The sequence below is a fragment of the Nocardioides sp. NPDC058538 genome, from assembly GCF_042719275.1.
Lineage (GTDB): Bacteria > Actinomycetota > Actinomycetes > Propionibacteriales > Nocardioidaceae > Nocardioides.
Window position 1 is genome coordinate 1 of the sequence record NZ_JBHXNY010000002.1, and the last position, 224897, is coordinate 224897.

218 protein-coding genes, 1 other RNA gene and 2 pseudogenes are annotated in these 224897 nt (G+C 68.9%); 108 read left to right on the plus strand and 113 right to left on the minus strand.

The window, feature by feature from the left end; all coding sequences use genetic code 11:
* Nucleotides 1-52: 52 nt before the first annotated feature.
* The 4 genes from ACFWQC_RS01960 to ACFWQC_RS01975 form a co-directional block, all read right to left on the minus strand.
* Nucleotides 53-634 carry an adenylate kinase gene (locus tag ACFWQC_RS01960; RefSeq protein WP_378672314.1) on the minus strand — a complete coding sequence of 194 codons (582 nt, stop codon included), beginning with the start codon at nt 632-634 and terminating at the stop codon, nt 53-55.
* Between the two features lie 299 nt (nt 635-933).
* Nucleotides 934-2694, minus strand: a complete 1761-nt coding sequence (locus tag ACFWQC_RS01965) for an acetyl/propionyl/methylcrotonyl-CoA carboxylase subunit alpha (RefSeq protein ID WP_378672317.1) — start codon at nt 2692-2694, stop codon at nt 934-936.
* A gap of 22 nt (nt 2695-2716) precedes the next feature.
* Nucleotides 2717-3040, minus strand: a complete 324-nt coding sequence (locus ACFWQC_RS01970) for an acyl-CoA carboxylase epsilon subunit (RefSeq protein ID WP_378672320.1) — start codon at nt 3038-3040, stop codon at nt 2717-2719.
* A complete protein-coding gene (locus ACFWQC_RS01975; protein ID WP_378672323.1) occupies nt 3037-4668 on the minus strand; it encodes an acyl-CoA carboxylase subunit beta in 1632 nt (543 codons plus the stop codon). The genes ACFWQC_RS01970 and ACFWQC_RS01975 overlap by 4 nt, the downstream gene beginning before the upstream one ends.
* An 87-nt stretch (nt 4669-4755) precedes the next feature.
* Here ACFWQC_RS01975 and ACFWQC_RS01980 point away from each other — a divergent pair, with 87 nt between their 5' ends.
* Nucleotides 4756-5427, plus strand: coding sequence for a TetR/AcrR family transcriptional regulator (locus ACFWQC_RS01980; RefSeq protein WP_378672326.1), 672 nt, complete (start codon nt 4756-4758; stop codon nt 5425-5427).
* A gap of 18 nt (nt 5428-5445) precedes the next feature.
* Here the strand turns inward: ACFWQC_RS01980 and ACFWQC_RS01985 are convergent, their stop codons facing one another.
* The 9 genes from ACFWQC_RS01985 to ACFWQC_RS02025 all read right to left on the minus strand — a co-directional run bounded on the left by ACFWQC_RS01985 (nt 5446) and on the right by ACFWQC_RS02025 (nt 18332).
* Nucleotides 5446-7008, minus strand: coding sequence for a glycoside hydrolase family 32 protein (locus ACFWQC_RS01985; protein WP_378672329.1), 1563 nt, complete (start codon nt 7006-7008; stop codon nt 5446-5448).
* Between the two features lie 47 nt (nt 7009-7055).
* Entirely contained in the window at nt 7056-8534 is a 1479-nt protein-coding gene (locus tag ACFWQC_RS01990; RefSeq protein ID WP_378672332.1) for a glycoside hydrolase family 32 protein, read from the minus strand.
* A gap of 8 nt (nt 8535-8542) precedes the next feature.
* Entirely contained in the window at nt 8543-9565 is a 1023-nt protein-coding gene (locus tag ACFWQC_RS01995; protein WP_378672335.1) for a LacI family DNA-binding transcriptional regulator, read from the minus strand.
* Nucleotides 9562-10470: a carbohydrate ABC transporter permease gene (locus tag ACFWQC_RS02000; RefSeq protein WP_378672338.1), complete on the minus strand. Its 909-nt coding sequence runs from the start codon at nt 10468-10470 to the stop codon at nt 9562-9564. Before ACFWQC_RS02000 ends, ACFWQC_RS01995 begins: the two co-directional genes overlap by 4 nt.
* Nucleotides 10467-11426 (minus strand): carbohydrate ABC transporter permease, encoded by a 960-nt coding sequence (locus ACFWQC_RS02005; protein WP_378672341.1) that lies wholly within the window; start codon nt 11424-11426, stop codon nt 10467-10469. Before ACFWQC_RS02005 ends, ACFWQC_RS02000 begins: the two co-directional genes overlap by 4 nt.
* A complete protein-coding gene (locus ACFWQC_RS02010; protein WP_378672344.1) occupies nt 11419-12756 on the minus strand; it encodes an ABC transporter substrate-binding protein in 1338 nt (445 codons plus the stop codon). The genes ACFWQC_RS02005 and ACFWQC_RS02010 overlap by 8 nt, the downstream gene beginning before the upstream one ends.
* 64 nt (nt 12757-12820) lie before the next feature.
* Complete coding sequence (locus tag ACFWQC_RS02015; protein WP_378672346.1) at nt 12821-14302, minus strand: GH32 C-terminal domain-containing protein; 1482 nt, start codon at nt 14300-14302, stop codon at nt 12821-12823.
* 195 nt (nt 14303-14497) lie between these two features.
* The gene (locus ACFWQC_RS02020; RefSeq protein ID WP_378672349.1) at nt 14498-17611 is read right to left on the minus strand and encodes an MMPL family transporter; all 3114 of its coding nucleotides are present in this window, start codon (nt 17609-17611) and stop codon (nt 14498-14500) included.
* Between the two features lie 454 nt (nt 17612-18065).
* Nucleotides 18066-18332 (minus strand): hypothetical protein, encoded by a 267-nt coding sequence (locus tag ACFWQC_RS02025; protein ID WP_378672352.1) that lies wholly within the window; start codon nt 18330-18332, stop codon nt 18066-18068.
* Between the two features lie 141 nt (nt 18333-18473).
* Here ACFWQC_RS02025 and ACFWQC_RS02030 point away from each other — a divergent pair, with 141 nt between their 5' ends.
* The 3 genes from ACFWQC_RS02030 (at nt 18474) to ACFWQC_RS02040 (ending at nt 21138) form a co-directional block, all read left to right on the plus strand.
* Entirely contained in the window at nt 18474-19232 is a 759-nt protein-coding gene (locus ACFWQC_RS02030) for a hypothetical protein (RefSeq protein ID WP_378672355.1), read from the plus strand.
* A 169-nt stretch (nt 19233-19401) separates the two neighbouring features.
* On the plus strand, nt 19402-20001 hold the full coding sequence (locus tag ACFWQC_RS02035; protein ID WP_378672358.1) for a DUF4291 domain-containing protein: 600 nt from the start codon (nt 19402-19404) through the stop codon (nt 19999-20001).
* 159 nt (nt 20002-20160) lie between these two features.
* Nucleotides 20161-21138 carry a hypothetical protein gene (locus tag ACFWQC_RS02040; RefSeq protein WP_378672361.1) on the plus strand — a complete coding sequence of 326 codons (978 nt, stop codon included), beginning with the start codon at nt 20161-20163 and terminating at the stop codon, nt 21136-21138.
* Between the two features lie 20 nt (nt 21139-21158).
* On the opposite strand, the gene ACFWQC_RS02045 is transcribed toward ACFWQC_RS02040, so the two are convergent.
* Both ACFWQC_RS02045 and ACFWQC_RS02050 read right to left on the minus strand, forming a co-directional pair.
* Nucleotides 21159-22598: a hypothetical protein gene (locus ACFWQC_RS02045; protein WP_378672364.1), complete on the minus strand. Its 1440-nt coding sequence runs from the start codon at nt 22596-22598 to the stop codon at nt 21159-21161.
* A 2-nt stretch (nt 22599-22600) separates the two neighbouring features.
* Nucleotides 22601-23203 (minus strand): hypothetical protein, encoded by a 603-nt coding sequence (locus ACFWQC_RS02050; protein WP_378672367.1) that lies wholly within the window; start codon nt 23201-23203, stop codon nt 22601-22603.
* Between the two features lie 869 nt (nt 23204-24072).
* Here ACFWQC_RS02050 and mobF point away from each other — a divergent pair.
* The gene (gene mobF / locus ACFWQC_RS02055; RefSeq protein WP_378672370.1) at nt 24073-26775 is read left to right on the plus strand and encodes a MobF family relaxase; all 2703 of its coding nucleotides are present in this window, start codon (nt 24073-24075) and stop codon (nt 26773-26775) included.
* Nucleotides 26776-26802: 27 nt separating this feature from the next.
* On the opposite strand, the gene ACFWQC_RS02060 is transcribed toward mobF, so the two are convergent.
* The 8 genes from ACFWQC_RS02060 to ACFWQC_RS02095 form a co-directional block, all read right to left on the minus strand.
* Nucleotides 26803-27726: a nucleotidyl transferase AbiEii/AbiGii toxin family protein gene (locus tag ACFWQC_RS02060; protein WP_378672373.1), complete on the minus strand. Its 924-nt coding sequence runs from the start codon at nt 27724-27726 to the stop codon at nt 26803-26805.
* Nucleotides 27719-28453 (minus strand): type IV toxin-antitoxin system AbiEi family antitoxin domain-containing protein, encoded by a 735-nt coding sequence (locus ACFWQC_RS02065; RefSeq protein ID WP_378672376.1) that lies wholly within the window; start codon nt 28451-28453, stop codon nt 27719-27721. Before ACFWQC_RS02065 ends, ACFWQC_RS02060 begins: the two co-directional genes overlap by 8 nt.
* A gap of 85 nt (nt 28454-28538) precedes the next feature.
* On the minus strand, nt 28539-29426 hold the full coding sequence (locus ACFWQC_RS02070) for a hypothetical protein (protein WP_378672379.1): 888 nt from the start codon (nt 29424-29426) through the stop codon (nt 28539-28541).
* A gap of 30 nt (nt 29427-29456) precedes the next feature.
* Complete coding sequence (locus ACFWQC_RS02075) at nt 29457-29789, minus strand: hypothetical protein (protein ID WP_378672382.1); 333 nt, start codon at nt 29787-29789, stop codon at nt 29457-29459.
* The gene (locus tag ACFWQC_RS02080; RefSeq protein ID WP_378672384.1) at nt 29786-30802 is read right to left on the minus strand and encodes a hypothetical protein; all 1017 of its coding nucleotides are present in this window, start codon (nt 30800-30802) and stop codon (nt 29786-29788) included. The genes ACFWQC_RS02075 and ACFWQC_RS02080 overlap by 4 nt, the downstream gene beginning before the upstream one ends.
* 122 nt (nt 30803-30924) lie before the next feature.
* Nucleotides 30925-31671, minus strand: coding sequence for a hypothetical protein (locus tag ACFWQC_RS02085; RefSeq protein ID WP_378672386.1), 747 nt, complete (start codon nt 31669-31671; stop codon nt 30925-30927).
* 60 nt (nt 31672-31731) lie between these two features.
* Nucleotides 31732-32223: a hypothetical protein gene (locus ACFWQC_RS02090; protein WP_378672388.1), complete on the minus strand. Its 492-nt coding sequence runs from the start codon at nt 32221-32223 to the stop codon at nt 31732-31734.
* The gene (locus tag ACFWQC_RS02095; RefSeq protein WP_378672390.1) at nt 32201-33034 is read right to left on the minus strand and encodes a helix-turn-helix domain-containing protein; all 834 of its coding nucleotides are present in this window, start codon (nt 33032-33034) and stop codon (nt 32201-32203) included. The genes ACFWQC_RS02090 and ACFWQC_RS02095 overlap by 23 nt, the downstream gene beginning before the upstream one ends.
* A gap of 188 nt (nt 33035-33222) precedes the next feature.
* Between ACFWQC_RS02095 and ACFWQC_RS02100 the strand changes: the two genes are divergently transcribed.
* The gene (locus tag ACFWQC_RS02100) at nt 33223-33444 is read left to right on the plus strand and encodes a helix-turn-helix transcriptional regulator (protein WP_378672393.1); all 222 of its coding nucleotides are present in this window, start codon (nt 33223-33225) and stop codon (nt 33442-33444) included.
* Nucleotides 33445-33548: 104 nt separating this feature from the next.
* Nucleotides 33549-34700 carry a tyrosine-type recombinase/integrase gene (locus ACFWQC_RS02105; RefSeq protein ID WP_378672396.1) on the plus strand — a complete coding sequence of 384 codons (1152 nt, stop codon included), beginning with the start codon at nt 33549-33551 and terminating at the stop codon, nt 34698-34700.
* Nucleotides 34701-34730: 30 nt separating this feature from the next.
* Here ACFWQC_RS02105 and rnpB read toward each other — a convergent pair.
* Together rnpB and ACFWQC_RS02115 are read right to left on the minus strand one after the other, a co-directional pair.
* Nucleotides 34731-35095, minus strand: an RNA gene (rnpB, locus tag ACFWQC_RS02110) — RNase P RNA component class A.
* 13 nt (nt 35096-35108) lie between these two features.
* Nucleotides 35109-35300, minus strand: a complete 192-nt coding sequence (locus ACFWQC_RS02115; RefSeq protein WP_350659252.1) for a DUF1918 domain-containing protein — start codon at nt 35298-35300, stop codon at nt 35109-35111.
* Between the two features lie 88 nt (nt 35301-35388).
* Between ACFWQC_RS02115 and ACFWQC_RS02120 the strand changes: the two genes are divergently transcribed.
* Both ACFWQC_RS02120 and ACFWQC_RS02125 read left to right on the plus strand, forming a co-directional pair.
* A complete protein-coding gene (locus ACFWQC_RS02120; RefSeq protein ID WP_378672399.1) occupies nt 35389-35829 on the plus strand; it encodes a tetratricopeptide repeat protein in 441 nt (146 codons plus the stop codon).
* 53 nt (nt 35830-35882) lie between these two features.
* Nucleotides 35883-36194 carry a 4a-hydroxytetrahydrobiopterin dehydratase gene (locus ACFWQC_RS02125; RefSeq protein ID WP_378672402.1) on the plus strand — a complete coding sequence of 104 codons (312 nt, stop codon included), beginning with the start codon at nt 35883-35885 and terminating at the stop codon, nt 36192-36194.
* Nucleotides 36195-36200: 6 nt separating this feature from the next.
* On the opposite strand, the gene ACFWQC_RS02130 is transcribed toward ACFWQC_RS02125, so the two are convergent.
* The 3 genes from ACFWQC_RS02130 to ACFWQC_RS02140 are packed head-to-tail and all read right to left on the minus strand — an operon-like array spanning nt 36201 to nt 39378.
* Nucleotides 36201-36950, minus strand: a complete 750-nt coding sequence (locus tag ACFWQC_RS02130) for a transglutaminase N-terminal domain-containing protein (protein ID WP_378672405.1) — start codon at nt 36948-36950, stop codon at nt 36201-36203.
* Between the two features lie 14 nt (nt 36951-36964).
* Nucleotides 36965-37894 (minus strand): alpha-E domain-containing protein, encoded by a 930-nt coding sequence (locus ACFWQC_RS02135; protein WP_355021173.1) that lies wholly within the window; start codon nt 37892-37894, stop codon nt 36965-36967.
* Nucleotides 37894-39378, minus strand: a complete 1485-nt coding sequence (locus tag ACFWQC_RS02140; protein WP_378672408.1) for a circularly permuted type 2 ATP-grasp protein — start codon at nt 39376-39378, stop codon at nt 37894-37896. The genes ACFWQC_RS02135 and ACFWQC_RS02140 overlap by 1 nt, the downstream gene beginning before the upstream one ends.
* Nucleotides 39379-39533: 155 nt before the next feature.
* Between ACFWQC_RS02140 and ACFWQC_RS02145 the strand changes: the two genes are divergently transcribed.
* Nucleotides 39534-39743, plus strand: a complete 210-nt coding sequence (locus ACFWQC_RS02145; RefSeq protein ID WP_378672411.1) for a hypothetical protein — start codon at nt 39534-39536, stop codon at nt 39741-39743.
* A 20-nt stretch (nt 39744-39763) separates the two neighbouring features.
* Here ACFWQC_RS02145 and ACFWQC_RS02150 read toward each other — a convergent pair whose 3' ends face one another.
* Nucleotides 39764-40801 carry a PQQ-dependent sugar dehydrogenase gene (locus ACFWQC_RS02150; protein ID WP_378672413.1) on the minus strand — a complete coding sequence of 346 codons (1038 nt, stop codon included), beginning with the start codon at nt 40799-40801 and terminating at the stop codon, nt 39764-39766.
* Between ACFWQC_RS02150 and ACFWQC_RS02155 the strand changes: the two genes are divergently transcribed.
* Entirely contained in the window at nt 40773-41669 is an 897-nt protein-coding gene (locus tag ACFWQC_RS02155) for a potassium channel family protein (RefSeq protein ID WP_378672416.1), read from the plus strand. The genes ACFWQC_RS02150 and ACFWQC_RS02155 overlap by 29 nt on opposite strands.
* 119 nt (nt 41670-41788) lie before the next feature.
* Here the strand turns inward: ACFWQC_RS02155 and panB are convergent, their stop codons facing one another.
* Nucleotides 41789-42658, minus strand: coding sequence for a 3-methyl-2-oxobutanoate hydroxymethyltransferase (panB, locus tag ACFWQC_RS02160; RefSeq protein ID WP_378672419.1), 870 nt, complete (start codon nt 42656-42658; stop codon nt 41789-41791).
* A 135-nt stretch (nt 42659-42793) separates the two neighbouring features.
* On the minus strand, nt 42794-43330 hold the full coding sequence (locus ACFWQC_RS02165; protein ID WP_378672422.1) for a GNAT family N-acetyltransferase: 537 nt from the start codon (nt 43328-43330) through the stop codon (nt 42794-42796).
* Nucleotides 43331-43384: 54 nt separating this feature from the next.
* On the opposite strand from ACFWQC_RS02165, the gene ACFWQC_RS02170 reads away from it, so the two are divergent.
* From ACFWQC_RS02170 to ACFWQC_RS02215, 10 genes are all read left to right on the plus strand, one after another.
* Nucleotides 43385-43855, plus strand: a complete 471-nt coding sequence (locus ACFWQC_RS02170; protein WP_378672425.1) for a GNAT family N-acetyltransferase — start codon at nt 43385-43387, stop codon at nt 43853-43855.
* Nucleotides 43856-43979: 124 nt separating this feature from the next.
* Complete coding sequence (locus ACFWQC_RS02175) at nt 43980-45041, plus strand: DUF1080 domain-containing protein (protein ID WP_378672428.1); 1062 nt, start codon at nt 43980-43982, stop codon at nt 45039-45041.
* A 65-nt stretch (nt 45042-45106) separates the two neighbouring features.
* Entirely contained in the window at nt 45107-47143 is a 2037-nt protein-coding gene (locus ACFWQC_RS02180; RefSeq protein WP_378672431.1) for an NAD(+) synthase, read from the plus strand.
* Nucleotides 47144-47189: 46 nt separating this feature from the next.
* The gene (locus ACFWQC_RS02185; RefSeq protein WP_378672434.1) at nt 47190-47825 is read left to right on the plus strand and encodes a maleylpyruvate isomerase family mycothiol-dependent enzyme; all 636 of its coding nucleotides are present in this window, start codon (nt 47190-47192) and stop codon (nt 47823-47825) included.
* Between the two features lie 71 nt (nt 47826-47896).
* On the plus strand, nt 47897-48532 hold the full coding sequence (locus ACFWQC_RS02190) for a SatD family protein (protein WP_378672437.1): 636 nt from the start codon (nt 47897-47899) through the stop codon (nt 48530-48532).
* Nucleotides 48533-48605: 73 nt separating this feature from the next.
* Entirely contained in the window at nt 48606-49355 is a 750-nt protein-coding gene (locus tag ACFWQC_RS02195; RefSeq protein WP_378672440.1) for a hypothetical protein, read from the plus strand.
* A gap of 22 nt (nt 49356-49377) precedes the next feature.
* Nucleotides 49378-49569 carry a hypothetical protein gene (locus ACFWQC_RS02200; protein WP_183545993.1) on the plus strand — a complete coding sequence of 64 codons (192 nt, stop codon included), beginning with the start codon at nt 49378-49380 and terminating at the stop codon, nt 49567-49569.
* Nucleotides 49570-49618: 49 nt separating this feature from the next.
* On the plus strand, nt 49619-50956 hold the full coding sequence (gene glnA / locus ACFWQC_RS02205) for a type I glutamate--ammonia ligase (RefSeq protein ID WP_355021185.1): 1338 nt from the start codon (nt 49619-49621) through the stop codon (nt 50954-50956).
* 110 nt (nt 50957-51066) lie between these two features.
* Nucleotides 51067-51843 carry a type 1 glutamine amidotransferase gene (locus tag ACFWQC_RS02210; RefSeq protein ID WP_378672443.1) on the plus strand — a complete coding sequence of 259 codons (777 nt, stop codon included), beginning with the start codon at nt 51067-51069 and terminating at the stop codon, nt 51841-51843.
* Nucleotides 51844-51870: 27 nt separating this feature from the next.
* Nucleotides 51871-54843, plus strand: coding sequence for a bifunctional [glutamine synthetase] adenylyltransferase/[glutamine synthetase]-adenylyl-L-tyrosine phosphorylase (locus ACFWQC_RS02215; RefSeq protein WP_378672446.1), 2973 nt, complete (start codon nt 51871-51873; stop codon nt 54841-54843).
* Nucleotides 54844-54861: 18 nt separating this feature from the next.
* Here the strand turns inward: ACFWQC_RS02215 and ACFWQC_RS02220 are convergent, their stop codons facing one another.
* On the minus strand, nt 54862-56079 hold the full coding sequence (locus tag ACFWQC_RS02220; RefSeq protein WP_378672449.1) for an MHYT domain-containing protein: 1218 nt from the start codon (nt 56077-56079) through the stop codon (nt 54862-54864).
* A gap of 191 nt (nt 56080-56270) precedes the next feature.
* Here ACFWQC_RS02220 and ACFWQC_RS02225 point away from each other — a divergent pair, with 191 nt between their 5' ends.
* Both ACFWQC_RS02225 and ACFWQC_RS02230 read left to right on the plus strand, forming a co-directional pair.
* Complete coding sequence (locus ACFWQC_RS02225; protein WP_378672452.1) at nt 56271-56969, plus strand: spermidine synthase; 699 nt, start codon at nt 56271-56273, stop codon at nt 56967-56969.
* A gap of 10 nt (nt 56970-56979) precedes the next feature.
* On the plus strand, nt 56980-57456 hold the full coding sequence (locus tag ACFWQC_RS02230; RefSeq protein WP_378672455.1) for a YbaK/EbsC family protein: 477 nt from the start codon (nt 56980-56982) through the stop codon (nt 57454-57456).
* An 84-nt stretch (nt 57457-57540) separates the two neighbouring features.
* On the opposite strand, the gene ACFWQC_RS02235 is transcribed toward ACFWQC_RS02230, so the two are convergent.
* The gene (locus ACFWQC_RS02235) at nt 57541-57744 is read right to left on the minus strand and encodes a cold-shock protein (RefSeq protein WP_091053181.1); all 204 of its coding nucleotides are present in this window, start codon (nt 57742-57744) and stop codon (nt 57541-57543) included.
* 324 nt (nt 57745-58068) lie between these two features.
* Between ACFWQC_RS02235 and ACFWQC_RS02240 the strand changes: the two genes are divergently transcribed.
* Nucleotides 58069-59784, plus strand: coding sequence for a glycoside hydrolase family 13 protein (locus ACFWQC_RS02240; RefSeq protein ID WP_378672459.1), 1716 nt, complete (start codon nt 58069-58071; stop codon nt 59782-59784).
* 77 nt (nt 59785-59861) lie between these two features.
* Nucleotides 59862-60515: a GntR family transcriptional regulator gene (locus ACFWQC_RS02245; protein ID WP_378672462.1), complete on the plus strand. Its 654-nt coding sequence runs from the start codon at nt 59862-59864 to the stop codon at nt 60513-60515.
* Between the two features lie 18 nt (nt 60516-60533).
* Here the strand turns inward: ACFWQC_RS02245 and ACFWQC_RS02250 are convergent, their stop codons facing one another.
* The 7 genes from ACFWQC_RS02250 to ACFWQC_RS02280 form a co-directional block, all read right to left on the minus strand.
* Complete coding sequence (locus ACFWQC_RS02250) at nt 60534-61322, minus strand: ABC transporter ATP-binding protein (protein ID WP_378672465.1); 789 nt, start codon at nt 61320-61322, stop codon at nt 60534-60536.
* A gap of 21 nt (nt 61323-61343) precedes the next feature.
* A complete protein-coding gene (locus ACFWQC_RS02255) occupies nt 61344-62120 on the minus strand; it encodes an ABC transporter permease (protein ID WP_378672468.1) in 777 nt (258 codons plus the stop codon).
* The gene (locus ACFWQC_RS02260; RefSeq protein ID WP_378672471.1) at nt 62117-62938 is read right to left on the minus strand and encodes an ABC transporter permease; all 822 of its coding nucleotides are present in this window, start codon (nt 62936-62938) and stop codon (nt 62117-62119) included. Before ACFWQC_RS02260 ends, ACFWQC_RS02255 begins: the two co-directional genes overlap by 4 nt.
* Nucleotides 62935-63915 (minus strand): ABC transporter substrate-binding protein, encoded by a 981-nt coding sequence (locus tag ACFWQC_RS02265; protein ID WP_378672474.1) that lies wholly within the window; start codon nt 63913-63915, stop codon nt 62935-62937. The genes ACFWQC_RS02260 and ACFWQC_RS02265 overlap by 4 nt, the downstream gene beginning before the upstream one ends.
* Before the next feature lie 81 nt (nt 63916-63996).
* Nucleotides 63997-64395, minus strand: a complete 399-nt coding sequence (locus ACFWQC_RS02270) for a DUF1707 domain-containing protein (RefSeq protein ID WP_378672477.1) — start codon at nt 64393-64395, stop codon at nt 63997-63999.
* Nucleotides 64396-64606: 211 nt separating this feature from the next.
* Nucleotides 64607-65527, minus strand: coding sequence for an AEC family transporter (locus tag ACFWQC_RS02275; RefSeq protein ID WP_378672480.1), 921 nt, complete (start codon nt 65525-65527; stop codon nt 64607-64609).
* A gap of 3 nt (nt 65528-65530) precedes the next feature.
* The gene (locus ACFWQC_RS02280) at nt 65531-66244 is read right to left on the minus strand and encodes a GntR family transcriptional regulator (protein ID WP_378672483.1); all 714 of its coding nucleotides are present in this window, start codon (nt 66242-66244) and stop codon (nt 65531-65533) included.
* Nucleotides 66245-66376: 132 nt separating this feature from the next.
* On the opposite strand from ACFWQC_RS02280, the gene ACFWQC_RS02285 reads away from it, so the two are divergent.
* The 4 genes from ACFWQC_RS02285 to ACFWQC_RS02300 are packed head-to-tail and all read left to right on the plus strand — an operon-like array spanning nt 66377 to nt 70332.
* A complete protein-coding gene (locus tag ACFWQC_RS02285; RefSeq protein WP_378672486.1) occupies nt 66377-67660 on the plus strand; it encodes an MFS transporter in 1284 nt (427 codons plus the stop codon).
* Nucleotides 67657-68619, plus strand: coding sequence for a phosphoglycerate dehydrogenase (locus tag ACFWQC_RS02290; protein WP_378672488.1), 963 nt, complete (start codon nt 67657-67659; stop codon nt 68617-68619). Before ACFWQC_RS02285 ends, ACFWQC_RS02290 begins: the two co-directional genes overlap by 4 nt.
* Nucleotides 68616-70022, plus strand: a complete 1407-nt coding sequence (locus ACFWQC_RS02295) for an acyclic terpene utilization AtuA family protein (RefSeq protein WP_378672490.1) — start codon at nt 68616-68618, stop codon at nt 70020-70022. The genes ACFWQC_RS02290 and ACFWQC_RS02295 overlap by 4 nt, the downstream gene beginning before the upstream one ends.
* Nucleotides 70015-70332 (plus strand): DUF4387 domain-containing protein, encoded by a 318-nt coding sequence (locus ACFWQC_RS02300; RefSeq protein WP_355225074.1) that lies wholly within the window; start codon nt 70015-70017, stop codon nt 70330-70332. The genes ACFWQC_RS02295 and ACFWQC_RS02300 overlap by 8 nt, the downstream gene beginning before the upstream one ends.
* Before the next feature lie 23 nt (nt 70333-70355).
* On the opposite strand, the gene ACFWQC_RS02305 is transcribed toward ACFWQC_RS02300, so the two are convergent.
* Nucleotides 70356-71060: an SGNH/GDSL hydrolase family protein gene (locus ACFWQC_RS02305; protein WP_378672494.1), complete on the minus strand. Its 705-nt coding sequence runs from the start codon at nt 71058-71060 to the stop codon at nt 70356-70358.
* Nucleotides 71061-71327: 267 nt separating this feature from the next.
* On the opposite strand from ACFWQC_RS02305, the gene ACFWQC_RS02310 reads away from it, so the two are divergent.
* Nucleotides 71328-73238 carry a hypothetical protein gene (locus ACFWQC_RS02310; RefSeq protein ID WP_378672496.1) on the plus strand — a complete coding sequence of 637 codons (1911 nt, stop codon included), beginning with the start codon at nt 71328-71330 and terminating at the stop codon, nt 73236-73238.
* Between the two features lie 615 nt (nt 73239-73853).
* Nucleotides 73854-75149, plus strand: a complete 1296-nt coding sequence (locus ACFWQC_RS02315) for an HNH endonuclease (protein WP_378672499.1) — start codon at nt 73854-73856, stop codon at nt 75147-75149.
* 13 nt (nt 75150-75162) lie between these two features.
* On the opposite strand, the gene ACFWQC_RS02320 is transcribed toward ACFWQC_RS02315, so the two are convergent.
* Together ACFWQC_RS02320 and ACFWQC_RS02325 are read right to left on the minus strand one after the other, a co-directional pair.
* Nucleotides 75163-75585 (minus strand): carboxymuconolactone decarboxylase family protein, encoded by a 423-nt coding sequence (locus tag ACFWQC_RS02320; RefSeq protein WP_378672502.1) that lies wholly within the window; start codon nt 75583-75585, stop codon nt 75163-75165.
* Nucleotides 75586-75639: 54 nt separating this feature from the next.
* The gene (locus tag ACFWQC_RS02325) at nt 75640-76758 is read right to left on the minus strand and encodes a substrate-binding domain-containing protein (protein WP_378672505.1); all 1119 of its coding nucleotides are present in this window, start codon (nt 76756-76758) and stop codon (nt 75640-75642) included.
* Between the two features lie 95 nt (nt 76759-76853).
* Here ACFWQC_RS02325 and ACFWQC_RS02330 point away from each other — a divergent pair, with 95 nt between their 5' ends.
* From ACFWQC_RS02330 to ACFWQC_RS02390, 13 genes are all read left to right on the plus strand, one after another.
* Nucleotides 76854-77252, plus strand: coding sequence for a MarR family winged helix-turn-helix transcriptional regulator (locus ACFWQC_RS02330; protein WP_378672508.1), 399 nt, complete (start codon nt 76854-76856; stop codon nt 77250-77252).
* A gap of 127 nt (nt 77253-77379) precedes the next feature.
* Nucleotides 77380-78621 carry an urea ABC transporter substrate-binding protein gene (gene urtA / locus ACFWQC_RS02335; protein ID WP_378672511.1) on the plus strand — a complete coding sequence of 414 codons (1242 nt, stop codon included), beginning with the start codon at nt 77380-77382 and terminating at the stop codon, nt 78619-78621.
* Between the two features lie 4 nt (nt 78622-78625).
* Nucleotides 78626-79510: an urea ABC transporter permease subunit UrtB gene (urtB, locus tag ACFWQC_RS02340; protein ID WP_378672513.1), complete on the plus strand. Its 885-nt coding sequence runs from the start codon at nt 78626-78628 to the stop codon at nt 79508-79510.
* Complete coding sequence (urtC, locus tag ACFWQC_RS02345) at nt 79507-80595, plus strand: urea ABC transporter permease subunit UrtC (protein ID WP_378672516.1); 1089 nt, start codon at nt 79507-79509, stop codon at nt 80593-80595. Before urtB ends, urtC begins: the two co-directional genes overlap by 4 nt.
* Nucleotides 80592-81368 (plus strand): urea ABC transporter ATP-binding protein UrtD, encoded by a 777-nt coding sequence (urtD, locus tag ACFWQC_RS02350; RefSeq protein WP_378672519.1) that lies wholly within the window; start codon nt 80592-80594, stop codon nt 81366-81368. Before urtC ends, urtD begins: the two co-directional genes overlap by 4 nt.
* Nucleotides 81368-82045: an ATP-binding cassette domain-containing protein gene (locus ACFWQC_RS02355; protein WP_378672522.1), complete on the plus strand. Its 678-nt coding sequence runs from the start codon at nt 81368-81370 to the stop codon at nt 82043-82045. Before urtD ends, ACFWQC_RS02355 begins: the two co-directional genes overlap by 1 nt.
* A gap of 25 nt (nt 82046-82070) precedes the next feature.
* Nucleotides 82071-82373 (plus strand): urease subunit gamma, encoded by a 303-nt coding sequence (locus tag ACFWQC_RS02360; protein WP_378672524.1) that lies wholly within the window; start codon nt 82071-82073, stop codon nt 82371-82373.
* Nucleotides 82374-82402: 29 nt separating this feature from the next.
* The gene (gene ureB / locus ACFWQC_RS02365) at nt 82403-82717 is read left to right on the plus strand and encodes an urease subunit beta (RefSeq protein WP_357356580.1); all 315 of its coding nucleotides are present in this window, start codon (nt 82403-82405) and stop codon (nt 82715-82717) included.
* Nucleotides 82717-84411 (plus strand): urease subunit alpha, encoded by a 1695-nt coding sequence (locus ACFWQC_RS02370; protein ID WP_378672527.1) that lies wholly within the window; start codon nt 82717-82719, stop codon nt 84409-84411. The genes ureB and ACFWQC_RS02370 overlap by 1 nt, the downstream gene beginning before the upstream one ends.
* A gap of 5 nt (nt 84412-84416) precedes the next feature.
* Nucleotides 84417-85079, plus strand: coding sequence for an urease accessory UreF family protein (locus ACFWQC_RS02375; RefSeq protein ID WP_378672530.1), 663 nt, complete (start codon nt 84417-84419; stop codon nt 85077-85079).
* Nucleotides 85072-85791: an urease accessory protein UreG gene (gene ureG, locus ACFWQC_RS02380; protein WP_378672533.1), complete on the plus strand. Its 720-nt coding sequence runs from the start codon at nt 85072-85074 to the stop codon at nt 85789-85791. The genes ACFWQC_RS02375 and ureG overlap by 8 nt, the downstream gene beginning before the upstream one ends.
* The gene (locus tag ACFWQC_RS02385) at nt 85766-86518 is read left to right on the plus strand and encodes an urease accessory protein UreD (RefSeq protein ID WP_378672536.1); all 753 of its coding nucleotides are present in this window, start codon (nt 85766-85768) and stop codon (nt 86516-86518) included. The genes ureG and ACFWQC_RS02385 overlap by 26 nt, the downstream gene beginning before the upstream one ends.
* A 13-nt stretch (nt 86519-86531) precedes the next feature.
* A complete protein-coding gene (locus ACFWQC_RS02390) occupies nt 86532-87557 on the plus strand; it encodes an Atu2307/SP_0267 family LLM class monooxygenase (RefSeq protein ID WP_378672538.1) in 1026 nt (341 codons plus the stop codon).
* Here ACFWQC_RS02390 and ACFWQC_RS02395 read toward each other — a convergent pair.
* From ACFWQC_RS02395 to ACFWQC_RS02435, 9 genes are all read right to left on the minus strand, one after another.
* Nucleotides 87538-87939, minus strand: a complete 402-nt coding sequence (locus ACFWQC_RS02395; RefSeq protein WP_378672540.1) for an amidohydrolase family protein — start codon at nt 87937-87939, stop codon at nt 87538-87540. The two genes, ACFWQC_RS02390 and ACFWQC_RS02395, sit on opposite strands and share 20 nt — an antisense overlap.
* Nucleotides 87845-88756: an amidohydrolase family protein gene (locus tag ACFWQC_RS02400; RefSeq protein ID WP_378672543.1), complete on the minus strand. Its 912-nt coding sequence runs from the start codon at nt 88754-88756 to the stop codon at nt 87845-87847. Before ACFWQC_RS02400 ends, ACFWQC_RS02395 begins: the two co-directional genes overlap by 95 nt.
* Nucleotides 88753-89976: an amidohydrolase family protein gene (locus ACFWQC_RS02405; protein WP_378672546.1), complete on the minus strand. Its 1224-nt coding sequence runs from the start codon at nt 89974-89976 to the stop codon at nt 88753-88755. The genes ACFWQC_RS02400 and ACFWQC_RS02405 overlap by 4 nt, the downstream gene beginning before the upstream one ends.
* Nucleotides 89977-89996: 20 nt before the next feature.
* Complete coding sequence (locus ACFWQC_RS02410; protein ID WP_378672549.1) at nt 89997-91130, minus strand: hypothetical protein; 1134 nt, start codon at nt 91128-91130, stop codon at nt 89997-89999.
* Between the two features lie 22 nt (nt 91131-91152).
* The gene (locus ACFWQC_RS02415) at nt 91153-92007 is read right to left on the minus strand and encodes an ABC transporter permease (RefSeq protein ID WP_378672552.1); all 855 of its coding nucleotides are present in this window, start codon (nt 92005-92007) and stop codon (nt 91153-91155) included.
* Nucleotides 92004-92777, minus strand: a complete 774-nt coding sequence (locus ACFWQC_RS02420; RefSeq protein WP_378672555.1) for an ABC transporter ATP-binding protein — start codon at nt 92775-92777, stop codon at nt 92004-92006. The genes ACFWQC_RS02415 and ACFWQC_RS02420 overlap by 4 nt, the downstream gene beginning before the upstream one ends.
* A 78-nt stretch (nt 92778-92855) precedes the next feature.
* On the minus strand, nt 92856-93536 hold the full coding sequence (locus ACFWQC_RS02425; RefSeq protein ID WP_378672558.1) for a GntR family transcriptional regulator: 681 nt from the start codon (nt 93534-93536) through the stop codon (nt 92856-92858).
* Nucleotides 93536-94996, minus strand: a complete 1461-nt coding sequence (locus ACFWQC_RS02430; protein ID WP_378672561.1) for an NCS2 family permease — start codon at nt 94994-94996, stop codon at nt 93536-93538. Before ACFWQC_RS02430 ends, ACFWQC_RS02425 begins: the two co-directional genes overlap by 1 nt.
* Nucleotides 94997-95022: 26 nt before the next feature.
* Nucleotides 95023-95640 (minus strand): TetR/AcrR family transcriptional regulator, encoded by a 618-nt coding sequence (locus ACFWQC_RS02435; protein ID WP_378672563.1) that lies wholly within the window; start codon nt 95638-95640, stop codon nt 95023-95025.
* A gap of 104 nt (nt 95641-95744) precedes the next feature.
* On the opposite strand from ACFWQC_RS02435, the gene ACFWQC_RS02440 reads away from it, so the two are divergent.
* Genes ACFWQC_RS02440 through ACFWQC_RS02450 form a run of 3 tightly spaced genes read left to right on the plus strand, consistent with a single transcriptional unit; the run spans nt 95745 to nt 96783 of the window.
* Nucleotides 95745-96116 carry a DoxX family protein gene (locus tag ACFWQC_RS02440; protein WP_378672566.1) on the plus strand — a complete coding sequence of 124 codons (372 nt, stop codon included), beginning with the start codon at nt 95745-95747 and terminating at the stop codon, nt 96114-96116.
* A 23-nt stretch (nt 96117-96139) separates the two neighbouring features.
* A complete protein-coding gene (locus ACFWQC_RS02445) occupies nt 96140-96430 on the plus strand; it encodes an NAD(P)-dependent oxidoreductase (protein WP_378672569.1) in 291 nt (96 codons plus the stop codon).
* Nucleotides 96427-96783 carry an NAD(P)H-binding protein gene (locus ACFWQC_RS02450; RefSeq protein ID WP_378672572.1) on the plus strand — a complete coding sequence of 119 codons (357 nt, stop codon included), beginning with the start codon at nt 96427-96429 and terminating at the stop codon, nt 96781-96783. The genes ACFWQC_RS02445 and ACFWQC_RS02450 overlap by 4 nt, the downstream gene beginning before the upstream one ends.
* 24 nt (nt 96784-96807) lie before the next feature.
* On the opposite strand, the gene ACFWQC_RS02455 is transcribed toward ACFWQC_RS02450, so the two are convergent.
* The 4 genes from ACFWQC_RS02455 to ACFWQC_RS02470 form a co-directional block, all read right to left on the minus strand.
* Nucleotides 96808-97209 (minus strand): type II toxin-antitoxin system VapC family toxin, encoded by a 402-nt coding sequence (locus tag ACFWQC_RS02455; RefSeq protein WP_378672575.1) that lies wholly within the window; start codon nt 97207-97209, stop codon nt 96808-96810.
* Nucleotides 97206-97454, minus strand: a complete 249-nt coding sequence (locus ACFWQC_RS02460; protein ID WP_378672578.1) for a hypothetical protein — start codon at nt 97452-97454, stop codon at nt 97206-97208. Before ACFWQC_RS02460 ends, ACFWQC_RS02455 begins: the two co-directional genes overlap by 4 nt.
* Nucleotides 97455-97647: 193 nt before the next feature.
* The gene (nemA, locus tag ACFWQC_RS02465; protein WP_378672580.1) at nt 97648-98739 is read right to left on the minus strand and encodes an N-ethylmaleimide reductase; all 1092 of its coding nucleotides are present in this window, start codon (nt 98737-98739) and stop codon (nt 97648-97650) included.
* A gap of 23 nt (nt 98740-98762) precedes the next feature.
* A complete protein-coding gene (locus ACFWQC_RS02470) occupies nt 98763-99935 on the minus strand; it encodes an ROK family transcriptional regulator (protein ID WP_378672583.1) in 1173 nt (390 codons plus the stop codon).
* Between the two features lie 169 nt (nt 99936-100104).
* Here ACFWQC_RS02470 and ACFWQC_RS02475 point away from each other — a divergent pair, with 169 nt between their 5' ends.
* From ACFWQC_RS02475 to ACFWQC_RS02490, 4 genes are all read left to right on the plus strand, one after another.
* Nucleotides 100105-101376 carry an ABC transporter substrate-binding protein gene (locus tag ACFWQC_RS02475; RefSeq protein WP_378672585.1) on the plus strand — a complete coding sequence of 424 codons (1272 nt, stop codon included), beginning with the start codon at nt 100105-100107 and terminating at the stop codon, nt 101374-101376.
* Nucleotides 101377-101475: 99 nt separating this feature from the next.
* On the plus strand, nt 101476-102414 hold the full coding sequence (locus tag ACFWQC_RS02480; RefSeq protein WP_378672588.1) for a carbohydrate ABC transporter permease: 939 nt from the start codon (nt 101476-101478) through the stop codon (nt 102412-102414).
* Entirely contained in the window at nt 102411-103280 is an 870-nt protein-coding gene (locus tag ACFWQC_RS02485) for a carbohydrate ABC transporter permease (RefSeq protein ID WP_355019788.1), read from the plus strand. Before ACFWQC_RS02480 ends, ACFWQC_RS02485 begins: the two co-directional genes overlap by 4 nt.
* Nucleotides 103277-104467, plus strand: coding sequence for an AGE family epimerase/isomerase (locus ACFWQC_RS02490; RefSeq protein WP_378672592.1), 1191 nt, complete (start codon nt 103277-103279; stop codon nt 104465-104467). Before ACFWQC_RS02485 ends, ACFWQC_RS02490 begins: the two co-directional genes overlap by 4 nt.
* A gap of 2 nt (nt 104468-104469) precedes the next feature.
* Here ACFWQC_RS02490 and ACFWQC_RS02495 read toward each other — a convergent pair whose 3' ends face one another.
* The gene (locus ACFWQC_RS02495) at nt 104470-105381 is read right to left on the minus strand and encodes a dioxygenase (protein ID WP_378672595.1); all 912 of its coding nucleotides are present in this window, start codon (nt 105379-105381) and stop codon (nt 104470-104472) included.
* A 97-nt stretch (nt 105382-105478) separates the two neighbouring features.
* Between ACFWQC_RS02495 and ACFWQC_RS02500 the strand changes: the two genes are divergently transcribed.
* The 8 genes from ACFWQC_RS02500 to ACFWQC_RS02535 all read left to right on the plus strand — a co-directional run bounded on the left by ACFWQC_RS02500 (nt 105479) and on the right by ACFWQC_RS02535 (nt 113710).
* A complete protein-coding gene (locus ACFWQC_RS02500) occupies nt 105479-105970 on the plus strand; it encodes a MarR family winged helix-turn-helix transcriptional regulator (protein WP_378672598.1) in 492 nt (163 codons plus the stop codon).
* A gap of 58 nt (nt 105971-106028) precedes the next feature.
* Nucleotides 106029-107012, plus strand: coding sequence for an ABC transporter substrate-binding protein (locus tag ACFWQC_RS02505; protein ID WP_378672600.1), 984 nt, complete (start codon nt 106029-106031; stop codon nt 107010-107012).
* A gap of 10 nt (nt 107013-107022) precedes the next feature.
* A complete protein-coding gene (locus ACFWQC_RS02510; RefSeq protein ID WP_378672603.1) occupies nt 107023-108480 on the plus strand; it encodes a FecCD family ABC transporter permease in 1458 nt (485 codons plus the stop codon).
* Nucleotides 108477-109532 (plus strand): FecCD family ABC transporter permease, encoded by a 1056-nt coding sequence (locus ACFWQC_RS02515; protein ID WP_378672606.1) that lies wholly within the window; start codon nt 108477-108479, stop codon nt 109530-109532. The genes ACFWQC_RS02510 and ACFWQC_RS02515 overlap by 4 nt, the downstream gene beginning before the upstream one ends.
* On the plus strand, nt 109529-110341 hold the full coding sequence (locus ACFWQC_RS02520; protein ID WP_378672609.1) for an ABC transporter ATP-binding protein: 813 nt from the start codon (nt 109529-109531) through the stop codon (nt 110339-110341). The genes ACFWQC_RS02515 and ACFWQC_RS02520 overlap by 4 nt, the downstream gene beginning before the upstream one ends.
* A gap of 45 nt (nt 110342-110386) precedes the next feature.
* The gene (locus ACFWQC_RS02525) at nt 110387-111301 is read left to right on the plus strand and encodes an ABC transporter substrate-binding protein (RefSeq protein WP_378672611.1); all 915 of its coding nucleotides are present in this window, start codon (nt 110387-110389) and stop codon (nt 111299-111301) included.
* A gap of 4 nt (nt 111302-111305) precedes the next feature.
* Complete coding sequence (locus tag ACFWQC_RS02530) at nt 111306-112046, plus strand: AAA family ATPase (RefSeq protein WP_378672614.1); 741 nt, start codon at nt 111306-111308, stop codon at nt 112044-112046.
* A 422-nt stretch (nt 112047-112468) separates the two neighbouring features.
* A complete protein-coding gene (locus ACFWQC_RS02535) occupies nt 112469-113710 on the plus strand; it encodes a DUF222 domain-containing protein (RefSeq protein WP_378672617.1) in 1242 nt (413 codons plus the stop codon).
* 333 nt (nt 113711-114043) lie between these two features.
* Here ACFWQC_RS02535 and ACFWQC_RS02540 read toward each other — a convergent pair.
* Both ACFWQC_RS02540 and ACFWQC_RS02545 read right to left on the minus strand, forming a co-directional pair.
* A pseudogene (locus ACFWQC_RS02540) lies at nt 114044-115309 on the minus strand (alpha-L-fucosidase).
* Between the two features lie 5 nt (nt 115310-115314).
* Nucleotides 115315-115911, minus strand: a complete 597-nt coding sequence (locus tag ACFWQC_RS02545) for a TetR/AcrR family transcriptional regulator (protein WP_378672619.1) — start codon at nt 115909-115911, stop codon at nt 115315-115317.
* Between the two features lie 145 nt (nt 115912-116056).
* Between ACFWQC_RS02545 and ACFWQC_RS02550 the strand changes: the two genes are divergently transcribed.
* The 4 genes from ACFWQC_RS02550 to ACFWQC_RS02565 all read left to right on the plus strand — a co-directional run bounded on the left by ACFWQC_RS02550 (nt 116057) and on the right by ACFWQC_RS02565 (nt 120601).
* On the plus strand, nt 116057-117445 hold the full coding sequence (locus ACFWQC_RS02550; protein ID WP_378672622.1) for an APC family permease: 1389 nt from the start codon (nt 116057-116059) through the stop codon (nt 117443-117445).
* Nucleotides 117446-117487: 42 nt separating this feature from the next.
* The gene (speB, locus tag ACFWQC_RS02555) at nt 117488-118558 is read left to right on the plus strand and encodes an agmatinase (protein ID WP_378672625.1); all 1071 of its coding nucleotides are present in this window, start codon (nt 117488-117490) and stop codon (nt 118556-118558) included.
* 1 nt (nt 118559) lies between these two features.
* A complete protein-coding gene (locus ACFWQC_RS02560) occupies nt 118560-119918 on the plus strand; it encodes a flavin monoamine oxidase family protein (RefSeq protein ID WP_378672627.1) in 1359 nt (452 codons plus the stop codon).
* Nucleotides 119919-120004: 86 nt separating this feature from the next.
* Nucleotides 120005-120601: an adenylate kinase gene (locus ACFWQC_RS02565; protein WP_378672630.1), complete on the plus strand. Its 597-nt coding sequence runs from the start codon at nt 120005-120007 to the stop codon at nt 120599-120601.
* On the opposite strand, the gene ACFWQC_RS02570 is transcribed toward ACFWQC_RS02565, so the two are convergent.
* On the minus strand, nt 120574-121464 hold the full coding sequence (locus tag ACFWQC_RS02570; protein ID WP_378673076.1) for a LysR family transcriptional regulator: 891 nt from the start codon (nt 121462-121464) through the stop codon (nt 120574-120576). The two genes, ACFWQC_RS02565 and ACFWQC_RS02570, sit on opposite strands and share 28 nt — an antisense overlap.
* 71 nt (nt 121465-121535) lie before the next feature.
* Between ACFWQC_RS02570 and gabT the strand changes: the two genes are divergently transcribed.
* From gabT to ACFWQC_RS02585, 3 genes are all read left to right on the plus strand, one after another.
* The gene (gene gabT, locus ACFWQC_RS02575; protein WP_378672633.1) at nt 121536-122873 is read left to right on the plus strand and encodes a 4-aminobutyrate--2-oxoglutarate transaminase; all 1338 of its coding nucleotides are present in this window, start codon (nt 121536-121538) and stop codon (nt 122871-122873) included.
* A complete protein-coding gene (locus ACFWQC_RS02580; protein WP_378672636.1) occupies nt 122870-124345 on the plus strand; it encodes an NAD-dependent succinate-semialdehyde dehydrogenase in 1476 nt (491 codons plus the stop codon). The genes gabT and ACFWQC_RS02580 overlap by 4 nt, the downstream gene beginning before the upstream one ends.
* A 166-nt stretch (nt 124346-124511) precedes the next feature.
* Nucleotides 124512-127964 (plus strand): indolepyruvate ferredoxin oxidoreductase family protein, encoded by a 3453-nt coding sequence (locus ACFWQC_RS02585; RefSeq protein ID WP_378672639.1) that lies wholly within the window; start codon nt 124512-124514, stop codon nt 127962-127964.
* Here the strand turns inward: ACFWQC_RS02585 and ACFWQC_RS02590 are convergent.
* The 3 genes from ACFWQC_RS02590 to ACFWQC_RS02600 form a co-directional block, all read right to left on the minus strand.
* Nucleotides 127961-128482, minus strand: coding sequence for a hypothetical protein (locus tag ACFWQC_RS02590; protein ID WP_378672642.1), 522 nt, complete (start codon nt 128480-128482; stop codon nt 127961-127963). The two genes, ACFWQC_RS02585 and ACFWQC_RS02590, sit on opposite strands and share 4 nt — an antisense overlap.
* A gap of 114 nt (nt 128483-128596) precedes the next feature.
* A complete protein-coding gene (locus tag ACFWQC_RS02595) occupies nt 128597-130720 on the minus strand; it encodes an acetate--CoA ligase family protein (protein ID WP_378672645.1) in 2124 nt (707 codons plus the stop codon).
* A 79-nt stretch (nt 130721-130799) separates the two neighbouring features.
* A complete protein-coding gene (locus tag ACFWQC_RS02600) occupies nt 130800-131972 on the minus strand; it encodes an acyl-CoA dehydrogenase family protein (protein WP_378672647.1) in 1173 nt (390 codons plus the stop codon).
* A 141-nt stretch (nt 131973-132113) separates the two neighbouring features.
* On the opposite strand from ACFWQC_RS02600, the gene ACFWQC_RS02605 reads away from it, so the two are divergent.
* A complete protein-coding gene (locus tag ACFWQC_RS02605) occupies nt 132114-132758 on the plus strand; it encodes a TetR/AcrR family transcriptional regulator (protein WP_378672650.1) in 645 nt (214 codons plus the stop codon).
* A 21-nt stretch (nt 132759-132779) separates the two neighbouring features.
* On the opposite strand, the gene ACFWQC_RS02610 is transcribed toward ACFWQC_RS02605, so the two are convergent.
* Genes ACFWQC_RS02610 through ACFWQC_RS02655 form a run of 10 tightly spaced genes read right to left on the minus strand, consistent with a single transcriptional unit; the run spans nt 132780 to nt 142558 of the window.
* Nucleotides 132780-133664 (minus strand): MaoC/PaaZ C-terminal domain-containing protein, encoded by an 885-nt coding sequence (locus tag ACFWQC_RS02610; RefSeq protein WP_378672653.1) that lies wholly within the window; start codon nt 133662-133664, stop codon nt 132780-132782.
* Nucleotides 133661-134575 (minus strand): SDR family oxidoreductase, encoded by a 915-nt coding sequence (locus tag ACFWQC_RS02615; RefSeq protein WP_378672656.1) that lies wholly within the window; start codon nt 134573-134575, stop codon nt 133661-133663. The genes ACFWQC_RS02610 and ACFWQC_RS02615 overlap by 4 nt, the downstream gene beginning before the upstream one ends.
* Before the next feature lie 36 nt (nt 134576-134611).
* Nucleotides 134612-135754: a thiolase gene (locus ACFWQC_RS02620; RefSeq protein ID WP_378672658.1), complete on the minus strand. Its 1143-nt coding sequence runs from the start codon at nt 135752-135754 to the stop codon at nt 134612-134614.
* Nucleotides 135751-136197, minus strand: a complete 447-nt coding sequence (locus ACFWQC_RS02625; RefSeq protein WP_378672661.1) for a Zn-ribbon domain-containing OB-fold protein — start codon at nt 136195-136197, stop codon at nt 135751-135753. Before ACFWQC_RS02625 ends, ACFWQC_RS02620 begins: the two co-directional genes overlap by 4 nt.
* A complete protein-coding gene (locus ACFWQC_RS02630) occupies nt 136194-137075 on the minus strand; it encodes an MBL fold metallo-hydrolase (RefSeq protein WP_378672664.1) in 882 nt (293 codons plus the stop codon). The genes ACFWQC_RS02625 and ACFWQC_RS02630 overlap by 4 nt, the downstream gene beginning before the upstream one ends.
* The gene (locus ACFWQC_RS02635) at nt 137072-138718 is read right to left on the minus strand and encodes an ABC transporter substrate-binding protein (RefSeq protein WP_378672667.1); all 1647 of its coding nucleotides are present in this window, start codon (nt 138716-138718) and stop codon (nt 137072-137074) included. Before ACFWQC_RS02635 ends, ACFWQC_RS02630 begins: the two co-directional genes overlap by 4 nt.
* Nucleotides 138719-138743: 25 nt before the next feature.
* Complete coding sequence (locus ACFWQC_RS02640; RefSeq protein WP_355019811.1) at nt 138744-139631, minus strand: ABC transporter permease; 888 nt, start codon at nt 139629-139631, stop codon at nt 138744-138746.
* A complete protein-coding gene (locus tag ACFWQC_RS02645; protein WP_355225181.1) occupies nt 139628-140590 on the minus strand; it encodes an ABC transporter permease in 963 nt (320 codons plus the stop codon). Before ACFWQC_RS02645 ends, ACFWQC_RS02640 begins: the two co-directional genes overlap by 4 nt.
* A 4-nt stretch (nt 140591-140594) precedes the next feature.
* Nucleotides 140595-141596 carry an ABC transporter ATP-binding protein gene (locus ACFWQC_RS02650; RefSeq protein WP_378672672.1) on the minus strand — a complete coding sequence of 334 codons (1002 nt, stop codon included), beginning with the start codon at nt 141594-141596 and terminating at the stop codon, nt 140595-140597.
* A complete protein-coding gene (locus tag ACFWQC_RS02655) occupies nt 141593-142558 on the minus strand; it encodes an ABC transporter ATP-binding protein (RefSeq protein WP_378672674.1) in 966 nt (321 codons plus the stop codon). The genes ACFWQC_RS02650 and ACFWQC_RS02655 overlap by 4 nt, the downstream gene beginning before the upstream one ends.
* A gap of 282 nt (nt 142559-142840) precedes the next feature.
* On the opposite strand from ACFWQC_RS02655, the pseudogene ACFWQC_RS02660 reads away from it, so the two are divergent.
* Nucleotides 142841-144055: pseudogene (locus ACFWQC_RS02660) on the plus strand (MFS transporter); the annotation flags it as partial.
* Between the two features lie 219 nt (nt 144056-144274).
* Here ACFWQC_RS02660 and ACFWQC_RS02665 read toward each other — a convergent pair.
* Nucleotides 144275-145162, minus strand: coding sequence for a bile acid:sodium symporter family protein (locus ACFWQC_RS02665; protein ID WP_378672677.1), 888 nt, complete (start codon nt 145160-145162; stop codon nt 144275-144277).
* 286 nt (nt 145163-145448) lie between these two features.
* On the opposite strand from ACFWQC_RS02665, the gene ACFWQC_RS02670 reads away from it, so the two are divergent.
* The gene (locus ACFWQC_RS02670; protein ID WP_378672680.1) at nt 145449-146711 is read left to right on the plus strand and encodes a prolyl oligopeptidase family serine peptidase; all 1263 of its coding nucleotides are present in this window, start codon (nt 145449-145451) and stop codon (nt 146709-146711) included.
* A gap of 147 nt (nt 146712-146858) precedes the next feature.
* Nucleotides 146859-147761, plus strand: a complete 903-nt coding sequence (locus tag ACFWQC_RS02675) for a sulfite exporter TauE/SafE family protein (protein WP_378672682.1) — start codon at nt 146859-146861, stop codon at nt 147759-147761.
* A gap of 183 nt (nt 147762-147944) precedes the next feature.
* On the opposite strand, the gene ACFWQC_RS02680 is transcribed toward ACFWQC_RS02675, so the two are convergent.
* From ACFWQC_RS02680 to ACFWQC_RS02695, 4 genes are all read right to left on the minus strand, one after another.
* Entirely contained in the window at nt 147945-149231 is a 1287-nt protein-coding gene (locus ACFWQC_RS02680) for a TRAP transporter large permease (RefSeq protein WP_378672685.1), read from the minus strand.
* Entirely contained in the window at nt 149228-149836 is a 609-nt protein-coding gene (locus ACFWQC_RS02685; protein ID WP_378672688.1) for a TRAP transporter small permease, read from the minus strand. Before ACFWQC_RS02685 ends, ACFWQC_RS02680 begins: the two co-directional genes overlap by 4 nt.
* A 31-nt stretch (nt 149837-149867) precedes the next feature.
* Nucleotides 149868-150860 carry a DctP family TRAP transporter solute-binding subunit gene (locus ACFWQC_RS02690; RefSeq protein WP_378672691.1) on the minus strand — a complete coding sequence of 331 codons (993 nt, stop codon included), beginning with the start codon at nt 150858-150860 and terminating at the stop codon, nt 149868-149870.
* Nucleotides 150861-150973: 113 nt separating this feature from the next.
* A complete protein-coding gene (locus ACFWQC_RS02695; RefSeq protein ID WP_378672694.1) occupies nt 150974-151732 on the minus strand; it encodes a GntR family transcriptional regulator in 759 nt (252 codons plus the stop codon).
* Between the two features lie 275 nt (nt 151733-152007).
* Between ACFWQC_RS02695 and ACFWQC_RS02700 the strand changes: the two genes are divergently transcribed.
* Genes ACFWQC_RS02700 through ACFWQC_RS02725 form a run of 6 tightly spaced genes read left to right on the plus strand, consistent with a single transcriptional unit; the run spans nt 152008 to nt 157543 of the window.
* The gene (locus ACFWQC_RS02700; protein WP_378672697.1) at nt 152008-153201 is read left to right on the plus strand and encodes a CaiB/BaiF CoA transferase family protein; all 1194 of its coding nucleotides are present in this window, start codon (nt 152008-152010) and stop codon (nt 153199-153201) included.
* Nucleotides 153198-154430 (plus strand): MmgE/PrpD family protein, encoded by a 1233-nt coding sequence (locus ACFWQC_RS02705; RefSeq protein ID WP_378672700.1) that lies wholly within the window; start codon nt 153198-153200, stop codon nt 154428-154430. Before ACFWQC_RS02700 ends, ACFWQC_RS02705 begins: the two co-directional genes overlap by 4 nt.
* A complete protein-coding gene (locus tag ACFWQC_RS02710) occupies nt 154427-155635 on the plus strand; it encodes an acyl-CoA dehydrogenase family protein (protein ID WP_378672703.1) in 1209 nt (402 codons plus the stop codon). Before ACFWQC_RS02705 ends, ACFWQC_RS02710 begins: the two co-directional genes overlap by 4 nt.
* Before the next feature lie 5 nt (nt 155636-155640).
* Entirely contained in the window at nt 155641-156450 is an 810-nt protein-coding gene (locus tag ACFWQC_RS02715; protein ID WP_378673079.1) for an HpcH/HpaI aldolase/citrate lyase family protein, read from the plus strand.
* Nucleotides 156447-157256, plus strand: coding sequence for a MaoC family dehydratase N-terminal domain-containing protein (locus ACFWQC_RS02720; protein WP_378672706.1), 810 nt, complete (start codon nt 156447-156449; stop codon nt 157254-157256). The genes ACFWQC_RS02715 and ACFWQC_RS02720 overlap by 4 nt, the downstream gene beginning before the upstream one ends.
* A gap of 26 nt (nt 157257-157282) precedes the next feature.
* Nucleotides 157283-157543 (plus strand): hypothetical protein, encoded by a 261-nt coding sequence (locus ACFWQC_RS02725; RefSeq protein WP_378672709.1) that lies wholly within the window; start codon nt 157283-157285, stop codon nt 157541-157543.
* A gap of 25 nt (nt 157544-157568) precedes the next feature.
* On the opposite strand, the gene ACFWQC_RS02730 is transcribed toward ACFWQC_RS02725, so the two are convergent.
* Complete coding sequence (locus tag ACFWQC_RS02730) at nt 157569-158507, minus strand: Lrp/AsnC family transcriptional regulator (RefSeq protein WP_378672711.1); 939 nt, start codon at nt 158505-158507, stop codon at nt 157569-157571.
* A gap of 203 nt (nt 158508-158710) precedes the next feature.
* Here ACFWQC_RS02730 and ACFWQC_RS02735 point away from each other — a divergent pair, with 203 nt between their 5' ends.
* The 9 genes from ACFWQC_RS02735 (at nt 158711) to ACFWQC_RS02775 (ending at nt 167092) form a co-directional block, all read left to right on the plus strand.
* Entirely contained in the window at nt 158711-160285 is a 1575-nt protein-coding gene (locus ACFWQC_RS02735) for a purine-cytosine permease family protein (RefSeq protein ID WP_378672713.1), read from the plus strand.
* A 52-nt stretch (nt 160286-160337) separates the two neighbouring features.
* On the plus strand, nt 160338-161285 hold the full coding sequence (speB, locus tag ACFWQC_RS02740) for an agmatinase (RefSeq protein ID WP_378672716.1): 948 nt from the start codon (nt 160338-160340) through the stop codon (nt 161283-161285).
* Entirely contained in the window at nt 161285-162907 is a 1623-nt protein-coding gene (locus tag ACFWQC_RS02745; RefSeq protein WP_378672718.1) for a thiamine pyrophosphate-binding protein, read from the plus strand. Before speB (ACFWQC_RS02740) ends, ACFWQC_RS02745 begins: the two co-directional genes overlap by 1 nt.
* Before the next feature lie 11 nt (nt 162908-162918).
* Nucleotides 162919-164409, plus strand: coding sequence for a sodium:solute symporter (locus ACFWQC_RS02750; protein ID WP_378672721.1), 1491 nt, complete (start codon nt 162919-162921; stop codon nt 164407-164409).
* 82 nt (nt 164410-164491) lie between these two features.
* Nucleotides 164492-165346: an esterase/lipase family protein gene (locus tag ACFWQC_RS02755; protein WP_378672724.1), complete on the plus strand. Its 855-nt coding sequence runs from the start codon at nt 164492-164494 to the stop codon at nt 165344-165346.
* Complete coding sequence (locus ACFWQC_RS02760; RefSeq protein ID WP_378672726.1) at nt 165346-165981, plus strand: TetR/AcrR family transcriptional regulator; 636 nt, start codon at nt 165346-165348, stop codon at nt 165979-165981. Before ACFWQC_RS02755 ends, ACFWQC_RS02760 begins: the two co-directional genes overlap by 1 nt.
* Nucleotides 165982-166044: 63 nt before the next feature.
* A complete protein-coding gene (locus tag ACFWQC_RS02765; protein WP_378672729.1) occupies nt 166045-166368 on the plus strand; it encodes a hypothetical protein in 324 nt (107 codons plus the stop codon).
* The gene (locus ACFWQC_RS02770) at nt 166365-166799 is read left to right on the plus strand and encodes a phage holin family protein (protein WP_378672732.1); all 435 of its coding nucleotides are present in this window, start codon (nt 166365-166367) and stop codon (nt 166797-166799) included. The genes ACFWQC_RS02765 and ACFWQC_RS02770 overlap by 4 nt, the downstream gene beginning before the upstream one ends.
* Nucleotides 166796-167092 carry a DUF3618 domain-containing protein gene (locus ACFWQC_RS02775; protein ID WP_378672735.1) on the plus strand — a complete coding sequence of 99 codons (297 nt, stop codon included), beginning with the start codon at nt 166796-166798 and terminating at the stop codon, nt 167090-167092. Before ACFWQC_RS02770 ends, ACFWQC_RS02775 begins: the two co-directional genes overlap by 4 nt.
* On the opposite strand, the gene ACFWQC_RS02780 is transcribed toward ACFWQC_RS02775, so the two are convergent.
* The 3 genes from ACFWQC_RS02780 to ACFWQC_RS02790 are packed head-to-tail and all read right to left on the minus strand — an operon-like array spanning nt 167076 to nt 170129.
* Entirely contained in the window at nt 167076-168533 is a 1458-nt protein-coding gene (locus tag ACFWQC_RS02780; protein ID WP_378672737.1) for a pyridoxal phosphate-dependent decarboxylase family protein, read from the minus strand. The two genes, ACFWQC_RS02775 and ACFWQC_RS02780, sit on opposite strands and share 17 nt — an antisense overlap.
* Nucleotides 168530-169861: an MFS transporter gene (locus tag ACFWQC_RS02785; RefSeq protein ID WP_378672740.1), complete on the minus strand. Its 1332-nt coding sequence runs from the start codon at nt 169859-169861 to the stop codon at nt 168530-168532. Before ACFWQC_RS02785 ends, ACFWQC_RS02780 begins: the two co-directional genes overlap by 4 nt.
* 52 nt (nt 169862-169913) lie before the next feature.
* Nucleotides 169914-170129 carry a hypothetical protein gene (locus ACFWQC_RS02790; RefSeq protein ID WP_378672743.1) on the minus strand — a complete coding sequence of 72 codons (216 nt, stop codon included), beginning with the start codon at nt 170127-170129 and terminating at the stop codon, nt 169914-169916.
* 165 nt (nt 170130-170294) lie between these two features.
* Here ACFWQC_RS02790 and ACFWQC_RS02795 point away from each other — a divergent pair, with 165 nt between their 5' ends.
* The 3 genes from ACFWQC_RS02795 (at nt 170295) to ACFWQC_RS02805 (ending at nt 172472) form a co-directional block, all read left to right on the plus strand.
* A complete protein-coding gene (locus ACFWQC_RS02795; protein WP_378672746.1) occupies nt 170295-171053 on the plus strand; it encodes a hypothetical protein in 759 nt (252 codons plus the stop codon).
* A 112-nt stretch (nt 171054-171165) separates the two neighbouring features.
* Nucleotides 171166-171633 (plus strand): peroxiredoxin, encoded by a 468-nt coding sequence (locus ACFWQC_RS02800; protein WP_378672749.1) that lies wholly within the window; start codon nt 171166-171168, stop codon nt 171631-171633.
* Nucleotides 171630-172472: an SDR family oxidoreductase gene (locus ACFWQC_RS02805; RefSeq protein WP_378672752.1), complete on the plus strand. Its 843-nt coding sequence runs from the start codon at nt 171630-171632 to the stop codon at nt 172470-172472. The genes ACFWQC_RS02800 and ACFWQC_RS02805 overlap by 4 nt, the downstream gene beginning before the upstream one ends.
* A 120-nt stretch (nt 172473-172592) precedes the next feature.
* On the opposite strand, the gene ACFWQC_RS02810 is transcribed toward ACFWQC_RS02805, so the two are convergent.
* Together ACFWQC_RS02810 and ACFWQC_RS02815 are read right to left on the minus strand one after the other, a co-directional pair.
* Nucleotides 172593-173228 (minus strand): GGDEF domain-containing protein, encoded by a 636-nt coding sequence (locus ACFWQC_RS02810; RefSeq protein ID WP_378672755.1) that lies wholly within the window; start codon nt 173226-173228, stop codon nt 172593-172595.
* 306 nt (nt 173229-173534) lie between these two features.
* Nucleotides 173535-174713: an alcohol dehydrogenase catalytic domain-containing protein gene (locus ACFWQC_RS02815; RefSeq protein WP_378672758.1), complete on the minus strand. Its 1179-nt coding sequence runs from the start codon at nt 174711-174713 to the stop codon at nt 173535-173537.
* Nucleotides 174714-174855: 142 nt separating this feature from the next.
* Between ACFWQC_RS02815 and ACFWQC_RS02820 the strand changes: the two genes are divergently transcribed.
* The 14 genes from ACFWQC_RS02820 (at nt 174856) to ACFWQC_RS02885 (ending at nt 187618) form a co-directional block, all read left to right on the plus strand.
* On the plus strand, nt 174856-175857 hold the full coding sequence (locus ACFWQC_RS02820) for an NAD-dependent epimerase/dehydratase family protein (protein ID WP_378673081.1): 1002 nt from the start codon (nt 174856-174858) through the stop codon (nt 175855-175857).
* Between the two features lie 21 nt (nt 175858-175878).
* The gene (locus ACFWQC_RS02825; protein ID WP_378672760.1) at nt 175879-176361 is read left to right on the plus strand and encodes a hypothetical protein; all 483 of its coding nucleotides are present in this window, start codon (nt 175879-175881) and stop codon (nt 176359-176361) included.
* 28 nt (nt 176362-176389) lie between these two features.
* Nucleotides 176390-176698: a hypothetical protein gene (locus ACFWQC_RS02830; RefSeq protein WP_378672763.1), complete on the plus strand. Its 309-nt coding sequence runs from the start codon at nt 176390-176392 to the stop codon at nt 176696-176698.
* A 77-nt stretch (nt 176699-176775) separates the two neighbouring features.
* Complete coding sequence (locus ACFWQC_RS02835; RefSeq protein WP_378672766.1) at nt 176776-177075, plus strand: putative quinol monooxygenase; 300 nt, start codon at nt 176776-176778, stop codon at nt 177073-177075.
* Nucleotides 177076-177320: 245 nt separating this feature from the next.
* Nucleotides 177321-178196, plus strand: a complete 876-nt coding sequence (locus tag ACFWQC_RS02840) for an MEDS domain-containing protein (protein WP_378672769.1) — start codon at nt 177321-177323, stop codon at nt 178194-178196.
* Between the two features lie 107 nt (nt 178197-178303).
* Nucleotides 178304-180193: a molecular chaperone DnaK gene (gene dnaK / locus ACFWQC_RS02845; protein WP_378672772.1), complete on the plus strand. Its 1890-nt coding sequence runs from the start codon at nt 178304-178306 to the stop codon at nt 180191-180193.
* Between the two features lie 5 nt (nt 180194-180198).
* On the plus strand, nt 180199-180711 hold the full coding sequence (locus tag ACFWQC_RS02850) for a nucleotide exchange factor GrpE (protein ID WP_378672775.1): 513 nt from the start codon (nt 180199-180201) through the stop codon (nt 180709-180711).
* Complete coding sequence (locus ACFWQC_RS02855; protein ID WP_378672778.1) at nt 180711-181688, plus strand: DnaJ C-terminal domain-containing protein; 978 nt, start codon at nt 180711-180713, stop codon at nt 181686-181688. The genes ACFWQC_RS02850 and ACFWQC_RS02855 overlap by 1 nt, the downstream gene beginning before the upstream one ends.
* Nucleotides 181685-182005, plus strand: a complete 321-nt coding sequence (locus tag ACFWQC_RS02860) for a chaperone modulator CbpM (protein ID WP_378672781.1) — start codon at nt 181685-181687, stop codon at nt 182003-182005. The genes ACFWQC_RS02855 and ACFWQC_RS02860 overlap by 4 nt, the downstream gene beginning before the upstream one ends.
* Complete coding sequence (gene clpB / locus ACFWQC_RS02865; protein WP_378672784.1) at nt 181996-184632, plus strand: ATP-dependent chaperone ClpB; 2637 nt, start codon at nt 181996-181998, stop codon at nt 184630-184632. Before ACFWQC_RS02860 ends, clpB begins: the two co-directional genes overlap by 10 nt.
* Nucleotides 184629-185078, plus strand: coding sequence for a thioredoxin (trxA, locus tag ACFWQC_RS02870; RefSeq protein ID WP_378672787.1), 450 nt, complete (start codon nt 184629-184631; stop codon nt 185076-185078). Before clpB ends, trxA begins: the two co-directional genes overlap by 4 nt.
* Nucleotides 185078-185356 (plus strand): UBP-type zinc finger domain-containing protein, encoded by a 279-nt coding sequence (locus ACFWQC_RS02875; protein ID WP_378672790.1) that lies wholly within the window; start codon nt 185078-185080, stop codon nt 185354-185356. The genes trxA and ACFWQC_RS02875 overlap by 1 nt, the downstream gene beginning before the upstream one ends.
* Nucleotides 185334-187001 (plus strand): FAD-dependent oxidoreductase, encoded by a 1668-nt coding sequence (locus ACFWQC_RS02880; RefSeq protein ID WP_378672793.1) that lies wholly within the window; start codon nt 185334-185336, stop codon nt 186999-187001. The genes ACFWQC_RS02875 and ACFWQC_RS02880 overlap by 23 nt, the downstream gene beginning before the upstream one ends.
* 41 nt (nt 187002-187042) lie before the next feature.
* Complete coding sequence (locus tag ACFWQC_RS02885; protein ID WP_378672796.1) at nt 187043-187618, plus strand: NADPH-dependent FMN reductase; 576 nt, start codon at nt 187043-187045, stop codon at nt 187616-187618.
* Between the two features lie 10 nt (nt 187619-187628).
* Here the strand turns inward: ACFWQC_RS02885 and ACFWQC_RS02890 are convergent, their stop codons facing one another.
* The 8 genes from ACFWQC_RS02890 to ACFWQC_RS02925 all read right to left on the minus strand — a co-directional run bounded on the left by ACFWQC_RS02890 (nt 187629) and on the right by ACFWQC_RS02925 (nt 197426).
* A complete protein-coding gene (locus tag ACFWQC_RS02890) occupies nt 187629-188702 on the minus strand; it encodes a hypothetical protein (RefSeq protein ID WP_378672799.1) in 1074 nt (357 codons plus the stop codon).
* Nucleotides 188703-188798: 96 nt separating this feature from the next.
* Nucleotides 188799-189584, minus strand: a complete 786-nt coding sequence (locus ACFWQC_RS02895; protein WP_378672801.1) for an SDR family oxidoreductase — start codon at nt 189582-189584, stop codon at nt 188799-188801.
* A 1-nt stretch (nt 189585) separates the two neighbouring features.
* Nucleotides 189586-190545, minus strand: a complete 960-nt coding sequence (locus tag ACFWQC_RS02900; RefSeq protein ID WP_378672804.1) for a dihydrodipicolinate synthase family protein — start codon at nt 190543-190545, stop codon at nt 189586-189588.
* Entirely contained in the window at nt 190542-191756 is a 1215-nt protein-coding gene (gene lhgO, locus ACFWQC_RS02905) for an L-2-hydroxyglutarate oxidase (RefSeq protein ID WP_378672806.1), read from the minus strand. Before lhgO ends, ACFWQC_RS02900 begins: the two co-directional genes overlap by 4 nt.
* Entirely contained in the window at nt 191753-192925 is a 1173-nt protein-coding gene (locus ACFWQC_RS02910) for a CaiB/BaiF CoA transferase family protein (RefSeq protein WP_378672809.1), read from the minus strand. Before ACFWQC_RS02910 ends, lhgO begins: the two co-directional genes overlap by 4 nt.
* Complete coding sequence (locus ACFWQC_RS02915; RefSeq protein WP_378672812.1) at nt 192922-194100, minus strand: acyl-CoA dehydrogenase family protein; 1179 nt, start codon at nt 194098-194100, stop codon at nt 192922-192924. The genes ACFWQC_RS02910 and ACFWQC_RS02915 overlap by 4 nt, the downstream gene beginning before the upstream one ends.
* A gap of 102 nt (nt 194101-194202) precedes the next feature.
* Nucleotides 194203-195198, minus strand: a complete 996-nt coding sequence (locus ACFWQC_RS02920; protein WP_378672815.1) for a TAXI family TRAP transporter solute-binding subunit — start codon at nt 195196-195198, stop codon at nt 194203-194205.
* A 26-nt stretch (nt 195199-195224) separates the two neighbouring features.
* Nucleotides 195225-197426, minus strand: coding sequence for a TRAP transporter permease (locus ACFWQC_RS02925; protein WP_378672817.1), 2202 nt, complete (start codon nt 197424-197426; stop codon nt 195225-195227).
* Nucleotides 197427-197544: 118 nt separating this feature from the next.
* Here ACFWQC_RS02925 and ACFWQC_RS02930 point away from each other — a divergent pair, with 118 nt between their 5' ends.
* Both ACFWQC_RS02930 and ACFWQC_RS02935 read left to right on the plus strand, forming a co-directional pair.
* On the plus strand, nt 197545-198204 hold the full coding sequence (locus ACFWQC_RS02930) for a response regulator transcription factor (protein WP_378672820.1): 660 nt from the start codon (nt 197545-197547) through the stop codon (nt 198202-198204).
* 3 nt (nt 198205-198207) lie between these two features.
* Nucleotides 198208-199617, plus strand: coding sequence for a sensor histidine kinase (locus ACFWQC_RS02935; protein ID WP_378672823.1), 1410 nt, complete (start codon nt 198208-198210; stop codon nt 199615-199617).
* On the opposite strand, the gene ACFWQC_RS02940 is transcribed toward ACFWQC_RS02935, so the two are convergent.
* The gene (locus tag ACFWQC_RS02940; RefSeq protein ID WP_378672827.1) at nt 199556-200533 is read right to left on the minus strand and encodes a TAXI family TRAP transporter solute-binding subunit; all 978 of its coding nucleotides are present in this window, start codon (nt 200531-200533) and stop codon (nt 199556-199558) included. The two genes, ACFWQC_RS02935 and ACFWQC_RS02940, sit on opposite strands and share 62 nt — an antisense overlap.
* A gap of 73 nt (nt 200534-200606) precedes the next feature.
* On the minus strand, nt 200607-201020 hold the full coding sequence (locus ACFWQC_RS02945) for a heme-binding protein (protein ID WP_378672830.1): 414 nt from the start codon (nt 201018-201020) through the stop codon (nt 200607-200609).
* 364 nt (nt 201021-201384) lie between these two features.
* Between ACFWQC_RS02945 and ACFWQC_RS02950 the strand changes: the two genes are divergently transcribed.
* On the plus strand, nt 201385-201609 hold the full coding sequence (locus ACFWQC_RS02950) for a DUF2630 family protein (protein ID WP_378672833.1): 225 nt from the start codon (nt 201385-201387) through the stop codon (nt 201607-201609).
* 203 nt (nt 201610-201812) lie between these two features.
* On the opposite strand, the gene ACFWQC_RS02955 is transcribed toward ACFWQC_RS02950, so the two are convergent.
* The 11 genes from ACFWQC_RS02955 to ACFWQC_RS03005 form a co-directional block, all read right to left on the minus strand.
* The gene (locus ACFWQC_RS02955) at nt 201813-204122 is read right to left on the minus strand and encodes an AAA family ATPase (protein WP_378672836.1); all 2310 of its coding nucleotides are present in this window, start codon (nt 204120-204122) and stop codon (nt 201813-201815) included.
* Between the two features lie 169 nt (nt 204123-204291).
* Nucleotides 204292-205506: a tyrosine-type recombinase/integrase gene (locus ACFWQC_RS02960; protein ID WP_378672839.1), complete on the minus strand. Its 1215-nt coding sequence runs from the start codon at nt 205504-205506 to the stop codon at nt 204292-204294.
* Nucleotides 205493-205681 (minus strand): helix-turn-helix transcriptional regulator, encoded by a 189-nt coding sequence (locus ACFWQC_RS02965; RefSeq protein WP_378672842.1) that lies wholly within the window; start codon nt 205679-205681, stop codon nt 205493-205495. Before ACFWQC_RS02965 ends, ACFWQC_RS02960 begins: the two co-directional genes overlap by 14 nt.
* 336 nt (nt 205682-206017) lie before the next feature.
* Complete coding sequence (locus tag ACFWQC_RS02970; protein WP_378672845.1) at nt 206018-207046, minus strand: hypothetical protein; 1029 nt, start codon at nt 207044-207046, stop codon at nt 206018-206020.
* A 317-nt stretch (nt 207047-207363) separates the two neighbouring features.
* Complete coding sequence (locus tag ACFWQC_RS02975) at nt 207364-207690, minus strand: hypothetical protein (protein WP_378672848.1); 327 nt, start codon at nt 207688-207690, stop codon at nt 207364-207366.
* 70 nt (nt 207691-207760) lie between these two features.
* Nucleotides 207761-208348: a hypothetical protein gene (locus ACFWQC_RS02980; RefSeq protein WP_378672851.1), complete on the minus strand. Its 588-nt coding sequence runs from the start codon at nt 208346-208348 to the stop codon at nt 207761-207763.
* Nucleotides 208349-208360: 12 nt separating this feature from the next.
* Nucleotides 208361-208780 (minus strand): single-stranded DNA-binding protein, encoded by a 420-nt coding sequence (locus ACFWQC_RS02985; RefSeq protein WP_378672854.1) that lies wholly within the window; start codon nt 208778-208780, stop codon nt 208361-208363.
* Nucleotides 208781-208912: 132 nt separating this feature from the next.
* A complete protein-coding gene (locus ACFWQC_RS02990; protein ID WP_378672856.1) occupies nt 208913-209335 on the minus strand; it encodes a hypothetical protein in 423 nt (140 codons plus the stop codon).
* Between the two features lie 444 nt (nt 209336-209779).
* Entirely contained in the window at nt 209780-211543 is a 1764-nt protein-coding gene (locus tag ACFWQC_RS02995) for a TraM recognition domain-containing protein (protein ID WP_378672859.1), read from the minus strand.
* The gene (locus ACFWQC_RS03000; RefSeq protein ID WP_378672861.1) at nt 211543-212040 is read right to left on the minus strand and encodes a hypothetical protein; all 498 of its coding nucleotides are present in this window, start codon (nt 212038-212040) and stop codon (nt 211543-211545) included. Before ACFWQC_RS03000 ends, ACFWQC_RS02995 begins: the two co-directional genes overlap by 1 nt.
* Complete coding sequence (locus tag ACFWQC_RS03005) at nt 212037-213110, minus strand: ArdC family protein (RefSeq protein WP_378672864.1); 1074 nt, start codon at nt 213108-213110, stop codon at nt 212037-212039. Before ACFWQC_RS03005 ends, ACFWQC_RS03000 begins: the two co-directional genes overlap by 4 nt.
* Before the next feature lie 275 nt (nt 213111-213385).
* Here ACFWQC_RS03005 and ACFWQC_RS03010 point away from each other — a divergent pair, with 275 nt between their 5' ends.
* Entirely contained in the window at nt 213386-214555 is a 1170-nt protein-coding gene (locus tag ACFWQC_RS03010; RefSeq protein WP_378672866.1) for a hypothetical protein, read from the plus strand.
* Between the two features lie 404 nt (nt 214556-214959).
* On the opposite strand, the gene ACFWQC_RS03015 is transcribed toward ACFWQC_RS03010, so the two are convergent.
* The 8 genes from ACFWQC_RS03015 to ACFWQC_RS03050 form a co-directional block, all read right to left on the minus strand.
* Entirely contained in the window at nt 214960-216237 is a 1278-nt protein-coding gene (locus ACFWQC_RS03015; RefSeq protein ID WP_378672869.1) for a VirB4 family type IV secretion system protein, read from the minus strand.
* Between the two features lie 215 nt (nt 216238-216452).
* Nucleotides 216453-216860, minus strand: a complete 408-nt coding sequence (locus ACFWQC_RS03020; protein WP_378672872.1) for a hypothetical protein — start codon at nt 216858-216860, stop codon at nt 216453-216455.
* Nucleotides 216861-217176: 316 nt separating this feature from the next.
* Nucleotides 217177-218181, minus strand: coding sequence for a hypothetical protein (locus ACFWQC_RS03025; RefSeq protein WP_378672875.1), 1005 nt, complete (start codon nt 218179-218181; stop codon nt 217177-217179).
* Nucleotides 218182-218509: 328 nt separating this feature from the next.
* Complete coding sequence (locus ACFWQC_RS03030; RefSeq protein ID WP_378672878.1) at nt 218510-219967, minus strand: SCO6880 family protein; 1458 nt, start codon at nt 219965-219967, stop codon at nt 218510-218512.
* Nucleotides 219964-221298 carry a conjugal transfer protein TrbL gene (locus tag ACFWQC_RS03035; protein WP_378672881.1) on the minus strand — a complete coding sequence of 445 codons (1335 nt, stop codon included), beginning with the start codon at nt 221296-221298 and terminating at the stop codon, nt 219964-219966. Before ACFWQC_RS03035 ends, ACFWQC_RS03030 begins: the two co-directional genes overlap by 4 nt.
* 1 nt (nt 221299) lies before the next feature.
* Nucleotides 221300-221611 (minus strand): DUF6112 family protein, encoded by a 312-nt coding sequence (locus ACFWQC_RS03040; protein WP_378672883.1) that lies wholly within the window; start codon nt 221609-221611, stop codon nt 221300-221302.
* 65 nt (nt 221612-221676) lie between these two features.
* Entirely contained in the window at nt 221677-222165 is a 489-nt protein-coding gene (locus tag ACFWQC_RS03045; RefSeq protein WP_378672886.1) for a hypothetical protein, read from the minus strand.
* 34 nt (nt 222166-222199) lie between these two features.
* Nucleotides 222200-223063 carry a TetR/AcrR family transcriptional regulator gene (locus ACFWQC_RS03050; RefSeq protein WP_378672888.1) on the minus strand — a complete coding sequence of 288 codons (864 nt, stop codon included), beginning with the start codon at nt 223061-223063 and terminating at the stop codon, nt 222200-222202.
* A gap of 300 nt (nt 223064-223363) precedes the next feature.
* On the opposite strand from ACFWQC_RS03050, the gene ACFWQC_RS03055 reads away from it, so the two are divergent.
* Nucleotides 223364-224146 carry a GntR family transcriptional regulator gene (locus ACFWQC_RS03055; protein ID WP_378672890.1) on the plus strand — a complete coding sequence of 261 codons (783 nt, stop codon included), beginning with the start codon at nt 223364-223366 and terminating at the stop codon, nt 224144-224146.
* Nucleotides 224143-224667, plus strand: coding sequence for a GNAT family N-acetyltransferase (locus ACFWQC_RS03060; RefSeq protein WP_378672892.1), 525 nt, complete (start codon nt 224143-224145; stop codon nt 224665-224667). The genes ACFWQC_RS03055 and ACFWQC_RS03060 overlap by 4 nt, the downstream gene beginning before the upstream one ends.
* Nucleotides 224668-224897 lie beyond the last annotated feature (230 nt).

Below are 224897 nucleotides of genomic sequence, written 5' to 3' on the forward strand. Positions count from 1 at the left end.
CACCGGGCCCGGTATGGGCCCGGTGTGCGGCAACCGCTGTTACGTCCGCGGGTCAGCAGATGGCGTCTGCGGATGAGTCGCAGGCGCTGAGGATCCGCTTGGTGACCTCATCGACCTCGCCGAGGCCGTCGACCTCGACGATGAGACCCCGCTCGCGATAGGCGCCGATGAGTGGCGAGGTCTGCTCGAGGTAGATCTCTTGACGGCGGCGGATGATGTCCTCGGTGTCATCGGCGCGGCCCTCGATCCGGGCACGCTGCAGCAGCCGCGTGACGACCTCGTCCTCGTCGACGACGAGACTGATGACCGCGTCGAGCTCGTGGCCGGTGGGCTCGATCATCCCGTCGAGCTCCTCGACCTGGGCGAGCGTGCGCGGGTAGCCGTCGAGAAGGAATCCGCCGGCCGCATCGGGTTCGCCGATCCGGTCGCGAACCATGTTGTTGGTGATCTCGTCCGGGACGTACTCGCCGGCGTCCAGATAGCGCTTGGCCTCCAGGCCGAGCGGCGTGGCCAGCGATACGTTGGCGCGGAAGATGTCGCCGGTGGAGATGGCCGGGATGCCGTGGTGCTGGGCGAGGTGCTTGGCCTGGGTGCCCTTACCCGCGCCTGGCGGGCCCATGATGATGATCCGCATCAGACGTCTCCCATGATCCTGTGATCGCCGGCGGCACGTTGCGCGCAGGCGCGGCACGTCTCGGGAGACGTCATGTCGACGGGGAGCTCCCAGAAGGTGTACCAGAGCGCTGTCGGTTCTCCGCAGGCCGTTCGTTGGGAGCCGTTCCTTCGGATGTGGACCGTTCCCCATGGCAGTCGGTGGCGAGAGTGCCGCGGCTGTGTCTGAGGTGCCGTCGCGAGCCACTGCATGCCCACGGTGCCACGTGACTGAGGCCTGGGGAGGGTTGCCGACGCTGGTGTCATCACGGATCCCTTCAGCTATTTGATCTCGGCGATGACGGCGCCGTTGGCGACGGTCTCGCCGACGGTGGCGGTCAGGGCGGTGATGGTGCCGGTCTTGTGGGCTTTGAGGGGTTGTTCCATCTTCATGGCCTCGATGACCACGACGACGTCGCCTTCGGTGACCTCTTGGCCTTCGTCGACGGCGATCTTGACGATGGTGCCCTGCATCGGCGAGGTGACGGAGTCGCCGGAGGCGGCTGCGCCGGCCTTCTTCGCGGAGCGCTTGGGCTTCTTCGCCGTGGTGCCGCCGCCGGCGGTGAGGCCGCCGAGCCCGGCGGGCAGGGAGACGTTGAGACGCTTGCCGCCGACCTCGACCACCACGGTCTGCCGCTCGCCAGCCTCTTCGGCCGGTTCACCGGTGGTGCCGGCGTAGGGGGTGATCTGGTTGTCGAAGTCGGTCTCGATCCAGGTGGTGTAGACCTCGAAGGCGCCGTTGGCGGCGGTGTAGGCGGGGTCGTTGACGACGGCCTGGTGGAAGGGGATGGCGGTGGGCATCCCGTCGACCTGGAACTCATCGAGCGCCCGCCGCGAGCGCTCGAGTGCCTGCTCGCGTGAGGAGCCGGTGATGATGAGCTTGGCGATGAGGGAGTCGAAGGCGCCGGGGATGGTCTCGCCCTTCTCATAACCGCCATCGAGGCGTACCCCGGGCCCGGCCGGGGGTGCCCATTCGGTGAGGGTGCCGGGGGCGGGCATGAAGTTGTTCCCGCCGTCTTCGGCGTTGATGCGGTATTCGATGGAGTGGCCGCGGACCTCGGGGTCCTCATAGCCGAGCTCTTCGCCGGCGGCGATGCGGAACATCTCGCGGACCAGGTCGATGCCGGTGACTTCCTCGGAGACGCAGTGTTCGACCTGGAGGCGGGTGTTGACCTCGAGGAAGGAGATGGTGCCATCGGCGGCGACGAGGAACTCACAGGTCCCCGCGCCGACGTAGCCGGCCTCACGCAAGATGGCCTTGGAGGACTCATAGAGGCGCTTGTTCTGTTCCTCGCTCAGGAACGGTGCGGGGGCTTCCTCGACCAGTTTCTGGTGGCGGCGCTGCAGGGAGCAGTCACGGGTGGAGATCACGACCACGTTGCCGTGGGTATCGGCCAGGCACTGGGTCTCGACGTGGCGGGGCTTGTCGAGGAACTTCTCCACCAGACACTCACCGCGACCGAAGGCACCCACGGCTTCGCGGACGGCGGATTCGTAGAGGTCGGGGATCTCCTCCAGGGTGCGGGCGACCTTGAGGCCGCGTCCGCCGCCACCGAAGACCGCCTTGATGGCGACCGGGAGGCCGTGCTCCTGGGCGAACGCGGTGATCTCGGTGGCGTCCTTGACCGGGTCCTTGAGGCCCGGAGCCAGCGGCGCCCCGGCCTTGAGTGCGATCTGCTTGGCCTTGGCCTTGTCACCCAGGGCGTCGATGGCTTCGGGGGAGGGACCGATCCAGGTCAGACCGGCCTCGATCACAGCTTTGGCGAAGTCGGCGTTCTCGGCCAAGAACCCGTAGCCGGGGTGGACCGAGTCCGCGCCGGACTGGCGGGCGACCTGGAGGATCTTCTCGATCGAGAGGTAGGACTCCGCCGGGGTCGCACCATCCAACGAGTAGGACTCATCGGCCAGCCGCACGAACAGTGCGTCACGGTCGGGGTCGGCATAGACCGCGACCGAGCCGATCCCGGCGTCCTTGCACGCACGGATCACGCGAACAGCGATCTCACCACGGTTGGCGATCAGGACCTTTGTCAGTTCAGGCACGGTGTTCTGCTTTCTACGACGTTCAGTTCGGAAGAGCGCTGGCGCGCCAGGCGTTGGGGCCGGGGTGGACGGGGGTACGCAGCTGGGGGGTGGCCCACAGGGAGCGTGGCTTCTTCTTGGCTGCCTCGCCGGCTGAGCCGAGGGCCGCGAAGACGGCCACGATCGCGGCGACTTCTTCGGGGGTGGCGTTGTGGTCGATGACCTTGAGCAGGGGCTTCTGCTCGGCCCCCTGCTCGGCCCCCTGCTCGGCCCCCTGCTCGGCCCCCTGCTCGGCCCTCTGCTCGGCCCTCTGCTCGGCCCTCTGCTCGGCCCTCTGCTCGGTCGTCGGCTCCTCGGGCGCGGTCACAGCGGGATGTTCCCGTGCTTCTTCGCGGGGAGCGTTTCCCTCTTGGTGCGCAGCAGGCGGAGGGCGCGGGTGACTTCGGCGCGGGTTTCGTGGGGTGGGATGACGGCGTCGATGTAGCCGCGTTCGGCGGCGATGTAGGGGTTGGCCAGGGTGGTTTCGTACTCGTCGATGAGCTGGGCGCGTTTGGCCTCGATCTCGTCGGTGCTGGCGCCGGAGGTTTCCAGGTCGGCCAGGGTGCGGCGGTGGATGATGTTGGCCGCGCCTTGGGCGCCCATGACCGCGATCTGGGCGGTGGGCCAGGCCAGGTTGATGTCGGCGCCGAGGTGTTTGGAGCCCATCACGTCATAGGCGCCGCCGTAGGCCTTGCGGGTGATGATCGTGACCAGGGGGACGGTGGCCTCGGCGTAGGCGTAGATCAGTTTCGCGCCGCGGCGGATGATGCCGTTGTGTTCTTGGTCGGTGCCGGGTAGGAACCCGGGGACGTCGACGAAGGTGATGACCGGGACGTTGAAGGCGTCGCAGGTGCGGACGAAGCGGGCGGCCTTCTCGGAGGCGTCGATGTCGAGACAGCCGGCGAACTGCATCGGCTGGTTGGCCACGATCCCGACCGGGCGGCCCTCGATCCGGGCGTAGCCGATCAAGATGTTGGGGGCCCACAACGGCTGGACCTCGAGGAACTCCTCATCGTCCACGACGTGGGAGATGACCTCGTGCATGTCGTAGGGCTGGTTCCCGCCATCAGGGATGAACGTGTCCAGCTCGCGGTCCAGGTCGGAGATCTCCAGATCCGCGGCCTCGTCGAACGCGGGGGGCTCCTCCATGTTGTTCGAGGGCAGGTAGGAGAGCAGGGCTTTGACGTAGTCGATCGCGTCGGCCTCATCAGCGCCCATGTAGTGGGCCACCCCGGACTTGGAGTTGTGGGCCAGGGCGCCGCCGAGCTCTTCCATGGTGATGTCCTCACCGGTGACGGTCTTGATGACGTCGGGGCCGGTGATGAACATGCCCGAGGTCTTGTCGACCATGATGGTGAAGTCGGTGACCGCGGGGGAGTAGACATGCCCGCCGGCGCAGTTGCCCATGATCAGGCTGATCTGCGGGATCACCCCCGAAGCGTGGACGTTGCGTTTGAAGATCTCCCCATACAGACCGAGGGAGACCACACCCTCTTGGATCCGGGCGCCGGCGCCCTCGTTGATCCCGATCAGCGGGGACCCGGTCTTGATCGCCAGGTCCATGATCTTGGTGATCTTCTCGCCATAGACCTCACCCAGGGAGCCACCGAAGACGGTGAAGTCCTGGGAGAAGACACAGACCTGACGGCCCTCGATGGTGCCGTACCCGGTGACCACACCATCCCCGAAGGGCCGGTTCCTCTCCAGCCCGAACGCGACCGACCGGTGCCGGGCCAGCTCATCGACCTCCTGGAAGGAGCCCTCATCCAGGAGCATCTCGATCCGCTCCCGCGCGGTCTGACGACCCTTCGCATGCTGCTTCTCCACCGCCTTGGCAGAACCAGCATGGACAGCCTCGTCAAGACGACGCTCCAGCTCGGCCAGCTTCCCGGCAGTCGTGTGCAGATCGATCTCGGCGCCCGAGGAATCGGGTGCGGTGGTGGGCTCGGCGCTCAACGGGACTCCTTGTGAACTTCAGTGTCAATGAGTGAGACTAAGTGTCATGCGGCATGATGTCCAGGGAACGATCCAAAAGGGAGAGTGATGGCAGCAGCGCGTGACGAGATCTCGGATGCGGCGTTCCGCCTGTTCGGGATCCAGGGCTACGCGGCCACCTCTGTCGACGACATCGCGTCCGAGGCCGGCGTCAGCCGCAGCACCTTCTTCCGCTCCTTCGGGTCCAAGGAAGCGGTGATCTTCCCCGACCACGATGAGATTCTCGGCCGGGTCGAAGAGCGATTGCGTTCCTCGCCCGCAGACGCCGGCCTTGCCGCCGTTACGGACGCGGTCAAGATCGTGCTGTTCCACTACGTCGCGGAGGGCGAGCGCGCGCGGGAGCGCTATGGGCTGACCTCCACCGTGCCGGCGCTCCGCGAACGTGAGCTGGTGAGCGGCGCCCGCTACCAACGCCTCTTCCGCCGCTACCTGAGCCACTGGGCCGACGCCTCTCCAGAAGCGGAGCTCCGCGCCGAGATGACGGCAGCGGCGGTCGTCGCCGCACACAACCGCGTGCTTCGCCGATGGCTCCGGCGGGAGTGCACGGACCCTCAACGGGAGATCGAGCAGGCACTGGCTGCGGTCCACCGCACGTTCGCCGACGAGAGCGACGCATCGATCGGGATGCTCGTCGTTCCGGCCGGCGTACCCGCCTCAGCCGTGGAGAAGGCAGTCAAAAGGGCGCTGGAAGGCATTGCCGTCCGAAACCTCGATAGATGAGGTAGGACGGCAATCGCGTCAGCCGATGCTCTCGAGCTGGCGGATGATGATGCCGGTGAAGTCTCCTGGCCCGCCGTCGGTGTAGAGCGAGATGCCGGTGTCGCCCTCGGCAAAGTGCACCTGCTGGGAGAGCACGGTGTGGCCGGCGTTGACGAACACCTCGACGCTCTGGGTGTCGACGAAGATCCGCAGGTGCACTGTTCGTGCGGTGGCGTCGATGGGTGCGGCGGCTCGCGTGTAGGGCGCCAATGAGTATCCGGCGAGGTCGGAGGGGGCGCGGTCGACATAGATCTCGGCCCCGTACTTGCCGATGTTGGTGTGTCGTGATCCGTCCGCGGAGCGTCCGACCGAGACCCCGACGTTGGTGGCGGTGTCCCAGGAGATGTCGAGCTCGAGCTCGTAGGCTCGTCCGCTCCAGGGGAGTACGAGGCTGCCGTCGACCGTGCGGTCTCCCAGAGTCGTGGTCGCTGCCACGTAGTCCGAGAGTGTGCTCACGGGGCTGCTGAGCAGGGAGTACCACCCGCCCGATTGCCGCTCGAGGCGCAGCTCGCGCACGATCGAGTTCTGTCCGTTGTAGCCGTCGGAGACGTCGGTCGGCACGTCTCGTGCGGCGTACTTCCAGTTGTTCATCCAGGCGATGGCGAGGCGCTTGGTCTCGGGAGCATCGACGGCGGGCCAGGTGACGGCGGCGTACCAGTCCCAGCCCCAGTCGAGCCACTGCGGGGTCAGGTCGTAGGCGATGAACTCCTCGCCGTTCCAGGTGCCCATCCAGTAGGCGTACGTCATCGGCAGACCGATGCTGTAGGCGTCCATGCTGGCGCCGAGCACCCAGTGTCGGGTGCCGTCGTTCGCGGTCATCTCGAACAGGTCGGGGCACTCGATGCCGCCGAGGGCGTGGTTCGGGTAGTCGAAGTTGCGCTTCAGCTGCCAGTCGATCAGGTTCGAGGAGGTGTAGAAGGCCGCGTACCGTGCCCGTCCGATCACGCACACCCACTCGCCGCGGGCTGCGTCCCAATGGATCTTCGGGTCCCGGAACCACTCGGCGTTCTCGATCTCGGCGGGCGTCGTCGCGGTGCGCCCGTCTGTGTTGACGATCACCGGATCGGGCCGAGGGGCGAAGGTGAAGCCGCCGTCGGTCGACCAGTAGAGGTACTGCTCCTGGTACCTGCGGATGCCGTCGGTGGGTTGCGTCGCGAGCGCGATGACAGCTCCCGCGCCGTATCCGGCCGTGTTCGCCGTGTCGACGACGGCCGACCCGGACCACACCGGGAAGTCGGGCTGAAGGGGCATCACGGTGCCGTGGTGGGTGAAGGCGACACCGTCGGTCGTCGTCGCGTGGTCCCAGCCGCCGGGGCCGTTGTTCTGCGTCGAGTGCAGGTAGTAGAGCTGGTAAGCGCCGCCGGTGGTGACCGGGCGCTGCGGGTCGCACAGCCATCCCGAGGGAGGCGTCATGTGGTAGACCGCCCGCAGTGACGTCTGCGCGGCGTGTGTGGCGGTCGGGCCGGCGTGCACCGCGAAGAACGCGAGCGAACCGGCGCCGGCGCCTCGCAGCAGACTGCGTCGTGAGATGGGGTGGGGCATGACGACTCCTTCGGTTCGGCCCGATGCGTCGGGCAGATCGGCTGTTGTCACAGTGCGGTTGCGGGGTGATCCTGCGGAGCGTGGAGCGGTGTCGTGGCCGGGTCGGGCATCGACTCGTCGCTCGCGACGTCGACAGCGGTGTACGTGACCGCGCCCGGGCGCTCGGTACCGACGGTTACGGCGATGGGTCCGAGGCCGAGGGGGACAAGGTTCGAGACGGTCGCCGCGCCGTGGTCCGCGAAGATCTCGAGCAGCGGTCCGTCGAGGCTGAGAAGCAGTTGGACCGGACCCCCGGTCCCCACCTCGGCGACGCTCGTCGAGGGAAAGTCGGCGTGCACCGCCTCGGCCGCGGGACCACGTCGGGTGACCCGGAGTGCTCTCCCCGAGTGCTCCAGGTCGACGCACGCGTCGGCATCACCGCGCAGTCGTACGCTGACAGCCCCCGTGGTGTCCGGATCCCACCGCAGGTCGAGCACGCTGTGACCGCTGAGAGAGAGGTCGACCGGCTGCTCGGCGGCGACCGCCGTGGCCCGTGCCGCCCGGGTGAGTTGCTCGAGAAGGAACGAGGGAGGCCTCTGGACGAGCCGAGGTCGACCCCGGACGGTGTGCAGAGCGAGCTGTCGCGGCAGAGACATCGCGCCCTTCCACGGTGTGGAGGGAAATGCTTCGGCGTAACGCCAGTTGCTCATCCAGCCGACCATGATGGCGGCCCCATGTGGAGCACTGTCGAAGGTGACGCCAGCGTAGAAGTCGCGACCGCTGTCGAGGCCGACGAGCTCCGCGGAGTCGGCCGTGAACCTGGTCCCGTCGAAGCGGCCAACGACGTAGCTCATCGAGGAACCCCCACGATCCGCGTCGTCGCCGACCGGGTTGGTGCTGAGGATCAGCGCCCAGCGCACGTCGTCGGGATCGTCATCGAGCGGGAGCGGAACGAGATCCGGGCATTCCCAGACGACGCCGGTCGGTCCCAACGGCCCGAAGGCACTCGCGTGTTCCCATGAGCGGAGGTCGTCCGAGGTGTAGAAGTGCACCTGTCGCTCCTCTGCCTCGACAGCGAGCAGAATCCAGCGAAGCCGGCCCGTTCCGTCGGTGTAGCGGATGACCTTTGGATCCCGGAAGGCACTCGTGCCCCGGTCGAGCACCGGGTTGTCGGCGTCGAGCTCCCAGGTGAAGCCGCCGTCCTTGCTGGTCGCTCGCGATTGGGCCTGACGGCCGTCTGCGTAGGCGCTGGTGTAGTACGCGGTCAGCTCGGTGCCATCCGCAGCCGGGGTCGAGACGATCGACCCCGAGAAGATCTGCTCGCCGTCGCGGAACCGCAGCGCGACCGGGTGCTCGGTCCAGTGCTGCAGGTCCGTGCTGGTCGCATGGCCCCAGCTCATGTTTCCCCACTCGGATCCCTCGGGGTTGAACTGGTAGAAGAGGTGCCAGCGGCCGCGGTCGTGGACGAGTCCGTTGGGGTCGTTCATCCAATTGCGCAGCGGGGTGAAGTGGAAGGTCGGCCTGGGCACGACGGGCGAGTCGGACATCGCTCTCCTCAGATCGACTCTCGTGGCACGGATGGGCAGGTGACCCGCATCAGCTGCTCGGTGGACGACGACTCGATACCGAGCAGCACTCGGACGCCGGCAGCGCCGAGCTCGTAGTGCGGAAGCGCGACTGTCGACAGCGGGGGGCGCAGGTGCGCGGCGATGACGTCCTGGTTGTCGAAGCCGATGACAGCGATGTCGCCGGGGATGTTCAACCCGTGTTCGCGCAGTCCGTCGTAGAGGCCCATCGCCACGCGGTCGTTGTGACAGAACACGGCTGTCGCCTTCGACTCGACGATGCGGGATGCGGTGGCGTACCCGCCCTCCTGCGCAGGTTCGGCCGGGAACACGAGTGAGTCATCGAAGTCGATGCCGGCTGTCTCGAGAGCGCTGCGGTATCCGGCGAGGCGGCCGCTCTGGGCCGGCGACGGTGTCGTCGTGTTGATGAACGCGATCCTGCGGTGCCCCGCGGCCAGCAGCTCCTCGGTCGCCGTCCGGCCGCCCTGCTCCTCGTCAGGCACGACGGCAGGTAGTCCACTGTTCTCGGCGAAGCAGTCGACGAGCACGGTGTCGGCCTGGTGCAGAAGCTCGGGCACGACGATCTCGCGGTGATACCAGGTCGAGTAGAGGATGCCGTGCACCTGATGTTCGAGCATCATCGCGATGGCCTCGTTCTCGGCTGCTTCGTTGCCGTCGGTGTTGGCGACGAGCAGCACGTAGCCGTGCGCCCAGGCCTCATCCTGCGCGCCGTGGATGATCTGGCCGGCGAACGGAGTGGTCGCGATCGCGTCCGCGACCAGGCCGATGAATCGCGAGCCGCCACGTGACAAGGTCTTGGCCAGGGCGTTCGGCCGGTAGCCGAGTGCTGTGACGGCCTCCTGCACGCGCCGCCGGGCCCCGTCGCCGATACGCGCGCCTGGCTTGTTGTTGACGACGTGGGACACGGTCGCGACCGATACGCCCGCGGCCTTGGCGACGTCCCGCATCGTCACGCTCGAGCCAATCGCCTTGTTGGGTTCGGGGGTGCTCATCCCTTGGTCGCCCCGCTCTCGAGGCCCTGGATCATCGCCTTGTTGAGGACGAGGAAGACCAGCAGAAGCGGCGTCACGGTCACGCAGACGGCCGCGAACGTGGCAGTCCAGTCGGTGTTGCCCATGGCCCCGATGTAGTTCTGCAGACCGAGCGGGATGGTCTTGAGCCCGTCGGAGAGCACGAAGGTGTTCGCGAAGATGAAGTCGTTCCAGATGAAGATGCTGTTCACGAGTACGACCGTAATGATCGTGTTCGCCGAGAGCGGGAAGGTGATCTGCGCGAAGATCCGGTAGGGCCCCGCCCCGTCGAGCGATGCGGCCTCATACAGCTCGCGGGGGATGTACTCGTAGAACGACGAGAACAGATAGACGGCCATCGGGAGCGAGAACGCGGCCAGCGGGATGATCATCGACAGATGGGTGTCGAGGAGCCCGATCTGTGAGTAGTCGATGAACAGCGGCACCAGCGCGATCTGCACCGGCACGACGATCCCGAGCAGGAACAAGGAGCGTACGACGCCGCTGAACCGGAAGCCGAGCACCTGCAGGGCGTACGCGGCCATCATCCCCGCGACGACGATCAGCAGGCTCGCCCCGGCCGTGACGATGAAGCTGTTGAGGATGTTCAGCCACAGGTTGCCGGTCGCGAAGGCTCGCTCGTAGTTGTCGAGGGTGTAGTCCGAGGGCAGCGCGAACGGGCTGCCACCGGTGAAGTCCGCGGCGGTGCGGAAGCTTGTCAGGAAGAGCCACAGCAGCGGGTAGACCTGCACCGCGACGATGAGCACGATCGTGATCGTGAGCAGCGCGCGTTGCAGACGGAGTCTTGGCGGTGGCGCGGCCCCGCGGGGCTTGGGCGGGTTCGGCACGGTGGCCTCCGGCGGTCGGGTGAGCACGGTCGTGGTCACGAGTCGTCCCTTCGACGAAGCAGCAGGAAGATGAGGCCGACCGCGACCAGACACTCGACGACGATGAAGACCGAGATGGCGCTGGCATAGCCGTAGTCGGTGTGCACGAAGGCGGTCTTGTACATGTACGTCGTGAGCAGCTCGGAGGACTGGCCCGGGCCGCCGTTCGTCAGCAGGTAGGGGATGTCGAAGCCGCGCAGCGCGAAGGTCGTGGCCATGACCGTGGTCGTGATCCACACCGGCCTGATGTAGGGGAATCGGATACGCCAGAACGTCTGCCACCAGGACGCACCGTCGAGTCGCGCTGCCTCTTCGAGCTCGCGAGGCACGGCGATGAGTGCTGCGTACACGATGAGCATGTAGAGGCCGGTGAAGCGCCAGCCCTCCGGGACCGAGACGGCCGCGAGGACCGTGTTCACGTTCGAGAGCCAGGCGGTCTGGGCGGCCTCGAGGCCGATCCAGGCGAGCAGCTGGTTGAGCGGGCCCACGGGGTCGAAGGAGTAGATCCGCTGGAACAGGAACGCGATCGCGACCGTCGAGATGACCGCAGGCAGCAGGTAGAGCGTCTTCACCAGCTCCCGGGCCCTTGGCAGTGCCGTCAGGAGCGCAGCGACGGCGAGGGCGCCGCCGAGCTGGAGCACCAGGCAGATCACCAGGTAGCCGAGCGCGTTACCGAACGCCGTCCAGAAGACGTCGTCGCGGGCGAACATCTTGACGTAGTTGTCGAGGCCGACGAACCTCATCTCCGTGATGCCGTCCCAGCTGAACAGGCTGAGGAACAGCGACTGCACGATCGGAAGCAGCACCGCGACGCCGTACAGCAGCAGTGGCGGGATCAGGAAGACCGCCACCGAGAGCCGAGACCGGCGCGGAAGCATCGACGTCGCCGCTGGGCTCCTGCGTCGGCGCTGACCAGAACGGCCTGCGCGGAGCCCGGTCTGTGCGAGGTCAGCCATCGCTGTTCTCCGCGAGCGTGTTGTCCATCGTCTCGATGAACTCGTCCGGCTCGATGTCTCCCTGAACCAGCAGTGTCAGCTCCTGCTGCAGGCGTGTGTTCGTGGCGGGGTCGAGCTGGGTGTCCCAGGGCATCGCGCTGTCGGCACCGACCTCGTCGGCCTGCTTCACGGCCTTGGGGTAGAGGTCGGTCGCGTTCTCGGGGATCGAGGTCTCGACGTTCGTGGTGGGAGAGAGCGCACCAGTCGAGGCGTACATCTCCGGATAGCGTTCGAGGGCGTAGGCGAGGAAGTCGCGCACCAGCGGGTCATAGGTCTGCGAGTTGACCGCCATGCCGATGCCTGAGGGAGTGACGTACGCGTTGTCGTCGGTGACGGCGCCGTCGACCGTCGGCAGGGTGAAGTAGTCGACCGATCCGCGCACCGCCGGGTCGAGCGCGTCCGTCGCGAGATTGGCGAGCTCCCAGGTCCCGATGTTGTAGATCGCGGCCTTCCCCGAGGTGAACAGGCCCTGCGCGTCTGCGTACCCGGTCGAGGAGAAGTCTTCCTGGAAGCATCCGGCCTGACCCAGGTCGTAGAGCCACTCGGCTGCCGCGCGGCCGGCGGGGTCGGCGAACTTCGCCTCCCCGTTCTTGAGGTCTTGGACGTACGCCGGCCCGGCCATCCGGAACGGGTAGTAGGCCAGATAGCGTTCCAGCGGCCACTGGTCCTGCCCGTCGAGAGCGATCGGAGTGACACCTGCGGCTCGCAGGTCCCTGCACAGCTGGGGGAAGTCGTCGAGCGTCTTGGGAACCTCGACGTTCGCGCGCTCGAGAAGCGCGGAGTTGTACCAGAAGAACTCGAGCTGGAACTCGAACGGCACCATGTGGAGCGAGCCGTCGTCGAAGCGCTGGTAGTTCAGCGCTGCCTCGCGATAGTCGTCGGCGAGACCGAGATCCTTCAGCAGCAGGTCGATGTCGAGCATGCGGCCCTGGTCGGCGAGCTTCTGGGCGAACGGCGTCGCGTCGGTGTCGAACAGCTCTGGCAGCTTGTTCGCTGCGGCGAGGGTCTCGTACTTCTGGATGTAGGAGGGACGGTCGGGGGTCGTGATCAGGTTGAGGGAGAACCCCGGGTGGTCCTTGGCGTACTCCTCGGCGATCTGCTCCATCGCCGTGATCACCCCGCCATCGGCTGGGCGCGAGAGCAGCCAGGAGATCTCGCGAGCCTCGACCTCGCCCTCGGGATCGATGTCGGTGGGATCGGCGCTGACAGCTGTGCCCGAGCAGCTGGTGAGCGCGAGCGCGGCGGCGGTCAGGGCGGCACACAGGGCCGTCTTGGGGATGGTGATGGGCATTGTCGGTCTCCGTTGACTTGGTCGGAAGGGGGCTGAGTCGGTAGGGACGAACGGGGGAGAGGGATCAGGTTGCGGCAGCGACCAGATCGTGGTTAGAGACGGTGGGCTCAGGGCCCCGCTCGGCGCGGACGAACACGGTGAAGGTGTCGACGGTGACCGTGCCCTCGCCGGCGAAGACGCCCACGTGGCCCGTCGGTCGGCCGTAGATCCGAGTGCTCAGCACCGTGGCGTTGTCGAGGGTGGCCACGCAGAGATCGCCGTCGACGATGACCTCGAGCTCGTGCGCCCCGGGCCCGATCCGGCAAGGACGCTCCAGCTCGATCGCGAACGGTACGTCGCCGGAGATCTGCCACTGCTCGGTGCCTGTGCTCCGGCGCGGCCAGCGGTCGAGGACGAGACGGCCGCGCTTCGGTTCGAGACGGAGCACGTACGCCTCGTCCCCATCGGCACTCGCGCGCAGCAGCAGGCCGCACTCCGTCGTGCCGTCGGCGATGTCGAACCTGACGACGGACCGGAATGCGCTGGGGGCCTCGGCCGGGGTCACCTCGACCGTGTAGCCCTCAGGGGAGCTCAGGACAGTGCCCGCATCGATCCCGACGTCATCGATCTCGGCGTCGAACGTCTCGCGCAGCGCGGTGGTCGGGTGGAAGGCGAGGGTCCCGTCCTCGCGCTGGTCGGCCTCGAGGACCGACATCGTGCCGGCCCACTGCCATGCACCGTCGTCGCTGTCGCCCTCTCGTGAGGCTATCCAGCCGAAGAAGAAGCGACGACCGTCGCGGCCTGCCGACTTGGCGGCGTAGAACGCACGTCCGTCGAGCGTGTCGTGCTCCGGGACGATCCACGGGCCGTGCTGGCTGCGCGACATGCGGTAGCGAGTGGTGAAGGCGTCGCTGAACTCGGAGTAGACGAGATACCACCACTCACCCCACTGGAAGACCTCGGGGCACTCCATCGCGACGTACCGCTGCGGGTCCCAGAAGGGCTCGGCCGGCTCCCAATGCGCCAGATCGCGCGAGAGGCACTGCGCGATCACGCCGCGTCGTCGCGCCGGCCCCTTCGCGTGGCGGGCGGTGATGAGCATCCGCCACAGCTGCGCTGCCTCGTCCCAGAAGACGAAGGGGTCACGCCAGTCGCCGGTCTCGTAGCCGTCGGTGGCGCCGAACGTCTCGCCTGGACGCCGCTGCCAGGTGCGCATGCCGTCGCGGCTCGTGGCGTGCATGACCAGTTGCAGCGGCCGACCATCAGAGCCCGTGTTGGCGGGGTTCTGACCGGTGTAGAACGCGTGATGGGTGCCATCCGGGCCGAGCACGATGCTGCCGGTGTAGATGTTGAAGTCATCGGCAGAGGGGCCGTTCGATGCGATGCCTTCGCCGAGCTCGCGAAAGCGGACGAGATCCTCCGTCACCACCCGGTGCCATGGCATGCCCGCGGCCGGACTCAGGCGAGTCTCGCGCAGATAGAAGAGATGGAAGGCTCCGTCCTCTTGCCACGGAATGACATCGCCTACCCATGCCTCCTGCGGTCGGTAGAACCCCTGCTGACTCATGACACCTCATCTATTGGTTAACCGGTTACGCATGGAATCGTAGATGTGACGCGCCTCACTGGTCAAGCGGTTAACCAAGTTAACCAGATTGTCTCGCCGCCGCGGTCCACGGCCCTGGTCGCCGACGGTGCGTAACCTGTCCAGCTCCCAGGCGGTGCGGGGCAAGCCCCAGGACGAACCGACGCCGGACGCCGGTCACCGCTCGGACGACACCCCAGTGCCTTCGTCGTCCCGGTGACGGGGCGACGTCTCCGGGACGTCCGAAGTCCCGGTCGGCGGCGCCGGCTCGCCCTCGATCGAGATGTGGGGGAGGACCCTGTCGAGCCATCGGGGCAGCCACCAGGCAGCGCCTCCGAAGATCACCAGCGCTGCCGGCGCAAGGGTGACCACGAGGATGCCCGCGAGGAGCACAGCGACGGAGAGGCCGACGCCGAACTGCTTGATCGTCGGGTCGGGGTCGAGGATGAAGCTGGCGAACACCGACGCCATGATGAGGGCCGCGGCCGTGGTGATCCGGGCGCTGGAGACCAGCCCCGAGTGGACCGCATGCCGGGGTTCGGCCCCCTCGTGGACGTGCTGCTGGACGTGGCTGACGAGGAAGACCTCGTAGTCCATCGAGAGCCCGAACAGGCCGGCGAACATCATCAGAGGTACGTAGCTGGCGATCGGCACCGTCGACGACGCCGTGTCGATGCCGAGCAGGTCGATGCCCCAGCCCCACTGGAACATGGCGGTGAGGACGCCGAACGCGGCGGCCGCCGAGAGCAGGTTGGTCACCGCTGCCTGGAGCGGGATGAGCAGCGAACGGAAGGCCACCATCAGCAGCAGGAAACCGAGCAGGATCACGGTTCCGATGACGAGCAGCAGCCGGGCCGAGATGAGGGAGGCCAGGTCGACGTAGGACGCGGTGTAGCCACCGACGTACGACGTGATGCCCGTGCCCAGGCTCGTCTTCGGCAGCACGGAGTCGCGGACGTGCCCGACGAGATCGGCGGTGTCGTCCGAGGCGGGGGCCGTCGTCGGTACGGCGGAGAGGAGGACGACGTCGCCCTTCTTGTTGATCTGCGGCGGAGTGAGGGTCGCAACGCCCTTGGTGTCCGAGAGACTCTTCTGCAGGTTCACCACGCGGAGATCGGTGCCGCGTGCATCGCCGCCCGCCGCCGTCATCATCTGGGTCAGCTCGTCCTGCAGCTGCTCGGCCTCCTTCTGCTCCTGCTGGGCCTGTTTCTGCTCGGCCTTGAGGTCGTCGGCCTTTTTCTGGAGCTCGTTCGCCTGCTGCTCCAACGCGTCGCCCTGCCTGCGCAGCGAGGCGGCCTGGGCTTGGAGCTCGTTGCCCTGGGCTTGCAGCGAGGCCGCCTGACGCTCCAGCTCGGCCTTCTGCCGGTTGAGCGAGTCGGCCTGTCGTTGCAGCGCGTCGGCCTGTTGCTGGAGGCGCTGTGCCTGAGCCTGCAGCCGGCGGGCCTGCCGGGCGAGGCTGCGTGCCTCCGCCTCCAGCGGTGCGAGCTTCTTCTGGACGGCGGCCTGCTCCGCCTCCACCGCGTCGAGGCGGGTCTGCAACCGTTCCACCAGGGCCTCGTCGCCGTCCTGCTCGGCACGTGCGATGCGGCGTTCCAGGACGCGCTCGCGGGCCCGGAGCCGTACGAGCTCCCGGACGAGCGGCCGGGCCTGAGCTGCCAGTCGTCTCGCTTCACGCCGCAGCTGGTCCCGGCGGGCCTCGAGGCGTGCCTGCTCGGCCTCGAGGGTCCGCTGCTCGGCGCGGAGCCGGTCGGCCTGCCGTTCGAGGTCCGCCTGCTGTGCGCGCAGCGCGCCTGCCTGCCGTTCGAGGTCGGCCTGCTCCGCCTGCAGTGCCGCGCTCTGCCGTTCCAGGGACGCCTGCTCGGCTTCGAGCTGTGCCTGCTCGTCCTCGAGCTGCTGTTGCTGTTTGGGCAGCTCCTTCTGCTTCTTCTCCAGGTCGGACTTGAGCGACATCGCCTTGTCGTACTTCTGGGTGTACTCGTCGCTCGGGGCCGCAGGCGGGTCGAACGACGAGGCGACCTGCAGCGGACCGTTGTAGCCGACGCCCAGGCCCGCGCTGATCAGGTCGTACGCCTGCCGCTCGGTCGTCTCCTTCGAGGTGGCGCCGACATCCTCCTGGCCGAGCTCGAGGCTCAGCACCGGGACGATGAGTGGCGCCAGAGCCGCGAGCGAGAGGCCCGCGACCACCCACGGGTGACGGTGGACGACTCCGGCCCACTTCGCCCACATGCCCTGGTCGCGTCGACGGCCCGGACGCATGAACGCCGGCAGTGAGGCCCAGGCGATCCGGTGGCCCAGCAGTCCGAGGAACGCAGGCAGCAGGGTGATCGCCACCAGGACGGCGGCCACCACGGCCATGGCCGAGGCGTACCCGAGCGCGGAGACCAGCGGGATGCCGGCCACGCCCAGCGCGAGGAGGGCCACCACGACGGTGCAGCCGGCGAAGACGATGGCGCTGCCGGACGTCGCCACCGCGTGCGCGATCGACTCGCGGATCGGCATCCCGTCGCGCATCTGGTCCTGGTGGCGGGTGATCAGGAAGAGGGCGTAGTCGATGCCTACGCCGAGGCCGATCATGGTGGCCAGGGTCGGCCCGGCGGACGGGATCGCGAGGAGGTGACCGACCAGACCGACGGTGGCCAGGGCGACGCCGAGGCCGACGACGGCGGTGATGATCGGCAGCCCCATCGCCACCAGGCTCCCGAGCACGAGGCTGAGGATGATCATCGCCGCGATGATCCCGACGACCTCGCTGGTCCTGGACTCGTCGGTCGACAGCGTCGAGCCGATGGAGCCGCCGGCCGCGGTGGTGATGCCCGCGTCCTGTGCGGGGTGGGTGGCGTCCAGGACGTCACCGGCGATCTTCTCCGTCAGGTCGCCGGACCCGACGTCCATCAGCACCGGCGCGAAGGCTGTCCGACCGTCTTTCGACAGCAGGCCGGCGGTCTGTCCGTCGCTGCTCAGCGGGTTGGTGACGGTGTGGACGTGTGGCTGCTTGCCGATCTCCTTGACCGCGTCGTCGACGGCCTGCTTGTTGGCGGTGTCGGTCAGCTTCCCCTTGCTCACGTGGAAGACGATCGGGTTGACGCCGTTCTGCTGGGGCGGGAACCGGTCGGAGAGCAGGTCCTTCGCCTCCTGGCTGCCGGTGCCGGGCAGCGCGAGGTCGTTGCTGGTCTTGACGCCGAGGCCCGAGACGGCCACGACCACGGTGACGAGCACCAGGGCCCAGGCGCCGATGACGAGGAGGCTGTGCCGGGCGCAGAAGCCACCGAGTCGCCGGAGGAGAGCTGCCACGACGCTGCTCCCTTCTGCGGCCTCGTCGCATGAGCCGCGTGGGCGCGTGTGCTCCTCAAGGACCGTAGCGAGACCTCGTGACAGGGGAGGGGGGCGATATCCAGGTTCCCCGGAATCGGGGACCACTCCGAAGGGGTTGCCGTGGGCACGGCAACGTCCCCTGAACCGCGTTTCGGCAGGTCAGAGGGTGAAGCGGACGGGCTGGCCTGTAAGCCGGGGAGTCCTCACGCTTAAACGGCTATCAACGAGCGTATGCGGGAAATCGCGCCTGACCTGCGGAAACTTTGATTGTTGTCGACGGCCAATGACGACAAGAGTCGAAAATCCTGTCCACAGTATGTCCGCAGTAGAAGGGGAGGCATTAGCGGCGACGAGGTGGCTACGCAGCACGGGAAGGCCGCTCCAGCGTGGCGGAGATGGAGCCGCCGAGCACTTGCCAACAGTTTGCGGCGGCTCATGTCGACGTCAGCCGGCGGACGAATCGCAGCGTCTGACCGCGATGTCTCTCGATTCGGCGATGGAGGGCATCCGCGACGCCATCGGCGCTCTTGGCGGTGACGTGATGCGACTGGGTTCGCTCCCGAGGCTGACTTGCTTCGCTTGGTTGCATCTCGTAGAGCAGCCACTGGAGCTTCAGCCACAACTCTGTACTGAGATTAAGAGCTCCTGCAGTGGCGACGAGATCGAACTCGAACGTGGACAGCGGCCCTGAAGTTGCCACGGTGCCGAGTGTAGGTGTGGTGCTGGTCGGGGCTCTAGACAAGACCTTGAACCGGTACCGTCAGCTCGTGATGGATCTCGTCGACCTCCGAGGCGCCCTCGGCCTGTTGGAGGAGCGCCTCCTGTCGGATAGGCCGGCACGATGACCGAGCCGATGCCACCGCCGCACGTGGCGGTGGAGCAGGAAGACGTAGAGCGGCTGCGCGATCTCCTCGATGCAGGTGGTGATGTGCACGAGGAGTGGAACGGCATGTCGCTCCTCGCGCACGCCGTCGACACCGAGGCTGATGGTGCTGCCCAGGCCGGCGACCCACTTCATGTGGATACGACTGCGTACCTGCTTTCGCGCGGAGCGGACCCAACTCGACGTGGTCAGGGTGGGGGTGGATCGACGGCCGTCGAGGACGCTCAGGCGTCCGGTCACTGGCTCGCGTCTGCGCTCTTCGCGGAGTGGACCAGACTGCGAGGCAACAACGCGGCCACCTCCGCGCGGCCAGTTGTACCGCTGATGTCTCTCGACTATCGGCTGCTTCGCAGCGCGTGGGGGATCGCGATTAGTGTCAAGGGCAAGGCGGTTGCCCGCGCTGGCGCGAGGCGCGTACGCAAGGTTGACGGTCGTCCTCTATGGCTCGAGTTCGCTGGAGCGGCAGCGGAGCTTCCGGCATCGTCACGAGATCTCCTCCTAGTGGGTCTGTCGCGGGTCGCGCCGGAGATCGCCCTGCCAACTGAGAGTGTGACGGTGGTCGTTGATGATGTTGCGTACGCCGACACCGACTTCCAAGCGGAGTTCCTCGAGATAGCGATGTGCCGCTGGGCAGAGCGAGCGTTCGGCGTACAGCCTCGGGGAGCGGAGGAGTGGTTCGACGCTGACGCACAGCGGTACCGCTTCTCGTGGACCTGACCAACGCATCAGGAAGGACCGTCGGTCATGCGCTGCTCGACTTGCCGGAGGTCGAGCCGCTCATCGATCTCGGGTGCACGGCGGTCAGGTACCGATAACCAGGTGCGCGCTAGCCCGGGTGAGCGCCAGAGTGGTTCCCGACATGAACACGAGAGAGACGACACCGACGATGAGTGTCCCCGATATCGCGAAGCATCAGATCCGAGCCGTGTACGACGAGGAGACGATCATGGTCTATCAGGCGTACGCACCGCAGATCGCCGAGCCAGCGGTCCGTGCGGGCCGGTTCGTGCCGCCGTTCAGCCGCACCCGGATGACGTGGGTGAAGCCCTCGTTCCTGTGGATGATGTACCGCTGCGGCTGGGCGACGAAGCCGGGTCAGGAGCGCGTGCTCGCGCTGCGCCTGACCCGGACCGGGTTCGAGGACGCATTGAGCCGATCGTGTACGTCGTCGTTCGAGCCGGCGCTCCACGCCGACCGTGTGTCGTGGCGACGTGCGCTGAAGACGAGTCCGGTACGCGTCCAATGGGATCCTGAGCGTACGCCTGCCGGCCAACCGCTGCCGCACCGCTCGTTGCAGGTGGGGCTCGGCCCGGAGGTGGTGCCGAGCTTCGTCGACGAGTGGATTGTCGCGCTCGACGACATCACCGACACGCTGCCGGACCTGTGGGCAGGGCGGTTGCCACTGCCAATTGAGCGCCACTACCCGCTGCCCCGCGAGATCGCAGTGCACATCGGCGCTCATGCCGATCGAGGTGTTGGCGTGTGATGTTGCGCCGCACATCACGACGATCGCTACGGTAACCCGATGCTGACTCTCGTCCACCGCCCCGAAGCTCCGTGGCTCCCGGCCGGCGGCGCGGCCGAGGTGGTGCTTGCGGAGACGGGCGACGAGGCGCTGGGGCCGGCGGGTCTCGTACGCCTACTGGTGATCGACGAGAACCGGAGCATCTTCTGCGTGCCGCGGACTGGTGGCCGACCCGGCTGGGACCTGCCAACAGCGACAGTCGGCGGTGCACGCGAAGCTGAAGCGATCGACGCCCTGGTGACGAACGTGACCGGTTCGACGCAAGCCGTCGAACTCGTCGGCGCCGTACGGAACGTCGTTCCGGCGAGCACGGAGTACGAGTGGCCGAGCCCGGTGGCGTACTTCAACGTTTACAGCCCAAAGGCGCAGGACCTACCGCCAACGATCGATGGCGTGTGGCTGACGCCGGAGCAGGCCACTGAGGAACTGGCTGATCGGCACTGGTGGCCGCTCGCGGCACTGGATGCCGAGGCTGCCCGCGCGGCGCGTGACGACCTACTGATCACATGGGGTTATTGGATTGACGATGCCGAGCGAAACCGTCAGCGGCTCATCGACACCGCGGTGAACGCACTGGTCGTCGGCCTGGACTCGCCCCATCTGCGTGAGCTCGCGGGCGCGGACAGGGACGCTTCCTGGGGTGAGCTCGACAACCTGATCCTCCGCATCGTCGACGAGCTGGGCATGCCGCAGCCGACCGAGGAGCGGGCGCTGCGCTTGGATCTGAGGCGCCGTGCCGCGCAGGTACTCGCGGGTGAGATCGAGCCGATCGACCTGGCCGGGTGGGGTCACGACAAGGTCGGGTACGACGGGCCGGCCGACCTGCGAGCCTTGACCCGCCTGGATGCTGAGTACAGCTTCCTCGAGGACATGTTCCCGTACTCGGTCGTCGAGAACCGACCAGAGCAGATGGCACGGCTTGATGCCGTCGTACGCGACCTCGCCGCGGCGGTCCTCGCAGGCGAGTCGGACCTCAACCGATTCGTCCCCGAGCGTTGGGCGCCACAAGAGTCGAGCCGGGCTAAGGTCAAGCCGGGCTACGACAGGCGGTGGCTCGCACGTCTGGGTCGGCGAATGCCGGCGCGGTGGCGGTCATGACCAAGGACGTGGAAAGTCACTCATTCGTCTTCGTCATCCCAATCGAAGAGCGTCGCTGGTTCGTTCCTTCGTCTATTTCCTTGCGTCCGCGACCAGTCAGCGGCGTCCTGATCCAGAAATAGGGGGATGGCAGCCCGAATCAATGCGCCGAGTTCGATGGTGGAACTTGTCGGTGCGACCGCTGTGCTCGTCGAGAAGTCTGCGTGAACCTGACCGCCTTGACGTAGCGACAGCACCGCCCGCGCGACCGAGAGTCCAGGCACATCGGCGGCGACTCTTTCGAGATCAACGTCGGCGAGCACATCGGCCCGTTCCTTCGACTCGTACGAAACGACGCGGTCTCCCTTGCCGAACTCGATCCGGGTCACAACGCTCTCCGAGGTAATTGCCCTCCTTCTGAGTTCGTCGAGGTCCGTCTGCGGACTATCGTCAGCGGCTGGCAACTCGTCGGCTTTGCGCGCGGCGATATGGGCGATCCAGTTGCTGCCGCGGATTGCCAGGCACTTGCGGTCGATGACCCAGCGGGGGACTCGATCGGGCTCGAGGAGCTGTTCCTCGCGGTCGGTGACACGGAGTCCCTTTGCGGTAAGACGACCGAGGTGCACAGCAACAAGATTTTGGAGGCTCTGCGACGGGTCCGTCAGAGCGATACGCCCAAGCTGTTCCGTTGTCACCGTCCTGCCGACGCGGCGCCAGAACTCACCGGGGGCGTCGTCAAGCGAGGTCATTAGGTAGCGTAGGTCGTCGTCAGACAGGGGACCCGTCGTTGCCGTGGTTGGGAAATCAGCGCCGGAGCCCCCGTGGCCCTCCCAGACCGCTCGAAGAACACGGGTGATTCTGCTGGCTTGGTCAGGTTGCAGCGCCGACTCCATGGAGCGGATGCCTGCTGCGACGGGTTGGCGTTGAAGTGTCTCGGCCTCTTGGAAGGCGGACTCGGTAGCCAATGTCAGGTCGCGCATCTCGTTTCCGCTCGAGACGCCACGGCCGCCGCGAACGAGTGCTTGGCCGAGGAGGCCGATCACCGCTGAGTCGCGCCGGGACTCGCCGATGCTGGCAATTGCAGATGCATCCGCAACCCATGTGTTTGCCAACGAAGCGTGCGCTGCAAGGCGCGCGATAGAGGCGGTCCGTTGTTCATGGGGGCCATCGTGTGGGCCGCCGATGTCCTCAAGCGTGAAGATCATTGGTTCATGTGGAGCGAGTGCGCTCAACTCGTCGTTGAGCCAGTCCGGGTCGGCGAGCGGGCGGAGGAAAACCAGTCGCTCCCGCGACTCGGCTGGCCAGCGCAACACCAAGTCAGGCACGGCGACGTTATTGAAGTAGTCGGTGAATCTGACGGTGACTGCGGGGTCAGCGAGCCTCACCTCGTCTGTCACGGCGCGTTTGATTCGGCGGATCCGTTCGCTGGCTAATGGTTGCTCGGCCGCGAGCGCCAGTGCAGATGCAAATTCTCGCCTCATGGTCACACAGCCTCTGCCTGAATGAGTTTGAGAACTTCCAAATAGTGGTCCTTCGTCAGGACGAGGTCGCGCTGCTTGTGCGTCAGGGTGAGTAGCCAGATGCGCTCGGACACGCGGAGTACGGCCTGGTGATCGATGGCTTGCTCGGCCCCAGTTTCGTCCTCTGTCCCGAGGGAGCGTTGCCGATTCTCCTTGTGTAATAGTGCCTTCTGAATGGACTCTGGGGTGGAATGCTTGTCCCACGACTGGGCTTGGAACGGGGACCACGATAGCCACAGAAAATGGCCGCAGCGGTCCGGGTACGCGCGATAGGCGACGTAGCACTTAGCAAGGAAATCTCTGAAGTGTTTCGGAAGGTCGCTCTCGTTCTTGTATGCCTTGACCTCGGCGAGAAAAGACTGGTTGTCGATCGGATCGCCTCGGAACACCCCGCCGATGTCGAAGGTAAACTGTGTGGTGCCATGGGGCCAGTTGAACGCCAAGAGTTCAGAGAGCGGCGTGTCACGGTGGGTCCAACTCTGCTTGACGCGTGTCGTTAGATCGAGCCACCGTTTGGCTTCGTGCAGTCCGTCTCGGCCGGTGTCCTGGTTGTCTTCACCTGCCAAGGTCCGCACCTTCGCGCTCTTCCATGCTCAGTGACGCTAACGGAGGCGGCAGGGCCACGTTGGCCAAACTCGAAAAGTCACGCCAGACGGTGTACGGCCACTCACTGAGCGTCTTGAGGCGGCAGTCGGAGCGAGTAGCGGCGATCCTATCGTTCGTGACCGTGCATCGGCGAGGAACTTGATTGCGGTGATGCGGACGACGTAGTTGCGGGGTCTTGTCGAGACCGCGGATAGTCGGCAGACATGCGTTCAGCCTTGGTCCGCCACTGGCTGAGCGGTCCCGTGCGGCGTGATCGATCTGGCCGGGCGGATCGACTTCGGATCGACCGAGCGGAGAAGAAGGGCTATGTCTCGGGTCGAACCGCCGGCCGGGGGTGAATTCGACCGCCGCGCGCGAGGTGGGGTGACGATGTCCTCATCCCAGACCTCGACCATGTCTCCCGACTTGATGACACCTGAAGCGATCTTGCCGATCACTGCTGTGCCGCGCCCCGGTGAGGTAGAAGAAGTCGATGACGGTGAGGGCGAACGGCTCCTCACCGGGCGGCCCGGCAGCCTCGGCCCTCGGATTCACTGCTCAAAGGTCGGACGCCTTCCCGAGTCTGCGAAGCAAGCCTTCACGCCGCTCCGCCTGCCACGGACAGTCCTTCTCCGACGGTTGCCGACGGACACTGACGGACCGAGAAAATTGCCTCTGACCTGCCGATACACCACTTCCGAATGTATCGGCACGTATGCTATGAAGGTACGTAGCAATGGGCCGCCTTCGGGCGGCCCGAAGTGCGTTTTCAGGGTACTTGACGGTTGTCGACGGACCTCGATGGAACTGCCGTTGTGCCCGAATCAGGGGGAGCATCGTGCACGGAGGGATGAAGGTCTACCGAGGCCCGGCGAAGGCGGCCAGAAGCTACCTGGAGAAGGATCACTCGCGCGCGGACGACTACTACCTGGCAGACGGCAGCGGCCTGGCCGAGCGATTCGGAGCCGCTCCTGGCTACGTTGCGAGCCGAGGCATGATGGATGGCGACACGTACGAGCGGTGGGTCGCCGGTTACGAGGTGGAGACCGGTCTGGCGAAAGGGCGGTTACTGAAGGACGGTGGCGTACGCAGGCCGGTGCGGTTCGTCGAGTTCACCGTGAACGGGCCGAAGACCTGGTCGTTGGCCGCGGCCATGGATCCCGAGATCGGTGCGGCCTACGACGCCGCTCAGGATCGAGCCGCGCGCGAGATCATCGGCTGGGTCGCGCAGCACGCGACCACCCGGGTGGGGCCGCTGGGACGACAGGTGCAGGTGCCGACCGAGTCGATCGAGGCGGCTGTGATCCGGCACTTCACCTCCCGTGCCGGTGATCCGCATCGCCACCTGCACCTGCAGATCAACGCCCGGGTCTTCGCTGCGGGGAAGTGGCGTGGTCTGCATACGGTCGGGATCCGGGACAGCACCGGCGCGGTCAACGGGATCGGACACGCGGCGGTGATGAGCGATCCGCAGTTCCGGCGGGTGCTGGCCAGGCACGGCTACACCCTCGACCTGGCCACCGGTGAGATCAACGAGCTGCGTCGGTTCGTCAGTGAGTTTTCAGCGCGCGCGGCGCAGATCCGCGCGAATGTCGACCGTTACGAGGCCCGGTGGCGTGGTGAGCATCCCGAGGAGGAGCCGGGTCCTCGACTGCGTCGGGCTTGGGACGCGCGGGCGTGGGCGGATGCTCGTCCTGACAAGGTCGTCCCAATCGACGGTCGAGCGCTCGCGCGGTGTTGGATCGAGGATCTGTACGCCGCCGGGCATCGGCCACCCGGCCGGCCGGTGCCGGTGGATCGCACGGCGATCGGCCGACTCGACCGCGACCTCGCTGCTGGGCTGGTGCTGGACCGGCTCGGGGCAAAGGCGTCGGCGTGGAACGCCGCTGACATTCGCGGGGGAGCCGAGCAGGTGATCGCCGAGGTCGGCATCGTGGTCGAACCCGAGGTGCGACGTGAGCTGGCCGAGGACCTCGCCGCGCGTGCAGTCGCGCGATGTGAGCCGCTGCTGCCGCGCACCGATGTCCCCGAGCACATCCGTGCACTCACCTCACGACGTGTCCTCGACGTCGAGGGTGACCTCAACAGCAGCTTGTCCGATCGGGTTGCGGCAGAGGCGAAACCGAGGGTGCTAACCGTGGTGCCCGGGCGCGGTATGGCGCCACCGGACCTGATGTTGACCAAGACCCAGCACCGGGTCGCCGCTGCCCTGGCCGGCACGAGTCGGCTGGTCGTCGTCGAAGGCGCAGCAGGTGCAGGCAAGACCAAAACCATCGGGTATGCCGCCCAACAGATCGAGCACGACGGAGCACGCCTGATTGTCGTCAGCCCGACCAAGAAGGCTGCCTCCGTTGCCGAAGAACAGGTCGGCGCCACGGCATCGTCGGCCTCCTGGATCATCCATCAGTACGGCTTCCGGTGGGACGAGGACGGGCACTGGGGCCGCATCCCGACCGGAGCGCTCGACGGCGGACCGGGTGACCAGCGCGCGAGGCTCCGGTCCGGCGACCTGCTCCTGGTTGACGAGGCCGGCATGCTCGACCAGGACACCGCCCGCGCCCTCCTCACGATCGCCGACGAGACCGGCGCACGGGTGGCGCTCGTCGGCGACCGTAACCAACTCCCTGCTGTGGGACGCGGGGGAGTGCTGGACCTCGCTGCCCGCTGGACCGGAGAGGGCTCGTGCTTCACCCTCGACGTCGTCCATCGCTTCACCGATCCCGACTACGCCGACCTCAGTCTCAAGATGCGTACTGGGTCCGATCAGGGTGACGTCTTCGACCGCCTCCTCGCTCGCGGCGAGATCGTCATCCACCCCACCGAGGTCGAACGCACCGACGTGCTTGCTCGTCTGGGTGCCTCGCACGACGCTCCGCTCCTCGTCGCGGACACCCGCGAGCAGGTCAGGGCGCTGAATGCAGCGATCCGTGATCGTCGGCTCGAGCGTACGGAGGAGTCCCCACCGGTCGTGATGCTCACGGCGAACGGTGAACGGATCGGTGCTGGAGACCGGATTGCCACCAGGCTCAACGACCGCGACCTCGACGTCTCCAACCGCGACACCTGGACTGTCCGAGCGGTCGCCGCCGAAGGGCAGATCGTGGTCTATGGCCGTCGGGGCGAGCGGATCCTGCCTGCGGGTTACGTCTCCGATCACGTCGAGCTCGCCTACGCGACCACTGCCCACGGTGCCCAGGGAGAGACCGTCCGCAATGCTCACGTCGCTATCGGCGAGACCACCCGAGCTGCCGCTGCGTACGTCGGTATGACCCGCGGCCGCGAGCGGAACGTCGCCCATCTCGTCGCGGAGACGGTTGACGAGGCGAAGCGCCACTGGATGGACGTCTTCAGCCGTGACCGGGCTGACCTCGGGCCAGCCCGCGCTGCGCAGCGAGCGGCCGAGGACATCGAGCGCTACGGTTCTGTCGGTCCAAGACGAGAGGTTGGCCGTCGTCCTTCCCGACAGACACTCCTTCGACCGACGCCGTACGCACCAGGACTGGATCGGCCCACGCCGTCGCAACCGTCGCCTGGACCCAGTATCGGCTTCTAGCATGGTGAGCAGTTGGTTGCCGAGGACTCAGTGGCCGTTCCGTGTCCAGGTGCGTGATGCAGGGGTCCATGTGGACTCGGACGCGGAACCGCTCAGTACCGGGTCGATGAACGCTGCAACGAGCTCATGGGCTTGGTTAACAGTTCGATAGTCCGCGCAGTAGGGCACCGACTTGGCCATCTTGGCATAGGCACGTCCCCAGTTGCTCGGCACCACGAACCTGTTGATCGGCCCCATCTGCCGCAATCGTGTCTCGTGGGCGATGGCGGTCTGCAAAGCGTGGCCGGAGATGTCTTGGGTGGTCGCGAGGACGACGAGATCGACGAGGTCCTTCTCGCGACTGGACGGTCGGCCGTGGTAGTCGGCCATGGTGGCGCAGACCTTGTCGGCGATCTGGTCGACGACGGGATAGAGCCGATAGGGATGGCTGGTCAGGCGCGGCAGCGCGAGCCCGCTGGCGGGAGTCGCGGAGGTCACGGGTGCGGTGACACCCACCCCGATGGCGAGGTCGATGTTGATCTGGGTCTTCTTCTGGGCGCCGACGTAGACGTCGAAGGAGACGCGGTAGCCGTCGGTGTAGGGCTGCTCCTCGCCGCCGATCGAGGCCCGGTGACCGGTGTAGACGAAGCGGAAGTGGTCGCCCAGGTCGACGCCGGCGAGTCGGCGAAGGTCGTCGAGGGCCTGGCCGAGGGTGAAGCCCTCACGATAGAGATCGATGTCCAGCGTCGAGCGGGTGGACGGCACGCGAGCGAGCATCCCGGTTCCACCCTTGAGGATCCACTCGGACTCCTCTCCTTCGGAAAAGACCCGGCTGAGGAAGCGGCGGAAGTGTTCGATCCGAATCCGCTCGTTGATGGTCAACGAAGGATCGGCAGCCGAGGCTGCACGTGCGGCATCCTTGATCGCCGCTTCGACGCCGGCGGGTGCGGCGTACGGCTTGGGGTCAGCCAACGTTCTCGACCTTCCTTGCGACCTCGGCCAGGGTCGCGTACGTCGGGGACGTTGCGAGCCGGCGAGCGAGTGAGTCGGGATCCAGTCCGGCGCTCGTCAGAAGGTGTTCGAGGAGGCCGTTGCCGTCACCGCTGCGGATGCCGTTGCGGGTTGCCAGCGGCGTGAGCATATCGGCCAGCACCGTGGTGTCGAGCGCCGCCTTGTTGACGACGTCCCGAAGGACATCGGCGACCAGGCTGAGGTCGGTCCGCGCCTCGACTAGGTCCGCGACCGTCCGCTCGACAGTGGTCACCGGCAGCCCTTGGGCGATGGTGACCTCTCCTTCCGTCAGGGATCGTTGACGGTAGTGGATCTCGACCCGTTGGGTCTGCCGACGCTGGCTGGTGGTGAACTCGTGCCGATCAGCAGGAATGTCGCCCAGCACGTGGAGGCGAGCAGCCGACGCGCCGGAGACGATCACGCCAGCAGCGCCGTCCCTGAGGCGATCGCTTGCGAATCGCGCGGGCTCGGTGCTCAGCCACGCGGCGCGCAGGTCCTCGAACTCGTCGCTCGGCGCGCCGGCATTCCGGTAGACACCATGGGCCAGCCGTACGAGATGACCGGCGGCCGCGAGGCGAGACATCTCGAGCCGTGTGATGCCAAGCGTCCGGGCTTGCCCAGAGGTGACCATGCCCCATTGGGATGCGGTCTCCTCAGCAAGCTCCAGTCCAGCCTGCGCCATCTTCATGCTTGGATTGTATCGCCCATAGCAGATACTTTCCAAGCAGTAATGAGCCCAGCTCATGAGACGCGGAGTCCGTTGGATTGATTCGTCAGTTTGCACCGCTCCGGTTCAGGTGCGTGATGAGCGTGCGCAGCCAGACCTCGGATAAGGCTGGCTCGCTGGACATTGCGCGCGCCAGGGCTTGCCGCCCTTCGCGACTTCGCCCGTACCGGACGACGCCGACGGCTTCTGCGAGCGCGTCTCGGGTCTTCTCGTCGCGGCGAGGCTCGTCGACGTCGACCGTCCAGTCCTTCGGACGGTAGGTGCGATGGAGCTTGGTCTGGTGATTGCCGAAGTATGACCAGGCGTACGGATCGAGCGACACGTTCAAGACAGCGGAGGAAGGAAGCTCGGCTGTCCACGGTGCGTGTTGGTGCCAACGCCAGGTGTTCGGACTTGTCTTCTCTCGCGAGGTCACGCCGACAAACCTGAGCTTCTTCCGGATGACTGACCACGGCGCTCGTTCATCCTCGATCCAGTCACGGACGAGCGTGTACACGTCCCCGAACGTCGAGCCAGCGTGGACGACGTCGACAAACGCCAGCGGCCGATCGAGACGGGCAAGGTCCCTCGGGCGGGCGCCGATGGAAGCGAGGAGCGCGCGTGCCTGCTGGCGCTCCTGTTCCGTCAGAGGAGGGTGGGTCCAGCTGCCGTTCTTGTATCGACCATCGCGGGCGAAGGACACGGGAAATCTTGAAACGCGAGGATGCCCGACGTCGGCGAACGCGCCGCTGAGGAGATCGAACATGGAGTCCAACGAGCGGCCGACGAAGACCAGTTGGCCTCCACCACTGCGCGCGACGACCTTCCCTGCGCACTCGACGAATTCGTCGAGCCAGGGAAGCCGGGGCGACTCGACCCCGTCGAGCAATGAACCGAGTTGGTCCGGTGTCACGAGGTCCCACCGGAACGGGATCTGCGCTTCGTTGCTGCTCACGACTGCGTAGGCTGCCACATCGGTAGAACCTCAGCGATACTTGAGCAGCTCGCGGAACTCTTCCGCCGAGGAGATCACGGAAGTCGTAGGAGACGGCGGATCTTCGCGCTTCCTGCTCCACGTGAGATGGACGAGGGCGACTACTTGGCCGTCGTGAACTATGACTTCGTCCTGGTCGCACGCGCGAGCAACCGCCGTCCAATCGTGCCCATGAAACGGATGTTCCGGTGCGAGCTCTCGTTTCAGTTCATCCTCCAGAGCCGCGGCAGCGGTTGCGTCGGTCAGCCGCTCGAACGGCTCTCCGAAGACGAACCAATCGGTCCACAGTGCCGCGGCCCCGGACGACAGTTTGTCGTTGGTCATCGTCCTGCGCCTGTCTGGTCATGCGGCCAGGACTGAGCCAGCGTCCATGCGCCGCCAACCATCGACGGTATGCCGTCGAGCTCGCGCTGCGTACGCATGTAGGTGGCTTGCCACGTCCGCGGCGGGGTGGCCAACGTCCGTAGGACGTTCGCGGAAACGAGGTCGGGCGCAACCTCGGCGAATGGGAACCTCACGAACACCTGGAATGCGCCGTCGTCTGCCATGAACGAGACCTGGAACAGGTGGCGATTGTGGAAGTCCCTTGCCGCCCACGAGAACCTGAGATTGTGCGCGGCAAGCCAGTCGTGGTCGATATGGGGGACAACCAGTCTCGTCGTGGTGTCCTCTGGGCGCTCCCAGGAGTGGTCGGCGACGAGCCGCTCGACCTCGGCGTCGTACTGCTCGGCGACGAACGTCGCGCCGCTGGTGGCGGGCTTTTCTATCAACCAGTCCCAGTGGACGACGTCGCCCTCACGGCGGATGAGTACGTCCGTGGAGCCGCAGCCGTAGGTGCCGCACTCGCACCGCGCGATCGGCACCTGCCTCGGCGTCTCCTCGGCCTGGAGACGGTTGACCGGCAGGAGCACGTCGAACGGTTCCATACCCATGCCAGCGCCCTGGGACGTCATCTCATCCTCGTTGACGAACACTTGGAGCTCGAACCCGCCGAGGGAGTCGTTCCCGGTGGGAACGATGGCGAAGCGGATCGTGTCGGTCGGCAGGCGGTTGTACGTCTCCGAACTGTGGTGGCGCTGTGCCGCCTGGGCGTCGTCCGGATGCGGCATGCCGAGCTCGTCGAGGGCTTCGAGGAGAACGGCTTCGATCTCGGCGTGGGGAAGGTCGGGTGCGAGGCCCGCGAGCAGGCGGAGTGCCGGCGAGTCGAGGTCGTCGACCAGCGCCTGGGTCGCCGCATCGATGACGATGCCGTGCTCGCTTGGCCCATCGTGCCATCGCAGTACGGCATCGTAGAAGCGGTGCCTGGGGCCGGGGCCGAGCTCGATCACATGATCCATCTTCGACGTTCATCGGGCGGTGATGCCACTTGGGTATCTCGGCTCGGCGGCAGCCCTCTCTGGTGGGGTGGTCGCTCGAGGTCACTACACGCTCGAGGTCGGACCCTGAAGTGTTGGCTGGGCTACCGGTCCAGCATCACGCGAACACGGTGCGCTCGGTGCCGTAGTTGCTGGGGCCAGTAGACGCGCTCCTCTACTGAGCTGAGCTCGTCGCGCAGCGTCCCTACCGGGATCTCGGTGGACTCGAGCCAGGACACCGCAAGGTCGGCCCAATACGCCGTCGTGCCGAGTGCGTAACGGACCAGTTCCATGGGGTCGTAGGGGCGCTCTGCGCTTGCGTCGAATCGGGATTCCAAGTCGACGAGATAGGGCAGCAGTGGATCAGGAGGAGAGGCCAGATCCCCGGATTCCGTTGGCGACGAGTTCCAATGCCGAGCGAACCATCGCTCCAGGCGCTCAGGGTCGGCCAGGCGCCCGAAACCTGGCCAGTGTGGCCACTCCACACGGTTCGGCGTGTCGATGCGTACAACGCCGAGCAGACGGTCCTTCTCGTCGAAGAACTCGGCTGCGAAGTCGCCGGAGCACATGCAGAGCATGTCGGTAACGTCCGTGACAGCCAACGCATCGATGAGCTCCGCGATGGCGGCTCGGTCGGTGACACGTGGCCCGTCACCATGACGGCGCACCGCGACGTACTTCTCAGTCGTCTCCTCCAGCACGTCAGCCTCGGGGTCGACGGCATGGATCAAGAAGCCACCTTGGGAGAACTGGACGGCCGTGGCGGTGACGACCGCTTGTCGAATCGCGGCTGGGTCGAGCGTGTCAGGGCCCGAGAACCGGTAGACCAGTTCCTTGCGTGGTCGTGCCATGGGCGCATTGTCCCGGCCTCTGCGGCGAGCCGGCAACCGGCGTCATGTGCGTTAGCCGCCTCATTGATCTGCCGAGAAGCGCTCGGCAAGGACTTCAACTCGGTCTCGCTCCGGGATGTATCCGAGAACTGGGTGAGCGTCGTCGCCGCCCTCGTTCGTCATCAGCACTGGCTTCCGGAGTTCGCGACCCATCGTGCGCAGGAACGCACAGAGTATGTCGGCGCCGTGCTGTCCTTGGAGTTCGCGGAGGTCCACGTCGAAGTCGATCTGCGATGGGTCCAGGAACCAGAAATTCACCTGCACGCTCTCGGTCGGCCAGACCTTGAGCACGACGGACGTCTCGTCAGATCTGGCGAGCGCCGTTGCTGCGTCGGGTAGGGGTAACTCGGCGTCATCCTCCTCGTATCGCCATGCCCAATCGCTCATGGCGACCAGGTCCAGCACGGCCCGCCAATCGTCAACGGTCGTCTCGGGCGCGAAGAGATCGGGCAATGCGCCCATCAGGTCGGGGTCGAAGAATTCCTTGACGTCAATCCAGGCGAGGTCGGCCATGCGCACGATCCTGCAGTGTGCGCTGGAACTTGTGCACGTCCTTGAGGTTGATCAGGTGGTGTCCTGGGGCTTCCTCCGCAGGAAAGGTTCCGTCAGTGATCAACCTGCTGAGCATCGAGACGTGGATGCCGAGCAGGTCGGCAGCTTCGGTGACGGTGATGTACTTCTCCGGCTTCTTCGGGGTGCGCGGCAGCAAGCGGTAGCTGCCCGGGCGGGCTGCAGGGTCTCCTTGGAGAGCCGCGGCATACGCCGCAGGAGTGACGGTGAGGATGTCGATGCGCTTGGTCTCGGTCGCGTCAGCGTAGGCCGGCGCCCAGGCGTTGCGGATGACATCGGGCAGGGCTAGCTCGTCCCAGAGGTCGACGAGGAGGGCACCGTCGACGCGGGCCAGTAGGACTTGGGGGAGGGCGCGCTGGATCAGGATCTCGTACGCACTCCGGCGCTGCTCGCGGTCTCGAAGGTTCCATACGGCCGGTTCCGAGTCCCTGGTGAGGTGCGGGATCTCGATCATCTCGAAACTGGCCGCGCCATGTATTCGCCAGAGCCGGTTGGGAACCCAGAACGGCTCCACGCCAGGAGCTTCCAACCCCTCGAAGTCGACGTGCGGCCCGAACGCCAAGTCCATGTCGGCGGCAGCGAGGATGCGGGCGGTGACTTTCAGGGAGGGTGACTGCAGGCCGCGCTCGTAGGTCGAGAGGGTGCCCTGGGACGTGCCGGAGCGGCGCGCCAGTTCGGCCTGGGTGAGGCCAGCGGCTCGACGCGCGGTCCTGAGGAAGGTTCTCGGGTCGATGCGGCCGAGTTTATCGTTCATATATCGGATCCCGAATAAATCCCCGATTTGCTGGGGAGCCCTGCGCACCTACCTGCTGAGAACGCCGAACGGACACGGTCCGCGGTGAGGTTGGGCGAAGATGCCCGAACATGCCAACAGCACGGTGCCTTCCCACCTGACGGTGCTTCTCGCCCCAACCACGAGAAGCAGAAAGGAGGTGGTCCCTGATGACGGTGACCACCGCGTCCCTGCCCGACGGCAAGGACGACGACATCCTCACCTTGTCGGAGGTCAGTGAGATCCTGAAGGTGCCGGTCAACACGCTGCGCTGGTGGCGCCAGCTCGGCACCGGGCCGAAGTACACCAAGTTCGGCCGACGACTGGTCACCACCCTCGGGGAGGTGAAGCGCTGGCTCGCAGAGCAGAAGCGCAACGGCGGGATCGCCTGATCCCGTCCCTCGGCCACGGAACCGGCCGAATTCCATGATCGCGGGCGGACCTTCCGCCTCCTAAGCGAAAGGTCCGCCCGCACACCACCAGAAAGGAGGAAGACATGTCCTGGATCGACAAGCGCACCATCACGTGGGAGACGAAGAGCGGCAAGCAGCGCAAGGCGACCCGGTACGAAGCGGGCTACCGCGACCGTGCCGGCGTACGCCATCGCCAGCTTTTCGAGCTCAAGCGTGAGGCGCAGAAGTGGCTCGACGAGCAGACCACGGGCATCGTCACCGGCCAGTGGGTCGACCCCATGGCTGGCAGAGAGTTGTTCAAGGCGTACGCCGAGAGGTGGCGCGAGCGGCAGGTCTGGTCGGAGAACACCGAGGACCAGTTCGGCTCGGTGCTCACCCACCACATATACCCGAAGCTGGGTGGGATGCGGATGGACGCCGTCACCGGCGCCGATATCCAGAGCCTGGTCAAGCAGTGGTCGCGCACCGCTGCCGCGACGACCACGGTGCAGCGCTACAACATGCTGGCGATGCTGCTGCGGGGAGCGGTCAAGGACCGGGTCATTCCGATCTCGCCGGCAGTCGACATCAAGCTGCCGAGAGTCCAGGCGAAGGCTGCGCTGGTGCCGATCACTACCGACGTCGTCCTGCGGCTGCGCGAGCAGATGCCAGAGCGGCTGCGTGCGTTCGTCACCATCGCGGCCGGCACCGGGGTGCGTCGCGGTGAGTTGCTCGGGCTCACCATCGACCGGGTCGCCGAGGACTTCGGCGCCATCCGCGTCGACCGACAGCTGTCACGGAAATCGACCGGCAAGAGGCCGATCTTCGCGCCGCCGAAGACGACCGCGTCGGTACGCACGATCCCGGTCGCCCAGATCGTGCTAGACACGATCGAGCAGCACGTGGACACCTACGGCGTCCACGACGAGACCGGATTGCTGTTCACCACTGAGATCGGCACACCGCTGAGCACCTCGACGCTGCAGGCCGCGTGGTCGAAGGCAGCAAAGGCTATCCACACGGATTCGACACCGCACGATCTGCGTCACTACTACGCGAGCATCCAGATCTCCGGCGGCTGCTCGATCAAGCAGCTCCAGGCCAACCTCGGGCACAAAAGCGCGAGCGAAACCTGGGACACCTACGGGCACCTGATGGGCGACGAGGACGACCGCTCACGGGCTGTGATCGAGGCTGCGCTCGGAGGAAAAATCAGAAATTCTGTCCACAGTATGTCCACAGTAACGGGCATCTGAAATTGTTTCCGCAGGTCAGGCCTGTGAAAGCGGACGGGCTGGCCTGTAAGCCGGGTTCTGTAGTCGGCGACCATCCATCTCGGGCCATCGTTGCCGATGGCCTCTAGCAACCTACCCGCGCACTCGGGCGGACCGCCCTCCCGGTGAACGAACACCGTCGTACGCTGTCTGGTCTTGCTCCGGGTGGGGTTTACCTAGCTCCTCGTGTCACCACGAGGACTGGTGGGCTCTTACCCCACCGTTTCACCCTTACCGCTACCTGGAGGGTAGCGGCGGTCTGTTCTCTGTGGCACTGTCCCGCGGGTCACCCCGGGTGGCCGTTAGCCACCACCCTGTCCTGTGGAGCCCGGACTTTCCTCGACGTATCTCTACGACGCGATCGCCCGGCCAGCCCGTCCGCATAAAAGTCTAGTGTGCGGCGGGCTCGATGTGGGCATCCGGACCGGGGAAGACGAGCGACTCGTGGTCGCTGTCGCTCCAGCGTACGAGGTAGGGCGGGCTGCCGTCGGGGTGGCTGACCTCGATGATCTCGGCCTCTCGCGTGTGGTCGCCGACGTGTGGTCCCATGACGACGAGGTGGTCACCTACTGATGCGTGCATGCGCGTTCACCTCCTAACCGTCACAATGGTGCTCCCATGGCGGGTGCGGATGGAATACCGCGTGGGGGTATCGCGTTCGGAGGGTGTGATGACGGAGAACGAAGAGTTCGAGTACGTAGCCCCGGCTGTTCGGCCCAATATCCAGCTCAGCCCGGGCCAGAGCACCCACGAGGTGGCCTACCGGACGGCGCACGACCTGCTCTCGCGGCGCTTCCCGGTGGAGGCGCTGGAGATCCTGGAGCCGGCGCTGGCCGACGACCCCAACAACTTCGGGCTGCGCAGCATGCGGGCCTGGGCCTACATGCTGCGGGCTCAGCTCGCCAAGGCCGAGACCGAGTTGCGCTGGCTCGTCGCGCGCGACCCGAGCGACGCCTGGAGCCAGCACTCGCTGGGTCGCGTCCTGGAGCGCCAGGACCGGCTCGAGGACGCGCTCGGCCCGCTGCGCCTGGCGGCGGTGATGAGCGACGACTACGACCATCACGCCGCCGTCTACCGCGTAGGCAACCGGCTCGCACAGCGCCAGGAGTGACCTCAGCGGTGACCCGGATGACGCGGCGACCGAGACGGTGGCAGGGTGGGGGTATGGAACCTGACACCACGACCCTCGATGCCGAGCAGGTCGCCCAGGAGCAGCTCGCGGGCTGGAAGTTCGACACCAGTGGCGAGGCCGACAGCATCGTCGCCCGCGTGGAGACCGGTGACTTCATCACCGGTCTCGCGTTGGTCAACGCGATCGCGGCGAAGGCCGAGGAGGCCAACCACCACCCGGACATCGATCTGCGCTACCCGTACGTCGAGATCCGGCTCACCAGCCACGACGCCGGTGGCGTCACCAGCCGTGACATCGCGCTGGCGAAGGTGATCAACGGGCTCGCGGCCGAGTCCTCGCTCTGAGCGAGGCTAGGCGAGGCGGGTCATCTCGACGGTGACCTCGACGGCCGGCTCCTCGGGACCCGAGTAGATCCCGCCCAGCGGCTTGACGTCGGTGTGGTCACGACCCGTGGCCACACCGACGTACGCGTCGCCGGGCTCGGTGCCGGTCGCGGGGTCGATGCCGTGCCAGCCGTTGTCCCACCACTCCACCCAGGAGTGGGCGCCGCCGGGGTAGACGTAGCCGGAGACGTAGCGCGCCGGGATCCCGACCGTACGCAGCGCCCCGAGCAGCTGGTGGGCGGCATCCGGTGCCGGCGCCGACCGGTCGGCGACCGCCCGGGCGATCTCGACCGCGGCCTCGCCCGGAAGCCCCGCGGAGGCGGCGATGGTCTTGGCCCCGGTCGCGAGCTCCACGTCGGGCACGACCAGCGACGGCAGGCCCAGGAACTCGATGAACCGGTCCGCGACCCCGGGCAGGGCTGCCTCCTCCCAGGTGAGCACCGGCGCGACCCTGGGCTTCCGGTCGACCCGCACGGTGCTGGTCGCGGAGACCTTCAGGGCCCGATGCGCCTCGAGCACCTCGATCGCGGTGACCTCATTGCCGAAGTAGTCCTTGTACTCATACGTCCACGGCTTGGGTGAGACGTCGATCCGGTGGTGGACCACGATCTGGTCGAGCGTGGTCAGGGGAGTCAGCCGCGCCTGGTTGTAGGAGGCGACCGCCGGTCCGTCGTAGGCGAAGATCGTGGTGTGCACGATGCGGAACTGCATGCTCATCTCGATCAGACTCCTCAGACCGGCTGCCAGGCCAGCGCCTCGGCGCCGGCGAAGTAGCGCTTGGTGACCGCCTCGGTGGCATCGGCACAGGTGGCCTGGAGCCGCTCCATCTCGGCGGGCAGGTCGGCCAGCAGATCGTGGAGCGAGCGATACTCCAGCGACGCCCGCATCCGGCCGATCAGCCGGTGGGCCTCGTCGGTGAACCCGGCTCGGCGGGTCGTCCCCTCCAGGGTGTCCAGCGCCCCCTCGGCCCGCTGCAGCGCGTGCACCACCGAGCGCGGGAAGATCCGGTCCAGCAGCAGGAACTCGGCAGCCGCCTGCTCGGTCTCGACCCCCTTGTTGACCCGCAGGAACGCGTCGTACGCCCCACAGGCGCGCAGCGTCGAGTTCCACTGCGACGCACCGCCTGCGCTCGTCAACGAGGTGGTCGCGACCAGCCGAGAGGTCATATCGGCGCGCTCGACGTAGCGCCCGAGCATCAGGAACTGCCAGGACTCGTCTCGCATCATCGTGGCGTCGGCGGTGCCGTTGATCTGGGCCACCCGGTCGCGGACCCAGCCGAAGATGAACGGAGCCCGCATGTGCTTGAACTGGCCGGCCGGGATCGCCCGGTAGGTGGTGTTGAGCGCCTCCCACAACGGCACCGAGAGCGTCTCCCGGGCCCCGCGGGCCGACTCCCTGGCCGCGCCGAGCGCATAGGCCATCGAGGTCGGTGCGGTGGTGTCGTACGCGAGCATGTCCAGCATCTGCGGCAGCCCGACCTTCTCCTCCTCGGAGAGCTCGATGCCCATCACCGCGAGCAGCGAGCGGCAAGCGGTCTCCTCGTCGGTGGCGGCGTCCTCGAGGATGTGCTGGGTCTGTACGTCGAGGATGCGCGCGGTGTCCTCGGCGCGCTCCACGTAGCGCCCGATCCAGAACATCGACTCGGCGATCCGACTCAGCATCACGCAACCCCCTGCGCTTGGCCTTGACCCCGACCGGTCGGCCGAGAGGACGTCGGTCCGGCGAGCACCCAGGTGTCCTTCGAGCCGCCGCCACGGGAGCTGTTCACGATCAGCTCGCCCTCTGCGAGCGCCACCCGAGTCAGGCCACCGGGAAGAACCCAGACCTTGTCGCCATCATTGACCGCGAACGGCCTCAGGTCCACATGCCGCGCCCCGAGATCGCCATCGGTGAAGGTCGGGACGGTCGAGAGCTGCACCACCGGCTGCGCGATCCAGGAGCGGGGGTCCTCCAGGATCTTGCCGCGCAGCACGTCCAGCTCGCGCGCGGAGGCCGCCGGCCCGATCACGATCCCCTTGCCGCCCGAGCCGTCGACGGGCTTGAGCACGAGCTCGTCGAGCCGGTCGAGGACCTCCTCGCGCGAGGACGCATCGCCCATCCGCCAGGTGTCGACGTTGCGGATCACCGGGTCCTCGCCGAGGTAGTAGCGGATGATGTCGGGCATGTAGGTGTAGACGAGCTTGTCGTCGGCGACCCCGTTGCCGACCGCGTTCGCCAGGGTCACGTTGCCCATCCGGGCGGCGTCGATCAGTCCCACGCAGCCGAGCATCGAGTCGGGCAGGAAGTGCACGGGATCGAGGAACTCGTCGTCGATGCGCCGGTAGATGACGTGCACCGGGGCCAGCCCCTTGGTCGTACGCATCAGCACCTGCCCGTTGCGGCAGACCAGGTCGCGCCCCTCGACGAGCTCGACCCCCATCGTCCGGGCCAGCAGCGCGTGCTCGAAGTAGGCGCCGTTGTAGACGCCCGGGGTCAGCACGACCACGGTCGGGTCCGCCACGCCGGCGGGAGCGGCCGCGCGCAGCGCCGCGAGGAGCTTCTGCGGGTAGTTGGCCACCGGCCGGATCCGATGCTCGGCGATCGTCTCCGGGAGCGCGGCCGAGATCGCGCGGCGGTTGGTCATGACGTACGAGACACCCGACGGGACCCGCACGTTGTCCTCCAGCACGCGGAACTCGCCGGTGTTGTCACGGACCAGATCGATGCCCGAGACCTGGACGCGTACGCCGTTGGGAGGGTGCACCCCGGCGGCAGCGCGGTGGTAGTGGCTGGAGGTGGTGATCACCTCTCGCGGGATCACGCCGTCGTCGAAGACCTTGCCCTCGTCGTAGATGTCGGCGAGGAAGAGCTCCAGCGCCTCGACCCGCTGCTGGACGCCCTTGTCGATCGTCGCCCAGGTGTCCCGCTCGATGACCCGCGGCACGATGTCGAGCGGGAAGGCCCGCTCCTCTCCGCCGATGTCGAAGGTGACGCCCTGGTCGAGATAGCTGGCCTGCATCGCCTCGACCCGGCTGATCAGCTCCGCCGAGCTGAGCCGCCGCAGCGAGTCGCCGAGCCGTTGATAGGGAGGACGGAGCTCGCTGCCGACGAACATCTCGTCATAGGCCGGATCCCGCGTCTCGTAGGCGTCGAACATCTGGCTCATGGAGGCAACCTACTGAAATCCGTGTAACAGCGCTGTTGCCCACGCGAACATCTAGCGCAACGGTAGGTTGGAAACATGAGTGAGCGTCAGCGAACGACAATGAGTCTCAGGCCGCCGTTTCCGTATTCTCGCGCTTGCGCTACGGAGGCGACGGCATGAGCGACGAGCACGCGGGCGAGTACTACTACTGCCTCAAGCACAAGACCGTCGAGCCGTACGAGGGCTGCAAGGCCAAGGACCGTCTCGGCCCCTACGCCTCCCACGCCGAGGCCTCCCGAGCGCTCGAGCACGTGCAGGAGAACAACGAGCGCTGGGAGAAGGAAGACAAGGCCTGGGAGGGCGACGCGGGCACCGAGGACCGGTGATCCTCAGCTCCGGGTGATCCTCAGCGCGGGGTCACCCGGAGCAGTACGTCCTCGCCGCCGTTGTCGGTGGTGACGAGCAGGTCGCCGTCGGCGGCCAGCGAGACCGTACGCAGCCGCCCGTAGTCCTGCATGACCTCGGGTGAGCTGTCGTCGGTCAGCTTGCCGGACTCGTCGAACGAGAGGATCCGCAGCTCCTGGTCCTTGAGCACGGCGACCGCGAGCGCCCCGCCGTAGGCGCCCCAACGGTCCTGGACCGGGATGAAGGTGCCGCCACCGGTGGCGACGGTCGGGTTGCCGGATTCCCAGGCCGCCTCGATCTGCTTCCCGGGCAGGTCCTGGTCGGTCATCGGCACCGACTCGTTGTAGCCCGCACCTGGGTTCCAGCCGTAGTCGCCGCCGAGGGTGATCTCGTTGACCTCGTCGTCGCGGTCGGGGCCGTGCTCCATCGACCAGATCGTGCCGTCTGCTCGCTCGGCCAGACCCTGCACGTTGCGGTGGCCGAACGAGGTGATGTAGCGCCGCGGCCCCTGGTCGCCGGCCCACGGGTTGCCGGGCCACGGCTTGCCTGTCTGCGGGTCGAGCCGGAGCGTCTTCCCGCCCAGGGAGTCGAGGCTGCGCGGGTTCTCCTCGTTGGCGGCGTCGCCGGTGCCGACCCACAGCGCACCGTCGGCGCTGATCAGCAGACGGCAGCCACCGTGGCGCCCGGAGCTGGTGGGGAAGCCGTCGATCAGCGTCCGCTCCTGGGTGGCCCTGGTCAGCCCGGCGTCGAGGGTCCAGGAGATGACGCGTACGTCCTCGCCACCGTTCCAGCCCTGGCAGGTGTAGACGCGCCGGTTCTCGGCGAAGCCGGGGTCGATCTCGAGGCCCATCAGCCCGGTCTCGCCGGAGACCCAGATGTCGTTTTCCTCGAGGGGGATCTCGCGCCGCTCGCCTCCTTGGACCAGCGACAGGATCGCCCGGTCGCGCTCGGTGATCAGGAACCGGTCCTCGCCGATGTCGGCGACGTCCCAAGGGTGGTCGAGCTCGTCGTTGACCACCTCGACATCGATCTCCGGCACCCGGTCGGACCTCGGCAGCACGGCTGCAGGAGCCGATGAGGAGGCGCTCGCGGAGGCGCTCGGTGAGCCCGACGGGTTCAGCGGTGGGGGAGTGGACACGGGAGAGGAGTCTCCGGCGCATGCGGCGGACGAGAGCCCGATAGCGATCACGGAGGAGATGGCGATGGCAGCGCGCATGGTGCCGACGGTACTGCTCGGGCGGGCTCTAGGGTGTGCGGTTGTGACGAACGTGATCAGGGCGATGCGCGAGCACCCCTCTGCCGTACTCCTGCTCGGACAGGTGGTGGCGATCCTGGCCTACCCCTTCCTCGACGGCTCGACCGCCGGCCGCGCCGCTCTGGGCGTGCTGCAGCTGCTGCTCCTGCTGGCGGCGGTCGCGGCGGTACGCATGACCCCGGCCTTCTCCTGGGCGGCGATCATCTTCGGCGGACCGGCGACGATCTTCGCGGTGTGGGAGTCCGTCGCGCCGAATGAAGGCTGGGTGGTGCTGACCTCGGCCTTCTTCCACGTCCCGTTCTACATGTTCGTCTCCTACGCGATGATCCGCTACCTCTTCCACGACGACGTGGTGACCCGCGACGAGCTCTTCGCCACCGGTGCCGCGTTCACCGTGGTCGCCTGGGCCTTCGCCTATCTGTACGCCGCGGTGCAGGTGATCTGGCCCGGCTCGTTCGGCGACCACCGGCAGTGGTTCGACCTGCTCTACCTCTCGTTCACGACGCTGACCTCGGTCGGCCTCTCCGACATCGTGCCCGTGCTCCCCAACGCCCGCTCGGTGGTGATGATCGAGCAGATCGCCGGAGTCTTCTACGTCGCCATGGTGGTCGCCCGCCTGGTCGGGCTGGCGGCCGCCAGGGCGCGACGCTGATCCTTCGTCGAGGTATGTCGACGACGGCACGCTTCCCTCGCGGAGGTCCGCTAGGGAAGCGTGCCTTGACCTGCATACCCTTCGACGGGCTCAGGACACCGCCTTGACGACGGAAGGCCTTAGAAGGTGTGCTCGGGGCCGGGGAACGCGGAGCCCTTGACGTCGGAGATGTAGGCCTCGGCGCCGTCGGACAGGACCGACTTCACGTCGGCGTACTGCTTCACGAAGCGGGCCATCTTGCCGCTGCGCATGCCGAAGGCGTCCTGCCAGACCAGCACCTGGCCGTCGCAGTCGGGGCCGGCGCCGATGCCGATCGTGGGGATGTCGAGCTCCTTGGAGATCTGCGCGGCGACCTCACCGGGCACCATCTCCATGACGACCGCGAACGCCCCGGCCTCCTGGACGGCCTTGGCGTCGTCGATGATCCGGTCGGAGGTGTCTCCACGACCCTGGACACGGTAGCCGCCGAGCACGTGCTCGGACTGCGGGGTGAAGCCGATATGTGCCATGACCGGGATGCCGCCCTCGGTCAGCTTCTTGATCACGGGCGCCATCTCGGCGCCGCCCTCGAGCTTCACGCAGTGGGCGCCGGCCTCCTTCATGAACCGGACCGCGGTCAGGTAGCCCTGCTCGGGCGAGGCCTGGTAGGAGCCGAAGGGCAGGTCGCCGACCACCATCGCCCGCTTCACGCTGCGCGAGACCGCGCGGGTCAGCGGCAGCAGCTCGTCCACGGTCACCGGAAGCGACGTCTCGTTGCCGAGGACGTTGTTGGAGGCCGAGTCGCCGACGAGCAGCAGGTCGACCCCGGCCTCGTCGAAGATCTGGGCGGTGTACATGTCGTAGGAGGTCAGCATCGTGATCTTGTCGCCACGCTGCTTCATCTCGCGAAGATGATGCGTGCGCACCTTCTTCACGGGCTTCGCGGGCGCATCGCCTGCGGCGCCGGAACCGTACGGTGCGGTCTCCTCAGCGGAGTTCGTGCTCATCATCGAGCCTTTCTGGTGTCATCTCGCAGCTCCCTGATGGAGTCCACGGACTACCTCCAGCCTAAGTCGAGATGCAGGAGTACGCGGTGTGGCGGTGATCACTCTTGGGGCAGGTCGGTTCTCGGGATGGAGGCCTGTTCACAGCCGGTCGAAAGGAGCCGCGTAGGTGAACTTCCCGCGCACGGACGGGTCGTACGCCGCCAGCGGCCGCGCCTGGAAGTAGTCGCCCCATGCGGGGTCGGGCGCCTCGATCCCGAGCCCGGAGGCGGGCACGAATCCGAAACGGCCGTAGTAGTCGGGGGAGCCGAGGAGCACGACGACCGGCTCGCCCATCGCGTCGGCGGCACCGAGGACCGCGTACATCAGCGCTGAACCGACGCCGTCGCGCTGGCGGACAGGGGAGACGCTGACCGGACCGAGACCGAGCGCGGGCCGATCGGCGAGCGTCCCGCGCGTGGCCACGACGTGGCCGACGATCTCGCCGTCCACCTCGGCGACAAGCGAGAGCTCCGGGATCCAGCCCGGGTCCGCGCGCAGCCACCCCACCAGGGTCGCCTCCCCGGGCGCCCCGTCGGGCTCGATCGGCGGCGCGGAGTGCTCCACACCGGAGAAGGCGGCGGCGGTGACCGCACGGATGTCGGCCACGTCCTCGGGACGTTCACGTCGGATCAGCACGGTCCGACGCTAAACCGAACGACAACCCCGGCGCTCCTGGTTATCGTCGCGTCCATGCGGGTGCGAGAGGCGACGGCGGAGGACCTCGACGCGGTGATCCACGTCGGCGTGACGACGTGGCGGGCGACGTACCCGCCGATCACCGGCGAGGCGTACGTCGAGGAGGGCATCACCAAGTGGTGGGCCCCGGACGCGGTGCTCCGCGGGATCAGGGCCGGCACCGTCCTCGTCGCCGAGGTGGACGACCAGGTCGTCGCGATGGCCTCCTACTCGCTCCGAGAGGAACACCTGATGCTCTGGAAGCTGTACGTCCTGCCCGACTCTCAGGGCTCCGGTGCCGGCAGCGCGCTGCTGAGCGAGGTGATCGCCCGCGCCGGTGACCTGCCCGTACGCCTCACCCACCTCGTCGGCAACGACCGCGCCCACGCCATCTACGAGCGCCTCGGGTTCGTCGAGACCGACAAGATGACCAGCCCCATCGACGGCGGCCCCGAGGAGATCGTGATGGAGCGCTCGCCAGACTGATCCCACTTTCGAAGGTTGTCCGCGAAAGTCGTTCGGAAACGGTTGAAAGTCGGCGGCGGCCGAGACTAGCATCCGGCGTGACGCGCATCACATCTCACTCGGCGTCCCGACGTACGGAGTCTCGATGTCCCACTTCCTCCACTCACGCCGCACTCGTTCCCGGCTCGCCGTCGGGTCGGCCGTCCTCGGGATCACCGCCCTGTGCCTGGGCGGTCCGATCGGAACCGCCTCCGCGACTCCCGCTGAGACACCCTCGACGACCTGTCCGGCGCCCGACGCCCGCTCGAGCGTGGTCTTCCTCGATCTCGACAGCGGGGTCGCCAACAGCACCCTGCGCTCCGGCTGCACCATCAACGACGTCATCGACGACGAGCGGACGTGGCCGAATCACGGTGCCTTCGTGACGCACGTCCGCGGTGTCACCGCCGATCTGGTCGCCACCGGTGAGGTCACGCGGGCCGAGGCCGGCAGGCTGCGGTCCGCCGCCGCCCGCTCGCAGGTGGGGAAGGTCGAGGGTTACGACTGGCTCTTCGACGGCTCGGCCGACTCCTTCGACGACTGGGCGTACGCCGGCGACGGTGGGTTCGACCTGGTGCCGGACGGCACCATCCGCAGCCGTGCCGGCGCAGGTGGTGGGTTCGGAACCCTGTGGTATCCGGCACAGGAGTACGGCGACTTCTCGCTGCGACTGCAGTTCCGTGACGACGCACCGGGTGCGGCCCGTGGAAACAGCGGTGTCCAGGTGCGCTTCCCCGAGCTGTGGGGCCCTGTCGAGGGGTGCCCGACCACGTTCAACGGCAGCGAGACCGGCAACCTCTCCTGGATCGCGGTCAACTGCGGCCATGAGATCCAGGTCAACGACTCGCCGGAGGGCGGCAGCAACGACCCCCGCAAGACCGGGTCGATCTACGGCTTCGCCGACCTCACCCTGGCCGAGGCGCGACCGACCCCGAAGGGCACGTGGAACGACCTCGAGATCCGCGTCGTCGGGCAGCAGTACACCGTGATCCGCAACGGTGTCGTGATCAACGAGTTCGAGAACCTGCCCGGGCTGCCGTTCCCCGGTCGACCGAACGATCCCGACTCCAGCAGCCGAGGGCTGACTGGTCACGTCGGCGTTCAGGCGCACGGCAGCACCCCGGACGTGGTCTCCTACCGGAACATCCGCGTCCGCGACCTGTCCTGAGGTCGTACGCCGTCGGCGGCGGGCATCGGATGGCCGGGTAGCCGGTCGCGCCTAGACTCCGGGGTGTGGACTTCTACTCCGCCTACTCCCATGGCTTCGCGCGGGTCGCGGCGTGCACCATCCCGATCTCCGTCGCCGACCCGGCGGCCAACGCGCGCGAGGTGATCGCGCAGGCCCGCGAGTGTTCGGACGAGGGGGTGGCGGTCGCGGTCTTCCCGGAGCTGTGCCTCTCGGGCTACTCGATCGACGACCTCGTCCTGCAGCGGACCCTCCTCGACGCCGTGCACGCCGCGATCAGCGCGATCGTGGTGGCCTCCGAGGAGCTGTTGTCGGTGATCGTCGTCGGCGCCCCGCTGCGCCACGGCGACCGGGTGCTCAACGCGGCGGTCGTGATCCACGGTGGCGAGGTGCTCGGGGTGGTGCCCAAGACCTATCTGCCGACCTACCGTGAGTTCTACGAGAAGCGCTGGTACGGCTCGGGCGACGACTCCTTCGGCACGATCATGCTCGGCGGCGAGGAGGTGCCGCTCAGCAACGAGCTGCTCTTCCGCTGCACCGACGTCAAGGATCTCGTCTTCCACGTCGAGATCTGCGAGGACATGTGGGTTCCGGTGCCGCCGTCGGCGCGCGCTGCGCTGGCGGGTGCGACGGTGCTGCTCAACCTCTCCGCGAGCCCGATCACGGTGGGCCGCTCCGACGCGCGCCGTCTCCTGGTGCAGTCGGCGAGCGCTCGGTGCCTGGCGGCGTACGTCTACACCGCCGCCGGCCAGGGCGAGTCGACGACCGACCTGTCCTGGGACGGGCAGACGATGGCGTACGAGCTCGGCGAGCTGCTGGGGGAGACCGAGCGGTTCCCGGACGGTCCGCGGCGCACCGTGGTCGACGTCGACCTGGAGCGGATCCGTGCCGAGCGGATCCGGCAGGGCACCTTCGACGACAACCGCCGTGCGGAGTGGAGCCGTCGGCCCAGCTTCGACGTCTCGATCGAGTTCGAGCTCGCGCCGCCGCTGACCGGCGACGGTCTGAGGCGCAAGGTCGACCGGTTCCCGTTCGTCCCCGATGACCCCGAGAAGCTCGCGCTGGAGTGCTACGAGGCCTACAACATCCAGGTCTCCGGGCTCGAGAAGCGGCTCCGGTCGATCGGCCCGGACACGAAGATCGTCATCGGCGTCTCCGGGGGGCTCGACTCAACCCATGCGCTGATCGTCGCCGCCAAGGCCCTCGATCGCCTGGGTCGCCCGCACAGCGACATCCTGGCGTTCACGATGCCCGGCTTCGCGACCTCGGACGACACCAGGTCCAACGCCATCAAGCTGATGGAAGCGCTCGGGACGACCTACGAGACGCTCGACATCCGCCCGACCGCCACCCAGATGCTCAAGGAGATCGGCCACCCGGCCGGCGACGGCGAGCCGGTCTACGACGTGACGTTCGAGAACGTCCAGGCGGGGCTGCGTACGGACTTCCTCTTCCGCATCGCCAACCAGCGCGGCGGCATCGTCCTCGGCACCGGCGACCTCTCCGAGCTCGCGCTCGGCTGGGCGACCTACGGCGTCGGCGACCAGATGTCGCACTACAACGTCAACGCCGGCGTGCCGAAGACCCTGATCCAGCACCTGATCCGCTGGGTGATCACCACCGAGCAGTTCGACGGCACCGCCGACGAGGTCCTCCAGGAGATCCTCGACCAGGAGATCTCGCCCGAGCTGGTGCCGGGGGAGGAGCTGCAGTCGACGGAGCAGAAGATCGGGCCGTACGCCCTGCAGGACTTCACCCTCTTCCACACCGTGCGCAACGGCTTCACCCCCTCGAAGATCGCCTTCCTGGCGTGGAACGCCTGGCACGACGTCGAGGCCGGCGAGTGGCCCCCGGGGTTCCCTGAGGAGAAGCGGACGGCGTACGAGATGAAGGAGATCCGCGCCTGGCTCGAGGTCTTCGTGAGGCGCTTCTTCGCCAACCAGTTCAAGCGGAGCGCGCTGCCCAACGGGCCCAAGGTCCACAACGGCGGCACCATGTCGCCCCGCGGTGACTGGCGGATGCCCTCCGACGCCTCCCCGGCGGCCTGGATCGCCGAGATCGAGGCCCGGGTTCCCGTGGAGTAGGGATTGCAATGGACGGGTCGCACGGGCCGGCCGTAGCGTCACGGCCATGGCATCCGACAGCAGGGTCTGGCCCGTCGTGCACGCCGAGCGGGAGGCGTTGATCCGCGACCTCGCGACGCTCACCTCGGAGCAGTGGACGACGCCTTCGCTGTGCGTGGGGTGGAGCGTGCACGACGTGCTCGCCCACATGATCGACGTCGCGACGACGACACGGCTGGGGTTCGTACGCCGCATGATCGCCGCCGGTGGCGACTTCGACCGGGACAACCAGACCGGCGTCGACCGGGAGCGCGCCGAGGAACCGGCCGAGACCTTGGCGGCGTTCCGCCGGGTCGCCGGCCGGACGGCGACCCCGCCGGCCCCGCTCGCCACCCGCCTGGTCGAGGAGTTCGCCCACGGCGAGGACATCCGGCGGCCGCTGGGCCTCCAGCGCGACTATCCGGTCGAGCACGTCGTGACGGCGCTGGGCTACCTGGCCAAGACCTCGCAGAAGTGGGGCGGAGGCAAGGAGCGCGCCCAGAGGGTACGTCTCGTGGCCACCGACGCCGACGCGGCGATCGGGACCGGTCCTGAGGTCCACGGCAGCGCGATCGCGCTCGTGCTCGCGCTGTCCGGCCGGGCGTTGGGGCCCGGCGAGCTCACCGGACCGGGGGCGGCGGTGATGGCCACGGCCTCGCGGTGAAGAAGATAGCTTCACCTGAATCTAATAAAGCAAATACCTTCATATCTTTAGAATGAAGGTATGATCTTCACATGACTTCTGTGGCGACCGTCATCGGCGACCTCGTCGGGTCGCGCACCAAGGCTGACCGCGCGAAGGTCCACGCGGCGTTCGCCGAGGCCGTCGAGGAGGTCAACGAGACGTGGCAGCCGGTCACCCCGCTGCGGATCACGGTCGGCGACGAGTACCAGGGAGCCTTCGAGACCGTCGGTGCCGCGATCCAGGCCACGTTCCGGCTGCGGATCGCGCTCGACCCCGTGGTCGGCGTACGCCACGGCCTCAGCTGGGGCGCCACCCGAGTGCTCAGCGACGACCCCCGGGTCGAGGACGGACCGGGGTGGTGGTCGGCGCGGGCGGCGATCGAGGCTGCGGAGAACGCCGAGAACAAGGCGGCCTCCCGCAGCGTACGTACCTGGTATCAGCCTGCGGAGGACGCGGGTGGGCCGGACCCGGCCGCGGTCAACGCCGCTCTGGTCTCGCGCGACGAGCTCTTTTCTCGCCTGGACCGGTCCTCGGTGTCGGTGCTTTCTGGCATGCTCTCCGCCATGCCTCAGAAGGCCATCGCCGCCGAGCTCGACATCACCCCCTCCGCGGTCTCCCAGCGCGTCCGCCGCGACGGCATCGCCGTGATCGTGCGTGCCGACGACCTGTTGGGAGAGGTGCGATGAGCGAGCGCGAGCGAGCGAGCGAGCAGGTCATCATGCCGCCGCGAGTCACCGCGCGAAGCGCGGAGGTGGCGGCATGAGCTGGATCGCGTTGCTGCTGATCGGGGTCGGGACGGTCGACTTCGCCCACGCGATCATCGACCCCCTCAGGCGGATCCGCTGGGTCCCCGAGGTGATCGGGGCAGCCGCGGTGGTCGCTTTCGGCCTGCTCTCGGCTCTCTTCGGAGGTGACCTGGCGGCCGTGATCGTGATCGCCGGGATCACCGTGCTGTGGGGCTTCCTGGCCCACCAGCCTCAGGGCGCGGACAAGAATCCTCACCCCGGGATCCCGCTGGCTCTGCTCGGCGGGGCGATCTTCGTCGGGATCCTGCTGGCCCCGGTGGCCGGCGAGGTCGGTGGACCGGTCGCCGCGTGGGCGGAGCAGGCGCCCTGGGTCTGGGTCGAGGCGGCGCGGCCCGAGGCGGTGCTGCTCGTCTTCGGTGGCCTGCTGGTCCAGGTCTCGACCGGCAACGTCGTGGTGCAGCTCGTCCTCGACGTCGCCAAGGTCTCCAACCCGCTCGACGGTGTCGACGGCAACAACCTGAAGGGCGGCCGGCTCTTGGGCCCGCTCGAGCGACTGACGATCTTCGGGCTGGGTCTCACCGGCAACCTCGCCGCCGCCGGTCTGGTGGTAGCGGCCAAGGGCCTGATCCGCTGGCCGGAGCTGCAGTCGTTCCGCGGTGAGCACGAGGGACCGAGCATCAACGACGTGACCGAATACTTCCTGGTCGGCAGCTTCGTCTCCTGGATGACCTCGCTGGTGACCCTCGCTCTGGTCATCACCTGAGCCCGTCGTAGATTGCGGTGTCATGACTGTGGGTAAGGCTCTTGGGCTCCTGGTGGCCGCCGTGCTTCTCCTGGCCGGCGGAGCGCTGGCGCTGACCGGCATGGGCTATCTCGGCGGAGGGGGCACGAGCACCGCCTGGTCGGTCCTCGGAGCGGCCCTGGCGGGGTTCGGGGTGGCGCTGGTGATCTCGATCTTCAGAGGTCCCGGCCGCTGACCGTGGCGCGGAGATCCCGGCTGTAACGTCGGACCGTTAGTGTTCACGCATGGGCAAGCAACAGGACTTCGTGCTCCGGGCACTCGAAGAGCGGGACGTACGTTTCGTGCGGCTGTGGTTCACCGACGTGCTCGGCTATCTGAAGTCGGTCGCGGTGGCGCCGGCCGAGCTCGAGAGTGCCTTTGCGGAGGGCATCGGCTTCGACGGCAGCGCGATCGAGGGGTTCGCGCGCGTGACCGAGGCCGACATGCTGGCCCTGCCGGATCCGAGCACGTTCCAGATCCTGCCGTGGCGCACCGATGGCCCGTCCACGGGCCGGATGTTCTGCGACATCGTGATGCCCGACGGTTCGCCGTCCTACGCCGACCCGCGCTACGTGCTCAAGCGCACCCTGTCCAACGCCGCGGAGAAGGGCTTCACCTTCTACACACACCCCGAGATCGAGTTCTACCTCTTCAAGGACAACCCGCGAGACGGCAGCGAGCCGACCCCGGTCGACTCCAGCGGCTACTTCGACCACACCGCCCAGTCGATGGGCGCCGACTTCCGGCGTGAGGCGATCACGATGCTGGAGGCGATGGGGATCTCGGTGGAATACAGCCACCACGAGGGCGGGCCTGGCCAGAACGAGATCGACCTGCGCTATGCCGACGCGCTGAGCACCGCCGACAACATCATGACCTTCCGTACGGTCATCCGGGAGGTGGCACTGAGCCAGGGCATCTGGGCGAGCTTCATGCCGAAGCCGTTCACCGAGCACCCGGGCTCGGGCATGCACACCCACGTGAGCCTGTTCGAGGGCGACGCCAACGCGTTCTACGAGCCGGGCGCCGAATACCAGCTCTCCAAGACCGGTCGCAGCTTCATCGGCGGCGTGCTCCGCCACGCCGGCGAGATCACCGCGGTGACCAACCAGTGGGTCAACTCCTACAAGCGCCTGATCGGCGGGGGAGAGGCGCCGGCTCACGTCGCCTGGGGCCACAACAACCGCTCGGCGCTGGTCCGGGTGCCGATGTACAAGCCGCTCAAGGGCCAGTCGACCCGCATCGAGGTCAGGAGCCTCGACGCCGCCTGCAACCCCTATCTGGCCTTCGCCGTGATCCTGGCGGCGGGCATGAAGGGGATCGAGGAAGGCTACGAGCTGCCGCGTGAGGCCGAGGACGATGTGTGGGCGCTGACCGAGCGCGAGCGCAAGAGCCTCGGCATCGACCCGCTGCCGGAGAACCTCGACGAGGCGATCGGGATGGCCGAGGACTCCGAGCTCCTCGCCGAGACCCTCGGCGAGCACGTCTTCGACTTCTTCCTGCGCAACAAGCGTGCCGAGTGGGCCGCCTACCGTGAGCAGGTGACCGCCTACGAGCGCTCCCGGATGCTGCCTGTCATCTGACCTCCGATAACTGGTTGTCAAGGAAACTCAAGCCCGATTCCACACTTCCGATCCGGTGCTGCCACACTGGATCGAACGGGAGAGTGGTGATGTCGTTGAGTCTTCCCCGAGTGCTTGTGATCCAGCACGAGGAGACAGTTCCGCCGGCGTTGTTCGGTCATTGGCTGGCTGAGGCGGGCATGTGCGTCGACGTCTGTCGGGCGTACGCCGAGCCGATCCCGCCGCTCTCGTCGCTGGACGCCTCCTACTCGGGGCTGCTCGTGATGGGCGGCTCGATGGACGCCGACTCCGACGATGAGCACCCCTGGCTCCAGGTCACCCGCGAGCGGATCGCGCAGGCCGCCGAGGCCGGGATCCCGACGCTCGGGATCTGCCTGGGCCACCAGCTGGCCGCGATGGCGCTCGGCGGCACCGTGGAGCGCAGCCCGTTCGGGCTGACCGTGGGCGTGCGCCAGGTGACCTGGGAGCCCGAGGTGCTCTTCGACCCGCTGATGCGCCTGCTGGCAGGCGACGACCGCGCCATGCACTGGCACCGCGACGTCGTCGGCCAGCTGCCCGAGGGCACCGTCGAGCTGGCCAGCTCGATCGACGGGCAGGTCCAGGCGGCGCGGTTCGCCCCGACCGTGTGGGGCGTGCAGTTCCACCCCGAGGTCGACGCCGCCGCGGTCGCGGTCTGGGCCGAGGAGTCCGTCGAGGAGCTCGAGCAGATCGGACGCAGCGTCGACGACGTGGTCGCGACGGCCACCTTCGCCGAGAGGGAGCTGATCAAGACCTGGCAGCCGCTGGCCTTCGGGTTCGCTCGCCTGGTCCGTGAACGCATCGCCGCCGTCGCCCCCGGCGGCACCCGTGGCGGGGACATCCCGACACTCAGGCCCTGGAGCGCCTGAGTCCGAGCGGGTGACAGAATCGGGGCCATGACGTTGCCAGGCAAGGGCGAGCTGCTCCGGCTCGGCTTCAACGACCCGGACACGGCCCTGGCGGATCTGGCAGGTCTCGGCGCCGGCGCCCATGAGCTGTTGGCGATCCTGGGTCAGGCGGCCGACCCCGATGCGGCGCTGGCCGGTCTGGTCACGCTCGCCGAGTCCCAGGGCGACGGCTTCATCGAGGAGCTCGCCAGCGATGAGGGAACCGCGATGCGGCTGGTCTCGGTGCTCGGCGCCTCGCCCGCGCTGACCGACCACCTGGCCCGCCATCCCGATCACTGGCGCCAGCTGGCCGACCCGACCCTCGGCACGACCAGGCCCGCTGCGTACGTCTTCCGGGCTTCGCTGCTCGGGGCCGTCGGCGCGAAGCCGACCGATGAGAACCCGGTGGCGACGGTCCCGGACGCGGAGGCGGTCGACGCGCTGCGGGTGGAGTACCGCCGCTGGCTGCTCCGGCTGGCCGCCCGCGACCTGGCCCACCAGCTCCCGGTCGACGATGTCGCCGCCGAGCTCTCCGACCTGGCCTGCGCCACCCTCGACGCCGCGCTCGCGGTCGCCCGCGCGCGGGTGGGCGTGGACGCCGACAAGGTCCGGCTGGCCGTCGTCGCGATGGGCAAGTGCGGCGGCCACGAGCTCAACTACGTCTCCGACGTCGACGTGATCTTCGTCCACGAGGCCGCCGAAGGGGTCGCCGACGACGTCTCGCTGCGGGTCGCCACCCAGCTCGCCAGCAACCTGATCCAGGTCTGCTCCGCCCATACGGGCGAGGGCACCATCTGGCCGGTCGACGCCGCGCTGCGTCCCGAGGGCAAGGCGGGCGCGCTCTCGCGCACGATCCCCGGCCACGTCGGCTACTACGAGCGCTGGGCGAGCACCTGGGAGTTCCAGGCGCTGCTCAAGGCCCGGCCGGCCGCGGGCGACGTCGCTCTGGGTCGGGCCTACATCGACGCCGTCAACCCGTTCGTGTGGAAGGCCGCCGAGCGCGACGGCTTCGTCTCCGACACCCAGAAGATGCGGCGCCGGGTCATCGCGCACCTCCCGTCGCGGGAGGCCGACCGCGAGCTCAAGCTCGGCGCCGGCGGGCTGCGCGACGTGGAGTTCGCCGTGCAGCTGCTGCAGCTGGTCCACGGCCGCACCGACACCGGGATCCGCCAGCCCACCACGCTCTCCGCGCTGGCGGCGCTGACCCGCTCCGGCTATGTCGGGCGCGAGGACGGCGAGGCCATGCACGAGGCCTACGCGTTCCTGCGCCGGATGGAGCACCGGCTCCAGCTCTACCGGCTTCGGCGCACCCACGTCGTTCCCGACGACGAGGAGTCGCTGCGCTGGCTGGCGCGCTCGCTCGGCTACCTGCGCGACCCGGTGGTGCGGCTGGAGAAGGAGTGGGGCCACCAGCGGATCGAGGTACGCCGCCTCCACGAGAAGCTCTTCTACCGACCGCTCCTCGACGCGGTCGCCCGGATCCCGTCCGGCCAGGCCCACCTCTCCGCGAAGGCTGCCGAGGAGCGGCTGACCGCGCTGGGCTACGCCGACCCCAAGGCTGCCCTGCGTCACCTCGAGGCGCTCACCACAGGCGTCTCCCGGCGCGCCGCGCTGCAGCGGGCGCTGCTGCCGGTGATGCTGGAGTGGCTCTCCGAGGGCTCGGACCCCGACGCCGGGCTCTTCGGGTTCCGCCGGATCTCCGACGCCCTCGGCGCCACGCCCTGGTATCTGCGCTCACTGCGCGACGAGGGCCTGGTCGCGCAACGCTTCGCCACGATCCTGTCCACCTCGCGCTACACCACGGCGCTGCTCGAGCGGGAGCCCGAGGCGCTGCGCCTGCTGGGCCATGATCTGGCACCGCTCTCGGCCGAGGCGCTCACCGACGAGATGGTCGCCCGCGCCGCCCGTCGGCGCACCACCACCTCCGCCGAGGAGGCCGTACGCCACATCCGGGCGATCCGCCGCCGCGAGCTGTTCCGGATCTCGGCCGCCGAGCTCCTCGGTGAGGCCGGGATCGACACCATCGGTGCCGCCCTGTCCCGGCTGACCGACGCCACCTTGGAGGCCTCGCTGCGCACGGTCGTGGCCGAGGAGGTCGCCCGCCGTGGGATCGACGGGCCTCCGACGCGGATCGCCATCATCGCGATGGGCCGCTACGGCGGGTTCGAGCTCTCCTACGCCTCCGATGCCGACGTGCTCTTCGTCCACCGGCCCGTCGAGGGTGCAGACCCGGGCGAGGCGACCCAGTTCGCGCTCAAGGTCATCGCCGACCTGCGCCGGCTGCTCGCCCTGCCGGGTGCCGACCCGCCCCTGGAGATCGACGCCGACCTGCGCCCCGAGGGGCGGCAGGGCGCGCTGGTGCGGACACTGCCGGCGTACGCCTCCTACTACGCGAAGTGGTCGGGCATCTGGGAGTCGCAGGCGCTGCTGCGCGCAGACGCCGTCGTCGGCGACCCGCAGGTGCGCGAGGCGTTCACCGAGATGATCGACCCGCTGCGCTACCCCGAGGGTGGGCTGAGCGAGGACGACATAGTCGAGGTGCGCCGCATCAAGGGCCGTGTCGACCACGAGCGGCTGCCCCGCGGTGCCGACCCCAACACCCATCTCAAGCTCGGCCGTGGCGGGCTCGCCGACATCGAATGGACCGCCCAGCTGCTGCAGATGCGGCATGCGTACGCGGTGCCGGGGCTGCGTACGCCACGCACCGTCGAGGCGCTGCAGGCCGCCCGCGACGCCTCGTTGATCGAGGCCGACGACGCCGAGACGCTCATCGAGGCATGGCGGATGGTCAGCCGGGTCCGTAACGCGGTCACGCTCGCGCGCGGCCGCCCGGCGGACTCACTGCCCGCCGGGCCCGTCGAACAGCACGCCGTCGCGGCCATCCTCGGTTATCCGGCGGGCGCGACCGACGAGCTGGTCAACGACTACCTGCGGATGACCCGCCTCGCCCACGGTGTGGTCGAGCGCGTCTTCTGGGAGTAGGCCCCAGATCTACTCGGCCTACAGGTTGTTGTCGTTGCGCGGAGGCAGCCAGCCCGGATTGCGGGGCGCCCGAGGCTGCGGCTGAGCCGGCGGCTCGTTGGTCGCCTCCTCGCCGGGCTGTCCACCCTGCGGGTTGAACAGGTCCGTCCGCCGCTCCGGGAAGCCGTTCGAGGGCTGCTGGGCGTAGGGGCGGGGTGTCCAGCGTCCGTTCTGCGGGCGCAGCTGGGTCGGACGCTGGGGGCGCTCGGCCGGGCTCTGGGGGCGCTGGGAGAACATGTTGCCGATGCCTCCTCCCGCGGGCTGGTTCGCCTGCGGGCTGCCGGAGGCCGCCGGCTCACGCGTCGGGAGCGGCTGCAGCGGCTGGCGCGGCTGCTGGAGCAGGTCGGGCTCGTGGCTGGGGTAGGAGGGCAGCCCCAGAGCGGGCCGCTGCGGCATCATCGCGTGGGCGCCGGAGTCGGAGGTCACCGCCCGCTGGTCCGGGGTCCACGGGTCCTCGAGATCGTCGTTGATGCCCGCGAACATGGTGGCGAAGCCGATCACGATCAGCATGCCGGCCGAGATCGCGAAGATCGGCATCGCCAGGTAGACCGGGTCCGCACCGGTGACGTGCCCGAGCTTGTCGTCGGGGGAGCTGTGGATCTCGAGAGCGAGCATGCCGGTGTAGTGCATGACGCACACGCCGATGCCCATGATGACGGCAGCGCCGACACGCATCAGCCGCGTGGTGACGTTGAAGGCGAAGAAGAGCGCGAGAGCCGAGGCGACCAGCGCGATGACGACGGAGGCGACGACGACCGCCGGCTTCCAGACCATCTTGGCGCTCATGTCCATCGCGTACATGCCGGTGTAGTGCATCGCGCACACGCCGGCACCGGTGACCAGGCCACCGACGATGTAGCCCGCGTTGCCGCGCATGGCGGTCGCGATGAGCATGCCGACCATCGCCGCGATGATCGCGACGGCGAGCGAGATGAGAGTGGTGCCGACGTCGAGGGCGTACGCCACGTGACTGTCGAAGGCGAGCATGCCGATGAAGTGCATGGACCAGATCGCGCCCCCGCCGATCGAGGCGGCCGCGCCGAAGAGCCAGAGCCAGGCGCCGGTGCCGGTGCCGCGCAGCCGAGCGCGGGTAGCACAGGTCAGACCGACCCAGGAACCGAGGACGGAGATGATGAACGACATCCCAACCAGGGGTTGGCTGAACGCCCCGATCGTGACTTCTTCGATGGTTGTCACGCTGCTTTGACTTCCTCTCGTTCCTCGCCGGATGGGGTGTGGGGGATCGGCGAGGTTGATCTGGAAACATGTAAAGATACCCCGAGGGGTATCCGAGATGGATCCATAGCGGGCAATGGTGCCGTTGTCGCGCGGGTCACAATAGAGGAACAGGTCCCCCATTTCCATGTGGGGGGTAGGGTATGGCCGCTATGGCCGACGATGTATATGTGCTCGAGCTCGACGCGATGAAGCAGTCGGCTGTCGATCTGGGGGATCCGACCCGCCTCGTGTTCGACTACATGAGGCGTATCGGGGATGTTATCGACCGACTGCCTCCAGGGCCAGTGCGGGTTCTGCATGTCGGCGGCGCTGCGATGACGCTGGCGCGCTACGTCCACGCGACCCGGCCGCGCTCTTCCCAGATCGTGCTCGAGCCGTCGGTCGAGATCATCGAGCGCGTACGCAGCGAGGCGCCGCTCCCGCCGCGCAGCGGCATCAAGGTGCGCCCGGTCGACGGGAAGAGCGGCATCGGCGGCGTACGCGACGGCTTCGCCGACCTGGTGATCCTCGACGCCTTCGACGGCGGTCGCACCCCGGACGACCTCGTCTCCGCCGCCTTCATCGAGGACGTACGCCGCGTGCTCGCCCCCTCCGGGGTCTTCGTCGCCAACCTCGTCGACCGGGCGCCGTTCCCCCAGGCGCGTGACTTCGTCGCGGCGGCCCGCGACCTCGGCGACATGGTCGTCGGTGTAGAGCCGGCGACGATGAAGGGCCGCCGCCCCGGCAATCTGGTGATCGTCTGTGGTGCGGTGCTGGGCTCGCCGTTCGGGTCGCCCTCTCCGATGGAGTACCGGATCTTCACCGACCGCGCCGTCGCCGACTCCTTCGGCGGCGGGACGCGCCGCTAGGCTGGCGGGCATGTCGATCGAGCTGGCCCGCACCCACCTGGACCGATTCGGACGCGGTGGAGACATCATCGAGTCGGTGGAGTCGAAGGCGACCGTCGAGCTCGCCGCGGTCGCTCTCGGGGTCTCGCCGGCGGAGATCGCCAAGACCATCAGCCTCTACACCGAGGACCGGACCGCCGCGATCCTCATCGTCGCGGCCGGCGACGCCAAGATCGCCAACGCGAAGTTCAAGGCCCACTTCGGCACCAAGGCGCGGATGCTCGCCGCCGAGGACGTGGAGCCGATGACCGGCCACGCGATCGGCGGCGTCTGCCCGTTCGGCAACCCGCCGGCGGCCGAGGTCTGGCTCGACGCCTCGATGAAGCGCTTCGACATGGTCTACCCGGCTGCGGGGAGCGCCAACACGACGATCGCGCTCACTCTCGGCGACCTGGAGACGATCAGCGAAGCCCGGGGCTGGGTCGACGTCACCAGGCTTCCTGAGTAGGCACCGACCCCACAAAGGGGACAGCCCCGCCCTGCCGAAGCAGGAGCGGGGCTGCCTTTGCTGAAATGTCAGCTAGGTCTTTGGTCAGACCGGGCGGACGTTCTCGGCCTGCGGGCCCTTGGGGCCCTGGGTCACGTCGAACTCGACGCGCTGGTTCTCGTCCAACGTCTTGTAGCCGTTGGTCTGGATCGCGGAGAAGTGCACGAAGACATCGTCGCCCCCGTTGTCCTGGGCGATGAAGCCGAAGCCTTTGTCGCCGTTGAACCACTTCACGGTTCCCTGAGTCATGAATCTAATCCTTGTGTACACAGGGCGACTCCGTGCCGCCCTTTGGGCGTTGAATCCACGAGTCCTGATTTCTGCTTCTGCGGAAGACCAAGTGCTGCACGAACGGTCACCGAGAGCAACCGCGAAGCGCGTGGGAGCGCCTCCTTCAACGTAGACAAGCCTACATCCCACAAGCCGAGTTCGGGCAACCCCTGTTTTTCGGCGTTTCAGGCCCCGGATCCGTTCGAAAAGCAGGCCGCTGCGGGCCGCCCGGTTTGACAACCCCGAGCATCACATCGACAAGATCGGGGTACTGGTGGCCAACCGACGAGAATAGGGGTCCACGTGGACCAGCCATGGTGGCGCGAAGCCGTCGCATATCAGATCTACCCGCGTTCGTTCGCGGACTCGAACGGCGACGGGCTCGGTGACCTGCAGGGGATCACCGACCACCTGGACTACCTCGCCGCGCTGGGCGTCGATGCGATCTGGATCTGCCCGTTCTACACCTCGCCGCAGAACGACCACGGCTACGACGTCGCCGACTACTGCGACGTCGACCCTATCTTCGGCACGCTGGCCGACGCCGACCACCTGATCGCGCGTGCTCACGAGCTCGCCCTGAAGGTCATCGTCGACCTGGTCCCCAACCACACCTCCTCGGCGCACCCGTGGTTCGTGGAGGCGCGCGCGGCGGAACCCGGGTCGCCGGCCAGGGACCGCTACATCTTCCGCGACGGCCGCGGCGAGAACGGCGAGGAGCCGCCCACCAACTGGCGCTCGGTCTTCGGCGGTCCGGCGTGGACGCGGATCGAGGGCGGGCAGTGGTACCTGCACCTCTTCGACGACGACCAGCCCGACCTCAACTGGCACAACCCCGAGGTGGTCGAGGAGTTCACCAAGATCCTCACCTTCTGGCTCGACCGGGGCGTGGACGGCTTCCGGGTCGACATCGCCCACGGGCTCTTCAAGGAGCTGCGCGACCAGGTCGTCCCCGAGGGGCTCGCGCCGACCTCCGACGCCGCGGTGATGTACGAGCGCGGCGTCACCGACGCGCCGATGTGGGACAACCTGGGCGTCCACGAGATCTATCGCGCCTGGCGCAAGCTGATCGACTCCTTCGACGGCGACCGGATGATGGTCGCCGAGGCCTGGACCCCCGGTCCGGCGGAGCTGCGGCGCTACGTACGTGCCGACGAGTTCAACCAGGCGTTCAACTTCTCCTGGCTGCAGGCGCCCTGGTCGGCCGAGGCGTTCACCAACGTCATCGGGTCGACGCTGAAGGCGCTCGGTCCTTCGCGGGCGGCGCCGACCTGGGTCCTGTCCAACCACGATGTCGTACGCCACCGCTCGCGTTATGGCGACGGGCTGCAGGCGCTTCACCGGGCGCGCGCGGCGACCCTGACGATGCTGGCGCTTCCGGGGTCTGCGTACCTCTACCAGGGAGAGGAGCTGGGCCTGCCGCAGGTCTATCTGCCGCCGGAGTATCAGGAGGATCCGTGGTCGGAGACCGGTGAGGGCGGTCGTGACGGGTGCCGGGTGCCGCTGCCGTGGAGCGGGTTCGAGCCGCCCTTCGGGTTCAGCGAGGTGCCCGACGAGGAGACGACCGGAGTGAGGTCGAGCGGCGAGCTTGCTCGTCCGCTTGCGCCGAACGAGGGAGTGATCCCGCGAAGCGGGAAGCTGCCGACGCAGCCGTGGCTGCCGCAGCCGGCCGAGTGGGTCGACCTCACCGTGGCCGCCCAGAACGGTGTCCGGGACTCCACGCTGGAGTTCTACCGGGCGGCGCTGGCGGCACGACGCGCCTTCGCGCTCGGTGCCGACGAGGACGTGGAGCTCCTGGACGCACCCGAGGGTGTCGTCTCGTTCCGGCGCGGCGGGGTCGGCGGTTCGCCGGCTGCGCCCGGTCTGGGGGCAAGGACCGACCTGATCGTCGTCCTCAACTGCGGCATGGAGCCGACGCCGCTTCCCGAGGGCGAGATCGTGATGTACAGCGGCGACCCGGTCGTGGGCGACCTGCCCACCGACGCGGCGGTCTGGATCATCGCGCCCGCGGTCGACTGAGCCCCGGGTCGGCGGGATCGTCTCACAAGATTGTCAACAATTTTGGTACGCTCCATGGACCCGACCAAGGAGGACACGTGACGGTCTCGCCGGCCCAGGTAACCCAGCACGACGTGGCGGAGGCGATCCGCCGCGACATTCTCGAGGGTGAGCTCGTCGCCGGCCAGCGCCTGGTCGAGGCCGACCTCTCCGAGTCGCTCGGTGCCAGCCGCGGTGCCGTACGCGGCGCCCTGATCGACCTCACCCACGAGGGCCTGGTCGAGCGGATCGCCAACCGCGGCGCCCGGGTGCGGGTGGTCAGCACCGAGGAGGCCGTCGAGATCATCGAGGTCCGCGCCGCCGTCGAGGCGCTGTGCGCGGCCAAGGCCGCCGAGAAGATCACCGACGAGGAGATCGCCGAGCTGCGCCGGCTCGGCGAGGAGATGTCGGCCGCGGTCGCCTCCGGCGACGTCGGCACCTACTCCCGCCTCAACACCCACCTCGACGAGCGCTTCGTGGCCATCTCCGGTCAGCAGGTCGCGGCCGAGACGCTCGCGCGACTCCAGGGCCGGAGCGTACGTCACCAGTACCGGCTCGCCTACCGACCCGGTCGCTCCCAGGTCTCGCTGCCCCAGCACCTCGCGATCATCGAGGCGCTCGCCCGGCGCGACCCCGCTGCCGCGGACACCGCCGTGCGCGCGCACCTTGCCAGCGTCCTCGAGGCCGTGCGCGAGATCGCCCCGTCCCGATAGGAGACCCTGTCGAGGTCGTCACACGGGACGCTCGCCCTTCTTGGCCTTCTGGATCAGCTCGTAGACGTGTGCGCGCAGCTCCGCGAAACGCGGAGCGGAGCGGGTGGTCAGCTGGTCGCGCTCGTCGGGGAGGTCGATGGCCACGTCCTTCAGGATCACCGTCGGCCGGTTGGAGAGCACGAGCACCCGCTGGCCGAGATAGACGGCCTCGTCGATGTCGTGGGTGACGAACAGGACCGTCACGCCGAGCCGCTTCCACAGCTCGCGGACGAGATCCTCCAGGTCGGCCCGGGTCTGAGCGTCGACGGCGGCGAACGGCTCGTCCATCAGCAGGACCGAGGGCTCGTAGGCGATCGCACGGGCGATCGCGACCCGCTGCTGCATGCCGCCGGAGAGCTGCCAGGGATGAGAGGAGGCTGAGTCGGTCAGCCCGACGGCCGAGAGCGCCTCGTCGACCAGCTCGGTCCGGCGCGCCCGCGGGACCTTCTTCTCCTTGAGCGGCAGCTCGACGTTCTGTCGGACGGTGAGCCAGGGGAACAGCGAGCGGCCGTACTCCTGGAAGACCACCGCCATCCCGGCCGGCGGCTCGGTGACCGGGATGCCGTCGAGCTCGACGACGCCGGCGGTGGCGTCGAGGAGGCCGCTGATGCAGCGCAGCAGGGTGGTCTTGCCGGCGCCGGAGGGGCCGACGATGCAGACCAGCTCGCCCTGGCCGATCGAGAAGTCGAGCTGCTCGATGGCCTCCAGGGAGGTGCCGCCGGTGGTGTAGGTCTTCTTCAGGCCACGTACGTCCAGCGCAGTTGACACGGGTTCTCCTCGGGTGCGGGGTCAGGCGCCGCGGTCGGCCTGGCGCAGGCCGCGGTACCAGGCGAGCGAGTAGTGCTCGACGAGACGGAACAGGACCGAGAGCAGGAAGCCGAGCATTCCGAGGAGGATGATCCCGGTCCACATCTGGGGCACGGCGAAGCTGCGCTGGAACTGCACGATCGAGGCGCCGAGGCCGCGGTTGGCGCCGAAGAGCTCGCTGATCACCATCAGGATGACGCCGATCGACAGCGCCTGGCGCGCTCCCGCCGCGATCTGCGGCGAGGCCCCGCGCAGCACCACCTGCCTCAGCCGGGTCCAGGCGCTGAACCGGTAGCAGCGGGCGGTGTCGAGCATGACCTCGTCCAGTCCGCGTACGCCTTCGACGGTGTTGAGCAGGATCGGCCACAGGCAGCCGAGCGCGATCGTGACGATCTTGGACGCGTCGCCGGTGTAGCCGAGGAACAGCGCGATCACCGGCACCAGGACCGGCGGCGGCACGGCCCGGAAGAACTCCAGCGTCGGCTCGCAGAACGCGCGGACCGGGCGGTAGAGGCCGATGACGACCCCGAGGAGTACGCCGCCGGCCAGTGCGAGCAGATAGCCGATCGCGAGCCGCGCCAGACTGGGCAGCACATCGCCGCGCCAGCGGTCCGCGGTCCAGGTCTCCCCGAAGACGCCGACGATCTTGGACAGCGGCGGCCAGAAGACGCTCGTGGAGCCGGCCGAGGCGAACCACCACACCGCGACCAGCACGATCGGAAGGGCGAGGGCGTACGCGATGGTCCGTGCGAATCTCATCGGGCCTCCTTGCGGATCGAGACGTGCCAGCGGAGCGTGCGCCGTTCCAGGGCCCGGGCGACCAGGTTGACGGCGACGCCGATGAGCCCGACGACGATGACCAGGGCGTACGTCTTCTCGACCGCGCCGGAGGACTGGGCGACGCCGATGGACCTGCCGAGGCCGGGCACGCCGATGATCAGCTCGGCGGTGATCTCCAGGATCAGCGCGACCGAGGCGGCCAGCCGGAAGCCGGTCATGACGTAGGGGAGCGCGGTGGGCCAGAGGACCGTGCGGACGGTGGCCAGCCGCGAGAAGCGGTAGGAGCGGGCGGTGTCGCGTACGACCGGGTCCACGTCGGCGACCCCGTAGAGCACCTGCACGAGGATCTGCCAGAACGCGGCGTACACGACCAGGATCAGCGCCGAGGTCGGCCGGCTGCCGTAGAGGAGCACGACGAGGGGGATCAGGGCGACCGAGGGGATCGGGCGCAGGAACTCGATCGTGGAGGCGGTCAGGTCGCGCAGGAAGCCGACCGAGCCGATGACCACGCCGAGCACGATGCCGGCGGCCATCGCGATGGCCAGGCCGGTGGCCCAGCCCCGGAGGGTGGCGCCGAGGTCGGTCCAGAAGGCGGCCTCGCCGAGCTGGTCGAACAGCTCGGTGAACATCGCGCTCGCCGGCGGAAGATAGCTGCCGTTGACGATGCCGAGACGCGGCAGCGCCTCGGCCAGCCCGACGACGACGAGCAGGCCGAGTACGCCCAGGGCAGCGTCCCGGCCCCGGCCGGCGATCCGCCTGGGGCGGGTGCCGGCCACGGGCAGGGTCGTGACGGTCATGGAAGCAGGGCGTCCACGTCCGGGTCCTTGGTGAACAGACCGTCCGCCTTCGAGAGGTCCGCCAGCTTCTGGATCGACTCGGCATCGATCTCGGATGTCCACTGCGGCATGTTGAGCTCGGCGAGCACCTTGTCGTCGATGTCGGTGTAGGTCGGGAGGATCTCCTTGACCTCGTCCTGGTGCTGCTGGGCGTAGTCGAGCGACTTGTTCATCGCGGCGGTGAAGGCCTCGACGGTGTCGGCGTCGGACTCGGCATGGTTCGTCGAGGTGAAGTACTCCGCGACCGCGAGACCCGGGTCGGCGGCGACGAAGTTGGAGCCGAGGTCGGTCATGCCGCCCTGGGTGCCGATGGTGAGGAACGGCTCGACGACCTGACCCGCGTCGACGTCGCCCTTCTCGATGGCCGGGCCGATCTCGGGGAAGGCCAGCTCGACGTACTCGATCTTGGTCGGGTCGCCGCCGTCCTGGCGGACGAGCTCGTTGGTGGTGGTCGTGTTGATGTTCTTGAGCGTGTTGACCGCGACCTTCTTGCCCTCCAGGTCCTTGGGCGAGGTGATGTCGCTGCCGGCCTTGACCAGGACACCGGCCATGTCGGCCGCCGGGTCGTCGGTGGCGTTGACGCCGGCAGTGACGACCTTGACCGGAACCTCCTGGGTCTGGGCCAGGAGCAGGGAGGTCGTGTTGGAGAAGCCGAACTGGTACTGACCGCTGGCCACGGCGGGGATGATCGCGGCACCGCCCTGGGCGAGCTCGAGGTTGACGTCGAGGCCCTCCTCCTTGAAGAACCCCTTCTCCACCCCCAGATAGATGGGCGCGACATCGACGACCGGGATCACGCCGACCGTGATCTCGGTGGCGCCACCGGCACCCTCCTCGGCGGACTCGCCACCACCACAGGCACCGAGCGCGAGCGGTAGGGCGAGAACGAGTGTGGCTGCCAGACCGCGACGCGCGGCGCGGGCGGGGGAGCGGTTCATCGGGACTCCTCGTGGGCTGTGGGGTAGCGACCGCGGCACAACCTAGTGGTGCCCGCGGGTGGAGGCCACGAAATCCGGAATTCAGTGCACGGAATGACGCATCTGCTGGTGACAGCGGCGGGAGCGGTGGTGTCCCTTGCTGAAGACGAGCGCCCCGACCCCGATCGCGGCGAAGATCCACCACGGCACGCCCATCACGACCAGCCCGATCGCGACGAGGAGGAAGCAGGCGACCAGCGGGAACGCCCGCGGGCGGCCGCGGCGCGGACGGCGGACCGCCTGCGGCGGCTGTGGCGCGCTCTTCGGCAGGTCGGTGAAGAGCATCTCCAGGTCGGCACGGACCTTCGCGGACCAGACCGCGTCCAGGCGCTCGTAGTAGTCGTCGTCGGTGAGCCGGCCTGTCGAGTAGTGCTCGGCGAGCCTCGCCGACGCCTCCTCCCGATCGGCCTCGCTCACCCGCAGGTTGTCGAGGTTGCTCATGCCGCCGCCTCCGTAGCGCAAGCGCCATCGTACGGACGCGGCGGCCTGAGGCTTGTTGTCGCTCGCTTGCGCTCGCTCATGTCATCTCCCTTGTGAAGGCCGCATCGACTGTCGGCGAAGTGTCCCGATATATCGCGAGGGTACGCCTGAAGAGATGCCGTCGCAAGGGACTTTGGTCGGCTCGGGGCTGACCCTTTGGCTGCCTCTGGGGCTAGGTGAGCAGCAGCACGACCAGCAGGATCGCCGGGACCGTGGCCAGCGTGCTGACGAAGATGACGTCGCGGGCCAGCAGGGTGGCCCGGTTGTAGCGCTGCGCGACGACGAACACGTTCTGGGCCGTCGGCAGCGCGGAGAGCACTGTCACGGCCAGCAGCGCCTCGGCGTCGAGGCCGAGCACGAACCGCCCGATGACGTACGCCGCCACCGGCTGCACGATCTGCTTGGTCGCGACCACGGCGGCCAGGTCGAGCGCTGGGACGCCGCGCCCGGGCAGCGGGCCGAGCCGGAGCGCGACGCCGTAGGCGATCAGCATGGAGGGGACCGCCATCCCGGCCACCAGCTCCAGCGGATCCGCGACGGCTGTGGGCAGGTCGAGATCGGTGACGGAGAGCGCCACCCCGATCAGGGAGGCGACGGTGATCGGGTTGGTCAGCGGGCGGCGGATCACGTCCCAGAACGACAGCTTCGTCGTGCTCGCGTCGGCGTCGAGCAGGACCAGCGCCAGCGGCTGGAGGACCAGCATCTGCAGCAGCAGCGTCGGCGCGACCAGGACCGGGTCGCCCAGGACGTACGCCGCGATCGGCAGGCCGAGGTTGCCGGCGTTCGCGTAGGAGCCGCACAGGACCGCGACCACCGTGTCGCCCAGGCCGCGGCGGCGCAGCGTCTCCACGGTGGCCACGAGCGTCGCGGCGACGAGCACGCCGCCGGCGACCGCGACCAGGTTGCCGGAGAGCACGAAGCCGAGGTCGCTGTCGTCCATGACCGTGATGAGCAGCGCCGGGCTGGCGACGTAGAACGCGACCGTCGAGAGCGTCCGCTGGCCGCGCTCGTCGAGGATCCGGAGCTGGGCGAGCAGGGCGCCGAGGGCGATGAGGACGGTGATCGTGGCGAAGCCGGTGAAGACCCCTGCCACGGCCTAGATCTCGCGCCGCAGGTCGAGGAGCCCGCGGGCGGCGTGCTCGGTGACGATGCGTTCGGACTCGGCGGCGTCGCGAGCGCGCAGGGCGATCACGAGGGCACGGTGCTCGGCGTAGCGGTCGGCGCCGAACTCGTCGCCGGCAAGCAGGTGCGACCGGGAGATCTCCCGCTGCCGCGACCGGCTCAGCGAGCGGGACTGCTCGAGGAGGCGTACGAGAACCGGGTTGTGGGCCGCGGCGTTGACCTGCTCGTTGAAGCGGCCGAGGACGTCGAGGAAGCGGTCGGCGTGCTTCTCGACCGGCTTGCCGTCGCGATGGCGCGCCCGGATCAGGATCACCAGGTCGTCGGCCTCGTCGAGCAGCCGGTCGAGCTCGTCGAGCTCGTCATCGGTCGCATGCCGGGCGGCGAACCGGGCGGCCAGGCCGCGCAGCGCGACCTCCACCTCGGCCAGGTCGTGGCTGGCGTCCTCCTCGATCCGGGCCACCAGCGTCGTACGCGGGCCCACCCGCTCCACGAGTCCGTCGAGCTCGAGCCGCCGGATCGCCTCGCGGACCGGGGTCGGGCTGACACCGAGACGCTCGGCCATGCCTCGCTCGGTCACCTTGGCGCCGGGCTCGAGCTCACCGGAGCCGATCTGGGTGCGTAAGGCCTGATAGACGCGCTCGGCCACCGTCGTGGTCTCCGGGGCGGTCGCGGGGGAGGAGATCGACATGGTCCTGATCCTAGGCCACTTTTCCGACAGTGCCACCTCTTGACTGTTTTGCTGTAGCAAAACTACTGTGAGCGCCGCCACAGCCCGCAGGGTCCATGCCGGGACCATGCAGAGATCACGGAGGTCCGTCTCGTGAGCACCACCATCCCCACCGCACCACCACGGCAGCTCGGGCCGCGCCGGATCACCCTCCTCGTCGCGCTGGCGGTCTTCGCCCAGGAGTCGATGTGGAACTTCTACGACAGCCAGGTTCCGCCGCTGCTGCGCGACCACCTGGCCAGCGCCGCCCTCGTCGGCTTCATCATGGGCATGGACAACCTGCTCGGCATCTTCATCCAGCCGTGGATGGCCAACCGGTCCGACCGGACGCGCACCCGTTGGGGCCGGCGAATGCCCTACCTCGCCGTCGGGATGCCCCTCGCGGCGCTGCTGTTCGTGACCCTGCCGCACACCGCGAACTCGCTGCCGCTGCTGATCGTCGTCATCGTCGCGTTCGCGCTGGTCTCGAACTCGTTCAAGCCGATCGGCGAGGCGCTGGTGCCCGACTTCATCGCCCCCGAGCGCCGCAGCCGGGCCAATGCCGCCGTCAAGATCGCCTCCAGCCTCACCGTCATCGTCGCGGCGCTGGTCAGCATCCTGCTGGTTGACGACCATCCGGCGCTTGCCTTCGCGGTGATCGCGCTGATCACCCTCGTCTCGGTCACCGTGCTGTGCCTCTCGATCCGCGACAGCTCCTCGCCCGGTTACCAGGCGGCGGTGGCCGAGGACGCCGCCGAGGAGTCGACGTCGGTCGGACAGGCCCGCATCCGCGACACCATCTGGGAGATCGTGCGCGACACCGACCGCAGCCGGCTGCTGCTGATCGTCGCGATCCTCGTCTTCGGCAGCGCCTGGGCCGGGTCGCGCGCGCTGGTCACGCCCTACGGCATGGAGGCCCTCGGGCTCTCGCGCGGCGACGCGGGCGGTCTCACCTTGCCGAGCGGGGTCGCGTTCCTGCTCGCGGCCTATCCCACCGCGCTGTTCGCCGAGCGCTTCGGCCGGCTGCGCACCATGATCGCCGGGATGGCGATCTTCGCGGCCGCCATGGTCCTCGGCACCCTGGTGCAGACCCCGACCGGCACCGTGGTGGCGTTCTGCATCGGCGCCGCCGGTGCCTCGGCCTTCCTGGTCAACGCCGTCGTCGTGCTGTGGAACCTGGCGCCGTCGGCGCGGGTCTTCGGGACGTACGCAGCGCTCTACGCGGTGGGATGGCAGAGCGGTGCCTTCCTCGGTCCGGCCTTGATCGGCGGGGCCGTCGACATCTTGGGCTGGCAGACGATGCTGCTCGACATCGCGGTCGTCGCGGCGGTCGCGGTCGTGATCGTGGTGCGGATCGACCGCCTCCAGCGGCGCGGCGACGTCGAGCGGGCGGTGTGAGCGCGGTGGCCCGGATCCTGATCACCACCGACTACCTGCGACCCGGCGACGAGGTCGACGACCTCCTCCGCTCGCGTGGCCACGAGACCCGCTACCGGTCCGGGGATCTGGTCGCCGACCTCGCCGGGGTGGAGGGCGCGCTGGTCGGTCACGACTCGCTCACCGCCGAGGTCCTCGCATCCGCGGACCGTCTGAGGGCGGTCGTACGCACCGGGGTCGGCTACGACGCGATCGATGTCGAGGCGGCCGCACGTGCCGGGATCACGGTCAGCAACCTGCCCGGGATCAACGCCAACGCGGTCGCGGAGTACACGATGGGGCTGCTCCTGGCCTCCTCCCGCCGGCTGGTCGAGAGCGCGACCGGCGTCGCCTCCGGTGGCTGGCCGCGTGGGGACGGCCGCGAGCTGCGCGGCTCCACCCTGGGCCTGATCGGCTACGGCGCTGCTGCCCGCGCGGTCGTGCCGCTGGCCCGGGCGTTCGGGATGAGGGTGCTGTGCACCAGCGCCGTCGCCGAGGCCGAGCGGACCGACCCGGAGGTCCGGTTCGTCGAGCTGCCCGAGCTTCTTGCGGGAGCCGACTTCGTCTCGGTCCACACCGCGCTCACCCCGCGGACGCGGGGGATGCTCGACGCCGCCGCATTCGCGCTGATGAAGCCGGGAGCGGTGTTGGTGAACACCGCCCGCGGCGCGATCATCGACGAGGACGCGCTCGTCGCCGCCGTACGCGCGGGCCGGATCGCCGGAGCCGCGCTCGACGTGGTCGCCGAGGAGCCGCTGCCTGCCGAGAGCCCGCTGCGCGGGGTCCCCGGCATCGTCGTCCACTCCCACCTGGCCGGGCAGACCGCCCAGGCCCGCCGGGCCGCCGGCCTCGAGGGAGCCCGCGAGCTCCTCGACGCGCTCGCGGGCTGCCCGAAACATGCTGTCAATGCCCACCTGATCGAGAAGAGAGACAACAGATGACCAGCGACAACGCTGACTCCGTCAGCATCTTGGTGCCGAGCGGGATGCTCGGCGCCGGGTTCCCGGAGGAGACGATCAACCGTGGGATCGCGCTGGGGGCCGACGTGATCGCCGTCGACGGCGGCTCCACCGACTCCGGTCCCTACTACCTGGGCGCTTCGAAGCCGAAGACCACCGCCGCCGCGGTCGCCCGCGACCTGCGGCTCCTGCTCCGGGCAGCGGCCGGGGCCGGGATCCCGCTCATCGTCGGCTCCTGCGGCACCAGCGGCACCGACGACGGCGTCGACTGGGTCGCCGGGATCGTCGCCGGCCTGCTCGCCGAGGAGGGCCTGTCGATGAACGTCGCCCGGATCTACAGCGAGCAGCGCGCCGCCGACCTGAAGGAGCCGCTCGAGGCCGGCCGGATCCACCCGCTGCCGCCGCTGGGGGACCTCGACGTCGCGACCCTGGAGGAGTGCACCCACATCGTCGCCATGATGGGCCACGAGCCGATCGCCGAGGCTCTCTCGGCCGGTGCTCAGGTGGTCCTGGCCGGGCGGGCGACCGACACGGCCAACGCCGCTGCGTACGCCTTGCTGAAGGGGATGCCCGCCGGACCGACCTGGCACGCGGCCAAGATCGTCGAGTGCGGTGGCCAGTGCACCACCAACCCGCGGATGGGCGGCGTCTTCGCGACCATCGACCGGACCGGGTTCACCATCGAGCCGCTCGACGAGAGTGCCGCGTGCACGCCGATCTCGGTGGCCGCCCACATGCTGTACGAGACGGCGAACCCGTATCTGATGCGGGAGCCGGACGGCACGCTCGACGTGCGCGATGCCGTCTACACCGCGCTCGACGAGCGCCGGGTGCGCGTCGAGGGCTCGCGGTTCCAGCACGCGGAGCAGCACACGATCAAGCTCGAGGGTGCCCGGATCACCGGCTACGAGACCATGTCGTTCTCCGCGATCCGGGACCCGCTGATCCTGAAGGACATCGAGGGCTGGGCGTCGCTGATGCATATCGTGTTCACCCAGCGGGTCGAGCAGACTCTCGGTCTGACCAGGGACGACTACGACTACGACCTGCGTCTCTACGGCTACGACGCGGTCCTCGGCGATCTCGACCCGTCCACCGAGCCGCCGCGCGAGGTCGGGGTGATGCTGCTCGTCCGGGCCGGCGACCAGGCCCTGGCCACCGCGGTCGCCAAGGTCGCCAACCCGCTGATGCTGCACCTGCCGGCTCAAGACATGGACTACCTGCCCAGCCTGGCGTTCCCGGGCTCGCCGGCCGAGGTCGAGCGAGGGGCCGCGTACGAGTTCGTGCTCAACCACGCCGTCGACAGCCTCACGCCGACCGCCATGTTCCGCACCGAGCTCAGCACCGAGTTCAGCACCGAGATGGGAGAGAAGCACGATGTCTGAGACCACCCTGGGGGACCTCGCGACCGAGGTCCGCTCCAAGAACGCCGGGCCGTTCTGGATCACGATGGAGCTGTTCATGCGTGACGCCGAGGGCTACCGGATCGCGGCCGACGAGACCTTTCTCGACGAGGACGTCGTCGCCGGTCTCTACCGGGTCGATCCCGGGTCGGTCCAGATCTTCCGGATCCCGTCGCTCAACGTCGTCAAGATCTCCTACCCGCGCCCGGTCTCGCAGGGCTCCCTGCGCGACCGCGACACCCACGCGGGCCAGCACCACGTACCGCTCGCGCAGCTGGTGGTGCCCAGCTAGGCCGTGTCTTTGGGAGACACGGCCTAGAGATCGAGGTGGTCGCAGATCGCCTGCGCCCAGCGCTCATAGCCCGCGGGTGAGGCGTGGAAGCCGTCGGCAGCGAAGAAGGACGGCTCCGCGGGACCGAGGTCGGCGGAGCTGACCCAATGCACCGACGTACGTCCGGCGCAGACCAGCCGCGCTGCCGCGTCGAGCGCCTCCCCGCGCTCGGCGAGGTAGCGCCGCAGGGTGCGGGGGAGTGACGGGAACGCGCCGAACTCCGGGATCCCCGGGACCGCCGTGTGCGCGGCGTGCTCCTGGAGGGCCTCGACGATCACGGTCAGATCGCGTGTCCAGGCCTCGACCGAGCGACGCGCGAGGATGTCGTTGACGCCCACCAGGAGCACGGCGATCTCCCACTCACCGGTGACCTTGGTGAGGATGCCGTGCCGGATCCGCTCGCTGGTCGCGCCGTACTTCCCGAGGGCATGCCACTCGACCGGCCGCTCGGTCCGCTGCGCGATCGCACGTGCCATCGACCCGGCGAAGGCGAGGTCGTGCGTGGGGGCGCCGCGCCCCGAGGCGGACGAGTCTCCGATCACCATCAGCCGCAGCGGGGTGGTTCCGTCCTCGGCCGCCGGCGACGGCACGAACCCCTTCGTCGGGCCGTCCGGACGAGGCTCCTTTCCGATGGTCCGATGGACGTACGCGGCCTGTGCGGCGACCAGGGGGAGCAGCAGTGGATTCATCGTCTCTCCCTCGGCGAAACGTCGTGACGTACGTGCTCTTCCGTCGTTCTACAGCGCGTGCTCCGGCGGGTCTCCGACGTTGGCTGAACGGTGGGCGAATCTCCCCGGAAGGTTTGACACAGACCCTCCTCACCGCGGTCACCGTTGGGGTACAAGACAAGGGAATCAAAGACACGTGACCCGACTCACCGCGTGCCGGCCCTAGCATCACGCCCAGCTGTGAGCGCTCGACCACAACCCTCCCCTCACTCGAAGGAATGCGACGCCATGTCCGACTTCATCAGCGGCATCTTCAACCGCCACAAGAACGAGCAGCCAAAGGCCGGGGAGGGGGAGATGACCGACGTCTCCGCCCCTGGCTACGGCGAGAGCCTGGCCACCACCGAGGCCAGCGCGTACGTCACCGAGCCCCCCGCTTCGCCGATTGCCGAGCCGGTTGCCGAGGCCGTCGCCGAGCCTGTCATCGAGCCCATCGCCGAGGTCCCCGCGGTCGACCCGCTCTCCGACCCCGAGCACGTCGTCACCGACACTGAGGAGGCCTCCGCCGCCGAGGTGGCCGAGCTCGCCGCCGAGGAGGTCGAGGTGGGCAGCGACGTCGTAGGTGAGGTCGCTGAGACCGAGCCCGTCGAGGCTCCTGTCGACGAGGTTCCGGCCGAGGTGGTCGAGATCGAGGGCACGTACGAGGCGCCGCTCGAGGGCGTCGACGCCGAAGCCCCCGTCGCCGAGGCCGCCGAGGAGGTCGAGGAGAGCGTTGCCGGGGAGGCCACTGTCGAGGAGACGCCGGTTGACGAGGCGCCGGTCGAGACCGAGGCTGTCGTCGACGCCGCCGACGCCGAGGTCACGGACGCTGTGGACGAGGTCGACACCGAAGAGGTTGCCGAGGACGCGGTTGAGGACGTTGCTGTCGAGGGTGCAACTGAGGACGTCGTCGAGGCCACCGAGACCGATGAGGTTGCCGAGGTCGAGGTCGATGCCGAGGACACCTTCGTGCCCGCTGACGTGATCGAGTCCACGGAGGCCGAGGTCGAGGGTGGCTCCGAGGAGGTGTCGGCCGAGGCCGAGGAGACCGTCGTCGAGCCGGAGGGTGAGGAGCTCCCCGAGGAGTCGGCCGAGGTCGAGGACGCCGTAGTGACCGCGGACGAGGGTGAGGCGTCCGAGGTCGAGGACGTGGAGTCCTTCGAGCCCGAGGCCGAGGTGGCCGGATCGGTTGAGGCCGACGCTGAGGCGACCGAGGAGACCGTCGGTGAGGCGGAGGACGAGCTGACCGACGCCGAGGCCACGGAGACGTCCGAGTCGGCCGACCCTGCCGAGTCGGTGGAGGTCGACGCCGAGCCGGCCGACGAGGTTGTCGACGAGGCCGCTGACGTGACCGAGTCGGTCGAGGGCGACGCGGAGATCGTCGACGTCGTCGAGGACGAGGCGTCGGCCGAGGAGGCTGCTGCCGAGGAGGCGCCGGTGGAGACCGAGGACATCGTCCTGGCACCCGAGACCGACGAGGCGACCGAGGTGGAGATCGACGCCGTGGACGCCGACGTGACCGTCGAGGCTGTTGACGAGCCGGCCGAGGATATCGAGGAGATCGAGGAGGTCGAGGCGGCCGTCGAGCCGACCGACGTGGTCGAGGAGGCGCTCGTGGAGACCGAGGTCGAGGACACCGAGGCGATCGTCGACGAGGTGCCGACCGAGGAAGCTGCTGAGACGCCTGCCGATGAGGTCGCCGACGCCGTAGACACCGTCACCGAGGAGACCGAGTCGGCCGAGGAGCCCGCCGCGGTCGAGGAGATCGTGTCCGAGACCCCCGCGCCTGGCTTCGCGCCTGAGCCGGTCGTCGAGCCGGAGCCGACCGCCGACTCGACCCTGACCGGTGTCCTGCGCGCCGCTCGTGCCGCCCGCGAGGAGCGCGGGAAGTCGACCGTGAGCGAGGGCCTCGTCGAGCGCCTGGTCCACCACATCGTGGCCAAGGTCGAGGGCGTACACGCCATCGACGACCAGGGCACCACCGTCGACATCGCCGACGACGTCGCCAACATCACCGTGTCCTACGTGATCGCGTACGGCACCCCGGTCAAGGCCAACGCCGTCACCATCCGCACCCAGGTCATCGAGGCCGTCGAGGACTACTTCGACATCGACGTCGAGGCCGTCGACGTCAACGTGAGCGACTTCTACATCGCCTGATCCTCGTCGGGTGGCATGAGAGCCTCGGAGCGCGTCGCGCTCCGGGGCTCTCAATGTATGTCCACACGCCGCAACCATCCGGCTGATCGAGCCGCCTTGCTCCGCTGATCGAGCCGCCTTGCTCCGCTGGTCGAGCCGCCTTGCTCCGCTGGTCGAGCCGCCGGAGCCGTCCCGCTCCGCTGGTCGAGCCGCCGGAGCCGTCCCGGTCCGCTGGTCGAGCCGCCGGAGCCGTCCCGGTCCGCTGGTCGAGCCGCCTTGCCCCCGCTGGTCGAGCCGCCGGAGCCGCTAGGCGGAGGCGTGTCGAGACCAACACGATCCGCTTCCTCGGGAAATCTCGCCTAACGGGCTGTGCTTCGTTTCTGAGGTTCGCCGCCGACCCTTGCTTTGAGTGTTTCTCGATCGTGCGCCGCGTCAAGGACGCCCTTCGGGCGCCGGCTTCGCCGGCCGCTTCGCGGTCCTTGACTCGACACCCGATCGAGAAAGATTTCGCCTGTATCGGGGCGGCGGCGAGAGAGTGGCGCGGTGCTCAGGTGTCTTGTTCGCTGACCGCGTAATATGGGACTGACCTGCTTAAATAGGTCGCCTCATGGTGCCCTGTCGCATATAATAAGGCCTATGTACGAGATCATCGATCACCTCCTTGCTGGGCCGCCTCCGGGTGCGTCCGAGGCTGAGTTGGTCGACTGGATCGGCCGTCTCGAACAGGTCAAGTGCACCGCCGAGGCCGTCCAGGCCGAAGCAGCGGTACGCCTCGACCAAGCCGCCCGCGCCCGCCAGGTCGAGGCCGGGGTATCGGCCCGGAAGCTCGGCGAAGGTGTTGCTTCGCAGGTTGGGTTGGCGCGGCGGGTCTCACCGGAGAGGGGCGCCAAGCTCCTCGGGCTCGCGAAGATCCTCGTCGCCGAGATGCCGCACGCGTTCGCGTTGATGAAGGCCGGGCTGTTCTCCCAGTGGCAGGCCACCATCCTCGCCCGCGAGACCGCCTGCCTCTCACTCGACGACCGCAAGGTCATCGACCACGAACTCTGCGCCACCGGCCCGGACGCGCAGCCCGCCAAGGCGGTGTCGATGGGGTTGCGGCAGCTCGAGAACGCCGCCAAGAAACTCGCCATCACCCTCGACCAAGCATCCGTCGTCGCACGCGCCGCGAACGCGGCGAGGGACCGCCGCGTCAGCTTCCGGCCGGCGCCGGACACGATGACCTGGCTCGGCGCGCTCCTCCCCGTGAAAGATGGTGTCGCCGTCTTCGCGGCCCTGGACCAGGCGGCCAAGGCGGCTGCGGCTGCCGGTGACGAGCGCACTCGGGGCCAGGTCATGGCCGACACCCTCGTCGACCGAGTCACCGGCCGCAGCACCACCGGAGCCAAGCCTCGGATCGAGGTCAAGATCGTGATGACCGCCGACTCGCTCGCCAACGACGGCGACCAGCCGGCCATGGTGGAGGGCTACGGACCCGTCCCCGCTGGATGGGCCCGTGAGGCACTCGCCGATGCCGAGGTCTTCGTCCGACGGCTCTTCACCGACCCCACCGGGCAACTGGTCGCCATGGAATCCCGCTCCCGCAAAGCACCCGACGGGCTCGCGGAGTTCATCACCACGCGTGACGGAGGGATCTGCCGGACCAACGGCTGTGATGCGCCGATCCGGAACATCGACCACGTCGAGCGCCACGCAGATGGGGGTGCGACCAGTGCGGAGAACCTGCAGGGTCTCTGTGAAAGGTGCAATCAGGCCAAGGAAGCTCTCGGCTGGCGGGCCAGACCAGGACCCGACGGCAGCATCATCACCATCACACCCACCGGGCACACCTACACCAGCCCACCACCAGACACCTGGAAACCGGATCCACCACCACTGTCGCCGGCAGAGTTCGTGCTGCGCGACGTGCTCGTCGAACACACCCTCGCCGCCTGACCCACAGTCGGGATCAGGCGAGGGGGAGGAGGTCGCGTTCGGCGAAGACCTTCTTGGCGGTGAAGGTGGCGTTCAGGGCGCGGGGGAAGCCGCAGTAGACGGCGGAGTGGAGGAATGCCTCGATGATCTGTTCGGGGGTCAGGCCTACGTTGAGGGCGGCGTTGATGTGGACCTCGAGCTGGGGCTCGCAGCCACCCAGGGCGGTGAGCATGCCGAGGGTGACGAGCTGTCGGTCCCGCGGCTCGAGGCCGGGGCGGGCGTAGATCTCGCCGAAGCCCCAGGCGACGACCTGGTGGCCGAGCTCCGGGGCGATGTCGGCGAGGGAGTCGATGACGCGGGCGCCGGCCTCGCCGTCGATAGCGTCGAGGATCTCGCGGCCGTGGTCGTGGCGGGCGGCACGGGAGATGGGGTCCTGGGCGGGGTTCTCGAAGGTCATGCCGCGCACGCTAGGAGTTGGAGCGCACTCGAAGTCAACGGATCGACGCGGGCGCTAGGAGGCGTACGCGATCTGCTCCTGGATCTCGAAGCCGAGGCCGTCGGCGGCGGCGATGTAGACGTCCTGGTCCACGAGGTTGCCGTGCATGCGCATCAGGCCGCGGGGGCTGGAGTAGCTGTGATGGTCGGTGAGACGCAGCGTGGGCTCGACGTCGAGCCCGCCGCAGGCGTCGCCGATCTGGCGCAGGAACATCAGCGACTCGTAGCAGGACTCGCCCACTGCGTTGAGGGAGGGCGCGTACTCGCCGAAGCGGCGGTAGTAGCGATCGGCCAGGCTGGCCGACTCGGGAGTGGTGAGGCCGTCGAAGTAGGCGGCGGCCGCGAAGACGTTGGCGTTGGCGCCGGCGCCGCCGGCGAGCAGGGTGTTCTCCTCGACCGCGGGGCTCAGTCGGGTCAGCGACGAGCTCAGTCCGGCAGCGGCGAACTGTCGGTTGAAGTGCACCGCGTCCTGCCCCATCAGCAGCATGATCACGCCGTCCTGCTCGCCGCCCTCCAGGCCACGCAGCACGCCGGCGAAGTCGCGGGTCCCCAGCGGGACGTACGTCTCGCTCACCACCTCCGAGGGCGACCCGCGCAGCGCCGCCCGGGCCGTGGATCCGGTGACGCGCGGGAAGACGTAGTCGTTGCCGACCACCGCCCAGCGGGAGACGCCGTGGTTGGCCCGCATCCAGGCGGCGGCGGGGAGCAGCTGGTTGACCGGGCGCTCGCCGATCATGAAGACCCCAGGCGTGTCGTCGCCGCCCTCGTGCATGGCGGCGAAGGCGTACAGCGCCCGGCCGCCGACGCGGGCGGTGATCGCCTGGCGTACGGCGGAGATGTGCCAGCCGGCGATCGCATCGACCCGGCCGAGATCGACGAGCCGAGCGACCTCGGACGCGACCTCATGGGGTGCGCGCCCGGCATCGATCGCGACCAGCTCGACCGGCCTCCCGGCGATCCCGCCGCCGGCGTTGAGCTCCTCGGCGGCCAGCTCGCCGCAGGCCAGGCAGCCGGGACCGTAGATGCCGGTCGGGCCCTGCATCGGCACCACGAACGCTATCGAGAGGGCCTCCGGCGGACGCGGTGCGAGGCCCAGCAGGGCATGGGACGCCGGGGTGAACGACGGCGGGGACATCGGCACCTGCTCCCGAACGGAATGTTGTCCTGATGACTCACCATTGAGCCGTTGGGTGGTTAGGGTACGGCAGACAGCGATCGTGGGGAGGACTCATGAAGGTTGCCGAGACGGTCGGCACGGATCTGGCCGTGCTGCTCGCCCGGGCGCAGCGTCAGATCGAGCGCGCGCTCGCCGAGGCGTACGCCGAGTTCGACCTCACCGCGGAGCAGTGGCGCATCCTCAGCGTGCTGCTCGACGATCCGGGCCAGACCATGACGCGTCTCGCCGACGGCGCCGCCCTTCAAGCAGGCACCCTGACCAGGCACGTCGACCGGCTGGTCGAGCGCGGGCTGGTGCTACGCAAGATCCATGCCGCGGACAAGCGCCGCGCCGTGGTCGCGCTCTCGCCGGTGGGTGCCTCGGCAGCCCGGGAGATCCGCGCCCGCCAGCAGACCGAGGCCGTCGCCAGGGTCGCCCGCGACCTTCGGGCCGTCCTCGACACAATCGCTTGAGCTCGGCCGACTGAAGACGTTTCCGTCTGGAAACAAATCGTCGCGGAGTCCGATACATCGGCGAAACAACCCGTCCCTAGATTCCTTCCATTCGAGAGCAATTGTCCGATGGAAGGACCCCCATCCCGTGCGTACGAAATTCTCGAGCCGCCTCCTCGCGGCCGGCTCGGTGCTCGCCCTGGGCATGACCGCGACCGCCTGCGGCGGCGCGAAGACCGGTGACACCGCGACCAGCGAGAGCTGCGTCGACACCAGCGGCGACACCATCAAGATCGGCTTCCTCAACTCCCTGTCAGGGACGATGGCGATCAGCGAGACGACCGTCTTCAAGTCCCTGTCCATGGCGGCCGAGGAGATCAACGCCGACGGCGGTGTGCTCGGCAAGAAGCTCGAGATCGTCAGCGAGGACGGCCAGTCCGAGCCGACCGTCTTCGCCGAGAAGGCGACCAAGCTGATCCAGGACGACTGCGTCGCAGCCGTCTTCGGCGGCTGGACCTCCAGCTCGCGCAAGGCGATGCTGCCGGTCTTCGAGGGCAACGACGCGCTGCTCTTCTACCCGGTGCAGTACGAGGGACTGGAGTCCTCGCACAACATCTTCTACACCGGCGCGACCACCAACCAGCAGATCATCCCCGCCCTCGACTTCCTCAAGCAGGAGAAGAAGATCGAGTCGATCTTCCTGGTCGGCTCCGACTACGTCTTCCCGCGCACGGCCAACAAGATCATCAAGCAGTACGCAGCCGCGAACGGCATCGAGGTGCTCGGCGAGGAGTACCAGCCCCTGGGGTCGACCGACTTCGGCACGGTCGTCGACAAGGTCAAGGCCGGCGGCGCGGACGCGGTCTTCAACACCCTCAACGGTGACTCCAACGTGGCCTTCTTCAAGGAGTACAAGGGCAAGGGCCTGACCGCCTCGGCGATGCCGGTGCTCTCGGTCTCGATCGCCGAGGAGGAGGTCCCGGGCGTCGGCGTGGGCAACCTCGAGGGGCAGTACACCGCCTGGAACTACTACCAGACCATCGATAGCCCGGCGAACCAGAAGTTCGTCACCGACTTCAAGGCGGCCAACGGCGCCAAGGCGGTCACCTCCGACCCGATGGAGGCGGCCTACACCTCGCTGCACCTGTGGAAGGGCATGGTCGAGAAGGCGGACTCGTTCGAGGTCGAGGACGTCATCGACGCCGCAGGCGGCGTCACCTTCGAGGCGCCGGAGGGCACCGTCGAGGTCGACGGCGAGAACCACCACATCGCCAAGACCGCGCTCATCGGCCAGGTGAGCTCCGAGGGCCTGATCGACGCGGTCTGGTCGAGCGACAAGCCGATCGAGCCGGACCCCTACCTGAAGTCCTACGACTGGTGGAAGAACTAGCCCGTTGGACGCGCTCCTCGCCCAGGTCTTCACCGGCATCTCCGCCGGTGCGGTCCTGCTCCTCATCGCCCTCGGGCTCACCCTGACCTTCGGTCAGATGGGCGTGATCAACATGGCCCACGGCGAGTTCATCATGGCCGGCGCGTACACCGCCTATGTCGTCTCGACCATCGTCGCCAGCACCGAGCTGAGTCTGCTGATCGCGCTCCCCACGGGGTTCGTGGTCGGCGGGCTGCTCGGGCTGGCGCTCGAGGCGAGCGTGTTGCGGTGGATGTACGCCCGTCCGCTGGACACGCTGCTGGTCACCTACGGCGTCGGCCTTGTCCTGCAGCAGGTCGCGCGCGACATCTTCGGGGCTCCGGCCAAGGAGGTGCCCGCGCCGAGCTGGCTGGACGGGTCGATCCCGATCCTGGGCTACGACTTCCCGCTGACCAGGCTCTTCATCATCGTCCTGGCCGTGGCGTGTGTGGCCGCGCTGCTGGCGGTTCTCCGGTTCACCGCCCTCGGGCGGCAGATCCGGGCGACCGTCGGCAACCGCGACCTCGCCGAGACCATCGGCATCTCGACCCGTCGCACCGACCGGGCCACCTTCTTCATCGGTTCCGGCCTGGCCGGTGTGGCGGGGGTGGCGCTCACGCTGCTCGGGTCGACCGGTCCCAACCTCGGTACGTCCTACATCGTCCAGGCGTTCCTGGTGGTCGTGGTCGGTGGCATCGGGCACCTCAAGGGCACGATCGTCGCGGCTCTCGGCATCGGTCTGCTGCAGGCGTTCCTCGCCCATGCCCTGACCGGCTCGGTCGCCCAGGTGATCGTCTTCCTGGCGATCGTCGCGTTCCTGCAGCTGCGCCCGCAGGGCATCCTCTCGGTCCGGACCAGGAGCCTGGCATGAAGAAGCTCTCTCCGTACGTCGGCTGGCTGCTGCTCGCGGTCGCCCTGCTCGTCCTCGCCCCGGCGATCCTGTCCGACTTCCGCCTGGGCCTGCTCGCGAAGTACTGCTGCTACGCCATCGCCGCTGTCGGGATCGGCCTCGCCTGGGGCCGTGGCGGGATGCTGGTGCTCGGCCAGGGGCTCTACTTCGGCATCGGCGCCTACGCGATGGCGATGCACCTCAAGCTCGCCGACGCCGGTCCCGGCGGGGTGCCGGACTTCATGGCGCTCTACGGCGACGCCACGGTGCCGGGCTGGTGGGAGCCGCTGCGCAACGGCGGGCTGACGCTGGTCGTCATCATCGTCCTGCCGGCACTGGTGGCGGGCCTGCTGGGGCTCGCGGTCTTCAAGCGGCGGATCAAGGGGGCGTACTTCGCCATCCTGAGCCAAGCGCTCGCCGCCGCCTTCGCGATCCTGCTCGTCGGCCAGGTCAAGACCACCGGCGGCGCCAACGGCCTCAACAACTTCCAGGGCTTCTTCGGGTACGCCCTGTTCGACCCGGCCAACAAGCGGATGCTCTACTTCATCGCCGCCGGGATCCTGCTGGTCTCGATCCTGGTGATGGCCTGGCTCTATGGCACCCGCTTCGGCGAGCTGCTGGTCGCCGTCCGCGACGGCGAGGAGCGGGTGCGGTTCCTCGGCACCGACCCGGCCAACGTCAAGCTGGCGGCGTACGTCATTGCGGCCGTCCTCGCCTCGATCGGCGGTGCGCTCTTCGTGCCGATCGCCGGGATCGTCTCGCCCGATGACGTCGGCGTGGTCGCCTCCATCGGGCTGCTCGCCGGGGTCGCGCTGGGCGGGCGAGCCTCGCTGCTCGGCCCGGCCGTCGGCGCGCTCCTGATCGGCTACGCCGAGACCTCGCTCTCCGAGGCCTTCCCGGGCTCGTGGTCCTACTTCCAGGGGGCGCTGTTCGTGCTGGTCATCCTGCTGTTGCCGGGCGGGCTGGCGCAGCTGTTGGGGCTGATGAGAGGCCTGTTCTCGAGGCGATCGGAGCCCGAGAGGCCCGGGGAGCCCGAGCCACGGGTGGCTGAGGAGGTCACGGCATGAGCACGGAGACGCTGGAGGTCAGCGACCTGCGGGTCGAGTTCGACGGCTTCGTCGCGATCGACGGGGTCTCGCTGACCCTGGAGCCGGGCCGGCTGCACTTCCTGATCGGCCCCAACGGCGCCGGGAAGACGACGCTGGTGGACGCCCTGACCGGTCTGGCGAAGGGAGGTGGTGAGGCGCGTTATCGCACACGCGATCTGCTCGCGCTGGCATCGCACCGGATCACCCGCCTCGGGGTGGGGCGTACGTTCCAGACCGCCACGGTCTTCGAGGAGCTCAGCGTGCTGCAGAACCTCGACATCGCCGCCGGGGTGCACCGGGCGCGTTGGCGGCTGATGCTGCCGCGGCGGGGGATGTCCGAACAGGTCGCCGAGGTGCTGGAGACCGTCGGGCTCACGGAGCTGGCGGACCGGCCCGCGGGTGTCCTCTCGCACGGACAGAAGCAGTGGCTGGAGATCGGCATGCTGCTGGTGCAGGACTCCTCGGTGATGCTGCTCGACGAGCCCGTCGCCGGGATGTCGGCCGAGGAGCGGGAGGCGACCGGGGAGCTGCTGCGCCGGATCAGCCCGGAGCGGACGGTCGTGGTCATCGAGCACGACATGGACTTCGTCCGCCGGTTCGCCGACGTCGTCACCGTCCTGCATGCCGGGAAGGTGATCGCGGAGGGCACGGCTGCCGAGATCCGGGCCGACGCGCAAGTACAACGGGTCTACCTGGGCGACACCGTCGCCGGGGTGACCGAGACGAGCACGGGAACAGGGGAGGACGCCTGATGCTGAGGATCGAGTCGGTCACCGGCGGCTACGGCCGCACCACGGTGCTCCACGAGGTCAGCCTCGAGGTCCCGACGGGCGCCGCGGTGGCGCTGATGGGACACAACGGCGCCGGCAAGACGACCCTGCTCAAGGCGGCGGTCGGCCTGGTCCGGGCCAAGAGCGGCCGGGTGCTGCTCGACGGCGAGGACGTCACCGCGCTGCGACCGAGCGCACGCGTCAAGCGAGGCCTGGGCTACGTCCCGCAGGGCCAGCAGAGTTTCGGCGACATGACCGCGCTGGAGAATCTCCAGCTGGTCGGCGACCGATCCGGGATCAGCGAGATGCTCGACCTGTTCCCCGCGCTGAAGGACCTGCTCGGCAGGCGCGCCGGGCTGCTCTCCGGCGGCCAGCGCCAGCAGCTCTCGATCGCGCGTACGCTGCTGACCAGGCCGCGGCTGCTCATCCTCGACGAGCCGACCGAGGGCATCCAGCCCAACGTCGTCGTCGAGATCGAGCGGGTGATCGCCGAGCTCACCGGCCGTGGCGACCTCACCGTGCTGCTGGTCGAGCAGCACGTCGGGTTCGCGCTGCGTACGGCCTCTGCCTACTACATCCTCGAGTCCGGCCGGATCACCGCGCGCGGTGACGGCGGCTCCGAGGCGCACGATCACGTCCGATCCCAGCTGGCCGTCTAGGCCGGTCGTCCAGAGAGTTGGCGACATGCATCTGACCCCGTCCGACACCGAGAAGCTGCTGCTGTCCGTGGCCGGGATGGTCGCGCGCGACCGGCTCGCCCGTGGCGTGCTCCTCAACTACCCCGAGTCGGTGGCGCTGCTGTCCACCTGGGTGATCGAGCGCGCACGTGAGGGCGCCCTGGTCTCCGACCTGATGACGCAGGGGCGGGCCGTGCTGACCCGCGCGCAGGTCATGCCCGACGTGGTCGACATGCTCGTCGAGGTGCAGGTCGAGGCGACCTTCCCCGACGGCCGCAAGCTCGTCACCATCCACCAGCCCATCGCCTGAAGCCCAGCGCCTGAGGAGCCAGCATGTCCATGCAGTCCAGCGGTCCCGGAGCCGTACGCGTCGCCGACGGCACCATCCGGCTCAACACCGACCGGAGCGAGTCGGAGCGGCGTACGTTGGTGGTCCTCAACACCGGCGACAGACCGGTCCAGATCGGCTCCCACATCCATCTCGCCGAGGTGAACTCCGCGCTCGACTTCGACCGCGAGGCGGCCGAGGGGTTCCGGCTCGACATCCCCGCCGGCACCTCGCGTCGGTTCGAGCCGGGCGCGTCGCGTGAGGTCGCGATCGTCGCGCTCAAGGGCGCCCGCGTCGTGCCTGGCATCCAGATAAAGGAGGCGTGATGGTGGAGATCAGCAGGAGCGAGTACGCCGCGCTCTACGGACCCACGACCGGCGACCAGGTGCGGCTCGGTGACACCGACCTCTGGATCGAGGTCGAGGACGATCTGACCGCAGGTGGCGAGGAGTCGGTCTTCGGCGGCGGCAAGTCGATCCGCGAGTCGATGAACCAGTCGACGGTGCCGCGGGCCGAGGGCGCCCTCGACACGGTGATCACCAACGCCCTCGTCCTCGACCACTGGGGCATCGTCCGTGCCGACGTCGGGATCCGCAGCGGGAGGATCGTCGCCCTGGGTCGCTCCGGCAACCCCGACATCGCCGACGGCGTCCACCCCGACCTGGTCATCGGACCGGGCACCGACGTGGTCAGCGGCGAGGGGAAGATCCTCACCGCCGGGGCGATCGACGTCCATGTGCACCTGCTGTCAAGGTCCCAGATCGTCGAGGCGATCTCGACCGGGATCACCACCGTGGGCGGCGGCGGCACGGGACCCTCGGAGGGCTCCAAGGCCACCACGGTCACCCCCGGACCGTGGCACCTGGAGACCATCCACCGCGCGCTCGACGACATGCCGGTCAACCTGCTGCTGATGGGCAAGGGCAACACGGTCTCCGCGGCCGGTCTGGCCGAGCAGGCGCTCGCCGGCGCCGCCGCCTACAAGGTCCACGAGGACTGGGGCTCGACCCCGGCAGCGATCGATGCCGCTCTCAAGGCCGCCGACGAGCACGGCCTGCAGGTCGCGCTGCACTCGGACTCGCTCAACGAGGCGGGCTACCTGGAGTCGACGGTCGCAGCGATCGCGGGCCGTTCCATCCACGCTTTCCACGCCGAGGGCGCCGGGGGAGGGCACGCGCCCGACATCCTCTCGGTCGCCTCGCTGCCCCACGTCATCCCCGGTTCCACCAACCCGACCCTGCCGCACACCGTCAACACCGTCGCCGAGCACCTCGACATGCTGATGGTCTGCCACCACCTCAACCCGCGGGTGCCCGAGGACCTGGCCTTCGCCGAGTCCCGGATCCGGGCGACCACGATCGCCGCGGAGGACGTACTCCACGATCTCGGCGCGCTCTCGATCACCTCCTCCGACGCGCAGGCGATGGGCCGCATCGGCGAGGTGATCTGCCGAACCTGGCAGGTCGCCCACGCGATGAAGGCGCGGCTCGGGTCGCTGGGTGGGAAGGCGGACAACATCAGAGCCAAGAGGTACGTCGCGAAATACACGATCAACCCTGCCATCGCCCACGGGATCGCCGCCGAGGTCGGCTCCGTGGAGCCCGGCAAGATGGCCGACCTGGTTCTGTGGGACCCGCGGTTCTTCGGCGTCCGGCCCGAGGTCGTGATGAAGTCCGGCGCCCTGATCTGGGGTGCCCTCGGCGACCCGAACGCCTCCATCCCGACCCCGCAGCCGGTGCTCATGCGCCCGACGCTGGTGGGGCCGGGTGCGGACCATGCGGTCTCGTTCGTCGCGCCGTCAGCGCTCGACGCCGGACTCGCCGATCACCTCGGCCTGCGTCGCCGCCTCGTCGGCATCGAGCCGACTCGGGAGATCGGGAAAGCGCAGATGGTCAACAACTCCGCGACCCCCGAGATCCGGGTCGAGCCGGAGACGTTCCGCATCCACGTAGATGGCGAATTGATCGAGCCCGCCCCCGCGACCGAGCTGCCGCTGACGCAGCTCTACTCGATGTTCTGAGCGCGATGTCAGACGACCTGCTCATGATGCTGCTCGCCGACGCGCGCCTCCCGGTCGCCGGCCACACCCAGTCGGGCCAGCTGGAGGCGGCCGTACGCTCGGGGCTCACCGCCGAGCAGGTGCCGCTCTTCATGCGGTCGCGGCTGGCCAGCGTCGTGAGGGTCGAGGCGGGCACGGCGGTGGTCGCGCTGCATCGGCTGTGCGCCGGTCTGCTGCTGGAGCCGGTCTACGACGCCTGGGCGGCCCGCACCCCGGCGGCCCCCATGCGGGACACCTCGCGCAACCTCGGCCGTGCGCTGTTGCGGCTGGTCAGGCGCCTGTTCCCGGACTCGCCGCACCTCGCGGAGGTGGCCGGCATCGAGCGGCCCTGCCGCCCGATCGTCCTGGCCGCGGCGGCCGCCATCGGTGGCATCGCGCCGGCCTCGTTGGGCCGGCTGGTGGCGTACGACGACCTGCAGACGGTCGCCTCGGCATCCCTCAAGCTGCTGCCCCTCGACCCGCTCGACGCCACCTCGTGGGTGCACGACCTGCTCCCGGAGGCCGAGCGGCTCGCCACCGAGGTCGCCCCGCTCACCGAGCCCCATCACATCCCGGCGCCCAGCGCGCCCCAGCTAGACCTGTGGGCCCAGACCCACGCCCACACGACCAGGAGGTTGTTCAGTGCTTGAAAACATGACGAAGAACGGCAGGGGACTGCGCATCGGGGTGTGCGGTCCGGTCGGTACCGGTAAGAGCTCGCTGATCGCGCTGCTGTGCCGTGAGCTCTCCGCCGATCTGGAGATCGGCGTGGTCACCAATGACATCTACACCGACGAGGATGCCCGCTTCCTCCGCTCCGCCGGTGTGCTCGACCCGGCCCGCATCCGGGCCGTCGAGACCGGCGCCTGCCCCCACACCGCGATCCGCGACGACGTCACCGCCAATCTGATCGCCGTCGAGGAGCTCGAGGAGGAGTTCGCGCCGCTGGACGTGGTCCTGGTCGAGTCCGGCGGCGACAACCTCACCGCCACCTTCTCCCCGGCGCTGGTCGACACCCAGATCTTCCTGATCGACGTCGCCGGAGGTGGCGACGTCGCCCGCAAGGGAGGCCCGGGCATCGAGCGCGCCGACCTGCTCGTGGTCAACAAGACCGACCTCGCTCCGTACGTCGGTGTCGACCCGGTCGCGATGGTCTCCGACGCGGGGTCGGTCCGCGAGGGCCGCCCGGTCATCGCGCTCTCCCGCACCGACCCGGCCTCGGTTGAGGCGCTGGTCGAGTGGGTGAGGTCAGAGCTGACCCGGCACCGCGGCGGTGCCCTCGTCCCGGCCGACCCGGGTCCGATGGCGCCGCACTTCCACGCCGATGGCACCAGCCATGTCCATGACCACCAGCACGCCTGAGCTGGCCAGCGGCTCGCTGACGCGGGTGCGGGTCGAGGCGGTCGACGGTGGCCGGGTGCGCGTGGAGACCGACGTCACCGGGCCCTCGACGGCGCCGGCGCTGCGCCCGATGCTGCTCTCCAGCGACGCCCGCTCGGCGCGGATCTCGCTGGTCCCCGACGGCGCGATGCTCCTGGCCGGCGACCAGGTCACGGTCGAGGTCGAGGTGGGGGAGGGCGCGAGCCTGACCCTGGTCGAGCCGGCCGGGACGGTCGCCTACGACATGGACGGCGGCCACGCGTCCTGGTGCGTCGCGATCACCCTCGCCGCGGATGCCAGCCTGGTCTGGGCCGGTGAGCCCTTCGTGGTCTCCGCCGGTGCCGACGTCACCCGTGACACCCGGGTCACCCTCGCTCCCACGGCAAGGCTCGCCCTGCGCGAGACCCTCGTCCTCGGCCGTCACGGCGAGCGTCCCGGCCGGGTGGTCACCACCTGGTCGGCCCGCCAGGACGACGGGCGCCCGCTCCTGGTCGAGTCCCTCGACCTGGACGCGAGCTCGCTGGCCCCCGGAATCCTCGGCAGACACCGGGTGCTCGCGTCGGTGACCGCGCTCGGGCGAGACGTACCGACCGACGCCTGCCCGGAGGGCCGGCTCGACCTCGAGTGCGGCGGGACGCTGTGGCGCCACCTGGCGATCGAGACCCACGAGGTCCCGAACCAGCCCTGGGAATGCGCCACGACTGGTTGAGGTTTCAACAGGCGTGACTGACATCGAGTTCGGCCTGGACACCTTCGGCGGGGTCACCCGCGACGCCGAGGGCAAGCCGCAGCACCACGCGCAGGTGATCCGGAACATCGTCGAGGAGGGCGTGCTCGCCGACCAGGTCGGGCTCGACTTCTTCGGAGTGGGCGAGCACCACCGCCGCGACTTCGCCGTCTCCAGCCCGGAGATGGTGCTCGCCGCGGTCGCCTCCCGCACCGAGCGCCTGCGGCTCGGCTCCGCGGTGACCGTGCTCAGCTCCGACGACCCGGTGCGGGTCTTCGAGCGGTTCGCCACCCTCGACGCCGTCTCCCAGGGCCGCGCCGAGATCGTCGCCGGGCGCGGGTCGTTCACCGAGTCGTTCCCGCTGTTCGGCTTCGATCTCGCCGACTACGAGGAGCTCTTCGAGGAGCGTCTCGAGCTGCTCGCCGCCCTGCTCAAGGAGGAGAAGGTCACCTGGGAGGGCAGCACCCGCGCGGCGCTCACCGACCAGGAGGTCTTCCCGCGCACCGAGAACGGCCTGACCGCATGGGTCGGCGTCGGCGGGAGCCCGGAGTCGGTCGTACGCACCGCCCGCCACGGCTTCGGCCTCTTCCTGGCGATCATCGGCGGACCGGCCGACCGCTTCGCGCCCTACATCGACCTCTTCGAGCGCGCCCAGGACGAGTTCGGCAGGCCGCGGCAGCGCGTCGCCGTCCACTCGCCCGGGTTCGTCGCGCCGACCGACGAGCAGGCTCGCGAGACGGTCTACGAGGGCTGGCTGGCCATGCGCACCCAGATAGGCCGTGAGCGCGGCTGGCCGCCGCCCTCGCCCGGCGACTTCGAGCGCGAGATCGAGGGCGGGTCCCTCTACGTCGGCTCGCCGGAGACGGTCGCCCGGAAGCTGGCCGGCACCATCAAGGTGCTCGGCGTCGACCGGTTCGACCTCAAGTACGACCAGGGTCAGGTGCGCCACGAGGACCTGATGGGCTCGATCGAGCTCTACGGCACCCAGGTCGTGCCGCTCGTCAAGGACATGTTGGGCTGACCTCGACGGTCTCCACGCGCGTCGCCACCACCTCGCCGGCATGCAGAACGGTCCGCGAGGTGGGGCTGGCGGAGATGGCGGCGGCCGGTGTCGGAACGTCGAGGACCAGCAGGTCCGCCGGAGCCCCGACGACGATGCCGTACGCCTCCAGCCCGAGCGCTCGAGCGGCCGCGTTGGTGACCAGGTCGAGCGCCACGCTCAGGGTCTCGTCGGTGCGGAATCCGGACTGGTAGGCGACCTGGCGCGCGATCGCGAGCATGTCGCCGTCGCCGTAGGGCCACCAGGCGTCACGGATGTTGTCCGAGCCGGACCAGACAACGGCGCCCACCTCGCGCAGCGCCAGCACCGGCGGCATCGGCCCGGTCGGCCCGTTGGTCAGCACCGAGACGCCCGCCTCGGCGAAGAGCCCACCGACCCGGCGGGCCTCCTCGAGGGGGATCGAGGAGGCGCCCGTACGCGTGGCTGACGTTCACCTTCCCGCCCAGCCCCTCGGTTCGGGTGCGGGCGGCGATCAGCTCGTACTGGCGTACGGCGCTCGCGCCCAGGTCGTGGAGGTGGATGTCCACGCCGGCGCCGTGCCGGGCGGCGAGCCCGAAGACGACGTCGAGGTGGGCCCCGGCGTCGCCGTCGAAGCCGTCCGGGTCGAGCCCGCCGACGAGGTCCGCGCCCGCGGCCAGCGCCTCGTCGAGGAGCTTCTCGGTTCCGGGCGAGGTGGTGATCCCGCTCTGCGGGAGGGCGACGATCTCGATGCGCAGCCGGTCACGAAGAGCCTCGCGCACCTCCAGAACCGCCTCCAGCCCGGCCAGGCCGACATCGGGGTCGATGTCCACATGTGTACGCACCGTCCCGGTGCCGAACGAGATCATCTGCTCCGCCAGCGCGCGAGCGCGCTCCACCACGGGCACGCCGACCTCGCCGCGCAGGGTGTGCTCGGCCGCCACCCGTTCGCGGACGGTCGTGCCGGGGCGGTGCGGCTGCCAGCCGGAGCCGACCAGGGTCTTGTCCAGATGGGCGTGACCGTTGACCAGGGCGGGCAGGAGGAGCGCGCCGTCCAGGTCCAGGTCCGCGCCGCCCGCCGGCGACGATGCGGGCGAGATCCCCGAGATCCCCGAGATCCCCGAGATCCTCCCGTCGGCCAACGAGACGTCGACCCGGGAGCCGTCCGCGAGAGTGGCGTTGCGAAGTGTCCTGCTGGTCATGAGGTGACCTCCATGGTCTGCGTACGGATCCTGCGCTGGCGGTGGACGAGCGCCCCCGACCGGATCGAGGCCAGGACCGAGGGCACGTGCAGTGCGACGAGACGGGGGTCCTCGGTGTCCAGGACGACCAGGTCGGCGATGTCGCCGGCGGTCGTGCCGTGCGGGGCCCGTCCGAGGATCCCGGCCGGGTGGTCGGTGATCGAGGCGACGAGCAGGTCCAGCATCTCAGGGCCGACCAGCTGCCGGGTCAGCCCGGCGGTCCACGCAGCCTGGAGCAGGTTGCCGTTGCCGTACGGCGAGAAGGCGTTGTGCAGGTTGTTGTTCGAGACCGCGACCCGCACCCCGGCGGCGTGGGCACGCTCCAGCGGAGCCAGGCTGCGGCTGCCGGGCTCGCCGGCCCCGCCGAGATAGAGGTCGGTCGCAGGCATGACGACCAGCGAGATCCCGGCCTCCGCCATCAACGCGTACGCCACCTCCTGCTCGTCCACGGGCATCGCCGCCAGCTTGGTGACGTGCCCGATGGTGACCTGCCCCTGCATGCCGAGGGCGCGGGTGCGCTCGGCGACGGCCGCGACCATCGACCCGGACGGGTCGTCGTCGAAGTCGAGGTGCAGGTCGACCGGGAGCCCGAACCGCTCGGCCAGGCCGAAGACGGTGTCGAGGTGGGCCTCCTGGTCGTCGTCGACATAGGGACACCCGCCGACGACACCGCCGCCATGCCGCAGTGCGGCGCTCATCAGCGCGGTCACCTCGCGGCTGAGCCCGTTCTGCGGGAAGACCGAGAGCTGCAGGTCGATCCGCTCGGCGTTCTCCTCGCGCAGCGCGATGTGCAGGTCGAGCATGTCGAGCCGGATGTCGGCGTCGACCTCGACGTGCGCCCGCGCGGCCACGACCCCGTGGCGCACCAGCGACTCCACGCCCCGCCGGGCGCCGATCTCGACGATCCCCGCGGGCTGCGTACGCCGCACCTCCTGCATCAGCGCGATCGCCGGGCCCACGCCCGGGCCGGTGGGCTCGAGCCCACCGGCGCCGAGCAGATGGGCCTTGTCGAGGTGGACGTGGGCGTCGACGAAGGCGGGCATCACGACCGCTCCGGCGGCATCCAAGACGGTCTCCGGCCCGATGGGGGACGGGTCGGAGACCGTCGAGACGATTCCGGCGTCGATCCCGAGATCGAGCAGGCCGGTGGGCGTACGAGCCCCGAGAATGCGTGCGATCACAGTGCTTGCTCGATGTGGGGTCAACGCTTGATCTCGGGGTCGATGTAGTCGTTGGTGACCAGCTCGTCGCCGGTGATCTCCGGAACGTCCTTGCCGCCGTCCTTCAGCACCGCGGTCATCGTCTCGATCACGCTGTCGACGCGCGCGACGTCGAAGCTGCCGTACGCGCCGTCCGGGCCGTTCGCGACGAGCCCCTCCTCGATCTGGACCTTCACCGAGTTCGCGTTGCCGCCCGCGGTGATCGGGGGGCCGTCCTTGATGGCGTCGGCGATCTCGATCAGGGTGTCGTTGACCGGCTTCGGGTCTTTCAGGTAGTCGATCTGCGACTGCTGCAGCAGCGGCACCAGCTCCTCCAGACACGGGCTCAGCGTCTCCTCGTCGTCCGCCCGGACCGCGTACGCCTGCTGGTAGACCTGGTAGCCGGCGTCGTCGAGCATCAGGTGGGCGGTCGGCTTCGCCCACTCGGCGACGTCGTGCTCCCAGCGGTAGGGCTCGTTGCTGACGTAGCCCTGCTGGAACAGCGCGCCGTCGTCGGCGACGAACCGGCTCGGGCTGCCGTCGAAGGAGCCGTCGAGCTGCTGAGCGTCGACGAGGCCCTCGTGGGCGAGGTAGTCGACCCAGCTGACACCCTGGGCGTGCAGGACCGGCGCACCGGTGGCCTTGACGTCGTCCCAGCTCTTCACGTCGGGGAACTTGGCCGGGTCGAACATCACCATGAACGGCGACTTCTGCATCATCGTGAACACCCCACGGGTGGGGAATTTCTCGTAGTCGCGGATCGCGATGTCAGTGGCGACCACCCCGAGGTCGATGGTGTCGTCGGTGTACATCTGCGCGGTCACCGGCTGACCGCCGATGAACGGCCCGCCGAGCCGGATCTCGGCGGTGACCCCGGTGTCACCGATCTCGCCGACGTAGGCGCCCTTGTCGACGTCGATCTCGCCGTCGGGCCCGATCAGGTTGTAGGCGGGGGAGCGCTCGGGGGTGGCGTACCAGTCGGTCTGGACGACCACGGTCGCAGGGCAGGCGGCGGCGAGCGATCCCTTCGGGGCGTCGGGGTCGCCGATCGCCTCCTCGCTGCCACCGCAACCGGTGAGCGCGAGCGCGGCGAGGGCGGTGGTTGCGGTGATCCGGGTCCAACGGGCGTACGTCATGGGGTTCTCTCCAGTGTGGGGGTCAGCGGCGAGGTGAACGGCGGGCCTCGACGGCGCGCAGGACGGCGCCGAAGAGCAGGAAGAGGGCGATCCCGACCAGCGAGGAGGCGGCCAGAGCGGCCATCATCAGATCGGTGTCGAGGCTCTGCCGGTAGGTGTCGATCAGCCGGCCGATGCCGGGCTGTCCCTGCCGGAAGAAGAAGTCGGCGATGATCGAGCCGACCACGGCCATGCCGGCCGAGATCCGGAAGCCGGCGAGCGCGGCCGGGAGTGCTGCGGGCAGCTGCAGGTGGATGAGCCGCTGCCACCGCGAGGCGCGGAAGAGCGAGAACTGGTCGTGCAGGTTGTCGTCGACCGAGGCGATCCCGAACATCGTGTTGGTGATGATCGGGAACAGCGAGTGCAGCACGCACACGACCAGCCGCGAGGTGAACTCATAGCCGAACCAGAACCCGAGCAGCGGCACCATCGCCAGGATCGGGATCGTCTGCAGGATCACGGCGTACGGATAGAACGACGCCTCCGCCCAGCGGGCCTGGCTCATCACGATCGCGAAGAAGACGCCGATCGCCATCGCCAGCAGCAGACCGGCCAGGGCGACCTTCGTGGTCGACCACAGCGCGGTGAAGATCTCGGTGCGGCCGGCCTGCTCCAGGAAGCCTGCCTCGAGCACCTCCCAGGGTGAGGGCAGCAGGAACTGGCGGGTGGGGGAGAGGAGCTGGGTGCTGACCAGCGTCCACACCCCGAGGACGACCACCAGAGTGAGGATGGGGGCGACCCAGCGTACGGTCCGGCTGCCGTGGCCCGGGTCGAAGCGGAGGAACGGGACCGTCGTCAGCGCGCGGGTCTCCGGCTGGGTCTCGACCAGCGTGGTCATGCCGCCTCCTCGGTGCTGCGGTGGGCGCCGGCGAGCGCGTCGGAGACCTGGCGGCACAGCTCGGCGTACTCGCTGGTGAAGCGCAGCCCCGCGGGGCGCGGCCGGGGCAGGTCGATGCGGAGGTCGGCGACGATGCGTCCCGGCTGGGAGGAGAAGATCAGCACCCGGTCGGAGAGGAAGACCGCCTCGGGGACGGAGTGCGTCACGAAGATCCCGGTGAACGGGTCGGTCGCCATCAGGGTGTCGAGCTGGCCGTTGAGGTCCTGGCGGGTGATCTCGTCCAGGGCCCCGAACGGCTCGTCGAAGAGGAACAGCTCCGGCCGCTGGACCAGCGAGCGAGCGATCGAGACCCGCATCCGCATCCCACCCGAGAGCTGGGCCGGGCGATGGTCCGCGTACGCAGCCAGCCCGACGACCTCGAGCGCCACGCGTGCCCGCTCCTCGGCCTCCGCCTTCTTCGTCCCGGCGAGCCGCAGCGGGAGGACCACGTTGCCCAGTGCCGTACGCCACGGCAGCAGCGTCGCGTCCTGGAAGACGTAGCCGACCTCGCCGTCGCCGCGCTCGACACTGCCGCTGGTGGGCAGGTCGAGGCCGGCGACCATGCGGAGCATCGTCGACTTGCCGCAGCCCGAGGGCCCGACGAAGGAGACGAACTCACCGGCGCGGATCTCGAAGCTCGCCTCGGCGAGCGCGGTGGTGCCGTTGGGGAACGACCTGGTGACGCTGTTGCCGGCCACCAGCACGGGCGGCTCCGTATACCGTTCGGTCATTCTTGTATACAAACAGTGCGCGGTTTCGTTCCCGTTTCAGGCGACGGCCGGTCTGGTTACGCCAGGTTCAAGGCGAGGTCAGCGGCGCTGGCGCTCCGCGCGGGCCACCAGCAGGTCGACGAGCAGGTCGGCGTCACGGGTGACATCGGCATGCATCGAGGACTCGGCCCGCTCCTGGTCGCCGGCCAGGATCGCCTCGGCGATCTCCTGGTGGTGCTTCCACGACTGGCCCGAGCGCTCCTCGAGCTGCATCTCGAAGACCCAGCGCACCTGCATCCGCAGCGACCGGGTCATCTTGGCGAGCTCGTCGTTGCCGGAGGCGATCCCGACAGCGTCGTGGAACCGCGCGATCAGCTCCGGCAGCGCGGTGTAGTCGCCGGTGGCGGTCGCCCGGGTGCCGAGCTCGAGCACCTCGGTGAGCTCCTCGCCCTGGTCGCCGCCGCGGCGCCGGGCCGCGAGCCCGGCCGCGAGGACCTCGAGGTTCTCCCGGATGACCATGAGCTGCCGGGTCCGCTGTGCCGAAGGGAACGCCACCGTCGCGCCGCGTCGCGGGACGGTGTCGACGAACCCCTCCTGGGCCAGCACGTGCAGGGCCTCCCGCGCAGGGACGCGGGAGACGCCGTACTCCGTGGCGAGCGCCTGCTCACGCAGCCGGTCGCCGGGAGCCAGCTCGCCGGCCATGATCTTGCGACGGATGTCGCGCGCGACCACCTCGCGCAGCGGCTGCCGGGTGGCCGGGTCCGGCGCCACGTCGTCCATCAACCGATCCAGCTCGAGATCGGGTGGATCGCGAAGTAGACGGCGAACATGGCCGCGACCAGCCACATCAGCGGATGCACCTTCTTGGCGTTGCCGCGGACGACCTGGATGAGCACGTAGGCCAGGAAGCCGGCGCCGATGCCGACCGAGATCGAGTAGGTGAACGGCATCAGCGCGATCGTCAGGAACGCCGGGATGGCGATGTCCGGGTCGGCCCAGTTGATGTCCTTGACCTGCTGCATCATCAGGAAGCCGACCAGCACCAGGGCCGGCACCGCCGCCTCCGACGGGATCACCGTGACCAGCGGAGCCAGGAAGGTGGTGAGCAGGAAGAGCACGCCGGTGACGACCGCGGCCAGACCGGTGCGGGCGCCCTCGCCGACGCCGGAGGCGGACTCGACGTAGGAGGTGTTGGAGGAGACACCGCCGGCGCCGCCCGCGGCGGCGGCCAGCGAGTCGACGACCAGGATCGAGCGCGTACGCGGCGGGGTTCCGTCCTTGCGCAGCAGCCCGGCCTCGGAGCCGATCGCGGTCATCGTGCCCATGGTGTCGAAGAAGTCGGCGAGCATGAGCGTGAAGATCAGCAGCACCGCGGTCACGATGCCGACGCTCTCGAAGGAGCCGAGCAGATTGAACTCGCCCAGCGTCGCGAACGTGGGCCAGTCGACGATCTTGTCAGGCATGGCCGGCACGTTGAGTGCCCAGCCGGTCGGGTTCTCGGCGCTGCCCTTGCCGGGCCCCGCGATCGCCTCGACGACGATGGCGAGCACCGTGGTCGCCGCGATCGAGATCAGGATCGCGCCCCGTACCTTGCGCACCCACAGGGTGATGACCAGGACCATGCCGATCACGAAGACCAGCACCGGCCAGCCCGCGAGCTGCCCGGTCGGCCCGAGCTGCACCGGGACGGTGGTGTTCGCGGCGTCGGGGATGCGGCGTACGAACCCGGCGTCGACGAAGGCGATCACCGCGATGAACATGCCGATGCCGACCGAGATCGCGGTCTTGAGCTCGCGTGGCACCGCATGGAAGACGGCCTCCCGGAACCCGGTCAGGACCAGCACGAGGATCACCAGACCCTCGATCACCACCAGCCCCATCGCGTCGGCCCAGGTCATCTGGCCGGCGATCGAGAACGCCACGAACGCGTTGAGCCCGAGCCCGGTCGCCAGGGCGAGCGGGTAGTTGGCGACGACGCCCATCAGGATCGTCATCACGCCCGCCACCAGCGCGGTCCCGGCCGCGATCGCGGCGAGGTTGTCGCCGCTGGTTCCGCCGAGGAGGTCGCCGTTCACGTCCTCCGCGAACCCGAGGATCAGCGGGTTCAGCGCGACGATGTAGGCCATCGTGAAGAACGTGACCACGCCACCGCGGACCTCGCGCCCGACCGTGGAGCCACGGGCGCTGATCTGGAAGAACCGGTCAAGAGCGTTGGTACGTGCCGGGGTCGAGATGCTCACCGCCGCATCTTCGCAGATTGCGTCGGTCAGTTGGTCGGGCGCATCAGCGCGCGGTACATCTGTCGAGGAGTAGGTGGTTCCGGAAGCGGATGCGCGGCCTCGGCGGCGAATGCCTGGATGAGATAGCCGACCAACCGCTTCCAGGCGTCCGGAGCGGCGTTGCGCGTCGCGGTGACCACTCCCGCGTTGGCCATCAGGATGAGTGGCACGTCCTGGTGGGCGAAGTCCTGCCGGAGCCTTCCGCTCGCCTTGGCGCGATCCAGCAGTACGCCGAGCGCCTCGGCGGCGCGCTTGCGGTCATCCTCGAGTGCCTTCGCGGTGGGGAAGGTGAGGGTGAGCACGTCGGCGAACCCCCGGTCGTCGGCCTGCATCCGGCACACCCGCTCGATGTAGCCGCAGAACCCCTGCCACGGATCCGGGTTGGCCAGCGCCTCGTCGGTCGCGGCGACGTAGGCAGCCATCCTGTCGGCGAACACTGCGCCGACCAGGTCGTCGCGGGTGGGGAAGCGGCGGAAGAGCGTCGCCACCCCGACGCCGGCGCGACGGGCGATCTCGTTGGTCGAGGCATCCAGGCCCTGCTCGGCGAAGAGCTCGCGCGCGGCGTCGAGCACCCGCTCGCGGTTCCTCTCGGCATCTGCGCGCATGTCGGCATCCTATCCATTGATGTGGAATAGATGTTCCACTTGCCCTTGTTAGGGTCCATGAAACGGAATGCCCGCTCCACTAATACGACTCTGAGAGAAGAACCATGAACGTGTTCCTGTGGATCCTGCAGGGCCTGCTGGCCGCGATGTTCCTGATGGCCGGCGTGATGAAGGCGATCCAGCCGAAGGAGGAGATCGCCGAGAAGCTGCCGTGGGCCGAGGACTACTCCGCCGGCACCGTGCGCTTCATCGGCATCGTGGAGCTGCTGGCCGCGGTCGGCCTGATCCTGCCTGCTGCCCTCGGCATCCTGCCCGTTCTGACCCCGCTCGCCGCGACCGGTCTGGCCGTCGTGATGGTGCTCGCCATGAACGCCCACCGCCGCCGCAACGAGCCGGGCGCGATCGCCTTCAATGCCGCGATCCTCGTCGTCGCGGTCGTCGTCGCGTGGGGCCGCTTCGGGCCGTACGCCTTCTGATCTGCCAGAGGAGAGATGACCCCGTGAACATCACCGTCTTCGGCGCCACCGGCGCCATCGGCCGGCTCACCGTGGCCGAGCTGCTCGAACGCGGCCACGCTGTGACCGCCTACGCCCGCAACCCTCAGAAGGTCCCCGCGTCCTGGGCCGACGACAACGTACGTGTCGTCATCGGTGGGATGTCCGATGCTGAGGCTGTCGACTCCGCGGCCGCCGGAACCGACGCCGTCGTCTCCACGCTCGGCCCGAGCATGGACCGTAAGGCCGTCGGCACGCTTCTGTCCCCGGTACCGGCTACATCCTCGCCTCGATGAAGGACCACGGCGTGCGCCGCGTCGTCGGTCACGCCACTCCGTCGATCCTCGACCCACAGGAGTCACCGACCGCGGTCACTCGGCTGACCAGCTTCTTGGCTCGGACGTTCCTTCCTCGTGCCTACGAGGAGATGATCGGGATGTCTGACCAGATCAAGGCCTCCGGCCTGGACTGGACGATCATCCGGTTCATCCGGCCGACGGACAAGCCCAAGCAGCCCCGCGTACGTATCGGCTTCTTCGGCATGGACCGGCTCGGCTTCCCCGTCTCCCGCGCGGATATCGCCGCCGTCACCGCCGCCCAGGTCGAGGGCGACATGTACGTCGGTCGTGCCCCCGCGATCAGCAACTGAACTCGCGTGGGTCGCGGCCACACGTCAGTTGATCGTTCGCACCGGGCAGCGCGCGACGCCGGCTTTCGCGATGCGTACGTCGGCGGTGACGAGGGTGAGGTCGTGCGACTCGGCGACGGCTACGTAGCTGGCGTCGTAGGTCGACAGATTGCTGCGCAGTTCCCACATCCGGGGCAGGCAAGGGCCGGTGGGAGCGGTGATCACCGTGATCGCCTGGAGCCATTGCAACGCCCCGTCCGCGTCCTGGCCGGTGAGCTTGCCACCCAGGAGGAGTCCCCGAAAGACACTGAGCACCTCGGTGCGCCAGACCTCTGGGACAACCCATTCGGGGTCGTCGGCGAGTATCCTGGTCGCCGCGTCCACCCGAGAGTCGGTGTCAGGGTCTGCGAAGAGGAGAGCGACTGCTGAGGCGTCGGGGACGATCACGCAGCACCCTCGGCGCGCTCGCCTCGGGCCGTGTCGCGTGCGGCGATCACATCCTCGCTGGTGAACTTCGAATCGCCCCGGCTGGCGACCACGCGGTCGATCAGGGCCTGGTTGTTGGCGAAGGAAGCCTCCCGGAGCACAACGTCACGCAAGTAGGAGTTCAACGACTGGCCGCGGTCCTTCGCGCGCTGGGCGAGGACGTCGCGTACGTCATCGGGGATGTCGCGGATCTGCAGGTACGCCATGCACTCATTATGAGTGCACTATGAGCGCATATCAAGTGTTGCCGTGGTCGGTCGGTCGGGCCGCCGAGAACGGAATGAACGCGCCGCCGAGCAGCGCGAGGGACAAGGCACACGTCGCAAGAACCCGCATGGCGGAGAACGATTCCAGGGGAACGTCCTCCGCCGTGCGGGTTCAGGTGAGAGCGAGTTGAACTCAGGCGGTCCACTCGGGGTAGTCGGTGTACCCGGCCTCGCCGCCGCCGTAGAAGGTCGACAGGTCGGGCTCGTTGAGCGGAAGGCTCTCCGCCAGGCGCCGGGGCAGGTCCGGGTTGGCGATGAACGTACGCCCGAACGCGGCCGCGTCGATGAGGTCTGCCTCGAGCAGACGGGAGGCCTTCTCCGAGGTGTAGGAACCGGCGGCCACGATCGGGGCGGTGTGGGCGGCGCGCAGCTGCTTGCGGTAGTCGTCGGTGAGCTCCGGACCGCCGGCCCAGTCGGGCTCGGACAGGTGCAGGAACGCGATGCCACGCTTGCCGATCTCGGCCGCCAGGTAGAGCCCCATCTCGGCGCCCTCGGGGTCCTCGAGTCCGTTGAAGGAGCCGATCGGGGAGATCCGTATGGCGACGTGCTCGGCGTCCCACTCGGCGATGACCGCGTCCAGCACCTCGAGGGTGAGCCGGGCGCGATTGGCCAGCGAGCCGCCGTAGGAGTCGGTGCGCTCGTTGCTGCTCGAGCTGGAGAACTGATGCAGCAGGTAGCCGTGGGCGGCGTGGATCTCGACGAGGTCGAAGCCGGCCTCGCGGGCATTGCGGGTGGCGCGGCGGTAGTCGTCGATCAGATCCGCGATCTCGGAGGTCTCCAGGGCGCGGGGCGTGGGGCAGTTGACCCGGATCGGGGTGCCGTCCTCGCCGCGTACGGTCGTGCGGTTGCGGTAGGGGATTGCGGAGGCGCTGACCGGGAGGTCACCGTCGTGGAAGGACTCGTGGGAGACGCGGCCCGTGTGCCACAGCTGTGCCGCGATCCGGCCGCCGGCCTCGTGGACGATGTCGGTGACGTGCCGCCAGCCCTCGACCTGCTCGGCCGAGTAGATGCCCGGGGTGTCCATGTAGCCCTTGCCCTGGGGCGAGATCTGGGTGCCCTCGGAGATGATCAGCCCGGCGGAGGCACGCTGCCGGTAGTAGTCGGCCATCAGCGGGTTGGGTACGTCGCCGGGCCGGCTGGCACGCATCCGGGTCAGTGGCGCCATCAGGACGCGGTTGGGGAGGGTTGTCGAACCCAGGCTCAGCTGCGAGAAGAGTGAAGTCACATCGCCCCTAACTGAGCGGTTGCTCATATTGTTCCCGACGATGCCGGAGTGGCCGAGCCGGCGATCACCAGCGCCCCCATGACGCCCGCGTGGTCGCCGAGCTCGCTGGGCACGACGTCGAGCGCGGCAGCGGTGTCGGGCTGGGTGAAGCGGTCGATCGAATCCTTGATGCCGAGGACGAAGGACTCCGACTGGCGCATCGTGTCGCCCACCACGATCAGCGCCGGGTTGAGGTGGTTGCAGAGGTCGGCCAGCACCCGGCCGACCGCGCGACCGGCGTCGTCGAGGATCCGGTTGACCCGGATGTCGCCCTCCTGGGCGAGCTCGAGCAGGCGCTCGACGGTGAGCGTCTCGTCGTAGGCGGGCTGCAGCAGCTCGACCAGCCGGGACCCGCCGAAGGCCTTCTCCAGGCAGCCGCGGTTGCCGCACCGACAGATCGGGCCGTTGTCCTCGAAACGGACGTGGCCGATCTCGCCGGCGATCCCGGTGATCCCTCGGTAGAGCTTGCCGGCGAGGACCAGGCCGGCGCCGATACCGCTGGACGCCTTGACGTAGATGACGTCGTCGACCTCGCGCGCGGCGCCGTACTCGAGCTCGGCGAGCGCGCCGAGGTTGGCGTCGTTCTCGATCTGGACGGGCAGGCCGATGCGGCGGGCGAGCTCCTCGCCCGGAGCAAGGTCCATCCAGTTCCCGAGGATGGGGGAGACGACGATGCCGCTGTGCGGGTCGACGGGGCCGGGGATCCCCATGCCGACGCCGAGGACGCGGTCCTTCCTCGGGTCGATGCCCACCTCGGCCAGGCACTCGCGCACGAGCGCCGCGGCGCGATCGATGGTCTCGACCGCGGAGTTGTCGACATCGAGCCGGATCTCGTGGTCGATGAGCGGCTTCGCGGTGAGGTCGGCCACCGCGACCCGGACGTGGCGATGGCCGATGTCGACGCCGATGAGCGTGCCGGGGGAGCCGCTGATGGTGAGGAGCGACGGCGGTCGTCCGCCGCCCCGGGCGAGCGCGGCGCCGGTGGTCTCGACGATCTGCTCGGAGGCCAGCAGCTCCTGGACGATGCTCGACACGGTGCTGCGGGAGAGTCCGGTCCGCTGGGCGAGCTCGGCGCGGCTGACCGGCGCCGACCGTCCCAGCAGGTCCAGAACCTGGGAACGATTGGCGACGCGCAGCCGCGATTCCGGAGTGGTCATGGGCGTGACTGTAGGTGATTCTGTCGATTTGCGACAGATCTCAGGTTGAAAACGTCCTGCGTTATGCGTTGACTGAACAGAACGGAGAGGCGTACGTTTTCCCGGCACGCGACCGCGAGTGACCCAGATCACACACCGACGTGGCGGTCGCGCAACCGGAGGATCAAAGATGAACGCAACGCGTAAGGCCCTGGCCGCCGGCCTGGCCGCCCTGAGCCTGCTGGCGGTCTCCGCCTGCGGCAGCGACAACGAGAGCGGCAGCACCGATGAGGTGGAGGTCTTCACCTGGTGGGCCGAGGGCAGTGAGAAGGCCGGGCTCGACGCCTTGGTCAAGGTGTTCGACGAGCAGAACCCCGACCAGAAGTTCGTCAACGGCGCCGTCGCCGGTGGCGCCGGCAGCGACGCCAAGAACGTGCTCCAGTCTCGCCTGCAGAACGGTGAGCCGCCGGCCACGTTCCAGGCGCACGCGGGTGCCGAGCTGACCGACTACATCAACGCCGGCCAGATCGAGGACCTCACCGATCTCTACGAGGAGAAGGGCTGGAACGAGCAGTTCCCCGAGGGCCTGCTCGAGCGCCTGACCCAGGACGGCGGCATCTACTCCGTCCCCTCGAACATCCACCGCGCCAACGTGCTCTGGGCCAACCCGGCCGTCCTGGAGAAGGCCGGCATCGAGGCCAACAAGACCTACGACTCGCTCGACGCGTGGATCGCCGACCTGAAGAAGATCAAGGCCAAGGGCATCATCCCGCTCTCGATCGCGACCGACTGGACCCAGGTCCACCTGCTCGAGACCGTGCTCCTCGCCGATCTGGGCGCCGAGGCGTACAACGGTCTGTGGGACGGCACGACCGACTGGGGCGGCAGCGAGGTCGAGGCCGCGCTGGCGGACTACAACACGCTCCTCTCGCTGACCAACACCGACCGCCAGGGTCTCGACTGGCCGGACGCGACCCAGCTGGTGATCGACGGCGAGGCCGCGTTCAACGTCATGGGTGACTGGGCCGAGGCCGCCTTCCAGGAGCAGAAGAAGACGCTCGGCACCGATTACACCGCGGTTCCCGTCCCGGGCACCGAGGGCGTCTTCGACTTCCTGGCCGACTCGTTCACCATGCCGGTGGACGGCCCCAACCCCGAGGGCACCGAGGCGTGGCTCGACACCATCGCCAGCGACGAGGGCCAGGTGGCCTTCAACAAGGCGAAGGGCTCGATCCCGGCCAGCACCACGGCCGACACCGCGGACTTCGGTGAGTACCAGCAGACCGCGATCAAGTCGTGGGGTGAGGACGAGATCGTGTCCTCGCTCGCCCACGGTGCCGCGACCTCGGTCAACTGGCTGACCGACGTCACCGCCGCCGTCGCGAAGTTCGGCAGCAACAAGGACGTCGCCGAGCTCCAGGAGGGCCTCGTCGAGGCCGCCGAGGACAACAAGCCCGAGTGACCGGGCTCTCCCGAGCCTGACGAGATCATCTGGTCCGAGGGGCTGCGGCCGCACCAGCTGCCGCGGCCCCTCGGCCGCCCTTTGTGAAAGGACGGACACATGTCCTCCACGGTGCCCAGCGCCGTCAAGCGGCCACGACGGCCCAAAGGCCGCATCGGCGGCCACGGGTGGGTCGCACCCGTACTCCTGATCCTGCCGACGGTCATCGTCATCGGTGTCTTCGTCTACGGCCTGATCGGGTCCAACATCAACACGTCCCTGCAGGACCGCCACAACATCGGGCCTTCCCAGGGTTTCGCCGGTCTGGACAACTATCGCGACCTGTTCGCCGACGACGACTTCATCTACTCGCTGCGCAACCTGCTGCTCTACACCGCGACGTTCCTCGTCGGCACCCTGTGCCTGGGGTTCCTGTGGGCGTGGCTGCTCGAGCGCAAGGCTCGCGGCGAGTCGCTGTTCCGGGCCATCTACCTGTTCCCGATGGCGGTCTCGTTCGTCGCCTCGGGCGTGGTCTGGCGCTGGCTGCTCAACAACGCCGAGGGTGACCGTGCCTCCGGCCTGAACCGGCTCTTCGAGACCCTCCACCTCGACTTCCTGCAGAACCCGTGGTGGACCCACGAGCGGTGGGGCATCCTCGCGATCGCGGTTCCCGCGATCTGGCAGCTCAGCGGCTACGTGATGGCGCTCTTCCTGGCCGGCTTCCGCGGCATTCCCGAGGAGCTGCGCGAGGCGGCCCGGATGGACGGCGCCTCGGAGTGGCAGCTCTACCGCCACGTCATCTTCCCGCAGCTGAGCCCGGTCGCCCTCTCGGCGATCATCATCATCGGCCACATGTCGCTGAAGGTCTTCGACCTGATCATGGCCATCGCGGGCCAGACCAACTACACGACCCAGGTGCCGGCCACCCAGATGTGGATCGAGTTCACCCGCGGCGACTACGCGAAGTCGGCCGCCATCGGCACGATCCTGCTGGTGATCGTGGCCATCCTGATCGTTCCCTACCTCGTCTCGACCTACCGTCAGGAGCGCCGCCGATGACTACTGATGCCATCCCGGCAGCCGTCGTGACCAAGATCCCGGGCGAGCGTTCGCGCGGGATCTGGCGCGCCGTCAAGTACGTCCTGCTGATCACCTTCGCGCTGATCGTCCTGCTCCCGGCGTACGTGCTGCTCGTCACCAGCTTCAAGGGGCTCGGCGACGCGACCCCCGCCAACGCCTGGAAGCTTCCCGAGTCCTGGGAGACGGCCGGCTGGGCGCGCGCCTGGGAGCAGCTCGGGCCGGCCCTGGGACGTACCTTCGCCATGGTCATCCCGGCCTCGATCATCTCCTCGGTGCTCGGCTCGATGAACGGGTTCGTGCTCTCGAAGTGGCGCTTCCCGGGTGCCGACGTGGTGTTCACGCTGATCCTGTTCGGGATGTTCATCCCCTACCAGGCCGTGATGGTGCCGCTGGTCCAGCTGATGAGCAACCTCGGCGTCCCCTCGGGCGTCCCGAGCCTGATCGTGCTGCACGTGGTCTACGGCCTGCCGATCACCACGCTGATCTTCCGCAACTACTACGCGGGGGTCCCGGTCGAGCTCGTCGAGGCGGCTCGGGTCGACGGCGCCGGCATGCTCCGGACGTACGGCTCGATCATCCTGCCGATCTCCGCGCCGGCGTTCGTGGTGGTGCTGATGTGGCAGTTCACCTCGGCGTGGAACGACTACCTGTTCGCGCTCTTCTTCTCCACCTCGCAGAACGGGCCGGTCACCATCGCGCTCAACTTCCTGGCGAGCGGTCAGCTGCAGGACTACTCCGCCAGCATGGCGGGCGCGCTGATCGCGTCCGTCCCGACCCTGATCATCTACATCCTGCTCGGCCGCTACTTCGTGGGCGGGCTGATGGCAGGCTCGGTCAAGGGATGATCGATACGGACGCCGAGTGCCGCCGGCTGGCCGGGTTCGCCCGGCCGTCGGCGGCCTCGCCGGCCGGGTTCTGGTGGTTGGACGAGTCGGGTCTCCCGGACCCGGCCGAGCCTGTGCACACCTGGATCACCGCCCGGATGACCCATGTCTTCGCCCTTGCCCACCTGCGCGGGGACGTCGACGACGCCGCCGCCCTCGCCGCCCACGGGATCCGGGCGCTGTCGGGTGCGCTGCGCGACGACGAGCTCGGTGGCTGGTACGCCTCGGTCTCGGCCCAGGGCGAGCCGGTCGGCACCCTCAAGGAGGCCTACGCCCACGCCTTCGTGATCCTGGCCGCGAGCAGCGGCGTCGCGGCGGGTGTGCCCGGTGCGGACGCGCTGCTCGACGAGGCGCTCGGGGTGATGCAGCAGCACTTCCTCGACGACTCAGGCCGGGTGGTCGACAGCCTCGAGCGCGACCTTCGTTCGGGGGAGGCCTACCGGGGCGCCAACTCCAGCATGCACACCGTGGAGGCGTTCCTGGCCGCGGGCGACGTCACCGGCGACGCGGCCTGGCACCAGCGGGCGCTCGCGATCGCCGAGCACCTGATCCACGGGGTCGCCCGCTCCCACGGCTACGACCTGCCCGAGCACTTCGACCTCTCCTGGTCGCCGCTGCCGGACTACAACGCCGACCGTCCCGGCGACCCGTTCCGCCCCTACGGCTGCACGCCCGGGCATCTGCTGGAGTGGTCGCGGCTGCTCCTGCACCTGGACGCCAGCCTGCCGGACGCGCCGTCCTGGCTGGTCGAGGATGCGCGGGCGCTCTTCGAGCGCGCGGTCGAGGTCGGCTGGGTCGACTCCGGCGCCGGCCCCGGCTTCGTCTACACGACCTCGTGGGACGGAACGCCGGTCACCCGGCTGCGCCTGCACTGGGTGGCCGCGGAGGCGCTCGCCGCCGCCGGCGCCCTGCACACCCGCACCGGCGAGGCGGCCTATGACGAGTGGTGTGGGCGGTTCGAGGCGTACATCGAGGCCCACCTGATCGACCGCGAGCTCGGCAGCTGGCACCACGAGCTGGACGAGCACAACCGTCCCTCGCACGTGATCTGGCACGGCAAGCCCGACGTCTACCACGCCTACCAGGCGCTGTTGCTCGCCCGCCTGCCGCTGGCGCCGGTGCTGTCGGTGCGGCTGGCCAGGCCCTAGGGTCAGGCGGCCTGGAACGAGCGGCGGGACAGGCCCAGGCCGTAGCCGTCCAGGGTCGTGGTCACCGGAGCTGCCGGGTTCGTGGCCGCGCCCAGGGTGACGAAGAGCGGGGTGAAGTGCTCGACGGTCGGGTGGGCGTACGGCATGCCGGGGGCGGCGGTGCGGAACCTGGCCAGCTCGGCGACGTCGCCGCGGTCGAGGGCTTCGGCGGCCCAGGAGTCGAAGTCGGAGGACCAGCCGGCGGGCTTGTTCTCGGTCATCATCTCGCGGGTGATGAAGGGCAGCCCGTGGGTCATGTGGCCCGAGCCGACCACGAGCACGCCCTCCTCGCGCAGCGGCCGGAGGCGCTCGCCGAGGGCGAGCAGCTTGTCGGGGTCCTCGGTGGGCAGCGAGAGCTGCACGACCGGGATGTCGGCGGCCGGGTACATGATCTTCAGCGGCACCCAGGCGCCGTGGTCGAGGCCGCGGCGGGTGTGCTGGTGGGCGGTCTCGGCGTCGGGCATCAGCGCCGCGGTGGTGCGGGCGAGCTCGCTCGCGTCCGGGGTGTCGTAGCGCACCGAGTGGTAGATCGGGTCGAAGCCGCCGAAGTCGTAGACCAGCTCGTCGGGGCGGGTCGCGCTGATCGAGAGCGGCGCCGACTCCCAGTGGGCGGAGATGACCAGGATGGCCTTCGGCCGGGGCAGCGACCGTGCCCAGGCGTGCAGCGGATCGAGCCACTCCGGGCTCTGCAGCGGCAGCGGGCCACCGCCGTGGGACAGGTAGAGGCTGGGCAGCGGCCCGTCCGCCGGCGTCCAGACGTGATGCGGATCGGCCGCCTCGCGTGCCTGGACCGCCCGCAGGTGCTGGGCGAACGGATGCGTCTGCGGAAGGCGGGCGTCCGCGGCGGCGGTCGTGCTCTCGGGTGCGGTGGTCATGGCGGTCTCCTGCGGTTCGGCCCAATAGTTGTTGCTTGAACTAACTCTAGGGGAGCGTTGTTTGTTCCGGGCAACTTTCTACGGCACACTCCCTGGCGTGGAGGGCAACTGGCTGTCGCCGGCGGAGCGGGTGGCATGGGTACGCCTCATCGCCGTGCTCGAGCTGCTCCCGGGGGCTCTCGACTCCCAGCTGCGCCGCGATGCCGGCCTGACCCATTTCGACTACGGCGTGCTGGCCATGCTCTCCGAGGTGCCCGACCGGACCCTGCGGATGACCGAGCTGGCCGGCTACACCAACTCGACGCTGCCGCGGCTGTCCAACGTCGTCAAGCGCCTGGGCGACCGCGGCCTCATCGAACGCCACACCTGCCCGGGCGACCGCCGCGCGACCAACGTACGTCTCACCGAGGCGGGCCACGAGAAGATGGTCGCCTCCGCTCCCGGTCACGTGGATGCCGTGCGCGAGTACGTCTTCGACTCGCTGAGTCCTGAGCAGGTGGGCCAGCTGGCCGATATCGCCGGGACCATCCTCGATCGGCTGGATCCGACCGGCGCGAGGAGACCGCCCATCGACCCCGAGGCGGGTTGAGGATCCGCCGGGGGGATGGCGTCCGGGCGCCGGATCGGTTTAGGTTACCCTAACCTTTGTGAACCGTCGTTTCCGCATGGCCCCGCTCGCGGCCGCCGCAGCCTCCGCCGCCCTCGTGCTCACCGCTTGCGGCGCCTCGACCGACGCCTCCGAGGGAGAGGGCGGCAGCGGCTCCGGCTTCGTCCACGAGGACGCTCGGGGAAAGACGGTCGAGATCGACGGCACCCCGGAGACCGTGGTCGCCCAGGCGAGTGCCGCGGCGGCGCTGTGGGACAACGGCTACGAGGTGGCCGGCGTCTACGGCGACCTACCCGAGCCGCCGAACTACCTGACCGGCAGCCTCGACGTCTCGAGGACGAAGGTCCTCGGCAAGGCCTGGGGTGAGTTCAATGTCGAGGAGTACGCGGCGATGAACCCCGATCTGCTGATCGACATGACCTTCGACGGAAAGACCCTCTGGTACGCCGGCGAGGTCGAGGAGCAGGTCGACAAGCTCGCTCCCACGCTCGCCATGCGGCTGACCGGGCTCTCGGTGACCGAGCAGATCGAGGCGTTCCACGCGCTGGCCGAGGACCTCGGGGCCGAGCCGGAGGTCGAGGAGGCCAAGGCCGAGTTCGAGGACGCCGTCGCGCGGATCAAGGCGGCGGTGAAGAAGAACCCCGACCTCACCGTGGTCGCGGCGTCGACCTACGGCGAGGAGATCTACTTCGCCCACGCGCCCGAGCACCCCGACCTCGCCTACCTCGCCGAGCTCGGTGTGAAGTTCCCGAAGGTGAGCCCCGACGAGCAGGGCATCTTCGAGCCGGTCAGCCTTGAGAACATCAGCAAGTACCACGCCGACGTGCTCCTGGTCGACGCTCGGGACCCGGGTGGCCTCGAGGAGCTGAAGACGAAGGACATCTTCAAGCGGCTGCCCGCCGTCGCCGGTGGCCAGCAGGACCTCTGGTACCCGGCCGCGCCCTACAGCTACCAGGCCTACGCCGAGGTCTTCAGCGGCTACGCCGACCAGCTCGAGGCCGCCCAGGTCCTCGAGCAGGGCTGACGGGCACGACGTGCGTCTCAGTGACCTCGCCTCGGGCGAGGCCGTCACGGCGCGCGCGGACCACACCAGGGTCCAGGTCCCGCGCGGACCTGCGCCCGTCGCCCTGCGGGTGACGGCGGCGGTCGTGGACCTCGCCCTGGTCGCCCTGCCGCTGGTCGTCGGTGCGCTGGTCGTGCACTCGCTGCGTGACGCGAACGGCGGCGGCACCGTGGACCGGGTCGTCTTCGGCGGTTTCGCGCTCGCCGTCGCGGCAGCCGTCCTCGTGTGGAACCGCGGGTTCGCCCAGGGCCGGCGGGGAGCCTCGACCGGCATGACCTGGCTCGGGTTGATCGCCCGGGGCCACGACGGCCGCCCGCTCGGCGTACGCCGGAGCCTCCTGTTCGCTCCTCGACAGGTCGTGCGCCGGATCACGGCCACGGACGAGGGTTTCGCCGAGATCGCGGTCGACCTCACCCCGGCGAAGCTGCGTCTGCGCCGGGTCTTTGGTCTCTTCGCGCTGCTGGTGATCCTGGCGGTCCTGCTCCTGGCGAGCATCGCCGTCGGTTCTCGGCCGCTGAGCTTCGGCGAGATCTGGCACGGTCTCCTCCCGCCCTTCGGCACGACGCCGACCGAGGCCGACCTGATCGTCCGCGACCTGCGTACGCCCCGGACCCTTCTCGGCCTCGTCACCGGCATCGCGCTCGGCCTCGCCGGCGGGCTCATCCAGGGGCACACCCGCAACCCGCTCGCCGACCCGGGCATCCTCGGAGTCAGCGCGGGCGCCGCCTGCGCGGTGGTCCTGGCGATCACGTTCCTGGGGGTGACGAGCCCGGTCGGCTACATCTGGTTCGCGCTCGCGGGGGCGCTGATCACCAGCCTCGCCGTCTTCGGGCTCTCGGCGGTCGGGAACGGCAGTCCCTCACCGGTCTCGCTCGTCCTCGGCGGCGCCGCGGTGGCGGCCTTCCTCTCCGCCATCACCTCCGCCGTGGTGCTCCTCGACCAGACCACCCTCGATGCCTACCGCTTCTGGATCGTCGGCTCGGTCGCCGGACGAGGGCTCGAGATCCTGGTGCCGCTGCTGCCGTTCTTCGCCCTCGGCTTTGTGCTCGCCATGGTCAACGCGCCCGGGCTCAACGTGCTCAGCCTCGGCGAAGAGGTCGCCCGCTCGCTCGGCACCAACGTCGCGCTGAACCGCACCCTCGGGATCACCGCGATCACCCTGCTCGCCGGTGCGGCCACCGCGGCCTGTGGGCCGATCGCGTTCATCGGCCTCGCCGTACCCCACATCGCCCGGGCGTTCACGGGGCCGGACTATCGGTGGCTGCTGCCGTGCTCAGCCCTGATCGGCGCCATCATGCTCATCATCTGCGACATCCTCGGCCGGGTGGCCGCGCGCCCCGGGGAGCTCCAGGTCGGCATCGTCCTCGCCCTGGTGGGCGCGCCGTTCTTCATCGCTCTCGTACGCCGCCGGAAGCTGGTGACCCTGTGACGACGCTCGTGCCCGGGCGCCCGCGCTTCGGGTGGGGGCCGGTGACGATGGTCTGGCGACCCCGCCTGGTCGCTGTCAACGTCGGCCTCCTCGTGCTGGTCTTCTTGCTGGTGTGCCTCAACGTCGGCCAGGGCGACTACCCGATCAGCCTGCCCGACACGGCCGAGGTGATCCTCGGCGGTGGCAACGACGCCGAGCGCTTCATCGTCTGGGAGCTGCGCCTGCCGCGCTCCGTGGTCGGCCTCCTCGTGGGCGCCGGCTTCGCGATGTCGGGGGCGATCTGGCAGTCGATCACCCGAAACCCGCTGGCGAGCCCGGACCTGCTCGGCATCACCGCCGGCGCCAGTGCCGGTGCGGTCGCGGTGATCGTCTTCGGTGGCACCGCCTTCCTGGGCACCACCATCGGGGTGCCGGCCGCGGCCATGGCGGGTGGTCTGGTGACCGGGGCGGTGATCTACCTGCTCGCCTGGCGCCGGGGGATCGAAGGCTTCCGGCTGGTCCTGATCGGGGTGGCCGTCAACGGCATCCTGCTCGCGCTGACCAACTGGATGCTCGTCATCGGCGAGATCTGGGACGCCCAGGAGGCGACCGTCTGGCTCAACGGGTCGCTCAACGGCAGAAGCTGGGACGACGCCGTGCCCGCCGCCGTCGCGGTCGGGGCCATCGGCACGGTCGCTCTGGCCTCGACCTTCCAGCTCTCCGCGCTCAAGCTGGGCGACGACACCGCCCGCGCCCTCGGCGTACGGGTGCAGCTCAGCCAGTCGGTCCTGCTGATCGCCTCGGTCCTGCTCGCCGCCATGTGCGTCACCGCCGCCGGCCCGATCGGGTTCGTCGCCTTCGTCGCACCCCAGGTCGCGCTGCGCATCGCCCGCACCCCTGGACCGCCGCTGCTCGCCTCGGCGCTCACCGGTGCCGCCCTGGTCGTCGGCAGCGACTACGTCGCGCGTGTGCTCCTGCCCGTCGAGCTCCCGGTCGGGATCGTCACCACTGCCATCGGAGGGCCCTTCCTCATGTATCTGATCATTCGCACCAACCGGAGGCTGTCGCGATGAGCGAGCACGAGATCACCGCGGAGGACCTGGTGCTCGCCTACGGCGACCGGATCGTCGCCGACGGGCTCACCACCGAGATCCCGTCGGGCAAGGTCACCACGATCATCGGCCCCAACGGGTGCGGCAAGTCGACCTTCCTGCGTGCCGTTGCTCGGCTGCTGAAGCCCCGGTCGGGCCAGGTGCTGCTCGACGGCAAGGCGATCACCTCGATGCGCACCCGCGAGGTCGCGAAGGTGCTCGGCATGCTGCCGCAGTCGCCCACCGCCCCCGAAGGCCTCACCGTCGCCGACCTGGTGGCCAAGGGGCGTCACCCACACCAGTCGTGGCTGCGCCAGTGGTCCAGCGACGACGAGACCGAGGTCGAGGCGGCGCTTCGGCTGACCGGGATGCAGGAGCTCGCCGCCCGCCCGGTGGACGAGCTCTCCGGCGGGCAGCGCCAGCGGGCGTGGATCTCGATGGCGCTGGCGCAGGAGACGGACATCCTGCTGCTCGACGAGCCGACCACGTACCTCGATCTGGCTCATCAGGTCGAGGTGCTCGACCTCGTCGACAAGCTCCACGCCGACCTGGAGCGCACCGTCGTCATGGTCCTCCACGACCTCAACCTGGCGGTCCGCTACAGCGATCACCTGATCGTCATGCGTGAGGGGCGCATCGTCACCTCCGGCCGGCCGGACGAGCTGATCACCGCAGAGCTGCTCCGCGACGTCTTCGGGCTCGACAGCCAGGTGCTCGCCGACCCCGTCTCGGGCCGCCCGATGATCGTCCCGATCGGTGTACGCCGCGCCGCGCCCAGCGTCCAGCACTGAACGTGCCCCGGAAGACCGGGGAACGCCATGATGAAAGGAAACCACGTGCGCAAGCACCTGCCCGGCGTCGCCGCCATGCTCGCCGCCGCACTCGTCCTCACCGCCTGTGGCGGCAGCTCGTCGGGCTCGGAGGCCACCGCCGAGACCCGCGAGGTCAAGCACGCCAAGGGCGTGGCCGAGGTGCCCGTGGCCCCGAAGCGGGTCGTGGTCCTGGACACCGGAGAGCTCGACGACGCGCTCGCGCTCGGCGTGAAGCCGGTCGGTGCCGTACGCGTCGACGGTGCCACCGACTTCCTCAGCTATCTCGGCGACCAGACCGAGGGGATCGAGGAGGTGGGCACCATCTCCGAGCCCAACCTCGAGAAGATCGCGGCCCTCGACCCCGACCTCATCCTGTCCAGCACGGTCCGTCACGAGGCGATCTACGAGCAGCTGAACGCGATCGCCCCGACCGTGCTCGCGCCCGACCTCGGCGACACCTGGAAGGACAACTTCCTGCTGTACGCCGACGCGCTCAACAAGACCGATGAGGCGAAGAAGATGCTCGCTGAGTTCGAGAGCGACGCCGCCGCGCTCGGCGAGACCGTCGGCACAGGCGAGACCCTGTCGATCGTCCGGTTCCTCCCCGGCCAGATCCGGCTCTACTCCGACAAGTCCTTCTCCGGCGTCATCCTCGACGACATGGGCCTGACCGTCCCAGCGCAGGCGGTGGGCGAGGACACCTACCTCGAGATCTCGCCCGAGCAGGTCACCACCGCCCAGGCCGACCACCTCTACGTCAGCACGTACGGGCCGGAGGGCGACACCGACAAGGCCAAGGTGCTCGGCGGGCCGCTGTGGCAACGGATCCCCGCGGTCGAGTCCGGTCAGGTCCACGACATCAACGACGACCTGCTCAGCGGCATCGGCATCCAGGCCGCCCAGCAGATCCTCGCCCAGTTCGAGAAGGAGCTCGGCTGAGTCCATGCGGTTCGACGAACGCTATGTCGCCCGGGTCACCCTAGATCCCCGCCATGACACCGGGCGGTATCCGTTCACCCTGCCGGTCGTCCGCGAGCTGGCCGGCGGGGACGGGATCGACTTCGACGAGCGGGTCACGTTCCTCGTCGGCGACAACGGAACCGGGAAGTCGACGATCATCGAGGCGATCGCGGTCGCGTCGGGGTTCAATGCCGAGGGCGGCTCCACCTCGTTCCGGTTCGCCACCCGCGCGAGCGAGTCTTCCCTCGCCGACTACATCATGATCCAGCGCGGGCTCAAGCGGCCGCGCACCGGCTACTTCCTGCGCGCGGAGTCGTTCTACAACGTCGCCACCGAGATCGAGCGCCTCGACCTGGACACCTCGGACGCCTACGGCGGGGTCTCGCTGCACGAGCGCTCCCATGGGGAGTCGTTCCTCGACCTGGTGATGCACCGGTTCGGGCCCGGCGGGCTCTACATCCTCGACGAACCCGAGGCTGCGCTCTCGGTCAAGGGCTGCCTGGCGCTGGTCGCGCGCATCATCGAGCTCGCCGACGAGAGATCCCAGTTCATCATCGCAACCCACTCTCCGGTCCTGCTCTCGGTGCCTGGGGCCAGGATCCTGCAGTTCGACGAGGACGGGCGTATCGGGCAGGTCGCTTATGACGACGCCGAGCCGGTCAATCTGACCCGTCGGTTCCTCTCGAACCCGGCTCGGTATCTGCGGTACGTCTTGGAGGACTGAGGGCATTTGTGTTCGGCTTCCAGCGCGGGTGGGGCCAATACGTTGTCTGGGTTGGGAGATTTAGAAGCAGGGTGCCTGGGCTGGGTGCCATGTGGCTGTCTTGCGGGCTTCCAGCAGCGGTCTGGCTTTGGGATTGGGATATCTGTCCCTGAATGGGTTTCGAGCTATTCCCGTGGCTTTGGCTTGCATCGTGTGGTAGGCTCGGCGCAGGAGTAAACGTGAAGGCCGACCACCTCGAAAGAGGCGTGCCCTATCCATCCGAGACACAACGGGTGTGGGGTAATCCAGGGGAACCAGGGGCGTGAACGCCGAGCTGCGAGGGTAAGTAATAGCCCGTACTGCCGGGCCTCCGAGACCAGCGAACCAACCGGGATTCTGCACAGGCAGAAACCCTTGAGTTCGTACGTCGGGAGGTGACCGTGATGGCCACGCTGCAGCAGCCCCAACATCCTGTGCTGGGGGCCGTGGTCGCGATCACTGCCGCGCTTGATGGGGTTGCGGGGGCGAATCCGTCGTTCATGGCCACCGACCAGAAGGCCGCCACCCTGCTCGAGATCGCCCGGGCCAAGGCCCAGCTGGCCGAGCTCGAGCTGCGGGTGCTCGCCGCCGCCGATGATGTAGCCGCCGAGAGTGCGGCGCGCGATGTCGCGGCGTGGCTGTATCACCACACCCACCAGCGCCCCGAGACCCTGCGCGCCGACCTCCGCCTGGCCCAGGCACTCGACCGGACCTACCACCAGGTCGCGGCCGCGATGCGCGCCGGCGACTGCAATCCGGCCCAGGCCCAGGTGATCGTCAACGCCCTCGACGACCTCCCCGCTGATCTCGACCCCGAGATCAAGACCAAGGCGGAGGAGACCCTGGTCGGCCATGCGACCCGGTTCGACCCCACCCAGCTGCACCGCCTGGGCCGCCGGATCCTCGACGTCATCGCCCCCGAGATCGCCGAAGCCGAAGAAGCCAAACGGCTCGCCGCCGAGGAGGCCCACGCCCGGAAGAAGACCCGCCTGGCCATGCGCCGGCTCGGGGACGGCACCACCCGCATCTCCGCTGTGGTCCCTGAGGCGGCCGCCGACCGGCTCGCGACGAATCTCGAAGCGTTCTCCTCGCCCAGGCGTGATGACGGGACGAGGACCGACACTGGCGAGTTCCTGCCCTACGACCGCCGCCTGGGCCGTGCGTTCTGCCAGATGCTCGAGACTCTCGACCCCTCCAGGCTGCCCATCCACGGTGGGGACGCCACCACCGTGATCGTCACGATCGACCTCGACCAGCTCCGCAAGGAAGCCGGCATCGGCCAGGTCGTTGGCGGCAGCCCGATCACCGCCGCCGAGGCACGGCGGCTGGCCTGCACCGCCAACATCATCCCCGCCGTCCTCGGCAGTGACTCCGAGGTCCTCGACCTGGGCCGCAAGGAACGCTTCTTCACCGCCGCCCAACGCCGCGCCCTCCTCCTCCGGTCATCCACCTGTGAGGCCGAGGGTTGTGACATCCCGGGCACCTGGGCCGAGGCCCACCACTGGATCGCCTGGGCGCTCGGCGGCCCAACCGATCTCGACAACGCCGCCCTCCTTTGCAGTCATCACCACCACCGCGCCCACGACGCCGCGTACCTCCATGAACGCCTCCCCAGCGGCGACATCCGCTTCACCAGACGCACATGAGCCGAGATCGCGGTGATGTCTTCGGGCAGTGTCCGGGGGATCTCGAGTCCCGAGTCGGTCAGGCCCTGGGGCTGCCGGTCATACGTGTCTCTGTGTGATGGCCGCTTTCGCCCCGGGGCTGTGAACGACGTTTTCAGCGATCGCGCTGCTCTGTGTTCCTGCGGTGCCCAGCACCGCGGTTGCGGATGACCCAGTCATCGCCGACGCCACCCGAGGTGGCTTGGAGGACCCGCGCGACCGGAGCCGTTGGACGGCGTTGCTCACGGCGCCGGCTCTACCGATGCTGCACCTTTCAGGGCGAGCGTTGACGAATGCGGTCCCTGGACATCACGGCTAGTGGGCGTCGTGTTCCCGGTGGACCGAGGCCTCGCCGTCGAGCTCGAGGACGATCACGGTGCACAGCGGGTCGAGATCGTCGTCGGTGGTGAAGACGTACTCCCAGCCGGGGACGTCGTGGAGCCCGCCGATGCGCTGATGGTCGAGCTCGGTGCCGCTCCCGAGGACGTACGCCTTGAGGACCTGGTTGCGCAGGCCGCGGACCACGACATAGTCGTTGGGCCGGTCGAGGACGTAGAGGAACAGGGTCCGACCGTCGGCCGAGACGGCTGTCGGGCCGTAGAAGTGACCGTGCGGCAGGCCGCGCTGGATGCCACGGACGGCGGGGGAGTGGCGGGATACCCAGTCGCCGAGCGCCTCGAGGCGCTCGGTCTGCTCGGGGGTGATGGTGCCGTCCTCGCGCGGCCCGACGTCGAGGAGCAGGTTGCCGCCACCGCCGATGGTCTCGACGAAGGTGCGTACGAGCTGGCGTGGTGACTTGTGGTTGTCGTCGTGCGGCTGCCAGCCCCAGGAGTCGTTGATGGTCAGGCAGAGCTCCCACGGACCGTCGGGTGGCACGATCGGAACGCCCTGTTCCGGGGTCACGTAGTCGCCGTGGCCGTGCATCCGGCCGTTGACGACCATCTCGGGCGCGAGCTCGCGCAGCTCCGCACGCAGCTCCCGCATCCGCCACTGCCGCTCGTCGCGCTCCCACTCGCCGTCGAACCAGAGCAGATCCGGTTGGTAGCGGGTCACCACCTCCCGGAGCTGGGCGCGGTGGAACTCCAGGAAGCGCTCCCAGCGCTAGGGCTCCTCGTCGCCCGGGCGCGGGACGGCGTACGGGTTGTCCTGGACCACGGGATGCTGGACGACCGGCCGCACCGTCGCGTAGTCCGGGTGGGACCAGTCGAGGTGGGAGAAGTAGAGGCCGACCTTCAGTCCCCGGCGGCGTACGGCCTCGACGAACTCGGCGACGAGATCACGGCCGGCCGGAGCCCGCCGGACCACGGAGAGGTCGTTGGCGGCGGTGTCGTAGAGGGCGACCCCGTCGTGGTGCTTGGCCGTGAGCACGGCGTACGTCGCGCCCGCCCGCTCGAAGAGCTCGGCCCAGGCGTCGGCATCGAACTTCGAGGCGGTGAAGCCGTCGAGCTGGGCCATGTAGTCGGCGTAGGGGACCCGGCCGTCGTAGAACGACCAGGACTCGGCGACGCCGTCGACGCTGTAGATGCCCCAATGGACGAAGATGCCCAGCTGGGCCTCGGGGAACCAGGACGTGATCGGCATTCCCGCTACCCCTCGTGCCCGGTGACGGCGGCGCGGGTGTGTGCGAGGGCGTGCTCGCGCAGGGTGGTGCCACCGCCGGTGACGATGCCGATGCTGAAGCCGTCCCACATCGCCCGCAGTCGCTCGGAGACGGCTTCACGCTCGGACACCTCGGGGAGCGCCGCGGCGAACAGGCGGACCAGGTCGGCGTGCCACTCGTCGTCCATCGCGCGCTGCGCGGCGGCGAGCTCGGAGTCGTACGGCGCCCGTGCCCACAGCTCGAGCCAGAGGAGCCAGCGCGGGTCGCGCTCGTCGAGGGCGAGGTAGACGTCGGTGAAGGACACCAGCGCGTCGACGCCTCCGGAGCCGTCCTTCTCGGCCTTCTCCAAGATGGGCGCCCGCTGTGCTGCGTACTCGTTCTCGCTCCATCGCAGGGTCTCGAGAAGCAGGCCGTTGCGGGTGCCGAAGTAGTAGAGGAGGTGGCCGCCGCTGGTGCCGAGCCGGGCGGCGAGGGAGGCCATCGTCACCTTGGCGAGCCCCTGCTCGGCGACCATCTCCAGGGTGGTCGCGAGCACCTGCTCGCGCGGTCGTTCCAGGCGTCTGTTGGAGCGTGTGCGCGTCACCTCGACAGTGTCTCCTTGTGCTCGCGGGGTGAAATCTTCGGTCCCACCCCTTGACTCTAGCGGTGATCTGGGTCACTTTGAATGCCGTTCAAAGTTTTGTACAGCGTTCAAAACTCGCTGTACCCTCATCACAAGGAGACCCGCGATGATCGAATCCATGCAGGTGAGCCCGGACGGGGTGAAGCCGGCGCAGGAACGGCGGCGGCTCGCACGGGTGCTCGGACCCGGCGCCGCGGTCCTGCTGGTGCTGTCGTGCATCACGCCCGCCTCGAGCCTGTTCATCATCGTCCCGGAGCTGTTCGCCACGCAGGGGAGCGGCGCGGTGCTGGCCGTCGTCGCGGGCTTCGCGGTCTCGATCGCGATCGCCGCGTGCTACGCCGAGCTCGGCACCCGCACCGCCAGCTCCGGCGGTGAGTACGCGATGGTCACCCAGACCCTCGGCAAGTCGATGGGCTGGCTGACGTTCTCCCTGGCCGGCGTCCTGCTCTGGCTGATCCCGCCGATCTTCGCCCTCGGCACCGCCGACTACCTGGCCGACCTCGTGGAGCTGCCGCGGGCCGCGACCGGCGCGATCGTGATGCTCCTCTCGACCGCCACGGCGATCCTCAACATCAAGGCCAATGCCGTCGTCACCGGCACCTTCCTCGCCCTCGAGATGATCGCCGCCGCCGTCGTCGTCGTACTCGGGCTCGGCCACGTCCAGCGCGGCCCCGGCGAGCTGGTCTCGCCGCACGTCATCGGTGAGAACGGCCTGGAGCCCTTCACCCTGGCGATCCTCATCTCCGGTCTCGCCGTGAGCACGTTCCTGGTCAGCGGCTTCGGCACCACCGTCTACCTCTCCGAGGAGATCGTCGACCCGCGTCGCAACGTCGCCCGCGTCATCTTCTGGACGCTCGGCCTGGGTGGCCTCGTCATCCTCATCCCGACCGTGACCACGGTCCTCGCGGTCGACGACCTCAGCGACCTCGCCTCGGGCAACTTCTCCCAGTGGGTCGCCGCCTGGGGCGGAGAGCGGGTCGCGGTCGCCGTGAACGTCGCGATCGCCATCGCGATCCTCAACGCCGTCATCGTGATGGTGCTGCAGAACGCCCGGGTCGTGTACGCCTCAGCCCGCGACCGCTCCTGGCCGGCACCGGTCAACGGCGTTCTCACCAAGCTGCACCCTCGATACGCCACCCCGTGGCTGGCCACGCTCGTCATCGGCATCCCCGGCGCGATCCTCGCCGGCGCCGTCGAGATCGAGGCCCTGCTCGGGGTGACCTCGGTGGTCATCTCCACGATGTACGTCGTCGTGGCGATCGCCGCGCTCCGCGCCCGTCGCCAGGGGCCCGCTGCCCAGGGTTGGCGGATGCCGCTGTGGCCGCTGCCGCCGCTGGTCGTCATCGGCGCGATCGGCTACGCCCTGGCCGGCTCCGCGCGGACGGACATCCTGATCACGGCCGGTGTCGTGGCCGCCGCCCTCGCCTACTACTACGTCTACCTCGCCCGCCGTCCCGGCGAGCGGTTCCTGGTCGTCGACCCGACCGAGGATTAGAGACATCCACCCATCACGAGAATCGAACGAGAGAAGAACGCCATGGCTCGCTACGGAACCCAGTTCGGCCCCGACATCACCTTCCTGGGTGTCGACCGGTGTGACTGGGCCGACCCCGCGACGTACGAGGGGGCCGATGTGGTCATCCTCGGTGCCCCCTTCGACGGAGGTACGTCGCACCGGTCGGGCACCCGGTTCGGCCCGCAGTTCATCCGGCAGACCTGTTACCTGCCCCACGACGGGTCGCGGCCCTCGCTCGCGATGCGCGTCGACGCGCTGCGGGACCTACGTGTGCTGGACGCGGGTGACGTGGAGATGTACTCCGGCGACGCCGAGCGGTCGGTGCGCGACCTGCAGGAGGCCGTGCACGCCGTGACGAGCAACGGCGCCATTCCGCTGGTCCTGGGCGGGGACCACACGATCGCCTGGCCCGACGCCGCCGGCGTCGCCCAGCACCTCGGTCAGGGACGCGTCTCGATGATCCACTTCGACGCCCATGCCGACACCGGCGACATCGAGTTCGGCTCGCTCATCGGGCACGGCCAGCCGATGCGCCGGCTCATCGAGTCGGGCGCGCTGCGTGGCGACCGGTTCCTGCAGATGGGGCTGCGCGGCTACTGGCCCGAGCCCGAGACGCTGGACTGGATGGCCGAGCAGGGCATGCGCTCGTACGAGATGACCGAGATCGTGCACCGCGGCCTGGAGGAATGCCTGACCGAGGCCTTCACCATCGCCACGGACGAGTGCGACGGGGTCTTCCTCTCGGTCGACATCGACGTCTGCGACCCGGGGCATGCCCCCGGCACCGGTACCCCGGAGCCGGGCGGCCTGACCGCCCGCGAGCTGCTCGACTCGGTCCGCCGGATCGCCTACGAGCTGCCGGTCGTCGGCATCGACGTCGTCGAGGTCTCCCCGCCCTACGACCACGCCGACATCACCTCGTTCCTCGCCAACCGGGTCGTCCTCGAGGCGCTCTCCGGCATCGCCCGCCGCAAGCGCGACGAGGCCGACGGGACCCGCTGGGACCCGAGCCTTCCGCTGCTCGCCCAGCGCCCCGACCAGCGCCCCGACCAGCGTCCCGGCCAGAGGCCCACCGACAAACAGGAGAACTGACATGACCACCCATGACGTGATCGTGGTCGGCGCCGGGGTCACCGGCCTGACCGCGGCCTGGCGACTGGCCCAGGCGGGGCAGGACGTGCTCGTCCTGGAAGCGCGCGACCGCGTCGGCGGCCGGCTGCGCACCGAAGCCCACGGTGCGCCAGGGGAAGAGGCCGACTTCGAGATCGGCGGCCAGTGGGTCTCGCCGGACCAGGACGCCCTGATCGGGGTCCTCGACGAGCTCGGCCTACCGACCTACCCGCGCTTTCGCGAGGGCGAGTCGCTCTACGTCGACAAGGCGGGGGTGGCGCACCGTTTCGGCGACGACCTTCCAGTCGGCGAGGCCACCACGGCCGCCATCGCCCAGCTGACCAAGACGCTCGACGGTCTGGCCGCGGCCATGGACCCGGCCCGGCCGTGGGAGCTCGATGACGCCGACCACCTCGACAGCGTCTCCTTCCGTGCCTGGCTCGAGCAGCAGTGCGACGACCCGGTCGCGGTCGACAACGTCGCCCTCTACATCGGGCCCGCGATGCTGACGAAGCCCGCCCACTCGTTCTCCGCGCTCCAGGCCGTGCAGATGGCCGCCAGCGCGGGGTCGTTCAGCAACCTCGTCGACGCCGACGTGATCCTCGACCGCCGGGTCGTCGGAGGCCTGCAGCGGGTGCCGCTGACGCTGGCCGAGCGGCTGGGGGACCGGGTCCGCCTCGGGCAGGACGTCACGCTGGTGGAGTGGGACGAGGACGGCGCCGTCGTCCACGTCGGCTCCGAGATCCATGCCGCTCACCGGCTGGTCCTCGCGGTGCCGCCGACCCTGGTCAAGCGGATCCGGTTCAGCCCCGAGCTTCCGGCCGAGCACCGGATCGCCCGCGAGCACCAGTCGTTCGGGCTGGTCATCAAGGTGCAGGCGCAGTACGAGACGCCGTTCTGGCGTGCCGACGGACTCAGCGGCACCGGCTTCGCGCCGTGGCAGCTGGTCCACGAGGTCTACGACAACACCCCCGAGGGCGAGCAGCGCGGGACGCTGGTCGGCTTCGTCTCCGACGAGCGCGCGGACGCGGCCGGCCGGCTCTCCGACTCCGAGCGCCGGCGCCAGGTGCTCGAGTCGCTGGCGGCGTACTTCGGGGATGCGGCGCTCGAACCGCTCACCTTCGTCGAGAGCGACTGGCAGCACCAGGAGCTCACCGGCGGTGCGTACGGGACGAGCTTCGACCTGGGCGGGCTGACCCGCTGGGGTGCGGTGCTGCGCGAGCCGCTCGGGCCGATCGAGTTCGGCAGCAGCGACGTCGCCGGGCACGGCTTCCAGCACGTCGACGGGGCCGTACGTGTGGGGGGTGAGATCGCTCGCCGGGTTCTCGGCAATGCAACGTGATCGCAGCGAAGCGACGCCTAGCCTCCGATCGGGCGCGCTCATCGTGGGGGTGAGCGCGCCACCCTCGAGAAAGGTCCTCCCATCGTATGCGCCTACTCCTCATGGGCCCGCCCGGTGCGGGCAAGGGCACCCAGGCCGCCGTCATCGCCGAGCGTTTCGCCGTGCCGGCGATCTCGACCGGCGACATCTTCCGGGCGAACGTCGCCCAACAGACCGCGCTGGGCGTGGCGGCGCAGACGTACATGGACGCGGGCGAGTACGTACCGGACGAGATCACCAACGCCATGGTCGCCGACCGCCTCGCCGAGCGTGACTGCGCCGGCGGGTTCCTCCTGGACGGCTATCCGCGCACCCCGCAGCAGGTCGTCGAGCTCGATTCGCTCCTTGAGCTCTCCGGCGTCGGGCTCGACGCGGTGGTGCTGCTCGAGGCGGACCCCGACGAGCTGGTCAGCCGGCTCCTGGCCCGGTGCGCGGAGCAGGGCCGCGCCGACGACACCGAGTCGGTCATCCGTCGGAGGCTGGAGGTGTACGCCGCCGAGACCTGCCCGCTCGCCGACAACTATGCCGAGCGCGATCTGCTCGCGACCGTCGACGGCCTCGGCCCGGTCGCTGAGGTCACCGAGCGGATCCTGGCTGCTCTGACGGCGATGTCATCTCAGCGGACGGCGACCTCGGCGCCGTAGCGCTCGACGCAGAACGCCGAGAGCCGCTCGGCCAGGGCTGCCAGGGCGTCGGCGGCGTGGTGCTGCGGGTCCCAGGCGGCGTACAGCCTGATCCGGACCCTTCCCGCCGGTGCCTCGATGTGCAGGGGCACCAGGCCGAAGCGTGGGTCGTCGGAGACGACCGCGATCCCGCGGCCCGAAGCGGCGAGCGCCTGCGCGACCTGGGCGTTGGACACCTCGAGGACGTCGCCGTAACCCACGGCGGCGTCCTCGACCGCTGCGTCCAGGAGCGGCCGCGGGCGCAGGTCCTCGGTGAGGAGCACGAGCGGCCGCGCCACCAGATCGCGTACGTCCACGGACCCCCGCCCCGCCCACGGGTCGTCGGGCCGCACATAGGCCCACACCGGCAGCACGGCCAGAGCGCGGGAGGCCAGGGACCGGCCCGGCGGCCGGGTGACGATCGCCAGGTCGGCGCCGGCACGGACGGCCGCGACCGCGCCGCGCGGATCGAGCTCGCGGACCATCGCGACCGGGTCCTCGGGCCCGAGCGTCGCCAGGAACGGCGCGAGCACGTCGGTGAGCGTCGTCGATGGCACGGCGAGATGGAGCTCGTCGAGCCGGCCGGAGGCGAGGACTTCGACGGCGCGCTCGAGGTCGTCGGCGTGCGCGAGCAGGTCGCGAGCGCGGGGGAGGAGGTCCTCGGCCGTCCGGGTGAGGCGCAGCCGCCGTCCCTCCCTCGTGAACAGCGGAACACCCAGGCTCGCCTCGAGCTGGCGCAGCTGCCGCGACAGCACCGGCTGGGTCACGTGCAGCACCTCGGCCGCCCGGGTCGCGGAGCCCGCGTCGGCGGTGGCGACGAAGTAGCGCAGCAGCCGCAGATCCATGCTCACGAGACATGATTATAGTAGTCAAAAGGTCTTGGACGACATGTGTCGCGGAGGGCCATGCTGGACCCATGACCGAGCCCTCGACCCTCGAACAGTCCCGTCTCCTGCGTACGCCGCTTCCCGGCCCGCGATCCCAGGAGCTCATGGCCCGCAAGGTCGCGGCCGTGAGCCAGGGCGTGGCCACGACCATGCCCGTCTTCGCCGCGCGCGCGGCCGGCGGGATCGTCGAGGACGTCGACGGCAACCGCTTCATCGACCTCGGCTCCGGCATCGCGGTGACCACCGTCGGCTCCAGCGCGGCCAAGGTGGTCGACGCGGTCTCCGAGCAGGTGGCCGCCTTCACCCACACCTGCTTCATGGTCACGCCCTACGAGGGCTACGTGACCGTCGCCGAGCAGCTCGCCCGGCTCACCCCCGGCGACCACGAGAAGCGCACCGCGCTGTTCAACTCCGGCTCCGAGGCCGTCGAGAACGCGGTCAAGATCGCCCGCTCGTTCACCGGCAAGGACGCGGTCGTCGTCTTCGACCACGCCTACCACGGGCGCACCAACCTCACCATGGCGATGACCGCGAAGAACATGCCCTACAAGCACGGCTTCGGGCCGTTCGCGGGCGAGGTCTACCGGGCGCCGATGTCCTACCCGTTCCGCGACGCTTCCGAGATCGACGGCAAGCTGGCGGCGGCCCGGGCGACCTCGCTGATCGAGACGCAGGTCGGTGCCGAGAACCTCGCCGCCGTCGTGATCGAGCCGGTGCAGGGCGAGGGCGGCTTCATCGTCCCGGCGCCCGGCTTCCTCTCCGCGCTGGCGGAGTGGTGTCGCGCCAACGACGTGATCTTCGTGGCCGACGAGGTGCAGTCCGGCTTCGGCCGCACCGGCACCTGGTTCGCGGTCGAGCACGACGACGTCGTCCCGGACCTGGTGGTCAGCGCCAAGGGCATCGCCGGCGGCCTGCCGCTCTCCGCGGTGACCGGCCGCGCCGACGTCATGGACGCCGTCCACCCGGGCGGCCTGGGCGGCACCTACGGTGGCAACCCGCTCGCCTGCGCCGCCGCGCTGGCCGTGATCGAGACCATCGAGGCCGAGGACCTGCTCAGCCGGGCCCGGGCCATCGAGGAGCGTCTCCTCGGCAGGCTCCGTGACCTGCAGGTGAGCGACCGGCGCATCGGTGACGTACGCGGCCGGGGCGCCATGATCGCCGCCGAGTTCGTCGACCCGGCGACCGGCGACCCCGACGGCGCGGTCGCCAAGGCCGTCGCCGCCTACGCTCACAGCCAGGGCGTCATCACCCTGACCTGTGGCACCTGGGGCAACGTCATCCGCTTCCTGCCCCCGCTGAGCATCTCCGACGAGCTGCTCGACGAGGCCCTGGACGTATTCACGACCGCACTGGAGGAGACCAAGTGACCACGAGCACCGAGCCTACGAACACCCAGCCCGGCTACCTCGACGCCCTCGAGCCCGGCAGCGGCGTCCTCGTCGGCGGCCGGTGGCGTCCGGGCGGCGCCGGCGTCTTCGCGGTCGAGAACCCCGCCACCCGTGAGCACGTCGCCGACGTCGCCGACGGCAGCACCGAGGACGCGACCGCGGCCGTCGACGCGGCCGCCGAGGCGCTGCCCGCGTGGTCGGCCCTGCCGCCGCGCACCCGCAGCGACCTGCTCAGCCGGGTCCGCGACCTGATGCTCCGCGACGCCGACGAGCTCGCCGCCCTGATCGCGCTCGAGAACGGCAAGTCCCTCACCGACGCCCGCGGCGAGGTCGTCTACGCCGCCGAGTTCTTCCGCTGGTACGCCGAGGAGGCCGTGCGGCCGCACGGCGACTTCGGTCCCTCGCCGGCCGGCGGCACCCGCACCATCGTCACGCACAAGCCCGTGGGTGTCGCCGCCCTTGTGACGCCGTGGAACTTCCCGGCAGCGATGGCCACCCGAAAGATCGCCCCGGCCCTCGCGGCCGGCTGCACCGTCGTGCTCAAGCCCGCCGCCGAGACGCCCCTGACCGCCCTCGCGGTCGCCCGGCTGATCGCCGAGGCCGGTGTGCCGGACGGCGTCGTCAACGTGGTGCCGGGCCTGGACGCCGCCGCCATCGTCAGCACCTGGCTCGCCGACGCACGGGTCCGCAAGATCTCCTTCACCGGCTCGACCGGCGTCGGCCGCATCCTGCTGCGCCAGGCCGCTGACCGGGTCGTGAACACCTCGATGGAGCTCGGCGGCAACGCGCCGTTCGTGGTGGCGTCCTCCGCGGACATCGAAGCCGCGGTCGAGGGCGCGATGGTCGCGAAGTTCCGCAACGGGGGACAGGCCTGCACCGCGGCCAACCGGCTCTACGTCCACGCCGACGTCGCCGAGGAGTTCACCGCCCGCCTCGGTGCGGCCGTGGAGGCGCTCCGCGTCGGCCCCGCCGAGCAGGGCAGCGACATCGGCCCGCTCATCTCCGCGAAGGCGTACGCCACCGTCACCGGCCTCGTCGACGCCGCCGTGGCCGCGGGCGCCGTGATCGCCCACCGCGCCGAGGTCCCCGTCTCGGAGGGCTACTTCTACGCGCCCACGGTCCTGACCGGCGTACCGGCAGACTCGCCGCTGCTGCGCGAGGAGATCTTCGGGCCGGTGGCCCCGATCGTGGTCTGGAACGACACCGAGGAGCTGCTCGCCTCCGTCAACGACACCGAGTTCGGCCTGGCGGCGTACGTCTTCGGCGAGATGGGCGAGGCGCTGCACGTGGCCGAGCGGATCGACGCCGGGATGGTGGGGGTCAACCGCGGCCTGGTCTCCGACCCGTCGGCGCCGTTCGGCGGGGTGAAGCAGAGCGGCATCGGGCGCGAGGGCGCGCGGGCCGGGCTGGAGGAGTACCTCGAGACGCAGTACCTCAGCGTCGCCTGGTGATCGCGCCCCTGGTGATTGGCATCACGTAGGCCCCATCCAGGATGATGTGACTCAGACCACCCGCACACCCTGCGGGTGTTTCCTCGGGACAGCCTCACCCGGCAGTCCCGGCACAACGCTCCAGACGGACCACCAGCGCCGCCCGGCAGATTGAGGAGTCACCCCTATGACCGCAGTGTTCGAGCCCGGGACCTCGTTCGAGGCCTATGACCTGGCAGACCGCTATCGAGTCGGAGCCGGCCCGGTGTTGCTCACCGGGATCCAGGCGATCGCGCGGATGCTCGTCGAGCAGCGCGCGCTGGACCAGCGCCGCGGCCTGCGGACCGGCACCTTCATCTCCGGCTACCCGGGCAGCCCGCTCGGCGGTCTGGACCAGCTGCTGCTGGGTCTGCCGAAGGAGATGGCCGACGCCGACATCACCGTGGTCCCCGGCCTCAACGAGGAGCTCGCCGCGACCGCTGTGTGGGGCTCGCAGTCTGCCGTCACCCTCGACACCGAGCGCTACGACGGCGTCACCGGCGTCTGGTACGGCAAGGGCCCCGGCGTCGACCGCGCGCTCGACGCGATGCGTCACGCCAACATGTACGGCGCCCACCCCACCGGCGGCATGCTGATGCTGGTCGGCGACGACCCGGCCGCGAAGTCGTCCACCGTGCCCGCGGTCAGCGAGCGCACCCTGGCCTCGCTCGGCATCCCGGTGCTGTTCCCGCGCAACGCCTCCGAGATCGTCGAGTACGGCATGGAGGGCATCGCCCTCTCCCGTGCCTCCGGCTGCGTCGTCGCGCTCAAGATCGTCGCCGACGTCGCCGACGGCGCCTGGGTGGTCAATCCGGAGATCGGCGTCCTCGACCCGGTCACCCCGAAGACGGAGTGGGAGGGGGTTCCCTACGCGTACGAGCCGACCAAGATCGAGCTCTTCCCCGACCGGATCGTCGGCGCCGAGGCGAAGCTCTACGGCCCCCGGATGGGCGTCGTGAAGGCGTACGCCGCCGAGAACCGGCTCAACCGGATCGAGGTCAAGGCGCCGAACGCCAAGGTCGGCATCGTCGCCTCCGGCTCGTGCTACGACTCGATGCGCCAGGGCCTGAAGGACCTCGGGCTCGGCCACGACGACCTGATGGCCGCCGGGATCCGGGTGCTGCGTCTGGGGATGATGTGGCCGGTCGAGCCGACCATCGTCTCGGAGTTCGCCGACGGGCTCGAGGAGATCGTCGTCGTCGAGGACAAGACCTCCTTCATCGAGCAGGGCATCCGCGAGATCCTCTACGGCGAGCCGTCGGCTCCCGTCATCATCGGCAAGAAGGACCGCAACGGCGTCCCGCTGGTCCCGCTCGACGGCGAGCTGACCGCCGGCCGCCTGCTCGCGCCGCTGCGTCGTGCGCTGAAGGGCCACGCCCAGCTGAAGGCCGCAGGGCCCGCCCGGATCGACCTGCCGCTGCTCTCGACCTCCCGCACGCCGTACTTCTGCTCCGGCTGTCCCCACAACCGCTCGACCGCACTCCCGGATGGGAGCCTGGGCGGCGGCGGCATCGGCTGCCACACCCTGGTGACCGCATCCCAGCGTGAGGACAGCGCGGTCGTCGGCATCACCCAGATGGGCGGCGAGGGCTCGCAGTGGATCGGGCAGGCGCCCTACAGCCACGCCGGCCACACGTTCCAGAACGTCGGTGACGGCACCTTCTTCCACTCCGCGCAGCTGGCCATCCAGGCGTGCGTCGCAGCCGGGGTCAACATCACCTACAAGCTGCTCCACAACGACGTCGTCGCGATGACCGGTGCCCAGAAGCGACAGGGCGCGGTCGAGATGGCGCAGCTGACCCACAAGCTGATGAACGAGGGCGTCAAGGCGATCATCGTCGTCGCCGACGAGCCGCAGCGCTACCGCCGCAACAAGTTCCCCGCAGGCGTACGCCTCTGGCACCGTGATCGCCTCGGCGACGCCCAGCGGCAGCTTCGCGACGTCGAGGGCGTGACCGTGCTGATCTACGACCAGCACTGTGCCGCCGACGCGCGGCGTCAGCGCAAGCGCGGCACGATCGAGGCCCGCAACACCCGGATCGTGATCAACGAGGCCGTGTGCGAGGGCTGCGGCGACTGCGGCGTGAAGTCCAACTGCCTCTCCGTGCAGCCGGTCGATACCGAGCTGGGCCGCAAGACCCGCATCGACCAGACCTCGTGCAACACCGACTACACCTGCGTCGAGGGGGAGTGCCCCTCCTTCATGGCCGTCGAGACAGACCCGACCGTCAAGAAGGCGAAGAAGTCGACCCCCGAGCCGCCGACGGTGGCCGACCCGGGCTACGGCGAGCTGGAGCGGACGTACGGCGTCTTCATGGCCGGCATCGGCGGCACCGGCATCGTCACCGTCAACCAGGTGCTCGCGACTGCCGCGCTGCGCGCGGGCTTCGGCGTGGAGTCGCTCGACCAGGTCGGGATGAGCCAGAAGGCGGGTCCGGTGACGGCTCACCTGCGGTTCGGCCCGGGCGCGATCGACCCCTCCAACCGGGTCACCCCGGGCTCGGCCGATGCGCTGCTCGGCTTCGACCTGCTCACCCTTGCCGAGGGCAAGAACCTCGCCTACGGCGACCCGGCGCGCACCCGCGCGGTCGTGTCGACCAGCAAGACGCCGACCGGGCCGATGGTCTACGACAAGGACATCGCCTACCCGGCCGACGACGAGCTGCTCACCCGCGTGAACGGCGTGACGTCCTCGCTGCGTGCCTTCGACGCGCTGGCGGCGGCGGAGACGCTCTTCGGCAACACCGCCGCGGCCAACTTCCTGCTGGTCGGCGCCGCCTACCAGGCCGGTGCCCTGCCGATCCCCGCCGAGGCGATCGAGGAGGCCATCGGCATCAACGGTGTCGCGGTCAGCGCCAACGTCGCTGCCTTCCGCTGGGGCCGCGCCTCGGTCGCCGCGCCGGAGGAGTTCGCCAAGGTCACCGGCACCGCGACCGCTCCGGTCGAGGAGATCGCCGTGCCGGCTCTGGACGCCGCGACGTTCGACGGCGAGGTGCGCCGCCTCGCCGAGGTCCGCGCCCCGAAGCTCGTCGCCTTCCAGAACCAGGCGATCGCCCGTGACTACGTCGAGACCGTCGACCGGATCTGGAACGCCGAGCGCTCGGTGACCGCGGACACCCGCTTCTCCGAGGCGGTCGCCCGCTACCTGTTCAAGCTCACCGCCTACAAGGACGAGTACGAGGTCGCCCGGCTGCTCACCGCACCGGCCGCCCTGGACGGTGTCCGTGCCGAGGTGCAGGGCAGGATCAGCTTCAAGCTGTCCCCGCCGGTGTTCGGGGCGTTCCTGAAGGGTCGCAAGATGACCTTCGGGCCGCGCACCCACTTCATGCTCCGCCTGCTGGCGACCATGAAGTTCCTCCGCGGCACGTTCCTCGACCCGTTCGGTCAGGCCCACGTACGCCGCGCCGAGCGGGCCCTCCTCGCGCACTACACCGAGCTCGTCGACTCGCTCGCCGCCGAGCTCACCGAGGAGTCCTACGCCCGGGCCGTCCGGCTCGCGGAGCTCCCGGACATGGTGCGGGGCTACGAGAACGTGAAGATGCGCAACGTCGAGGCCTACCGCGAGGCCCTCGCCGCCGAGGGGATCGACCTGACGATCTAGAGCACCTTGTGGGTGCTGGACGGACCCTCACCCACGCCGAACGCCTCTGCCAGCCTCGACGGCGCACCAGCGCTGTCGAGGCTGGCCTCTACCTTGCGGATGTTGCGAGCCGACGGGTAGGCGAAGTAGGCCATCAGCACCAGCGAGATGGCGCCACCGATGAGGTACGTCATCAGCTGCCCCTCGGTGAGGACGAAGGCCAGGGCGAGAGAGACGAGCGCGACGACCTCGCTGAGGACGAGCCGCAGGATCATCGACGTCTGGTGCTTCTGGAGACCCTCGCTGGTCGCCTTCTCCGGCGGGGTCCCGGGCGTGACCGGCACGGCGCGGAAGCCGATCGCCGAGCACAGCACGGCCAAGACCACGCCGGCCGCGACCTGCCCGCCGATGACGTACGCCGAGGGCAGCTGCAGGTCAGCGTCGGGGATGCTGAGCGCGACGATGACCCCCAGCCCCACGACCATGGTCATGAAAGCGAGCGCCATCATCTGTGCCGTACGTGCCAGTGGTGCGGTCATCTGAGCTCCTTCTCGGGCTTTCGGTGACCGGCAATCTAGCCGACGCCGGGACCGGTCGTCGCGAGGCCACTCCGGCCAGAGGCGCTGTTCGCGCCCCGGGCCGGAGTGGGCGGCTCAGCTCCGCCAGGTGATCAGCGCGTCGAGCGCCTCGATCCGGTCTCCGGAGACCAGCAGCGGGTTGACCTCGAGCGACTCGAGCTCGTCGCCGAGGGCCACGGCGATCGCGCCGATCCCGGCCACCACGCCGGCGAGCGCGTCCAGGTCGACCGGAGCCTGGCCGCGGGCACCCCGGAGGACGGCGGCGCTGCGCAGCGACTCGACCGCCTGCCGGGCCTCGGCCTCCGAGACCGGTAGCAGGCGGAGCTGGGAGTCGCCGAGGATCTCGACCCAGACACCGCCCATCGCGACCGCCAGGGTGAGCCCCCACGACGGGTCGCGGACGACACCGACGAGCAGTTCCGTGCCACCCGAGCGCATCGGCTGGACGACGGTCGTGGTGCCGTCGTGGCCCGCCTTCGCGAGGGAGTCGGCGATCCGCGCTGCCGCGGCGCGTACCGATTCCGCGTCGTGCAGGCCGAGCTCCACGCCACCGAGGTCGCTCTTGTGCTCCAGATCGTCGGCGGCCGCCTTCAGCACCACGGGAAAGCCGACCTCCTCGGCGTGGCGCGCGGCCTCGTCGGGGGATGTGGCCACCCGGGACGGCACCATCGGGATGCCGTTGGCGGCCAGGAACGCGGACGCGTGACGCTCGGTCCACGTCCCGGTGCGTGGTGGCAGCCCGTCCGCGACGGTCACCTCGACCGCGACCGGCGCATCCTCGCCGGCCTGATGGTTCCGGTAGGTCTGCGACCAGCGGACCGCGTGGCCCAGCGCAGTCATCCCGTGCTCGATGCCACCCGCGATCTGCGGGTAGCCGGCCGCCTCTCGAAGGGCCCGCCCGGTCTCGCTCACGTCGATCAGGACGTTGCCCACGATCACTACCGGCTTCGGCGAGGAGCGGATCACCCCGGCCGTGTGCCGGTAGGTCTCCACCGCGAGGTCGAAGTCGGGTGTCGCCCGGGGCATGTCCTGCAGCAGCATGATGACGTCGACACCAGGATCGGCGGCGACGACGTCGAGGGACTTCGACATGAGCTGCCGGTCGAGCAGCACGTAGCCGGTGACGTCGAGCGGGTTGTTCGGCGTGGCGAAGGGCGGCAGTACCTCCCGGAGGGCTGCCGTGGTCGCCTCGGCGAACTCCGGGAGCTCGAGCCCTTCGTCCTCGGCACGGTCGGAGATGATCTCGGAGGCGCCGCCCGAGGGGGTGACGACGCCGATCCGGTTGCCCGGGAGCGGGCCGGTCTCGGCCAGCATGCCGGCGGTGACCATCAGGTCCTCCAACGAGCTCACGCGGATCACGCCGAGCTGACGGAAGGCGGCGTCGACGGTCTTGTCGTCACCCACCAACGCACCCGTGTGGGCCTGTGCGGTCCGGGACGCTTTGACGCTGCGGCCGATCTTGAGCGCCACGATCGGCTTGCCCGCCGCCAGCGCCCGCCGGGCGATCTCGGCGAACTCCTCCGGGTGCCGGATGCTCTCCAGGAAGAGCGCGATCACCTTGGTGTTCGGCGCCTCGACCAGCGCGTTCATCACGTCGGTCACCGACATCGCGGTCTCGTTGCCCATCGAGACCAGGAGCGAGATCCCGATGTTGCGGGCCTGGGCGAAGGCCAGCACGTTGCTGGCCAGCGCACCGCTCTGCAGCACGACCCCGACGGACCCACCCAGGAGCGGCGGGGGGATCGGCAGCCCGTACGGCGTGATCGAGTCGGCCGCGTTGATGAACCCGTTGCCGTTCGGGCCGAGGACGGTCAGGTCGTGCCTGCGGGCGAGGTCGGCGACCTCCTGCTCGCGAACCGCGCCCTCCTCGCCGACCTCGCCGTAGCCGGCGGTGAGGATGACGTAGTTCCGGATGCCGCGGGCCGCACCCTCCTCCAGGACCAGCGGCACGACCTCGATCGGCGTCATGACATAGACGAGGTCGACCGGGCCCGGGATGGCGGAGAGGCTGCGGTGGGTCTCGGCGCCGTGGACGACAGGCGTCTTGGGGTTCACCAGGTGCACGTCACCGGAGAAGCCGTGCTGAAGAAGGTTGTTGTAGGTGCTCAGTGACCAGCCCGACTTGTCGGTCGCCCCCACCAGGGCGACCGACTTCGGGCGGAAGAACTCCTGCAGCCGGTCGGCGTCGAGGGTGCTCATGGCGCCACCTCCGTAGCGCAGGCGCCAGAATACGGACGCGGCGCCCTGAAGTATCCGATGCTCGCTCGCTTGCCCTCGCTCATGCCAACGACGCTCCCACCTTGACGTGGCCCTTGAGGAGATTTCGGGCGATCGTACGGCGCTGGATCTCGTCGGTTCCCTCGAAGATGCGGAGCAGGCGCAGCTCGCGGTACCAGCGCTCCAGCGGGAGCTCTTTGGTGTAACCCATGCCGCCGTGGATCTGGAGGACGCGGTCGACGACGCGGTTGGCCATGTTGGTGCCGTACAGCTTCGCGATGGAGGAGGTGTGCCGGGCGTCCATCTTGTTCTCGACCTGCCAGGCGGCATGCAGGGTCAGCCAGCGGGCGGCCTCCAGCTCGACGGCACTGTCGGCGATGTGGCCCTGGATGAACTGGTAGTTGGCGATCGCCTGGCCCATCGAGTGACGGTTGTTGGCGTGCTCGATCGCCATCTCGAGCATCCGCTCCGCGGCACCGATGGCCCCGGCCGGGATCATGAAGCGACCGTTGCCGATCCACTGCATCGCCAGCTCGAAGCCCTTGCCCTCCTCACCGAGGATGTGGTCGTTCGGCACGCGTACGTCCTGGAAGCTCAGCGCCGCCGGACCCCACTCGCCCATGGTCGGGATGGGCGTGGACTCCCAGCCCATCGCCCGGTCGACCAGGAAGCAGGTGACACCGCCGTCGGCGCCCCTTTCCGGGTCGGTGACGGCGAAGACCATCACGAAGTCGGCCTCGTTGCCGTTGGTGATGAAGATCTTCTCGCCGTTGATCACCCAGTCGTCGCCGTCACGGACCGCCCTGGACCGGATGCTGCGGGCGTCGGAGCCGGCGCCGGGCTCGGTGATCGCGAAGCAGCTGCGGCGATCGCCCTCGATGGTCGGGATGAGGTACTCCTGCTTCTGCGCCTCGGTGCCGGCGTAGAGGATGTTGTCCGCGCTACCGCCGAAACGGAACGGCACGAAGGTGCGCCCGGCCTCACCCGCGATGATCGCCGACATCACGGCTCCCGCGGCCATGCCGCCGTACTCCTCCGGGGTGTTGATGCCCCAGTAGCCGTACTTGCGGGCCTTGGCCTGCAGGTCCTTGAGCTGTCCCGGCTCGAGCGCAGGACGGCCGTTGCGCTCGTTGAGGAGGACCTGGTCCTCCAGTGGCATCACCTCCTTGGTGACGAACTGGCGCACGGCCTCCTTGACTGCTCGATGCTCTTCTCCCAGCGCGAAGTCGATCATTGCCCGCTCCTTCGGTTAGAGTGAGTTTCTAGAATGGTTTTCTAGAATGAACTATGAGAAGCGTCACGCAGTAGCGGTTCGTCGTCAAGAGGAATTGCGCATATTGTGAGAAGATCCCGGCACCACGACGAGGAGTGAACGATGGCCCTAGAGGTCGAATCGCAGCGCCCGGGAGGGCGTCGCTGGGCGAAGACCGAGGAGACGCGCCGTCAGCTCCTGGACGCCTCGCGCGAGGTCTTCGCGGAGAAGGGCTACGCAGTGGCCAGCGTCTCCGACGTCGTCGCTCGTGCCGGCTCCAGCGTCGGGAGCGTCTACCACCACTTCGGTGGCAAGGAGCAGCTCTACCTCGCCCTGTGGGAGGAGTACGTCGACCGGCTGGCCGCCGCCGCCGCTGCCAGCGTCGCGAAGGCGCGCAAGAACGGCGTCGAGGCGCCGCTCGACCAGTTCGAGGCAGGTGCCCTGGCCTACCTCGACGCGGTCTGGGAGGACCGAGAGCTGCTGCCCGTCTTCTACGCCGGCGACGGCCCGCCGGGGTTCGAGATGATGCGCCGCCGCCGCAACATCGAGTGGATCCGCCGCAACCTGCAGGTGCTCGGCCTCGGTGTCAGCGACGAGAACCAGCTGCTCGGCGCGATCCTGACCGCGCTCATCGGTGAGGCGGCCCGGATGACGGCCGCGTGCGAGACCAAGCGCCAGGCGCGGCGAGTGTCTCGGCACGCGATCGCGTTGGCCCAGCGGCTCTTCGTCGGGGAGGTCGCCGAGCCCGCGGCTCAGGCGGCCGAGTAGCTCCCAGAGTGCGTTCGACGGTCAGCGCCATGTGGCCAGCCCGCGGTCGATGACCACGGTGCCGTCCTCCTTCCTGGTCTGGAAGGCGGTCGTCAGCTCGTCGACCCGCCACATCGCGACCTGCAGGGTCTCGCCCGGAAGGACCGGCGAGGAGAACCGGCCGGCCATCGAGGCCATCGCGTCTCCGTCGCCTCCGGCGATCGCGTCTCCGTCGCCTCCGGCGATCGTGCCGATCAGCGCCCGGCCGGTGACCCCGTACGTGCACAGCCCGTGCAGGATCGGGCGCGCGAAGCCGCCGCGCGCGGCGAAGCGCGGGTCCGAGTGCAGGGGGTTGCGGTCGCCGCTGAGCCGGTAGAGCAGCGCCTGGCCGGGCCAGGTCGGCATCGTCACCAGCTCGTCGGGATCGCGCTCGGGGATCGGCGAGGCGACCCTGGGCCCGGGGTCGCCGCCGAACCCGCCTTCGCCCCTGATGAACACGGAGCTGCGCGTGGTCACGACGGCTTCGCCCGTCGCCGGGTCGACCGCCTCGGCCTCGCTCGCGACCAGCGCTCCCGAGCCCTTGTCGTACATGCCGGTCACCTGGGACGTCAGCGAGACGGTCCCTTCCGCGGTCAGGGGCCGGTGCAGGACGACCTCCTGCTCGGCGTGGACCAGCATGGCCGGGTTGAAGTCGCCCATCCTCCTCCCGCCGCGCCTGGCGCCCCAGGTGACCATCACCCCGAACGTCGGCAGCACCTTCTGCTCCGGGCACGCGTCGTCGCCGTGCTCGCTGGTGTAGCTCAGGTCGGTCAGCGGGTCGTCGTGCCCGGCACCGACGCCGAGGGCGTACAGCAGCGTGTCCGCACCGGTCCAGGACCGCTCCTCGGGCTCGGAGCGTACGCCGATGACTGACTGGTCCAGACTCATGCCTCGGGCGTCCTTCCGCTGGTGAGCGAGTTCGCCCGGGCCTCCGCGATCATGCTGGGCAGCACCACGTCGAGCTCCTCGACGGTCCACGGGCCGTCCTTCTCCTCGGTCGGGCCGGCGACCCAGCCCTCGGCCACGCTCACGTGCCCGCCGCGTACGTTGAAGACGCGCCCGGTGACGTCGCGCGCGGACTTCGAGGCCAGCCAGGCGACCACGGGGGAGACGTTCTCCGGTGCGCCCGGGTTCCACTCGCCCTCGACCACCTGGGGCCGGCTGGGGTTGAGGTTCTCGGTCATCCGGGTCAGCGCCGCGGGGGCGATCGCGTTGACGGTGATGCCGTAGCGGCGCAGCTCCTGGGCGGCGATGACGGTCATTGCCGCGATGCCGGCCTTGGCGGCGCCGTAGTTGATCTGCCCCGGGTTGCCGTAGATCCCGGAGGAGGAGGTGGTGTTGATGATCCGGGCGTCCACGTCCTCACCCTGCTTGGAGAGCTCGCGCCAGTGCTGGGCGGCCACGCTCATCGGTGCGAAGGTGCCGCGCAGGTGGACCTTGATGACCGCGTCCCACTCGTCGATGGACATGTTGACCAGCATCCGGTCGCGCAGGATCCCGGCGTTGTTGACCAGTACGTCGACCCTGCCCCACTCGTTGAGGGCGTCCTGGAACAGCTTCTGGGCGCCCTCGGGGTCGCTGATGTCGCTGCCGTTGGCGATCGCCTCGCCGCCGAGGGCGCGTACCTCCTCGACGACCTGCTGCGCGGGGTCGTCGGCCTTGCCGGTGCCGTCGAGGCCGGCGCCGAGGTCATTGACCACGACCGCCGCGCCGCGGCGTGCGAACTCGAGTGCGTGCGCGCGGCCGAGGCCGCGGCCGGCGCCGGTGATGATGACGACCTGTCGGTCGGTGCTTGCCATGGGTCTGCTCCTTCGGGTGGTGGGGTCAGTGCTGGCTCAGCGCTGGTTGGCGAGGATCAAGGTCGCCGCGCTCATGAACATGCCGCCGTTGCCGAGCACCAGGCTGGTGCCGACCCCGTCGACCTGCGCGGCGGCCTCGCCGCGCAGCTGGCGTACGGACTCCTGGATCGCGAACATCCCGTACATGCCGGTGTGGGTGTAGGACAGGCCGCCGCCGTTGGTGTTCATCGGCAGGCGTCCGCCGGGGGAGGTGTGCCCGTCGGCGACGAACGCACCCGACTCCCCGCGGCCGACGAAGCCCATGTCCTCCAAGCCGTAGAGCGGGACGTGCGCGAAGGCGTCGTAGATCATCAGGTGGTCGATGTCGGCGGGGGAGGTGTCCGACTCCTTGAACGCCGCCTGGCTGGACAACGTGAACTGCTTGCAGCGGGTCATGTCCTCCATCTGCGAGATCAGCGGCGTGGTGGCCGCCTCGCCGGTGCCGAGGATGTGGACCAGCGGCTTGTCGCTCCCGTGTGCCTCGGCGAACTCTCGCGAGGCGACGACCAGCGCGCCACCGCCGTCGGTCACCAGGCAGCACATCAGCAGGGTGAACGGGTCGGCGATCATCTTGGCGCCGAGGACGTCGTCGACGCTGACCTCCTCCCGGAACATGGCCCGGGGGTTGCGGGATGCCCAGCGCCGCTGGGCGACCGCGACCTCGGCGAGCTGCTCGAGGGTGTTGTCGGTCTCGTGCAGGAACCGTCGGGCAGGCACGGTGAAGCTCGTCGGCGGACCGGTGATCCCGTACGCCATCTCGAACTGCGCCATCACCGAGTCGTTGGCACGCGGATGCATCGGCGCGCCCACGCGGGACCGGCCGGACTCGCCGTGGGTCACCAGCACCACGTCGGCGTAGCCCGCCTTGATCGCCGCTGTGGCATGACGTACGTGGAAGAGGAACGAGGAGCCGCCGACGCCCGTGCCGTCGATGTAGGTCGGGGTGATCCCCAGGCTGTGCGCGACCTGGATCGGGCCGGGGATCGAGACCGAGGCGATGCCGTCGACCTGGTCCTTGGTCAGGTTCGCGTCCGCGAGGGCCCGGCGGGCGCCCTCGACGTGCAGCTCGAGGGTCGAGGTGGTGGGCAGCTTGCCGATGTCGGTCTCGGCGGCACCCATGATGACGACGTCGCGGCTCATCGGGCGTTCTCCTTCACCGGGGCGAAGACGGGCACGGCGACGCCGGTGCGTTGCTCGAAGCGCACCTCCACCGGCATGTCGAGCTCGAGCGCGTCCGGATCCGCCTCGACCAGGTTGGTCATCATCCGGGGACCCTCCTCGAGCTCGACCACGGCGATCACGGTCGGCACCGGGAAGCCGGGTGCGGGGCGGTGGGAGACGACGTACGTGTGCAGCCGGCCCTTGCCGGAGCAGGTGACCCACTCGAGGTCGGTGGAGCCGCACCGCGGGCACGAGGAGCGTGGGTAGAAGAAGACCTGGTCGCAGGGGCGGCACCTCGGCAGGTCGAGCCTGCCGGCGGCGGTGGCGTCCCAGTAGGGCTGGGTCTCCGGGGTCGCCCGCGGCGCGAACCGCGCCTGCGGGCCGACCTCCGGGGTAGCCGTTCTCACAGGGTGCTGCGTCATACGGTGCTTCCTTTCTCCCGCTTCCCGAGGGCGCGAGTGTCGAGGTAGTGGAGGATGGCCTCGACCGAGGCCCGGGCGGCCGGACGACGCTGGTCGTCGACCTTCGCGTAGACGTGGTCGGTCACCTGCTCGCGGGCCACGCCGTCGGCCAGCAGGCCGGCGACCTGGTCGATCCGGCGCTGCCTGTCGGCGATCCGCGCCCGCAGGTACGTCGTGGGCTCGCGTACCGCCGGCCCGTGTCCCGGGAGGAGGACCCAGCCGTCGTCGACCAGGCCGGCGATCCGGGCCATCGAGCCGAGCATGTCCGCGATGGTGCCGTCGGGGTGCGAGATGTAGGGGTTGAACCGCGCCAGCACCGTGTCCCCGGTGAGCATCACGCGGCGGTCGCCGAGCGAGAAGCTCACCCCGTCGGAGGTGTGTCCGGGGGTGGTGAGAGCGCGGATCTCGGTGCGCCGGCCCAGGTCGATCCGGGTCCCGTCCGGGATGGTCCCGTGCTGGACCCGTGGCCTGATGGGCGCCTGCCATCGCTCGGCCACCGCATGGGCGGCCTGGGAATGGTCGCCGTGATGGTGGCTGAGGAGGATCGAATCGACGCGGGCGCCGGCCCCGCGCACCACCTCGTCGATCCGGTCCAGGTGTTCGGGGTCGGTCGGACCGGGGTCGATGACCACGGCCCGACCTTCCCCGACGACGATCCAGGTGTTGGTGCCCTCGTACGTCCAGTGGTTGGCGTTCGGCGCGAGCAGCAGGTGGACGCCATCGGTGACCTCCACCGGCTCCTCAGGTCTCGGCGGGGCCCCGCCGACGTCCCAGATCGCGTCGATGCGGCAGGAGTCTTCCCGGCGGTACTCGTTCTGGACGGGAGGGCCGCTGCTCACTCCTGCTCCATCCAGACGTTCTGGAGCTCGCGGGAGGAGTAGTCCGGGTGCGGGTGGTAGTCGTGGACCTTGCCCGAGTACAGCGTCTGGGTGTCGTAGGCGTATAGCGGCAGCGGGGTGGAGACGTTCTCCATGATGTAGCGCTCGATGTCCTGCAGCGCCTTCTCCCGCTGCGCCTCGTCGGTGATGACGCGCTGGGCGGCGACCATCTCGTCGAGCTCCGGGTCGTCGACCTTCGACCAGTTGCGGGTGCCGGTGCTGGTGTACTCCGAGGTGAGGTACTCGTCGGCCGTCAGCATCGGGGTCTGCAGGCCGTACATGATGTCGTACTTCGTCTCGGGCCAGGTCGAGCTGACGTAGGTGGCGTAGTCCTGCTGGTCGATGGTCAGCTTGATGCCGATCTTGGCGAGGTCCTCCTGGACCCACTGGGCCTCGCGCAGGATGGTCTCGCCGTAGCCGTCGGTGGCGACCAGGTCGGCCGAGAAGCCGTTGGGGTAGCCGGCGTCGGCCAGAAGCTTCTTGGCCTTCTCGGGGTCGTACTCCAGCAGCCCGTCGACCTCGTCCTGGGGCAGCGCCCCGAAGAGGGTCGGCGAGATGGGACCGGTGAGGGAGCCGCCCGAGCGCAGGGCCTCGATCATCCCCTCCTTGTCGATCGCGTGCGCGACCGCGCGGCGGACCTCGAGCTTGCTGAACGGCCCCTCCTGGGCGTTCATGAAGACCCGGGTCTGGGTGATCCCCTTCTCCGTACGCAGCTGCAGCCCGTCGATCTGGCTGAGGAGCTGGTCGACCTGGCGCTTCTCGGTGGAGAGCGAGGAGATCATGTCGAGCTTGCCGCTGCGCAGCGCGGCGATCTGCGCCTGGGCGTCGGGGAGCACGGTGGTCTGGATGCCGTCGAGGTGGGGGAGGCCCTCGATGAAGTAGTCGGGGTTCTTCTCCATCACCCGCTCCTGGTCGCGCTTCCAGCTCTTCAGGACGAACGGGCCGGTGCCGATCGCCTCCTCGGCCAGGTTGAACTCGCCCTTGGTGCCCTCGCAGGGGAGGATCGCCATGAACGGGTTGGCCATCGTCTGGTCGAAGGCGGTGTTCGCCGATGCAAGGGTGAAGACCACGGTGTAGGGGTCCGGGGTCTCCACCTTGGTGACGCCGGCGACCAGACCGAGCTGGTGGCCGGGCAGGGTCTTGATCCGGTCGACCGTGCAGTTGACGTCGGCCGAGGTGAACTCGCGCCCGTCGACCGGCGGCTTGTCGTGGAACTTGACCCCCTGACGGAGGTTGAAGGTCCAGGTCTTCAGGTCCGCCGACTTCGACCACTCCTCGGCCAGGTCGCCCTCGAGCTCGCTCGAGCCGTACTCGACGTCCTTGCCGGTGCTCGGTGCGACCAGCCGGCTGTAGACGGTTCCGACGGCGACGTGGGTCATGTAGGACGCCTCCTTGTGGATGTCCAGCGAAGGCGCGTCGGCGGTGGCCGCGGTGTGCAGGATGCCGCCGTCCTGGGGCGGTCCGGCGTCCTCGACGATCTGGCCTTTCCCGGCGGCGGTTCCGCCCGCTCCGCAGGCGGCGGTCAGGGCGAGGCAGGCAGCGGCCGCGACCGCACCGGCGGTCCGGACCTGTGATCTCGTGAGGCGAAGCATGGGGTGGGACATCACGGACTCCTTGGGTGGGATGGGGCTAGCGGCGCTGTTTGGGGTCGAGGAAGTCGCGCATGGCGTCACCGAGCAGGTTGAACGCCAGGACGGACACGGAGAGGATCAGGCCGGGAACGACGGTCATCCACGGGGCGATCTCGAGCTGGCTGCGGCCCTCGCTCAGCATCCGGCCCCACGAGGGTGTGGGCGGCGGGGTGCCGATGCCCAGGAAGCTGAGCGCGGACTCGGCGATGAGGATGACCGCGAAGAGCAGCGAGCCCATCACGAAGAGCGGGGCCATCAGGTTGGGCAGCCCGTAGCGGAGCAGGATCCGTGGGGTGCCGCAGCCGACCGAGCGGGCGGCCTCGACGTACGGCTCCTCGCGGATGCGGAGCATCTCGCCACGTGCGACGCGGTTGATCGAGGGGATCACCAGCAGGCTGAGGGCGATCACGGTGTTGCGTACGCTCGGGCCGAGCAGGGCGGCCACGAACAGCAGCAGCACGATCGAGGGGATCGCCATCAGCGCGTCCATGATGCGCTGGAGCACGGAGTCGATCCAGGTGCCGCCGAAGTAGCCCGACACGACACCGACGATCAGGCCGATCGCACCGCCGAGAGCGAGCGTGGCGACCGCGATCAGCAGGGAGGTCCGGGCGCCGTAGAGCGACCGGCTCAAGACGTCCCGGCCGAGCTCGTCGGTGCCGGCGAGATGGCCGCCGACTCCCGGAGCGGTCAGGATGTTGACCCGGTCCTGGGCGAGCGGGTCGTACGGGGCGATCCAGGGTGCCAGGACGGCGACCACGACGAAGAGCGTGATCAGGAAGAGCGCGATGGCCCCGAGGGGCTGCTCCCTGGTGAACCGGACCAGACCGCTGCGGGATCTTGGGCGGCGGGCCGCGCGCGCGGTTCCGGAGATGGCGATGCTCATGCGGAGGCTCCTTCGTAACGGATCCGCGGGTCGATGACCGCGTAGAGCAGGTCGACCACGACGTTGACGAGGATGAAGATGGCGCCGTAGAAGATGACGCAGCCGAGGATGACCGGGTAGTCGCGCTGCCCGACCGCCTCGAAGATCAGCGAACCCATCCCCGGGATGGCGAAGATCCGTTCGAGGATGACGGTGCCGCCGAGGATGTGGCCGACCTGCAGACCGAGCACGGTGAAGACCGGGATCAGCGAGCTGCGGCCCGCGTGCTTCAGGACGACGACGCGCTCGGAGGCGCCCCGGGAGCGGATGGTGCGGATGAAGTTGGAGCCAAGCACCTCCAGCAGCGATGACCGCAGCATCCGGGCGATGCTCGCCATGGTCGCGGCGCCCAGGGCGATCGCCGGGAGCGCCATGTGGATGAGGTTCTGGCCGAGATCCTCGGTGGGGGAGGCGTACACCAGTGGTGGGGACCAGCCGAACCAGAGGGCCAGGAAGGTGATCAGGAGGAGCGCCAGCCAGAAGTTCGGCAGCGACATTCCGATGACCGCCAGGAAGCGCATGACGTTGTCGACGACGCTGTGATGCCGGATCGCCGAGAGCATGCCGAACGGCACCCCGAGAAGGATCCCGAAGAGGATGGCCAGCAGGCCGAGCTCGAGGGTGGCGGGAAGGCGCTCGAGGATCTTGGTCGTGACGGGCCGCTCGTCGTCGAACGAGTCGCCCAGGTCGCCTTGGACCAGCCCGCCCACGAAGTGGCCGAACTGGGTCAGGATCGGCTCGTCCAGGCCGAGCTCGGCGGTGCGCTGGTCGATCTGGGCCTGGGTGACGCCGGGGGCGTCGGCCAGCTGGAGCCGGACGGCGTCACCGGGGATCAGTCGGATGATGAGGAAGACCAGAGTGGCGACCAGGGCGAGCACGAGCAGGCCGTAGGTCAGGCGTCGTCCGGCGTAGAGAAGCATGCGATCACCTCGCGGAAGTGGGGTCGAAGAGGTGGCAGGCGACGCTGCGGGCGTCGCTCGAGGTGCCGATGGTCAGCAGCTCCGGCTCGTCGCGGTCGCAGCCGTCGACGCTCTGGTTGCAGCGTGGGTGGAACCGGCAGCCCGACGGCGGCCGTCGTGGGCTGGGGATCTCGCCGGCGAGGGGCGTACGCAGCTGGTGATGGGCGTCGGGGGAGGGGATCGACGCCATCAGGGCCTGTGAGTAGGGATGTCTCGGCCGCTCGCTGATGTCGTCGGCGTGGGCCACCTCGGCGAGCTTGCCGAGGTACATCACGCAGACGCGGTCGGAGATGTAGCGCACCACGTTGAGGTCGTGCGCGATGAAGAGATAGGAGAGCCCGAGCTCGCGCTGGACCTCCTTGAGCAGGTTGAGCACCTGCGCCTGGACGGAGACGTCGAGTGCGCTGACCGCCTCGTCGCAGACGATGAGGTCGGGGTCGGTGGCGAGCGCTCGGGCGATCCCGATGCGCTGCGCCTGGCCGCCGGAGAACTGGTGGGGGTAGCGCTCCAGCGCGAACGAGGGGAGGCCGACCAGGTCGAGCAGCTCCTTGGCGCGTTTGATCCGCCCGGCCCTGTCACCCATGCCGTGGACCACCATCGGCTCGGTCAGCACCTGCGCGATGGTCATCCGGGGGTTGAACGAGCTGAACGGGTCCTGGAAGACGAGCTGCATCCGCTTGCGGAGCTGCGTCAGCCTGCTCTTCGAGAGCGTGGCGATGTCTTGACCGTCGAAGGTGACCGAGCCGCTGGTCGGCTCGATCAACCGGAGGATCAGGCGCCCGAGCGTCGACTTGCCGGAGCCTGACTCTCCGACCAGGCCGAGGGTCTCCCCGCGCTTGATGGTCAGGGAGACGCCGTCGACGGCTCGTACGGGTGGGCGGTTCGGGGTGAGCAGGCCCTTGCCGTCGCCGAAGTGCTTGACGAGACCGTGTGCTTCGACGAGGGGAGCGGCGCCGGGGACGATCATCGGGCCACCTCCGCCATCGCGGCGAGGGCACCGCGCTCCTCGTCCGGACGCCAGCAGCGGACCTGTCGCCCGGCGACGTCGCGCAGCGGCTGGGGCGCGTCGCACTCGGGGCCGGCCTCGGAGCAGCGGGTGACGAAGCGGCAGCCGCTGGGCATCTCGTTGAGGGCAGGCACGGCGCCCGGGATCGCCGGCATCTCCTGGTCTCGCGGGGTGTCGCGTCGCGGGATCGCATCGAGCAGCGCCTGGGTGTAGGGGTGCTGCGGTCGGTCGAGGATCTCGTCGGCGGTGCCGGTCTCGACGACCTGCCCGGCGTAGAAGACGACCACCCGGTCAGCCATCTCGGCGACCACACCCATGTCGTGGGTGATCAGCATGAGCCCGACCCCGGTCCGATCCTGGAGGTCGCGGATCAGCGCCAGGACCTGGGCCTCGACGGTGACGTCGAGGGCGGTGGTCGGCTCGTCGGCGATGAGCAGGCGCGGGTCGCAGGCCAGCGCACCGGCGATCATGACCCGCTGCCGCTGGCCGCCCGAGAGCTGGTGGGGATACGCCTTGAACTTGGTCTCCGGCTCGGGGATGCCGACGAGCTCCAGCAGCTCGACCGCGCGCTCGCGTGCCTTCCGTTTCGAGACGTCGTGGTGGATCCGGTAGGCCTCGACGAGCTGGTGCCCGATCGTGAAGAGGGGATCGAGCGAGGTCATCGGGTCCTGGAAGATCACCGAGATGTCCTTGCCCCGCACGGCGCGCATGTCGTGGTTGTCGGCTCCGGTGATGTCCCTGCCGTCCCACGTGATCCGACCGCCACTGACCCGGCCGTTTCCCAGCAGGCCGAGCACAGCGAGCGCCGTGACGCTCTTGCCGGAGCCGGACTCGCCGACGACGGCGACGGTCTCGCCCGCATCGATCCAGAGGTCGACGGCGTTGAGCGCCTCGACCGTCCCGCCCCCGGTCCGAAACTCCACGTGGAGGTCCTCGATGCGCAGAAGCGGCACATTCGCGGACCCAGTTGGTGCTCTCATATCGGACCCTCCCGTTCGTGTCCGCGACCGGCTGTCGGTCGCCGATGTTGGTGGCTCAATCTAGAATCACGCTCTAGGATGAGATTCATCATTGGGTCGCCAAACGAGTGTGTCAAGGGTCACAATCCGGATATCGGACTTTCTTCCCGTGACACCCGTTCGGCGCAGGGTCGTGCCGTGACGTACGACGCAGGTGGCGCCGTCTCGGACGGCGCAGGAGGTGGAATGAGCGAGTCCGAACCCACCGAAGTGACAGGAGCTGCGCGTTCCACCCTGATCGTGGTCTGCCTGGTCAGCGCGGTGATGGCGCTCAACGCGAGCTCTCTCAACGTCGCGCTGCCGACGCTGAGCCGGGAGTTCGAGGTGAGCTCGGCAGAGGGGAGCTGGCTCCTGCTCTCCTACATGGTCGCCAACACCGCCTGCCTGCTCCTCTTCGGCCGACTCAGTGACGTCTGGGGCCAGCGGAGCCTGTACCTGGGTGGGCTGGTCCTCTTCTCGCTGGCGAGCCTGCTGGCCGGCTTCGCTCCGAACGTCGAGGTGCTCATTGGGCTCCGGGTGGTCGCCGCGATCGGCGGCGCGGTGCTCATCGGCAACGGCGCCACCCTCATCCATCAGGCCTTCCCGCGCTCCTCCCTGGGGGGCGCGATGGGCCTGTACGCCGCCTCGTTCCCCACCGCCAACCTGGTCGGGCCGACGGTCGGCGGGCTGATCGCCGACCACGTCGGCTGGCAGTGGGTGTTCTGGTTCAACGTGCCGGTCTGCCTGATCGCGCTGGTGGCGGGACATGTGCTGCTGCCGCGACCTGTGGTGGTCAAGCGCGCCGGCGGTCTCGACCTCCCCGGCAACCTGGTGATCATGGCCGGCGTGGTCATGCTGACCCTCGGGATCACGTCACTCACCGACCTCGGGTGGCTGCACCCCCTGGTGATCGGGTGCGTCGTGGGATCGGTCCTCCTGGTCCCGGTCCTGCTGTTCGTCGAACGGCGCGCGACGGCGCCGGTGCTCGACATCACCGTCATGCGCCGCGTCGGGAAGCTCTTTCTCGCGGGCTTCTTCACGGGGGCCGGAAGGTTCCCGCTGATCGTGTTGGCAAGCCTCTACTTCCAGAGCGTCGTCGGCGTCGCCCCGGGGACGGCGGGGATGATGCTGCTGCCGATGCCGGTCGGGATGATCAGCGCCTCACTGACACTCGGTTGGCTCTCGCGCCGCTGGACGCCGCATCAGATCATGTCCGGTGGATCGGTGGTGGGTACGTGTGGCGTCGCCCTGGTAGCACTCGCGATCCATCTCGAGCTGACCTGGATGGTGATGGGGACGCTCGCGATCGTCGGCCTGGCGACGGGTCTGTTCATCGGCACCAATGCCACTGTCCTCCTGGAGCGCGCACCCGAGGACGCGCTGGGTGTCGTCAACGCCACGCGGCTGATGCTGCAGAACACCGGCAACGTACTCAGCCTTGCCGTCGCCCTCACGCTTCTCGCCGCGATCCTGCCGCCCGGGCTCGGTGAGGCGGTGCTCGCCGCCAAGGTCCCGGCCGATGGTGTCGAGGCGGTCAACGCGGCCTTCACGCTGGTCTGCCTGTTCCTGCTCGCCCTCGGCGCGGTCGGAGCCTGGTACTCGTTCCCGCGCCGAGGCGATGTCGAGGATGCGAACCGGGGGTCAGGTGGTGACGTCGTGCGGCGCGGCGGGCCGCGCCGCTCGCGAGCGGGTGATGAGGAAGCCGAAGGCGGTGGCGAGGACGTACATCACGATGCTGTAGACCGCGGCCGGGATCGCGACGGTGGTGTTGTCGAGCACGCTGAGCGCGATCGTGAGGGCGACGGTGGTGTTGTGGATCCCGACCTCCATCGAGGTGGCGATCGCCCGCGCCTGGCCGAGCTTGAACACCCGAGCGCCGAGGTAGCCGAGGCAGAGGCTCGCGCAGCAGAACAGGGTCACGACCACGCCGACCTCGCGGAGATAGTCGGCGATGTTCTCCCGCTCACCGAGGATCGCGCCGACCGAGACCATGACCAGCACGACGATCGAGAAGATCCGCACCGGACGATCCGCCCGTGCGGCGAACGTCGCTGACCGGCTCCGCACCAGCATCCCGATGCCGACCGGAACCAGCACGATCGCGATGACCTGGACGACCTTGCCGAACTGCAGCCCCAGGGTGTCGCCGGCGCCGAAGTAGCTGATCGCGGCGTTGGTGATCAACGGGATCGAGACCGCCGCGAGCACCGAGTTGACCGCCGTCAGCGTCACGTTGAGCGCGACGTCTCCACGGAACAGGTGGCTGAACAGGTTCGCCGTCGTCCCGCCCGGCGAGGCGGCCAGCAGCATCACCCCGACAGCGATCAGCGGATCCACGTCCGCGACCAGGACGAGTCCGAACGCGATCATCGGCAGAACCACGATCTGGAGCGTGAGCGCGACGAAGACGGCTCGCGGGGTGCGTACGACCCGACGGAAGTCTCCCGGGGTCAGGCTCAGACCCAGGCCGAACATGATGATGGCCAAGGCGATGGGGAGGCCGACCGAGAGCAGGGCCGAGTCGTTCACTGTGTTCCTCCGTTGTGCGGGACGGCCGCCACGGTCGGCCGGAGAGATGTGCGTCACAGTGGACCATGTCGAAGGGGCGGGCCACACCCTTATCCGGACAAATTGCCGTACCGACGACGAGTCCGCTGCCGCGAGCCACCTTTTCGGCATGCGGCGGCTGCGTACGGCTCGGACCACTGACCGGACCACAACCGTTGGCCTGTCCTCGGAGGATCACTATCGTCCTGGGCGAATGTGACGCAGTTCACAAGACATCGACGTCGTCCCCCGCCTGAAGGAGCCCCCCATGCGCACCTCGATCACTCGTCGTTCCGTCCTCGCCTCCGGTGCCGCAGCCGGCGCCTCGGCACTGCTGGGCACCTCTGCTGCCGCCGCCGTGAACGCCCCGAGCGCCAGGGGCGACGGACTGGTGACGCCGGTCGCCGAGGTGCTCGACGGCGGCGAGCAGGTGACGTCGGTGCGGATCTCGTCGGCCTCCTTGGCCCGCGCCGAGCGGTCCTCGCTCACGACGAACACGTTCGCCGTTCACGTCGCGGCCACCAACCCGCTCACCGGCGAGGTCGCCTACGAGCAGGACCGGGTGGTCACCGCGGCAGGCTGGGCCCGCCGCGACGAGGTCACCCTGACGCTCGCGCACGGCTGGGGCGTCGCCGGCGGGGGCACGCTGAGCTACCTGGGGGCGTACGGGCGAAACGTCCTCCTGGACCTCGACTACACGATCACCCAGGTCGAGCCTCTGCGGGGCGCCGCGGGGAGTGGTCGGATCGTGATCGACTCCTTCCGGCAGGGGCCGCTGTCCGACCGGGAGGTCGACGCGTTCGACCATCACACGACCGCCTCCGGCTTGAACTACCGGTTGTTCTCTCCTGCCCGGGGCGGCGGCCCCGAGGGTGCGGCGCTCGTCGTCTGGCTGCACGGTGGCGGCGAGGGCGGTCTGCTCACCGACGGCTACGACTACTACGACAACGAGACACAGCTGCGTGCCAACCGGGGTGCGCTCGGGTTCGCCACGCCCGAGGCGCAGGCTCAGTTCGGCGGGGCGTACGTGCTCGCGCCGCAGTCGACGTCCGCGTGGATGCTCGACGGTGACGGATTCGCGCCGCTCGTCATGGAAGCGATCGAGGAGGTCGCCGCGACTCGCCGGATCGACCGGCGCCGGATCCACGTCGTCGGCTGCTCCAACGGTGGCTACATGTCGCTGAAGATGGTCGCCGAGCATCCGGACGTGTTCGCGACCTCGACGCCGATCTGCTGCGGTATCGGTGCCCGGGACGGCTCGGACACGTACTTCATCTCCGACGCCGAGCTCGCGGCGATGACCACGCCGACGTGGCTGGTGGCCTCGGCCGACGACACCACCCTGGATTCCTACGCCAACACCGTCTACGCGCACGAGCGGATCGACGGCTCGATCATGAGCCTGTACGACTCGGTCACCTGGGGCGGCAACAGCTTTCCCGGCCACTGGTCCTGGATCTACGTGGCGCGCAACGATCCGAGCCACGACGGACAGAGCCTCTGGGAGTGGATGGCGTCGACGAAGCGCTGACCCGTCCGCGTCACACGACGTCCTCGAGCAGGCGTACCAGCAGCCGGCCGGTGGCCGAGACGATTCCAGAGCCATTGACTCGATCATTTATAGTAAATCGAGTTACATGACTATCTCACCGTCTCCGATCCCACACAGGAGGTTCGCGTGGAGCGGCTCATCATTTTCGCGCTCGTCGGTCTCGCGGCCCAGGCGGTCGACGGGTCGCTGGGCATGGCGTACGGCGTCACGTCGAGCACTCTGCTGGTCGCGACCGGGGTCGCACCTGCGGTCGCCTCGGCGTCGGTGCACCTGGCCGAGGTCGGCACGACGTTCGTCTCGGGCGTGTCCCACTGGCGGCTCGGCAACGTCGACTGGAAGGTCGTGGCCAAGATCGCGATCCCGGGCGGCATCGGCGCCTTCGCCGGTGCGACCGTCCTCTCCAGCATCTCCACCGAGAGCGCCACACCCTGGGTGGCCGGCCTCCTCCTCGCCCTGGGCGTCTACATCATCGCCCGCTTCGTCTTCGGCAAGCCGCCGGTCTTCATCCCGGGTCGTCGCCCCGGGCTGGGTCTGCTCGCGCCGCTGGGTCTCTTCGGCGGCTTCATCGACGCCACCGGTGGCGGCGGTTGGGGCCCGGTGACGACGCCGACGCTGATCTCCAGCGGCACCCTGCACCCGCGCAAGGTGATCGGCTCGGTCTCCACCGCCGAGTTCGTCACGACCCTGTCGGCAAGTGTCGGTTTCCTCGTCGGGCTGGCCGGAGAGGCGCTCGACTGGCGCGTCATCGCCGGCCTCCTCATCGGTGGCGTGATCGCTGCCCCGTTCGCCGCCTACCTCGTCAAGCACCTCTCGCTGCCCGTCCTCGGCGGCCTGGTCGGCAGCATCATCCTGGTCACCAACGGACGTACGCTGCTGCGCAACTTCGAGGCCGAGTCGGTCGCTGCCTACGGCGTGCTCTTCGCCGTCGCTGCTGTCATCGTCACCATCGCGGTGCGCAAGGCCGGAGGCAGGCTCACCGGCTCCTCGGAACAGGAGCAGGAGCCTGCCTCCGAACCTGCCAACGCTTGACGGGGAGCCGTCACCGCGGCGCCCAGGACGCGAGGCGGGCGCTACGAGCCGCCACGGTGTCGGCGGGAGCGGGTAGCTTCGGGGCGACACGCTCGGGCGGCACACGTTGCCATCGACCAGCCGGACCATGCGCCGCCGGGTGCCTGCGGGAGAGGCAGACGCCCGGCGGCAAGGTCACCCATCTCAGCCGTCCACGAGGAGCAGGCTGATCTCGGGGATGAAGGTGACCAGGAGCAATGCCACCAAGAGCACGGCTGCGCTGGGGATCACCGCCTTGGCGACTCGAAGGACGCTCATCCCGGACAGCCCGCTGGCGACGAAGAGGTTGAAGCCCAGCGGCGGCGTGAGCATGCCGATCTCGAGGTTCATCACCATGATGATGCCGAGGTGGACAGGGTCGATCCCCAGTTCGATGGCGATCGGGAAGAGGATCGGCGCGAAGATCAAGATGGCGCTGGAGGTTTCCATGAAGCAGCCGGCGACGAGCAGGATGACGGTGACCAGGAGCAGGAAGGTCCAGGGCTCCAGGTCCATGGCCGTCATCGCCTCGGTCGCCTGTCCGGGGATGCGCTCGGCGGTGAGCACGAAGGAGAACAGGATGCCGTTGGCGATGATGAACATGATCATCGCGGACATACGCGAGGACTTGAGAAGCACCTCTCCAAGCGATTTGACGGACAGCTCGCGATAGACGAAGACCGACACGATCAGGGAGTAGAAGACCGCCATCGCTGCGGCCTCGGTCGGGGTGAAGAAGCCGCCATAGATGCCGCCGAGGACGATCCCCGGGAGCAGGAGGCTCAGGATCGAGTCCCGCATGGCCTGGATCTTCTCCTCGCGGGTCATGGTGATGGCCCCCTCGCCGGTGCCGTAGCCGCGGCGTCGGGAGACCACCAGAACCATCAGCAGCAGCATCACACCGGCGAGCAGCCCAGGGACGAGCCCGGCGACGAACAGGTCACCGATGGACTGCTCGGTGGCGATGCCGTAGACGATGAGCGGGATCGACGGCGGAATCAGGATGCCCAGGGAGCCGGAGGTGGCCACCAGACCGGTCGAGAAGTCCTTGCCGTAGCCGCTGTTGATCATCGCGGGGATCATCAGGGTGCCGACGGCGACCACGGTCGCAGGGCTCGAGCCGGAGATCGCCGCGAAGAAGACGCAGGAGAGCACCGTCGTGATCGCCAGTCCACCGCGGAACTGGCCGACGGCGGCCAGGCCGGCTTTGATCAACCGGTCGCTGATGCCCCCGTAGGACATGACCGTCGCGGCCAGCACGAACAACGGGATCGCGGCCATCGGGAAGCTGTTGAGCGCGTTGAAGAGCGTCTCGGGGATCTGGGTGAGCGGGATCGTGGTGAAGTAGAAGATGTAGACGAACGAGGTCAGTCCCAGCGCTGCTGCGACCGGTATTCTGGAGAACAGCAGGATGAACAGGGTGACGAACAGGGCGATCGCGGCGGCAGTCATCGGTCGTTCCCCTTGTCGTCCTCACCGGGCTGGTCGGTATCGAGCCGCTCGCCGTCGGCATCGTCAGGTTCGAGCTGGCTCTCGTCCAGAGGCGCACCGCCCTCTGCCTCCAGCAGAGTCTCGGCCGCTTCGGGATAGGGATCTCGGCCTCGGAGCATGCGTCCGAGGATCTCCACCGTGCGCAGAAAGAGCAGCGTGAAGCCGATCGGCACCGGAAGCATGACCACCCACAAAGGGAGATCCAGCGCGGGGGTGTTGGTCAGCCTCGAGCTCGGCTCGAACATCAACACCCAGGCGAACCACCCGACGACGCCGAAGTAGAACAGGGTGAGCAGGACGGCGACGTAGCCCAGCACGCGGCGGCCGCGCTCCTTCAGGAGCGTCGAGAGGATGTCGACGCTCACGTGCTCGTTGTGTCGCAGCGCGATCACGGCGCCGAAGAAGGTCGCCGAGATGACCAGGTAGATGATCGCCTCCTCGGACCAGAACAGGACCTGGTCGAAGAGCGTACGAAGCAGCACTTGCAAGATTGCCAATGCGGCGGCCGCGGCCAGGGAGCCGGCGGCGAGCACGTTCTCCAGCTTGCTCAGGACAGAGTTCAGCATGGACATCGTTTCCTCCAGATGGGGTCGGCGCTCAGCGCTGCTCGGCGAGCAGGTCGTCGATCAGGTCCTGGCCGATCACGTCGGCGTGCTTCTTCCACACGCGGGGGACGACAGCGTCCTTGAACGCCTGGCGCTGGGGGTCGGTGAGCTCGGCGATCTCCGTGGTGCCGGACTCCAGGATCGCCTCCTTGGCGTCCTCGTTGACTTGCGCGGCGCTTCTGCGGTTGAAGTCCGCGGCGCCGGCGGCAGCGTCGGTGACGCAGGTCTGGACATCAGGGGGAAGCAGGTCGAAGAACTCCTGGTTGATGACGTTCACATAGCCGATGTAGCCGTGGTTCGACTCGGTGACGTACTTCTGCACCTGGTTCATCTTCTGGGACTCGATGTTGGAGTAGGGGTTCTCCTGGCCGTCGATGACGCCCTGCTGCAGAGCGCTGTAGACCTCGGCGAAGGCCATCGGGGTCGCCTCGGCGCCCCAGGTGGTGAACTGGCCGCGAAGCACGTCGGAGGGCTGGATCCGAAACTTCACGCCGTCGAGGTCCTCGGGGGTGGCCATCGGGGTGTTGCTCGAGAGGACCTTGAGCCCGTTGTCCCACAGGCCCAGCACCTTGATGTCGCGGATGGCGAGGTCGTCGTTGTCATAGATCGCGTCTCCGACGGGGGTGCCGGGTGCGGTGATGGCGGGGACGTCCTCGAGCGTGTCGAAGAGGAAGGGCAGGTCGAGCACCTGCAGCTGGGGGGCGATCGTGGTGAATTTCGCGCTGGCAGGGGCTACCATCTGCACTGCTCCGGACTGGATCGCCTGCATCTCGTCCTCGTCGCCGTAGAGCTCGGAGTTGGGATAGATCTCCACCGTGAGCTGGTCGCCGCACTCGGCCTCGGCGAGCTCCTTGAACTTCTCTGCTGCCTGACCCTTCGGGGTCTCGGTGGTCGTGACGTGGGAGAACTTCAGTACGTAGCCGTCGCCGTCGCGGGCGCCGGCGCCCCGAAGGGCGCACGACGTCGTGCTCAGGACGAGGGTCATGATTGCGACCGTGCCGAGGGCAGCACGAACTGGTCGGTTGGAGAGCATGAAGAGTCCTTTCCACGGGCCTGCCGTCGGATACGGCGGTCCGTGACTGGAGAGAGTGGGTGGCGTCAGCGGGGGAGGCTGCGCCGCAGCTTGGTCCGGTAGGAGTAGTGCTCCGGCAGGAACTGGCTGAGTGCGAGCTCGACGGGTGTCCCTTCGGTGTCGGCATAGGTGCGCTCAATGCGCAGCAGCGGCTGCCCCGGCGGACAGCCGAGCTGTTCCTCGGCGAGCTCGGTGGCGGGGGCCACGGTGATGCTCTGCTCGGCGTCGGCGATCGGCGAGTCCAGACGGCTGTCGAGCAGCCCGATCACGGTGGCGCGGCTGCGCGTGCCCGGTTCGGTGACCTCCGGGAGATCGACCAGGAGGCGGCCGGCCTCCGGTGAGAGGTGCACCGTGGTCAGGCAGAAGGGGACGTTGTCGTGCAGCCGTCGGAAGACCACCGTCCAGACGATGTCGTTCTCCAGCCGCAGCCGGCTGGCGGCCGCGACGTCTACCTGGCGTCGCAGCGGACGGACCAGATCGAACTCCGTGTCCAGGGAGAGTCCCATCAGGTCCTCCACGGACCCGAACCTCCGGGCGTACTGGCCGCCGTTCTCGTTCACGAAGGTGCCGCGTCCGGGGACGCGATAGACGACGCCGTCGCTGACCAGCTCCTGCATCGCCCGGCGTACGGTCTGGCGGCTCAGCCCGTGCGTCTGGGCCAGCTCGGCCTCGGTCGGAAGGCGACCTCCGGCGAAGGACTCGCTCGCGATGCCGTCGCGGAGCTCATCGGCAAGGACCCGATAGGCGGTCTCGCCCTTCGTGGGGCGACGTGCGGGGTCTGACATGGCACCTCGGGTCGGATCGGGGCCGGACCGACGACGACGTTGGTCCGTAGCTTCGTCGGCAATGACCGGCCATTCGAATCATTGGTGCGGCCATATTAGGAACGCATGTCCGGATGTGTCAATGGTCACTTATCCTTCTCCGCTGAGCGGGGGCCTAGTGCTTGGGGCGGCGGGATGGTGGCGCGCGGGAGAGGACCGGAAGCGCCTATTGACTTTATGTACGGCCAGATCTAACAATGGCCGTACATTTCCTCGACCCTCCCAGGAGTGTTCACGTGCTACCTCTCGCAGGGATGACCGTCGTCTCGCTCGAGCAGGCGGTGGCGGCCCCCTTCGCCACACGTCAGCTGGCCGATCTCGGGGCTCGCGTCATCAAGGTGGAGCGACCAGGGCCGGGCGACTTCGCGCGTGGCTACGACGAGACCGTCAAGGGGCTCTCGAGCCACTTCGTGTGGCTCAACCGTTCCAAGGAGTCGATCACGCTGGACCTCAAGAGCGAGGCCGGCATCACCGCGCTGCGCGCGCTGGTCGACCGGGCTGACGTGTTCGTCCAGAATCTGGCTCCCGGGGCGGCAGCCCGGTTGGGCATGGACGCGGAGACCTGGCGGGCCCGGCGTCCGGAGCTGGTTCATGTGTCGATCTCCGGCTACGGCGACGTCGGCCCCTACATGTCCAAGAAGGCCTATGACCTGTTGGTGCAGTGCGAGGCCGGTCTGGTCTCGATCACAGGCACCCCGGAGACCCCCAGCAAGGTGGGGATCTCAGTGGCCGACATCGCCGCGGGCATGTATGCCTACACCGGCGTGCTCTCCTCGCTCATCCGGCGGCTGCGCACCGGAGAAGGGGCCACCATCGAGGTCTCGATGCTGGAAGCCCTGGCGGAGTGGATGGGCTTCCCGCTCAACTTCGCGACCTACGGAGGTTCGGCTCCGGCCCGCTCGGGTGCCTCGCACGCGGCGATTGCGCCGTACGGGCCGTTCGCCTGCGCCGGGGGTGAGTTCGTGTTCCTCGGTATCCAGAACGAGCGTGAGTGGGCGACCTTCTGTTCCTCGGTGCTGGAGCAGCCGGACCTGGCCGGAGCGGACCGTTTCGCCAATAACTCGCTTCGCGTGGCCCATCGCTCAGAGCTGACCGAGACAGTGGAGGCGGCCTTCGCGAACCTGGGTGCCGAGGAGGTGGTCGCCCGACTCGACGAGGCACGGATCGCCAACGCTCGGCTGCGTGGTGTGGCCGAGCTCGCCGAGCACCCTCAGCTCGCTGCTCGTGATCGTTGGCGCACGGTCGACTCTCCGGCCGGCCCTCTGCGCCAGCTGCTGCCACCGGCCATGCCCGACGGGGTGGAGCCGCGGTTCGACCCGATCCCGACGGTCGGCGAGCACACCGAGGCCATCCTCGCCGAGCTCGGTCTATCCGAGACGGGCTCGAGCGCCGAGCATGCCCGCACCCACGAACAGGAGCGCCAGCCGTGACCACCGCAGAACGCCTCGCCGAGTGGGCCGCCGGCCTACAGCCGACCACCGAGGACCTCGCCCTCGCCGAACGGGCGCTGCAGGACACCGTCGCAGTAGCGCTCGCGGCTCGCGACGAGCAGATCCTCTCGATCTGCAACGTGCTGGGAGAGGCCGGCCAGTGGGCCACGGCCAGTCATGTCATCGACTACGACGACCTCCACATGGAGTCGACCACCCACATCAGCACGGTCTGCGTGCCGGTCGCCCTCGCCACCGGCGGAAGTGCCCGCGCCTACCTCGCGGGCGCCGGGGTGATGGCCCGGCTGGGCGTCGCGCTGGGATGGGGTCACTACTCCTCCGGCTGGCACGCGACCACGACCTCCGGTGCCCTCGCCGCGGCCGTGGTCGCCGGCACGGCTCGTGGGCTGGACGCCCAGGGGCTGGCTCGAGCGATGGCGCTGGCCGTCCCCGCGGCGGGCGGTGTGCAGCGGGCCTTCGGCACCGACGGAAAGTCGCTCCAGGTGGGACTCGCCGCCGACGCCGGGATCCGCGCGGCCGAGCTCGCTGCGGCAGGCGCCAGTGCCGACCCCTCCGCCGTCGACGCCTGGATCGAGCTGCTCGGGGGTGATGCGGCCACCGTCGACTGCTCGGGGCCCGCCGTGCCGGGCGGCCTGGCGATCAAGATCTACCCGGCCTGCTATGCGCTGCAGCGACCGATCACCGCTCTGCGTCAGGCCCTGTCCGGTGTCGACCTGGACCCTGCCGACGTACGCCGGGTCGAGGTGCACACCCCTGCGGCCACCGTCCACCCGCTCATCCATCACCGACCCGAGACCGGACTGCAGGGCAAGTTCTCCCTGGAGTACGCCGTCGCCACAGCGGTGCTCGACCAACAGCACGGCTTCGCCGAGTTCTCCGACGCGGCGGTCCGCCGCCCCGAGGCCCGCCGCCTCGTCGAGCTGGTCGACACCATCGTGGACGACTCCGGAGACTGGCTGCTGGCCGGCGAGGTGCACGTCGTCGTCCACGTCGGCGACGAACCCCACGAGGCGCGGTTGCAGTATCCGCCCGGGTCTCCGCAGCGTCCACCGACGCCGGAGGAGATGGGGGAGAAGTTGGCCATCTGCCTGGCCGGCAGCGACGTGAGCGCCACCGACATCACCTGGGACGGCGCCGCCGAGATCCTGAGGCGCAACTTGACCACCGACCAAGACCACCACCACGAAGAACTCGAGGAGACTCCATGAGCGACCAGCTGCTGCGCACCGCAGGTGCCGACGGGATGAGTGAGGAGGAGCTCGAGATCGTCGAGCTCGTGCGCGAGTTCGTCGACCGTGAGGTCAAACCCGTCGTGCAGGAGCTCGAGCACACCAATACCTACCCCGAGAAGCTCATCGAGTCGATGAAGCAGATGGGAATCTACGGTCTGGCGATCGGCGAGCCCTGGGGCGATGCCCGGGTCAGCGCCCCCTGCTACGTGCGGGTGACCGAGGAGCTCTCCCGGGGGTGGATGAGCCTTGCCGGTGCCATGGGAGGCCACTCGGTCGTCGCCAAGTTGCTGCAGGACTACGGCACACCCGCCCAGCAGGAGAAGTATCTGCCCCGGATGGCCACAGGTGAGCTCCGTGCGACGATGGCGCTCACCGAACCCGGCGGCGGATCGGACCTGCAGGCGATGCGTACCGTGGCCCGTCGCGAGGGCTCGGAGTTCGTCGTCAACGGGTCGAAGACCTGGATCTCCAACGCCCGCAAGTCCGGCTTGGTTGCGCTCCTGTGCAAGACCAACCCGCATGCCGAGCCCCGGCACAAGGGCGTCTCCATCCTCCTGGTGGAGAAGGACACCGACGCCGACGACAGCGGCGGCCTGACGGTGAGCCGTGACCTGCCCAAGCTGGGCTACAAGGGTGTGGAGAGCTGTGAGCTGGTCTTCGAGGACCTGCGGGTGCACGAGGAGCAACTGCTCGGGGATCGGGAGGGCCAGGGGTTCGCTCAGATGATGCGCGGCCTCGAGATCGGCCGCCTCCAGGTGGCCGGCCGAGCGCTCGGTGTCGGCCGCGCCGCTCTCGAGGACGCGTTGGCCTACTCGCAGGTGCGCGAGAGCTTCGGAGTGCCGATCTGGAAGCATCAGTCGATCGGCAACTACCTCGCCGAGATGGCGACCAAGCTGGCCGCTGCCCGCCAACTGACCCTGCACGCCGCCCGCAAGTACGACGCCGGCGAGCGCGCCGACATGGAAGCCGGCATGGCCAAGCTGCTGGCGTCGGAGACCGCGATGGAGATCGCCCTGGACGCGGTCCGGATCCACGGCGGCTACGGCTACTCGACAGAGTTCGACGTCGAGCGCTACTTCCGTGATGCGCCGCTGATGATCGTCGGTGAGGGCACCAACGAGATCCAGCGCAACGTGATCGCCAAGCAGCTGATCAAGCGTGGGAAGGACTGGTACCGGTGAGCCCGATGGACCCGAACGTGGCACGGTCGTGGCTCTTCGTGCCCGCCACCCGGCCCGAGCGCTTCGCCAAGGCCGTGGCCAGCGGTGCCGACATGGTGATCCTCGATCTCGAGGACGCGGTGCCGTCCGAGGAGAAGGACGCGGCCCGGCGAGCTGCCGCGACCTGGATGGCCGGTGAGGGGGTCGCCGCGGTGCGGGTCAACCCCGCCGACAGCGACCACCATGACGACGACGTCGCCGCGATCGCCGGCCTGCCCGGTCTGCGCGCGGTGCTGCTGCCCATGGCAGAGTCGGTCGAGGCGATTGCCCGCCTGCGCGAGCGGCTGGGGCCCGACGTCGCCCTGGTCCCGCAGCTGGAGACCGCACTCGGGCTGCTCCGGGCCGTGGACCTCGCGGCTGCGCCCGGCGTACGGCGCCTTGCCTTCGGGCACCTCGACTTCGCCGTCGACATCGACGCGGCGCCGCAGCCGCGGGCGCTGCTTCACGCCCGTTCCGCCATCGTGGTCGCGTCCCGCGCCGCCAGGGTCGCGGGTCCGGTCGACAGCGTGACCACCGACCTCGACGACGACGAGATCACCCGCGACGACGCCACGCAGGCGCGTGCACTCGGGTTCACCGGCAAGCTGTGCATCCACCCCCGCCAGGTCGCCGCCGTCAACGCGGCGATGGGCCCCAGTCGCGACGACGTCGCCTGGGCGCGGCGAGTCCTGGAGGCGGGCACCACCGGGGCCGCCCGCTTGGACGGTCAGATGGTCGACGCCCCGGTCATCGTCCGCGCCCAGCGCATCATGAGCAGAGCAGGAGACCACCGATGACCGACCGAACCGCGGAGAGCGTGACCCTCACCGAGGTGATCGCCCCGCAGCCTGCCGAGTCGCTCGCCAACCTCCTCGAGACCGACATTCCGACCGAGACCTTGCCGCCGCTGTGGCACTGGATCCATCTGCTCGAGCGGCGCCGGCAGAGCGACCTGGGTCCTGACGGGCACGCCACCAGCGGGATCCCGGCGCCGCCCGGTCCGGGCCGACGTCGGATGTTCGCCGGCGGTCGGGTCACGACTCATGGGCTGCTGCGCCTGGGTGAAGCCGCCACCCGGGTCACCCGAGTCGTGGCCTCGAAGCAGAAGCAGGGCAGCACCGGCCCGCTCACCTTCGTCACCGTGCGCCACGAGATCTCCCAGTCCGGGGAGGTGCTGATCGTCGACGAGAACGACATCGTCTACCGCGGCGCCGGATCCGGATCGCTCCCGGAGCGGGAGGGTGAGGAGATGCCCGAGCGTGAGGCCCGCCTCGACCTGGCCGTCGACGAGGTCTTCCTCTTCCGCTTCTCCGCCCTCACCTACAACGCCCACCGGATCCACTACGACCACAACTGGGTGCGCGAAGAGGGTTACGACGACCTGGTCGTGCACGGTCCGCTGCAGGCGCTGATGATGGGGGAGCTGCAGCGGCGCGCCGGGGCGGGGCTGGTCGGACGGACTTTCTCCTATCGCCTCGTTGCCCCGATGGTCGGGCCGCAGACCCTCACCGTTGTGGCCGAGGAGGGCGGTCTCTCCGGTGGGGCACAGGTTCGAGATGCCCGCGGGGTGGTCACCGCCATCAGCACCCTGACCGACCGCTGATCGGACCAGCGGTTGGCCCGATATCGGTGCTGGCCAACCCTCGTGGTTCGGCTACGTGGTTCGGCGAGGTTCGGCTCGGTGGGTCACCGCCTCCCGATGTCGGTCCGGACGGCGGCCACCTGCAGCGCCTCCTTCTCGGGCTCGGTGATCAGGCCGGCGCTCAGCAGTGCCTTGGTCTGCTTCGCGACGTACGCACGGAACTTCCCGGGGGAGTGCCAGTCGTGGTCCTCGGCGAACTGCTCGGAGAGGCAGCGGCGGCCGTCGACGACCCGGTCCTCGACGCCTGACCTGACCTGACCTGACCCGCGAGCCTTACGATTCGAGGCCGGCGCCCAGACGCAGGGAGGCGTACGTCTCCTTGACGAAGCGGAGATGGCTCCAGGTCTGGACCTCGCGGACGCCGTCGAGCTCGCGGATGTGATCGAGGACCCCGACGAGGTCGCCGGAGGTGGCGGTGTGGACCGTGAGCAGGGCGTCGTAGCGACCCAGGGTGCGGGCCACGAAGGTGACCGAGGGGAGCCGGGCGAGCTGCTCGGCGATCGGGCGGTGGGCGGCGCCGTCGAGACGGAGGCCGATCCCGGTCGCCGTACGCCGCTCCTGACCCGAGTGACGGACGACGGCGCCGACCCGGACGACGTTGCCGTCGAGCAGCCGGACCACGCGGCGGCGGGTGCCGGCGGGGGAGAGGCCGACGCTCGCGGCCAGGTCGACGTAGGAGGCGCGGCCGTTGGTCTGCAGCGCGCGCAGCAGGGCGTAGTCGGTCTCGTCGAGAGATCCGGCGGCAGGTGCGGGCCCGACCGGGGCGGCCACGTCGCGGATGACCTCGGTGTAGAGCAGGGTCTCGGTGGTGACGATGCCGTCGATCGCGCGCACCTCGGCGAGGGCGTCGTCGATGCGGCCGATGTCCGTCGCCCGCAGCTCCAGGACCAGGGCATGCTGACCGCTGGTCATCGAGACCAGGGTGGTGTCCTCGCGCGCCGCGGCGGCCTGGGCGACCTGGGTCGCGGAGCCGTCCACGGTGACCGAGACGTGGGCGAGCACGTCATGCCCGAGAACCGCCGGGTGAACGACGCCGCGTACGTCGATGTGCCCCTCGGTCAGCAGCCGCTGGACCCGGGTGGCCGCGGCTGATCGGGAGAGGCCCACCTGGGCGGCGATCTCGCGGTGGGTGAGCCGACCGTCCTCCTCGAGCAGGACGAGGATCGCCTCATCGGTGCTGTCGAGAACGCCGGGCGTGATTTCGTTCGACATTTTTTGAGAGCGTCTCCAAGGTCAGATCGATCCTCTGGGGCGTGGATCGGATGCCATTATGACGGATCCGCTAGATCTGACCGGCATATCGACAGCTATTACCGCCAGGTTAAGAACGAAACGATTGCGGGGGCGTTCCCGGTGCTCTTACAGTGACGCAGATCTCGGCCCCCTCGACCCGCATCCCAGGAGACCCGGTGCCCATGGACCCGATCACCAGCACGCCGCACCAGCCGCCTCCCAAGGTCACCGAGGTCGAGCAGCACGGCGTCGAGCCGATCCCAGACCCTGAGCGCAGCGCCCGCCCGATCGACCTGTTCCGGCTCACCTTCGGCGGTGCCAACACGATCGCCACCGTGGTGCTCGGCAGCTTCCCGATCCTCTTCGGGCTCTCCTTCGTGCATGGTCTGATGGCCACGCTGCTCGGGCTGTTGCTCGGCGCGGTCGTCCTCGCCCCGATGGCCCTGTTCGGCCCGCGCAACGGCACCAGCAACTCGGTCAGCTCCTCGGCCCATCTCGGCGTACACGGCCGGATCGTCGGCTCGTTCCTCTCCCTGCTCACCGCGCTCGCGTTCTTCTCGATCTCGGTGTGGAGCTCGGGCGACGTGCTCGTCGGCGGCGCCAACCGCGCGGTCGGCCTGCCGGAGAACGACCTGAGCCTGGCGTTGGCGTACGGCCTCTTCGCCGTGCTCGTGCTGGTCGTGTGCATCTACGGCTTCCGGTTCATGCTGCTGGTCAACAAGATCGCCGTGATCGCCGCGACCCTGCTCTTCCTGCTCGGCATCGTCGCCTTCGCCGGCGACTTCGACCCGGGCTACGCCGGTGCGTTCGGCTCGGGTTCGGGGGCGTTCGGCGAGCCCGGCTTCTGGGCGGCCTTCGTCGGCTCCGCGCTGATCGTGATGTCCAACCCGGTCAGCTTCGGCGCCTTCCTGGGCGACTGGGCCCGCTACATCCCGCGCGAGACCTCCGGACGCTCCTCGATGGCCGCCGCGTTCCTGGCGCAGATCGCCACCCTCGTACCGTTCTGCTTCGGGCTGGTCTCGATGACGATCATCGCCACCCGCGAGCCCGAGATCTTCGCCTCTGGTGCGTACGCCTCCGGCCTGCTCGCGATCGCGCCGGGCTGGTACTTCGTCCCGGTCGCCCTGATCGCCCTGATCGGCGGCATGTCGACCGGCACCACCGCGCTCTACGGCACCGGGCTGGACTTCTCCAGCGTCTTCCCGCGCTTCAGCCGCGTCCAGTCGACGGTGCTGATCGGCGTCTTCGCGATCGGGGTGATCTTCATCGGCCGGTTCGTCTTCGACGTGGTCTCCAGCATCTCCGCCTTCGCCGTCCTCATCGTCAGCTGCACCGTGCCCTGGATGATGGTGATGATGATCGGCTGGTACGTCCGGCGCGGCTGGTACGACTCCGACTCCCTGCAGGTCTTCAACCGCCGCCGGCGCGGGGGCCGCTACTGGTTCGCCCACGGCTGGAACTGGCGCGGCCTGGCCGCCTGGCTGATCGCAGCCGCCGTCGCGCTCACCTTCGTGAACCTGCCCGGCCAGTTCGTCGGTCCGGCCGCACCGCTGATCCCCGGCGGGGTCGACATCTCCATCCCGCTCGGCATGGGGCTCGGCGCGCTGCTCTACCTCGGCCTGCTCTTCGCCTTCCCGGAGCCGCGGGACGCCTACGGCCCCGAGGGGCCGCGGTTGGTGCCGACCGGACCGCCCGCGAACACCCCGGTCATCTCGGTCGACGATGAGGCGGCACCGGCCGCCACCGTCGTCGGCTGACCCGAACGTCACACCGCACCACGCAAACCGCACCACGCAAGGAGAACCACCCATGCCCATCGGGCCCGTCGACGCCTCCAAGAACCCTCGCTACGCCGGCTTCGCGACGTTCGCGCGGCTGCCCCGCCTCGACCAGGTGGAGCACGCCGACATCGCGGTCGTCGGAGTGCCGTTCGACACCGGCGTCTCCTACCGTCCGGGCGCCCGCTTCGGCCCGGCGCACGTACGGGAGTCGTCGCGACTGCTGCGTCCCTACAACCCGGCGCTGGACGTCTCGCCGTTCGCCTCGGCCCAGGTGGTCGACGCGGGCGACATCGCGGCCAACCCGTTCCACATCGAGGAGGCGCTCGACACCGTGCAGGCCTCCGCACTCGAGCTCACCGCCGGCGGCACCCGACTGGTGACGATCGGCGGCGACCACACCATCGCGCTGCCGCTGCTGCGGGCCGCCGCCGAGCGCCACGGCCCGGTCGCGCTGGTGCACTTCGACGCCCATCTGGACACCTGGGACACCTACTTCGGTGCCGAATACACCCACGGCACCCCGTTCCGACGGGCGGTGGAGGAGGGCATCCTCGACACCGAGGCGCTGTGCCACGTCGGCACCCGCGGCCCCCTCTACGGCAAGAAGGACCTCGAGGACGACCGTCGCTTCGGCTTCGGGATCGTCACCTCCTCCGACGTCTTCCGCCAGGGCGTCGACGAGGTGGTCGAGAAGATCCGGAAGCGGGTCGGCGACCGGCCCGTCTACGTCTCGGTCGACATCGACGTCCTCGACCCGGCGCACGCCCCCGGCACCGGCACCCCCGAGGCCGGCGGGCTCACCTCCCGTGAGCTGCTCGAGATCCTGCGCGGCTTCGTCGGCCTGAACCTGATCGGCGCCGACGTGGTCGAGGTCGCCCCGGCCTACGACCATGCCGAGCTGACCGGAGTCGCGGCCTCGCACGTGGCCTACGACCTGGTCTCGCTGCTCGCGATGCGCCATCTGGGTGGAGTGTGATGGGACGCAACGGCGGCGACGTCACCGTCGAGAGCCTGACCGCTCTCGGAGCGACGCACGTGTTCGGCATCCCGGGCCAGCACGCGCTGGGTCTCTTCGACGCCATCCGCCGCAGCGACCTGACCTTCGTCTCCTCCCGGGTGGAGAACAACTCGGTCTTCGCCGCCGACGGATTCGCCCGTACGACCGGCGAGGTCGGCGTGGTGTTCTGCTCCACCGGCCCCGGGGCGCTCACCGCGCTGGGCGCGCTCCAGGAGGCGTACGCCGCGTGCGTCCCGATCCTGATGATCACCAGTCAGATCCCGCGCGACGGGCTCGGCGGTGCGCGCAAGGGCTACCTGCACCAGCTCGACGACCAGCAGGCCAGCGCCCGCAACGTCACCAAGACCACCGTCGTCGTCCGGGACGCGGCCGCCATCCCCGGCGTGCTCGCCGATGCGTGGGCCACCGCCCAGGAGGCGCCGGCAGGGCCGGTGTGGGTCGAGATCCCGCAGGACGTGCTCCTCGAGGACGTCACGGTGCCGCCGGTGACCGGTCTGACCGCAGCGGTGCCCGCGCCGCGCCGGCCCCGGCCGGAGGTCGCAGCCGAGGCTGCCCGGCTCCTGGCCGCGGCGCAGCGCCCGGTGATCCTCGCCGGGGGAGGCGTACGCCGCTCCGCGGGCGCTCCGCAGGCGCTGGTCGCCCTCGCCGAGCTCCTCGATGCGCCGGTGGTCTCGACCTCCGGCGGCAACGGCTCGATCCCGCTCGCGCACCCGCTGAGCGCGGGCGCGTGGATCGAGGACCGGTTCACCACCGATCTGCTCGACGACGCGGACGTCCTGCTCGCGGTCGGCACCTCCTTCGGTGAGGTGACCAGCAACTACGGCACCCTCGCCCCGCGTGGCCGGGTGATCCAGGTGGACGCCGAAGCCCGCGTGCTCGGCTCCAACCACGACGTGCTCGGTGTCCACGCCGACGCCGCCGCGGCTCTCACCGACCTGGCGGCGGCGCTTCCCGGCGCCGGATCCGAGCCGGGGGCGAGGCGATCCGGTGAGCGGGTCGCCGAGGATCTGCGTACCCGTGTCCAGGCTCGTCTCGACGCCCAGGACCTCGCCGCCGAGCAGCGGCTGCTCGCCGACCTGCGTGCGGCGGTGCCCGACGACATCGACACCTTCTGGGACATGACCATCGCTGCGTACTGGGCCTGGTCGGCGTGGGATCCACGCACCGGCGGCTTCCACACCGCGCAGGCGTCGGGCGGTCTCGGTCCGGCCTTTCCCTCGGCGATAGGCGCAGCCGTCGGGACCGGACGGCGTACGTTCGCGGTCACCGGCGACGGCGGCGCGATGTACTCCATCGCCGAGCTCGCCACCGCCCGCCAGCACGATGCCGACGTCACCTGGCTGATCATCGACGACGGCGGCTACGGGATCCTGCGCGAGTACATGACCGGAGCCTTCGGTGCCGCCACCGCCACCGAGCTCACCCGTCCCGACTTCGTCCTGCTGGCCGAGTCATTCGGCATCCCCGTCCACGCCGCGACCCCCGAGACCGTCGGCGAGATCGTCGCCGCCACCTTCACCACCAGCGGCCCCGCTGTCGTGGTTCTTCCGACCGTCCTTCGCATGTTCGCCCCCAGCTGATCGGACCTCTCATGGATCTCGCCATCATCGTCATCTACCTCGCCGCCATGGTCGCCTTCGGCTGGTGGGGCAAGTCCCGGACCAAGGACAGCTCCGACTTCCTCGTCGCCGGCCGCCGGCTCGGACCGGTGCTCTACACCGGCACCCTGTCCGCGCTCGTCCTCGGCGGAGCCTCGACCGTCGGCGGGGTCGCGCTCGGCTACGAGTACGGTCTCTCCGGGGCGTGGCTGGTGGCGGCGATCGCCCTCGGCGTCCTGGCGCTCAGTCTGTTCTTCGCCGGGAAGATCCAGCGGCTACGGATCTTCACCGTGGCCCAGATGCTGGCACTGCGCTACGGGGTCGGCGCGACCGCGGCATCGGGCGTGGTCATGGTGGCCTACACGCTGATGCTGGCGGTCACCTCCACGATGGCGTACGCGACCGTGTTCAACGTCCTGTTCGGGACCGACCGAGTCGTCTCCGTGCTGATCGGCGGCGTCATCGTGGTGATCTACTCCACCATCGGCGGGATGTGGTCGATCACCCTGACGGACATGGTGCAGTTCGTCCTGCAGACCGTCGGCATCTTCGTACTGCTGCTGCCCTTCACCTGGAACCACGCCGGCGGTCTCGACGGGATCAGGGCCAGGGCGACGGACTCCGTCTTCGACCTCGGCGCGATCGGCACCGGCACCGTGATCACCTACGTCGTCGTCTACACCTTCGGGATGCTGATCGGGCAGGACATCTGGCAGCGGGTCTTCACCGCCCGTTCGCCGCAGGTCGCACGCTGGGGTGGAACCGCGGCCGGTGTCTACTGCCTGCTCTACGGTGTGGCCGGCGCGCTGATCGGCACCGCGGCCTCCACGTTCGTCACTGTCGAGGACCGCAACGACGTCTACGCCACGATCGCCGAGTCGATCCTCCCTGTCGGCGTCACGGGCCTGGTGCTCGCCGCCGCTGTGGCAGCGATGATGTCGACGGCCTCGGGCGCCCTGATCGCGACCGCGACGGTGGCCCGCACCGACGTACAGCCGCTCCTCGCCCGGCTGATCGGGCGCACTCCCGCGCGCGTCCAGGACGAGGCGGAGAACCCCGAGCACGACGTGCTGGCCAACCGGATCTACGTCGTCGCCACCGGTGCCGTCGTCGTCGTGATCGCCTCGCTGCTCGACGACGTCGTCTCGGCTCTGACGATCGCCTACGACATCCTCGTCGGCGGTCTGCTGGTGCCGATCCTGGGTGGCTTCCTCTGGCGCCGAGCGACGGGTGCGGCGGCGGTGGTGGCGATGGCCGCCGGCACCGCCACGACCCTGGCGACGATGGCGATCGTCGGCGACGTCCTCGCCAACGAGCCGGTCTACGCGGGCCTCGCGGTCAGCGCCGTGGCGTACGTCGTGGTCAGCCTGCTCACCCGCCCGACCGACCCCGCGGTGATGCGCGAGTGGACCGATCGACTCGCGGGTGGAGAGACCTGTGACGAAACCGGCGTCACGACCGCTCTGGCCACCGAGGAGCGCTAATCTGAAAAGGCATATTGTCAAATTCGCGCGCTCGTCCTAGGGTCGGCTGTGACCGGTTTGTCTGGGGAAAGAGTGGTCTGTCATGGTCAAGCGTTCTGCTGTCATCCGTGCCGTCGTGGTGCTGCTCGCGGCCTCGACCCTGCTGATCGCCCCACCGGCGCAGGCGGCGGGAGGCGTCAACGACGCCGCGTGCCGGCCATCGGCCGACCACCCCAACCCGGTCGTCTTCCTGCACGGCCTGGGAGCCAACAAGGACGAGGACCTCAACTTCCTCCAGGCCGACGTGGCAGCGCAGGGCTACTGCACCTACAGCCTGACCTACGGCACCGGTGCGTACGGTCCGTTCGTCGGCGGGGTGGGGGACATCGCCAGGTCGGCCGCGCAGATCAAGGCGTTCGTCCAGAACGTGCTGGCGCAGACCGGCGCCGCGAAGGCCGACCTGGTCGGCCACTCCGAGGGTGGGTTCCAGACGCTCTACGTCACCAAGACGCAGGGCATCTCCGCCCGGATCGACAAGGTCGTCGCCATCGCGCCGCCGACCCACGGCACCACGTTCGCCGGCCTCTACCGGCTCGGCATGGCCCTGGGCGCCGACGAGCTGGCAGGGCAGGTCCTGACCACCTTCGGCTGTGTGGCCTGCACCCAGCTGGTCACCGACGGCAGCGCCGTACGCACCCTGACGAACGGTCCGATCGCGCAGCCCGGGGTGACGTACACGATCATCCAGTCGAGGTACGACGAGCTGGTCACGCCCACCGAGACCGCGTTCGTGCGCGAGCCGGGCGTCGCCAACACCTACGTGCAGGACGTCTGCCCGCACGACCCGGTCGGTCACATCGGCGAGGCCTACGACACCAACGTCTGGCACCTGGTGAAGAACGCGCTCGACCCGGCCGGCGCGGCCCCCTTCGTCTGCTCGGTCGGGTCGCCCGGCTGATGGCGCAGGAGGGCCGTTCGTACGGCGGGCTGACCCGCGAGGAGCGTGACGCCCAGCGCCGCCAGCGGCTTCTGGAGACCGCCAAGGAGATCATCGGCACGCAGGGCTACGCGGCGACCACGATCCCGGGTGTCTGTGCCGCCTCGAAGGTGTCGACGCGGCACTTCTACGAGATCTATCCCGGCAAGGAGGATCTCTTCGTCGACCTCTACGACCGGATCACCGCCGACTCCTACGCGCGAGTGGCGACCTCCTTGGCGGCGACCGCCGGTGAGCCGATCTTCGAGCGGGTGCCGGCAGCGGTGCTGGCCTATCTCGACCCGATGCTCAAGGACCCCCGCGTCGCCCGGATCGCGTTCGTGGAGATCATGGGCGCGAGCCCACGTATCGAGAAGCTCCGGCTCGACTACCGCGAGACCCTGGTCGACATCGTGGGCACCGAGTGCGCCGCCTCCGTGGGCCGGGGCGAGATCGTCGATCGTGACTGGCGCTTCGCCGCGCTGGCTCTCGTGGGTGCGGTGACCGCCATCGTCTACGACTGGGCGCTGCATCAGTCGCGCTCGAACCGCGAGGCGCGCGAGACCCAGCTGGCCGACCTCGCGCTCGTCCTGCTCACCGCGGATCCTCCGGCGTAGGTCGCCCGTGTATCTCCTCGCCACCTGGGTACCGGCCAGTTGTACAGCGATGAGGAGGAACACATGTTCAAGAAACCAGGATGGCTCGCTGCCTTCGGTATCGGCTACGTTCTCGGCGCTCGCGCTGGACGTGAGCGGTACGACGCGATGGTGGCCAAGGCACAGAGCCTGTGGCACGACCCGCGTGTCCAGGAGAAGGCGCACCGCGCTCGGATCGTGGCCGAGGAGAAGGTCGACATGGCCAAGGACACCGTGCGGGACAAGATGCCTGGCGACTCCACGCCGCCGTCGGCATCCACCTCGACTCCCCAGACGACGCCGAGCACCCCGCGTCCCCACACCACCACGGACCCGGTGACCGACATGCCGCGGGGGTGGGAGTCGTGACGCTTCCTCATTCCGATCGTCAGACCGACGCATCGATGGGTGAGCTGGTCTCGCGGCTCTCCACGGAGATGTCCACCCTCATGCGCGGCGAGCTCGAGCTCGCCCGGCTCGAGCTGACCGAGAAGGCCAAGCACACCGGCAAGGGGGCCGGGGCGTTCGGCGCCGCCGGCCTGGTGGCTCTCTACGGCGTCGGGGTGCTGATCGCCGCGGCGATCATCGCCCTGGCGCTGGTCATGGACGCCTGGCTCGCCGCGGTGCTGGTCGGAGTCGTGCTCCTGGCGATCGCCGGCGGCATCGCCCTGTTCGGGAAGAAGCAGGTCTCCGAGGGGACCCCGATGAAGCCCGAACGCGCCACCGAGAACCTCAGGCGGGACGTGGAAGCCGTCAAGCACCGCAACGCCGAGGACCACACACCGAGGAGTACGCCATGACGAACGACCACGTCAGCCGACCAGCCGAGTCCGGCGACGACAGCATCGCCGCGGTGGAGGCCGATCTGGACACCACCCGACACGAGATGGCCGACACCCTCGACGAGCTCGCCGCGCGACTGGATGTGAAGACGCGCGGGAAGGAGAAGGCTCACGAGGTGAAGCAGCGTGCGCAGGTGGCCGCCAGGTCCCGAGACGTACAGATCCGGAGCGGCATCGTCGCCGCGATCGTGCTCAGCCTGATCCTGATGCTGGCCCGGAGGAAGCGCCGCCGGCTCAGCGACGTCGAGTAGGCCGGGTCAGCCGGTCGAGAAAGGCCACGAGCAGCGCCTCGCGCATCGCGGCGGAGGCGAGGTCGAGCATTGCGTTGACCTCGGCCATCCGCTGTGGCAGCGCGAGGCGGTGTCCTGAGCTTGTCGAAGGGTCGCCCTCTGCGCCGGCGGCGCCGACGAGCCCGGCGGCGAGCAGCAGGCCGTCGAAATCCTCCTGCGACAACGAGTTCGGGTCGAGGTCGCCGATGAACGTGGCGACGGCCGGGTCGACCGTGACCGGGCCCGCCGCCACGGCGGCCGCGACCGCCTCGCCGAGAGCGGCGAGGAGTTCCGGTACGTGGGGGAGCGTCGCTGCGCTCACCGACAGGTGGATCGTGGCGGGGCGGCCGGCGAAGGACATCTGCGGCTGGAGGTACCAGCCACGTGCCGCCATCTCGTCGCAGACCGTGAACGGGTCGCAGCTGCCGTCGGTGGTGAGTGCGAGAAGCGTCGAGTCGGGACTGCTGACCACGGCGAGCTCGGGCATCTCGCCGACCCCGTCGCGGATCCGGTCCACCGCCTCGAAGACGTCGCGGGCGAGCCGCTCGTACCCCTCATCGCCCAACGAGCGCAGCACCGCCCAGGCACCGGCCAGCGGTCCGCCCGACTTCGTCGACTGCATCGTGGAGTTGAGCATGGTGTAGCCCGGCCAGGCGGCCGAGGCGAAGAACTGCGGCCGCCGCAGCTCCGGGGTGCGGTGCAGCAGCACCGAGGTGCCCTTGGGGGCGTAGGCGTACTTGTGCAGGTCGACGGAGATCGAGGTGACGCCCTCGACCGCGAACGTCCAGGCCGGTACGTCCCGCCCCAGCCGGGTCGCGTAGGGCAGCACCCAGCCACCGATGCACGCGTCGACGTGGCAGCGGATCCCGCGCTCGGCCGCGGCCGCCGCGATCGCGGTGACCGGGTCGACGACCCCGTGCGCGTAGGACGGCGCCGAGGCGACGACCAGTACGGTGCGCTCGTCCATCGCCGCGGCCATCGCGGCCGGATCCGCCCGGAAGTCGGGCCCGACCGGCACCAGCACCGCCTCGACGCCGAAGTAGTGCGCGGCCTTGTGGAACGCGGCGTGCTCGCTCGTGGGGAGCACCATCCGCGGCCGCTCGATCCCGCGATGGGCATCGCGCGCGGCCTGCACCGCGAGCAGCACCGACTCGGTGCCACCGGAGGTGACCGTGCCGACGACCGTGTCCGGGGCATCGAGCAGGTCGGCGGCCGCGCCGACCACCTCGTTCTCCATCCGGAGCAGGCTCGGGAAGGCCGTCGGGTCCAGGCCGTTGGAGCCGGCGTAGGCCGCGACGGCCTCGCGGCCGATCCGGTCGATGTCGGGCAGGCCGGAGTCGTAGACGTAGGCCAGCGTGCGGCCGCCGTGCACGGGCAGGTCGGCGGCCTGCATCGCGCGGAGCTGGGTCAAGGCGTCGGTCATACGGTCACGGTCCCATCAACGTCGTCGGCAGTGAGCGAGTAGCGCCGCAGCCAGAGCAGGCTGAGGAGAGCCAGGCAGGCCGGCAGCACCGAGAAGCCGAGCGTGATCGCGGTCAGTGCCGAGTCCGGCTGGGCGACGTCGCTCCCGGTCGAGGAGCGGTAGCCGCCGATCGCGAGCACCGCGGCGTAGACGCCGGGCCCGAGCGCGAGCCCGAGGGTCTCGCCGGCGGTCCACACGCCGGTGTAGACGCCGATCCGGCTCGACCCGCTGCGCCGGGCGTCGACAGCGGCCGCGTCGGGAAGCATCGCCATCGGGAAGACCTGGCACCCGGCGTACCCGGTCCCGACGAGCACCACCGCGGCATAGACCAGCGCCACCGGCGCGGTCTGGGCGGTCGCGGCGAGCAGCGCGCCGGCGGCGAGGACGACCGAGGCGGCCACGTACCCGTTCGTCTTGCCGATCCTGGCGCCGAGCGCCGCCCACGCGGGGGTGAGCAGCAGCGCGGGGCCGACGAAGCAGACGAACAGGATCGTCGCCGCGCCGTCGCGGCCGATCACGTCGCCGGCGAGGTAGTCGACGCCGGCCAGCATCGCCCCGAACGCGACGGCCTGGATCACGAACGTGATGAGCAGCCGGCGGAAGTCGGGCGCGGCCGCGACGATCCTCAGCTGGTCGCGCAGGCTGCCCGGCCCCGGCTGGACGGTGTGGACCGGCGCCCGGCGGGTGCCGACGTACGCACTGAACACGCCGACCAGGATGAGCACCGCCATCACCACGCCCATCACGCGATAGCCGTCGCGGCCGCCGACCGCGTCGCGGATCATCGGCGCGGTCGCGCCGGCGAGCAGGATGGTGAGCGCCAGGATCGCGACCCGCCAGGTCATCAGCCGGGTGCGTTCGTCGTAGGACTCGGTCAGCTCGGCGGGCATGGCGACGTAGGGCACCTGGAAGAACGCGTACGCCGTCGCACAGGCCAGGAACAGGATCAGCACCCACAACGCCTCGAGCCCGGTCGCCATCGACGGCGCCGCGAACAGCAGCGCGAACGTCACCGCCAGCCCGATCCCGGCTCTTCGCAGCCACGGCCGCCGCGGCCCTCGTGGGTCCACGGTCCGGTCGCTGATCCGGCCCGCGATCGGGTTCAGCACGACATCCCACGCCTTCGGCGCGAACACGATGAACCCCGCCGCCAGTGCCGCGATGCCGAGGCTGTCGGTCAGGTACGGGAGCAGCATCAGGCCCGGGATCGTGCCGAACGTTCCGGTCGCCACGGAGCCGGAGCCGTAGCCGATCCGTACGCCGAGCGGGAGGGTCGGGCTGTCGGGCATGCCCGACATAGTGCCGTGGACTAGCCCTCGCCGTCCGGGATTCGCTTCATCGTCACCACAGGTAGCGGCGTACGAAAGCCTCCTTGACCGGACCGCCATGGGCGAACGCGGCGTCCACGGTCTCCTCGAGAGTGAGCGCCGCGAACGAGGTGTCGCCGTCGACGAGAAGGTCCGCGTACGCCGCAGCTGCCGCCCTCGTGCTTTGCGATTGCTTCCAGCCTGTCGGCCCGCGGCTTCGGGTTTCTTTCCTCGGGGATGCCGTGATCATCGAGGTCCGAGCCTCCCACGCGCGGCCGCCCGAAACGGCGCATACCCCGCGTTGGGTACGTGGGCGCCGATCCCGGCTGTGGCGCCGGCTCGAATAGAGGAAACTGCTCGCCGTGCCCGGCTCGCAGCGAGCCCGAACCGCCATCCTGAAAGTCGAAGTTCCTCTATGAGAAGAATCCTCGGTGGACTCCTCACCACCATCGCCCTGCTCCTCGCCTCCTTCACGATCCCCGGCTTCGTGCCGGCCGCGTCTGCCGCATCGATCGGAACGGTCACGGTGTCGGCCCCGTCGTTCAAGTTCCCCTCGTACGGGACCGGTTGCTACTACGGCAACGACTACAAGGTCACCGTTCCCGTCAGCGGCCTCGGTGGCGAAGGTGGTGACATCGACGTCGAGCTGCGCGTCACCGCCCCCGACAGGTCCATCTTCGACATGAACTTCGACTACAGGTCCGTGACGGCCAACGGCACGTACACGTTCACCCTCGACGGGTCCATGTTCTGCCACTACCTCGACAAACGAGGCACCTACACCGCCAAGGCCATCGTGACGGTCGTCGACTGGGAGACGTTCGCCGAGACGAAACGGACCGCCACGAAGACGTTCACCGTATCGAACACTCGCCGTGCCTCGCAGATCGCCTATAGCGGCAAGACGAAGTCCGGCGACCACTCGTGGAAGGTCACCGGCACGCTCACCAGGAACGGTGTCCGCCAGGTCGGGAAGACCGTGAAGCTGCAGGTGAAGAAGGACGGCGTCTGGCGCACGGTGAGGTCGGCGAAGACATCGGGGCAGGCCGGCAGGCGGGGGACAGTCGCGATCGTGTGGAACCCGCCCAGCTCGCGCAACTACCGGCTGTACTACGCCGGTGACGCGTACACGTACGCCGACGCGTCTGGGGCGTTCTGGCTCCGGAACCGCTAGCTCGACGAGGCGACGTGGGAGTCCTGAGGTCACCTGGTGACCTCAGGCCTCCCACGTCCCTTCGCCGGCGGGCTCGAGCTCGGGTCGTGGAGGTGCCGAGTAGGTTGGCGCCATGCCGCTCGAGACCGGTGCCGTCGCGCCCGACTTCACGCTCCCCGCCCAGGACGGTACGTCCGTCACCCTCTCGTCACTGATCGAGAAGGGTCCCGTGGTGCTCTTCTTCTATCCGGCCGCCGAGACGCCGGTGTGCACCAAGGAGGCCTGCCACTTCCGCGACCTCGCCGGTGAGTTCGAGGCGATCGGCGCCCACCGGCTCGGGATCAGCAAGGACAGCGTGGAGAAGCAGGCCGGCTTCGCCGCCAACCACGACCTCGACTATCCCGTCCTCTCCGATCCTTCCGGTTCGGTGGCCGAGCTCTACGGCGTGAAGCGCAGCCTCCTCGGCAAGCTCGGTCCGCTGCAGCGTACGACCTTCGTGATCGGCACCGACGCTCGGATCAAGGCCGTCGTCGAGGGCATGCTCAAGGCCGAGATCCACGCCGACGAGGCCCTCGCCGCGCTCAGGGATGACGTGGAATGACAACCACCGTCGCCGTCACCGGGACCACGGGCTTCGTCGGCGGTGCCGTCGCCCGTGCGCTCGGCGGCTCAGGCGCCACCCTCCGACTTCTCGTACGTGACACCGCCAGGGCCCCCGAGATCCCGGGAGCCGAAGTGTTCGCGGTCACCTACGGCGACAGCGAGGCCGCGGTGAGAGCGCTCGACGGCGTACAGACCGTGCTCATGGTCTCGGCCTCGGAGTCGGCGGACCGCCTGGAGCAGCACCTCACCTTCGTCGACGCCGCCGCATCGGCAGGGGTCGAGCACATCGTCTACACATCCTTCTTCGGTGCCGCGCCGGATGCCGTCTTCACGCTCGCGCGCGACCACTTCGCTACCGAGGAGCGGATCAAGGAGAGCGGGATGGACTACACCCTGCTGCGCGACAACTTCTACCTCGACTTCCTCCCCTCGTTGGTCGGAGAGGACGGCGTCATCCGTGGTCCGGCCGGCAACGGGCGCTTCGCGGCGGTCGCACGGGCCGACGTGGCGCGCTCCGCCGTCGCGACGCTCACGGCGCCGCAGGATCACCGAGGACTCACCTACGACCTCACCGGCCCCGAGGCGCTCACGATGAGCGAGGTCGCGGACATCCTCACCGAGCACCGCGGGCATGAGGTGCGCTATCACGACGAGACGATCGAGGAGGCCTACGCGTCGCGTCGCCGATGGGAGGCGCCCGACTGGCAGTACGACGCCTGGGTCTCCACCTACACCGCGATCGCCGCAGGTCAGCTCGACGGAGTCAGCACCGCCGTCGCCACTCTCACCGGGCGCGAGCCCCTCAGCCTTCGCGCCTACCTCGCCGCGAGCGAGTAGGCCTCAGGCGCCGGGCCAGTCCGGTGGTGTCACTCCTGACGGAGGCGTCGGTCGCACAGGCGTCCGACCCAGTTGTGGACTGGCGCGAAGCCCAGCCCAAACGGCGGGACTCACGACGGATCAGGCTCTGTGGGTCATAGTCACGCAGCCGCCCGACTTCTTGGCCACACGCATGGCACGATCTGAGAGGTCCAACAAGGGAGGCACCCCAGGGGGCGCCGCGGTGGACCACAGTGCGACGCCGATCGACGCGCTCGGGGTCACCGTCTTCGGAGTCGGGTCGAGGGGTGTTGTGACAGTGATCGGTGTGCACAACTGCTCCGAGATCTGTTCGAGCGCTGCTGCCGCAGGCTGATACGGGAGAATCATGACGAACTCGTCGCCGCCGAATCGACCCGCGAGGCTACCGTCATCCCGCGTCCGCAGTCGCTTGCCGATCTCCGCGAGGACCGCGTTTCCGGCCAGGTGCCCGAATGTCGAGTTCACATCCTTGAATCGATCGAGGTCGATCCACAGCATCGCTTGCGCTTGGCCTCTGGCCAGCAGCACGGCGGCCTCCGACTCCCACTGATCCCGCGTCAAGAGGCCGGTGAGGCCGTCACGGTTCAATGCCTCGACCTGCGCGATGAACTTGCCGACTTCGGCTTGGAGCTCTTGAGTCCGCTCTCGCGCCTCGTCCAGCTTGCGCGCCTCGAGGTGTCGGCGATGCCTCTGCCAGAGTCCGTAGCCGAATGCGCCAGCGGTTGCGGTGAGCAAGGCGATCGGGAGCCTTGCCACTGGGCATCATCCCTCGCGCGCCGTTGTCAGGACAGACCGGGACGGACACTCCGTTACCGGCCAGCCGGCGTCGCAGCGTACCGATGAGATCGCTGTATTTGGTGCGCTTGAGGTAGGACGGCAGCAACGGTTACAACCGTGTTGGGGCACGGTTTCGAGGCCGTTGCAGTCGCGTTGGTGTCGTGATGAGACAGGACGACATGAGGCTCTTTGAGTCACCGCACGACCCGGCTGGTTCGAGGGGTCGAGCGCGTTGGTCGAGGCCGGCTGAGTCCAGCCGTCGGCTCAGGGCTTGAAGACGACCTTCACCATCCCGTCGGACTTCTCCTGGAAGGACTTGTACGCCTCCGGAGCCTCGCTCAGGGGGAGGTGATGGGTGGCGAACGAGTCCACGCCGAGCGGGTCCTCGTCGCTCTCGAGGAACGGCATCAGGTCGGCAGTCCAGGCGCGTACGTTGGCCTGGCCCATGCGGATGCTGACCTGCTTGTCGAAGAGCTGCATCATCGGGAACGGGTCCATCGCGCCGCCGTAGACGCCGGCGATCGAGACGGTGCCACCGCGGCGTACGGAGTCGAAGGCGGTGTGGAGCGCGGCCATCCGGTCGACGCCGGCGGCCTGCATCACCGGGCGGTTCACGGCTCCCGGCATGGTGGCCAGCAGCTTGGTCATCCCCTCGACGATGGGCGAGCCGTGGGCCTCCATCCCCACGGCGTCGATGACGGCGTCGGCTCCGCGGCCGTTGGTCAGGTCGCGTACCCGTTCGGCGACATCACCCGAGTCGAGGTCGATCGTCTCGGCTCCACGCTGCCGCACCCGGTCGAGTCGCTCGGGCTCGCGGTCCACGCTGATGACCCGGTGGCCGGCGTCGAGCGCGAAGCGGCTCACCATGTCGCCGATGGGACCGACGCCGAGGACCAGCACGGTGCTCTCCGGGTCGGGGTCGGCGTACTTCAGCGCCTGCCAGGCGGTGGGCAGTACGTCGGAGAGGAAGAGGAACCGGTCGTCGGCCGGACCGTGCGGGACCTTGATCGGCAGCTCGTTGCCGAAGGGGACACGTAGGTACTCGGCCTGTCCGCCCGGGACCTGGCCGTAGAGCGAGCTGTAGCCGAAGAGACTGGCGCCGGTGCCCTGGTCCCGGTTCTGGGTGGTCTCGCACTGCGAGTGCAGGCTGTGCCGGCACATCCAGCAGGTGCCGCAGCTGACGTTGAACGGCACCACGACGCGGTCGCCGACGCTCACCTCGCGAACCGCGGGGCCGACCTCGGTCACCACCCCCATCGGCTCGTGCCCGACCACGTCTCCCGGTGTCATGAACCCGGTGAGCACCTCGTAGAGGTGCAGGTCGGAACCGCACAGTCCCGTCGAGGTGATCTCGACGATGATGTCGTCGCCCTCGATGATGCGCGGATCAGGGACGTCGTCCACGCGGATGTCGCGCCTTCCTTGCCAGGTGACTGCCTTCATGGATGTGCCTCCTTGGGATCGAGTCACACCTGCGGTACCCGGATCCGTGGAATCAAGCCTGGCGAGCGGCTGTGCTGAACCCGGGCGTGGTGGGTACCGGTGAGATTCACAGCAGACCGGCCGCAGGGAGGGCGTGGACAACATGAAGGTGGTCGTCATCGGCGCGTCGGGAAACCTCGGCAGCGCTGCCATCCGGGCACTCACCGCAGACGGGGCCGCCGAGGTCGTCGCCGTTGCCCGCCGAGCTCCGGACGGCCCTCGGACCAACGAGCATGCCTCCGTCGAATGGCGGGTGGCCGATGTGTCGACGGCCAACCTGGAGCCGGTGGTCGAGGGGGCCGACGCGGTCGTGCACCTCGCCTGGAAGTTCCAGCCGACCCACCGCCCCGAGGAGACCTGGGCCACCAACGCCGTCGGCACCCGCCGGGTCCTCGAGGCCGTGGCCCGGGCAGGTGTCCCGGCGCTCGTGTGCGTCTCGTCGGTGGCGGCCTACTCGCCGGTCGATCACGACGACCCCGTCGACGAGACCTGGGAGACCGACGGTGCGTCCTCGGCCGCGTACTGCCGGGAGAAGGCGTACGTCGAACGGGCCCTGGACGCCTTCGCCTGCAGCCACCCCGAGGTCCGTCTGGTCCGGGTTCGGCCCGCGTTCGTCTTCCAGCGCTCCGCGGCCAGCGAGCAGCGTCGCATCTTCGGCGGCGCCCTGGCCCGGCCGGAGCTCTTCGATCGGCGGCGCATCCCGGTGGTGCCGGTGCCTGCAGGCCTGCGGTTCCAGGCCGTCCACGCCGGAGACGTCGGCCGGGCCCTGGCCACCGCGGCGACCACCGATGTGACGGGCGCGTTCAACCTGGCCGGTGATGGCGTCATCGGCCGCGACGAGCTCGGCGAGCTGATGGACGCTCGAACGGTCGAGGTCCCGCCACGTCTCGCGCGCCATGGCCTGGAGGGTGCCTGGCACGCCCGGCTCGCGCCGGTCCCAGGCAGCCTGCTGGACGCGGTCATGCAGCTGCCGCTGATGTCGACCACCCGTGCCGAGCTCGAGCTCGGTTGGCAACCACGCCACTCGGCCATGGACGCGTTCGAGGCCGTCCTCTCCGGGATCCCGCAGAAGGCGGGCAGCGAGCTCCCGCCGTTAAGACCCTGACCTCCACGAGAAGGAGCAGCCATGAACGACGACATGTTGCACGCCTACCTGCAGCACCACTGGGCAGGGTCGAGCGCCGGAGCCGCCATGTTCGAGCGAGTCGGTCGCTCCCACTCCGACACCGACGTGGCCGCCCGGGTACGACAGCTGGCGACCGAGATCAACGAGGACCGGGAGCAGCTGCGGCAGATCATCATGGCGACGGGAGCCACTCCCTCGCGCATCGCCGCCACGACGGGACGGGCCATGGAGTTCGCCGGCCGGTTCAAGCCGAACGGCCGGCTGGTACGGCGCTCGCCGCTCTCGGACCTCTTCGAGCTGGAGGCGCTACGTGACGCGGTGACCGCCAAGCGGGCCGGGTGGCAGCTGCTGCGTGCCGCCACCGAGGGGGATGAACGTGTCGACCCGCTGCAGCTGGACGAGCTCATCCGCCGCGCCGGCGACCAGATCACCCGGCTCGAGGACCTGCACCTGCGGGTCGGCCGTACGGTGATCGGCGCATGACGGTGATGCTCACGGGTTATCAGGTGGCATGACGTCACCGACTTGTCTGATCCTGAACTGCACCCTCAAACGCTCGCCCGACGAGTCCAGCTCAGCGCTGCTCGGGTCCCAGATCCTCTCGGCGCTCATGGACTACGAGGTGAAGGGCGAGATGGTCCGGGTCGTCGACCACGACGTCCGCTTCGGAGTCTCGACCGACGAGGGTGACGGCGACGCGTGGCCGCAGCTGCGCGAGCGGATTCTCCCAGCGTCCAGCCCTTGGCCCGTGCGGCTCGCCGGGAAAGCACCCGTTCACGGGATGCTGGCCACCTTCGCGCCTGAGGATCATGGCCGGTGACAGGCATCCCGGATGTGACGCCGCTCGCGGCCGACCGTGCCGCAGCGGTGCACCCTCTCAGCGAAGGAGTCCGATCGATGTTGACCAAAGCTCTTCTGGTGCGTCTCGAGGCGCTACCGGGCAAGGAAGCAGATCTCGCAGATTTCCTCACGAAAGCGCGGACGATCGTGATGGCAGAGCCCGGCACCTTCGCCTGGTTCGCCATCCAGTTCGGCCCCTCGAGCTTCGGCGTGTTCGACGTGTTCCCCGACGACGAAGCCAGGGACGCCCACCTCGCCGGCGGAGTTGGTCAGGCGCTCGGGCCGAACACCGGCGTCCTCTTCTCGGAGCCGCAGGTCGAGAAGATCGACATCCTGGCCGACAAGGTCCCGGAGTAGTCGCGGAGGCAGTAGTCCCGCAGGCGACTGGGCAGCGACCCCTGACGCTGGAAGACATTGGAAGATGTTTTCCAGCGTCAGGGGCCGCTTCTTGGTCTCCGGCCTGGGCCCGGATGCAGATCATGAGTACGGGCTGGGCAGACTCGACGCGTCCTGTCATCGGCCCTGCGAAGTGGTATGGCCACCCGTGGCGCGTGCGCGTAGTGTGGGGGATCTCTCCTTGGATCCGGTGAACGGTGGCCACAATGAACGGTCTGAGCCTTGGGATCCCCGGGGTCGGCGTTGTCAGCCCAGGAACGCACTTCTGTGCGCTCTATTCGGGTCCGGCCGAGCGCGACCGGTTGTTGTACCCCTTCCTCGAGGAGGGGCTGCGGCAGGGCGACAAGTGTCTGTGCCTGATCGATGATGTCGAGCCGGCGCTGGTCAGGGACCTGGCCGTGGGACAGCCCGGCCCGGACTTCTCGCGACGATCGGCTCAGCTCGACGTCGAACGATCATCGGACGTCTACCTGAGGTCGGGGGAGTTCAGCGTCGATGGCATGGTGACCTTCCTCTCCGAGAGCGTGGACGCGGCGGTCGCAGACGACTTCGACCTGCTCAGAGCCGCCGGCGAGATGTCGTGGGTGCTGCCCGGCGCCCCGGGCTGGGACGAGCTGTTCATCTACGAGTCGTCCCTGAACCACGTCGTCGAGGAGGTGCCCGCCATCCTCATGTGTCTGTACGACCTGAGGAAGTTCGGGGCCGAGATGCTCGTCGAAGTACTCCACACCCACCCCACGGTCCTGCTGGACGGCACGGTGATCAAGAACCCCCATTACGTGAATCCGACCGCGTACCAGGGGGCTGCCAGAGCTGCCGCGGCGCCCCGGTATCCCTTGGTCAGGGTAGACGTGGGCGACGGGGACGGGACAGATCACGGGTGGGCCTCGCTCACCGACGCCGAGCTGAGGATCGTCTCCCGTGTCTCCCAGGGGAAGTCGAACCGCAGGGTCGCCGACGAGCTCTGCGTCTCCCGCCACACGGTGGACGCCCATCTCAAGCACATCTACCTCAAGATCGACGTCCACTCTCGAGTCGAGCTGACCGTTCTGGCGCTGCGGCACCGCCTCCCCAGCGGCTAGCCAGAGGCGACCCCGGCCGGTGAAAAAGCACCCGTTCACGGGATGCGGGCGACCTCGGCCCGCGAGAAGCATGGTCGTAACACATGCTTCCGGCGAATGGAGAGGTCATGGGCAGGGCAGTCGGTATCGACCTGGGAACGACGAACTCGGTGATCGCGGCGACCGAAAATGGGCAGCCGCAGGTCATCCCCAACACAGAGGGCAACCGGACGACGCCGTCCGTGGTCGCCTTCTTGGAGAACGGCGAGCGCCTGGTCGGCCAGATGGCCCGGCGACAGGCGATCCTCAACCCGAAAGGGACGATCTACTCCGCGAAGCGTTTCATCGGCCACAAGTACGACGAGGTCAGCAGCGAGATGAACACGGTCTCCTTCGACGTCGTCGAAGGCCCCGACGGCACGGCCCGATTTCAGGTCGACGGCAAGCTCTACGCACCCGAGGAGATCTCGGCGCAGGTGCTCCGCAAGCTGGTCGACGACGCCGGGAAGTTCCTCGGCGAGCGGGTCACCGAGGCGGTCATCACCGTCCCGGCTCACTTCAACGACGCGCAGCGTCAGGCCACGAAGGACGCCGGCAAGATAGCCGGGCTCGAGGTCCTCCGGATCATCAACGAGCCCACGGCTGCCGCCCTCGCGTACGGGATGGACAAGCTCGAGAACGAGACCGTGCTGGTCTTCGACCTCGGCGGCGGCACGTTCGACGTGAGCATCCTGACCGTCGGAGACGGCGTGGTCGAGGTCCGATCCACTGCCGGTGACACGCATCTCGGAGGCGACGACTTCGATCGACGCATCGTCGACTACCTGGCCGACGAGTTCAAGAAGTCCAACGGCATCGACCTCCGCGACGACTCCCAGGCTCTCCAGCGCCTCTTCGAGGCCGCCGAGAAGGCCAAGGTGGAGCTGTCGGCGGTCACCCAGACCGCTGTCAACCTCCCCTTCGTCACCGCTGACGCCTCCGGCCCCAAGCACCTCAACGTCAACCTGATGAGGTCCACCTTCGATCAGCTCACCGCAGACCTCGTCGAGCGCTGTCTCGGCCCGGTCAAGCAGGCCATGGAGGACGCCAAGGTCACCGCCGACGACATCGACGAGGTCATCCTCGTGGGTGGGTCCACGAGGATCCCGGCCGTGCAGGCACTGGTACGCCGCCTGACCGGTGGCAAGGACCCCAACATGACCGTCAACCCGGATGAGGTCGTGGCCATCGGCGCGGCCGTCCAGGCGGCGATCATCAAGGGCGATGTCAAGGACGTGCTGCTGCTCGACGTGACACCTCTGTCGCTGGGTCTGGAGACGATGGGTGGGGTGATGACCAGGGTCATCGACCGCAACACCACCATCCCGGCCCGACGGACCGAGGTCTTCAGCACCGCGGAGGACAACCAGTCCGCCGTCGACGTCGTCGTGCTCCAGGGCGAGCGGGAGAGAGCGGCCGACAACCGCGTGCTGGCCAGGTTCCGGCTCGAGGACATCCGGCCGGCGCCGCGCGGGGTGCCCCAGATCGAGGTGACCTTCGACATCGACGCCAACGGCATCCTGCACGTCTCGGCGCGCGACAAGGACACCGGTGCCGAGCAGCAGGTGACCATCAGTGAGACCTCCACCCTCAGCCAGGAGGAGGTCGACCGGATGATCAAGGACGCCGAGACCCATCGTGGCGAGGATGCCGCCCTGCGTGAGCGGGTCGATGCCCGCAACGAGCTCGACTCGGTGGCCTACCAGGTGAGCAAGTCCCTCGAAGAGGCCGGCGCCTCGGTGCCCGAGCACGACCGTGCTCGGGCCGAGATGCTGGTCGAGGAGGCCAAGCAGGCCGTCGAGGGTGACGAGCCCGTGGACCGCCTGCGCGCGCTGACGGGAGAGCTCCACCAGATGAGCCAGGTGCTGAGCGCCGCATCCCGCGGTGGCGGTGGACCGTCGACCGGGCCGGCAAGCGCCTCCGACACCCCTGACAGCGATGACGACGACGTCATCGACGCCGAGTTCACGTCGAACTGACGGCCATGTCTGATCACGAGGCACCGATGACCGAGGCCCGCGAGGACGAGGCACCGACGGACGACGCGCCCGAACCTGTCGACCAGGCGCGCCAGATCGCCGAGCTGGAGGATGCCTGGCGGCGTACGGCTGCCGAGCTGGACAACTTCCGCAAGCGTTGCGCGCGCGACGTGGCCCGTGGCCGCGAGCAGGAGCGGGCGGCGGTGGCCACCCGCTGGCTGCCCGTCCTGGACAACCTGGAGCGGGCGCTCGAGCACGCGTCGTCCGACCCCGACTCGGTGGTCGAGGGCGTCCGAGCCGTGCTCGCCCAGGCGGTCGGCGTCCTCGCCGACCTCGGCTACCCGCGCCGCGACGACGACGGCCGGGCCTTCGACCCCGCCGTGCACGAGGCGGTCAGCACCGTGTCCGGTGAGGGGCTCGTGCCCGGCACCGTGGCGCAGGTCGTACGCCCCGGGTACGGGCCCGACGACAAGCTCCTGCGTCCGGCCGCGGTCGTGGTGGCCACCAGGGCATCCTGATGGCCAAAGACTTCTACGAGGTCCTCGGGGTCTCTCGCGATGCCGACCCGGACGAAATCCAACGCGCCTATCGCAAGCTGGCGCGCCAGAACCACCCCGACGTCAACAAGGACCCCGGCGCCGAGGAGCGGTTCAAGGACATCGCCGAGGCCTACGACGTACTCTCGGATCCCGAGCTGCGCCGCCGTTACGACGCCTTCGGTGAGGACTTTCGGCGCGTCCCTCCCGACACCGATCCGGCCGCTTGGCGTCAGTCCCGGACCTATGCCGACGCCGGGGCAGGCGCTCGCGGCGGCTGGTCGTCGGGGGCCGGTCCGTCGGCAGGTTTCGGAGCCGGCGACTTCGGTGAGGAGATCGACATCGAGGACCTGCTCGGCGGGATCTTCGGCGGGCGCGGACGGGGTGGTCGGGCCAGGGGCGGCTGGGGACCAGGCCCGGTCCCGGGCTCCGACCACGAGGCCGAGGTGGAGGTCTCGGTCGAGGAGGCCTACCACGGCACCGAGCGCAGCCTCACGATCAGCGGCCCCGACGGCCCCCGCACCCTCGACGTCACCATCCCCGCCGGCGTGGTCGACGGTCAGCGGATCCGGCTGCGGGGCCAGGGCGGTCCTGGCAGCGGCTCGGCAGCGGACGGAGACCTCTACCTGGTGGTCCGGATCGCCGCCCACCCGCGCTACCGCGTCGAGGGTCGTGACCTGCACGCACTCCTACCGATCGCTCCCTGGGAGGCCGCCCTGGGTGCGTCGGTGTCGATCGAGACTCCCGGCGGAACCGCCACGGTGAAGGTCCCGGCGGGCTCGTCCAGCCACCGTCGGTTGCGGCTCAAAGGCCGCGGGCTTCCCCACCGACGGGGCGATCCGGGGAACTTCTACGCCGAGCTGCAGGTCCGCGTGCCCAAGACCCTCACCGACGAGGAGCAGCGCCTCTTCGAGGAGCTCGCCAAGGTGTCCGGCTTCGACGCGAGGAGCAGACGATGAGAGCGGTCACGAATTACGCCCTCGCCCGGCCCTACCGGCTCAGTCTCGAGAGCTATGCACAGGTCACCGGCGTACACCCCGAGCTCGTACGCCGCCTGGTCGCTCTCGGACTGCTCGACGTCACCCGTGATGCGCAGGGCCGCTTGTGGTTCCACCCCTCCCAGGTGAAGGAGATGGCCAGGATCCAGCGGCTGCGGATGAGTCTGAACCTCAGCTACTGCGCCGTCGGGCTGGTCGTCGAGCTGCTCGACAGGATCGCTGAACTGGAGAAGGCACAACAACGCATGGCACGACGAGGAGACGCTCCATGGACATGAACAGACTGACCCAGAAGTCGCAGGAGGCTCTGCACGACGCCCAGACCAAGGCGCTGCGCTTCGGCCACGTCGAGGTGGACGGGGAGCATCTGCTGCTCGCACTGCTCGACCAGGCGGAGGGCCTGGTGGCGCCGCTGCTCGCCCGGGCGGGGGCCGATCCTGACCGGCTGCGCGAGGAGCTCGAAGCCGAGCTCGGCCGCCGCCCGCGGGTCAGCGGGCCGGGGGTGACTCCCGGGCAGGTGCACATCACCCAGCGGCTCTCGCGACTGCTCGACACGGCTGACCGCGAGGCCCGAAGGCTCAAGGACGAGTACGTCTCGGTCGAGCACCTCGTGATCGCTCTGGTGGAGGAGGGCTCGGGATCATCCGCCGGGCGGCTTCTCCACGCTCAGGGATTGACCCGGGACGCGTTCCTGGCTGCGCTGACCGAGGTGCGCGGTCACCAGAGGGTGACGTCGGCGACCCCCGAGGGAACGTACGAGGCGCTGGAGAAGTACGGCCGCGACCTCGTCGCAGCGGCGGGGGCGGGCAAGCTCGAGCCGGTGATCGGCCGCGATTCCGAGATCCGCCGGACCGTCCAGATCCTGTCGCGCAAGAGCAAGAACAACCCAGTCCTCATCGGCGAGCCCGGAGTGGGCAAGACGGCGATCGTCGAGGGCCTGGCGCAGCGGATCGCCGACGGCGATGTGCCCGAGGGCCTGCGGGACAAGACGGTCTTCGCCCTGGACATGGGGGCCCTCGTCGCCGGGGCGAAGTACCGCGGCGAGTTCGAGGAGCGGCTGAAGGCCGTGCTCAACGAGGTGCAGTCCGCCGAGGGACACATCCTGCTGTTCGTCGACGAGCTGCACACGGTGGTCGGCGCGGGCGGCGGCGAGGGCGCGATGGATGCCGGCAACATGCTCAAGCCGCTGCTCGCCCGCGGCGAGCTGCACATGATCGGCGCGACCACCCTCGACGAGTACCGCACGCACATCGAGAAGGACGCGGCCCTCGAGCGTCGCTTCCAGCCTGTCATCGTCGACGAGCCCGACGAGGAGGACGCCCTCTCGATCCTGCGCGGGCTCCGCGAGCGGCTCGAGGTCTTCCACGGCGTGAAGATCCACGACGGCGCCCTGGTGGCAGCGGTGACCCTGAGTCACCGCTACATCTCCGACCGTTTCCTGCCCGACAAGGCCATCGACCTCGTCGACGAGGCCTGCGCGATGCTGCGCACCGAGATCGACTCGATGCCCGCCGAGCTCGACGAGCTCACCAGACGCGTGACCCGGATGGAGATCGAGGAGGCGGCACTCTCGGAGGAGGAGGACGCCGCGAGCAGGGCCCGCCTCGAGGAGCTGCGCAAGGAGCTGGCCGACGCGCGGGCCGAAGCAGATGCCCTACGCGCGCAGTGGGAGGCGGAAAGGTCGGCGCTTCGCGAGGTGCAGTCCCTCCGCCAGGAGCTGGAGCAGGTACGGCTGGAGAGCGAGCGGGCCGAGCGCGAGTACGACCTCAACCGAGCGGCATCCCTGCGACACGGCCAGCTGCCGGAGATCCAGCGGCGGCTGGAGGCGGCCGAGTCCCGACTCGCCGGCAAGCAGGGTGGCCGCCGGCTGCTGCGCGAGGTCGTGACCGCCGACGAGATCGCCGACATCGTGTCGCGCTGGACCGGCATCCCGGTCACGCGTCTGCAGGAAGGGGAGCGCGACAAGCTGCTCCGCCTCGACGAGGTGCTCCACGAACGTGTCATCGGGCAGGACGAGGCTGTCCAGGTGGTGGCCGACGCCGTCGTCCGCGCCCGCTCAGGCATCAAGAACCCCCAGAGGCCCATCGGGTCGTTCATCTTCCTGGGCCCCACCGGCGTCGGGAAGACGGAGCTGGCCAAGACGCTGGCGGCCGCCCTGTTCGACACCGAGGAGAACATGGTCCGGATCGACATGAGCGAGTATCAGGAGCGGCACACCGTCAGCCGGCTGGTCGGAGCACCTCCCGGCTACGTCGGCTATGAGGAGGGCGGCCAGCTCACCGAGGCGGTGCGGCGCAAGCCCTACTCGGTGGTCCTGCTCGACGAGATCGAGAAAGCCCACGTGGACGTCTTCAACACGCTGCTCCAGGTGCTCGATGACGGCCGCCTGACCGACTCCCACGGCCGGACCGTCGACTTCCGCAACACGGTGCTGATCATGACTTCCAACATCGGCTCGGAGTACCTGCTCGAGGGAGTCACCGCCGGCGGCGAGGTCAAGGACGAGGCGCGCTCGATGGTGATGAGCACCTTGCAGTCGCACTTCCGTCCGGAGTTCCTCAACCGGGTCGACGAGATCGTGATGTTCAAGCCGCTGACGCTCGCCGAGATCGAGCGCATCGTCGATCTCCAGCTCGAAGAGCTGCACGAGCGGCTGGCCGAGATGCGGATCACTCTCGACGTCACGGCCGCTGCGCGGCGCTTCATCGCCGACCAGGGATTCGACCCGGCGTACGGCGCCCGACCGCTGCGACGGCTCATCTCCCGTGAGGTGGAGACCCAGGTCGGCCGATCGCTGCTGCGCGGCGACGCGGCCGACGGAGGCGCGATCTCGGTCGACGTCGTCGACGGGAAGATCACGGTGACGCCGGCCCCCGTCCCCTCAGAAGAGCAGGCAGTGGCATGACCGCGACCACCGAGAAGTCGACCAAGGTCGAGTGCACCAACTGCGGAGCCAAGAACCGGGTTCCGGCGGTTGCCGAGGGCACGCCACGCTGCGGGAGGTGCGGCACGCCGCTTCCCTGGGTGGTCGACGCCACCGACGAGGAGTTCCACGCCGTCGTCGACGAGGCGAGCCCGCCCGTGCTGGTCGACGTGTGGGCGCCGTGGTGCGGCCCCTGCCGGATGGTGAGCCCGGCCTTGGAGAAGCTGGCAGGAGAGATGGCCGGCAACCTCAAGCTCGTGAAGGTCAACGCCGACGACAACCCCGCGGTGAGCCAGAGGTTCGAGGTCCGGTCGATCCCGACGCTGGTCCTCCTGGACCACGGCACGGTCATCGACACACAGATCGGGGCCCTCCCGGTGCACCAGCTGCGTACGTGGCTGGAGTCCAAGCTGCCGGCGAAGTCGTGATGGCCGCCATCCCGCCGCACATCGGCGCCGACCCGCACCTCGGCATCATCCGGCCCGTGCCGCCGCCCGCCCAGCGCGCCTGTGCGGAGTGCGTACGGCTCGGCACCCCCTGGGTGCACCTGCGCCAGTGCCTGACCTGTGGCCAGGTGGGCTGCTGCGACTCATCACCCATGCGCCACGCGCGCGCTCATGCCGCCGGGACGGGCCACGTCATCGTGCGCTCGATCGAGCCGGGAGAGAACTGGAGATGGTGCTATGTCGACGAGCAGTTCGTCTGAGGTCGAGCTCGCGGAGCTACCCGAGACCCCCGACACCACCGGCGCCTACCCCCGGCTCAGCGACGAACAGATCATGCTGCTCTCGCAGTATGGCGAGCGGAAGGCGCTGACCGAGGACACGATGCTGTTCTGCGAGGGGGATCGCGACTGCGGCCTGTTCGTCGTGCTGGACGGCAGGGTCCGGGTCGTCCAGGAGGACGGCCCGGAGGGAGAGCCGCGTGTCATCGCCGTCCACGGCCGGGGTCGCTTCGTGGGTGACCTCTCGATCCTGACCGGGCAGGCGGTCTATGTCACCGCCGTCGCCCAGACCGACGTGGAGGTGCTCGAAGTCCCCTACGACCGGCTCAAAGAGGCGGTCACCCAGGATCAGGCGCTCGGAGATCTGATCCTGCGGGCCTTCATCCTGCGCCGCAACCTACATGCCGACCTCGGCGCCGGCCTGCGGATCATCGGCTCCCGCTACTCGGCCGACACCCGCCGGCTGAGGGACTTCGCGAGCCGCAACCGCATCCCGTCTCGCTGGGAGGACGTGGAGGAGGACCCCGAGGCGGAGGAGACCCTGCGGGCGTTCGGCATCCCACCCGACCAGACCCCCGTGGTGATCTGGAAAGGGCACACGGTTCTGCGCAACCCCAGCACCACCGAGCTGGCCGACCTCATCGGACTACGAGCGGCGCCGAGCCGGGAGGCGTACGACCTCGTCGTGGTCGGCGCCGGGCCTGGCGGACTGGCCGCGGCGGTCTACGCCGCCTCCGAGGGGCTCTCGACGGTCGTCCTGGACGCGCTCGCCACCGGCGGGCAGGCGGCCACGTCGTCCCAGATAGAGAACTACCTGGGTTTCCCCGCAGGTATCAGCGGGGCCGAGCTGGCCGACCGCGCCGTGGTGCAGGCCCGCAAGTTCGGCGCTGCCTTCAGCATCCCCGGCGAGGCGGCCTCGCTCACCCGGGCCGACGGCTATCACGTGGTGGGGCTGGCGGAGGGGGAGTCCCTCATCGCGCACGCCGTACTCGTCGCCACGGGTGTGCGCTACCGGCGTCTCGAGGTCCCGGGTACGGACCGCCTCGAGGGCGGCAGCGTCTACTACGCCGCCACCGAGTTCGAGGCCCGGCTGTGCCGACAGGACCCCGTCACCGTCGTGGGCGGCGGGAACTCGGCCGGCCAAGCGGCCTGCTTCCTGGCCCGTCAGTCGCCGGGGGTCAACCTGGTCATCCGCCACGACGACCTGCGCAGAGACATGTCCCGCTATCTGGCCGACCGCGTCGAGCAGTCGCCACGCATCAAGGTCTGGCGCAACAGCGAGGTGTGCGAGCTCATCGGGGAGAACGCGCTCGAGGAGGTGCTGGTGCGCCACCTCCACTCGGGAGAAGAGCACCGCGTCGCGACGACAGCCCTGTTCGTGATGATCGGCGCGGCCCCGCACACCGGTTGGCTCCAGGGAGCGATCCCGCTGGACACGAAGGGGTTCATCCTCACCGGGGCCGCGGCAGACGGCTCCGACGGCATGTTCGAGACCCGCCGCGAGGGCGTGTTCGCCGTGGGCGACGTACGCAGTGGCTCGGTCAAGCGTGTCGCCTCTGCCGTCGGCGAGGGCTCGGTCGCGATCCGCCACGTCCATGAGTACCTGGAAGCCGCGGGACGTCGGTGAGGGCTCGCCGCCGCCGAGAAGACACAAACCAGGAGGAACAGATGACCACCTACAAAGTCGGCTACTTCGTCGGAAGCCTGTCGTCGACATCGATCAACCGCATCCTGTCCAGGGCCCTCATCCGGGTGGCCCCGGACGACCTGGAGTTCAGCGAGATCCCGATCGGCAACCTGCCGCTGTACAGCCCGGACTTCGACAACGACTATCCGCCCGCAGCCCGGGCGCTCAAGGACTCGATCGCCGCCGTCGACGCGGTGCTCTTCGTCACCCCGGAGTACAACCGCTCCATCCCCGGAGCGTTGAAGAACGCGATCGACTGGGCGTCCCGACCCTGGGGACAGAACTCCTTCGACCACATCCCGGCCGCGGTGATCGGAGCCTCCATCGGCCAGATCGGCACCGCCATGGGCCAACAGACCCTGCGTGGTGTCCTCAGCTTCTGCAACGCTCGCCAGATGACCTCACCCGAGGCCTACATCCAGTACTCACCCGAGGTCTTCCAGGACGACGGCGAGATCACCGACGAGTCCACCAAGGAGTTCCTCCGCGGCTACATGGCCGAGTTCCGTACCTACATCGACATGGTCCTCACCGTCCTGCCGCGCCGACGAGACTGACGGTCGCTGGTCACCCCTGCCGTGCGCTCTGCGGCGACTCCTGTCGGTACGTGTAGGCGGCGGCCCGGACCACCTCGTCGCTCTCCAGACCCGCTCCGAGAGCGCCGCCCAGTGTCGCGAGCGAGCTGGTGAGCCACGCCAGCTTCACGTAGTCGCCAGCTCCTACGGCATGCCCGACGCCCTCCTCGAGCAGCTGCGTGGGCACCAGCACCGGTGAGGTCGCCAGCGCGAGCAGGAACAGCGCGACGTAGAGGAAGAGCACACCCAGAACGACCGTTGCCGCGGTGGCCAGGTTGAAGAGGGTCACCTGCTTACGACCGGCCGGATGGGACGTGTGCTCCCACAGGCCGGCTCCGACGATCAGCGAGATCGTGATCCCGGCGAGCGACCCGACCGCGATCACCGAGAGCCGGACCCAGCCGAGCTCGGCGCTCAGCGCCCAGATGTCGGAGGTCACGAGGGCCAGCACCGCCGTCGCCAAGGCCGCGGTCAGCGCTCTCGACAGCCCGATCGCGAGTCTCCACGGCTGGTTGGCCCGGATCATTCCGAACAGCAGTCTCAGGTTCCCGCTGAGGACTCTCGCGGTGAACATCACGCTGCCGTCACCCTCCGGCCGCTGGTCCCTTCCGAGCTGGCTGGCGCGGCGTCCGAGCCCAGCGACACGACCCGAGATGGCGCGGTCCGCCGTGTCCCCGAGCAAGGTCCGCACGAGCCCGACGACCGTGTCACGGGTGCGTCTGCGCACTCCGACGGCGCCGAGAGCCGGCAGGCACACGACAGCCACGCCGTGCAGAGGACTCGCGTGAGCCACCACCGGTCGCCGATGAGCCTGCAGCGGCAGATCGGTGAGACAGACGACCAGGTCCCAGCCTTCCTTCAAGAGCCGGTCCCTCGCCGCGGCGACGAGAGCCGCGTCGTCCGAAGGTGGATGCACGAGGGCGTCGACCACGATGGACTCCCGCCACTGGACGGCCGGCAGGTGGAAGCTCAGCTCGGCGTGCAGGTCGTCGGCGAGTACCGATGAGATCTCGGTGGCCGACCCCGGAGCCGAGATGATTCCGATCACCACCTCATCGGTGCTCATCGGGTAGCGGCCCGGCTGCGCCGATGGTCTCGACCTTCGTGTGTCATGGAGCCAGTGTCGGATCAGCGCGCGGCGTGAAGCAAGGGACGCGCCCGTTCAGAACGACCGCACCAGGCCGCCGTCGACTCGCAGCTGCTCGCCGGTGATGTACGAGGCGGGCGCCGACGCGAGGAACACGACAGCGGCGGCGAACTCCTCGGGGGTGCCGTACCGGCCCACCGGGATGCCGGCCTCGGTCGTACGCCGCACCTCGCTCGTGCTCGCCCCGGTCTTGTCGGCGCGAGTCTGGTCGAGCGCGGCGACCCGGTCGGTGTCGATCCGGCCGGGCAGCACCATGTTGACCGTGACGCCGCTGCCCGCCACCTCGCCGGCCAGCGTCTTCAGGTAGCCGGCCAGCGCGGCGCGGCCGGTGTTGGACAACGCCAGGTTGTCGAGCGGCTGCTGGATGCCGCTCGACCCGATCGCCACGATCCGGCCCCAGGCCCGCTGCTGCATTCCGGGCAGCACGGCACGTACGAGCCGGATCTGCTGGTGGAGCAGCGTCAGCATCGCCGACTCCACCGCCTCCGGGGTGGCGTCGACGGCCGACCCGGCCGGCGGGCCGCCGCTGTTGAGGACGAGTACGTCGATCGGGCCGTAGGCATGCGTGGCCTGCTCGACCAGGCGCTCCGCGGCGCCGGTGACGGTGAGGTCGCACTCCAGGCCGACGGCAGAGCCGGGCGTGGAGGCGAGCGCCTCCGCCTCTGCCGTGGCGAGCCCGGCCCGGCGCCCGGCGATGACGACGTCGGCGCCCTCTGCCGCGAAGGCTCGGGCACTGGCGAGCCCGAGACCCGAGGTGGATCCAGGGATCAGCACGGTGCGTCCGGTGAGTCCGGTGTCCATGTCAGCTCCGTTCTTCTGTCGGGTGGTGGTGGGAGGCGCCGACCAGGAGGGTTCGGCTCGTCGTGGGGAGCAGCTCCTGCACCGCCGCCAGGTGGTCGGGCAGCAGGCGTAGGAGCTCCTCCGGTGCGGTGGGGCTCGGCGGCCGTACCGCGGCCTCGGCGATGACGCCGCGCCTGGCCAGGATCTCCTTGCGCAACGAGAGTCCGATGCCCGGCTGTGCCTCGTAGTTGACCAGCGGCAGCCAGGGTGTGAACGCGGCCCGGGCGGCGGCGTACCCACCCTCGTGCCAGGCGTCGAGGGCTGCGCGCAACCCCTCGGGATGGGAGAAGCCCGTCATCACGCCGGCGGCGCCGGCAGCGAGCTCGTCGATCAGCCCCACCCCACCGAGCCCGCCGAAAATCGGAATGTCGGTGTGTGCGCTCAGACGGGCGATCGCGAGAGCCGTGGGCGGTGCCTCGGACTTCACGGCGACGATGAACGGACATGCGTTCACGGTCTCGAGCACCTGGGCGTCGGTCATCCGGATGCCGGAGGCCACCGGGTAGTCCTGCAGGACGATGCCGGCACCGATCTCGTCGTGGATCGCTTGCAGATGTCGGGCCAGCACCGCTGGGTCCGGCGTGTTCGCCTGCACCATCAGCCCGGCGAGCGCGGGCCCGGCCGCGGCTGCTGCCGTGCGCGCCTGCTCGACCGCGACGGCGGTCGTCCGCGCCGACAGCCCCACGGTCAGGGGGAGGCCGGGCGCCTGCTCGGCGACTGTGGCGACGACTGCGGCCTGCTCCGCCGAGTCGAGGGCGGCGCCCTCGCCGAAGACACCGAGGGCGACCAGTCCCTGGGCAGGGATGCCGAGGTAGAGGTCCACCTCGGTACGTATCGAGGCGAGGTCGACCGCGAGCCCGTCGCCGTGGAACGGCGTGGCCAGGATGCCCCAGAGGCCGGGGGAGAGGGGTGGGGGAGTCATCGAGATGTCCTTCCGTTACGGCGCCGCAGCGCCTCGTCGACGACGTGCTCGGCGATGGCGAGGGCGGAGGTGGCTCCGGGAGACGGTGCGTTGCGGACCAACACCACCCGGTCGGTGCCGGTGATCACGAAGTCATCGACGAGGCGGCCGGCGTCGTCCATCGCTTGGGCGCGGACCCCGCGGCCACCGCGCCGGACCCCGGTGGGGTCGAGGTCGGGCACGTACCTGCGGGCCTCCTCGATGAACCGGCGGGGGCTCAACGCGGTGCGGGACTCCCGGACCGCTGCCGCCACGTTCCGGGAGGCGAAGCGCCAGAATCCGGGGAAGCCGACGGCCTCGAGCACGTCACGGGGGACGACCCTGCCGTGCTCGTAGGACTCGCGCCCGAGCGAGAGGAACGCGTTGGGGCCGAGTGTCAGGGTGCCGTCGATCTTCGGGGTGACGTGGACGCCGAGGAACGGGTAGCGCGGGTCCGGCACCGGGTAGATCATCCCGCGCACCAGCGAGCGCTGGCCCGCGTCGGCGACGAAGTAGTCCCCGTAGAACGGGACGATCCGCGGCTCGCGGCTCTCACCCAGCAGGACGGCGAGCCGGTCGCTCTGCAACCCGCCGCAGACGATGACCAGGTCGTGTTCGCCCTCGTCCTTCGTCGTCTCGACGCGTACGCCGTCGGTGCGTTCCGTCAGGGCGGTCACCTCATGGCCGAGGCGCACCGATCCGCCCGCGTCGCGCAGCTCGCCGGCGAGGGCCTCGGTCACCGCAGGGAAGTCGACGATCGCGGTCTGCGGCGAGTGGATCGCTCGCACCCCGGCAGCGTGGGGCTCGATCGCCCGCAGCTCGTCGGCCTCGACGATCCTGACGCCCGGCACCCCGTTGGCGACGGCGCGCCGGTGCAGTGCGTCGAGGCGTCCGGCCTCGCTCTCCGAGAGCGCCACCACGACCTTGCCGCACTCGTCGTAGGCGATCGCGTGCTCGGTGACGAACTCCTGGAGCAGGGTGACGCCTCGGCGGCACAGCGTCGCCTTGAGGCTCCCCGGCTCGTAGTAGAGGCCGGCGTGGACCACGCCGCTGTTGTGGCCGGTCTGATGTGCGGCCAGGTGGTCCTCCTTCTCCAGCAGGGTGACCGCGGCGTCGTGGCGGCGTGCCAGGTGCCGTGCGACCGCGGTGCCGATGATGCCGCCGCCGACCACGGCGACCCTGAGGGCAGTCATGGGGTCTCCTCAGCAGCCACGGGGCCGCTCGTCGGGTCGTCCATGGGCGGCGTACGACCGGGGAGGCGTGGGGGTGCGCTCCGATAGGTCGCCGGCGTGGCCGACAGCGTGATCGGGTGCGCGACGGTCGGGACCGGGTCCCGACCCTCGCCGGGGAGGTCGGCGACCGGTGCCAGGCCGAGTCGCTCGGCGAGGGCGAACGCCTGGCCCAGGTCGTTGATCGGGCCGCACGGGACCCCCAGCGCCGACAGCTCGGTGAACCAGTGGTCGGCCGGGTGCTCCTTCAAGACGTCCTCGAGCTCGGCCACCAGCACGGCGCGGTGAGCCACCCGGTCGGCGTTGGTCGCGAAGCGCGGGTCGTCGGCCAGCTTCGGCCGGCCCAGGCCCTTGGCGAGAAGGGTGAAGAGCTTGTCGTTCGCCGCGGCGACGGCCAGCGGCCGGTCCGCGGTGGCGAGCAGCTCGTACGGCGCGATGCTCGGGTGTACGTTGCCGAGCGCCTGGGGCACCTGGCCGGTCGTGACGTAGGTGGAGGCCTGGTTGGACAGCGCGGAGAGGAGCGAGGACAGCAGGTTGACCTCGACGCGCTGTCCCTGCCCGGTGCGCTCCTTGTGGCGCAGGGCGGCCTGGATCCCGATGGTCGCGTGCAGCCCGGTGATCACGTCGACCAGTGCCACGCCGGCCTTGACCGGCCCGGACTCCGGCGTACCGGTCACCGACATCAGCCCGCCGACGGCCTGGGCCACCAGGTCGTAACCGGGGAGCGAGGCGCCCTCGCGCGAGCCGAAGCCGGTGATCGAGCAGTAGACCAGCCCCGGGTGCTCGGCGGACAGGGCGTCGTAGCCCAGGCCCAGCCGCTCCATCGTGCCGTCGCGGAAGTTCTCGACGAGGACGTCACACCGCGCGACGAGGTCACGTGCCGCGCGTCGCCCCTCCGCGGAGCGCAGGTCGATCGCCCGGGACTCCTTGTTGCGGTTGACCGAGAGGAAGTACGTCGACTCGCCGTCCTCGGACCACGGCGGACCCCACGAGCGGGTCTCGTCGCCGTCACCCGGTCGCTCGACCTTCACCACCTCGGCGCCCAGGTCGGCCAGCAGCATCGTGGCGTACGGCGCCGCCAGGACCCGGCTGAAGTCGGCGATGCGTACGCCGGAGAGGGCTCCTCGGGTCACCGGAAGGCCGCCTCTCCGGTCAGGGCACGACCGATGACGAGCTGGTGGACCTCGCTCGTGCCCTCGTAGGTGAGCACGGACTCCAGGTTGTTGGCGTGCCGCAGCACGGGGTGCTCCAGGGTGATGCCGGCGGCGCCGAGGATGGTGCGGCACTCGCGGGCGATGGCGATCGCCTCGCGGACGTTGTTGAGCTTGCCGAGCGAGACCTGCTCGGGCCGCAGCGTGCCGGCGTCCTTGAGGCGGCCCAGGTGCAGCGCGAGCAGCATGCCCTTGCCGAGCTCCAGAGCCATGTCGGCGAGCTTCGCCTGGGTCAGCTGGTAGGCCGCCAGCGGCTTGTCGAAGATGTCACGGTCCTTGGAGTAGGCGATCGCCGTCTCGAGGCTGTCGCGGGCAGCACCCAGCGCGCCGAAGACGATCCCGTAGCGGGCCTCGTTGAGGCACGAGAGCGGCCCCGACAGGCCGGTGGCCTCGGGCAGCACCGCGTCGGCGGGGAGCCGGACGTCGTCGAGCACGAGCTCGGAGGTGACCGAGGCGCGCAGCGACATCTTCTTCTTGATCTCCGGCGCCGAGAAGCCCGGGGTGTCGGTGGGGACGACGAACCCGCGGATGCCGTCCTCGGTCTGTGCCCACACCACCGCGACGTCGGCCACCGAGCCGTTGGTGATCCACATCTTGTTCCCGGTCAGCCGCCAGTCCGACCCGTCCCGGACCGCGCGCGTCCGCATGCCGGCGGGGTTGGAGCCGAAGTCCGGTTCGGTCAGGCCGAAGCAGCCGATGGCTTCGCCGGCCGCCATCCGCGGGAGCCACTCCTGCTTCTGCGCGTCGCTGCCGTGCTTCCAGATCGCGAACATCGCCAGCGACCCCTGCACGCTGACGAGGGAGCGGAGCCCCGAGTCGCCGGCCTCCAGCTCCAGACAGGCCAGGCCGTACGCCGTGGCGCTGGTGCCCGCGCAGCCATAGCCCTCCAGGTGCATGCCGAGCACGCCCAGCGCGCCGAGCTCCTTGGCCAGGTCACGGGCCGGGATCGAGCCCGACTCGTACCAGTCGGCGACCTCCGGCTTGATCCGGTCCTCGACGAATCGCCGTACCGTGTCGCTGATCGCCCGCTCCTCCTCGCCGATCAGCGAGTCGGTGGCGAACAGCTCGAGTGGGGTCTGGGAAGTGCGGGCGGTCACGGGGCGGTCTCCTTGGGATGCGGTGGGCTGGAATCGGTGCGGTCGGGTCTGCGGAGGGTGGGCCGGCGCAGCACAGGCTGTGCCGACCCACCCTGGCGGCGGTCAGCCGAGGTCGGCCAGCGCGCGCTCGGAACCGGGGTGGAGCGGGATCGGCCCGGTCTCGGCCATGGTGGCGGGGTCGATCTCGGTGGCGGCCGGGTGGATCTGGACCAGCTTGTCCTTCTGCTCCACCAGCAGCGTGGTGAGCGCACAGGCCAGGTTGTCGGGCATGTCGTTCTTCACGACCAGCACGTTGGGCACGACGATGGTCGGGATGTCCTCGTCCAGCTCGTAGGTGTCGCCCGGGATGGACGCCTCCTCGTAGACCTCGTTGACCTCCTGCATCTTCGAGAGCAGCGGGGTGACGTCGATGAACTCGACCTTGTCACCCATCGAGGTGAAGAGGTCGGTGATCGCCGGGGTGGGGAGGCCGCCGGACCACACCAGTCCGTCGATGGAGCCGTCCTTCATGCCGTCGACGGTCTTGGTCAGGTCGAGTCGCTGGCGCTTCACGTCCGACAGCCCGAGGCCCGCGGACTCGATCAGTCGGTTGGCGATGACCTCGGTGCCCGACTCGGGAGAACCGGTCGAGATGGCCTTGCCGGCGAAGTCCTCGACGGAGTCGATGCCGGCATCCTTGCGGACGACCACGTGGGTGTAGTTGGAGTAGATGCGGCCCAGGGTCGAGATGTCCTGCGGCTGCTCGAAGTCGGCTTCGCCGTTGACCGCGTCGGCGGCGGAGTCCGCGAGCGAGAAGCCGACGTTGTAGTTGCCGGCGACGACCTGCTCGATGTTCTGGACCGAGGCGCCGGTCTCGGCGGCGGTGACCTTCAGCTCGGTCTCGTCGTTGATCACCTTGGCCATGCCGCCGCCGACGACGTAGTAGACGCCGGTGGAGTTTCCGGTGGCGATCGAGATGCGGCCCTGGCCGGCGTCGCAGCTGCTCTCGTCGGCGCCGGAGCCTGCCTGCTGCCGGCTCTGCTGGCCACCGCAGGCGGTCAGAGCGAGAGCTGTGGCAGCCGCGACCGCGATCGCGGCGAGCGGGGTGATGCGCTTCATGGGGTTGCCTTTCTTGGGGGTTGGGGTCATGCGTACGTCGGGTCGGGACTGGTCTGGTCCTGCTCGTCGGCCGTCGCGCCGGTCGCCCTGCGGCGGATGAGATGGAGCACCAGTGCGATGGCGAACAGGGCGAAGCCCAGCGCGATGGAGGTCGGGACCAGGTAGAGCAGCAGCAGCGCGGCGGGCAGGCACAGGGCGCGCTCGAGAAGGTTCGTGGGGCCGAGGATCCATCCGGTCGTGCAGATGGCGAGGGCGCCGACCGCGCACCCGGCCACCAGGAAGGTCCAGACGATGTCGATGAAGTCACCGCGGGAGAGAAGGTGCGCGCCGTTGTCGGTGACCACGAAGGCGATCGGGGCCAGGAAGGCGGGCAGCGTGTACTTGCAGGCCTGCATCATCGTCGGGATGACCTTGCCGCCGGTGATGGCGGAGGAGGCCACCGCGGCGAGCGCCGTCGGCGGCGAGACCTCAGAGAGCACCGCGTAGTAGAAGATGAACATCGCCACCTGCGGGGCGTCCACGCCGAGCGAGATCAGTGCCGGGCCGATGATGACCCAGCTGAGGATGAACGACGCCGTCACCGGCACCGCGAGACCGAGCAGCAGGATCGCGAACGCGGAGAACAGCGCCGAGAGCACCAGCAGCGACGCGTCGTTGAACGACAGCAGCGAGGCCAGGTCGACCAGGATGCTGGACAGGACCTGCCCCAGGCCGGTCTTGGCGATGACCGAGGTGATCACGCCCGCGGCGGCGCACACCGCGATGACGGGCAGCGCAGAGCGGATGCCGGTGCTCAGGGCCTCGTACATGCGGCGGGCGTAGTCCTTGAGGGACTCCCCGAGCGCCATCCGCTCCTGCTCGAGGTCGTGGTCGTCGAAGCCGCTGACCACCGGGCGACGGGACAGCACCGCCTCGAGGAGTCCGAAGAGCGCGGCGACGCAGGTGGCGTAGACGACGGCCCGGAACGGTGGGATGTCGATGGCAAGGAAGAACACGATCACGCCGAGGCTGATGAAGTGATATCCGGAGCGGGCCAGCAGCCGTAGGGGGTTGCCGATCGCGAGCTCGACGCGACGCGCCCCGAACCGGCGGGCATCGATCTCGACGGCGAGGAAGATGCCGAGGTAGTAGAGGAGCGTGGGAACGATCGCCCACACCAGCACGGATACGTAGGAGACCCCGAGATACTCGGCGATGATGAACGCCGCTGCCCCCATGGTCGGTGGCGACAGGATGGCGCCGATGCCGGACGCGGCCAGCATGCCTCCGGCCGCCTCCTTCGGATAGCCGGCCCGGTTGAGGATGGGCCAGGCGAACGAGCCGAGGGTGACCGCGGTCGCCGTCCCCGAACCGGAGACGGTGCCGAGCAGGAACCCGGACGTGGCCACGGTGCGACCAGGGGCCGACCCGGACCTGCGGAACAGGGAGAAGCTGAACTCCACGAAGAACCGGCCCGCCCCCATCCGATCGAGCACGGCGCCGTAGATCGTGAACAGCACGATGTAGGTCGCCGCCACGTCGAGAGGCACGCCGAAGAAGCCGGAGGCCTCGTTGTAGAGCGCATTGATGATCTGATCGAGGTTGAGCCCGATGTGGCTGATGCTCCAGCCGATGGGCAGGTAGCCGCCGAAGTAGGCGTAGGCGAAGAAGACGGCGCAGACGGCCGGCAGCACCAGCCCTGTCGTACGCCGGGTGGCCTCCAGCACCAGCACCAGCAACACGGTCCCGGCCACGACGTCGAGCGTGAGCAGCGAGCCCTGGCGGTCGAGGAACCCCCCGAACCCGCCGAAGCCGATGTCCGTCAGCGGGACCGGAAGCACCGGGTAGAGGCCCACGACCAGGGCGGTGGCGGCCAACAGCCAGTCGACGACACCGGGGTTGTCGGCAGGGCGGTTCGCGTTGCCGTGAGGCGTGGCGAGCCCTGGGTCGATGTCCGCATGCTGAGCGTGGGGGTTCGCTGAATCGCGACGTCCCCGCATCCGATAGGTCAGGAAGACGAGAGGCAGCGTCACGCCGAGGAAGAGGATCAGGTAGTACTGGCTGCCCTGGTCGAGGGGGTCGAAGACCTGACGGAGCACGAACAGGGCGACCAGGAAGCACCACAGCCCGACGACGAGCTCCAGGCGCGGCGACAGGCTCCGGGACGGCTTCTCCTCGTCGTAGTCCGCCACGAGGCTGTCGACGTCGACCTGAGAACCCGGTTGGCGGGTTGAGGGGGTGACTGGCATGCTGCGTAACTTATGAGTGTCGTGCGTCACATCTTCCAGTTCGGGCGCGAGACTTTACAGAGTTCTAACGTTGGCCCGATCGAGCTCCTTGGCACGTGTGTCGGGCAGGTGAGGTGAGATGCGAGTCCTGCTCGTCGAGGACGACGACCGGGTGGTGGCGGCGCTGATGCCTGCCCTGCAACGCGTGCACCTCCACGTACGCCGGGCCGGCACCGCGGCCGAGGCTCTGGAGCTTCTCGAGGGCGTGGATCTGGTCCTGCTCGACATGGGACTGCCCGACCAGGACGGGCTGGCCCTGTGCCGCCAGCTCCGGACCCGGGTCGACGTGCCGATCATCGCGGTGACCGCTCGCAGGGACGAGCTCACCGTCGTCTCCGCCCTCCGCTCGGGCGTGGACGACTACGTCACCAAGCCCTACCGGCTCGCCGAGCTCCTCGCCCGGATCGATGCCGTCATGCGACGTGTGGGGCAGCGGCCGACCGAGCTCGTGGAGCATGTCGGTGACGTACATCTCGACCATGGGACGCGCCGGGTCACCGTCGCGGGGGAGGAGGTCGCCCTGACCCGCAAGGAGTTCGACCTGCTCTCCATGCTCGTGCAGGCGGCCGGAGACACCGTCACCCGGGAGACCCTGATGGAGGGAATCTGGGACACCGCCTGGGTAGGTGCCTCGCGAACGCTCGACGTCCACGTCTCGGCGTTGCGCTCCAAGCTGGGTCGGCCGGGTCTGGTGGCGACGGTCCGCGGCGTCGGCTACCGCGTCATCACGCAGGAGTGATGCGTGCGCCGTCGCCTGCTGCTCGTGTCCCTGTCCCTGATCGGGTTGTTGCTCCTCGCGCTCATGGTGCCGTTGGTCGCGACGTACGCCTCCGACCGCACCCAAGCCATGTTCGTGAGTCGGCTCGGCGACGTCACCCGGTTCGCGGTCGTGGCGGAGGATGCCCTCGAGACGGGACTCGCCGAGGAGCTCAACGTCGACCTGGAGCGTTACGTGGACGTCTACGGCGGGTCGGTGCTGGTCGTCGACGCCGACCGTCAGGTCGTCGCGCAAGCGGGTGCGAAGGCGGTCGGCGACGCCCCCGAGGTGCAGGAGACCATCGACCGTGCTCTCTCCGGCGCGGGCTCACATCCACCCGACACGGTCTGGCCGTGGAGCGGCGACGACGTCGTGATCGCCTCGCCGGTCGGCAGGGATGCCCAGGTCCTCGGAGCGGTCGTGGTCGTCGCACCGACGAGCGCCGTCCAGGGCAGCATCGCGCTCGGGCTCGCCTGGCTGGTGGCAGCCGGACTCGTGGTCGTGCTGCTGATGGTCTTCGGCGCGGTGGTGCCGTTCGTGGGCTGGATCCTCCGGCCGGTGCACGACCTCGAGCACGCGGCGAAGGACCTTGCCGACGGTGACCTGTCGTCCCGCGCCCACGAGCTGGGGCCGCCGGAGCTGCGTCATCTCGCCCGGTCGTTCAACGCGATGGTCGACAACGTCGAGATGTCCCAGCGCCAGCAGCGGGAGCTGGTCGCCGACGCGGCCCACCAGCTCGGGAACCCGCTCACCGCCTTGCGGCTGCGCGTCGAGAACCTGGCCGCGACGGGGTCACCTGCTGCTGCGGTCGAACCCGTGCTGGAGGAGACCGATCGGCTCAGCAGCATCGTCGAGTCCCTGCTGAGACTGAGCCAGGTCGGTGCGCGTCGGGTCGCGCCGGTCGAGGTCGACGTGGCCGGGATCGTGCGTGAGCGGTGTGCGATATGGGAACCCGTCTTCACCCGGCTCCGTGTCGACCTGCCCGACAGGGCCCTCGCGCTGAGCTCGCCGGACGTCGTCGAGGTCGTCCTCGACTCGCTGCTCGACAACGCCGCCAAGTTCGCCCCGGGTTCGCCGGTCCAGGTCACGGTCACCTGTGGTGCCCTGGCTGGAAAGGTCGAGGTGCGGGTCCGCGACCACGGGCAGGGACTTCATCCCGACGACGTCGCCAAGGTCGGCGCTCGGTTCTTCCGGGGCAGGCAGCATCAAAACGTGCCCGGCACCGGTCTCGGCCTGGCGATCGTACGGGCCCGCGTCGACGATCTGGGCGGGTCGATGGTCGTCTCGACGCCGAGCGACGGTGGTCTCGAGGTGGCGGTGGTGCTGTCGGCGGTCACAGGCGACGCTCACGGTAATAGCGCTCAGCTCCCGGGTGGAGGGGCAGAGGCGAGGTGAAGATCGCGGCTCCCAGGTTGGGTTGCCGCACCTGAGGCGATATCCGGTCGACCCTGTCCTGTGCCTCGAACATCACGCGCGTCACCGCGTAGGCGAGATCCCCGTCGAGACCGGGGTGGACCACGAGGTGGTTCTTGACGCTCACGGTGTCGACCGCACGGGGCAGGCCGTAGCTCGAGGTCGGCACCGGGCCCAAGGTGTACTCGGGGCCGTACGCCTCGGTCAGTTCGGGGACAAGTGCCCCCAGGTCGACGAGCCGGATGGGCACGCTCTCGGACAGCCGGGCCACCACGGCGTTGGGGATGCCGCTCACGAAGAAGAACGCGTCCAGCCGTCCGTGACGGAGTCCGTCGGCCGAATCCTCCAGGCTGTGGTCGGTGTCCGTGACGTCGTCCGACGCGATGCCAGCGGCGGCGAGGATGCGGCCGGCCACCAGTCTGGTCCCCGATCCCTGGTTGCCCAGGCCGACGCGACGTCCGCGGAGATGGGCCACCTCCGTCACCAGAGAGTCGGCCGTCACCACGAGGTGCACGAAGCTGTCATAGGTCCGGGTCAAGGCGACCAGATCGACCGGATCGGCGAACGGCCCGGTGCCCCGGATCGCATCCGCGGCCGCGTCGCCCAGGGCAAAACCGATGTCGCTCTTGCCTTGGGCCACCTCGCGCAGGTTGATCAGGGAGGCGTTGGTGTGGTGGGTGGTGGCGGTGACGCCTTCTAGGCGCTCCTCCAGCACGGCGGCCAGGGCGTTGCCGTACCGGTCGAAGACACCTCCGCGGTTTCCGGTGGCGATCGACAGGCTCGTCCCGGCCAGCTCGTCCCAGGACCGTCCGATGCAGCCACCGAGTGCCGTGGCGAGCGGAACTCCGAGCGCCCCCGTGAGCAGCGTCCGGCGGGAGGTGAATGTCGTGCTGATCACGCGGCCAGCATTTCACATCGGGCCGTAGGTCTGCGTACGTCAACAGGCAGCAGGCCCTGTGGTGAGGTCGGACTCAGAACGCCGCTGCGGCTGCTTCGGCGATCGCCTGATCCTGCTCGCCGCTGCCCCCGCTCACTCCCACCGCGCCTACGACTGCGCCACCGCGGAGGAGCGGGATCCCGCCGGCGAAGATCATCACCCGTCCCTGGTTCGAGCCGTGTATACCGAAGAACTGCTCCCCGGGCTGTGCGTTCGCGGCCAGGTCCTTGGTGGCGATGTCGAACGCCCGCGCCGTGAAGGCCTTGTTGATCGAGATGTCGATGCTGCCGGCCCATGCGTTGTCCATGCGAACGTGGGCGACCAGGTTCGCGCCGACGTCGACGACGGCGACGTTGCTCGGCGACTCGATCTCGGCCGCCTTCGCCTGGGCGGCGGCTATGACGCGCTGCGCGTCGTCGAGGGATACGGATTCAAGCTTGATGGTCATGATGGTCCTCATCGTCAGATATGAGTCTTCAGGGTCTGGGCGGCTGAAGGCTCCTCGAGCCCAGCACGCGCCGGTTCAGAATCCAGGTGAAACCATCGGGCAGAAGATCTCCCGGTGCAGGGGCGGCGATCCGGGATCTTCTCGGCGAGAATGTCGATCTTCTCGATCAAGGGTCGGGAGAAGCGGACTCCCTCACTGCGAGAAACGCGGCCGCCGAAGGACCAGCCATCACCATGAACATACTCCTCGAGGGCACCCGTGAACAGGACGGCGATGACAGCTTTGCCGCAGCGCCGACGCATGGTTCGGCACTCAGGACCCCAACGCTGGTGACGAAGCTTCGTGGAAGTGCCATGGTGGACCCATGGCCGACGAAGACATCATCACCAGGATCAGCGCGCTCGTGGATGAGGAGCACCAGCTCCGGTCCGGGTCGAGCGCCGACACCCAACGGCTCGGCGAGATCGAGGTCCAGCTCGACCAGTGCTGGGATCTGCTCCGCCAGAGGCGCGCCAAGCGGGAGTTCGGCGAGCCCGAGGCCGAGGCACACGTACGTCCTCCGGAGACTGTGGAGAAGTACCTCTCCTGACGCACACGAGCCGCCATCGACTGGGCGATGACGGCTCGTGCGGACCGCGCGCCGACTGCGGATGTAACCGGCAGTCAGCAGGCGTTTCGTGCTCAGATGTCGTAGTAGTGGTGTTCCCGCAGGTGCGAGGGTGGTTAGTGCGTGCATGGGCGCGGAGTGGGCACGCCAGATCTTGTTTCGTCCTCACGAGTTGCGGCACTCGTCTACGCGCCCGACGACTTGTCCTCGTCCTGAACGGCGTGAGTAGGCGCATAACTCAGGTTCATCAGCGCCTCGCGCAGCGCGTTGGGGTCGTCGACGAGTGACCGTGGCTCTTCCGAGAGCTTGAAGTCGCGTTGGATGCCTCGAATCTTGTCGAGCGCGGCGTCGGAGAGCGGATCGTCGGGAAGCTGGGCGATCAAGGTCTCTAGGAGCCCCGTTACCGCGTTCTTGCGGATGTCCTCAGGGTGATCGTCGATGAAGCCCTTTCGGAGTCGCTTGATGATCGTGGAGACCTTGGCGCCGGCCTGGAGTCGGTTCGCCTCGCGCTGCTTGGTGTTGACGAGCTCGATCAGCGGAGCGAACGAGTCGTAATACTCGCGGACCACCTCGGCGCTCGGCTTGCCTTCTTGGGCGAGGTCGACGACGGCTCGGGCGAAGGCCACCTTCGGGATCTCCAATGCCCGCGTCAGCCCCGCCGCGTCACTGGCGGCCTTGGCGGCTTCTTCGAGGAGCTTGAACAACTTGTGTCCGGCTTTCGGTTCCACCGCTTTCCAGTTCGCTGCGAGCTTTTCAGCGTCAGCGGATGCCAGCACCTGCGCGGCGACCTTTAGGACTGCCTCGTTCGCTAGATCAGTCGGAATCAGATCCTCGAGTTCCGCAACGCTGCGGCTGCCCCCGTCGGGCAGGTCTGCGACCGTGAAGACGAGGCCCTCGGGTACCAGGCCCTTATTGGCTTTGATCTTGGCGATGGCGCCGACGCCGTCGCTGTCGTTGTCCACGAGCACCATTACCGCGGGCTTGTCCTCGTCGCGACCGCGCGACAAGTACGCCATGTATGGGACGTTCTGAGCCCCGCCGCACGCGACAACCGTGAGCGTGTTCAGATCGAGCGCGTGGCCGAGGGGGTCGACCTTCCGCGCAACATTGCTTGCGCCTGCGAGGAGGATCGGATCGGCTTGGCCCTCAACGAGGAGGTTGCACGTCCCGATGAAGGTGGTCTCGCCCACGAAGCCTCCGAGCGCGGTACGAAGTGGTTCGAAGTGATTGCGCCCCGCGTTCTTGACGACTCGAGTCCCTTCCTCGCCGTCGCCCTTCTCCAGCACCCTGACACGTTCCGCGTGGTTCTTGTCGATAAGAAACGGTGAGTGCGTCACGTAGATGACCTGTACCGGGTCGCGTCCATCCTCGGGATCAGCGAATGCATTGAAGATGCGCAGAAGGTCTTGCTGCCCGGAGTTCGACAGGTAGGCGTCCGGCTCGTCCATAAGCAGGATCTCTTCGTCGCGCTTGTCACCATGCGAGAGGTACTGGACGAAGTAGCTGAGGAAGTACTTCAGGCCCTGGCTTCGTTCACGGAACGTGTAGTCCGTACCGGTGCGGTCTCGGATAGTGAAGACGAGGTCGAAATCGCGCAGCTTCAACTGGAGAGCGAACTCGGAATCTTGCGTCCACCACTTGCGGAAGTTGAGCGAGTCCGCCACCTTGCGATTCATCTTCGCAACGAGCGCCTCAGCATAGGCGTCCGATGACTGAACCGCGGCACTCAACTGCTTGAAGTCATGGGGGGTGACGTCTGCGACCTCGGTCAGCAGTCTCTTGGCGAGTTCCCATTGAGCGAGGGTCTCGGAGGTTGGCTCGCTGTCGGAGCCGGTGAAAGTTGGGCGGGCCTGTCCTTGGGGTGCCGCAACCAGCGCGGTGGGGTTGTTGCGCACGAACAACATTCGTTCGAGCCAAGAGACGCGGGTGCGCGAGGCGGCGCCCTCACTGGATGCCAGGTAGGCGATCTCAACACTGTCCGGCAGGGGGACTTTCGCGTTGATGCTGAACGCTCGCGGTAGACCGAGGCTCGAGAGGTCGTCTACGGCGGCGCATTCGTCGCCTACGTAGACGACGTTACGGTCATGAAACCGGAAAAGGTGAAAGGACGTGAGTTCTGGATCGGCCCAGTCCGCGATCGCCTTGAGGGTCTCCGTCTCGCCAGGGGTGAGGTCGGTGAATCTGCCACCGAACTCAGGTAGCCGTGGTCCGTCGTCCTCTGCAAACCAAACCGAGTAACGACAGAAGTCTTCCTCAACGAACCCGGTGCCAGTGAGCAGGCATTCGATGGCGGTGAGCACCTGGGTCTTGCCTGCCTCGTTTGCACCGACGATCGTGGTGATGTCATTCTCAAGGTCGAGCCTGACGAATGGGTAGTACTGGTCGTCGGGCCCGACCACATCCCATGGGTCGTTGGCTGGCTCCGGGGCGTACTTGCGCAGGTAATCGATGTTGAGCGATCGAAAGAATCGGACGTAGAGCCTGTTCAACTTCATTGGTGGGACACCGTCTCCTCAGTCGGGGCACGATTAGGCTAGTCGGACCCACCGACAGGCGTCCTCGAAACCGCCGGGAGCCGTGCGTCAGCGCGGGACGCGTTTCGGAGGTGGGCCAGCACCTTGGATCTGAATCGACCGGACCTGTTTGCCGGACAGATCGGCGCTACTACGCACCGTCGTCTGCTTCTGTGTCACGTTCGGTTTCGCCTTCGATCGCGATGTTGCCATCCGCCTTGGTGACTGCTCCGAAGACCGAGTCGATCGCGCGTTTGGTTCGTTCGGCGCTCCCTTCCATCAGATGGGTGTACGTGCGCAACGTGAAGCCGGGGTCGGAGTGGCCGAGGTACTCGCTGAGGGCTTTGATGGTCTCGCCCTCGTGCAGCGCGGTGCTGGCGTAGAAGTGCCGCAGCGCGTGGCAACCGTTGGCGCGGATGGCCGGGACCTCCACCTGCCTCAGGGCCGGCCGCCAGATGAAGGTGTTGAAGTAGTTGCGGTTGAGCGCGCCTGACTCGCGCGTGTAGAGCAGCAGCGGGATGGTGACCTTCTCGCCGTCGAGGTTCACCCAGGGCAGGGTCACGTCGATCGGCGGGTACTTCGTCATGTGGGCGTTGATCGCCTCCAATACGACGTCGGGCAAGGGGACGTTGCAGATCTTGCGGTTCTTGGGCGGTGCGAAGACCAGGCGGTTGCCGCTGAAGACCCTGATCTGCCGGGTCACGTGGACCTTTCCCGCCTCGAGGTCGAGGTCGTCGGGGGAGAGGCCGAAGATCTCGCCCTGCCGCAGGCCGAGGCCGGCGCCGAGCCAGACCACCAGAGGGTACGGCTCGGGAAGCCGATCGCGGACGGCGATGACTCGCTCACGTCGCCAGGGGATGACCTTGCGTGGGTCGGGCTTCGGGCGGCGTACGGACTTTGCCTTGCACGGGTTTTCAGCGAGCAGTTTGTCGTCGACAGCCGCGGTGAACACCGTGGAGACGTTGGCGAAGATGACGGCTCGGTAGGTGGAGGCGAGGTCGTCGAGCGTACGTAGCCAAGCCTGGATCGTGGAGGGCTTGATCGTGTTCAGGCTGAGCTCGCCGAGGTGGGGGTACGCCTTGAGCCGGAGACGCAGTTCGACGGCCTCACGAGTCAGCTCGTCGAAGGTCTGCGCCTTCAGCCACTGCTTGGCGTACGTCTCGAACGAGACCTTCCCGGCTTCGGGGTCGGTGTAGTCGCCGCGGATGAGGTCTGCGGCGACCGTAGCGCTGAACCGGTCGGCGTCGGCCTTCTTCTGGAAGGTCTTGCTCTTCTGTTTGCCGTCCGGCCCACGCCAGCGGACTCGCCACGCCTTGCGCAGGAGGCCGTGAGCGTCGCGCCATTCTCGTCGTTCAACGGTGGCCATGGGAGGCTCCCTTCTGCTCGGAGAGCCAGGCGCGTACATCGCCGGGGGTGTAGCGCAGGAAACGGCCGACTCGGAAGCACGTCGGCCCGGTGCCCTTGTGGTGCCACTGGTAGAGGGTGTTGATCGGTACGCCGAGGAGGTCGGCGACGTCCTCGGCCGACATCAGCTTTTCCACGGCGCGGCCTCCGGTCGACGCTGGCGGTCGCCGTAGGGGGTAGCGGCATCCGTGGGGAGGGGCAGGTGACCGAAGGTCTGGGCTGCTGAGGATGGGTGCGACTTGGCAGGGCATGTGAGCCTCCCGGGTGTTGACGGAGTCGCGTTCGGTCCGACGGTCCGTCGCTCGGTACTGGCTCTGCTCGCTTGATTCGCTCGCTGTGGATAACTCCTCACCTGTCTGCGCGACGGGACAGTGGTGTTTACCGATGAAGGCATCAGTCCATCTCCTGCTTCGTCAGCGCCGTTCCACATCGACGGCGTCTTGCAGGAAGGTGCACGGCGGACGCCGGCTCCGTCAGTCGCCGATCGCCGGCGCGCGCAGACCGGGGCTGTCCACGGTCGCTCGGGTCGTGATGGCGCTGAACAGCGCTGTGCGGCTTGTTGCGGATTCAGGCGTGCCGACGGGCTGTGCTGGTGCCGGTCGAAGCTGCTCTCGGACGGTGGTGAGCAGGTCGGTGCCGTGGCGGCCGTCGATGGGTGCGAAACGTACGCGAACGGGCTTGACCAGTTGTGGGCTGCTCTCCACGAGGCGAGGGACGTGGGAGCGCCGGACGAGGGTCTTCTCGGCGATGCCGGTCTCGATGATGTCGGCGAGGCGGGCGTCGACCTTCTCGAAGCGGTTGTCGAAGCTCGACCAGATCGGTGAGCTCTGGTCTGACTGTTCGGGCGCTGGCTGCTTGGGGAGCGCGTCGATCCGGATGCGGATGTTCGCCGCCTCCTCGGCGGCGTGGGCTCCGTCGCCGACTCGACCGGACACGTTGCGCAGTTCGTTGAAGACGACCTCGTACGTCCTGGCTCTGCGGCTCCATCGGGCGGCGAGGGCGGGGGAGGGGGTGCGCTCGGCGAGGATGGCGCTCAGCACTCGCTGAGACTCGACGACCTTCTTCAAGTTGATCGGGCTGGGCAGTGCGTTGAGGCGTACGAGCAGGTTGTGTTCGGCTTGGAGGATGCCCGTGAGTCCGGGTTTGGCGGGGCCTCGGATGAAGCGTGCGGGTGGTCGCCAGCCGCGTACGTCGATGCTGTAGTCCGGGGGATCGAGGCTCGCCTCGAGTGCGGTGGCCATGGTGGCCCAGGCGAGGCGGCCTGGCGTCGGTATGTGCTCCCAGCCGGGCGTCGCCTTGTAGCGTCGGTCGAGCATCAGCACGGCTTGGGCGATCGCGGCGGCGTCCTTGAGCAGGGTCTGGCCTTGCTGGATGGAAAGGGCGCCGGATTCGAGGCCGGCGTAGAAATCATGCTCGCCGAGCGCTGCGCCTTTCGCGACCTGGCGCCAGGACTCGACGAGCGGGAGCGTTTGGGGGCTCGTTAGTTCCTCAAGGGTGGGCATGCCGTCAGTTGAGGCATTGAGCGCGCGACGGAGTTCGGTGCGGAATCTGTCGTAGGGCTTCCGGGCTTTGCTCCTGCGGTCGCGTGTGAGGAACGGGTCATCGGCTTCAGGGTCGCCCGCGACGGCCGCTTGGAGGCACCAGGTCAGGACGACATTTCGGTAGCGACGGATCTGAACGCCAGCCGCCTCGCGTTCTGTGGCTGTCGTCTCCTCAGGCAGCACAGGTACGCCATTGCCTCCGATGCGGTGTTGAAGCCGGTGCTGGTGGAGCAGCTTGGTCAGTCCGTCGCGGATGGCAGCGCCGCTCTCTGCGTACGTCATGACTCGCGTCCCGGGTCTGGTGGCATCGCGGCGGCGGCGTCCTCGCGTGCGTCCCCGATCATCGCCAGAAGGAGTTCGAGGTGGAGCGGATCAAGACCGAAGGGGGCGAGGTCGGTCAGCGCCTTCTCTGTCAGTACGTGGAGGAGGCCTGTCTCCAGCGGTGGGAGCAGTTCCAGGGCAGGCACTTGATCTGCGTGAATGGAGTCGAGGTAGAGGAGCGCGTCGTCGTACGCGACGGTGGTCTTGAGCGCGTCGCTCTGATCAGCAAGCGCGGCGAGGTAGGACCTCGCCTCGGCGAGGGCAATGGCGTGAGCGAGCAGCATGGTTCCTCCAGTCGTGGTCGAGGGGAGCGGACGCGTCTCCGCCTAGCCGTAGCTGAGATGTGCCGTGGGGTCAGAGGTCGGTGGAGAGATCGCGACCGAAACGCCATTGGGAACGGTCCACCGCCCCTCCGAGACGGTCGAGCAGGTCCAGGGCACGGTGGTGGGCGGCATCGCGGGCTTCGTCCTCGAGTTGCCTCCGCGCAGCCAGGTCGTCGACCACGAAGGCGTTGAAGTCGGCGTCCCGATGCTCGATCGGCTGCTCGACCGGCGAGGCTGGCGGCCCATCGCCGGGCCAGGCTGCCCGCCGGGTTGGCCGGTCGCGGTCGAGCTTGGTCCCGCATGTGGCGACCCATTCGCGGAGCCGGATTCGGGCTTCGGCGAACTCGCGGTGCCAGGCCAGTGGCGCCGCCGGCGGCGCCTCGGGGTCGTAGGCGTTGAGCCAGGCGGTGTGCAGTGCGGAGAGTTCCCAGATGAGCTCGTCATGGCGATGCCACAGCGGCGGAATGACCGCGACGGCGAGCCCGTAGGTCGCTCGCAGCCAGTCGACCCAGGCGTTCAGGTCGAGCCACTCACCTTCGGCCTCTTCGGCGGTGAGCAGGTTCCAGTTGACCGGCCGGATGATCTCGCCGCCACCATCACCTTCGTACGTCGTCTCCATGGCCGCACCCGTTCAGAAGTTGATGGCGTGGTCGATGACGTCGGTTACCACCGGTGGCGCCGGCTCGGTGAGGCGCGGCCGGCGTACGACCTCGTAGTTAGTTCGCGCCAGGTCGTGCCCGATCCGGCGGGCCACGTACTCCTCCCGCGGAACTGTCTGGCCTTCGCGCTCGATCTCGTACTCGTTGATGTACCCTGATGCGACGAACGAGTCACCGACCCGAAACTGGTCGAACGCCCGCTGCGCCGCGGTGTCGAACACGACCAGGTCGCAGTGCACGGGGTCGAGTTTGGTGAAAGAGCCGTCCGTCTCCTTGCGGAAGCGTTCTACACCGATTCGTGCGTGGAATCGGGGGTCTCCGCTGCGGGTCTTGGTCAGCTCTGGGGCGGTGGCGATGTAGCCGTGCAGGCTGAGCTGGGTGGGAATCGACATGATCTGGCTCCCGTACTTTCGCAGCCTCTCTGGTCAGGGCCGCTCTTGGGAGACAGGTGCGCGCGGGTGCCCACTCCGCCGGCGAGTCGATGGATGTCGGCGGACTTGAACTTCGCGCCGTTCACGCGCCCGTCAACGAGATGACGACGTCGGCGTAGCTAGCGTCGTGCGCGATGGAGTCCCCGAACCAGATGCCTTGGCTGCGGCGCGCAACTGGTGACGTTGAGCGCGGACGACAGTCTTGGCGGTCACTGCGTCATACACACCGGAGCCGTTCTGCTCGCTGCCAACGTAGATGACGCCGTCACGATGGGTGTGTGGCCCGTAGCCCGTCGACAGCGCGACGGCCAGGGTCATTCCCGGATCCACGTGTTCCCACCAGAACCAGGCGTCACGCGACTCGGCTTCGCCGTAGAGGTTGACCAGGGCTTTTGTGCCGGTCTGCGCGTATTGGTAGACATCGACCACCGTGACGATGGACAGGCCCAGCTGTGCCGCGCGGTTCGTGAACCGCGACCACTCCGCCGCGGCCCGCTCGTTAAGGCGTCCGAACATGTGTTCACTCTACGCCTGTACCTGCTGCCGGCAGCAGTGCACGAGATCCACACGCCGGGTACGGATCGCGCATCTGTTCGATATAGCATCTGCTTGGCGGGTCGAACGGTCAGGTTGATGGAGGTTCGAACTGTGCCACGGCGGCCGCCTTATCACGTGTGGGTGGATGTGAGCGCCAGGTTCGGGGAGCACAGCCAGCCGGGTGTGCTGTTGGCGTGGCGGCGAGCGAAGGACGTACCGCGAGGACAGCCACCGTGGGAGTGCTTGGTGGTGCACGCTGCGGTTCCGCCGCCGATGAACCCGGACGCCATGGATGTCTACCAGTCCTGGCTGATGCCGCACATGGTCCGTCCGATCGAAACAGAGCTGCCTAGGGAGAACGAGGCGCGTGCTCGGGCAGAGAGCGCGCTCGCACGTCGCGGCAAACGGATGGAAGCCAAGCGGTCACGCTCGGCCTAGCTCCTTTTCGGCTTCGGCTCGTAGACGGGTGAGGCGGTCGCCATCAGGACGGTCGGTCCAACGTCGCAGGTCCGCGACCACGGGCGGTGTGGAGCGAAGAAGGACCAGACCGGTGCCGAATGGGAGGGTGCGGATGGTGTCGGGCGGGAGGATGGGTACGCGGCGGGTGGAGCGTTGCACGCCACGGGATCCGTGGTCGCCGATGGTGATTGTGTCGGTGTGCTCGTCGCGTTCGCCGATTAATGTGGAGAGGTCCTGTAGGTCGCGGGCGGCGGCGGTGCCGCCGAGGATCATCTTGACGATGGCTGCGTCCCAGATGGCGTGGGCGGCGTGCTCGCCCCACTTGTGGCGTGCTTGGGAGAGGGACTGGAGCACGGGCATGGTGGTGATCCCGGTGCCGCCGCCTTCGGCCATCAAGGTCGGGAGTGAGGGGAGTGGGGCGAGGTTGCCGATTTCGTCGAGCGCTAGGAGGAGCGGTGGGTCGAGGCGGGCGCCGGTGGACCGGGCGGCGAGACGTCGGGCGGTCTCGGCGAGGTCCTCGATGAACGCGGCGACCAGCGGCCAGCAGGCGCCTGCGCCAGCGCCGGTGGCGAGCAGGTAGAGCGTGCCGGAGTCCTTCAGGAACGGGGTCGGGTCGAACGACTCCTCGGCGCTCGGGCTGACCGCGTCCAGGACCCTGGGGTCGGCGAGGGCGCTGAGGGCGAGGGAGACCCCCATCCAGATCGAGTCCCGCGTACGTGGGTCGGACTCGATCATCGAGTCCAGCGACTCGGCCCACCCGGCGGCAGCGTCGCGATGGTTGGCCAGGATCGCAACCGCGTCGGCGGCCGTCGAGGGGGAGAGCGTCCAGGAGAAGAGCTCTGCTGGCGTACGTCCGTCGAGGGCTGCGGCGTGGAGCAGTGCCTGGAGCGCGGTCCTGGTCTTGCCCTCCCAGAAGCCGCCGCTCTCGACACCTCCCGCGGAGAGTCCGGTGGCCGAGGCGAGGCCGGTGGCACGGATCATCGCGGTGAGTGGGTCCTCGCAGCCGCGTACCGGGGACCAGCGCAGGCCGTGAGGGAGCCCGGCGGCGAGGCGTTGGGGGTCGAAGACCGCGACCGGCCCGCGGTCGCGGCGGGCTGTGATGGTGGCGGCGACATTGTCCGGCCGAGTCGAGGTCGTCACCACCGCGCCGGGGGCGTCGAGGATGGCGTTGATGACCATGTGGAGGCCCTTGCCCGAGCGGGGTGGTCCGAGCAGCAGCATCGAGTCCTCCACCGAGCTCCACACCCCCTGCCTGCGCGAACGGCCAAGTAGATAGCCGACGTCTGTTGCTCTCGGACCCGCGAGCGAGGGGCGAAGGTTCCTCGCTCGTCTCAGGAGGGCACGTTGTGAGGCGGCTCGGGCCACCTCTCGCTTGGTGGCGAGGCCGGAGAGACGGCGTACGTCGCGGGTCGAGGTCTCGCGAGGGTTGCTGAACACGCGCCACGCCGCCCACGCGACGGCCCCCGCGGTGACGGCCAGGAAGACCACCGCGGTCCAGTAGGCGACGGGGGAGAGCCCGGGGGAGTCCAATGCGCCGGAGGGGGTGAACGGATGGGCGATCACCGCGGTCGCCCCCTCGAGCCCACGACGCGGCGGTGTTGCTCCGGTGAGCCGAGCGGCAATCGTGCCGGCAACGCGGAGCAGCCCAAGAAGAAGCGCACCACCGAGCACCAGAACCAGCCCGAGGTTGACGAGCTCATCATCGATCTGCCGTGACTGAGGATTCATCACGCCTCGGCCCCCGCCTCGGCCTCGGCGTCAATGAGTGAAGCGACGGTGTTCGACCGTTGGCCGACGAGGACGATGTCGGCGCCGTAGCGATGCAGCATCGCCGGCGGGAGCCGAAGTGGCGCCTTGCCGTCGCTCCCTGCGGGACAGCGAGCGATGACCACGGTGACGAGGACCTCCTCGCCGGGCTGGAACCGGCCGACCGGGTCGGCCGCGTTGGAACGCGGCTCATGGGCAAGTGCGGAGCGCTCCGTACGAGGCGTCTCGATATCGACGAACGACTCACCGTTCGCCTCGATGAGCGTGACCCGGAGCGGACCGAGCCTGTCGGCGAGGTCCTGCACGAGGCGTCGCACGCCGTCGCGTCGCAGACCACCCGGCACGCCATACGGCTCGCGGTCGATGCTCACTTGGGCCGCCCCGGCTTCGTCGACCCGGATCTCGACCGCGGGCATGACGACCGGGACGCGGGGGTCGGCGGTGTGCGCGCGGCTCATAGCTCCACCCGGTTGACCGGCTTGGACCAGTTCATCGCGGGCGTGCCCTCGAGGCTGAAACTGGACTGGTGCCCAGTGCCCTCACGAGTGAGTCCGGGTGGATCGCCATCGCCGATCCGCTCGGTGTCGAGCTTGTCGAGAATGGCGAGCGCCGTGGCGCGTACGCGCTCGGCAGTGCTCTGCACCACCTCAACCGGATCACGATCTCGTACGGTCCCGGCCCAGGTGCTGACGTACGGAATCGTGAACCTGCTCGTGTCCAGCCCATGCGCCGCCGCCACCATCAGCGAGACCGACTCCGCCTCCACCTCACGGACCCCGCGGTGAGCCTCCGCGTCGGCAACGGCGTCAGGATTGCCGGGGGCATGGAGCATGATATGGGCGAGCTCGTGGCACAGCGCGGTGGCCTGCTCCAAGTCGCTCATGTTCATCCGGACCGACACCTGGCGGGTCAGATACTCCGTCCGGGCATCGGCACCGCCGAGCGATCGGGAGTCCGAGACGAGGCGTACGTCGAACCCCCGCGCGGTGATCTGATCGGCGAGCCCGTCCCATAGCCCCTCTCGTGCGGTGCCGGTCGACTTGACCGGCTGCGGTGGCGCAGGGATCGGGTCGCCCTCGGTCTGAGAGATGTCGAACGCGTAGGCGACGCGGACACCGACCATCTTCGACCGCACGGCCTCCCCGCCGCGCGGCTTCTCTCCACGCGCGAGCCGTCGCCACGAGTCGGGGTCGGCTGGTGTGGTCGATGCAAACCGAGCCTTCACGGGCGCCAGCAGCTGGTAACCGTGCTGGCCCTTGATGACGGATCTCCCCAGGCCCTGCCACTGACGGAACCCGGCGACATACGTTGGGGTCGGGTTCGGCACCAGACCCTGGGCGTACTCGTCGATGTGCTGTGCGGCGATGAGCATGGTGTTACGAAAGCTCCGTGCCCGAAACTTCGCCGCGAATTCCAACGACCTGCGCCAGTCGTCGCCAGTTACGAGGCTCTCCACCGTCGAGGCGAGCCGTTTCTGAAGCGCATCGATCTGTTGTTCGCGCCCGCGGCTGTCGTGGGAAGTGCTCACAGTGCCCTCCTGAGTATGTGCGAAGGTCAGGTGTGCACGTTGCGCCAACGGCAATCTTTGAATCGGTGACGCAAGGCAGGACGACTGAAGATGGCGTCCCCATTCCGTGGATCAGCCCGAGGCATTCGGGCTCGAGAGCGACCTTCACAGGAGGGTTTCGGCCTCTGGCAACTCGGATCGATGCCAGCTCGGTCATTCGGTACGGTGCAGTGCCAGGCAAGGCACCGTTATGGATTCGCGAGTCCGGGGACACTTGACTGCGGTAGTTTCGCCTGATGGTGAAGAAGGTGCAGGAGCAGCACATCGCCGTGTTCGGTGAGGGTGGCTCTGGCAAGACGGTGCTGCTGTCGGCGTTCTTCGGTGCAGCCGAGGACAGCGCTAACGCTAACGACTTGTGGGACCTGGTTGCTGGCGATGCGGGGCAGGGCCATCGCCTGCTCGCGAACTACCTCGGGATGAAGCGGGACGCAGCGTTGCCGCCCGGCACGCAGTTCGCAGCGACCACCTATCGGTTCTCGCTGCGCCTCAAGGGCGCCCAGAAGAAGGCGAAACAGCCGTTCGACGAGTTGTGCCTCGTCTGGCACGACTACCCGGGCGAGTGGTTCGAGGGTGAGCCGAGCAGCGAGGAGGAGAAGGGTCGCCGCGCTACGACTTTCGAAGCTCTCGTGCGCTCTGATGTTGCACTCCTGCTCGTCGACGGCCAAAAGCTCCTTGACTACACGGGCGAGGAGGAGCGGTACCTACGATCGCTTCTCGGAAACTTCCGCCAAGAGGTGCTTCGACAGAAGGACCTCCTGGACTCCGACGACCGGTTGATCGAGTTCCCACGCATCTGGATCATGGCGCTGTCCAAGGCCGACCTGTTCCCGGAGTGGGACGTCAACGACTTCCGCGAGTTGATGATCGTCAAGGCTGCTGACCAGATCGACCAGTTGCGCAAGACGCTCATCGGCATGGTGGACACGCCAGCGGCGATGTCAGTTGCCGAGGACTTCGCTCTTCTCTCATCAGCGAAGTTCAAGCTGTCCGCAGCCGGACCGGTAGAGATCGACGTGACCAAGCGCAAGGGGCTGGACCTCATCCTGCCTGTGGCATGCCTGCTGCCTCTCCAGCGTCGGGTCGAGTGGGCCGAGAAGTTCGACGTCCCCGTGAGGGTGCTAGACAAACTTGCTGACGGCGCTGAGGCATTGGCAGCGGTTCTCGTCAGCGGCCACATGGAGGCAGTTGAGAAGCTGATCGCGAAGCTGCCCAAGGTCGGGCCGTTCGTCGCCATGGCCGCAGGTCCGCTCTTGAACAAGGCCGTAGAGATTGCGGGAGAGAAACTCAAAGAGGTCCACGACCAAGCATTGGCGAACAAAGACTACTTGACTGCGACACTGACCCAATTCAAGATCGACCTGGAACAGGGCGTTGCGGATGGTCTGCTCTTCCGGAGCAAGCAGTGAATGACGCTGAGGCGCCTTCGAAGTCGGTCATCTGGGCGACGCGAGGTCGATCGTGGGGCTTCCGATTCCTACTCCGCGGCGGACTAGCCGATCCGCTTCTAGCGTACGAGCGTGTCTTCGCGGAGATCCCCGAGGAGCCGGAGGTGTGGGGGCGCGTCTCGGGGGTGGTCGCTCTGCGTCTTCGTGATCCGCAGGGTCGGAAAGATGCATCTGGGCGCGATATCCCGCATCAGTTCGTCGTGTCGGGCGATCTGGCGTCTTCGATCGGATCGGTTGAGGATGGCATCACCCGTCTCTGGCCCATGGTCGCGCAGATTTACGACGACATCTGGAAGACCGACCGACCGCCTTCAACTGAGCACATCGAGGCTCGCGTTGACGTACGTCGCGCCGAGTAGACCGCGTTACGTCCGTGCCGATTCGTCTCCACCACTTGCGCGGGCAGAAGTGTCATAGATAAAGAGCTCCGCGGGGTGCAGTTGGTGTTGAATGACAAAGGAGCGGTCCTTGATCCGCCATAAGCCCTGCCCAGTGCCGAGGGTCGGAAGTAGTGAGCGTTCCGTGCCTGTGAGACCCAACGATTCGGCTGTTGCGCCGAGCTGGTCGGACTCCTGTCGGTAGACGACGCGGGTCTCCGCGTTGGCGAGGAGCGATGAGGCGAGCCCCCGGGCGGCGGAGCCGTGGTCGCCGACGTTGTCGAGGTCGGTTAGCTTGTGGAAGATCAGCATGTTGGCGATGCCGTAGTGGCGGGCGAGGCGCCAGTGGGCGTCCATGCGGCGCAGGAGGGCGGGGTGCTGCATGAGGCGCCAGGCCTCGTCGTAGATGACCCAGCGTTGTCCGCCGTTGGGGTCGAGCAGCGCTGATTCCATCCAGGCGGAGGCGCAGGTCATCAGGACCGAGATGAGGGTGGAGTTCTCGGTGACGCGGGAGAGGTCGAGGGAGACCATCGGCAGGGTCGGATCGAACCGGACCGTGGAGGGGCCGTCGAAGAGGCCGGCGAGGTCGCCGGCGACCAGGCGGCGGAGGCCGTGGCCAGCGAGGCGGCCGTCTTCAGTCAACCGTCCGTCGGGGTCATCGGCAGGGTCGGGGGAGAGCAGGCGATCGACTACGAGGGGGAGGACCGGCACATCGTACGAACGGACGACCGCGGTCAGCGCGATGTCGATCGCGGTGTGCTCCAGGGGCGTGAGCGGTCGGTTGAGCATGGTTTCAGTGAGGGCGCCGACAAGGTCGCGTCGTCGGGCGGTGACCTGGCTGACCCACTGGGTGTCCTCGAGGCCGGAGGGTCGCTGGCCTTCGTCGAGGGGGTTGAGGCGGTTGGGCATGCCGTGGCCCAGCGCGATGGCCTGCCCGCCGACGGCTTCGGCGACTGGGGTGTGTTCGCCCTTGGGGTCGCCGGGGACGTAAACACGGCGGCCGAAGGGGATGGAGCGGGCGTAGAGGCTCTTGGCGAGGGCGGACTTGCCGGAGCCGACGATGCCGGCGAGGACGACGTTGGGGGCGGTGATCAAGCCGCGGGCGTACAGCACCCAGGGGTCGTAGACGAACGATGATCCGGAGTAGAGGTCTTGGCCGACGAAGACGCCGTCGGCTCCGAGTCCGCCTTCGGCGAGAAAGGGGTACGCCCCGGCGAGTGTCGCGGAGGTGTCCTGGTGTCTCGGGAGGCGGAGACGGCCGGGCATGCGGAGTGCTGCTGGTCCGGGCTCGCCCGACCTGGGGAGGAACTGAGTGGTGCGGCGCTCGTCTGCGAGGGCTTCGGCGGTTGCGCGCTGCTGCGCTCGGCGGGCCGCGTGGTCCTCGGTGATGCGTTGACGGGCGAGGTCACGTCGCCGGCGGCGGGTTCTGCGGCGCTCGCGCCCCGGTGAGATCAGTACGGCTGAATGGAGTCGGTCGCCGGTCATCGGCGCAGACCATTGTTCGTCGGGGCCCCGGAGCTCTGCCGCGGGGTGAGGAGGGGGTCGGGCGATGTGTACGAGATGCGTGCCTCGTTCTCGTGGGCGCGGTCGATCCCGGCGGCGGCCTGGGTGAGGATCTGGGCGGCTCGGTGGAGCTCCCAGGACACGGCGTAGGAGGTGGCGCGGCCGGTGCGGGCGCCGCCGGCGACGTGGGCTTGCCCGACCTCGAGGTTGTCGTGGACCTTGCCGATCTGATGGAGGGACTGCGCGAGCGAGGTGATCGCGCCGGACAGGTCGCCGAGGAGTTCGTAGACCTCTCCGGGGTCGGTGAGGTGGCGGGTGGTGTGGGCGAGGTGTCGCAGGCTCTCGCGAGCGTTGATCGCGTGTGTGGTCGAGTCGCTGGTTGGCATCGTGGGCTCCGGTGCAGATGGTTGTGGTCATCTGGGAGGTACACGGGCGCTGCCGCCCGGCAAGAAGTGGTCAACGAGCAGTGGGGCGATGCGGGGAGTCAGGTGCCCGCTGCGACATGATGGGAATCGCCCTACTGGAGACTGCGCCACGGCGACCAGATAGCGTCAAGGGCGTGGATGCGATCGTCGCCGCAGGCCCATACGTCACGGCGTCCGTGGCTAAGGACAACTCGATAGGACTCGCGGGCTCGGACGCGGCGGTGACCACGAGAGTCATCGGTGGGGTGACGGCGAGCGATATGCGGACGACTGAGGGTTAGAGCCCAAGCCGGAAGTCCTCGATGCGCTGCTTGATCACCGCGGTCGGGTCGTTGCCGACCTCTTTCGCGGCCAGCATCTGCAACACGTCGTTGACGGTGAGCGCGATGATGAGCTTGCTGTGGACCATCCAGTGCTCCTGGGCGGTCCACTGGGCACCTTGGTCGAAGCCGCGGCGGCAGATGATCATGCCGAACAGGCCGGTGCCGTGGCGCGACAGGTAGTTGGCCATTTGGAGGACTTCTTTCTTCGGCAGTCGCCCGCTGTGGTTCTTGGCATCGATGACGACGTATTCGGCGCTGTACTGAACGCGCATGAACTGCCAAAAGCCGCTCTCGGCGTAGTTCGGCAAGATGAAGTCTCGCCGGTTGTGACGGTTCTTCGTGGCGAGCTCAGGGATCGGCGTCTCCAGCGGCGGGCTGAGGAGGTAGTCGAGTACGTCCCCACACCACTCTTGGAAGGCGGACCAGCCATCCTTGCCGGTCGCGATCCGGGCCAAGCGTCGTCGGTACCCGTCGGCTTCGGTGCTTCCGCGTCTGATAAATCGACGGACCCCGAGACCAGGCGGGACATCGATGCCCTCGGCTGCCGCTATGTCCGCGAGTCTTGGACCGTCCCAGAGTGTGATGCCAGCTTTCGTCAGCGGCTCCACCCGCTCTTCGGCGAGGACGCCAGGTATGGCCAGAATCAGGTGAGGTGAAGCGGTCGCTGAGCGGGAAAGTTTGGTGGCTGCGGCCGAAAGCGCCTCCGTGACTGCACGAAGGCGCTCAGGTGTGGAAGGGTTATCGAGTCGGGCCGCGATGAGCCAAGGTGTTCCCTCTTCATCGAAGATCGTGGCATCGAAGCCGACACCGACATCGGGAGATAGGGACTCGTACTCCTCGACCTGCTGTTTGGATCCCATGATGGATCTCGCGAGGACGAGTACGAACAGTTCAAAGACCACGGCACTGGCTCTGGCACTCGTGTCCTTGAGCGACGCGGGGTCGTACGCCTCGGTCATAAGGCGTCCTCGGCGCGGTGGCGCTCAAGTGCGACCGTCGCGGTCTTCGCACTCGCCTGTCTGAACGTTGGTCGACCGCCCACAATGCTCGTGTCCATGGTCGTGGAGCCTACGAGGCTGGCTGGACTTGGCGGTGCAGTTCGGCGTGATCTACTCGCATCAGATAGCGGGATGCCTCGAAGCTGGCGTTGTACTGATGTCGGTCATGCCACTGGACAGGTACAACGAGGTGAATGGACCCGCTGCTCCACCGGGTTGATCCCGTGTCGATGCCGCCGCCGACCGTGTGGTAGCAACGGGCATAGCCCGTCAGGTCTGACGGTTGCGACTACCTCTGTCGACACTGCGGTAGCGCGGATGCGGCGAACGCCTGTGCCTGCTGCCCGTAGAGACGTCGGGTCTCACAGGACGCCTGGATGGCAGCCTGCTCGACGGCCGCCACCGTCCGCTCTAACTCGTCGAGATCGAATGCGGAGAGTGCGATGAGGCCGGTGAGGCGGAGGACGCCGTGGCCGGCGGTGAGGTCGGCTTCTTGTTGGAGGACGTCGGCGTACTCGGCGTTCTGCTGGGCGTCGTCGATCTGGCCGATCTTGGTGCGTTGGGCGGCGTCGGAGATGTACTCGGTCCTTTTGCGGCGTAGGTCGCGGGCGGCGAGGTCGGTGCGCAGCGGTTGGTAGTGGAGGGAGAGGCTGCGGCGTACGCCGGAGGTGAGCAGGAGTGGGGCGAGGAAGCCGGGGTAGACCTGGCTGCGGGGCCATTCCGAGATCCAGAGGACGGCGTGGTGGGCGGAGTCGGAGCGCAGGGAGCCCCAGGACTCGGAGATGGCGACGGGGCCAGCGGTGGAGAGGTCGCGGCCGAGGGCGCCGTGGCGTTCGAGGGCGGGGGCGAGGCCAGGTTCATAGGCGGTGCGGAGGATGAGGGCGAGGTCGCCGGGGGTGAGCCATTCGCCGGGGGTGAGGTCGGCGGCTCGCAACGCGGCGGTCAGAGTGGTCATCTCCTGGCGGAGTACGGCGGCGGCTCCTCGGTTGCCGCCTCCTGCGGCGCGGATGGCTCTTGCGGAGGTCTTAATGTCGAGGCCGATGGAGATGGTGGTGGCGTGGCGTTCGCCGGCCGGTCCGGCGCGCCTGATCAGCTCGTCGTACGTCGTCGAGGCCCAGCTCTGGTCGTGTGTGCCGTGCTGGGTCCACCATTCGCTCAGGCCGCGGCCGGAGTCGGGAAGGGTGCGTTCGAGGACCTGGAGGGACGCGATGCGGCCGGAGCGGCAGGTGGTGGCGAGTACGCGGCCCCAGCCGGTGACTCGGCGTTGCTGTTCGGCGGGGTCGAGGAGGGTGTATGCCGGGTGGGTGACGCCGATGATCGCGGTTAGTGTCGCCGCGTGCGGGTCGTGGATCATGACCGCCCCGGTCTCTTCATCTAGCCATTGCCGCAGGGATGCCGCGTTGCCGGGGAGGGCGAGGGTTCCGGCTGGTCGGGGGCGGGAGATCCGGCGTTTGTAGGTGCGCTGCCCGGTCACGGTGCGCCAGAGCCACACGCTGGAGATGGGGAGCCAGGCGACCAGGCGACGTCCGCCGATGCTGCCCCAGGTCAGCGCGACCGAGAGGGCGAGGACAGGGGCGACCAGGATAAGCCCGGTGCCACCTGCCGCGTAGAGGGCGGTCACGAGGGTGAGGGCGCCGATGCCGAGGGTGGTCAGCTGCCCGCCGGTGAGGCCGAGGATGACGCCGCGGCGCGACAGGCGGGAGAACTTCACCGGAGCGAGTTCGCCCGGCGCCGACTCGGCGGTCATGACGAGGCTCCTGGCTGTGGTCCGAGCATGGGGTCGACGACGTGAGGCGACGGCGTCGAAGGTCGTGGAGTGTCGGTCGTTTGGGGGGAGTGCTGGCTTTGACTCGGCGTCTGTTCCCCGGCGTCGGCGTGCTGTTGGGTGGTCGATCCGACGTATGACCCGATGCGGGGGCCCGCGGTTGCGGCCTCCTTAGCGGCGTACGCTCCGGCCACTGCGGCGGCCGCGGGCGGGACCGCAGCGGCACCACCACCAGCCGCACCGCTGCCGGCGGCCGCGGGCGCGGCCGCAGTCGGCGATGACGCCCCAGCGGACGGGTTCGTCATTGGGGGAGTCGCGGGTGGCGTACTGCCTTGTCCTCCTTGATCTCCGAGGACCTTCGGTGGCTGGAAGGAGGGTTGGCGCGCGGGCGTCGGGATGGGGCGGTTGAGGGCGTGCTTGGTCTCCTGCTCGGCGGACATGGCGTGGTACATGTCGAAGCCCATGAAGTTGATGGCTTTGTAGACCAGGTAGGGCGCGAAGCCGGCGATGAGGAGGAGTACGACGCCGGCGAGGGGGTCGGAGATGCCGGCCAGGTCGGCTTCGATGGGGGAGGAGACCATGCTGGTTGCGAGCAGGAAGATGATCACCACGACGAGTTTGGAGGTGATCAGGGCGATTACGAATGCTGCCCATCGTCCGACCCAGGTGCGGGTGTGGTCCCAGGAGGCGCCGGCCAGTGCGAGTGGGGCGAGGACGACCGCGATCAGGAGTAGGGCTTTGCGGGCGAGCATGGAGAGCCAGACGAGGAAGCTCGCGCTGATCATGAGGCTGGCCAGGATGATCGTGACGATGATGCCGACGCTTGGGTTGCGAGTGCTGATCGCGGTTAGGCCGCCGGCGAGCAGGGCGAGGCGGTCGCCCATCTGTTCCATGCTGGTGCCGCTTGCGTGGACGATGCCGGTGGCGAGACGGTCGGTGATCTCGAGTGCGGTGGCGAGCAGGGTGATGGCGAGGAATGAGCCGAGGACCGACTTGGCTAGGCCCACGATCGCGCGGGTGAGTGCGGCGGGTTCGCGGCGGAGCATGCCGCCCATGACCTGGAGCAGGAAGAAGCCGAGCATCACGAAGATCGCGATGCCGAAGACGATGTTGTAGATCCGGGTGAACTCACCGGTGGTGAGGTCGACCATCGTGGTGGTGTCGATGACCTCCCAGGTGCCCTCGATCACCGCGACCGCGGTTGCGGCGAGTGCGTCGGCGACCCACTTGAACGGGGTCGCGAGTGCGCTGGTGGCCTGCTCGCCGGCCACGTTGCAGACCTCGGAGACGCCGGGGATGTCGCACACAGGCATGTCAGACCTGCTGTCCGACGTTCCAGAAGAAGTTCACCAGCGTCACGCTCGCGCCGGTGACGATCGCGGCGCCGAGGGCGATGAGTACGCCGGTCTTGCCGCGGCCGGCGAGGTGGGGGTTGGACGAGTTCGATCCCAGGGCCCAGAGGATCGCGGCGATGATCAGCGCTAGGACGGAGAGGATCAGACCAACGGTCATCATCGCGCCCACCACCTCGCGGAGTTGGGCGATGCCGGGCAAGCCGTTGGTGTTGGGGTTGATGCTGACCCCTGCGACGAATTGCGCTGCAGCGTTGGGCGTGTGCGGACTCATGGGCTGGCTCCTGATCTGTCGTGTGGGTGTGACAGGGAAGAGGTGCGCTGTGGGCGCCGCGACTCTCAGAGCGTGTGACCGGCGTCGGGTAGCCCGCTTTGAGGACCGCGGTCGACGGTGTCGTGGTCGGCGGCCGGTTCCGGTTCCTTGGGCCGGCCCCGGGGCTGGTCCGGGAAGGGCTCGGGGACATCGGTGAGCACGCTGAGCTCGGTGTCGTTCATGTAGGCGGCCTCGCCGACCCAGATCGGGAACAGGCTGAGACTCTCTGGAGACGTGCCGGGGTTGGCGATGGCGTAGCGGTACGCATCGGCGGCAGCCGACATGAAGTTGATCAGGGTCTGCATGGCCCCGTGAACGTCGATATCGGCGCCGACTCCGGACTCCAGGTCAGTGCCCTCGTGGGGCTTGTGGACCGGGTCGTTGTCGGCGATGCGGTAGCCGTAGCCGCGCCGCGTCCCTCCGTCGCCGGCCTTCCTGTCCTCGCGATACCAGACGTCGATGCGGAGCGTGCCGACGCTCATTGTCACCAGCGGGTCTTCGTAGTAGTTGGTCATGAGGCGCAGGTGTGTTCCCTGCGCCGTGCTGGGGTCAGGCTTCCAGAAACTCGAGCAGGTCGCCTGCGCTGGCGGCGACCTCGTCGATGCGTGTCTGGTCGGCCAGGCAGGCCTGCAGGCACGACGCGGCAATGATGGATTCGATGCTCTGGTTGAGGCGGTGCCCGTTGGACCGCATCCCGATGACGACCTCGACGAACTGGAGGAGCAGGTCGCCGAGGAGATCGCCGCCCGGAGCGTGGCTCGTCGCACCCTGGCGGTTGTTCCTGACCTGTGCTCCGAGCCGTGCGTACGCCTCCGCGAGGTCTTGGCGCGCTGCACCGAACGGGCCGAAGACCTCCTTGCGCTGCACCTCCGGCAGACCCGCGAGAACGCCCGCATTGTGGGGCGCATGCGCCAGGGTGCGCACGTCGAGTACGACCAGCAGGTACAAAAGCACGTCAGGTCCGACACCGGTCTCGGCGCCCAGGGTCTCGAGTTTCTCGATCTTGTCGAGCGTGGGGCGGATCGAACGCTGCAACAGGTCGGCGAGGATCTCGTCCTTCCCGGAGGGGAAGTGATAGTAGATCGAACTTTGCCGAATGCCGACCGCGTCGGCGATGTCCCGGGTCGAGGTCGCCGCGACGCCCCGGTCGACGAACAGGCTCGCGGCGGCGTCGAGGATCTCCTCACGCGGCTCTTTCCAGGAGCGTGATTTGTCCGCACTCTGGGCAGCGAAACGTGGTCTGCCCGCCCGGCGCGCCGGCAGCCGGCGCTGGCGACTCATCGTGCTCGCATCCCTCATCACGCCACGGCTCCGTCGTCCAAGCGGCGGAGACCGTTGAGAACGGCCCGCAATAGAGCGGGGTGATGTACCGGGACCACAGTGCGGGTTGGGGCGGGGCAGCCAGATGAACATGCAGTGCGTCGCGGTAGCCCTCCGACTGGCTGAGCGGGTGGCTGTTCGCCGTCCTTGTCGAAGGAGCCTCCGGCGGAGTGCGGCACGTCTGGACGCTGATGCTGCATCACTGTTCTGTCTCCTTCACAACCTCGGCCATGGCTCGTCGCCGCGGTGGGTCTCTAGATCCGGCACGGGCCGGATCTAGAGGTTCCCCACCCGCATGTTCGCTGGCTTGAGCCAATGAACGCGATTGACGCTATAGTGGCTTAAGCCAGTTGTCAACGACTGGCTCAAGCCAGACTGCGATAGGTTCGAACAGTGAGCGAGAGAACCCCACAGGGCCCGGAGACAGCGAGCCGCCAGATCGCCGCGATCCTCCGTGCCGCGATCGACCAGGGCGACCTCCTGCCCGGTGACAAGCTCCCATCGGAGCGCGAGCTTGCAGCGGCGCATCGGGTCGCCCGCAACACCGCCCGTGAAGCAGTGCGCCAGCTCGCCGAGGCCGGATTGGTGGTTGCCGAGCACGGCCGGGGCGTCTTCGTACGCACCAAGCCGCGGCTGATGCGCTTCGGTCAGCGCCGCTACTCGAAGAAGCTTCGCGATGAGACTGAAATATCACCTTTCCACGCCGAGGTCATTGCCCAGGAGCGGACCCCCAACGCCTACATGACCAGCATCGAACGGGTCATCCCGCCACCCGAGATCGCCGAACGACTCGGCGTCAGCGGTGACACTCACAGCGTCGTACGCCGCGAGAACTGGTACTTCGCCGACGCCGAGCCGATGCAGCGCGGCGTCACCTACATCCCATGGGATATTGCCAAGGACAGCGCTCTCGGCGGCAGCGACGACCTTGGCCCCGGAGATCTCTACGCCCGATTCGAGGACAAGGGGCACCTGATCACCTACACCCGCGAGGAAGTCACCGCGCGGATGCCATCACCCGAGGAAGCCTCCGGACTCCAACTCCCCGACGGCGTACCCGTCCTCGTCGTACTCCACACCGGCCTCGACCAGGACCATCAGCCGTTCGAGGTCACCGAGTTCGTCATGCGTGCCGACTACACCGGACTGGACTACACCATGAAGGTAGATGAATGAGCGACGTCAATATCCGGCCCCGCACCACCAAAGATCTACCTGCCCTCGCCGACATCCTCGTGAAGGTCCACGCACTCGACGGGTACCCGGTCGAAGGCGTAGCCGATCCCGTCAGGTGGCTGACTCCGCCCAGGACGTTCGGTGCCTGGACGGCCCTCTACAGCGGGCGACCCATCGGGCAGGCCACCCTCACCCACGCCGTTGCCGCCGACGACGCCGCGCGCGTCTGGCATGACGTCACAGGGGGAGACCTCGACCGGCTCGCCATCCCCGCCAGGCTCTTCATCGAACCCGACCACCGCAAGAACGGCGCCGGCGGTGCACTCCTGTCCGCCATCCGCGACCACGCCGAGAGCCATGGCCTCGAGGTTGTCTTTGACGTGATGCTCAAGGACCGTGCTGCCATCCGGCTCTACGAGGCATCCGGCTGCACCCGCATCGGCCTCATCGAGCACCACCACGGCGACGGACAGGTGGAGCCCGCCGCGGTCTACGTCGTTGACGGCGTTGGTCCGAGTTGATGGCGTGCCTGAGTTGTGTTGGACGCAGGTGGGTTCGACCTTCTCATCGGCGGCCCTCTTCTGGCGCGGGACCTCATCGGGGTCAGCCGACCTCCAGTTTGCCGGTGACGTCGGATGATTGAACACTCGCAATAGCACGCTGGTCAGGTGCGTTTCGGCCACCCGCCCGATGTGACATGCTCGGTCGGGTGAGCCTTGGGTGTCGTCACTGCCGTCAGCCCGTGCGAGTG

Bases quoted from the DNA above. Each gene is read 5' to 3' on its own strand.
- ACFWQC_RS01960 (WP_378672314.1), bottom strand. From the start codon at position 634: ATGCGGATCATCATCATGGGCCCGCCAGGCGCGGGTAAGGGCACCCAG.
- ACFWQC_RS01980 (WP_378672326.1), top strand. From the start codon at position 4,756: ATGGCAGCAGCGCGTGACGAGATCTCGGATGCGGCGTTCCGCCTGTTC.
- ACFWQC_RS01985 (WP_378672329.1), bottom strand. From the start codon at position 7,008: ATGCCCCACCCCATCTCACGACGCAGTCTGCTGCGAGGCGCCGGCGCC.
- ACFWQC_RS01990 (WP_378672332.1), bottom strand. From the start codon at position 8,534: ATGTCCGACTCGCCCGTCGTGCCCAGGCCGACCTTCCACTTCACCCCG.
- ACFWQC_RS01995 (WP_378672335.1), bottom strand. From the start codon at position 9,565: ATGAGCACCCCCGAACCCAACAAGGCGATTGGCTCGAGCGTGACGATG.
- ACFWQC_RS02005 (WP_378672341.1), bottom strand. From the start codon at position 11,426: ATGGCTGACCTCGCACAGACCGGGCTCCGCGCAGGCCGTTCTGGTCAG.
- ACFWQC_RS02010 (WP_378672344.1), bottom strand. From the start codon at position 12,756: ATGCCCATCACCATCCCCAAGACGGCCCTGTGTGCCGCCCTGACCGCC.
- ACFWQC_RS02015 (WP_378672346.1), bottom strand. From the start codon at position 14,302: ATGAGTCAGCAGGGGTTCTACCGACCGCAGGAGGCATGGGTAGGCGAT.
- ACFWQC_RS02030 (WP_378672355.1), top strand. From the start codon at position 18,474: ATGACCGAGCCGATGCCACCGCCGCACGTGGCGGTGGAGCAGGAAGAC.
- ACFWQC_RS02035 (WP_378672358.1), top strand. From the start codon at position 19,402: ATGAGTGTCCCCGATATCGCGAAGCATCAGATCCGAGCCGTGTACGAC.
- ACFWQC_RS02045 (WP_378672364.1), bottom strand. From the start codon at position 22,598: ATGAGGCGAGAATTTGCATCTGCACTGGCGCTCGCGGCCGAGCAACCA.
- mobF (WP_378672370.1), top strand. From the start codon at position 24,073: ATGAAGGTCTACCGAGGCCCGGCGAAGGCGGCCAGAAGCTACCTGGAG.
- ACFWQC_RS02065 (WP_378672376.1), bottom strand. From the start codon at position 28,453: ATGAAGATGGCGCAGGCTGGACTGGAGCTTGCTGAGGAGACCGCATCC.
- ACFWQC_RS02075 (WP_378672382.1), bottom strand. From the start codon at position 29,789: ATGACCAACGACAAACTGTCGTCCGGGGCCGCGGCACTGTGGACCGAT.
- ACFWQC_RS02080 (WP_378672384.1), bottom strand. From the start codon at position 30,802: ATGGATCATGTGATCGAGCTCGGCCCCGGCCCCAGGCACCGCTTCTAC.
- ACFWQC_RS02085 (WP_378672386.1), bottom strand. From the start codon at position 31,671: ATGGCACGACCACGCAAGGAACTGGTCTACCGGTTCTCGGGCCCTGAC.
- ACFWQC_RS02090 (WP_378672388.1), bottom strand. From the start codon at position 32,223: ATGGCCGACCTCGCCTGGATTGACGTCAAGGAATTCTTCGACCCCGAC.
- ACFWQC_RS02095 (WP_378672390.1), bottom strand. From the start codon at position 33,034: ATGAACGATAAACTCGGCCGCATCGACCCGAGAACCTTCCTCAGGACC.
- ACFWQC_RS02100 (WP_378672393.1), top strand. From the start codon at position 33,223: ATGACGGTGACCACCGCGTCCCTGCCCGACGGCAAGGACGACGACATC.
- ACFWQC_RS02105 (WP_378672396.1), top strand. From the start codon at position 33,549: ATGTCCTGGATCGACAAGCGCACCATCACGTGGGAGACGAAGAGCGGC.
- ACFWQC_RS02115 (WP_350659252.1), bottom strand. From the start codon at position 35,300: ATGCACGCATCAGTAGGTGACCACCTCGTCGTCATGGGACCACACGTC.
- ACFWQC_RS02120 (WP_378672399.1), top strand. From the start codon at position 35,389: ATGACGGAGAACGAAGAGTTCGAGTACGTAGCCCCGGCTGTTCGGCCC.
- ACFWQC_RS02125 (WP_378672402.1), top strand. From the start codon at position 35,883: ATGGAACCTGACACCACGACCCTCGATGCCGAGCAGGTCGCCCAGGAG.
- ACFWQC_RS02130 (WP_378672405.1), bottom strand. From the start codon at position 36,950: ATGAGCATGCAGTTCCGCATCGTGCACACCACGATCTTCGCCTACGAC.
- ACFWQC_RS02135 (WP_355021173.1), bottom strand. From the start codon at position 37,894: ATGCTGAGTCGGATCGCCGAGTCGATGTTCTGGATCGGGCGCTACGTG.
- ACFWQC_RS02140 (WP_378672408.1), bottom strand. From the start codon at position 39,378: ATGAGCCAGATGTTCGACGCCTACGAGACGCGGGATCCGGCCTATGAC.
- ACFWQC_RS02145 (WP_378672411.1), top strand. From the start codon at position 39,534: ATGAGCGACGAGCACGCGGGCGAGTACTACTACTGCCTCAAGCACAAG.
- panB (WP_378672419.1), bottom strand. From the start codon at position 42,658: ATGATGAGCACGAACTCCGCTGAGGAGACCGCACCGTACGGTTCCGGC.
- ACFWQC_RS02170 (WP_378672425.1), top strand. From the start codon at position 43,385: ATGCGGGTGCGAGAGGCGACGGCGGAGGACCTCGACGCGGTGATCCAC.
- ACFWQC_RS02175 (WP_378672428.1), top strand. From the start codon at position 43,980: ATGTCCCACTTCCTCCACTCACGCCGCACTCGTTCCCGGCTCGCCGTC.
- ACFWQC_RS02185 (WP_378672434.1), top strand. From the start codon at position 47,190: ATGGCATCCGACAGCAGGGTCTGGCCCGTCGTGCACGCCGAGCGGGAG.
- ACFWQC_RS02190 (WP_378672437.1), top strand. From the start codon at position 47,897: ATGACTTCTGTGGCGACCGTCATCGGCGACCTCGTCGGGTCGCGCACC.
- ACFWQC_RS02195 (WP_378672440.1), top strand. From the start codon at position 48,606: ATGAGCTGGATCGCGTTGCTGCTGATCGGGGTCGGGACGGTCGACTTC.
- ACFWQC_RS02200 (WP_183545993.1), top strand. From the start codon at position 49,378: ATGACTGTGGGTAAGGCTCTTGGGCTCCTGGTGGCCGCCGTGCTTCTC.
- glnA (WP_355021185.1), top strand. From the start codon at position 49,619: ATGGGCAAGCAACAGGACTTCGTGCTCCGGGCACTCGAAGAGCGGGAC.
- ACFWQC_RS02215 (WP_378672446.1), top strand. From the start codon at position 51,871: ATGACGTTGCCAGGCAAGGGCGAGCTGCTCCGGCTCGGCTTCAACGAC.
- ACFWQC_RS02225 (WP_378672452.1), top strand. From the start codon at position 56,271: ATGGCCGACGATGTATATGTGCTCGAGCTCGACGCGATGAAGCAGTCG.
- ACFWQC_RS02230 (WP_378672455.1), top strand. From the start codon at position 56,980: ATGTCGATCGAGCTGGCCCGCACCCACCTGGACCGATTCGGACGCGGT.
- ACFWQC_RS02235 (WP_091053181.1), bottom strand. From the start codon at position 57,744: ATGACTCAGGGAACCGTGAAGTGGTTCAACGGCGACAAAGGCTTCGGC.
- ACFWQC_RS02255 (WP_378672468.1), bottom strand. From the start codon at position 62,120: ATGAGATTCGCACGGACCATCGCGTACGCCCTCGCCCTTCCGATCGTG.
- ACFWQC_RS02260 (WP_378672471.1), bottom strand. From the start codon at position 62,938: ATGACCGTCACGACCCTGCCCGTGGCCGGCACCCGCCCCAGGCGGATC.
- ACFWQC_RS02265 (WP_378672474.1), bottom strand. From the start codon at position 63,915: ATGAACCGCTCCCCCGCCCGCGCCGCGCGTCGCGGTCTGGCAGCCACA.
- ACFWQC_RS02270 (WP_378672477.1), bottom strand. From the start codon at position 64,395: ATGAGCAACCTCGACAACCTGCGGGTGAGCGAGGCCGATCGGGAGGAG.
- ACFWQC_RS02280 (WP_378672483.1), bottom strand. From the start codon at position 66,244: ATGTCGATCTCCTCCCCCGCGACCGCCCCGGAGACCACGACGGTGGCC.
- ACFWQC_RS02295 (WP_378672490.1), top strand. From the start codon at position 68,616: ATGACCAGCGACAACGCTGACTCCGTCAGCATCTTGGTGCCGAGCGGG.
- ACFWQC_RS02300 (WP_355225074.1), top strand. From the start codon at position 70,015: ATGTCTGAGACCACCCTGGGGGACCTCGCGACCGAGGTCCGCTCCAAG.
- ACFWQC_RS02305 (WP_378672494.1), bottom strand. From the start codon at position 71,060: ATGAATCCACTGCTGCTCCCCCTGGTCGCCGCACAGGCCGCGTACGTC.
- ACFWQC_RS02310 (WP_378672496.1), top strand. From the start codon at position 71,328: ATGTCCGACTTCATCAGCGGCATCTTCAACCGCCACAAGAACGAGCAG.
- ACFWQC_RS02315 (WP_378672499.1), top strand. From the start codon at position 73,854: ATGTACGAGATCATCGATCACCTCCTTGCTGGGCCGCCTCCGGGTGCG.
- ACFWQC_RS02320 (WP_378672502.1), bottom strand. From the start codon at position 75,585: ATGACCTTCGAGAACCCCGCCCAGGACCCCATCTCCCGTGCCGCCCGC.
- ACFWQC_RS02325 (WP_378672505.1), bottom strand. From the start codon at position 76,758: ATGTCCCCGCCGTCGTTCACCCCGGCGTCCCATGCCCTGCTGGGCCTC.
- ACFWQC_RS02330 (WP_378672508.1), top strand. From the start codon at position 76,854: ATGAAGGTTGCCGAGACGGTCGGCACGGATCTGGCCGTGCTGCTCGCC.
- urtC (WP_378672516.1), top strand. From the start codon at position 79,507: ATGAAGAAGCTCTCTCCGTACGTCGGCTGGCTGCTGCTCGCGGTCGCC.
- urtD (WP_378672519.1), top strand. From the start codon at position 80,592: ATGAGCACGGAGACGCTGGAGGTCAGCGACCTGCGGGTCGAGTTCGAC.
- ACFWQC_RS02355 (WP_378672522.1), top strand. From the start codon at position 81,368: ATGCTGAGGATCGAGTCGGTCACCGGCGGCTACGGCCGCACCACGGTG.
- ACFWQC_RS02360 (WP_378672524.1), top strand. From the start codon at position 82,071: ATGCATCTGACCCCGTCCGACACCGAGAAGCTGCTGCTGTCCGTGGCC.
- ureB (WP_357356580.1), top strand. From the start codon at position 82,403: ATGCAGTCCAGCGGTCCCGGAGCCGTACGCGTCGCCGACGGCACCATC.
- ACFWQC_RS02370 (WP_378672527.1), top strand. From the start codon at position 82,717: ATGGTGGAGATCAGCAGGAGCGAGTACGCCGCGCTCTACGGACCCACG.
- ACFWQC_RS02375 (WP_378672530.1), top strand. From the start codon at position 84,417: ATGTCAGACGACCTGCTCATGATGCTGCTCGCCGACGCGCGCCTCCCG.
- ACFWQC_RS02385 (WP_378672536.1), top strand. From the start codon at position 85,766: ATGTCCATGACCACCAGCACGCCTGAGCTGGCCAGCGGCTCGCTGACG.
- ACFWQC_RS02400 (WP_378672543.1), bottom strand. From the start codon at position 88,756: ATGACCAGCAGGACACTTCGCAACGCCACTCTCGCGGACGGCTCCCGG.
- ACFWQC_RS02410 (WP_378672549.1), bottom strand. From the start codon at position 91,130: ATGACGTACGCCCGTTGGACCCGGATCACCGCAACCACCGCCCTCGCC.
- ACFWQC_RS02415 (WP_378672552.1), bottom strand. From the start codon at position 92,007: ATGACCACGCTGGTCGAGACCCAGCCGGAGACCCGCGCGCTGACGACG.
- ACFWQC_RS02420 (WP_378672555.1), bottom strand. From the start codon at position 92,777: ATGACCGAACGGTATACGGAGCCGCCCGTGCTGGTGGCCGGCAACAGC.
- ACFWQC_RS02425 (WP_378672558.1), bottom strand. From the start codon at position 93,536: ATGGACGACGTGGCGCCGGACCCGGCCACCCGGCAGCCGCTGCGCGAG.
- ACFWQC_RS02435 (WP_378672563.1), bottom strand. From the start codon at position 95,640: ATGCGCGCAGATGCCGAGAGGAACCGCGAGCGGGTGCTCGACGCCGCG.
- ACFWQC_RS02440 (WP_378672566.1), top strand. From the start codon at position 95,745: ATGAACGTGTTCCTGTGGATCCTGCAGGGCCTGCTGGCCGCGATGTTC.
- ACFWQC_RS02450 (WP_378672572.1), top strand. From the start codon at position 96,427: ATGAAGGACCACGGCGTGCGCCGCGTCGTCGGTCACGCCACTCCGTCG.
- ACFWQC_RS02460 (WP_378672578.1), bottom strand. From the start codon at position 97,454: ATGGCGTACCTGCAGATCCGCGACATCCCCGATGACGTACGCGACGTC.
- ACFWQC_RS02470 (WP_378672583.1), bottom strand. From the start codon at position 99,935: ATGACCACTCCGGAATCGCGGCTGCGCGTCGCCAATCGTTCCCAGGTT.
- ACFWQC_RS02475 (WP_378672585.1), top strand. From the start codon at position 100,105: ATGAACGCAACGCGTAAGGCCCTGGCCGCCGGCCTGGCCGCCCTGAGC.
- ACFWQC_RS02480 (WP_378672588.1), top strand. From the start codon at position 101,476: ATGTCCTCCACGGTGCCCAGCGCCGTCAAGCGGCCACGACGGCCCAAA.
- ACFWQC_RS02485 (WP_355019788.1), top strand. From the start codon at position 102,411: ATGACTACTGATGCCATCCCGGCAGCCGTCGTGACCAAGATCCCGGGC.
- ACFWQC_RS02490 (WP_378672592.1), top strand. From the start codon at position 103,277: ATGATCGATACGGACGCCGAGTGCCGCCGGCTGGCCGGGTTCGCCCGG.
- ACFWQC_RS02495 (WP_378672595.1), bottom strand. From the start codon at position 105,381: ATGACCACCGCACCCGAGAGCACGACCGCCGCCGCGGACGCCCGCCTT.
- ACFWQC_RS02520 (WP_378672609.1), top strand. From the start codon at position 109,529: ATGAGCGAGCACGAGATCACCGCGGAGGACCTGGTGCTCGCCTACGGC.
- ACFWQC_RS02530 (WP_378672614.1), top strand. From the start codon at position 111,306: ATGCGGTTCGACGAACGCTATGTCGCCCGGGTCACCCTAGATCCCCGC.
- ACFWQC_RS02535 (WP_378672617.1), top strand. From the start codon at position 112,469: ATGGCCACGCTGCAGCAGCCCCAACATCCTGTGCTGGGGGCCGTGGTC.
- ACFWQC_RS02550 (WP_378672622.1), top strand. From the start codon at position 116,057: ATGATCGAATCCATGCAGGTGAGCCCGGACGGGGTGAAGCCGGCGCAG.
- speB (WP_378672625.1), top strand. From the start codon at position 117,488: ATGGCTCGCTACGGAACCCAGTTCGGCCCCGACATCACCTTCCTGGGT.
- ACFWQC_RS02560 (WP_378672627.1), top strand. From the start codon at position 118,560: ATGACCACCCATGACGTGATCGTGGTCGGCGCCGGGGTCACCGGCCTG.
- ACFWQC_RS02565 (WP_378672630.1), top strand. From the start codon at position 120,005: ATGCGCCTACTCCTCATGGGCCCGCCCGGTGCGGGCAAGGGCACCCAG.
- ACFWQC_RS02570 (WP_378673076.1), bottom strand. From the start codon at position 121,464: ATGGATCTGCGGCTGCTGCGCTACTTCGTCGCCACCGCCGACGCGGGC.
- gabT (WP_378672633.1), top strand. From the start codon at position 121,536: ATGACCGAGCCCTCGACCCTCGAACAGTCCCGTCTCCTGCGTACGCCG.
- ACFWQC_RS02585 (WP_378672639.1), top strand. From the start codon at position 124,512: ATGACCGCAGTGTTCGAGCCCGGGACCTCGTTCGAGGCCTATGACCTG.
- ACFWQC_RS02590 (WP_378672642.1), bottom strand. From the start codon at position 128,482: ATGACCGCACCACTGGCACGTACGGCACAGATGATGGCGCTCGCTTTC.
- ACFWQC_RS02595 (WP_378672645.1), bottom strand. From the start codon at position 130,720: ATGAGCACCCTCGACGCCGACCGGCTGCAGGAGTTCTTCCGCCCGAAG.
- ACFWQC_RS02600 (WP_378672647.1), bottom strand. From the start codon at position 131,972: ATGATCGACTTCGCGCTGGGAGAAGAGCATCGAGCAGTCAAGGAGGCC.
- ACFWQC_RS02605 (WP_378672650.1), top strand. From the start codon at position 132,114: ATGGCCCTAGAGGTCGAATCGCAGCGCCCGGGAGGGCGTCGCTGGGCG.
- ACFWQC_RS02610 (WP_378672653.1), bottom strand. From the start codon at position 133,664: ATGAGTCTGGACCAGTCAGTCATCGGCGTACGCTCCGAGCCCGAGGAG.
- ACFWQC_RS02615 (WP_378672656.1), bottom strand. From the start codon at position 134,575: ATGGCAAGCACCGACCGACAGGTCGTCATCATCACCGGCGCCGGCCGC.
- ACFWQC_RS02620 (WP_378672658.1), bottom strand. From the start codon at position 135,754: ATGAGCCGCGACGTCGTCATCATGGGTGCCGCCGAGACCGACATCGGC.
- ACFWQC_RS02625 (WP_378672661.1), bottom strand. From the start codon at position 136,197: ATGACGCAGCACCCTGTGAGAACGGCTACCCCGGAGGTCGGCCCGCAG.
- ACFWQC_RS02635 (WP_378672667.1), bottom strand. From the start codon at position 138,718: ATGTCCCACCCCATGCTTCGCCTCACGAGATCACAGGTCCGGACCGCC.
- ACFWQC_RS02640 (WP_355019811.1), bottom strand. From the start codon at position 139,631: ATGAGCATCGCCATCTCCGGAACCGCGCGCGCGGCCCGCCGCCCAAGA.
- ACFWQC_RS02645 (WP_355225181.1), bottom strand. From the start codon at position 140,590: ATGCTTCTCTACGCCGGACGACGCCTGACCTACGGCCTGCTCGTGCTC.
- ACFWQC_RS02650 (WP_378672672.1), bottom strand. From the start codon at position 141,596: ATGATCGTCCCCGGCGCCGCTCCCCTCGTCGAAGCACACGGTCTCGTC.
- ACFWQC_RS02670 (WP_378672680.1), top strand. From the start codon at position 145,449: ATGCGCACCTCGATCACTCGTCGTTCCGTCCTCGCCTCCGGTGCCGCA.
- ACFWQC_RS02680 (WP_378672685.1), bottom strand. From the start codon at position 149,231: ATGACTGCCGCCGCGATCGCCCTGTTCGTCACCCTGTTCATCCTGCTG.
- ACFWQC_RS02685 (WP_378672688.1), bottom strand. From the start codon at position 149,836: ATGCTGAACTCTGTCCTGAGCAAGCTGGAGAACGTGCTCGCCGCCGGC.
- ACFWQC_RS02690 (WP_378672691.1), bottom strand. From the start codon at position 150,860: ATGACCCTCGTCCTGAGCACGACGTCGTGCGCCCTTCGGGGCGCCGGC.
- ACFWQC_RS02695 (WP_378672694.1), bottom strand. From the start codon at position 151,732: ATGTCAGACCCCGCACGTCGCCCCACGAAGGGCGAGACCGCCTATCGG.
- ACFWQC_RS02710 (WP_378672703.1), top strand. From the start codon at position 154,427: ATGAGCGACCAGCTGCTGCGCACCGCAGGTGCCGACGGGATGAGTGAG.
- ACFWQC_RS02715 (WP_378673079.1), top strand. From the start codon at position 155,641: ATGGACCCGAACGTGGCACGGTCGTGGCTCTTCGTGCCCGCCACCCGG.
- ACFWQC_RS02720 (WP_378672706.1), top strand. From the start codon at position 156,447: ATGACCGACCGAACCGCGGAGAGCGTGACCCTCACCGAGGTGATCGCC.
- ACFWQC_RS02730 (WP_378672711.1), bottom strand. From the start codon at position 158,507: ATGTCGAACGAAATCACGCCCGGCGTTCTCGACAGCACCGATGAGGCG.
- ACFWQC_RS02735 (WP_378672713.1), top strand. From the start codon at position 158,711: ATGGACCCGATCACCAGCACGCCGCACCAGCCGCCTCCCAAGGTCACC.
- speB (WP_378672716.1), top strand. From the start codon at position 160,338: ATGCCCATCGGGCCCGTCGACGCCTCCAAGAACCCTCGCTACGCCGGC.
- ACFWQC_RS02745 (WP_378672718.1), top strand. From the start codon at position 161,285: ATGGGACGCAACGGCGGCGACGTCACCGTCGAGAGCCTGACCGCTCTC.
- ACFWQC_RS02750 (WP_378672721.1), top strand. From the start codon at position 162,919: ATGGATCTCGCCATCATCGTCATCTACCTCGCCGCCATGGTCGCCTTC.
- ACFWQC_RS02755 (WP_378672724.1), top strand. From the start codon at position 164,492: ATGGTCAAGCGTTCTGCTGTCATCCGTGCCGTCGTGGTGCTGCTCGCG.
- ACFWQC_RS02760 (WP_378672726.1), top strand. From the start codon at position 165,346: ATGGCGCAGGAGGGCCGTTCGTACGGCGGGCTGACCCGCGAGGAGCGT.
- ACFWQC_RS02765 (WP_378672729.1), top strand. From the start codon at position 166,045: ATGTTCAAGAAACCAGGATGGCTCGCTGCCTTCGGTATCGGCTACGTT.
- ACFWQC_RS02775 (WP_378672735.1), top strand. From the start codon at position 166,796: ATGACGAACGACCACGTCAGCCGACCAGCCGAGTCCGGCGACGACAGC.
- ACFWQC_RS02780 (WP_378672737.1), bottom strand. From the start codon at position 168,533: ATGACCGACGCCTTGACCCAGCTCCGCGCGATGCAGGCCGCCGACCTG.
- ACFWQC_RS02785 (WP_378672740.1), bottom strand. From the start codon at position 169,861: ATGCCCGACAGCCCGACCCTCCCGCTCGGCGTACGGATCGGCTACGGC.
- ACFWQC_RS02790 (WP_378672743.1), bottom strand. From the start codon at position 170,129: ATGATCACGGCATCCCCGAGGAAAGAAACCCGAAGCCGCGGGCCGACA.
- ACFWQC_RS02795 (WP_378672746.1), top strand. From the start codon at position 170,295: ATGAGAAGAATCCTCGGTGGACTCCTCACCACCATCGCCCTGCTCCTC.
- ACFWQC_RS02800 (WP_378672749.1), top strand. From the start codon at position 171,166: ATGCCGCTCGAGACCGGTGCCGTCGCGCCCGACTTCACGCTCCCCGCC.
- ACFWQC_RS02805 (WP_378672752.1), top strand. From the start codon at position 171,630: ATGACAACCACCGTCGCCGTCACCGGGACCACGGGCTTCGTCGGCGGT.
- ACFWQC_RS02815 (WP_378672758.1), bottom strand. From the start codon at position 174,713: ATGAAGGCAGTCACCTGGCAAGGAAGGCGCGACATCCGCGTGGACGAC.
- ACFWQC_RS02820 (WP_378673081.1), top strand. From the start codon at position 174,856: ATGAAGGTGGTCGTCATCGGCGCGTCGGGAAACCTCGGCAGCGCTGCC.
- ACFWQC_RS02825 (WP_378672760.1), top strand. From the start codon at position 175,879: ATGAACGACGACATGTTGCACGCCTACCTGCAGCACCACTGGGCAGGG.
- ACFWQC_RS02830 (WP_378672763.1), top strand. From the start codon at position 176,390: ATGACGTCACCGACTTGTCTGATCCTGAACTGCACCCTCAAACGCTCG.
- ACFWQC_RS02835 (WP_378672766.1), top strand. From the start codon at position 176,776: ATGTTGACCAAAGCTCTTCTGGTGCGTCTCGAGGCGCTACCGGGCAAG.
- ACFWQC_RS02840 (WP_378672769.1), top strand. From the start codon at position 177,321: ATGAACGGTCTGAGCCTTGGGATCCCCGGGGTCGGCGTTGTCAGCCCA.
- dnaK (WP_378672772.1), top strand. From the start codon at position 178,304: ATGGGCAGGGCAGTCGGTATCGACCTGGGAACGACGAACTCGGTGATC.
- ACFWQC_RS02850 (WP_378672775.1), top strand. From the start codon at position 180,199: ATGTCTGATCACGAGGCACCGATGACCGAGGCCCGCGAGGACGAGGCA.
- ACFWQC_RS02855 (WP_378672778.1), top strand. From the start codon at position 180,711: ATGGCCAAAGACTTCTACGAGGTCCTCGGGGTCTCTCGCGATGCCGAC.
- ACFWQC_RS02860 (WP_378672781.1), top strand. From the start codon at position 181,685: ATGAGAGCGGTCACGAATTACGCCCTCGCCCGGCCCTACCGGCTCAGT.
- clpB (WP_378672784.1), top strand. From the start codon at position 181,996: ATGGACATGAACAGACTGACCCAGAAGTCGCAGGAGGCTCTGCACGAC.
- trxA (WP_378672787.1), top strand. From the start codon at position 184,629: ATGACCGCGACCACCGAGAAGTCGACCAAGGTCGAGTGCACCAACTGC.
- ACFWQC_RS02875 (WP_378672790.1), top strand. From the start codon at position 185,078: ATGGCCGCCATCCCGCCGCACATCGGCGCCGACCCGCACCTCGGCATC.
- ACFWQC_RS02880 (WP_378672793.1), top strand. From the start codon at position 185,334: ATGTCGACGAGCAGTTCGTCTGAGGTCGAGCTCGCGGAGCTACCCGAG.
- ACFWQC_RS02885 (WP_378672796.1), top strand. From the start codon at position 187,043: ATGACCACCTACAAAGTCGGCTACTTCGTCGGAAGCCTGTCGTCGACA.
- ACFWQC_RS02890 (WP_378672799.1), bottom strand. From the start codon at position 188,702: ATGAGCACCGATGAGGTGGTGATCGGAATCATCTCGGCTCCGGGGTCG.
- ACFWQC_RS02895 (WP_378672801.1), bottom strand. From the start codon at position 189,584: ATGGACACCGGACTCACCGGACGCACCGTGCTGATCCCTGGATCCACC.
- ACFWQC_RS02900 (WP_378672804.1), bottom strand. From the start codon at position 190,545: ATGACTCCCCCACCCCTCTCCCCCGGCCTCTGGGGCATCCTGGCCACG.
- lhgO (WP_378672806.1), bottom strand. From the start codon at position 191,756: ATGACTGCCCTCAGGGTCGCCGTGGTCGGCGGCGGCATCATCGGCACC.
- ACFWQC_RS02920 (WP_378672815.1), bottom strand. From the start codon at position 195,198: ATGAAGCGCATCACCCCGCTCGCCGCGATCGCGGTCGCGGCTGCCACA.
- ACFWQC_RS02925 (WP_378672817.1), bottom strand. From the start codon at position 197,426: ATGCCAGTCACCCCCTCAACCCGCCAACCGGGTTCTCAGGTCGACGTC.
- ACFWQC_RS02930 (WP_378672820.1), top strand. From the start codon at position 197,545: ATGCGAGTCCTGCTCGTCGAGGACGACGACCGGGTGGTGGCGGCGCTG.
- ACFWQC_RS02945 (WP_378672830.1), bottom strand. From the start codon at position 201,020: ATGACCATCAAGCTTGAATCCGTATCCCTCGACGACGCGCAGCGCGTC.
- ACFWQC_RS02950 (WP_378672833.1), top strand. From the start codon at position 201,385: ATGGCCGACGAAGACATCATCACCAGGATCAGCGCGCTCGTGGATGAG.
- ACFWQC_RS02955 (WP_378672836.1), bottom strand. From the start codon at position 204,122: ATGAAGTTGAACAGGCTCTACGTCCGATTCTTTCGATCGCTCAACATC.
- ACFWQC_RS02960 (WP_378672839.1), bottom strand. From the start codon at position 205,506: ATGGCCACCGTTGAACGACGAGAATGGCGCGACGCTCACGGCCTCCTG.
- ACFWQC_RS02970 (WP_378672845.1), bottom strand. From the start codon at position 207,046: ATGCCCACCCTTGAGGAACTAACGAGCCCCCAAACGCTCCCGCTCGTC.
- ACFWQC_RS02975 (WP_378672848.1), bottom strand. From the start codon at position 207,690: ATGCTGCTCGCTCACGCCATTGCCCTCGCCGAGGCGAGGTCCTACCTC.
- ACFWQC_RS02980 (WP_378672851.1), bottom strand. From the start codon at position 208,348: ATGGAGACGACGTACGAAGGTGATGGTGGCGGCGAGATCATCCGGCCG.
- ACFWQC_RS02985 (WP_378672854.1), bottom strand. From the start codon at position 208,780: ATGTCGATTCCCACCCAGCTCAGCCTGCACGGCTACATCGCCACCGCC.
- ACFWQC_RS02990 (WP_378672856.1), bottom strand. From the start codon at position 209,335: ATGTTCGGACGCCTTAACGAGCGGGCCGCGGCGGAGTGGTCGCGGTTC.
- ACFWQC_RS02995 (WP_378672859.1), bottom strand. From the start codon at position 211,543: ATGAATCCTCAGTCACGGCAGATCGATGATGAGCTCGTCAACCTCGGG.
- ACFWQC_RS03000 (WP_378672861.1), bottom strand. From the start codon at position 212,040: ATGAGCCGCGCGCACACCGCCGACCCCCGCGTCCCGGTCGTCATGCCC.
- ACFWQC_RS03010 (WP_378672866.1), top strand. From the start codon at position 213,386: ATGGTGAAGAAGGTGCAGGAGCAGCACATCGCCGTGTTCGGTGAGGGT.
- ACFWQC_RS03015 (WP_378672869.1), bottom strand. From the start codon at position 216,237: ATGCCCGGCCGTCTCCGCCTCCCGAGACACCAGGACACCTCCGCGACA.
- ACFWQC_RS03020 (WP_378672872.1), bottom strand. From the start codon at position 216,860: ATGCCAACCAGCGACTCGACCACACACGCGATCAACGCTCGCGAGAGC.
- ACFWQC_RS03025 (WP_378672875.1), bottom strand. From the start codon at position 218,181: ATGACCGAGGCGTACGACCCCGCGTCGCTCAAGGACACGAGTGCCAGA.
- ACFWQC_RS03030 (WP_378672878.1), bottom strand. From the start codon at position 219,967: ATGACCGCCGAGTCGGCGCCGGGCGAACTCGCTCCGGTGAAGTTCTCC.
- ACFWQC_RS03035 (WP_378672881.1), bottom strand. From the start codon at position 221,298: ATGCCTGTGTGCGACATCCCCGGCGTCTCCGAGGTCTGCAACGTGGCC.
- ACFWQC_RS03040 (WP_378672883.1), bottom strand. From the start codon at position 221,611: ATGAGTCCGCACACGCCCAACGCTGCAGCGCAATTCGTCGCAGGGGTC.
- ACFWQC_RS03045 (WP_378672886.1), bottom strand. From the start codon at position 222,165: ATGACCAACTACTACGAAGACCCGCTGGTGACAATGAGCGTCGGCACG.
- ACFWQC_RS03050 (WP_378672888.1), bottom strand. From the start codon at position 223,063: ATGTTCATCTGGCTGCCCCGCCCCAACCCGCACTGTGGTCCCGGTACA.
- ACFWQC_RS03060 (WP_378672892.1), top strand. From the start codon at position 224,143: ATGAGCGACGTCAATATCCGGCCCCGCACCACCAAAGATCTACCTGCC.